The following is a 230,686-nucleotide window of genomic DNA, read 5'->3' on the forward strand; positions in this document are numbered from 1 at the left end:
AGAATCTAATATATCTAATCCATTTATTTGGATTGCTAACCAGATACCTGTAAAAGTTGTCAGTATATTAGAGTTTACGATCCCTATTTTCATTAAAGAAAGTAAATCTTTCTTTAGTGAACTAGAAGGATGATTAGTTTCTTCGTTATTAGAAACATTATTAGCTAATTGTTCCAAGTCAATCCTCCTCTTTTTTTGCAAAACTTCATTTTTCATACCCATTTTTTAATGGTTCATAATGAGTTTTTAATTTAGACATACTTCTATTAAACTAAATTCAATGAAATTTTTGTGATAAATATATGAACAAATTGTGTACGTTTCAAAAAAATTTTAACTTATACAGTCTATCTTTTCAATACTAAATACTATTTAATTATAAAATTAATTATTTCTATATTTTAAAAATGAATACATCCAAAGTTAAGAAAAAACAAATAATATGTCTAAATATGAAGGTTACCTTTGAATTTTATGTCGTAATCTTATATGATATAGAAGTATTATTTACAGAATAATTTTTTTAATAATTAAATTTTAAAATTATTATTATTTTATAAAAGTGGGTGGATGTACTTGCTACGTGTTTTAAAAGGGGTATCGTTAATTACCTCATTCATTCTTTTAATTGTTCTATTAGGTGGTGCACTCGTAACAAAGACTAATTCTGGACTCGGTTGTGGAAGGTCATGGCCTCTTTGTAAAGGTCAAATCATTCCTGATCATCTAACTATTCAAACTGTCATAGAATTATCTCATCGTGCAGCATCAGGCCTTGCTGGGATATTTGTTTTATTATTAGCAGTACTTGCTTGGATTGTCATTCCTCATAAAAGAGAAACAAAGTTTTTAGCAATCATTTCTTGTATTTTTCTAGTTGCTCAAGCCTTAATCGGAGCAGCCGCAGTAGTTTGGGGTCAAGTCCCAGCTGTAAAAGCAATTCATTTTGGTATTTCTCTAATTTGTTTTGCTGCTGTAGTCATGTTAACATTATTAATTTTTGAACGTGATCGCAATTATCAAAAAAATTCTTTTTATGTCGGAAAAAGAATGAAATTTCATACTTACGGTTTATGGATTTATTCATACTTAGTAGTTTATACGGGCGCACTTGTTCGTCATGAAAATGCTAGTTTAGCTTGTCCTAGTTGGCCCCTATGTAGTAAAGCAAACAATGGAATTCCTACACAAGTTCATGAATGGATTCAAATGGGGCATCGATTCGCGGCTTTTCTTTTATTCGTCTGGATAATCATTGCTTTTGTACATGCTTATAAGTACTATCGTAATGAACGTGGTATTTATTTTGGATGGTTTGTATCTTTAATTCTTGTTACACTTCAAGTAATTTGTGGAGCGGTTATCGTTTTTACAAACCTAAATATTTATGTTGCATTAACACATGCTATTTTAATCTCATGTTTGTTTGCTATATTTAGCTTCCAAAGTTTAGTTTGTACAAGAAGTAAAAGCTCAAATTCTGAGTTACTTCAAAATAAAAATATCTCATAAAAAAGGTATTTCTTCCACTTTTATGTAGAAGAAATACCTTTTTTTACATTTAAAAAGAAAGCGAAGAAGAGTTGCCCTTTTACTGAGCTTCTCTAACTTCGCACTACATGTTACTTTTTATCTTTGATCTAGTTCTATTAGTAGATCACCTGTAGAAATACTCTCTCCTGATGTAATCAGAATGTCTCTTATTACACCTGTAAATGGAGATTGGACAGTTGTTTCCATCTTCATCGCTTCTGTAATTGCTAAAGTTTGACCTTTTTCAACTACATCGCCCTTTTTAACAAGTACATTTAAAACAGTACCTGGCATTGTTGCGTTAATATGGTTTGGATTACTAGTGTCCCCTTTTCTTTTTTGAACGACAGTAGATTTAATTGAGTAATCTTTCACCACTATTTCTCGAGGCTGACCATTTAATTCAAAGTATATAACCCTTGTTCCGTCAGGCTGAGCTTGACCAATCGAAACAAGTTTAACAATCAGTGTTTTACCACGTTCAATATCTACTTTAATTTCTTCATCTAGTTTCATTCCATGGAAGAAAGAAGGTGTATCAAGTACAGATAAGTCTCCATAGCTTTCTACATTTTTTTGATAGTCCATAAATACTTTAGGATATAGGCAATAAGATAATATATCAAAATTAGTAACTTGGCGATTTAACGTCTTGAATAAATACTCCTCAACATCTTTAAAATCGATTGGTTTTAATGACTCACCAGCTCTTTCAGTTAATGGCTGTCTGCCTTTTAAGATGATACGTTGTAAACTCTTTGGAAATCCACCATGAGGTTGTCCCAGTTTTCCTTCAAAAAATTCTATTACTGAATCAGGAAAATCGATATTTTCTCCTTTTTCATATACAGAATCTTCGTCTAAATTATTTTGAACCATAAATAATGCCATATCTCCAACAACTTTAGAAGATGGTGTTACTTTAACGACATCTCCAAATAGTTGGTTTACTCTGCCATACATGTCCTTGACTTCTTCAAATCGGTCTCCTAAACCAACACCTTTAGCTTGTTGTTTTAAGTTAGAATACTGACCACCTGGCATTTCATGTTGATAAACCTCTGTATGTGGTGAAACCATACCACTTTCAAAACTACTATAGTACTTTCGAACGCCTTCCCAGTAGGTTGATAATTGCTCTAAGCCGTTTATATTTAAGTTTGTTTCGTTATTTGAACCTTTTAGAGCATAATATAAACTATTTGCACTTGGCTGAGAAGTTAACCCAGACATACTTCCAATTGCAATGTCTACAACATCTACGCCAGCTTCAATTGCTTTTACATAAGTGTATAAACCATTTCCACTCGTATCATGAGTATGTAAGTGGATTGGTAGATCTACAGTATCCTTCAACTCACTAATTAACGTATAAGCAGCGTGAGGCTTTAATAAACCAGCCATATCTTTAATAGCTAAAATATGTGCACCAGCCGATTCTAAATCCTTTGCAAGCTCTTTATAATACGCTAAGTTGTATTTTGTTCTAGTTGGGTCTAATATATCTCCTGTGTAACATATCGATGCTTCAGCAAGCTTTCCACTATCTCTTACAGCATCAATTGCGACTTCCATCCCTTTAATCCAATTTAGACTATCAAATATTCTAAATACATCGATTCCTGCTTGAGCTGATGCTTCAATAAACTTTTTAACAAGATTATCAGGATAATTTTTATAACCAACTGCATTTGAACCACGTAAAAGCATTTGGAATAATACATTTGGAACTTTTTCTCTTAAATTTAATAATCTTTCCCATGGATCTTCATTTAAGAAACGGTACGCTACATCGAAAGTCGCTCCGCCCCACATTTCCATAGAGAATAAGTTAGGTAATAATTTTGACGTTTGTTCTGCTACTGTAATTAGGTCTTTTGAACGAATTCTCGTTGCAAGCAGTGATTGGTGTGCATCCCTAAATGTTGTATCTGTAAATAAAACATTCGGTTGATTTTTTATCCACTTCGAAAATTCATCAGCACCTAATTTATCTAGTAATTGTTTAGTTCCACTTTCAGCATTTTTAATATGATTTACATTTGGAATGATAATATCATCATAAGCTGGTTTTTCTTTAACCGATATACCTGGAAACCCATTCACTGTTACATTGCCAATATAATTTAATAATTTTGTTCCACGGTCTCTTCTTTTTGCAAAAACAAATAATTCCGGAGATGAATCTACAAATGAAGTATTATACTCACCAGACAAGAAATCTGGGTGTGTCGTAACATTTTCTAAGAATGGAATATTTGTTTTAATCCCACGGATACGGAATTCTTTTAAATTTCGATTTAACTTCGCAATTGCTCCTTCAAAAGTTAATGCATGGGTCGTTACTTTTACTAATAATGAATCATAGTAAGGTGTAATAACAGCACCTTGGAAGCTGTTACCAGTGTCTAACCTTACACCAAAACCTCCACCTGAACGATATGCCATAATTTTTCCTGTATCAGGCATAAAGTTATTAAGTGGGTCCTCAGTAGTAACACGTGCTTGAATCGCATAGCCAATTCTTGGAATCTCATCTTGTAATGGAATTCCTACTTTAGCACTATGTAAACTATTCCCTTGTGCAATTAAGATTTGTGTTTGAACAATATCAATTCCTGTAATCATCTCAGTAATTGTATGTTCAACTTGTACGCGAGGGTTTACCTCAATAAAATAAAAATCATTACCAGCAACTAAAAATTCAACTGTACCAGCGTTTACATATTCTACTTCTTTCATCAATTGAACAGCTGCATCACAAATTCTATTTCTTAAATCTTCACTAATCGAAGTACATGGTGCAACTTCAACTAATTTTTGATGTCTTCTTTGAATTGAACAATCGCGTTCAAACAAATGAATAATATTACCTTGGTGATCTCCTAATATTTGAACTTCAATATGCTTTGGATTTTCAATATACTTCTCAACATAAACTTCATCATTACCAAACGCAGCTTTTGCTTCAGACTTAGCACGCTCGTATGCATCTTTTAATCCTGCAATCGTACGGACAATCCTCATTCCACGACCGCCACCACCTAAAGCAGCTTTAATAATAATCGGGAATCCATAAGTTTCACCAAATTCCTTTACATCATCCAATGAGTTTACTGGACCATTGCTCCCTGGAATAATTGGCAAATTAGCTTGAAGAGCTTGTTGCTTTGCTTTAATTTTATCTCCAAAAATATCTAAGTGTCTTGAATATGGTCCGATAAAAATAATGCCCTCTTCTTCACATCTCTGAGCAAATTTAATATTTTCTGATAAGAATCCATACCCTGGATGGATTGCATCTACATTGTTTTTCTTTGCAATTTCAATAATACCTTCAATATCTAGATAAGCATCAATTGGTTTTTTACCTTTTCCAACTATGTATGCTTCGTCAGCTTTATAACGGTGATATGACCCTTCATCTTCTTTAGAATAAATACCAACTGTTCTAATACCTAACTCAGTGCAAGCTCGAAATACTCGAATTGCAATTTCACCTCGGTTAGCAACTAGAACTTTTTTAATCTGTTTCGTGTAAGTCATTTGTAAGCCTCCTGTATTTATGAAAGATAATTATCAATAAATTAAGAATAAACTTTTTTCAAAATGCATTTTTGAAGATTTTATAAAGTTTCTTTATGAATCTTATTTCGTATTGAAATATTCATTAAAATACCAACCATAGAAAGCATAACGATTAAAGAAGTTCCTCCATAACTAACAAAAGGTAACGGAACACCCGTAAGTGGAATTAACGAAGTAACTCCTCCAATATTTACAAATGATTGAATGACGATGATTGCACTAATCCCTGTAGCTAATAAAGAATCAAAAGAATCCTTTGATTGATGAGCTATTAACAATCCACGCCAAACAATTATGAATATACATAAAATAACTACAATTACTCCGATTAAACCAGTTTCTTCACCGATTATAGCTAGAATAAAGTCTGTATGAGGCTCAGGTAAATAACCTAGTTTTTGAATACTTTTTCCTAATCCAACTCCAGTAAGCCCACCATTAGCAAAAGCGATAAGTGAATTTACGATTTGAAATCCGATTCCTTGCGCATAGTCAAAAGGATTTCGGAAAGCTAAAAAACGATTAACTTGTACATCTGTTAATCCGATCCCTAAACTGATACAAATACTAATTAATGGATATAGTAATCCGATTCCACCAACGAATAGGAGTATTAATCTCTTAACAATAAAACCACTACAAAACGAAACTACAGCACAAGTACCGATTATTAATAAGGCTGTACCTGTATCCGGTTGTAATCTCAATAGGATGATATAAATAGCTACTATGGACCATGGAGCAAAAAGCATTTTCCAGTTCTTTGTAATTCGCTTTTGTCGTTTGGAGTACCATCCTGCTAAAAGAACAATTGATCCTAATTTGATTAACTCGGCTGGTTGAATACCAAATACCCAGCTTTTTGCATTATTTCTAACTTCACCAAACAGTAGAACAGCAATAAGTAATCCTATACTTACCGCTACATTTAATATCAAGGCAATTCTTTTTCTAAAGAAAGTTGCAGGTAAAAACATTAAAAAAACAAATGCAAACATCCCTACTTCAAAGGCAACTAATTGCTTATGAAAGAAATAGTCACTTGGCCAATGTTCACTTTGATAACGAATGGATGGTAATGGTGAGCTTGCACTATACACCATAATTAATCCAAATAAACATAACACTAATAATGGAACAAAAATCATATAATCAATATTTTTCAAATATTTTTTTAACATTACTTAATCATCCCTGCTTTGATTAATTATACTTTATGTATTCAACTATTTTGCTAAATTCCCTTTTTAAATAAAAATATTGTAACATAGATTAATAGATTTATTACTTATAACAATTAAAAAAATTCACAAAAAAAAGCTCAAACATTTATTGTTTGAGCTTTTGTTGCTAATAATTATTTATTCTTTTGATCTGTAAACGCTTCATGTAGAGCAGATAGTTGACGCTCAAGTTCAGAAAGAAGTTCTCTACCTTGTTCTGCTTCAATTAAACCTAAACGAGAAGCAAAATCAATCTCCCTTGATAATCCAAACATTTGAGTATCTAAAACCTCTTCATATAGAGGGCATTGTGGCATCGTTAAATGATCAAGTTGCACATTTATTAATTTTAATATTTTTTCAGCATCTTTTTTTAATAATTCAAATGCTTTATCTTTGTAATCTGTTACAGCATCAGACCTCAATTTTCTCCCTCCGCTTCCGTACAAGCTATCTATTTAATATTATAGTTCTTTTTAGGAAAAATCAACTTAAATCAAAATTTTTGCAAATATGGTTTTTAGCAAATTATATTTTTGCAACAGTTTATTTATTAGAATTTTCTTATGTTAGGATATAAATTTATATTGTAATCTAATTTCTACAAAAAAAACCGCTCATTTAATCATGATAAAAAAGCTGAAAACATATAAAAACTTAAATGTAAATTAGCTTATCTATTTTGTTCAATTGTTTGTCTTTTTACTTAAAATAGTCGTACACTATAATTAGACTTAGTACATAGAAGGGGTTTTAGTATATGAGTGATGTTTTTCAATTAACAGGCAATGTGGAGTTTCCGTTAACAATTGATCCAAGTGTATGGATTTTTGATGAAAGAAAGGTTAAGTTAGATCGTTTGTTAGCTGGTGATTTGAAAAAGGTTGATGAGCTTGAACAATATACGAAAAGTGTTTCAAAGCATTGGGATCGTGAAATTGTTGAAGGTGCGAAGGTTGATAATAGCCCTTTATACGCTACTCAAAAAAAAGAATGGCTTAATGAATCGTATGCAATGCCATTTTCTTATTTTATAGACAATAGTAATCCGAAAAATCGTGATTCAGAAGTTACGATCGAAACAGAAGGTGAATTAATAAAATTATCTTTTGAAACTGTATATGAAAGTTATTTAGCATTTTCATACAATGGCAAGAGAATCCTTGATGATGGGCCAGTACATTTATATTTTGCTGATGGCACAAATAAAGAAACACCAATTACTTCAATCAGGAAAATTATTTTATAGTTTAAAACAAAAGCAACATCTTACAGATAGATTTTGGTAAGATGTTGCTTTTGTAAGCATTTAATAATTACAATATATCCGCTGCAAGTTGGGCAATTGATGAACGTTCGCCTTTTATTAATTTTACATGTCCACTTATTTTTTGATCTTTAAATTTTTCAACTACATAAGTTAATCCATTGTTGTATTCATCTAAATATGGATGATCAATTTGTTCTGGATCCCCCATTAATACAATTTTACTCTTATCACCAACGCGGGTTAAAATTGTTTTTACTTCATGCCTAGTTAGATTTTGTGCCTCATCTATAATAATAAATTGCTCTGGAATACTTCTTCCTCTTATATAAGTTAAAGCTTCTACTTCAATAGAGCCCATTCCGGCTAAAATCGCATCAAGTTCACCTGGTTTTTTCGTATTGAATAAGTATTCTAGATTGTCATAAATCGGTTGCATCCATGGACGAAGTTTTTCATCCTTTTCACCTGGTAAATAACCAAGATCCTTTCCAACTGGAACAATCGGTCTAGCAACTAATAACTTTTTATAGCTTTGTAGGTCCTCACTTTGCATTAAACCTGCTGCTAGAGCTAATAAAGTTTTTCCTGTTCCTGCTTTTCCAATCAATGTAACTAACGGTATATCGTCTCGAAGTAGTAATTCTAACGCCATGGACTGTTGTGCATTTCTTGGCCTTATGCCCCAAATATGTTCATTAGAGAAAACAAATTTCTTAATTTTTGTCCCCGTTTTATCTACAACTCCAAGAGCTGAGCTCTTACCACCGAGAGCATCCTTTAATACGATGAATTGATTAGGATAAAATGGATGGTTCGCTATATCTGAAACAGGAAGTTCAGTTTTCTCGTAAAACTTGTTTAATAAATCTGTATTTATGTAATACTCTAGATAACCGGTATAAATATGATCGACTTCTACTACTCGATCACTTAAATAATCTTCAGCTAATAAATTTAATGCATCAGCTTTTACGCGAACTAACGTATCTTTACTAACTAAAATGACTGTTTTTCCGCTTTCTTTTGCTTCTTCTTCAAGTGATAAGTTTTTTGCAACAGCTAAAATGCGATTATCGTTCGTTTTTTCAACAAAGATCTCTTGCAATTGTTGAAATGAGCGATGATTTAATTCAATTCTAAATGAACCACCGTTTTCAAGAGGAATACTTTCATGTAATTTCCCTAGTTCTCGAAAGCTATCAATTAGTTTGGATACATACCTAGCATTACGACCAACTTCATCCATATATCTCTTCTTTGAGTCTACTTCCTCTAATACAACAGCTGGTACAACTACTTCATTATCTTCAAATGAAAAGATTGCTAGTGGGTCTTGCAGTAGTACATTGGTGTCGAGAACATATATTTTACTCAATCCTTAACCTCCTGACTAAAAATAACTCAGATTAGAATAATTAGTTTTAATTCTAAATTGATTGGTCTTACATTTGGTTACTAGTCGAAGAATGGACGAACCGTTAATATATTATATGAAATTCTCTCTACTTTAGAATATTTTTTAATGTTTAAAGCTCAGGTGATCTAAGACCACTTAAAACTGCTACATCTAATTTTTTCGCAGCTCTCTCATCATAAGTTTTTGCATACTCTGGTTCGACTGTTATTTTAGACCCATAAAACAATATATTTTTTACTTCATTAACATCTACTTCTATACACGCTAATTTTAATGGAATCCCAGGCATTTGCTTCATTAAAATTTTTGCATTTCCTGAGATACTATAAACTGTTTCATTTGAGAATAAACTTAATGATACGCCTTCAACCTCTTCGATATTCGATATAATTGCTGATCTTTGATCTACTGCAAAACGAATCGTCTTATCATCTAAAGCAACAAGCCAAGAAATTGCATTCGTAACTGGTGCATTTTTTTCGGAGTTAAATGTACTTAAAAAAACAATCTTTTCTTTATTACAATCTTCTAATAAGCTTGGTGATAATGTTTTCTCAATACTGTTTACCATCACTATTTCATCTCCTTCAAATAAAGAGTATACTAATATAATTCAAAGTTTATTGAAAACTTCCTGCTAAAACTACTGTTTTCTAAAAATATATTCTAAAACCTGTTATAATTATGTTAACTAAAGTTCCATATACATATATAAGGAGAGAAATTTCACATGAGAGTTAAATGCATGATTTGTGATAAAAGCGAATCTATTAGCGATGAATCACCTATTGCAAAAAAATTAAGAAATCGTCCTATCCATACATATACATGCTCTGAATGTTACGATCGAATTAAAATAAAAACAGAACAAAGAATTGCAACAGGAAATTTCCGTTTCTTAAAACCGGTAAAGGACAATGACGAGTGGTAAATTTAAAAAAAGAAGCCAATTAGGCTTCTTTTTGGAAAAACGATTAAGTCTTAACTATTATTTTCACTTATAAATCCACTAAAAGTTTAAACAAAAAAAACCTAGATTAATTTCTAGGTTTTTAATACTTCTCTGGATTAACTTTTACTTGATCTAAAAAGCAATCAATCATTTCAATTGGAAAGCGCGTTGTACGCTCTTTTTCTGCTTGTGTAAATGTAATTAAATAGAAATCTTCCATTTTTTCTATTTTTACATTAGATACTTGATGATCCTCTTTTAAAATCGAATCAAACATCTCATACGTCTCTTTAGCAGCTTCATCCGAAGGTCTACCTTCATATATAACTTTTATCGTTAACCAATTATATAAAGCGTCCTGAACAGATTTCATCTTAATACCAACTCTCTATAAAGTGTTAGGTTAGGTTATGTAGTAGCATTATTCTTTTTTGATTGATGTAAACGAATCTTATATACTCCTAAAACGAAAACACTTGCTAGTAATGCTTCTACGATTGGTATTCTTAAAGCTAAGAAAGTGAGGAAACTACATCCAATCATAAGTAAAACATAAATGATTAAACTTTTAAGGATGCTTAATTTTTTTGCGAAACCTAAATGATATACCACAATACATAATACAACAATTAAACCATATAATATCCACATTGAAAGATGAATATCATGAGTTATATTTATTAACTGTGTTATCACAAATTCAAATCCCTTTGGAGCTTTTTCCAAATCCATATCCCCCTATTAAATAATAAAACGAAGTAATTTTATTCGCTTTTAGATCGACTATAATATTAATTTTTTGTACTTGTTTACAAAAATGAAACCGACTATTTTCTAGTCGGTTTTATTATATCATAATTATTTTAAAATTTAATTAGTCTTGTTCAGCGAATTTTTTCTTTTTCGCTGCACGCTCACGCTCATTTTTATCAAGAAGCTTTTTACGTAAACGAATTGATGTTGGCGTAACTTCACAGTACTCATCATCATTTAAGTATTCTAAAGATTCTTCAAGCGTCATAATACGTGGTTTTTTCATTGTTGTAGTTTGGTCTTTATTAGCTGAACGGATGTTAGTAGCGTGTTTAACTTTAACAACGTTTACTGATAAATCATTATCACGGTTGTGTTCACCAACAATCATACCATCGTATACATCTGTTCCTGGTTCAAGGAAAATTACACCACGGTCTTCTAGACCCATAATTCCGTATGTTGAAGCTTTACCAGTTTCCATTGATACTAATACACCTTGACGACGTCCACCAACTTGACCTTGAATAGCTGGTTGGTAGCTATCGAATGAATGGTTAATAATTCCATAACCACGAGTTAAAGTTAAGAACTCTGTAGTATAACCAATTAAACCACGAGCTGGTACCATAAATGTTAAACGAACTTGGCCGTTACCATTATTTACCATATCTCTCATTTCACCTTTACGAGCACCCATTGATTCCATGATTGAACCAGTATATTCTTCAGGAACGTCAATTTGCACATGCTCAACCGGCTCACATCTTACACCGTCAATCTCACGAATGATAACTTCAGGTTTAGAAACTTGAAGCTCATAACCTTCACGACGCATATTTTCAATTAAAATTGATAAGTGAAGTTCTCCACGTCCACTTACAATCCAAACGTCAGGAGAATCTGTATTTTCTACACGTAAACTTACGTCTGTTTGTAGTTCTTGTAATAATCTTTCTTCGATTTTACGAGAAGTTACAAATTTACCTTCACGACCAGCAAATGGTGAGTTATTTACTAAGAATGTCATTTGAAGAGTTGGCTCATCAATACGTAAAATTGGAAGAGCTTCTTGGTGTTCAGCAGGACATACTGTTTCACCTACGTTGATATCTTCCATACCAGATACTGCTACTAAGTCTCCAGCTTTTGCTTCTTGGATTTCAATACGTTTTAATCCAATGAATCCAAACATTTTTGTAATTCGGAATTGTTTAACAGATCCATCAAGTTTCATTAAAGCAACTGATTGACCAACTTGCATTGTTCCACGGAAAATACGTCCAATACCGATACGTCCAACATAATCATTATAGTCTAATAATGTAACTTGGAATTGTAAAGGCTCTTCACTATTATCGATTGGAGATGGAATGTGCTCAATAATTGTATCGAATAAAGCATTCATATTTGGTTCTTGTTTAGCAGGATCAGATTCTAAGCTAGAAGTTCCGTTGATTGCTGATGCGAATACAACTGGGAATTCTAATTGATCTTCATCTGCACCTAATTCGATAAATAAATCGATTACTTCGTCAACTACTTCATCAGGACGTGCAAAGTCACGGTCGATTTTATTTACTACTACGATTGGTGTTAAATGTTGTTCTAAAGCTTTTTTCAATACGAAACGAGTTTGTGGCATACATCCTTCATAAGCATCTACCACTAAAAGAACACCATCAACCATTTTCATGATACGTTCTACTTCCCCACCAAAATCGGCGTGTCCAGGAGTATCCATGATGTTAATACGTTTACCTTCATATTGGATTGCTGTATTTTTAGCTAAAATTGTAATTCCACGTTCACGTTCTATATCATTAGAGTCCATTGCACGTTCATTAACGTTTTCGTTTGAACGGAATGTACCTGATTGTTTTAATAACTCATCAACTAACGTTGTTTTCCCATGGTCAACGTGCGCAATAATTGCTATATTGCGTAAATCTTCTCTTTTTTTCAAAATATATTCACTCCTAAAATGTCTACACATCTATTTTCATTATTAACTAAAACATTATAGCACATGCACACGGAAATATCTCAAGAAAATGTTTAAACAAAAATATATATTATTAATAAATATTTAGTAAAGTTTTATTTTTTTCAAATTTACATCCGATTCGACAAAGAGTAAAATAAGAATTATGAACAGGAGGATTCACCATGTCTAGCATAAAATTTAGACTTTTCTGCGTTGCAACTTTATCCGTAATCTTCTTAATTCTAGTTGGAATTATGCTAGCGGAACTAAGTACTATTGGCGCTATCATTTCACTAATTATTTCAATATCATTAGTTGGTTATGGTTTTTCATTACGTGCTAAATTAAAAAGAGAAGGCAAGTTATAATCTTCTTCTCTTTTTTTAACACTGTCTACACACTAAAAAAGAAGGCAAGTTATAAACCAAACTTACCTTCTTTTTATTATTTTTGTAGAAATTCGATATAATCAGTGAGTAATTCGTTATGAATAGAGGCGTTACTTACTAGCACTGAGCTTTTTTTAAGAATTGAAAGGCTTTCATTTTTGAGCGTAGTGCATATTCCGCCTAGTTCTTCAACAATTATTTTACCCGCGGCAAAGTCCCAAGGTGATAATCTTGGGGTGATATATGCATCAATCCTTCCCATTGCCACATAGACCATTTCCATTGCTGCTGAACCATATGACCTACTTCCTCTAACTTTTCGAACAAGATTACTTAATTTTTCATGGTTTAAATAACGATTTTTGGTTAACCAAATAGCATTTACAGCTACAATAGCCTCTTCTAGTACTACACTTTTCAAAGGAGTTAATTCAAGATCATTTAAATAAGCTCCTTCACCTTTTTTAGCAAAATATAGTTCATTATGTATTACATCCATTATAAAACCCATTTTACCGATTCCATTTTCATAAATACCTAAAGAAATCATAAAATTACGTTTTTGGTGAACAAAATTCATCGTTCCATCGATTGGATCAAGAATCCACACAACCCCAGTTACTTGATCCAAATCATCGCCTTTACCTTCTTCACCTAGTAAGTAATGATTTGGAAATTTCATTTTTATTTTTTCACAAAAGAATTTTTCAATTTCTTCATCTTTATTTGTTACTAAGTCATTTTCGTTTGATTTAGTATTGATTGTTATGGAGTCGTATAAAGAGCTTTTAATATTTTCAGCTGCCTCTTGAAGCAAATTCCTCGCGAATTGTTCAATTTCTTTCCAGTCTACATTCATAATTAAACACTCCAAACTCTACGTGCTAAAACGATATTATTATGGTCCTGTTTATCAGTTTACCAATTTTAACCTAAAAAAACCTAATGAAATGATTTTTATTTAAGATGAGGAACTATTTTGGAGGGTGGGCATACGATAGACCATTGGGCATTTAGCGGAAGATTTAGCGCACAGAAAAACGAACCTATTTAAAGGTTCGGTAAATAAACTCGCTAAGCTTCTAGACGAATTAATTCTAATCTTAATAATTCTAATTTCTTCTTAGATTCAATCATTGCTTCATTATCATTGACTGTCATAGCATCGAATAGTGTAGCTAGTTCGTAATCTAATTCTAATCTAAGTACAGGAATTCTCTTTTCTGCATCAGTTCTTTTTAACGCATTAATCACTTGTCTCATCATTATCCCTCCATAGAATATAAGTTGGCAAAACAAATTGTAAAAGTTAATTAACAAAATTTTCTGATTTTTATCTTGCTACTAATATATGTTATTTAAGCTTATAATGTAACTGTTTTATGAAGAAACATATTACCCATTTGTTTTGGACAAACATGGTATACTAATTAGATAATGTAATTAGGGGGTTCAAAAATGACTCAAACTTTTTTTAAAGAAAGTGATTTTGAAATATTTACAACTGACTCAACATTAGAAACTAGAATGAGTGCTATACAAAATGAAATTCAACCAAAATTTAAAGAAATTGAAGAAGAAATATTACCTTTTTTAAATGTACAAACTGATCAAAACTTTTTTGGCCATATTGCTAAGCATGCTCGACGAACTGTGAATGCTCCAAAAGATACTTGGATTGCTTTTGCAACAAATAATCGTGGATACAAGATGCTTCCTCATTTCCAATTTGGACTGTGGGGTACTCACCTGTTTGTTTACTTTGGAATTATTTACGAAAGTCCAAATAAGCAATCGATTGCCATAAATTTTGAAAAGAATAAAAATAAACTTTACAAAATGATTCCAAAAGATTTTGTTGTATCTTACGACCATATGAAGCCTGATGTGATACAAAAAAGTAAAATGAGTAAAGATGAATTCAATAAAGGTATTCAAAGATTTCATGATGTAAAAAAAGCAGAATACCTATGTGGAATTACAATTGCAAAAGATGAAGCAATTACACTTACAAAGGAAGAACTAATCCAACGTATTATAGAAACATATAATACTTTAATTCCTTTATACAAGATAAGTATAAACTGAATTAATATAAGTGTTGTTTTATTATACATATGTCAAAAACAAAAGTCTATGCCAATTCTATACACATTTTTCGACAGGACGAAATATGAAATAGTTTTAATTAAACAATACCTATATAAGAAAAGCCCATTGAAGGTAGCCAATCATCCTTTAATGGGCTTCTATTTTTTACTTAAGAATTTTTTTACTATTTAATTTTTAACGATTAACTTATACAATACTACATTTTAATTTTATCACCAGGAGCACCATTTTTAGCTTTTTGCATGACTCTATATGCAGAATAGCCAGATATCTCCTCTAACTCATTACATAATTTTTTTTCTTCTGCAATACTAGGTACAATTGATTTAAATTGTTTGTATGTAGCCATTAACACTTCACGATCTATTCCCTTTTCATATGCTTTTTCTACTGATGTGTAGAACTTTATTACTTCAATTGTCTCATCTGTTGTCCAATCATATGAAATTGGGTATTGGTAATCCATTTACTTCACTCCTACTATTTTCTAATTAATTCCATTTTAACACATTTTTTAAATTCCATTCTTATTTTAAAAATTGATATAATTTCATTCAGATGAATAAAATTTCATAACTTTATAATATTTTTCTATACAGAAAATTCATAGAATGATATAATCTTTTTGTTTTTCAAATGAAGGTAAGACAGTTTATAACTTAATGAGAGTAAACAGTTGAATTGTTTACAAACATATCACTTCCGAAAAACACTATTATTCATTAAATGGGGTGTATGTTAAATGAAACAAATTGAAACGCCGTTATTTTCTTCTTTATTAGAACATGCAAAGAAGAACCCTATTCAATTCCATATTCCAGGACATAAAAAAGGAAATGGAATGGATCCAACATTTAGAGAGTTTATTGGTGATAATGCATTATCGATCGATTTAATCAATATTGCTCCTTTAGATGATCTACATCATCCAAAAGGTAAAATAAAACAAGCACAAGATCTTGCAGCAAAAGCTTTTGGTGCTGACCACACATTCTTTTCAGTTCAAGGCACAAGTGGAGCGATCATGACAATGGTGATGAGTGTTTGTGGACCTGGCGATAAAATTATTGTTCCAAGAAATGTTCACAAATCTGTTTTATCTGCAATCATTTTTTCAGGAGCTACACCAATTTTTGTTCATCCTGAAATTGATAGTGAATTAGGTATTTCACACGGTATTACGACAAATGCAGTGAAAGAGGCCATTTTAAATAATCCTGATGCAAAAGCAGTATTAGTCATTAATCCTACATACTTTGGATTTGTAGCAGACTTAAAAAGCATTGTTGAATTAGCACATTCACATGGCTTAGCCGTATTAGTTGACGAAGCGCATGGTGTACATATTCATTTCCATAACGAATTACCGATCTCTGCGATGCAAGCAGGGGCTGACATGGCTGCTACGAGCGTGCATAAGCTTGGTGGCTCTATGACTCAAAGTTCCATTTTAAATGTAAGAGAAGGCATTGTGAATGTCCACAGAGTACAATCTGTACTAAGTATGCTAACAACTACTTCAACATCTTATTTATTGCTTGCTTCACTAGATGTTGCAAGAAAGCGATTAGCAACTGTTGGTGAAGAATTACTTACGAATACTATAAGACTAGCAAATAATGCACGAAATAAAATAAATTCAATCGATGGTCTATATTGTCCTGGTTATGATTTAGTTGGTAAAGAGGCTACATTCAACTTTGATCCTACTAAAATATTAATCAGCGTAAAAAAACTGGGTATAACGGGCCATGATGTTGAAGTTTGGTTAAGAGAGCGATTTAATATTGAAGTTGAAATGTCAGATTTATATAATGTTCTTTGCATTTTAACACCAGGTGACAGTGAAGAAGATATTCAGCAATTAATTCATGCACTTGAAGTACTAGTAACTGAATTTGACATTTCTGAGCGTAATACAAATTTAAACGTTGAAATTCCAACGATTCCAAATTTAGCAGTCTCTCCTAGGGAGGCATTTTACTCCGAAACAGAATCTGTTCCACTTGAGGATTCTGTCGGTAGAATTATTGCAGAGTTTGTAATGGTTTATCCACCTGGAATTCCAATCTTTTTACCTGGTGAAGAAATTACACTTGAAAATCTAGTTTATATTAAAAAGAATATTGAAGCAGGATTACCTGTTCAAGGACCAGAAGACGAAGATTTATTAACGTTAAAAGTATTAAAATAACTTAAGCTTTCATGAAGAAACTAGGAAATGAATCCTAGTTTTTTTGTATTCTAAATCACATCTAAATTAGATAGGCATATGATAGGTAAGGTAATTATATTGCTTTCGCACGAAAAAATTGTACTTATGTTAGGATGTGGACTCATTGATAGTCGTGAATAATAAAATTGTTCATGCTTCATTAAAAAATAGCGAAGATTCAAATAATAAACTTTATCAAGAAATATTGTCTAGTTTAACAAACAGTAAAAAGTCTCATATTTATAAATCTGACCGTGAACTATCTTTTGATTTGACAATTAGAACTTATATACTTCAAGCTTCTAAAGATTTATTAACAAGTGGCATTCAATTTAGGGTTTTTAGACGAGCATATTGTAATCCTATGTTTTGGATTCGCACACCAATGGGTGGATTTAGACTTAGGCCAGGCATAAGAACTTCCATGGGAATTTATGATATTTTTCGCAACGGACAATTTTACGCAACTGAATGTGCAACTGCAATCATTATGGTATTTTATAAAGCACTGCTAGATCTGTTGGGGTATGAAATTTTTGATCAACTATTCGATAATGGCATCTACTTATACACTTGGAATTACGACCCTAAATTAGCTATTCTAACGGCTGAAGTTGATCGTCCAGCCCCTGGTGACGTTGTTTATATAAAAAATCCTGAAGTTGACCCAATGACGCCAGAATGGCAAGGAGAAAACACTGTTTCTATGGGAAGTAACTACTATTATGGTCATGGTATCGGAATACGTTCATTACCAGAAATTATTTTCCATTTAAATATGCATAGATATCCTTTTGCGATGATTTCTGCCTTTTTAACAAATTTGAATACTAGAATTGACTCGAACGAAATGGCTCAATATTTAAAGGATAATTCAAAATTAATACCTGTTACAACGAGAGAAGCTTCATCCGACGTTATAACTGCAAGAATTGGAGATCAAACTCAAATTGCATAAAAAGAAAAAAGGGTGATTCTTAATTGAATCACCTTTTTTGTGCGTATATTTAAACCGTTATCAATCTTAAAGATAAAAACAAAAAAACCACAAGGAAAAACGATTCCCTTGTGGAATTTCTCATTTATAGCTGTATATAGATACTCTAACTTTATGATTTAATTAATTATAATTAGCAAACTTCATTATCAGTAGGTTCACAATCTTCACAGTTTTTAACGTAAAGAGTTGTTACTTTTTCATCCTCGAAATGACCTACCGTTTTTTCACAACATTTACATACGAACGTTCCCATTTTTGTAACCCCTTTCATAATGTAGTATCAATTAACTAACTTCATTATAATGTGTTATACTTATTTACGCAAGTGGCAAATAAGTATAACTTAAATTTTCTAATACTAGATTATTCAAGGGGTTTGTTTAGGTGAATGCGATTTAATTAGTATAACACATTTATTTTTTATTCATAACTCTCTTCTATACTTGGTGACGGTAGCCAGTCAGCTAAATATTCTGCGAGCTCCATTGCCTCTTCCTCGCTTTTTAGTTTACATAAAAATTTCAACTGATTTGGAAATGAAACATCCTGTCGATCTAATAGAATGCATTGTCTAGACTGCATGCAGATGACGAGGGGCTTTCCAAAGAACATGTTCGTATATACAATACCAATATCGTATCTTGTATCGTTCGTAACGAAGCCTACAAATCGGACTCTTACATTTTCGTGATCATCATATAATTTCTCAAACATTGTTTCACCCACTCCTTCGGTTTAGTATTGTAAGTTAATACATATGAAGAAAAAATTAAATTCATACCGAATACTTGTCTAAAAATTTGAAATAATGTTATGATAAAAATGATTAATAGTGATGTTTTTCATAAAAACATCTTAGGGGGAAAATTTAAAAATGGTTCAACAAGCTACCATTCAATTAGTGGATAAATCAAAATACCAAGAAGCAAATTTAGATTTAATAAATAATTTAATAAATGATTACATACAATCTTCAACTAAAATCGGTCAACAAGTTGATTGGAATTATGAAAGGGTTTCCTTTCCTTATTCTATTTCAAATAAAAAATTAGATGACCAAGATGCACTTTATTTACAAAGCAATGACTCGCGTTATAAACATTTTGTTGTTTCCATTCAAGATGATAAAAATATCGTGATTACTCTGTTACCAAACTCAACTTATGGTGATAAAGGCAAAGCGAATGAGCTATGTAGATATTTAGCTCAAAAAATTGAAGCAAAGCTTGAATTATTTAACAATCGAATCATGTATTTTTACAAACGATAATTTAAAATAAATTTACGATCGCCTGACAAAAGAAAAATATCGAAGCATAAAAGCAAGTAATAATAATACTTGCTTTTCTTGTGTTTCCAACGTATTTAGCAATTAAATAAAGCTGGTAAAAGAATACTAGAAACAGTATGACTTTAGAATATAATTGATCCCTTTTCGATAAAAATAAAACAAATGAAAATCCTATCCAAAAAAGTTGATGAATCATTAATACTATTAATTGTTTTCGCATCAATACTCCCACCAATCAATCATCAAATACTAGAAAGTTTGTTTTTTAAACGTTATGCAAGACATGCCTTAATCATGCAAAAAAACCTCCTAACAAATAGGAGGTTGTAGACAGTCTTTTTTTTCGTTATTTTGCCATTGTATTGCGCTTATTGTATCTATGTTTAACAAACTACATTAAGCTTAAAATAAAGTGTTTCAAATGAATTTGAACAAGTAAAAAACCTCCTATAAATTATAGGAGGTTTTTAAATAATTATTTTAGAACGTGGATTGGATGACCCATCGCTAATTCTGCAGCTTCCATTGAGATTTCACCTAATGTTGGGTGAGCGTGAATTGTTTGTGCAATATCCTCAACGCTCATGCAAGCTTCAATTGCAAGACCAAGCTCAGAAATAATATCTGATGCATTTACACCTGCAACTTGAGCACCAACTAGTACTCCATCTTCTTTTCGAGAAACTAATTGTACGAATCCATCAGTTGAATTTAAAGATAATGCGCGACCATTTCCACCGAATGGGAATTTTGCTACATTAACAACTAATCCTTCTTCATCTGCTTGTTTTTTAGTATAACCAACAGTTGCTAATTCTGGGTCTGTAAATACTACTGCAGGGATTGCTAAGTATTCGATTTGACTTGACATACCACTGATTGCCTCAGCAGCAACTTTACCTTCATAAGAAGCTTTGTGTGCTAATGGAGGACCAGCAATTACATCACCAATTGCGTAAATATTTTTAATTGTTGTACGAGCTTGTTTATCAGTCGTTATAACACCACGTTCGTTAATTTCAACTCCGACATTTTCTAAGCCCATGTCACGTGAGTTCGGGAAACGTCCAACTGTTACTAATACATAATCAGCTTCGATTTCTTTCATTGCGCCATTAGCTTCGAATTTAACTGTTACGCCATCTGCAGTTTCTTCAACGCCTTTACCGAACGCTTTTGTTACGATATCTACATTACCTTTTTTCTGTAATCCACGTTTAACAATTGAACTCATAGATTTTTCAAAACCATTTAAGATTTCGTCACCAGCTTCAAGAATTGTTACGTGTGTACCAAAGTTAGCATAAGCAGTACCTAATTCCATACCAATATAGCCGCCACCAATAACAACTAATTTTTTTGGAATTTCAGGTAAGTTTAATGCACCTGTTGAATCGATTACACGGTTGCTCCATTTGAAACCAGGGATTTCGATTGGAGTTGAACCTGTTGCGATGATCGCATTGTTAAAAGTATAAGTTTGAGCTGATTCTTCAGTAATAACACGAAGAGTGTTAGCATCATTAAAGTAAGCTTCACCTTTAATAACTTCAACTTTGTTTCCTTTTAATAAGCCAGCTACACCGCCAGTTAATTTATTAACTACACTGCTTTTCCAAGCTTGAACTTTTGTAAAGTCAACTTTTACATTTTCAGCTGTAATACCGATGTCTTCAGAATGCTTAGCTGTTTCATAACGGTGACCAGCAGTAATTAATGCTTTTGAAGGGATACAACCTACGTTTAAACATACCCCACCAAGATTACCTTTTTCAATAACAGCAACTTTTTGTCCAAGTTGTGCTGCACGAATTGCTGCAACATAACCACCAGGACCGGCACCGATAACGACCGTATCTAGTTCAATTGCAAAATCTCCTACTACCATTTATCTTACGCCTCCATTAATAATAATTCTGGATCATTTAATAATCGTTTAATATGGTTTAATGCGTTTTGAGCAGTTGCACCATCGATAATACGGTGGTCAAAGCTTAATGATAACGCTAATACTGGAGCAACAACGATTTCTCCATTTAATACGACTGGTTTTTCAGCAATACGACCAATACCTAAGATAGCTACTTCAGGGTGGTTAATTACTGGAGTAAACCATTGTCCACCAGCTGAACCGATATTTGTGATTGTGCATGTAGCACCTTTCATTTCTGCAGGAGCTAATTTACCATCACGAGCTTTAGTAGCTAATTCATTAATTTCAGCAGAAATTGAGAAGATTGCTTTACGATCAGCATCTTTAACAACTGGTACTAATAAACCTTTATCAGTATCTGCAGCAATACCAATGTTATAGTAATGTTTGTGTACGATTTCGCTTGTAGCATCATCGATTGATGTATTTAAAGCTGGGAATTTACGTAATGCAGAAGTTAAAGCTTTAACAACATAAGGTAAGAACGTTAATTTGATACCTTGTGCAGCTGCAACTTCTTTATATTTTTTACGGCTTGCAACTAGTTTCGTTACATCTACTTCATCCATTAATGTTACGTGTGGAGCAGTATGTTTAGAGTTAACCATTGCTTTAGCGATTGCTTTACGAATTCCACTCATTTTTTCACGAGTTTCAGGATATGCTCCTTCAGGAATTGGCATTGCTTTTGAAGCTTCTTGTGTTGGCACTTCTGTTACAACTTCAACAGCAACTTCTGTTTGTGCTGCTGCAGCAGCTGGTGCTACTCCACCTAATAAGAATGCATCTACGTCTTGTTTTGTTACACGGCCATTTTTACCTGAACCTGGTACAATACGTAAATCTACGTTTTTCTCACGAGCGTATTTACGTACAGATGGCATTGCAATTACATGAGCTTTTGGTTCAATCGCAGCAACAGGTGATAGTGGTGCAGTATCTGTTTTTGGTTCACTTTGCTCATAAGATTCTTGTACTTTTGCTTGAACTGCTTCAGCAGCTTCCGGTACTGGAGTAGTAGTTGGAGATTCTTCAGCATGTTGTCCTTTAAAGCTAATGTTTTCATAACCAGGTGCATCTAAACGTACTAATACGTCACCAACAACTGCAACTGTACCTTCTGCAACTAATACTTCTAATACTTTCCCTTTTACAGGTGATGGAATTTCTACTACTGATTTATCGTTTTGAACTTCACAAATGATATCATCTTCATTTACTTCGTCGCCTGCTTTAATAAACCATTTTACAATTTCACCTTCGTGAATACCTTCACCGATATCTGGTAATCTAAATTCAAATAGACTTGCCACTGAGTTTGACACAGATTTCTACCTCCGAACAAAGTTAAATTAATTTTTTAAACTATTTTATCGATAATGTAAGAAAGGTATTGATGAATCCATCAAATACCTTTCACTATTTTTTGTTATAAACTAAATTAGAAGTTTAAAACTTTTTGAATACCTTCAACTACATCTTTATGGTTTGGTAACCAAACTGTTTCCGCTTCAGAGAATGGGTATACAGTATCAGCTGCAGTAATACGAACAACTGGTGCTTCTAATGAAAGGATACAACGATCATTAATTTCAGCAACTACATTTGCAGCAATACCAGCTTGTTTTTGTGCTTCTTGTACAACTACTGCACGTCCAGTTTTCTCAACAGACGCAACAATCGCTTCGATATCTAATGGATGAACAGTACGTAAATCAACAACTTCTACTGATACGCCATCTTTTTCTAATTCTTCAGCAGCTTTTAATGCAGCGTGAACCATTGCACCGTAAGCAAATACTGATACATCTTTACCTTCTCGTTTAACATCCGCTTTACCTAATTCGATTGTGTACTCACCTTCAGGTACATCTTCACGGAATGAACGGTATAATTTCATGTGCTCTAAATAGATAACAGGGTCATTATCACGAATAGATGAAATTAAAAGACCTTTAGCATCTTTAGGAGTTGATGGAATAACTACTTTTAAACCAGGAGTTTGAGCCATTAATCCTTCTAAACTATCCGCGTGCATTTCTGGTGTATGAACCCCACCACCAAATGGTGAACGGAAAGTAATTGGTGAAGTAAAACGACCGCTCGTACGGTAACGCATACGTGCTGCTTGACCAGCGATTGAGTCCATAATTTCGAATAAGAATCCGAAGAATTGGATTTCTGGTACTGGACGGAAGCCTTCAATTCCAAGACCGATTGCTAATCCGCCGATTCCTGATTCAGCAAGTGGTGTATCGAATACACGCGCTTCACCGAATTCTGCTTGTAAACCTTCAGTTGCACGGAATACACCACCGTTTACTCCAACGTCTTCCCCGAATACTACTACAGTTGGATCGTTTTTCATTTCAACGCGTAATGCATCTGTGATAGCTTGAATCATTGTCATTTGCGCCATGACTTACTTCGACTCCTTCTCTTTGTAAATTGCATATTGCTCTTCTATATTACTTGTCATTGTTTCGAACATATTAGCCATTAAATCAGTAACTTTTTGTTTTGGCTCTTGGTCAGCAAGTTTGATAGCATCTTTAATTGCTTCTTTTGCTTCTTCGATAATTGCATTTTCTTCTTCTTCAGTCCAAAGACCTTTTTTCTCTAAAAACTTACGGAAACGAACGATTGGATCTTTTGCTTCCCACTCATTTTCAGTATCTTTCGTACGGTAACGAGTTGGGTCATCACCAGCCATTGTATGTGGTCCATAACGGAATGTTAATGTTTCAATTAATGTTGGACCTTCGCCGTTAACTGCACGTTTACGAGCTTCTGATGTAGCTGCATATACTGCTAATGGATCCATTCCATCAACTTGAATACCAGCAATACCTACTGCAATTGCTTTTTGAGCAATTGTTCTAGCTTTTGATTGCTTAGAAACTGGAGTTGAGATTGCGTATCTGTTATTTTGAACAACGAAAATCGCAGGAGCATTATAAGCACCAGCAAAGTTCATACCTTCATAGAAATCACCTTGAGAAGATCCACCGTCACCTGTATATGTAATGGCAACAGATTTTTGGCCCTTCAATTTCATACCAAGTGCAACACCCGCAGCTTGGATAATTTGAGCACCAATAATAATTTGTGGGAAGATTGCATTTACATCTTCAGGAATTTGGCTTCCTACTAAATGTCCACGAGACCATAAAAATGCTTTATATAATGGTAAACCGTGCCAAATCATTTGAGGTACATCACGGTAACCTGGTAAGATAAAGTCTTCTTTTTCAAGAGCAAATTGACTTGCTAATTGAGAAGCTTCTTGTCCTGCAGTAGGAGCATAGAAACCTAAACGACCTTGTCTGTTTAATGAAATTGAACGTTGATCAAGAACACGAGTCCATACCATACGTTTCATTAATTCTTTTAATTGCTCATCTGATAAATCAGGCATCGCTGATTCATTAACGATTTCGCCCTCTTCATTTAAAATTTGAAGAGTTCCAACTGAATCACCAAATTGAAGCATTTGATCCATTAATTCAGAAACAGTTTGTGTATTCTTCATTTCTGTTGTTTCCTTTCCAGCTACTTTCTTCGTAGTAGTTGCCACTAAAACCCACACCCTTCTTTAATTATGGAGGATTTATTTTCTTTATCCATCATGTGTATTTTCTTAAGAGTAATTACAAGTAACTTAAACTTATAATTAAAATCTGTACTTATACTTTTCGTGTATTACACTAGTACAACATTGAACACTAGTACAGTTTATAACACGTTCATAAACTCGTCAAATATTTTGTTGTATTATTTTATACATGATTTTTCGGAAAATTTGTCATAAAATTTCAACCCTGTACTACCTTTGAAACAGCAATCTGTTATACAATAACAGAAACTCCTTTAAATTATACTCAAATAGCATATAACGAAATTTTTTTATCATAATTTTTAAACTGTACTACAACGATTTTTATTTAGTATTTCTAGTCCAAATATGTTATTTACCATATTTTTCATATATGTCTTTTTGTAAATAATTTAATTTTTGAGTATAAAGATTTAATTGATCATTATATTTAATAACATCTTTATAAATGTGGTTTGTATCCTTTGTCTCACTCTTCACATTTTTTAAATCAACTTTTTTCTGCGATAATAAGTTATAAATTGAACGATCCGTTTCCATCGCATCTTTATATTTTGAATTCAATTTATCGTATAACTCAGTTCTTTCTCTCCATGTTTTTATAAAGTTATTAACTTCATTTCGAAACTGTTCATCCTTCGTTTCAATATTTATTGTTTGAAGTTCTTTAATTTTTATGTCAATATCGTGAATTAATTTTGACTCCTCTTTGACTCGTTCTTTTCGTTCATTTAATAAATTGATTGCTTGTTTAGCTGACTCTTGTCTTTTATTTACTTCGCTTATTTTATATAAATAAATTTTTTCATAATACTCCAATTCTTTTATTTCCAGTTTTTGAATACGTTCTCCAGCTTTTTGAAATTTCTGTTCCATTTTAGCAATATCAGCTAGTTGATTAATGACTAAATTCTTTTGTTTTGCTTGAGAAGTACAACCCGAACAAAGGATAAAGAGTATGACTATTATAAAAAATAAAGAATTGAATTTTTTATACATAATTTCACCTAATTTTTTTTCATTATTATTTCCATGTTGCATCTTTTCTCACTTTTTATACGTCCTAAAAAATAATATGGTCACATACCCACACACTTTATGTAGTTTTTCATAATTTGTAGTATCCGCTATATGCGGAAACAGTTTAAAGGGAGGTTATTATATGTACGGTTACGGATACGGTGGAAAAGGTGGATACCCTGGTTATGGTTACGGAGGATGCGGATGCGGTTACGGCGGTTTCGCATTAATCGTTGTTCTATTCATTTTATTAATTATCGTTGGTGCAGCTTTCGTTTTATAATTCACACTAGTAAGCCTCTATTATTAATGTATAACCACAAACTTTAAGGAGCGATAATTTATCGCTCCTTTTTCCATTCTATTGCCTTGTGACTGACAATTTAAAAAAGATTTGTTAGACTAAATTAATAATACTAGTGAATAGTACATACTTATATTTAGGAAATAGTAGACAGGAGTGAAATTCATTTGATTACAATGAAAGATATAATTCGAGAAGGCGATCCTAGATTAAGGGAAGTTTCGAGTGAAGTAAGCTTACCTCCATCGGCAGAGGATATTAATTTAGCTAATTCTTTATTAGAGTATGTTATAAATAGTCAGAATCCAGAAATATCTGCCCAATACGGTCTACGCTCAGGTATCGGATTAGCTGCACCACAAATTGGAATTCTGAAAAGAGCCATAGGTGTTCATGTTACTGACTTACAGGGTAATTTATTTAGTTATGCATTATTAAATCCTAAAATTATAAGTCATTCTGTTGAGGAAGTTTATTTATCAGGCGGTGAAGGCTGTTTATCTGTTGATCGTGATGTTCCTGGATATGTTCCACGTTATGCAAGAATAACAGTCACTGGTTTTGACACGAGATTAGGAGTAGTAAAAATCCGTTTAAAAGGTTTACCAGCAATTTGCTTCCAGCATGAAATTGACCATCTAAATGGAGTAATGTTTTATGACCGAATTAATAAAACTAATCCTTTTTCTCCACCAGAAGGTGCTTCACCTTTAGAGAGAAAATAAAAAAGAGCGATTGGAAAACCAATCGCTCTTTTTAGTCTACTATTCAGGTTTTTGTACTTTATCTACAAGACTTAAAGAAGTCCAGCCCATTTTAAACCGTTTAAAATTCCATCTTCATCAACATTTGTTGTAATATGGTTAGCTAATTTTTTTAGTGGATCCACAGCATTCCCCATGGCGATCCCCGTACCAACTTTTTCAATCATTTCTAAATCATTTAATCCGTCACCAAATGCGATTACATTTTGCATATCAAATCCAAGATGGTTTACCATTTGAAGTATTCCATTCGCTTTAGATCCTCCAATTGGTAAGACATCTGACGAATACTCATGCCAACGAATATAATTAAAATCATTAAACCCATCAGTTAAAGATGGCTCTTGATGCTCTTCACAGAAAAGTAAAACTTGGTAAATTTCACGATTTTGATAAAAATCATGCTGAACTTCAGGGTGTTGCATTCTAATCGATGTCATTGCTTCTTTTATATGAGGATGTGAATCAATGGACGCTCTCATTGTCTCGTTATTTAAATAAATTAGCGGAATCCCTAATTCTTTTGCTTTTTGAGTAAATTGGTGAAGTTGTTCTGGATGTAGAGCATGTTTGTGAATAGCTTCACCTTCAAATTCAGCATATTGTCCATTTAAACTTACAAAACTATTTATATTTAACTCTTCACGAATTTCTTTAAACATGAATGGCGCACGACCAGTTGCAATCACTACGTGGATCTCTTTATTTTGAAGTTCCGAAATTGCTTTCTTTGTACTTTCCGGAATTACTTTATCATGATTTAAAATCGTTCCATCAATATCAAAAAAAACGATTGGTTTCGTCATATTATTCTCTCCTCACTAAGACGCTGCATTTGCTTTTGAGTTTTTCATTTTTGACTTCTGTTTACTATTTGTAATAAATACTCCTAGAAGTACGATTAACAGCCCTAAAATCATTTTGAAAGATAAGGGCTCGTTTAAAAAGAAAAATCCCCAAATAGAAGCAAATACAGGTACTATATAAGTAACCATTGTTGCAAATTCTGCACTTCCCTCTTTAACCATATAATAAAATAATAAATATGCCAACCCCGAACATACAACCCCTAGTCCAAACACACCACTAAAAATTTCAAAATTAACAAATGGTTTTAGAGTGCCCTTCCCTACAACGACCATATAAAAAAAGCCAAATACACTAGAAATACCTAAGGTTAAAAATGAAACAATCATTACATCAATTTGTTGTAAATACTTTTTAGTTAGATGTGAACCGAGCCCATAACAAAAAGTAACAAATAACATTAATATTGAATAAATTATATTATCGGAGAAAATTGTTGATGGATTAAGATTCATCATAATCATAAGTCCAATGATCCCGATCATAAGTCCAATCCACTGTTTCTTATGAATTTTTTGAGAAAAGAAAAAATAGCCAATAATGAGTGTTGCAATTGGCGTAAAAGCATTTAATACTGCTGCTTCATTACTTTGAAGATGGGTCTCACTAAAAGAAAGAAAAAGCCATGGTATAGCATGATTAAATAATGAGATAACAATAATTAAACTCATTTTCGGTAAATTTTTATAATCAATCTTTACCTTTTTTATTAACATAATAATTAATAATGTCATAGCACCAAAGAAGCAGCGATAAAATACAATTGCTTCTGGCCCTATATCATTTAAAAGGAGCTTAATAAATAAAAAAGATGTACTCCAAATAATACTTAATAAAAACAAAGCTCCATATAACTTCTTCACAATCTTCTCCCCTTAACTTTTAAGATAACCTCTATTTTAACTGTTTTTTGGATTATATTGAATGAAAATGTTTTTTCGATCAATACTACACATAAATATACTATGTCCGTGTTCTCTACATATAAGTTTAATTTCATGTCTAGGAGGTAAAACTAATGTTACGTAAACTTCGAAAAAAATTAAAAAAACGGCTAAAACAATTTTTGAAAAAGAAGAAATATATCTCAATAATTTCAAATTTTTTTTTAAATTGACCGTATTTTAGGTAATCTTCAATAAAAAGAATGAAAATATATAGAAAATCACTTATAATATTGAGAAGATAGTGATTTGACAAGGAGAGATTTAAATGATTTTTAAAGTATACTATCAGGAATTACCATTAGAGGTACCTGTAAGAGAAAAAACTAAAACAGTTTATGTAGAAGCAGATAGTGAAAGAGAAGTTCGTGCGAAATTATTACCTTTCAATTATAATATTGAGCTTGTTCAAGCTTTAACCGGTGCTCATCTTGAATTCGAAAAACAAAGTGAAAGCTTTAAAATTTTGGAGCTAGCGTAATTTATGAAATTTCTTAAAAATGATCAAGCTGCCGTATTCGCACTAGGTGGCTTAGGGGAAATTGGTAAAAATACATACGCAGTACAATATCAAGATGAAATTATATTAATAGATGCCGGAATCAAATTCCCTGAAGATGAGCTACTAGGGATAGACTATGTTATTCCTGATTATTCCTACTTAGTTCGAAATGAGGAAAAAATTAAAGGTTTATTTATCACTCACGGACATGAAGACCACATTGGTGGTATTCCATATTTATTAAGAGAATTAAACATTCCAATTTATGGTGGTAAACTTGCCTTAGCTTTAATCAAAAATAAACTTGAAGAGCACGGTCTATTACGTAAAGCTAAATTAATAGAAATCAAAGAAGATGACATCATCAAATTCAGAAAAACTAGTGTTACTTTTTACCGTACTACACATAGTATTCCTGATTGTTATGGTATCGTCGTTAAAACTCCTCAAGGACAAGTTGTCCATACAGGTGATTTTAAATTTGATTTCACACCTGTTGGAGATTCGGCTAATTTAACTAAAATGGCTGAAATAGGAAAAGAAGGTGTCTTATGCTTACTTTCAGATAGTACGAACAGTGAGGTTTCTCACTTTACGATGTCAGAAAGAAAAGTTGGCGACACGATCAGTGAAATTTTCCGTAAGGTTGATGGTCGTATCATTTTTGCTACTTTCGCTTCTAATATTCATCGTCTTCAACAAGTTGTGGAATCTGCTATGGCAACTGGACGTAAAATTGCAGTTTTTGGTAGAAGTATGGAAGCAAATATCGAGATCGGTCATGACCTAGGTTATATTAAATGTCCTAAGGATACATTTATTGATGCATCTCAAATTAATCGTATTCCGGCTAATCAATTAGTAATTTTATGTACTGGTAGTCAAGGTGAGCCTATGGCTGCATTATCTCGTATAGCAAATGGTACACATCGTCAAATTCAAATTATTCCTGGAGATACTGTAGTATTTTCTTCTTCACCAATTCCAGGTAATACAATGAGTGTAAACCGTACAATCAACTTACTATACCGTGCAGGTGCTGAAGTAATTCACGGTTCATTAAATGATATTCACACTAGTGGTCATGGTGGTCAAGAAGAGCAAAAATTAATGCTTAGACTGATGAAGCCTAAGTTTTTTATGCCAATTCACGGTGAATATAGAATGCAGCGCATGCATGCTAAGCTTGCTATGGACTGTGGAGTACCTGAAGAAAACTGCTTTATCATGGATAATGGTGAGGTTTTAGCTCTTCGTGCAGATGAGGCTATGGTTGCAGGTAAAGTACCTTCTGGTAATGTTTATATTGATGGAAGCGGTATCGGTGATATTGGTAATATCGTCTTAAGAGACCGTCGAATTTTATCTGAAGAAGGTCTTGTAATTGTTGTCGTTAGCATCGATATGAAGGAATTTAAAATCTCGGCAGGACCAGATATCATTTCACGCGGTTTCGTTTATATGAGAGAAAGTGGCGATTTAATAAATGAAGCACAAGCAATGATTTCTACTCATTTAAACAAAATCATGGAACGTAAAACTTCTCAATGGTCTGAGATCAAAAATGAAATTACTGATACTTTATCACCTTTCTTATACGAAAAAACAAAACGTAAACCAATGATTCTCCCAATTATTATGGAAGTTTAATCATTAGTACATGATAAAAGGGCGATTACAAAAGTCAAAATACTTTTGTAATCGCCCTTTTTTATTAATCTTGAAAGTCATTTTTATCATTACTTTTTAAAAACACTTTCATAAAAAAAGGTTTATTAAGAACTAAAAATATAAAATACACAGTAAATAAGATAAAAAATACTACAAACAGAATAATTAGTACGATTGCTAAACTACTCTTAGCAAAACTTGTTTCGATTCTTAAATAAGGATATAAGATAAATGGTAGATGACTTATTCCATACCCAAAAAATGCGAAGAAATATTGTAGCAATACTAATATAAACGCTAAACCATATCTTTTTCTTTTTATAACAAAATAAATTGCTATACAAAAGCAAATAAAAGAGATAAGAAAGAATTCCCATACATTATGCATTCGATCAAAATGAACATTATTATGTAGTTTCATTGATAAAAATACGATGATACTCGAAATAATAGTTGGCAATGACCAGACTAGTACATACTTTCTTAATTTAGTTTCCGACTCCGAATCATTAATTAGTTTTGCAGAATAAATTAAAAACATTGCACTAATAAAGAGGACTGAACAAACAGCCAATAGCATAACAGATAAAGAATAAGAATTCGTAATTAATTTAAATGGATAAAATCGTATATCTGTTCCATTCTCGATAATAAATCCACCTTCAGAAATTGTTAAAACAGTTGACAATGTAACAGGTATTAGTAGACTTGTCGCACCATACAAAATTAAAAAGAACTTACTCCTATTTCCTCCATATTGCTGAAAAGTATAAAACGATCCCCTAATTGCTAAAAAAATCATTGCCACACTACCTGGAACTAATAGGGGAACTCCATAATAATATGCTACCCTTGGGAATATCCCAACTACTCCTATAAAGAAGAAAATGAAAAATAATGTAGCAAGTTCCCAAATAGATGAAAGATGTCGATTTATTAAGCCAATTAATTTTGGTTCATCTTTAGTTGTAATCGCATAAAACGCATAAAATCCTGCACCAAAATCAATTGAAGCAATAATCATGTAGGCATATAAAAACAACCATAAGATAAAGATTGCGATTGTTTGAATCTCCAAACTTTTTTCCTCCTACAGAATAATTCCTTAAAATAAAGATTAGTTTTCTTTAATTATACCTATAAAATACACTTTCTACTAGTTTCAAGATGAAGATTACGAAAATACAAAAAGAGACTTTTAAAGAAAAGTCTCTTCATGCTGTTGAAAAACTACCTTGTCAATTAATTATCAAATTTTCGTAAAAGGAGTAGAGTGATGTTGATTTCCACTACAGGGTGCTCGCTTTCCATGGGGCGAGATTCTTTAGCCTCCTCGGCAAGCCTGCGGGGTCTCAGCCTTCCCGCTAATCCCATAGGAGTCGATCCCCCCTCCGTTCCAATCAACTTATTCAATCAAAAAATGTCTGTAATAAATACAAGTCAAATAGCCTTTACTTAGAGTAATCTAACTGTTGTATTTAATCAGCTTATAGATCAATTAATATCGAAAAATTATTAAACTAAACAATCGAATTTGTTTTTTAACTTCTAAAAAAATCATTACTAGTATTATTAGAAAATAAAATCGCTCAAACACATTTACATTTAAAATCATTAAAAGATCATTCAAAAAATGCTAAATTCATCATTATTAAATGTTCATTTTAAGTCCGTTTTCCCTATTGACGTCTTTATATTTCAACACTCTGAAACTCAAATTTTTTGTATTTTCTCTACATACAAAAAGAGACTTTTAATAAAAAGTCTCTTAAGTGATGATTGAATCTACAAACTATTCTACTTTTGCTGCTTCATCTAATACTCGATTAACACGCTTTTCTAACATTGGCATTCCGCCTTCTCCAGCTTGGAAGTGACGTAATACACCTGTTTTATCAAATACGTAATATGATGGTACATATTTATTTTCAAAAGCATCTGTAATAGTATGTTGGTTATCAACTAATATTGTTTGTGTAATACCGTGTTCGTTTGCTACTTCTTTAATTTTATCAATATCTAAATCATCTTCAGATCTTGGCATATGAACACTTACTACATTTAATCGATCTTTATATTCATCTCTAAAAGCATTAATGTTTGGCATTGCTACTTTACATAAATGGCAACTAACAGACCAAAAATGAATTAATGTTGGTTTGTCACCGATTAGGTTTTCTTTTTGAATTTCTCCATTTAATACTGTTGTTGCTCCATCTAATTCAGGCATTGGTGAGCGAAGTCTCATTTTATAGTCCTCCTACTTGTTTCATAGTTTTTGTCTAGTTATAGGCGTTAGACCTAACACCTTCCACTTTTCGTTATTGTGTTTAAAAAGGCCTAACTATAAGTTAGACCTTTGACATTAATTCTTAATTGACTGTGAATTATAGAGTTGCTTGACCTGGTTTCCAGTTAGCTGGGCAAAGTCCACCAGTTTGTAAAGCTTGAAGTACACGTAAAACTTCATCAACTTCACGACCGATGTTGTTGTGGTGTACTACTTGGTACATTAATTCACCCTCTGGGCTGATGATGAATAATCCACGTAATGCAATACCTTCTTCTTCAATTAATACGCCATAGTCACGAGAAATAGCGTGGTTAGTATCTGCAGCTAATGCATATTTTAATTGTCCTAAGCCATTATCTTTACGATCAGTATTGATCCATGCTAAGTGAGTGTGAATTGTATCTGTAGAAACACCTACAACTTCTGCATCAAGATCTTCAAACTCGTCGTAACGATCAGAGATTGCTACGATTTCAGTTGGACATACAAAAGTGAAGTCCATTGGATAGAAGTATAATACTGTCCATTTATCGTTTTTCATGTTTTCTTCTAAGCTTACTTTACCAAATTCTTTATTTGCTAAAACTGCTTCCATTTCAAAGCGTGGTGCTTGTTTTCCTACTAAACGTTCTGCCATAATTTATTACCTCCAATATTTATGTAACTATTTATCATACAAGTGATATTATAGTAAACTACTTATTTAAAGTCAATATTAATTTATAATTATTATTAACTGAAAATCATTTTCATTGTTTTCGTTTCATAAAGTCCGAAATAAATCGAATCATTAATGGAATCACATTTTCATCTGGATTTAATTTTTGGTTATGGAGTCCGAATTCAGAATTTACGCCAATCCAAAACATTAGGCCTGGAATTTCTTTTGTCATATAACCAAAATCTTCACCCGTCATTGCAACATTGCAACGGGTTGCCTCAATACCGTCATATTGTTTCGCAAAATTAAAGAATTCATTCGTCAACGATTCATCGTTTATTACTCCATAGTAATTACTTCCAAAATCTACTTCTATTTTACACTGAAAACTCTCTTGAAATCCATTCACAAGACTTTCTACTCTATTTTTTAATTTTAACATTGCTTCTTCACTTAATGCTCGCATCGTACCTTCTATTCGAACATGATCTGCAATCACGTTTTGAACTGTACCACCAGTTATTTTTCCAATCGTAATGACAGCACTGTCTAATGGATTAACATTTCTTGATACAACTGATTGTACTTGAGTGATAAAATGACTTGATGCAACGATCATATCATTCGTTAAATGAGGGAAAGCTGCATGTCCGCTTAAACCATGAAAGTCAATAAAAAGCTCTGATGTATGAGCAAATAACATACCAGGTTTCGTTGCAATTGTACCAACAGGATACTCAGGCGCTATATGTAAACCATAAATGACATCCGGTTTAAATGGTATAAATTCTTCACTTTTAAGTAAAGGTTCCGCTCCTCCAGGACCTTCCTCTGCAGGTTGAAAAATAAATACGACATCATCATTTATTGGCTCATTTACAAGGTTAGTAAGAACACCAAGAGCAATACTCATATGTACATCATGACCACATGCATGCATATTACCTTCATGAATCGATGAAAACTCTAATCCTGTGTTTTCTTTCATTGGTAATCCATCAATGTCTGTACGGTAACCAATTGTTCTAGTAGGTTTTAATCCTTTTACTCGAACGAAAATACCTGTTCTCCAAGTTCCCATTACCATTCTTTCTTGATCTAAACTAGATAAATAATCTAGTAAATACGCTTGTGTTTTGAATTCTTGAAATCCAAGTTCGGGGATTAAATGTAAATCCCGTCTAATTTTAATAAATGAATCCATTTTTACTCCTCCAAAAAAAGCGTAGAAATATAATTCTACGCTTCAGACTGTTCACAAAACGCGTGCTTTCTTCGTTTATTCACCTGACTACGGGGTTTTATATTACCGTCTAAATGGTAACTCCACTCCTTATCAGACTTCAAACCTCGAAAGTCAAATGCTTGTAATCAGTTCTGAACTTATATTTTAATTTAATGTCTATAAAGTAAGCGTAGAAAAATAAATTCTACGCTTACTTCTTGTTATTATTGATTTAATTGTCGTAAAGCTTGAATGATTTCAGTTTTTGAAATTGTTTTATCATCGATATCCTTGATTTTTCTAGCAGGAACACCTGCAACCACAGTGTAAGGAGCAACGTCTTCAGTAACAATTGCACCTGCAGCTACTACCGCGCCCTCACCTACTTTAATACCTTCTAAAACTACTGCATTAGCACCAATTAGTACATTATCTTCAAGAATAACTGGGTTTGCTGATGGTGGCTCGATTACGCCAGCTAAAACAGCGCCAGCACCAACGTGACAGTTTTTACCTGTTGTAGCACGTCCACCAAGTACTGCGTTCATATCGATCATTGTACCTTCTCCAATTACAGCACCGATGTTAATTACAGCACCCATCATAATAACTGCATTGTCTCCAATTGTAACTTGATCACGAATAAATGCACCTGGCTCGATACGCGCTTTAATACCTTTAGCATCTAAAAGTGGAATCGCTGAATTACGACGATCTGATTCTACTACATAATCTTCTATGTATTCTTTTTGCTCTTCAAGGATTACTTTAACATCATCCCACTCACCAAATAAAACTCCAGAATTTTGAGAAAAAAATGATTGAACTGATTCAGAAATAGTAAGCTTGTCTAATTGACCTTTTACATAAACCTTTACAGGTGTTTTTTTCGTGCTATTTGCAATAAATGCAATAATTTCATTTGCGTCCATTAATTTCATAATGAATTGCCCCCTTTATTATTATCAATAAGAATACTCTATCAAATCTAGTAAGTAACTAGCAACATTTTGTCGATTAATCTTTATTTTTTTTTCGAATTGATTCTATAAAACCTTCTACTTGTTTTAATTTCATCGCATCTCGATTATAAAGTAAGTATGTATCGCGATATAACCCTGATTGTTCTTTTGTAATTAAAGGTGTTTTTATAATATTTTCATCACTAACATCATGTAATACAGAGGAAGGTAAAATGGCAAAACCTAGTCCATTCAATACAAATTGCTTACATGTTTCAATTTGATCGACTACAATTTCATGTTTTGGTAATGAATTAAAATGCTCATACCACCATGACTGGATCAGCTGATAATAATTTGAATTACTTTTAAACTGAATAAATGGTCTTTGTATCGTTTTATATTCCTCAAGACTATGTTTTTTTGTATCAACTAACAATAATTCATCAGAAAAAAGTAATTCCTTTTCTCCAAACCAATTTTGGTTTCCTCGCACAATAGCTAGATGAACTTCATTTTCATATAAGCGATTTGTGATTTCACTACTCCAACCGGTAAAAAGTGAAACTTGTACTTCTGGATAGCTTGAAACATATTTTTTTAAAACTGGTGGTAGCCAGTATTGCGCAACAACAGATGAAACGGCAATCTTTAAAGTACCTGAAATATCGGATTTTAAAATTTGTAACTGCTCTAACATTGTTTGATACGTTTCTTCCATTTTTTTCGCGTAATTTAATATGATTTCACCTGAGGCAGTAATAATCAATCCTTTTTGAGAACGAATAAACAATTCACTACCAATCTGCTTCTCTAAATTTTGTAGTCTTTGACTTAAAGCTGGTTGAGATACAAACAACCTCTCAGCTGCCTTCCTCATATTCTTCTCTTCAGACAAAGTAATTATTAAACGTATATCATCAATTTGCACATAATCCCCCCTTGCCTTTATAACTAATCGAATCAGACTCTTCAACACTAAAAAAGTAAGTCAATTTGATGATGACTTACTTTTTTAAAAGTTAATGCTTATTATATCTTCTAACATTTTTATTCAATTGTTTTAAAATCGCTCTACGAGTTAATATACCTTCAAACGTATTATTAGCATCAACCACACATACAAAAGGATGATCAACTACAGATTCAAGCCCTTTAGCGAGTGTATCAGTCGTTTTTAATAATGGTATTTCAGTTCCCATTACCTCTTCAACTTTCATATTACTTAACCGTTCAAATTCAATTCTTTCTAATCCAAGTATTCTATCTAATATCATAGATGTACTAATTAAACCTAGCAACTGAAACTTTGGATTTAACACTGGAATTGAAGAATACCCAGATTTTGTAAGTACTAATAATGCATGCTCCAAACTATTACCAATTTGTACATGAGCTACTTTTTCACTTGAAATAATGACTTCTTCTACTTTATGTTCAAAAAATTGTGAACCATCAATACTAATCAAAAACATCGTCCCCCAATAGAAAAGCAAAAGTATTTAAAAATGGTAGAAATTATCTATTCATAAATAAACATCAAATAAATACACATACAACTTTGCTAGTCAACTGTATAGAAAAAATTCTATACATTATTTTATTCGAATAAGGACTATGTCCCCATCCCTATATTATCAGATTTGTAAACCCCTTTCCAATTTAACTTTTCTTAAAAATTTACTTATTTAACTGTAACTATTCAAAAAACAAAAAAACGTTTAGATAAATAATTTATTATCTAAACGTTCATCTATATTTGTCTTCATAGCCCTAAATCCCTTAATTTTTGATATAAATGTACTAATCTTTCGTATTGATCCTCGCCTGCATCCATTAAACCATTTTCTATATCAGTTATCTGTGATGAAATGAGTTCAATTGCATAATTTTGTTTCATTACTGTGTCGACCAATAAAGACAATTCATCTTCTGTGAAATTTTGTTCACTTAGCATCCATCATCCCTCCTAGTCCTCATTTTAATCAATGTTTATTTAGTTTAAACTTCTTATTTTGTAAATTTATTTGCATAACTAAATGCTGTATAAGAATCAGGTTTTATCTTAGGAATGATGCCCATTGCACTTACTTTAGATGTCATTTCTTGTATAAATTCTTTCGTTAGCCCCATCGTACCAATATCTAGATGAATTTCAAAACTAAAATTATTCGAGTTAGCATTTTCATGAAGAGGACTAAAAATTTTTTCTAAATGAAAAGGTGATAATAAAAAAGCTATTTCCTGACTATACATAGTTTCTAGAAATATTTTCTCCTTTAAATTTCGGATTTTCTTGTGATGCCAACACGTATGTAAACATCCCCAAGCTCCATTACCTACTCTATGCAAGTGAAGTGCTGTAATAAACTTAGTTCCATTACTATGAACCTGAGAATCTGTTCCAATGGAAAGTCGATATTGTTTATTAGGATCACTTTTTACAAAGTGATATAGCCGATCAACTACATGATCAAAACTCATATTTCTTTCACTTACATTGTAAAATCGATACTGATCTTTCTTCACGTATATGACCTCCCTTTTCATAACAATACATAATAATGTATTCATTAAGAATTGGGATTAGCACGCCCTTACTATTTTGTCATAAAATATTAAAAAAAAAAGAAAAAACAAGCTAAGCTTGTTTTTTCTTTTTTTATGAAATAATTTCATATATTTCAATTGCTACCATATCGATATTATCGAATGGGAACGTTTGTGGTTTTTCACCTTGTTGAAATACTTCTAATTCAAAAGTTTCATTTTTCTCAGAATACTTTACGCTACACTTTCTTTCACCGTTAACTTCAAAATATCTTTGAGCAACCTCACCGTTCGTAGCTTGTTGTTTTAAACTTTCTAAGCGTTCTAAAATTCCTAATAATAAAGACATATTAGAACTCCTTTCTACCATGTGTCATTCCCTAAATATAGGTTTTACTTTCTTACAATTTCTATCCAAAAAACTTCTGATAGATTTCAGCTATGTAAGTGTCCATTAATAAGAATACTTCTATTTCAAGATAAATTCAAGAAAAATAGTCGTTTCAATTAAAAAACAAATTTCTTTATATACTATATTTTTCTATGTCATAATAGTTTTATACAAATGCTTTGAAAAAAAATAAAAAAGGATGTCGTTTTATGAAGATCGAATTATTCACACAAGATGGATGCCCTCCTTGTGAATTTTTGAAAAATTATTTAAAAGAAATGAATGCTTCTTATATTGAATATAACGTATCACAAGATGAAAGTGCTAAAAAAAGAATGATGTTTGAGTTAGATTCATACTCAACACCTACCTTAATAATTGATGATGAGGTAATTAGAGGCGTTCAAATGGAGCAAATTGAAGCCGCATTACAAAAATTTTAATCCATTATCTTTCAAATTAAAAACACCTAAATGAACAATCATTTAGGTGTTTTTTATCAATCTATACTACATTTGTTTTTAAGATTGTTTCAAGGACTTGTCCTAAAAAAAGTTTCTAATTATCCAACTCCTATAAAATGAAAAACAAAAAACATGACGGACGATGCAAAAAGAACTTTCGAAATAAGTCCTCTCAAATAAAATCCTCCTCGGGCTGAACTTTTACTAATCGTATCATTACTAGATTGAAATTTACTATACGAATCGTTCTTATCTTTTTTACATTAGATGACAGAGAAAAACACAACTTTTAATTAAAATAAGCTTTTATATATGAATTCGTCGATATTTAAGATTAAGATCAACTAAAACTCTATGCTCCAAATGAAAATTTTTTTGGGTAATTTCTCCCTGTATCTAGATCAAATTTAATGTTAAAGTTAGATAATTTGTGTTAACCTTTCATTTTTAAAACTTTTTAAACAGTTAGGGAGTGATATTATGGAGTATCGTGGTTCAACGGTCTACAATCAAGATGATTTTTTTTCAGAATACATTCGACGTAAGAATAGAGAAGATAGTCCTAACAATGCAATCGAAGGACCCATCATCAATGAACTAATTGGGAATGTTGATCGAAAAAACATATTAGATTTAGGTTGTGGTGACGCATCCTTCGGTAATGAACTTCTCCAACAAGGAGCTAAAACCTTTACAGGTATTGAGGGATCAGAGCACATGATTAAAGCAGCATTGACCAATTTAAAGGATACAGTAGGTACCATCCAACATACTTCAATCGAGGATTATCATTTTCCTACAAATTCATTTGAACTTGTCACTTCTAGATTTGCACTACACTATATTTCAAACATTGAGCTAGTATTTCAAAAAATATTTAATTGCTTAAAAGAAAACAGCCATTTTATATTTAGTGTACAACATCCATTAACTACTGCCTCCTTTTTAAGCAAACTCTCAGGAGATCGACGCGAAAATTGGATTGTAGACGATTACTTTCGAACTGGCGAAAGAAAAGAACCATGGATGAATAAAGTTGTAGTCAAATACCATCGAACAATTGAACAATATTTTAATCTTTTAAGAAAAACTGGATTCCGGATCGATCAATTACATGAAGGTACTCCAAAACAAATACATTTTAAAAGCGAAGAAGAGTTTTTAAGAAGACAAAGAATACCAATCGTACTTGTCTTTTCTTGTTTTAAATAAAATGATTAATTGTCGGAGATGCGGGGAGGCTCGATTCTACCACCTCAATAAAAAGCGAGCATTCTGAAGTTAAATCAACATGACATTACTTATTTAATTGACAATTTTTTTGACAACAAAAAAATGACTGCCTTTTTCAAAGCGACAGTCATTTTCTGATTAAACCTTATAGGAGAGTCATTAAAAAAGTAACTCATTATGTTTAAATAAAAAATCATAACTTAAGTCAATATATAAATAGCTTCCATTATTCATCGGATAAGAAAACGTTCGAATCTTTTCACCGGTTTCAATATCTCTGTACATATCTGATAATTGACCCTGATCATTTGATTGCATTTTCAAAACTGTTTCTAAAAAATATGGCCTCCAGCTCCAGTTCCTACCTTTATACTTTTCTTGAAGCTCCCACTGCTCACCATTAATTTTAAACAAGTTAGCTGATTGCTGAAAACCATCCTCATCACAAATATACATCCTAAAACAAAAGGAATTTAATTCACTAGATATATTAATTAAAAATGAATTTAAATCCGCTCCTAATTTAAATTTATTAATTGTCGATTCGACTTTTTGTTGTATTAAATTAGTCATATCTCTTAGCGCAATTAATTTGTTCTTTTCGCCTCGAATATATTTTAAGATATCATTCTTTAGTGGCTCACATTCATGATTTAACTGACTAATTGATGGTTGTGGTATAAACAAGTATGCGCCTTGATAGAATCTTCCACCATTCTTCCATGCATTTCTTAATTGAATTGAATCGATTATTCCGTCATAGTACATCGATGCCCCTACTTTTCTTGCCACATAAATTACGGAATTTAATAAATCTTGAAATGATGATGTATGAAGTTGTTGAACCATTTTAAAATCGATTTTAATGATATCAGGAGACAAAAATCGAAGTTTTTCTAAGTTAATTAACTTCTCATTTACGCTATTAATTGCAAATTTAATACCATAAGTTTGATAATATGTAATTAAATTTTTTAGTTCTTTCTCAAAACCATAAAAAAGTTGATGTTGAAGAATAATGACAATTTTATTTAGATGTATGCCCTTCTCTTCATAAGATTGTAAAATTGATAAAAGATTTTCTGGGTCATCTGAAAGAAGCGCTGAAGGGTGACGATTAATAAAAATACCACCATCGAATTTAGATTGTACAACTTCATCGAGAGCTTGAATTAATATATGATTGTCAACCTCTAATAAGTAGTCATCTGGCACCAAATCATTTGCAAAGAAGAATTCAAGGCTGTGTAAATTTTCAAGTTTCAGTCTACCAACAACCTCTACTCCTACACAATTTTGTGTATCGGCTCCATAGATTGGTTGAAAATATGGTACGACTTTATCTAAGTTACTTATTACGTCTAAAGGATCCATTTTGAACCTCCTTCTAGAATGGGTATTGATGTAAGGACTGTCCTCCATCCATTGTAAAACAAGAACCATTAATATAACCAGCCTCATTTGAAAATAAATATGCACAAAGTCCTGCTATTTCTTCTGGAGTACCTAACCTGCCTAGTGGTACACTTTGTATTGTTCTGTTTTCTAATTCCTCAGAAAGCCATAGTTTAGCCGCTCCACCTGTCCGCTCAATAGGTCCAGGAGCAATCGCATTGACTCTAATTCCATATTTCCTACCCCACTCAACTGCTAATGTTCTTGTCATAGCAAGAACACCGGCTTTAGCTGATGCAGAGTGTATGACTCCAGGACCCGCATCCCAAGCATATGTAGCAATTATATTTGTAATTGCACCTTTAATCTTATGTTGTATCATATACCGTCCTACTTCAGAACTACAATAAAAGGTTCCGTTTAAAACTATATTTATAACCGTGTTCCAACCGTTTACAGACAAATCCTCCGCAGCACAAATAAAATTACCTGCCGCATTATTTACTAAGAAATCGATCGTCCCAAATGTTTGATCAACTTCATTTACCATATTTTTAATTAAATCAGGATCCCGAACATCCATTGCTATTGGTAATACTTGACCATCAAATTGTTCAATTTCTTCCTTTGCATTATTTAATTTTTCTAAATCTCTTCCGGCAATGACCACTTTTGCACCTTCCTTTGCAAAACGCATAGCCATTGCTTTCCCCATACCACTAGAGCCACCAGTAACGATCACAACCTTATCCTTCACTCGTATCACTCCCTTTATTTCTTTAGTTTAACAACATTTTGTTATTTTGAGAATATTTTTAACAATTAAACTATTTAATATAGTATGCAGTATTTATTTCTTTAAAAAGGTCGGGGGACAATTGAAAATAAAACTTATATCATTTTTTTTACTATTAATTTGTACAATCTATTACTCAGTCTATGTTGAGCCAACATCAATTCGAACTAAGCATTTAACTTTTTCAGACAATCGGTTAAATTCGAATACTACTATTAAATTAATCCAAATCTCTGATACTCATTTTAAACATAAAAAAGATATAGAACGATTTAAAAAGGTCGTAAATAATATAAATCAAATGAAGCCAGATTTTATTCTATTTACTGGGGATTTGGTTAGTGATATACGAAAGTTTTCCTACAAGCATGAAGTTATTCAGCTTTTAAAGGAACTTAGTCCAAAAATAGGAAAGCTTGCAATATACGGTAACCATGATCATGGAGGTTATTTTACTGAACAATACGAAGAACTGTTATCCGAAAGCAATTTTATATTATTAAAAAACGAAGAAATAACTTATTACGTTCAAAACCAAAAAGTTTCATTTATCGGTCTCGATGATTATATGTTAGGAAACAAACAATATAATGAAATTTTAGAGAGAATTCAAAAAAATAGTTATACAGTTGTTCTCGCTCATGAACCTGACATTGCTGATTTGACAAAAAACTATCCGATAAATCTTCAGCTCTCTGGACATAGTCACGGCGGTCAAATCTATTTACCTTTATATAAGTCCTTTATAATGCCTCCTTATGCAAAGAAATACAACCGAGGTGTTTATACTCTCTCAAGTAAGTATAATAGTCATTTAGTCGTTTCAAATGGAATTGGAACAACTAAACTACCAATTCGCTTATTTACTCCACCTGAAATCGTATCAATTGAAATTTCAGGTCAAATAACTCCTCACAATTCTCACCCATACTAGGTTGGTTACCTATTTTTATGGGTACTTGCTCAATTATTTTAGGACTCCATACACTAATATTGAAGACTAGAGAGGAGGTTAAATACATGAATTATCAATATCACCCTAATTTAAATCATTATTATAGAGAAGATCAAGCTCCATCCTACTACTTTGATCATAACGAACAACGCTTTGTTCCTTTTTTCCCATTTTTGCCAATAATAGGAGGATTAGCGGGATTAGCAGGCGGATTCGCGTTAGGTGCACTAGCATTTAGACCACCTTATTATCCGCCATATGGACAATACCCACCATATCCAGCATATCCTCCGTACGGTGGTGGATTTGGTGGTGGATTCGGTGGTGGATTCGGTGGTGGGTACCCTGGATACCAACAACCTTACCCACCTGTAAATCCTGGTGCATATTTACCTAGTAATGCAGGATTAAATTCGCCAGGTAACATAGGACCCTATCCATACTAATTAAATTAAAAAGCTAGTCGCATTAATGAATATTATTTCGATTAGCTTTTTATTCTATAACCACTTCTCCAGATTTGATTTGAAAAAATTTAAACTAAAGATATAATATACTCATATCTATTATTTTTCGGAGGTAACCAAAAAGCATGAAATCGAAAGAACCTAGCCTGAATAAACTAAATTTTACAAATGAAGAAATTTTTCAGGCAATATTTGTTGTAAATAAACATGCTAAAACAGCACTTGAACCAAGTGAACTATATTCACTAAAAAGACAAGCTATATTAAAGCTTATTGATAAAGGAATTGCTAAGAAAGTTGGATTACATTTTTCAAATAATCCCAAGTCAAGTAAACAACAATCTGATGTGTTGATTGCTTGTGGAGATTTTTTCTTTCATATACCACCTTTAAAAGAAGACTTTAAACTTCTCCCGCATTTAGGAATATTAGAAAATACTCATCGTAACCCAAAAGTATCCATGTCTTTAAGCTATGCAAAAAAAATACTTCATCATTTCATAGGTATTCAAAACGTTAAATCTGAAAACCATTTCAAAAACGGATCTAACTACCGAAGAAATACCCCAGGGCAATTTTTAAGAGCTTCTTCATTTCTAAATAACTCTACATTTACTTTTCCGAGTGAACCAATTCGTAAAAATAAAGGTAAGCAAGAGAAATAAGTTGTAACAATTCCTACTAAAATAACATTAATATAGATTAAATGGGAAGATTAAAGACCTTTTAAATTAAAGCGTTTTTAATCCTTCCCTTTTTTTATTTGAATGTACGGAAAATCATTATTTTCCTTTCATATTTTAGTAGATTTGTCTCACCTAATACATGGGACAAGCATACTATATGAATAGGGGGTGATTGATCTGTTCGGTAATAATAACTTACAAGATCTTATTCGTTATATTGCTGGGTTCTTATTTGCACTTCAATTGTTACTAAATTCTTTTGGGTTTAAATTCCTAAATAATGAACAAATTGATGCTGTAATAAATATAATTTCATTCCTTTTTATTTTATACTTCGGTACTAAGCATAATTATTTAGGTAAAAAAGGACAAGCTCAAAAGGCTGTACTTCAAGAAGCAGGATTAGAAAAAACAAATAAGCAGACAAATTCGGATTAATAGATTACTTAATGTCTACTTTTTGATAGATTAGATTACAAATTTAAAGATTTGGTTTGAGAGTGATTAAACATTGTGTCACTCTCTATTTTTTAGTCGAATTTATGCTACTTTTTAAGTAATATTTTCTATTTTTCTCTATTTTTCCTCATATATTGATTTTAATTTTAGTAATCATATGGACTTTGTTATACATTGTAGAATTATTTTAAGTAGATTAGGTAGGATAAATTTAACTTTGTATTGAATGTTCTAAAAACACATATTTTTCAGGAGGATATCAAATGTCAGTAATTTTTACAAGTAAAGACATTTCAAAGAAATTAAAAATAGGTAAATCTCGTGTAAGAGAGATTAGCAAGGAACTAGAAAAGAAAGAATATCATTTTACAAAGAACCAAGATACTAGGATTTATAATCAAAACGATTTCGAATTATTTCAATTGATAATTAAAGAGTACCAAAAGAATGAAAATCTTTTACAATCAGTTGAATATGCATTAAATAACCAGTCAGTTCAAAGTCAATCAGAAGTTCATGTAAATGAAACAACTTCTATTGAGAATGAAATTACAGAAAAAAATACAGAAATCATTACAAATAACACCCCGAATATTCCTCTAGAAAATAACATACATAATAATTTTGACATAAAGAATGACATGGAAATAATTGAACTAAAAAAGAATGATATTGTTGAAGAAGCAGATTCTCAAATTGAAACAATTGATTCGGAATTAATCCAGCATTCACTTTTACAAGAAGTAGCACTTTTAGAAGCGTCTGTATCCCAATTAGAACCAATCGAAGTAGTAGAGAACAGTCAAATATCATCACAAGATACAAAGCAAATAGAAGAATCATATTCCCAACTAGAAACAATTGATGAATACGTAATGGAGCAATCTTTTTCACAAGATTCTCAGAAGTTTGAAGACTCATTATCTCAATTAGAAATAATTGAAGAAGTCGTACTAGAGAAACCTTTACAAAAAGAAGAGCCTGTTACTTCATTCGGTGCATTATCAATGCAAACAGAGCAACATTCTGAGGATGAAGAAGTCCAAGACTATCGTTTTGAAGAAATGACTGTTGAACAAGTACTTGAGGAAAATAAAAAACTACCTGATGAAGTAGTACTTTCAGAGTTAAATGATTCAAGCGTAGTAACGGAACCGATCATTTCGAAAGAGACTGTTACTACTTTTGTACCGACAAATTCAAATCAAATTATGTTTGAAGAGTTTATGTCCCAAATTACGAATCTAGCTTATCAAAATGAACAAATCCTTACCCAAAATCAAACATTAATCAAACAGAACTTGGAGAAGGATCAAAAGTTAGAAAAAATATTGTATTCAGTTGAAGAAAAAAGTGAAGAGCTTCAAGGGTTAGCAACAGTAATTGAAGAAAAAGATGAAAAATTAGAGCAAATGTTTGAAGAAATTAAATCAAAAGAATCTGGTCGAGATGCTCAATTAATGAGGATGATTAGAGAATTACAGGAAACAAAGAAGATGGTTGCTGCTTCAAAGGAAAGAGACTGGAAAAATGCAATTAAGTCACTCTTTTTTAAACCAAAGTCAGTAAAATAATTTGTTTATTTAGATAGCACTTTTAATATATTATGAAATTTAAAGATTTTTAGTTTGAAAAGAGAAGGGAATTTTCCCTTCTCTTTATTCGTTCATTATACCTCTTCATTTTGCTCTTGATGATAAGCTGGTAAGACAATATGAACTTCAGTACCTTTGCCTTCTTCACTTAAATACTCAATCGTACCCTTATGCGCTTCGATAATACTAAAAGTAACCATTAAACCTAGGCCTGTTCCTTTTTCTTTTAAAGAATAAAAGGGTTGTCCTAAACGATCCAATTGTGCTTTCGACATGCCTACTCCATTATCTTTCACAACTATTCGTATGTACTCTCGATCTCTTTCTTTCTCAATATTTGCTTCAATTTTAATATAGCCCTTCGTGTCCTTTATAGCTTCTACACCATTTTTTAGAACATTAATGATTGCTTGTTTAAGTTTAGCTCGATCTCCGACAGTATACATATCCTCATTTACATTTACTTGTAAGAAAGCACCTTGCAGTGAGGCGTAACTTGACATTAATGTTGTTACTTCATTCAATTGTTCTGTCATATTAATTATTTTCTTTTCTTCTATTTGAGGTCTAGCTAAGTTTAAATAATCCGAAATGATATTTTCTGCCCGGTCTAGTTCAGCTAATACAAGTTTCATATACTCTCTATTCGTTCCACTTTCTTGATTCTCAATTAACTGTATGAAACCCCTTACAACTGTTAATGGATTTCGAACTTCATGAGCTACACTCGCCGCAAGTTCACTCACCATATTTAATTTCTCTGATTTCTGCATTTGAACACGAATTTCAGCATTTTCAAATAAAAACTCTCTTAAATAAACATGAAACAGCATTGTAATTGTTAAAACAGTAAAAAATATGCATGCCGAAAAAATTGTTTGATCTGATTGGTACTCTTTTATACCATTTACCGTAGCTTCATAATAAAGTAAACAGACCATACTGAACGAAAATAAAATTGGCATTAAAATACTTAAAGCAAATTTCTTTCGTTTAGAAAAACTTACCCAATGTGGTGAAACAATAAATGGTAAGATACACGAAATCACTTCAAAAGGAAAGGATTTCAAAGATGCTAAACCATATAGCAAATACACAAAAACTGCTTTCGTTAAAATAATAATCGTTCCAATCAATCTTCCACCATATAAAATAGATGAATAGATTAATAAAATACTAAAAGTAATAGCCATGCTTTCACTAATGTGAATTGGGTAAAGCAAGCAAATAAAAATATTAAAAAAAGTTAGCAATCCAACTAATATCCTATTTTGTTTCGGGCTTGTATTGTGGTATCTACTAAGCCAGAACATTTCATATAAAAAGACCGGAATGATTATGATTGCAAATTGAATTAATAAATCTTTTAATTGCAGCATTAAAGTGTCCCCCACCCCTTCTTTCAACAAATTATAACATAGTTATTTAAACTTCTAATTATTAATACAAAAAATTCGAAAAAAACATTTCTACATAGTAAGACACATTTTTACAAAGTATTCTAAAATAGAAGAAAAGTCGTCAAGCTTAAGTGCTTAACGACTTAAAACCAACCTTTTCTTTTAAAAAATATGTACATTAGGACTGTAACTAATCCCATTAAAATTAAAATGAATAAGTATCCATATTTCCACGTTAATTCTGGCATATAATGGAAATTCATTCCATATAAACCTACGATAAACGTTAGTGGTAAAAAGAAAGATGATATAATTGTTAATGTTTTCATGATATTATTCATTTTTTCTGAGCTTAATGAAAAATAGCTTTCTCGAATATCGGAAGCTAAATCTCGATTCGTCTCAATCATATCCGAAAGCTTCATTAAATGATCGTGTATGTCTTCGAAATAAATTCGATGTTCAGATATATCTTTAAATCGATTCGAATTAAGGATTCGATATAATAAATCACGAGTTGGTAAAATCGTCCTTCTTAATTTCGATAAATCCGATTTAATATCATATAATCTTTCTACAGCATTATTTACTTGTTTCTTTAATGGATCTATTTCTAGGTCTGATAGTTCATCCTCCAAGCGATAAATTAGTGGAAAATAACTATCAACAAGCTCATCAATAATTCGATGAGTTAAATGAAGTGGACTCTTTGAAGCTCGACGATCTGACATTATATTATCTAAAACTAGTTGTACAGCCGGACTTTTATTGATATGAAAAGTGACAACATAATGATCACTTACAAAAATATCTAGTTCCGTCTCCTCTAAGTCTATTTTATTTAATTCGTGCAAAATTAAAAAATGATATCCTTCATAGTAGTCAAGTTTAGGTCGCTGTACATATTCCAAACAATCTTCAATCGCTAAAGGATGAAATTTAAATACGGTTGATAAAAGTTGAATCTCATCTTCGGTCGGTTCATTAATATCTACCCAATACCATAAGTAATTATTTGATTTTGCATCTGCAATTGTTATATTTCGTTCGATTTCACTATTTTTAGTTATTCCTATTACTTGTAACAAGTTATTACTCACCTTCTTTAGGCAATCAAATTATTTCACTACTAAATACTTTTTTTATTATATGGTAAAATGAAGAAAATTTCATTGAATAGTTCGATTAAAAAGTTTAATTTTAATATAAAAATAATAAGTAGAGGGTTTAAAAATGGACAAATATATAAATGAAAGTGTAAAAGAAATCCAAATTTCCGGTATTAGAAAATTTGCCCAAAAAATTGAAAAATATGACAATGTCGTTGCTTTAACATTGGGTCAACCTGATTTTCCAACTCCAGCACCTATTAAAGAAGCTGCTATTCATGCAATTAATCTAAATCAAACAGTCTATACTCCTAATGCAGGACTGCCTGCACTTAGAAATGCTGCTTCTAATTTTTTAAAGAATAAATATGCTTTATCATATGATCCAACAAATGAAGTAATCGTTACTGTCGGAGCTAGTCAAGCACTCGATGTTACATTCAGAACAATCCTTAACGATGAATGTGAGGTTATTCTTCCTGCGCCAATCTACCCTGGCTATGCACCAATTATTCAAACATGTGGTGCAAAACCAGTTTTTGTAGATACATCTACTAGTGGTTTTAAAATTACACCTGAATTATTAGAAGAACAGATCACTGAAAAAACACGTTGTATTGTTTTACCTTATCCAAATAACCCAACAGGCGTCACATTAACGAAAGAGGAACTTGAGAATTTAGCTAACTACTTATCTCAGAAAGACATATTCATTTTATCAGATGAAATATATAGTGAGCTGACATATGATACGACTCATACTTCTATTGCAAGTTACCCTGGAATGAGAGAAAAGACAATTGTCATAAACGGTCTTAGCAAATCACATTCCATGACTGGTTGGAGAATTGGTTTTATCTATGCGCCTGCTTATTTAGCTCAGGAAATCTTAAAAGTGCATCAGTATAACGTATCATGCGCTACATCAATATCTCAATATGCAGCAATTACAGCATTAACTGATTGCATTGATTCTCCAATTGAAATGGCAAAGGAATATAAAATCAGACGTAATTATATGATTGATCGATTAGAAAAGATGGGTTTACCTTGTATTAAGCCAGAAGGTGCATTTTATTTATTCCCATCAATTAAAGAATTCAATATGCCTTCTATGGAGTTCGCACTAAATCTAGTAGAAAAACATAATTTGGCGGTTATTCCAGGAGAAGCTTTTTCTGAATATGGAGATTCTTATATTCGATTATCTTACGCTTATTCAATGAAAGAACTAGAAATTGCATGTGATCGATTAGAAGAGTTTGTAACTAGTCTTAGAAATTAATAAAAAAAAGCAGGGGTGGATTTCTTAATCCTCCCCTGCCTTTTTATCTAGCTTGTATTACTCTCGTTTTAAATAACAAGTCCTGAATTGTTTTATGGTCTTTTCTAAATAACATTAAATAGACATTAACTATTAATGGTACACCTAAAAATAGAACTGATATTCCTGCTATAAAGATAAAACGTATGAAAAAAAGTATCATTGTCGTTTCTTCATAGTTATCTTTTATCATTTTAATAGCTAAAAATCTTTGACCAAATGTCATCCCTTTATTAAATTGTGGAACAACTACAAATAATATGATCATAATAATTGAAATAACGATTAAATCGACCGTTGAATTTCCTGATGTAGAATTAAAACGACTTAAGATCTTCTCAGGATTCATCGTAATAATAGCGATAATGATCCCATAAGCTACTGAAACGATAAACGTATCGAATAAAAACGCACTTAATCGTTGATAAAACTTTGCAAGTTGAAAATTTTGCACTTGTTAACCTCTATTCATTAAATTATTGAATGTGGTGAGACGGATCGTATAAAGTATAAAGTGCTTGCGTTCCTTTTTCATCTAAACCATTTTTAGACAGTTCATCGTAGCATTTTTTTGCAAGTAAAAGTCCTGGTAGATTTAATTCCATCTTTTCAGCTTCTTCAATTGCAATTCCCATATCTTTTATAAAATGTTTAATATAGAATCCCGGCTCGAAATCTCCTTTTAAGACACGAGGTGCTAAATTAGATAATGACCAACTACCTGCTGCACCTGTAGAAATACTTCCTAATACTTTTTCACCGTCTAATCCTGCTGATGAAGCATATGCAAGAGCCTCACAAACTCCTAACATACCTGAAGCTATTGCAATCTGATTACACATTTTTACATGTTGTCCACTACCAGCATTTCCATGATACGCAATATTTTTTCCTAAAACATCAAATAATGCTGACATTTTATGAAAAGTTTCTTCTGCTCCACCAACCATAATTGCTAATCTAGCTTCTCTTGCCCCTAAATCTCCACCTGACACCGGTGCATCTAATGATGACATACCTACTGATTTCGTTAGCTCATCAATTTTTTTAGCTAAAGTTGGTGTCGAAGTTGTAAAGTCGATAAAAGTAGTTCCTTTTGAAGCTGATTGGATGATCCCATTATCGCCTAAATATACTTCTTCTAAGTCACTTGGATAGCCAACCATCGTACAAATAACTTGACAATTTGGTGCTAATTCTTTAGGGGTATCATACCAAGTTGCACCCAAATCAATTAGTTCATTTGCTTTTTCTTTTGTACGATTATAAATATGTAATTTTGCACCTGCATTGATTAAATGCTTTGCCATGCTTTTACCCATAACACCAATTCCGATAAATCCAACTTGTAAATCTTTTAAATTAATTGCTTCCATTTTACACACTCCTCTTTTACTATCCACAAATAAAACTACCATAAAAATTATTAATAAAAAAGCCTGAGCTATTCTTATAAAAAATAAGCAAACTAAAACTAATTTCAAATTAAATTTAGGTTATTTCAACACTAATTTGTTGACTCTAATAATGGAACTATCTATATTAAAAAAGTACATAAAAATGTATTAATGCACCTAATTTTTGGAGGTATTTTCATATGAAAAATGAACAATTTTTTGAAATGATTAAAGAACGAAACTCTACTCGAGTATTCGATTCTTCTACTGAAATCAGTAGCAGCGAAATAACTGAACTTCTTGAAGCTGCAATGACTGCACCATCTGCTTGGAATTTACAACATTGGAAATTCGTTGTATTCCATGGTGAAGACGCGCAAGGTAAATTATTACCTGTGGCATATAACCAAGGTCAAATTAAAGATGCTTCATGTGTAATTGCTGTATTAGCCGATACACAATCAGCAAAAAATGTTGACTTAGTTTTCGGACCTGCAGTAGAAGCTGGTTTTATGACTCAAGAAGCAAAAGACAAATTAAAAGCAAACGTTGAAAACGCCTATGCAACAGAACAGCGTAATCGTGAACAAGGTATCTTGAATTCTTCTCTTGCTGGTATGCAATTAATAATGGCTGCTTCTGCAAAAGGTTGGAACACTTGTGCAATCGGCGGATTTAACGAACAAGCGTTTAAAGAAACTTTCTTAACTGATAATCGATATATTCCAACGATGTTGATTGCCATTGGTAAAGAAAAAGTACCAGGACATCATACAACACGTTTTTCTGCAAAAGAAATGTCTATTTGGATTTAATTATCAATAAAAAGTAAAAGGGATTCTGACAAAAGTCGGAGTCCCTTTTATGTCAATTCGATTCATTAACAATGTTGTTCAACAGTAATGATTAATCTCTTAAGTAATTCTAGAGAAGAATCAATTGCTAATGAATAATATCTATGTGTGCCTTTTTGCTCAATTTGTACTAATTGATTATCACGTAAAATTTTTAAATGATGTGATATAGCCGGTCTAGATAATGAAGTTTTTTCGGTTATTTCATTAACAGTTAGCGCTTCACCTTCTGATAACATTAAAATGATATCCTGTCTGTAAGGATCGCTTAACGCTTGGAACAAGGGAATACATTCTCTAAATACTTCAATTGCTTCTTTACTCAAATCTTCCACCTACTTTTATTATCCAAAAATAATCTTATTCGTTTAATAATTTAAACATACACTAAATTAAAGATTCGAATTTGTCAACAGTAGGAGTATTTTAATTCGGTTTGTCATCAACCTAAATAGAGATATATTCTTAAAAATAAAACAACAGGTTTCCCTGTTGTTTTAAATTAGATGCTATTAACTAAGTTAACAACTTCTTCAGCTGTAGACATAGATAAAGCTTTTTCAGCTAATTTCTCCATTTCAGCTTTAGAAAGTTTAGCCATTTGACTACGAGCAGGTAAGATTGAAGTAGCACTCATAGAGAATTCATGTAAGCCTAATCCAACAAGTAAAGGAATAGCTAATGCATCTCCAGCCATTTCTCCACACATTCCAGCCCATTTACCTTCTTTGTTTGCAGCATCGATTACCATTTTAACTAATCTTAAAATAGATGGGTTATATGGTTGATATAAATAGGAAACCTGTTCATTCATTCGATCAGCAGCCATTGTATATTGGATTAAATCGTTTGTCCCGATACTAAAGAAGTCAACTTCCTTAGCGAATACATCTGCTAGAACAGCAGAAGCAGGGATTTCTACCATCATACCAATTTCAATATTGTCTGAGACTTGAACATTTTCTTTTACTAACTGTTCTTTTTCTTCTAATAAAACAGCCTTTGCAGCTCTGAACTCATCTAAAGTTGCAATCATCGGGAACATAATTTTTAAATTACCATATACACTTGCACGTAGTAATGCACGTAATTGTGTACGGAATATTTCCTTCTGATCTAAGCATAAACGAATTGCTCTGTAGCCTAAGAATGGGTTCATTTCTTTTGGTAAGTGTAAATAAGATAATTCTTTATCTCCACCGATATCTAGTGTTCTAACAACTACCGGTTTATCACCCATACTTTCAAGAACTGTTTTGTATGATTCAAACTGCTCTTCTTCTGATGGGAAGTTATCGCGTCCCATATATAAGAACTCAGTACGGTAAAGGCCAACACCTTCACCACCATTATTGATAACGCCATCTACATCATTTGGAGTACCAATGTTAGCTACTAACTCAACATGATGTCCATCTTTCGTAACAGTTGGCTCATTTTTCAGTTTAGCCCATTCAACTTTTTGAAGCTCGAATTTTTCTTTTTTAGCTTTGTACTCTTCTATTTCTTCATTAGAAGGATCTACTATTACATGACCATCTAATCCATCAACAATGACCATTACGCCATTTTGGATTTTACTAGTTACTTCTTTTGTCCCTACAACAGCAGGAATTTCAAGAGAACGAGCCATAATAGCTGAGTGAGATGTACGACCACCAATATCAGTTGTAAAACCTAATGCATATTTACGGTTTAATTGCGCTGTATCAGATGGTGTTAAATCTTCTGCAATAATAATCACTTCTTCAGTAATATTTGCAGGGTTAGAAATCGTAACACCTAAAAGATGCGCCATTACACGTTTCGTAACATCGCGGATATCTGCAGCGCGTTCCTTCATATATTCATTATCCATGCTTTCAAACATTTGAACGAACATTGAAGCAACTTCATTCATTGCAAAATCAGCGTTGACACTTTCAGACTTAATTTTATCTTTAACTGGGTTAACTAGCTCTGGGTCATTTAAAACTAAGATGTGCGCAGAAAAGATTGCTGCTTTATCTTCACCAAGTTCAGCATTTGCATGATCACGAATTTTTTCTAATTCAGTGTTAGAAACTTGAATTGCATTGTCAAGTTTAGCAATTTCAGCATCAATATCTGAAATTTGTTTTTTAACAATGTTTAATTCAGGATTTTCTAAGCGAAATGCTTTAGCAATTGCAATTCCACTAGAAGCGGCAATACCTTTAATATGTAAAGACATTATTCGCCTAAACCTTCTTTTTTCATTGTATCATCGATTGCAGCGATAGCTTGCTCTGCATCTTCACCGTTAGCGCTAATTTTGATCTCAGTTCCTTGTTGAATACCTAAAGACATTACACCCATGATTGATTTTAAGTTAACTGTTTTACCATTATACTCAAGATTGATATCAGAATTAAATTTACCTGCTACATTTACTAATAATGTTGCTGGACGAGCGTGAATTCCAGAATCAGCTGTTACTTTAAAAGTTTTTTCCATAATAATTTATCTCCTTTGTGATTAAATCTACATTTTTGGTATAGACATTTGGCCTACTATAAATATTCTATTAAAAGGGGTGCATAGTGTCAACTATACTACCCCTTTTAAAATCAAACATTTTTCGTCTATTTAATTAGATTTATTTAATCTTAATGATGCCTACTTCACCTTTTGATTGCTTACCTGGTTTTTCAATGACAACTTGCTGTCCTTCAGCTAAGTTTGTAAATACAACAGGTGTAATTGTAGAAGGTGCATTTTCACGAATAAAGTGTAAATCAATTTTCACTAATTGTTGACCTTTTGTTACTTTCTCACCTTGAGATACAAGTACTTCAAAGCCTTCACCATTTAGTTTTACAGTATCAATACCAATATGGATTAAAATTTCTTTTCCACCATTTGATAAAATACCAATCGCATGTTTTGTTGGGAATACATTTACGATTTCGCCATCTACTGGAGATACAACTGTACCTTCTGAAGGAATAATCGCAAATCCATCACCCATCATTTTTCCAGAAAACACTTGATCTGGTACTTCTGTAATTGGGATTATTTCCCCTTCAATTGGATTAATAATCGCTTCTTCAATAGTAGTATCTACTGCTGAAGCTGTTTCTTTATGTGCTTCTTGACTAACAACTGGTGTTTTTCCAGTCATAATGTCTTTAATTTGTGATTTTAATGTATCTGATTTAGGTCCAAAAATTGCTTGAATATTATTTCCGACTTCAAGAACACCCGCAGCACCTAATGATTTTAAACGATCTTTATTTACTTCATCTTTTGAATTTACTTGTACTCGTAATCGTGTGATACATGCATCTAATGAAGAAATATTACTTTTCCCACCTAATGCTTGTAAAATTTCATATGGTAATTCATTAGCTGGCGTGTTACTTGTAGTATCTTCAGCGATTGCATCTTCACGTCCTGGAGTTTTTAAATTCCATTTTCTAATTGCAAATCGGAAACCGAAGTAGTAAATCACTGCTAATACTAAACCGACGATGATTACCCACCACCAGCCAGTTCTATTCGGTAGAACACCAAATAATAAGAAGTCAATTAGACCTCCTGAGAAAGTCATACCAATTTTAACGTTTAATAATTGCATGATCATAAATGATAAACCAGCAAAGATTGCATGAATTCCAAATAGTACTGGAGCAACAAATAAGAATGAGAATTCAATTGGCTCTGTAATACCTGTCAAGAATGAAGTTAATGCTGCTGAAGCTAAAATACCACCAGCGATTTTTTTATTTTCTGGTTTTGCTTCATGATACATAGCTAATGCAGCAGCTGGTAAACCAAACATCATGAATGGGAATTTACCTACCATGAATGTACCAGCAGTTAATTTTACTCCGTCTTTTAATTGGGCAAAGAAGATTTTTTGATCCCCGTGTACAACCATACCTGTTTTATCAGTATATGAACCAAACTCAAACCAGAAAGGTGCATAGAAAATATGATGTAAACCAAATGGAATTAATGAACGCTCAATCACACCAAAGACGAATGCTGATAATGTTAAGTTCGCATCAATCATATTATGTGAAAATGCGTTTAAACCGTGTTGAATTGGCGGCCAAATAAAGCACATTAAAATACCAAGTAATACTGAAAACGCTGCTGTAGCAATTGGTACAAATCGCTTACCTGCAAAGAAACCTAAGTATGATGGCAAATCAATTTCATAATATTTATTGTAAGCCCATGCTGCTAAAATACCGACGATAATACCACCAAAAACACCTGTCTGTAATGTAGGTATTCCTAATACATACGCAAATGAAGGGTCATCAAATTTGGCAATATTTAATGTTTTATCTAAAACTACATATTGTCCAACATCTTTGAACACACTCATTGTTTTATTCATAATTAGGAATCCAACGATAGCTGCTAAACCTGCAACACCTTCTCCTCCTGCTAAACCAACAGCGACACCTACTGCAAATAATAATGACAGATTACTAAAAATGATGTCACCTGATTGTTCCATAACTTTTGCTACTAGTTGGAACCAGTGCGCGTCAAGAAACGGTAAGTACTTTAATGTTTGTGGATTTTGAAATGCATTACCGAATGCAAGTAACAATCCAGCCGCTGGTAAAATTGCAACTGGGAGCATAAGCGCTTTACCAACTTTTTGTAAAACTCCAAAGATTTTCTTAAACATTGTCTTCCTCCTTTTATCCAAACAAAAAAGGCATGAGCAGAAAAAATGAGATTATTGAATCCTGGATATAGTTTCCCCTACCCAAGTATAATAATTCACATTTTTTCAACTCATGCCTGATCGAATCAGTAACACGTTTAATGTGTACAATATTCAATTTGTTTTTAATGATTTCGCTTTCATTATATCTATAGATTTTAAAAATATCAAGCCAAATTACCTATTTTTTTTAATATTTATTTACTAGTTAAAAAAGCGCTAGATTGCTCTCTAGGCTTATTGAATTATTATTTTATTTTACTCTGAACAAGTCGTTCTAAGTGTAAGGTTAAGTATATTACTTCGGCTTCACTTGCTTTTTTATTTAATGAAGCTTGGATTGACTTTAAAATTTTCCATGCTAAATCATAGCATACTGGGTATTCTTTTTTTAAGATAATGCCCAAAGCTGGTGACTCTTCAGATGAATTACCATGAAATATACGGTCAATTAAAAATCGCAAATGCCGAACTAATCTTGAATAATGAATACTTTCTTTATCAATTTCAATTTGTAAATATTCTTCTATATAAATTACTAAATCTTTAATGATCTGAGAGAACTTATTTACATCCGATACAACTTCCATCGATAAATTACTAACGATATGGAGAGTTACAAACCCCACTTCTTCGATAGGTAAATTGATATCAATTTCTTTATTTATCAAATCAATAACTTCTTGTGCAATTTTAAAATATTCCGGATACATTGCTTTCGTTTCTTGCAAGAAAGGATTATCAACATTATAGCCTTCTCTAATACGTTTGATCGCAAATATTAAGTGGTCAGTTAACCCAATATGAATTTGCTCATTTAAAGTACATCCTGTTCTTTCAGAAATTAAATAAATCGCCTGCTGCAGGGTACCCATTAATTTTTCATCCATAAAGTTGATTAATGATTTATATTGTTTTTGTTTTTGTTCATCTTTTAAGATAAACATTTTTTCTACTACACCTTCGGAAATTAAATCTCCTCTAGTTTTATTAAAACCGATGCCTTTACCTAGCAAAACTACTTCGGTATGATCGGGATTTTTCGCTATTAAAACATTATTATTAAGAACTTTTTTGATTGTATAACAGACTGACATCTCTGACATTTTTTTTATCACCCCCAAGTTTAAAAAATCGCTTTTATATCATAACATAATTTTTCTGAAAAAGTTAAAACGCAGTTTAAGTTTCATAAATTAATCATATTTTTTTGATAATCTATTATAGTAGGATAGAATATAAAAGTATAAATATAAATTGAGTAGGTGTTAAGAAAAATGATTAAGTTATTTGTTAGTGACCTGGATGGGACGATGTTTCACCAAGGTCAACTATTTGAACATGATGTAGAAGCATTAAAAACCCTTTTAGATCGTGGTGTTTTATTATGTTTTGCATCCGGGCGTTTAGATTATGAAATTGTTAAAATTATGGAAAGCTTAGAAGGCAATTTTCACCGTATTAGTATGAATGGAACTTATATTTATTCAAATGATGGAGAAGCTTTGTTAGATGCAACATTCCACCCAAGTGTAATCGATAAAGTTTACGAAATGATTTCACACGATAAATTTTTAATCTATGTGGCTGATCATTCAACATACTATATCGAAGAGAAAACCGATTTAGTAAGAGAAATTGAAAAGAACTCTAGCATGAATGCAGTTGAATTAAAAACACTAAAAACCGATTTAGGTAAATCGATTACCCCAAAAAAATATGTAGTTTTAGGTGAAGATGAGGACTTACTTGAGCTACAAAAAGAATTACAAAAAGAATTACCTGAATTTGTAACTTCTTTTATTTCTGCTAAAAATTGTTTAGATATCGTTCCAGTTAATGTGAGTAAAGGTTCAGCAATTCAAATATTAATCGATAAATTAGGAATTAAACCTGATGAAATTGCTTGTATCGGTGATGCATACAATGACATCTCAATGTTTGAGCTAACTCCTAATAGCTTTGCAATGGAAAATGCTGACGATGAAGTTAAGAAATATGCTTCGTATATCGTTCCTTCTGTAGCCGAAGCAGTTAATATTGTTTTACAAATTAAGTAAGAAGTAAGGGTGCTACTTGGTGCGCCCTTTTCTTATTGCAAGATAATTTATGGAGTTTTTTGCTTACTCACGAACCTTGCAGTTTCAGTTTTTTTATTTGCACTTCTACTAATTTAATTGCAGTTAGCCATTTTAATTGCACCTGCACCACCGCTGATGGGCCTCTAACAATGAAAAAAAGAATGCTTAAAAAGCACTCTTTTTAACGGTCAATATCAATTGTAAAACGATAGCGATCAGCACGGTAAATACAACTTACATATTCAAGTGGTATTCCCTCATTTATAAACGTTACTTGGTGTAATTCTAATGCAGGAGAATCCTCCGCTACTTCAAGAATTAATGAATCTTTTTCTGTCATTAAAGATGCTTTAATCCATTTTGTGGCTTTTTTAATTGAATAACCTAATGTAACTTCAAAGTATTCATATAAGGAATGATTCAATACTTTTTCATCTATTCGATTTACTAATTTTTTTGGTAGGTATGTTGTTTCAATTGCAATGGGATGATCATTTGCTAAACGACATCTTTCAATTTTAAAAATTTCAGAACCACTTTCAATCGATAAGACTTCTGCTAAATATTCATCAGCTTCAATCGTTGAAAATCCAAGAAGTTTATTCGTAGGGGTTAATCCTATAGATGTAATATCCTCAGAAAAACTCCTTAATGATTTTAGTGATTCCTCAACTTCAATCCCATCTTTTACTGATACAAACGTACCAATTCCACGTTTCCGACTTATTAATGATTCCTTTACAAGATTATTTAATGCTTGTCTTATTGTCATCCTGCTGACATTTAACATCTCACTCAATGTTTGCTCAGAGGGAATTCGCTCACCCGGTTTCCATTCTCCTGAGTTAATTTTATGCTTTAATATCTCTTGTATTTGAAAATAAATCGGTAACGGTGAATTTTTATCTAGTTTTAGCATTATTTATTACAAAGTGAGTATGCTTCTTCATCAACAACAATCGTTACGTTGTTGTGGTTTTGGAGTGCAGTAGCAGGACAGTTAATATCTAATTTTCCATTTAACATTTCCTTAACTGCTTCAGCCTTTTTGATGCCTGAAGCTACTAAAATGATTTCTTTCGCCCTCATAATTGAACCAATTCCCATAGTTACTGCATGTGTTGGGACATCTTCTTCGTTCTCAAAATAAATTTTATTTGCGTTACGTGTTGATTCTGTAAGTTCTACAATATGTGTAGGTGTATCAAATGGTGTCCCAGGTTCATTAAATGCAATATGGCCATTCTCACCAATTCCTAAAAGTTGTAAATCTACAGGATGCTTTTGTAGTAATTCTTCATAATTTTTACAAGCTTCTTCTAAATTTTTAGTATTTCCATTTGGTAAATGATTTTCTTTAAAATTTAAGTGGTTAAAAAGTTGGTCTGCCATATAAGTGTGGTAGCTTGTTTGGTCATCTTCAGCAAGTCCTACGTATTCATCAAGATTTACAGTAATGACATTTGACACATCTGGTTTATGAATACGGAAAAGTTCATAAATACCTAATGGAGATCCACCTGTAGCTAATCCTAATGTGAATTCCGCCTTCCCTTCAAATGCCTTTATCATTTTTTCATATGCTACTTTTGAAATTTCTTCTGCATTTTTTACTACGATTACGTTCATAAAGTCACCTCATTCATATTTTTACCTTGTCTAGTTGTATCAATAACGAAGAAATCCGGAGTCATTTGCACAAAATCAGCGTCTTTACCTTGTTCTAATACGCCTTTATGTTTAAGACCGAATTCTTCAGCTTGGTTTATTGATGTCATTAGTACTGCTTCTTCAGGACTACAGCCAGTAAATGCCATAATGTTTCTAAATGCATCATCCATTTTTAAAATACTACCCGCAAGCGTTCCGTCTTCTAATCTTGCACTTTTATTTTTTACAAATACAGGTTGTCCACCTAATTCATATTTGCCGTCCTTTAACCCTTTTGCTCTCATCGCATCAGTAATTACACTTATTTTTTTTGCCCCTTTTAGGCGATAAGCAAGCTTTACCATATCAGGATGAATATGAATTCCATCAGGTATCATCTCTACCATTACTCGGTCATCAAGTAATACATGTCCAACTGTTCCTGCTTCACGATGATGCATAGGTCTCATTTGGTTGTATAAATGTGTAGCGTGAAATATATTTCTATCTTCAAAATCTGAACGGATCGCATCAGAGTGACCTACTGTGCCAACTACATTAGTACGCTCTAACTCTTTTTCTAACTCTTTTGCACCTTCAACTTCAGGTGCATAAGTAACTAATTTGATTAATCCACCAGAAGCTTCTTGCCATTCTTTGAATAGTTCAACATCAGGATTAATAATGTATTCTAATGGTTGTGCTCCAGCTTTATTTTTATTAACAAACGGTCCTTCTAAATGAATATATTCAAAATGAGCACCAAGTTTTTTAGCCTCGTTTAAAGACTTTAAAGCATTTTTAATATTTTCTTTAGATTGAGTCATTGTAGTTGGGAAGAATGTTGTTACCCCTTCCTTCATCATTTCTTTACTCATCTTTACCATTGAGTTTGGATCAGCATCCATTGCATCGACATCATATGCACCGTGAATATGGACATCAATCATTCCTGGAATAATCACTGTTCCTTTTCCATCAATTATTTCTTCACCTTCATTTTCGTAACCATTCATATGACCAACAGAAGAAATTTTTTCATCGTATCGAATATAACCATTTTCAATTACTTCTGTCCCTGTGTAAATTTTTACATTAATAATTGATTTCATTTACTCTCCTCTTTCCTTTGCTTAAGAAGTCTTCGTCAATACCCCAATATAGAAAGTAGTGTTTACTTAATCATCGTTCACATTCATTTATATAAGTACTTTGATTTCTTCATAACTATTTTATGATATATACTCCTAGTTGTCTATACTACTATGAAGTAATTAACAAAAACGTCACAAATAATGACGGATTTAGTTTCCTTTTATCCTCTATACAAAAAAAGAAGTATTGGTTCTTGTCCTTCAAGGATCTACCAATACTTCTTGTTTTTCGATATATAAATTATGACCATTTGTTGATAATTCGATGTCTCCGAATTGGTCCGTTGTATATTGCTTAATTCCTAGGTGATTTAACCGTTTCATAACTGACCGATGTGGATGACCAAATAAGTTAAATTTATCATATGAAAGGATTGCGACTGTAGGATTTACAGCAAATAAAAACGCTTCTGAAGTTGATGTTGATGATCCATGATGCGGAATTTTTAGTACTTGAGCATTTATATTCTCATTTTTAATTAATCTTTTTTCAGTTTTTCTTTCAATATCTCCAGTTAATAAAATTGAAATGTCACTATATTTAACCTTCAATACAATTGAACTGTTATTATTTGTATACGATTTTTTCCCGCTATTTAAAACAGTAATTTCTACATTAGGGTCAAGCATTAGTTTTTCATTTAACTTTGCAATACTAATTGGGATATTCTTCTGATACGCTTCTTTCTTATATAAGTAATAAGAATGTGAATTATATTTTTTCCCACTATCCAGGATTTTTGTAATCTTAACACTATTCATTACTTTTAATAACCCACCAATATGATCGATATCTGGATGCGTACTGACTAATAGATCAATCGCATTTATATGTAGTCGCTTAAGTTTTTTTATAACGACTCCTCCATGTTCAACATCTCCTCCATCGATCAGCACAGTCTTACCATTTGGTAAAATCATAACCATGCTATCTCCTTGACCTACATCAAAAAAATAAATTAATAATGGGTGAGTAATATAGCCGTAATTTGTAATTCTTGCTTCACTATTTATGTTATTACTAAAAAAAGTAGTAAAAAAAATAAAGATAGAAAATATGAGAGAGTATCGATTTCGATTTTTGTTCATTCTCACTTCCTCCTAACATTATTTTCTCATAGCCATTTCAAAAGTATGTATGATGCCCATAAAAATAAGTTGGAATTTGAGTATACTTCAAATTGGAATTATTATTCAAATTAGTGTTAAAAATTAGCCCACAGCACGATAAAAAACTGTAAGCATTTTTTCGCTTACAGTCTTTTTAAATTACTCAAATACTTCCTCTAGTTTTTTTACAACTAACAAGGAGTCACTAATTTGTATAGTCGTATGACTTGTAATATAAACTCCATGCATACCTAATTTTAAAGCAGGAGAAATTTCATTCATGAAATTATCCCCGATTGACACAATTTCATGTGGCTTAACATTAAACTTATTCATGATATTTTTAAAGTGGTTTTCTGTTTCTAATGGCTTCTTACCATCCGTAATTTCTAGATGAAATAATTCAGTTAAATTAAGTAACTTCAATAATCTAGTAACATCTTCTCGATCAGAGTTTGTTAACAATACTAATTTTTTAGAATGCTTAACTTTCTCTAAAGCCTCTTTTAATCCTTTTATATAAGGAATATTAAACTCATTTGTTGCCATATACTCTTTAGTTTTATCATAACAGTGATATACGTCTCTTGCACCATAATGATAACTTGCTACTAAGGGAATCCACCAACCATCACCTACTGGGATATATGGTAATTCATAATTAATTTTTTCAAGATAATTCTCTGGAAGTTCGTCTTTAGAAAGTAGCTGTCCTTCCCAAGTAAATACTTGGATTGGCTTCAATGTAATTGGATCTAACGAGATGATCAAATCATTTTCTGTGTCATAAATTTTTCCAATTGTTAATGCATGGTCATAATCTTTTATTTTTTTATAATCCTTTAAAAAAGAATCACGCTTTTCTGTACTGATTTCATTAGCTAGTAACTTAGCATAGTAATCATAGTGCTCAGTACCATCATACAAAGTACCATCTAAATCAAAAACTAATACTTTTGAATTCATTAATAAATTATGCATTTCCTACTCCTTAGCTGTCTTTATCTTTTACGTCTAAAATAAAATCAAATGATTTTTGATCGTCATTTAATTTAAATTCATAAAATATTTTATACATACCCGCTTCAGGTAAATCAAGCTCATAGTTTACTTTTGAATGATTATTAGGAAGACTAAATAGCTTAAAATATGTTCCTTCTTCATTCATAATATAAAATTGTTGATCTGTAAATTTGGAACGTTTTTTAAATTGATCAAAATCAAAAGTAATTTTACTCTTAGTTTTTGGCAGAATTGAAGTATAAAGTAGAGAAACTCGATAGTCATCAGTCTTTTTCGTTAAAATAGCTGTCGGAAATACTTCTTCTTTTTTTTCCTTTTGTTTTTGGAAAATCTTTGTATCAAGCGTTTGATTATTTAAAAATATACTAACATAATAAGGAATGTCTTTCTTAAAAGCATATTTAAATGTAAATTGATTATTTCCATTATATACTGGTTCAATGACTTTATAAGATTTTAATTGATCTGTCGTAATAAATATTCTGATTTTTTCCCGTTGTAACACATTCATTGTTCTAGATGATACGGTTACTTCTTGTGAATTTTTTTTAGTTGTAAGATTCCATTTTACCTTTTGAACTTTTAGTTGGCTAACCTGACTACCACTTGATAATATACTATGATTAACTAGGCGATTGCTAATTAATAGAATAATTAATATAGCTATACATAGAGCTGCAATAAAACGAAATTTCATAGATCATTCTCCCTTAAATAGTTAAACTTAGTAATTTTTAGTTATTTCAAGAAAGCTGAAATTCTAATTGTAAACTCTTTCATTATTTTATCACCTGTGCAATAATTAAAATTCGCCATAAATTATCTGTTTTGGTTAATTTTGTCTATGAGTATTTCTATATTTACTATGTACTACGTCTATCTTACTTTTTCCTTTAATTAGCATACAAATAAGAATGTTTTTTATTTAAATGTAGAAACTAACATACTGATAATGGATGGGCTATTTATACACAGTTTTAAGGAGGAACATTAAATGAGTATACATATTGGTGCTGAACAAGGCGCAATTGCTGATAAAATTTTATTACCTGGTGACCCATTAAGAGCTAAATATATCGCAGAAACATTTTTAGAGGATGTTGTTTGTTATAATGATGTACGTGGAATGCTTGGTTTTACTGGTACATATAAAGGCCAAAGAATTTCCGTTCAAGGTACTGGAATGGGAGTACCTTCAATTGGTATTTATGTAAATGAACTGATTAATAGTTATGGTGTAAAAACTTTGATTCGCGTTGGTACATGTGGTGGACTTCAAAAGGATGTAAAAATTCGTGATGTCATTATTGCGATGACGACTTGTACAGATTCAAATATGAATCGTCAAACATTCCCTGGTTTCGATTATTCTCCATGTGCTAGCTTTGATTTATTAAAGAAAGCGTATGATGGTGCAGTGAATAAAGGGTTAAATGTTAAAGTAGGAAATATATTAACTTCAGATCTTTTCTACCGAGATAGTATGGACATGTATGAAAAATTAGCTAATTACGGAGTTCTTGCTGTTGAAATGGAAACTACTGCATTATACACAATCGCAGCAAAACATAATGTAGACGCACTTACTGTTTTAACTGTAAGTGATCATATCTTCACTGGTGAAGAAACATCTGCACAAGAAAGACAAACTACTTTTAATGACATGATTGTCATCGCTTTAGATGCAGCAATCGCTTAATATATAGTTAAAAAACCTGGGATGGTGATCTCAGGTTTTTTAACTTTTATATTATGCATTTTATCAATATCAAAAAAAGCCCTGAATAATGGTCTTATCCCTGTCAAGTAGACAGATAAAAAAAGCTATGCTGCTAACGCGTGTCGGTATTCAACTGGCGCGCGTTTTTTTAATTTTTTTTGAAAACGTTTGTAATTATAGTGGTAAATATAGTCCTCGATCGCTTGTCTAATTTCTTCTTCTGATTTACACTGTTTTATATACAACTTCTCTGTTTTGAGATGCGAAAAGAAGGATTCAATGCAGGCGTTATCTAGGCAGTTTCCTTTGCGAGAGTGGCTGCCTTTTATGCCATAATCCTCTAATCGTTTATTGTATGCCTTAGACGTATACTGAAAGCCTTGATCTGAATGGAGAACGGCTTCAGCTACGTCTTTTTTTCTTGCCCATTGCGTAACTGTATTCAAAACAAGTTCAAGGTCATTGCGTTTTGATAGTTGCCAGCTTACTATTTCATTATTAAACAGATCTTGAATGACAGATAAATAATAAAATTGTTTACCATCCGAAACATAGGTAATATCCGTAACCATTTTTTGATTAGGTCCCGTAGCCCTAAATTTCCTCTGAAGTCGATTAGGGTAGATAACCGAAGGAGTCTTTCCATGTCGTTTTCTTTTCTTTCGAATGATCGATTGGATCTTCATTTCCTTCATCAGGCGATACACTTTTTTATGATTAATCCTGTAGCCGTTTTCTTTTAAACTGTCAGTCATCCGTGGGTATCCAAACTCTGGATTAAGTAAATGCACACCTATCATGTGTTCTCGTATATCTTGATTTTCTTCAACTTTAATCTTCCTATTTATTTTTTTACTTTTCCACTTATAGTAGCTCGCAGGCTTCACATACGCGATTTCTAATAACCAAGTAATTGGATGGGTAACTTTTAGCTCTTCAATCATTTCATACTTTATTTGTTGGGGGATATCATCTACTCCTTTATCAGATTTGGATACTGCTTTTTTAGGTATTCTACCTGCGCTTTTAAGTAGTCTCTTTCTTCTTCTACTGATTTAAATTTCGTTCGTGGTCTACCTTTAAGTGGATTTGTACCCCCGCCTCGCACATCAAATGGTTCGCCACTTCCCCACTTCTTAACCCAAACTTTAAGCTGGGTGCAATGTCGAATTCCTAGTTCGTCAGCTATTACTCGATAACTTTGGCTACCATTAACATACTTCATCACTGCTTTTAATTTAAATTCTTCTGTATAGCTTTGAAACTGTTGACCTTTTTTAGCCATAGAAAAATCCCCTCCAAGTCACATTCATATCTTCATGTTAACATGAAGCTTTTTTCGAATGTCTACCTAAAGGGGATAATATCATAATTCCGGCTCTTTAAAATAATTTTAATTTATTAAATATTAGTGAACTAACGTCGTTTTTATACCACTTTACATCCAATCAAAGGTACAATAGCAATATCGAAAATCAAATTAAGGATGGTAAGGAATGAAGAAACAGCAATCAATTTTATTTTTCACCTGGGTTGTAAGTATTATTGCAACACTAGGTAGTTTATCATTTTCAGTCATTAATCATTGGACACCTTGTTCATTATGCTGGTATCAGCGAATTTTTATGTACCCAATCGTATTTATAATAGGAATCGCTTTTTATAAAAATAAAATAAAAGATGTTATTTATGTTTTACCCTTATCACTAATAGGTATGTGTATTTCAATCTATCATATTTTAATTCAAAAAGTTCCTGCACTTAAGGAAACAGCAACACAGTGTGGTCCGGTCCCTTGTACTGGGGATTATTTAAATTGGTTTGGATTCATTACAATTCCAATGCTGGCATTTGTTGCGTTCCTAATTATTAACATTTGCTGTATAACTCTTTTACGAAAAACAAATTAAAATAATTCAAGCTGCTCGGTAGAAGATGGTCCAAATTCAATACCTAGCAGCTTCATTAATTGTTTAGCATTATCCGCTGCATCTCCACCAGAGTTATTATTAAATAGTATACAAATTTCTTTTGTGTTTTTTGATAACTGTTCAATTCTTTCTACCCATTCGTATAATTCTTCTTCATTATATCGGTATAAATAACGTACTTCACGCCAATTTTCTTGCCCATTGTGATTCCATCCATATATATTTCGGCCATGGAAACGGATTAAAGTTAAATTTGGATTCGTAGGATGTAATACAATTGGTATGCTTCCATTACCTGCTTGTGGCTCATCACAAATTGAATGAATCCATCCTTCATCCTCCATAAACTTCAACGTTTGCTCATAAAACATAGGATAAAACCATGTCTGATTACGAAATTCTAAAATTGCAGGAAGACCTTTAAGTTTACTTTTTAAAGTTCTTAATAATTCAACATTTTCTTTTTTACAATTAAACCATGGTGGAAACTGAAATAATATTCCTTTTAATTTATTCGCTTCAATTAAAGGCTGGATTGATTCCAAAAATGGCGTCAACAGTAAAATTTGTTCCTCTTTAGAATAATTTTGCCTTGAATGGCCAGTGATTCCGCCATACGCTTTAACGATAAATGCAAAGTCAGCCGTTGTTTGATTTACCCATTTTTGATAATTTGATTGTGGCATAATACTATAATAGGAAGAATCAATTTCAACAATTGGAAAATGCATGCAATATTGTCTCAATTTTTTTGAAGAGTGTATCCGATCAGGGTATAAACTATCATGATCGCCCCACCCAGTAACTCCAATTTTTATTTCCATACTTCTCTCCCATTAGTTCTTTCACTACTAATTAATTATTTCTAATTTTCATTAAAATAAACGAATTAGTTTGATATAATGACTACAGTATAATCTTATTTTAGTAGAAATTGGAGTATAGTGTAAATGATTAACGAGACAGTACAAGAATTAAAAAATAAAATAACCGAGCTTGAAGAAAAAGTAAAAACGTATGAAACAATTTTAAATACAATAACTTCCGGATCTATATTTTCAAATGAAACTCGTGAATTATCAAATTCGAATCATTTAACTAGAAATACAAGTTTATGTAATACAAATAATGAAACACTTCCATTACATACTAAATTCTCTAACTTTTTATCTAATAGTCGCAGAACTTTGCAATCGATCTACGATGCTTTACCGCATCACATAGTATTTATCGATAAAGATGGGATCATTACGCTATATAACCAACAAGTTGCGATTGATTTTAGAATTACTAAATACGAATTAATCGGTCGGCATATTAGAAATTTATTAAAAATAGACGATAAAGACATTTGTTTACTACAAACACTTTATTCAGGTGAAGAATTTTATAATAAAGAAATTTTAAATATTAACTATGGGATTATCAATACCCGTATCATCCGTGATATAAATGGAGAAATTTCAAGAGTAATTGGTGTTTTTCATAATTTAAACGATGCAAGGGATTCTGAAAAACTAGCAATGTCAGGTAGAATTGCTGCGGGTATTGCACATGAAGTCCGCAATCCACTTACAACTGTTAGAGGTTATTTACAATTCTTGCAAGAAGAAGCTCCACCTCAATATAAACAATTGTTTAAAGATTTATTGATTCCAGAATTAGATAGAGCAAATGGAATCATTACTGACTTTTTATCTATTACAAAGAATGCGAACTATAAACCAGAGCCTATTAATATTAATGATTTTTTATCGAACCACATAAAACAACTATTATTTAGCGAGACTGTTTTAAATAATGTTACTATTGAATACTATCTATCTGAGGATTTAAAAGGAGCACATATTTTCTTTGATAAAAACCAACTTGTACAAGTAATTTTAAATTTATTTCATAATGCATTGGATGCTAAAAAAGAAGGTCTGCTTACAATTATCATTGCAACTTATATTGATAAGGATTTTATTTATATTGCATTAAAAGATGATGGATCAGGAATTCCACCTTCAGATTTACCATATATATTTGATCCGTTCTTCTCAACTAAAGATGACGGTACTGGACTAGGTTTATCTCTAACTAAAAAACTGATTCAAAATCATAACGGTACCATATCTGCAATAAGCGATACTAATGGAACTACTTTTACAATTACATTACCAATTAAATAGATTTATCCATAAAAAAGACCAAAACATCAAAGTTTTGGTCTAATTTATTAAACAGATAAGATGATTTTTCCAGTTGATTTTCTACTTTCTAATAGATCATGAGCAAGCTTACCATCTTTTAAAGGAAACACAGTAGGTTTTTGTACGATTAATTGTTTAGTTGCAATCCAATTAAATAGCTCATTACTTCTACGTAGTCTCTCTTCTTTTGAAATTAATACATTCCACAAGTCTCCACCAGTTAGTGTTTTTGAAGTATCCATTAACATTCTTGGATCAATATGAACTGGATCCCCTCCAGCCATTCCATAAAATACAACTGTACCGTGAACTTTTGTTGCTTCAAAGCTATCCATTATTGTAGATCCTACTGATTCATATACAACATCTACACCATTTTTTTCTTTTGTGAACTCTTTTATTTGTGAAACCCAATTTTCAGTATATAAAAATACTTCTTTCGCACCGATTGATAAAGCTTTTTCCCTTTTTTCTTGTGATGAAGTTAATCCGATTACCTCTCCACCTTTTAAAAGAATCATTTGAGTCAATAATTGACCAACACCACCTGCTACTGCATGAACAAGTGCAACATCACCTGATTTTATTTTATAACTATCATTAATTAAATAATGAGCAGTTAAACCTTGTAGCATAATAGACGCAGCAATTTCAAAATTAATTTCATCTGGAATTGGTACAATATGTGATTCCTTTGCAGCAACATACTCTGCGTTCGAAAAAGGAACATCTGCAAACGCTACGCGATCTCCTATTTTATAGTCCGTTACTTCAGAACCGACTTCAGAAATAACACCTGAGCCTTCATACCCTAAAATGTACGGAGGATCCCCTGCTAAATGATAATTTCCTTTACGACGATAAATATCTGCAAAATTAACACCTACAGCCTTCATTTCAACTAATACTTCATCATTTGAAATTTTAGGTGTTGCTATTTCTTCGTATTTCAATACGTCTGATTGACCAAATTCTCTAAAAACAAGTGCTTTCATTTACATACTTCCTTACATTTAAAATTCAAACACAAAATCCTCATCTGTTAATTTTTCCACTGTGACTGCTTTTACATACCCATTACCTTTAACAGAGAAGAAATCATGATTTTTTGTATCTGTTTTTAAACCATTTAAAACAATTGGATTAATATCTTCTTCATCAAAATAATAATCAAAACCTAAGTTCATTAACGCTTTGTTTGCATTATATCGAATAAACTTATTAACTTCATCTACTAAACCTATTGAAGAATAAATTTCTTCTGTATATTGTAACTCAATTTCATATAATTGAACTAATAATGACATTGTTTCATTGTAAAGTCGAGTTTTTTGTTCATCAGTAAATTGGTCATAAATTTGTTGCGCTAATATTCCTACAAATACACCATGTATACTTTCATCTCGTAAAATTAGATTAATAATCTCACCACTAGCAGTCATTTTACCTTGACCGGCTAAGTATAATGGGAAGAAAAATCCACTATAAAATAAGTAACTTTCTAAAAATACACTTGCAACCATTGCCATGTATAACTCTTCATCCGAAACATTACGCTTTAATAAATTTAAATAATAAGAGGAAATTAATTCCGATTTTTTAGTTAAAATCGGATGCTCGTCCACCCATTTAAACAAATCTTCAATTTCATCTTCTGTAGCTAGAGTTGTAAAAATATGCGAATAGCTTTTTGCATGTACTTCTTCCATCGCACCCATGAATGCTAGTACACTTTTTGCTTGTAAATTTTTAAGATGAACTAAGATTAAAGGCATACCTTCTCCGCCTTGCTTAGTATCTAATAAGGTTAGACCACCTAAAACCTTTTTAAATGCTGATTGTTCCTCTTTTGATAATGTATTCCAAGTATTTTTATCAGATGAAACGACAATTTCTTCTTCAGTCCAAAACTGCGATAGATTTTGTTTCCAAAATACTAAACTAAAATCATCTTCTTTTTTATTCCAGTTAACAGCTTTCATTCATATTTCCCCCTAATCATAAAGAAAGCTCGATCATATAGAACAATAGCATAAATCATTCTATATTCGAGCTTTTCATTTTAGATCATTAAGTAATTTCATTTAGATTTCAAACTAGATGATTGAACTCTTTATATACTAAAGTCCAATGCTACCTTTTATACTGAGCAACTAATACATTCTTCAACACTTAATTTACGAGTACGTGTGTAATATAAACTCTTTAATCCTTTTTTATTAGCATAAATATAATATCTAGCAAGCTCTCGCGTTGAGATATCACTGTTTACATAAAGGATTGTACTAATTCCTTGATCGACGTGCTGCTGAATTTCGGCAATTAAGTCAATTAATTTAAATTGGTTAATATCATAAGCTGATTTATAATACCAGAAACTATTTTTTGATAAATATGGCATTGGATAATAAGTTGTTGAATTAGCGTAAGTTCTAGATTCTATAACATTTACAATCGGCATAACCGATGAAGTAGCATTTTGAATGTAACTAATCGATTGTGTAGGCGCGATTGCTAAACGATAGCTGTTATATAAACCATACGCTTGTACTTGCTTACTTAATGTAACCCAGTCAAATTCATTTGGGATATAGATTCCATTAAATAATTCCTTTACCTTATCTGTTTTAGGTTCAAATGATTTTAAAGTATACTTTTCAAAATAAGTACCTTTAGCGTATTCACTCTTTTCAAAATCCTTAAACGTTTTACCAGTTTCTTTAGCGATTAGCATACTTTTTTCAATAGAATAAAAGTTTACCATCATAAAGAATGTGTTCACAAAATCTTTAGCCTCAGCACTTTCATATGAAATTCCATTTTTCGCTAAAAATCCATGCAAATTCATTGCACCTAGACCAACCGAATGAAGTTCTTCATTTGCCTTTTTCACTGTAGGTGCATTCTCTATTTCCGTCATATCTGTTACAGCTGTTAATGCCTCAATTCCAACATGTACAGATTCTCTGATCGCTTTATTTTCCATTACGTTTACAATGTTTAATGATCCTAAATTACAATTCACATCACGTTTGATTTGATCTTCTTCACCATAGTTATTGATAACTGATGTTTCTTGTAGTTGAAAAATTTCTGTCTCTTATATTCAATCAGGCCCGCTACAACCCAACCCGTTCTCTTATGAACTGCTACATGTCACCATGCAGGATAGACTATATCATCACCTTCAGCTCAACCTGGTAAGGTGCTCTGCTTTTCCACTCGCTTTTAAGTGTACTCTACTCGCTTCTTCACTGGAGTTTTTCATCCAGCTATGCTTTCGATAGTCGTTAGGCATTTACTTATCTTAATCTTTCAGAAAGTCTCTTATAGGTAGGAAATATATTGCGATCTTGATTTGATTTCTTTAGACATTCCTAATTATTATGTTACATCTTGATAAATGAAATTAATAACACTTAATACCTATAAGACACTTACTATAATACTGTTTAAGATAAGATTTAGCACGGTAGATTACCTATTATAAGGCTTCTCCCGTTTAACAGAGTTTTCGACTAGAATTTCTCCTAGAAGGTGCTAGCTATTAACACAAATTAGACATTTTTATTTCGCCAATATCCTTTAACGCATGCTGCTGATTAGCATTACTTTTATACATCAAATATGGATAACCAGATTCTAATTGAATCGCAGCAATTTTCACTAAAAAATCACGTGCACTTAAATCTAGTTTTTTCTTTTTAACTCGCTCATTATTTATTAATTCTTCATATCTTTCATCTATATCAAAATCATCTAAATGAATTCCATATTCTTTATACACTGTATATGGTGCGAATACGTAGAATGGTTCATTTTTTTCTGCTAGTTCAAAGAATTTATTTGGAACAATTAAACCGATTGATAGTGATTGAATTCTACTCTTCTCATCGGCATTGATTTTTTTTGTATCAAGAAATTCAACTACGTCCCAGTGGAAAATATTTAAATATGATGCACCAGCACCTTTCCGTTGTCCAAGCTGGTTAGCATATGAAAATGAATCTTCTAATAGCTTCATAACAGGAACAACACCACTTGCAGCGTTATCAATTTCTTTAATTTGCTCTCCACGAGCTCTAAGTTTTGATAGATTTAATGCAACACCACCGCCGATTTTTGACAGTTGCATTGCTGTATTAATTTGAAATCCTATTGAATTTAAACTATCGTCCATTTCTAATAAGAAGCATGACACCAATTCGCCTCTTCTACTTCTTCCAGCATTTAAGAAGGTTGGAGTAGCTGGCTGATAGTTTTGTTGAATCATCATTTTTGCTAATTTCAATGCTTTTTCGATATTGCCTCTTCCTAAATATAGTGCAACGATCGCAATTCGATCTTCATATCCTTCTAAGTAATGCTTTCCATCATTTGTTTTTAATGCGTAATCTTTAAAGAATTTTGATGCGGCCATATATGATTGAAAAGTGAAACCTGCATTGAATACTAACTCATATAATTTTTCTATTTCATCAAAGGAGTAATCCATCTCAACATTATAATAGTAGTTTTCTTGAATCATATAGTTTAAGCGTTCTTTTAAAGAAGAAAACTGAATCTTTTTATCTTCAACTTCTTTTAAGAAACAAAGAAGCGCTTCTTTATCTTTTGCGAGATCAAAAAAACCATCTTTTTTAATCGTCAATTCATTATTCAGCTCAATATGTCTCAAGCTTTTCCACTCCCTCAATAAAATATTGTACATCTCGACTTGTCCCTGACAGTTCAAACTTTGATAACACTGGAACTTGATAGTCTGATGCTATTTTATCTGCACTTGCTGCAAAAGAATCTCCCCAGTTTTTATTACCACTTGCACTGACTGCTTTTAAATACTTCGAATTACTCTCCAAAAAAGTACTTACGTTTTCAGGTACGTTACCAAATCCTGTAGTATAGGTTACGAGAATATACGGTACTTCAATTTTTAGTCCATCTTTTATTTGGATTGACGGCATTCTAACTTTATTGACAAATCGCTTAACATTGCCAGTCATTGAACTGTAAACTATCACCATATTATCACCCTCGTTAATATGTAAGAATATTGAAAATACTTATATTATATACCTACATATTGTATTACCTTTTTAGAACAAACACAACATATAGGTACTGAATTTAGAAAATAAACATTTCGACAATATGTCTCGAAACAAAACAATATATGAAATTTAACAAATTATGGAGAAGAGTGCAATAAAGTGTAAAACGATTTTTTTGTCAAATGAGGTCATAACATTTTCACAAAAAAAGTACTCATTAACACCTTGCGAAATAAGAAAAAAAGCTAAAAAAACTTTTTTTTTTCGCAAACTTTTAATGAGTACACGATTAAAATAATATAATTTTGACTTTAAATTTTCATCAAAAATAGTTAACTTCTAGCTTCTTCCAAGTAAGTATAAATTACATGTCCACCGTGCTGAGCAATTCCACGAAAGTGCTTAAAGTCCTCTCGATTAACGATAATTTGTCTAAATGTTAAAAAGTCATCTTTTGTAACGCTAATTTCTGAAATCTCGCCTTTAACTAACTGATCAATCAAATAGATAAACTCATTTTGTTCCATATAATCACCCTTTATTATTTTGATCGTTTTTTGGCTACAAGAAATAAACTTCTATTCAATTCTAACATTAACAAAGAATGTACTTAATGGAAACTAAATCGTTACATCAAGAATTTTTTCTGTAACAGCTAAATTCATATTTTTATTATTTACTAAAATTACTTCACTCTTTCCATCTTTTAAAACTAAAAATGCTTTAGGAATTACTTCTACTCCTGTTCCAATACTCGCAAACTCATATGATGAATGGGCTTCGCCTAGCGCTAAAATCATTTCAAAAAATGGTACTAAAATAATTTTTTCAAAAAATAAAATCGGATCACCTATAAGCGTATTACTACTGACTAAATTTTTAATTTCATTTGAAATTTCTACTTCAAACTCTTCAAACCATTCTTTCAACAAACTAACCTCCTGAAAGTGCTACAACCATTTTTTCCTTTCAAAAGGTTTTTAAACATAATTTCTTATGAAAAAAGACAAAATTGTAAAAAAATTTAAATTTTCTCTTTACCTTTAAACCGTTTTCATGCATTATAGAAGGTGTCAAATCAAAACTTTGTTAGGAGATACGCTCATGAAAATTGCAGAAGCAGGAAATATCATTGAGTTTAAACAGGGGTTGAAAGGTAGAGTACAAAAAGTTAATAAAAATTCTGTCATTGTTGACATATCCATAATGGAAAACTTCAGAGATTTAGAAATGGAACCGCTAACAGTCGTAAACCATAAAAATTATAAAATACTAAGAACTGCCGAATAGTTTAAAAATAGTAGATTCTGCTTATATTCATATTTTAAAAGGTTCGAACTACATAGATTTCGATTCTATTAAAATTTTATTAGAATTCTTTACCAAATCAGTCTAAGGTCCCGTGTATATCACGGGACTTTTTTTTATGATTACAAATGAAAATGTGATAAGTGATATTCACGAAAAAATCTGGTACTAATCACTCTTTAGTAAAGGAGATGGCTATTTTGTTTCTTTGTCCAATTCTTTAAACGATTTTACTTTATCATGTGGCTGTTGGTTCGACTTTCTTTCATTCCAAAATCGTTCCTTTTCTTTTTTTGATTTTGTCATTTTCATACCTCCTAACATTAATCAAATTTCTTGCCGTCTTATCATTTCACAAAAAATGAAAATCTATGTTAATTATTTTTAAAAGGATTGAGCAAGAAAATGACATTAAACTTTAAAATCTTTCTCTTGAAGTTTAAAGGGAGCATCCTATGGTTTAAATGAGCATACTTCATAGAAAACGCCACGAAAAGATTGAAAATTTGGACTATACATATTTATCACTTTATCACTATCTATAGAAAGGAAGGTAGTTTATGAACTTTTTAACTAAGTTTAGTTTAAAAAACTCTGTAGCAATATTTATTATTTCGTTTTTATTAATATTTGGAGGATTATATTCTTATTCGAAATTAAAAGTTGAAGAGCTTCCAAATATCGAATTTCCGGCAATCTCTGTTCAAGTTGTTTACCCTGGTACAGCGCCAGATGATATAAATGAGCAGATTACAACAAAACTTGAAAATTCATTTAAATCAATCGAAGGAATTAAGACGCTATCAAGTTCTTCTTTCGAAAGTGTTTCTGTTATTAATTTAGAATTTCCATTTAATACTGATATGGATAAAGTTGAACAACAAATAAATACAACTTTAAAGGACGCTGGATTACCTGAAAATGTAACAACAAAAGTAGACCGTTTTTCGTTCGGATCATTCCCTATTTATTACATCTCTATGTTTTCAAAGGATGGTTCAAATATTGAATCAACTTTAAATGAAGAAATTGTGCCAGCTTTAAATAAAATTGATGGTGTAAACAGCGTTTCAATAGGTGGAGGAAAATCTACTTCATTAACGATCGAAGTTGATAAACAAAAAATTGCAAATTTAGGGCTTTCTTTAACAAGTATTAAAGATCAAATTAATGCAAAATTCCTATCCTTCCCGGCAGGAAAAATAACTGATGGCGATATTAAAATTCCAATTCGAGTTGAAGAAAAATTAGATACACTTCAAAAACTAAAGGATTTAGAATTACAACCTGCATCTTTTACTTCTACCGCACTAAATCAACGTGCTAAAACTCCGAAGGTTTTATTAGGAGAGATCGCTAAAATTGAATCAGTAGACTCTAAAGATGAATTAATTCGTTATAACGAAAACGATGCTATTTCAATGGCAATAACGAAGAAACAAGATGCAAATACAGTTGAAGTAGCTGACAAAGTAATAAACGTACTAAATAAGTACAAAAATGATATCTCATATAAAGTTGGTTATAGTTCTGCTGAAGGCGTAAAGTCATCTGTGGAATCTTTAATTAAAGAAGGTTTATTAGGCGCATTATTCGCCTCATTAGCAGTATTGATTTTCTTACGTAATTTCAGAGCTACATTTATTGCTATTATATCGATCCCTTTATCATTATTAATTACATCGATTTTCTTGCTCAAATTAGATATAACGTTAAATATTATGACCCTAGGTGGTATGGCAGTTGCAGTAGGACGTGTAGTGGACGATAGTATCGTTGTAATTGAAAATATCTTCCGAAGAATACGTAAATCAAAAGAAGGCATATCAAATAATTTAATTTTATCTTCAACAAAAGAAATATTAAAAGCAGTTACATCTTCTACTATTACTACAATTGTAGTTTTCTTACCTTTAGGTGTTGTAGGTGGATTTACTAGTAAAATATTCCTACCTTTTGCTTTAACAATTGTTTTTTCTTTACTTGCTTCATTATTAGTTTCGATTACAATCGTACCAATTTTAGGTCGCTATGCATTTAAAAAAGTGCCACCTGAAGAAAAAGAAGAAAAAATCCAAGCTTGGTATGGTAAAGTGATTGAGAAATCCTTAAATCGCAAATGGATTATAATTTTACTAGCTATTGTATTACTTGCAGGTTCTTTCTCTTTAGTAGGTAAACTTGGTTTCACATTTATACCAAATGAATCTTCACGATCAATCATTGCTTCATTAGAATTGCCATCATCAACATCATTAGAAAAAACAAATGAAGTTTCATTAAAAATGGAAAAGATGTTCTTAAATATGAAGCAAGTGAAAGAAGTTTCTACCGGTGTTGGTAGCCGGGACTTTATGACTGGCTTAAAAACTGAGAATAAAGCTAGCTATTTTATTAATTTAAAACAAAGTGCAGATGTTGATCAATTTATGAAAGATACAAAAAGTAAAATGGAGAAAGTAGCAGCTTCAGAAGTTCAAGGTGCTAAAGTAGGACTACAAGAAAACTCTTCTGGTGGTCCACCTTTAAATAATAATGTTGACATCAATTTATATTCTAATAACTTAGTTGCACTTCAAGAAAGTGCAAAAAAAGTTGAAGATTATATGAAAAAGAATCCTCACCTAAAATATGTTACGAATAATTTCTCTGAAAAACAAAAACAAGTTATTGTTTCAGTTGATGAGAAAAAAGTTTCAGAAAATGGTCTCTCCGCTGGCATGATCTTAGGTTTAGTTGCAGACCAAACAAACCCAGTCAATATGGGAACATTAAAAATTGATGGTAAAGACCAAAATGTGCAATTAACTTATAATAAAGAACTCCAATCCGTAGAGGATATTAAAAATATTAAATTGCTTGGTAAATTAGGAGCAATTAAATTATCAGATGTAGCCCAAGTAAAGTCAGTTGAAACATATTCTGCTATTCAAAAATTAGATGGAAAAGTATTTGCGAAGGTTTCAGCTCAAATAAAGGGAAAAGACATTGCAAAAGTAACAAATGAAGTAATCAATGATGTAAAAAAAGAGATAGACTTACCATCTGATGTATCTTTAAAAGGTGGCGGCGGTAGTGATGATACTACTCAAACATTTAAAGACTTAGGTGTTGCGATGGGAGTTGCAATCGGATTAGTTTATTTAACGATGTTAATTACTTTTGGAAAAGCTCGAATTCCATTTATTATTTTATCTGCTTTAGTATTTGTTCCAATCGGTTCATTCGTTGCACTATTCCTAGCTGGCGAACCGCTTTCAATAAGTGTAATGATTGGTTTACTAATGCTAATTGGGATCGTTACAACAAATGCAATCGTACTAGTCGATCGAATCGGACAAAATATAGAACAAAAAAGATTACCTCTTCGCCAAGCGATCATCGAGGGAGGTAAAACACGTCTAAGACCTATATTAATGACCGCATTTGCTACAATAGCTGCTTTACTACCTTTAGCATTAACAAAGTCTAGTGGTACACTTATTTCGAAAGGATTAGCTATAACAGTAATTGGTGGTTTAACTTCATCTACTTTATTAACGCTAATATTTATTCCAGTTGTATATGAACTGTTCTTTACTAAAAGAACAAAGAAGCATGCTAATTCTGAGGAAACTGCTAAAGCAGTTAATAATTAAGTTTGAAGAGAAAGGTTAATCCTTTCTCTTTTTGCTTTAATCATTAATAGTACTTCATCGGCATAAGAATCATTTCTTTTCTAACCAATATAAAAAAACTCCGACTTTTAAAAGTCGGAGTAATTCCTTATAAATTTTGATCGTTAACTCCTGCCAGCCATTTTCTAACAGGTTCTAGTGTTTCCTCAATACAGCCATCATTAAATGGAGATTCAAGTTTTGCCTCTTTAACTAAGCCTAAAAATGATTTACTTCCTCCTAATTGGCAAAGTCCAACATAATCGGACCAGGCTGAATCTCGGTCTTCATGCATTTTATTCCAAAACTGTAATGCACAAATTTGAGCTAATGTATAGTCAATATAATAGAATGGTGATTGGTAAATATGCCCTTGTCTTTGCCATAAACCACCCTTTTCTAAATAACTATTTCCATCATTTGCTCGATGAGGTAAATATTTTTCTTCTATGCTCTTCCAAAGTCCGTGTCGTTCCTCAGGTGTTAAATCAGGATTTGCGTAGATTTCATGCTGGAATTCATCTACTGCAACACCATAACTAATAAAAGTAATAGCACTACTTAAATGTGTAAAATAATATTTTTGTGTATCTTCCTTAAAGAATTCTTCTTGCCAAGGCCATGTAAAAAATTCCATACTCATTGAATGAATCTCACACGCCTCAAAAGTTGGCCAGTTATACTCAGGTGTTTCAAATTTACGACTTTCATAAACCTGGAACGCATGACCAGCTTCATGTGTTAATACGTCAATGTCACCAGATGTTCCGTTGAAATTCGAGAAAATAAAAGGAGCTTTATAGTTTGGAATATAAGTACAATATCCTCCACCTTGTTTTCCTTCCTTCGCAACTAAATCTAGTAAATTTTCCTTTAACATAAAATTGAAAAATTCACTTGTTTCTTTCGATAATTCGTCATACATTTTTTTACCATTCTCAATAATCCATTCAGGATTACCTTTAGGTGTTGCATTACCAGTTACAAATTCGAATTTATCGTCATAGTAATAAAGTTGTTCTACACCAATTCGACTAGCTTGTCGTTCTCTTAATTCGGTAGCAATCGGAACAATTGTTTCAAGAACTTGCTCTCTAAACTTCTTAACATCATTTGCATCGTAATCCGTTCTCATCATACGAGCATATCCTAGTTCAATAAAGTTTGAGAATCCAAGTTTGTTTGCAATACGAGTTCGGATTTTTACTAATTTATCGTAAATCTCATCAAATTTATCTTGATTCTCCGAGAAGTATCCAAAATATGTATCGTAAGCTGTCTTTCTAACCTCTCGATCTTTATCCTCGAAGTGTGCTGAAATTTGTGCTAACGTTTTCACTTCACCATAAAACGGTAGTTTAGCAGCAGCTACTAACTTAGCGTATTCAGTCGTTAGTTTATTTTCTTCCTGTAAATCTGGAATTACTTCTTCACTTAGAATTTTCACTTCACATTCAGCTAAAGCAAATAATTGATGGCCATATTTTTCTTCAAGTTGCTCTCTAAACGGAGAACCGATTAATGCTTTATAATATCGTTGCCCATATGATTGAACAATTGGTGTGTTCTCATCAAAAAACGCTTGCTCATCCTCATAAAACTTATCGTTTGTATCAACCGAATGGCGAACTGCACATAAATTTTCCATTGTTGAAAATTCATTTCTTAAATCATTGATTTCATTCATTGCTAATTCTTGTTCGTAGACCGTTGAAGCATCATAAAAATTTTGTAGTGAACGTTTAAATTGTTCCCCAAAGTTCTTAATATTTGGTCTAGAATACTGGTAATCTTGAAAACCCATGTTAATCCCTCCATTTTTTGTGATATTGCTATTATATAAAAAAACTTCCTGTAAAAAAACCTAAATCTAAATAAATTTCTGAAAATTTAAAAATTATTTACTTTGAATCTAATAATAAAATTGCAAATATACTAGTTTTTACTAGCATAAATAGTTGTTTTTAAGCGTTAATTGATTGAAAATAAAAAAAGCTCTTTCAAATGAGAGCTTTTTTAGTTAGACCCATGGTATCCAATTTTCTTCAATAAGTGAATTAAGAAATTTTTTTCTTCATTAGATAGATCACTCATTTGCTCATGTAAAAATTCTTCGTGCACAGGAAAAATTTCTTCCATCAACTTATTTCCACTTTCAGTTATTTCTGCATAAATGACTCGACGATCTGCACTACAAGGATTTCGATAAACTAGACCCTTTTTCTCAAGTTTATCTACTACATAAGTAATACTACCACTTGCAATTAATATTTTTTCTCCAATATGTTGAAGTGGTTGATTTCCTTTATGATACAAGAGCTCTAGCACTGCAAATTCAGTTGGGTTTAAATTAAAACTAGCAATTGATTTGTTTGCAGAATCATTTATCTTTCTATGAGCTCGCGATAATACAATAAATAGCTTTAAAGAAAGCTCAATATCTTTTCTATTTGTCTCTTCCATACTAATACCCCTTCAATTTCTTTTACATAGTCCATTCTATATTATTATTTTACACTTATTAATCAATCTTAAGATTATTTCAATGAAAATGACTTATTTAATTCCGAAAGCAATTTTTTTTGGTATGAAATAATTAACTCGTCCAATTCTTGACTGGCCTTTAAGGTCAAGTGTTCGTTTAACCCTTTAGTTTCCGCAAAAAATACCATTTCTTCCCTTTTTAATGAAATAGATAATAATAAACGGCTGAGTTGATATTCATTCATTAGACTGTTTCCCTTCTACAGGATGTTTTTTAACAAACCTTTTCATTCATAATCGAATTAATTTGTATTATTCATTCTATCTAAATTATTTAAAATAGATACAATATGAAACCTACTAAGCAAAATTACTTAGTAGGTTTATTTATTTTATGAAATAGCGCATTTTTCGATCGTTCTTACTTATAAATTAGACGACTTTTTATTAAATCCTGCTTAAAATGATTAATTTTGACTAAAGTGAAATTCGATAGAAACTTTTATCTAAAGTTTAGTAAATTGTAGCTACGAGTAAATGGTATTGCTCATTTCCTTTATATACAGTATACTCTAAAGAATTTTTTTTTAGCAAACCCTACTAGAAATGATCACTACTAAAAAAAGTATAATTTTATTATAAAATAAAAAAGCTGAAATGTAATGGAATTTATTTACCACTACAATTTCAGCTTTTTTCGCTTTTATTTAGTTGCCTGCTTTTATTTTATGACCTTGAATCATCATTAGTTTTACTTTATAACTTATTAAAAATTCAATGCCTTCTAGCCACTTCTTCGTTTCTAGCGGACTTCTTCCCCAAACAGTGATCCCGTGATTTCTAACAAGAACTGCCCCAAAATCCTTTGTTAAAAATGGAGTATAAGCACGTTTAAAAGTTTCCATGTCTTGTGCATTTTCAATGATTGGAACGATTATTTTTTTTTCAAAATAAGAGCTTGTTAATATATGAATCATTTCATTATTTTCAAGTTCTACCTGCCCCTCATCACCAAATAATTCAGAAATAACATTATTATCTACAGTATGTACATGGAGCACACAACTAGCAGATGTTTTTTCGTAAATATTCGCATGGACCAATGTTTCAAGTGATGGCTTTAATACCGTATCAAATACTGGTTCACCAAGATTATTAACTACTATAAATTCTTCATCACAGCGTGCTCTCTTATCCTTTTCATCCGCTGTTACAAGAAATAATAATGGATCGTCTGAAATTTTCATAGACAAGTTTCCACTAGTACCATAAAACCAATCTCTCTTTGCCAAATCACATTTAATATTCGCAAGCTTTTTCCATTGTTCTAAAAATAAACTCATCATTTACACCTCCACTTATTTAGACTATCTATTTGGACACTATTAAAAATTCAAATTATTCATACTATTTAATAAAATTATGTCATGTGTCGGTCTTCATTGTCAATAGTTCTAAGTAAATGAACAATCATCAATTTTCTACAACTTTTATCCATTTATGATAGTAATTAATGATTTATTACTTTTTTTACATCCTGATTTGACAGCACTCCTATTTTATTACACAAATAAGTGAAAAATAAAACTTTCTTACTCATAATGTTTATCCTTTCTTTCCCTAGGGAAACTTTTTTGTATTTAGTAAATCATATGTCTTTTTTATAAAAAATGTGAAGAAAATCTATTATAAAATCTGGCAAGTTTAAGTTAGACGAAATCACTTTAAGGGGGAAAGTAAATAACCTATTAAATACGTAATTTGATATATGAATTGCTTCTTTTCGTCATTCCTTTTCTATTTTGCTTTTGAAAATTTAGTAATCTGTATATTTTATGATAAAATAAATCGATAATAATTTAGAACGAGGTATATAAATGAACATTGTTTTAGCAACATTAAATGCAAAATATATCCATACTAATTTGGGTATTCGATACATTAAAGCTTATGCTCAGCCTGAATATGATATAGAGCTTGCAGAATATACAATAAAAGACCCAAGTCTTAACATCATCACAGACTTATATAAACGCAAGCCAAAAATACTTGGCTTTAGCTGTTATATTTGGAATATCGAACAAACAATTGAAGTGATCCGTATGTATAAAAAAATTGATCCTTCCGTTATTATTTTTGTTGGCGGTCCAGAAGTAAGCTATGATGTGAATTATTGGTTAGATCGCGTAAAGGAAATTGACATCATTACGATTGGTGAAGGAGAAATTACTGTTAAGAAATTAATAAAAGCTATTGAAAATGGGAATGATTTCACTTCCATATATGGCATTGGTTATCGAGATGAAGGAAAAAATATCATTAAACCACAAACCGAAAAATTAGATTTAACAACTATTCCTTCCCCATATCGCTTTAAAGAAGATTTACCATTTCTAAGTAAAAGAATTCAATATATCGAAACAAGCCGAGGTTGTCCATTTAATTGCCAATTTTGTTTATCTTCTATTGAAGTTGGGGTTCGATATTTTAATCGAGAGGTTATCAAAGATGATATTCGTTACCTTATGGCAAATGGAGCGAAGGTTTTTAAATTCGTAGACAGAACTTTTAATATAAGTCGTAGTTATGCAATGGATATGTTCCAATTTTTAATTGACGAACATGTGGAGGGAACAGTATTCCAATTTGAAATTACTGGTGATATAATGCGACCAGAAGTCATCGAATTTTTAAATCAAAATGCTCCTAAAGGCTTATTCCGTTTTGAAATAGGTGTACAATCTACAAATGATGCTACAAACGAACTAGTTATGAGAAGACAAAACTTTGAAAAGCTTTGCAGAACTGTCACACTTGTACGAGATGGCGAAAAAATAGATCAACATTTAGATTTAATTGCTGGTCTACCTGAAGAGGATTACAATTCATTCCGTCAAACATTCAATGATGTTTTTGCTTTAAGGCCAGAAGAGCTGCAACTAGGGTTTTTAAAAATGCTAAGAGGTACTGGAGTACGATTAAGAGCGCATGAACATGATTATGTTTATATGGATTATGCTCCGTACGAAGTATTAGGTAATAATGTACTTTCATTCGATGATATTGTAAAAATTAAGCAAGTTGAAGACGTACTTGAGAAATATTGGAATGACCATCGAACAAATAGTACGATTGAATATTTAATTAAAAATGAGTTTGAAAGTCCATTTGATTTCTTCCAATTATTTGGTTCATATTGGGAAGAAAGAGGTTGGTCAAGAATCGGCCACCAGCTTGAAGATTTATTTAAGCGTCTAAATGAGTTTTTAACTCATTATCAAATCAAAAACGATACAATCGTTAAAGATATTATGAAAATTGATTATTATTTAAATCATAAATATAAACCGCGTAAACCTTGGTGGGACGAAGTAACAAACCATGATTTTGCAAAGGATATTTATAAACGAATTATCGATAATCCTGAATATTTAGGTTCGGATTTTATTTCACTTAATTTAAATGAAAAAGAAATTTATAAGCATACAATGATTGAATCACTTTCATTTGATATCGAGCACTTTTTACTAACTGGAGAATATAGAACTGGTAACTATGCGATGCTAGTTTATTTCTCACCTAAAACATTATCGCCGTCATTTTTTACAATAGAAGCTTAATTAAAAGAGGACAATATTTTTTAATATTGTCCTCTTCATGCTGTTGAAAAACTACCTTGTCAATTAATGATCAAATTTTCGTAAAAGGAGTACATTCCAATCAACTTATTCATCAAAAAAAATGTCTGCGATAAACCCTAATCAAATAGCCTTTACTTAGAGTAATCTAACTGTTGTATCTTAATCAGATTGTAGATAATTAATATTGAACAGTTATTAAACTAAACGTTCGAATTTGTTTTCAAAAAAAAGCTCATAATATTTTTAGCTTCTAAAAAAATCATTTCTGAGGACAATATTTTTTAATATTGTCATTTTGTATTGAATTTACTAAATAGCAAATAATACTTGGTAAGTAGAGGTGATAATATAATGAAGAGAAAAAATGAGAAAACTGAAATCGATTCACCGGTAATGAATGATACTTTGCCCCATATTTCAAGTTTTCCTTCTTTTAAAGGGACAGAGATTAAAATGGAAGAACCTTTTGTAAATTCAAAGGGTGTAGTAATTGGAGACAGTAAGTATAGCTCTCCTAATTCTCCATTAAATAATTGGTCTGACGATGTTGATCCATCAGTTATGGCAGGCGACGAATGGGTTCATCCGACAAATGATATTGGTTGGGCAAGTGCAGAAAACACTGACCTATTAGAATCAAAAAAGAGAGAACAACCTGCAAAACAATTTATGCATCCACAGCATGAAACGACGGACTGATGAAGTGCAAGATTAAGGGGATAGGAAGAAAGTATCATTTCTCCTATCCCCTATTTTGTCTTTAAAATAGTCCGATATTAATATTGCCCTTTTTTTGAACTAGTAGCATATGTAATTGTGCTCTGTGGTGAGTGAAGTGGACTAAAATCTCTAATAACCATTCAAATTTTGAATATTGAAGACCCCAATATGAAGTCGTTTTTTCGACTAAATCTTTTTCTTTTATATTAAAATAGAATTCCTTTAATTCATGAAAATTTTTTTGTAATAAACTTTTCATTTCAACTATTGACTTGCATTCAACCTTAGTATAATAATTTACCATCAATTCTTGACTAACACCGCTCATAATTTCCATATCAGCACCAATAAGCTCACATAGATGCTGGACTAACTCCCCAATCGATTTCTTGTCCTCAACCGGTCGAAAATTTAAATCTTCCTCATTAATTAAATCAATCATTTCTAAAACACTCTTTACACATAAACTCAATTGATGAATCACATTTTCAATATACATTAGTTGGCCGGGACACGAATGGCCGGAATAGTTCTAGATCTATCCTCATTTCCAACCTTATCCCTTTTCCTCCTTTCCTGCTTAACTTCTACCTTTTTTCTCGTCATATAACCATTCGTTACGGAATAGACTTGTACAAAAAAAGGAGGGATACTGATGAGAACATTGGCTTGGCATGAAACCTTAGAATTACATGAAATTGTTGCTACAACTACTTACTACTTATATAAGCTTAAAACAAATTTAAAAAATATAACAGATTCAGGATTAAAAGAATTATATAAAACTTCTATTATATTGTTTGAAAATAACTTACGGGATTTATTAAAATTTATGAGCAATATTACGATTGGGGAAAGGGATGCAGCAAGCGATAAATTAGCAAGCGAAATGAGCGCAGAAGATTTATTATCAGCAACAAAAGTATTAACAAAAATGTATGCGCATGCGCTTACAGAAACAGCTACTCCTGATTTAAATAATTTATTTATTAAGCATCTAGTATCAGTGAACAATTTGCATACTCAAATTTTTAGCTATTTATCAAAACAAGGTCAATATTCCGTGTTTAATATTAATAAGTTAATCGAAAACGATGCTAAAAAAGCTATGGATGTCATAAATATGCCGTATTAAAAAATGGACGTAATAGAACGTCCATTTTTTAATCTTTGTTGAAGTTTTTATTAGATAAGTCAGTGACCTTTTCAGCTGCTATGTGATGATATCTTTTCGTATTTTCAACTAATTTTATCAAATTAAGATAAGTTTGCTTAGCACCTAATACAAGTAACGGAACCCCAATAAAATCGATATGTAAAAATCTTGACGTAAAACCACCAAGAGTCATAGCTAGTGGTACTGTTGGCGATGTACTTGATAAGATAATTTTATCTTCTTCATTTAATAAGATTTTACCTAAACCTTCGATCGCTGTCGGCACATTTTTAGTATATCTTTTTGCTACTGTATACACCTGGTCTCCATTTTCGTCTTCACCGTGATAAAATAGTTTTCCACCATCTTTTGGTTTTAGTTTATTAAATAAATAGGTATTCTTTACTTCTTCCGTTGTCGGCTGGCGATCAAGTGGTAATTGCTTTAAATGATATGCTGCAGCCAAAGGTGAAGAATGTGTACCTCCAAAACAGTAATATATATAATATTTCATTTATCTCATCCTCAAATTTTTATATTAATACGTATGTAAATGTAATTGTTTAGAATCCCATTCTGCAAAGCATACTTGTTTAAGTGATAAATTTGACTCAGAAAGTTTTTTATGAACCCATTTTTCATCTTTTTTCAACGAGTTAAGAGCTCTTTTAATTATTTTTCCATCACTAATTACAACCACAGGTAAAAATTCTTTTTCCATTTGAATTTTTAAATCCTGTTTAGTAGGCGAGTCGAAATTTGATTTCTTCAATACACTAATCGTACCGTCATTTTCTAAAATAGCATAAGCAACTTCATTGACTGTAAAAGTATCCTTTGCTCTTAGTAATTGCATCAATTGGTCAGTGTCCAAACGATTTCTCTTCAATTCCTTCCATTGAATTGCTCCGTGTTTAATAACAACAGAAGCATCACCTTCTAAGAACTTTCTTGCCCACATTGACTTTTGTGTCAAGATCTCAGTAACAAATATTAAAGCACCCCAAACAAAGATACTAAAAAGAATTTTTGGTAGATTTGCTTCTTTATCATATATTCCATCCCCTAGTATATTTCCTAACACTAGTGACGAAATCAAATCAAATGGCGTTATTTGTGTAATTTGTGTTTTTCCATTAATTTTAACGACAATAAAAAGAGCTATATAACCTAAAAACAACTCAGTAAACATTTCATGATAACTCATGTAATACACTCCTATATTTTTATTACCTATTAAATTTTCTTACTACATTACTCTTTTTATACATAAAATTGGTAATTGATTAACATTCTAATTAAAATTTAATTATCCATATAAATGTATGCATCTGGATGAGACCCGATTGTAACTAGATCTTTTAATATTTTAGCTAATATATAGCTATAAACCGTTCCATTGCCACCATAGGCCATTAAAAATAGGCAGTTAGGATATTCATCGTATTGTCTAATCATTGGTAAGCCGGAATGAGTTCCTCCAAATGTACCTGTCCAATAATATTCCGCTTTAGCTTCTTTATAATGTGGAAACAACTCTATTAAATTTTTTATAAGCTGTTCTTTTTTATGGAATAACATAGATTCACGTTTTTCTGGTATTATTGTAGGTTCGTCAAGGCCTCCGGCAATAATTCTCCCATCGCCCGTAGTCCGGAAATATAAATACGGTCTTGCCGTCTCCCAAATTAAACAATTTTCATACCATGCATTGTTTTTCTCAACAATAGGTTGTGTTGCAATCGCAAATGTTGAAGTTAAAATTGCATTTTTCTCACTTTTTACTTCTACCGATTCATAGCCTCCTGCAAAAATAACTTTTTTCGCTCGAACTGTATGTTTATTTTTAGTAAAAAGTTGCACCCCTCCAACCGTACCGATAATCCGAGTTACCTCTGTATCCGAATACACCTTCAATCCTCGTTTCAGAGCAAATAAAAGCAAGCCGTGTGCGCATTTATATGGATTTACTTCAGCGTCATCCTCTGTGAACAGTGCAACTTCCTTTGTAAAATTAAACTTTTCCTCAATTTGCGATTTTGTATATCGTTCAACATTAAAACCATTTTCTTTTAATGCTTTATATTCCAAATCAATCATTTCTTTACCATCTAAATTACTAGCATAGTATAAACTTTTTCTTTTTATAAAATCTGGATTAATTTCAATTGTTTTTGACATTTCTTCAAGACCTTTAATTGCCTCTACACATAATTGATAATGACGGACAGCTTGTTCTTTTCCATATGAATTAATAAACGAATGTAACGTTTTGTCATTTGAATATTGTAGGAGCCCCGTATTTGCACTAGTACTTCCCTGTACTACTTTTTTTCGTTTATCTAGTAAAATGACTTTAGCCCCTGTTTGGCTTAAGAAATATGCACATAAACTTCCTGATTCACCGCCTCCAACTATTACAAAATCACAATCTAAATCTTCATCGAGTGGCTTTATATTTTCTAGTTCGGGATGTGAATCAGTGTAAGTCGTTGGCCAATACAAGACCCCGCTAATACTTTTCACGTCTTCTATTCTCCTTTCTTCAGATCCTATTTAAGGTAGTTTTTGTCAGTTGAATAAAAAAAATCCCACTTTTTTAAAAGTGAGATTTTTTAACATCATATAAATAATGTTCGATAGGAATGGATTTATAGAAATTTACTGAAATTATGATCTTTCAGCTAACCATTTACCAATTGTAGGATATGTCGTTTTTAATGAAACAGGTCCAAACATGATTGATACATGGCCAGATGGAATCGAAACATACTGCTTATCTACGCTAGAAATATGCTCATTTAATGCTTCAACTTGGCAAGGCATCGCAATATGGTCTTTCGTAGCAGAAATATTTAAAACATTAGCTTTAATGTTAGATACATCTACTTTTCTTCCTCTAATTTCTAAGTCACCGCTTAATAATTTATTTTGTTGGTAAAATTCTCTGATCCATTGGCGATATGCTTCACCTGGGAATGGAATACCATCTGTAACCCATTTTTGCATTAACTGCCATGATTTAATAAATTTTGTATTATCAGAGCGATCTAATAAAGTTACGTAAGGTCCAACAAAATTAGTAACTGGTTTTAACATTTTGTTACCAAAATCGATCATTTCAGGAGGAATATTCCCTAATGTATCAACAGCTTTATCAAGTGCAAAGTATTTTTCATTTAAAAATGCACCATATAAACCTGTATCTGAAAAATCAAATGGACTAGTTACAAAAATTAAGTTTTTAATTGGTGCATTTTCATAAAGTGATGCGTAAATACTTGTTAAAGTACCACCCATACAATATCCTAACATTGATAATTCTTTTGCACCTGAAAAACGAAGAACCTTATTTACCGCTTTTGCAATATAGTCGTGAATAATATCGTCAAATTTTAAATGACGATCTTCATGACCAAAAGTTCCCCAATCTAATAAATAAACATCAAATCCTTCATTAACAAGATACTCAACAAAAGAGTTCCCCTTTGTTAAATCAAGAATATACGGTTTATTAATTAGAGCGTAGATAAGAAGAATTGGAGTCTTTTTTACCTTTTTTGTTGTTGGAATATAATGATATAATTTACTTTTATTTTTCGTCCAAATCACTTCTTTAGGAGATTGACCTACTAAAGGTTCTCCCTCTTTTATAAGAATATCTGCCGTTTTCTTCAATCTTTTGTATGATTCTTTTAATCCGCTCGGAAGCGATTCCGTAGCTTCTTCTAACATTTGTGAATTAAACACACATTTCCCCCCTTTTGATCTTAAAAAAGGTAATCTATAAGTAAGACTTAAACGTAAAGTCCGCCATTTACATTAATCTGTTGACCAGTAATGTACTCTCCACCTTCACATAAGTAAATAACAGCTTTAGCAATCTCTTCTACAGTACCAAATCTTCTTTTTGGTATTCTTGATTTAATTTGCTCTTTTACATTTTCTGGAATTTCGTTCACCATGTCAGTTTCAATAAATCCTGGACATACAGAATTTACTGTAACGTTTGATTTTGCTAATTCAAGTGCTAATGATTTAGTAAATCCAATCATACCAGCTTTTGCAGCAGAATAGTTTGTTTGGCCAAATCCGCCTGCCTGACCAATAACTGATGAAATATTAACGATACGAGCGTTATCAGATTCAAGTAAGTATGGTAAAGCAGAATTACATGTGTTATAAACACTGCTTAAATTTACATCAATAACCTCATGCCAATCTTCTGCACTTAGTTTTTTGAAACTACGGTCTCTAGTAATACCAGCATTATTAACAATAATGTCTAATCGGCCAAAATGCTCAACCGTACGATCAATTAATGCTTTCGCTTGATCTAATTCAGCAACATTAGCTTGCACTGCTAACGCTTCATAACCATTTTCAAAAAGTTCATCTACCACTGCTTTTGCGTGAGCTTCACTATTATTATAATTGATTACAACTTTTGCGCCTTTTTCTGCTAAAGCAAGTGCTATACCTTTTCCAATCCCTTTTGCTCCACCTGTTACGATCGCTACACGATTTACTAAATCCATTATCATTTCTCCTTTTTTAACTAATTATTGGTTTGTTGGTTGTTTAGTTGTTAATTGTTGTAAAAGTTGTTCAATGTTAGTCATTGAAGACTTTAGTTGTTCAATGTTTTCCATCGAAGACTTTAATTCACTAACTTGTTGATGAATTGATTTGGTTTCAGCTTTCAATTTTGTAAGTTCTCGCTTAACTGTCACAATGTCTAACTCTTTTTTCAATGCTGCTACATCTAACTCAGGTTGGGAATCTAAAAATAATTGATCTTCTAATGTATCTACTTTCGATTCTAAATTAATCACTAAGCTAGCTACATTTGCAATATCATCTTTAGAAGCAATATTTGAAGCCTCTAAGAAGGTTTTTGATTGATCATTCAATATCTTTTTACAAAATAGATTAAAATCTATTACAGAACCCATCCACTCGGAAAATTCTTCTTTCTGAACATATTCGTTCATCATTTTTCCAAAGTATTTTTCATTTACATCATACATTTGCTTCCACATTTTTAATGGATCTGAATAATTTTGCTCTGACATGTTAATCCCCCTCACTACTTTTAAGTATAGAAAACAAGCTAACGACAAAACAATCCAATGTTTTCGCGATATTTCTACATCTGTTGTCGAAATTTGTTTTTTAATATTCATTATATTTAAAATACATTGACAATAAATTTAACTAAGTGTAAATTACACCTAAGGGATGATGATTCCATTACTACGATATAGGGGGGAACATAACTTTATGACAACAAATGAAAAGGAAACAAGTAAAAAAAATAAACACGAAACTTCTGAATCGATTACATTGCCTAAAAACTTCTTAGTTCCCTTTCTACTTCTTAGCCTTAAGCAATGGAATATGCATGGCTATAAATTAATGCAAGTATTATTTGATTTAGGTTTTACTACGCTTGATTCAAGTAATGTTTATCGAATTCTAAGACAACTTGAAAAAGAAAGTTATATTAAATCTAGTTGGGAATATGGAATGGAAGGTCCGGCAAAGCGCATTTATTCAATTACAGATGCCGGTGAGGAATATCTAAAAACTTGTCATAATTCATTTACTCAATATAATCAGATGCTCCAAACATTTTTTTCGATTTACACAAATTCATTCTTTCCATTTAGCAACTCTGATCAAAGTTTTAACGATGATTGAAATTGCAGCAATGCATTCAATAATAAATTTTTTTGGAGGAAACACTAATGACTGAAAAAACAATCGAATTACAAACTGAACTTGCAGCTGAGAATTTTCAAAAAATGCTTCAATATTTGTTAGACAATCAATTACAAATTCAACAATGGACAGAGTCTTTATTTCAAGAACAAGCAAAACAATGGAAAACGTTAAACGAGCAAGTTCAAGTACAACAACAAGAATCTTACGAGCAGTTCCAAGAAATGATTAAGTTATTAAATGAAATTAAGCCTACAATTAATCAAGAAACTTATGAAAAAACTTGGAAAAAATTATTTGATCAGTTCGCTCCATTTCAATCTTTATGGACAAATATGAATCAAAACCCATATCAACCGTTTTTTCAAGCTATGAGTACATTTTCAAATCAACAACAACAATTTTTTCAACAATTTTTTAAACAACCATTAAATAGCACACCTTACACTGCTTGGACGAACATGTACCAACAGTTCCAAAAAACACAAGAAGATTGGTTTAAAAACTTACAAGAATTCTCATTCACTAAACTATAATCAATATAGTTAAACAATTTTCTTGATTAGCTAGACATTTCATCAAGGAGAGGATGAAACAAAATGAATGTTTTCGAAAGTGCAAGACATGTACAGGAAGTTCATTTTGACTCCATTTCAGTTGGTGACGAAGCTACTCTTGAAGTTAAAATTACTGCAGAGTTAATTGAACAATTTGCTGCAATTTCAACAGATGTAAATCCAATTCACTTATTAGATGATTTTGCAAAAGAAAGCATCTTTAAAGAAAGAATTGCACATGGCATGTTGATTTGCAGCTTTATTTCCTCAGTACTAGGTACAAAACTACCCGGCAAAAACACCATCTACTTATCTCAAGAAGTATCCTTCAAAGCACCAGTAAAAATTAATGACACAATTAAAGTAATCGTCAGTGTTGTACGTAAAAGAGATGATAAAAAATTATTAACGCTTCAAACGAATGTATATAATCAAGAAAATGTACTAGTCGTTGAAGGCTCAGCGTTGGTTAAAAAGTTAACATAACCCTAATATGACTGTATTTACCAAGCATGAGAAAACCCTAAATGTAAAAAATAGAATTGTAAGCTATTACTTACAGAAAGGGAGATCATCATGACAAGAACGAATAAATTATTAGTTCCAGGTGTAGAACAAGCACTTGATCAATTTAAATATGAAATCGCTAACGAATTTGGTGTAACTTTAGGATCCGATACAACTGCACGTTCAAATGGATCAGTTGGTGGCGAAATCACTAAACGTTTAATTGCTCAAGCAGAAAGTCATTTAAGAGGTCTTTAATTGACGTAATACAAACTATATAAAATGGCTTAATATAGGGGGGAGATTTGATTCTTCCCTTTTTATTTTTAATTTTTTGGAAGAAAATAGCATTTTTTATCTTAACTAGTTGTATAGACAAGTTGAAGCTTTTAGGTTAATATTGAAAGCGTAATCATTATAAAATTTTCGGAGGGAAAATAATATGCTTAGTTTCTTACAACGTATTGGTAAAGCACTAATGCTTCCAATCGCTGTCCTTCCAGCTGCAGGACTTTTACTGCGCTTTGGACAACCCGATCTTCTAAACATTCCGTTTATGGCGGCTGCTGGTAATGCAATTTTCTCTAATCTTCCATTAATCTTTGCAATCGGTGTTGCAATCGGTATTTCAAAGGATGGAAATGGAGCCGCCGGTCTTGCTGGTGCAATCGGTTACTTTGTATTAACTGCAGGAACAACTACGATAAATAAAGATATTAACATGGCTGCCCTAGGTGGTATTATTACAGGGGTTGTAGCTGGTCTCCTTTACAATCGTTTCAGTGGTATTAAATTACCTGAATGGTTAGGATTCTTTAGTGGACGACGATTCGTTCCAATTATAACCTCAGCTACTATGCTTGTATTAGCAGGAATATTTGGTTATGTTTGGCCAGCAATTCAAGATGCAATTAACTCTGTTGGTAACTGGATTATTGATATCGGTCCAATTGGAGCTGCAGTATTCGGTTTCTTAAACCGTATTTTAATCCCACTAGGTTTACATCACGTATTAAATACAATTTTCTGGTTCAACTTAGGTGACTTTACTGATGCTGCTGGTAAATTAGTTCACGGTGACTTAAACAGATTCTTCGCTGGTGACAAATCTGCTGGTGCATTCATGACTGGTTTCTTCCCTATTATGATGTTTGGTCTTCCAGCTGCTGCATTTGCAATGATCGCTGCTGCAAAACCAGAAAGACGTAAAACTGTTGCAGGTATGTTTATTGGTCTTGCTTTAACATCTTTCTTAACAGGTATTACTGAACCAATTGAATTTGCATTCATGTTCATTGCTCCAGTACTATATACATTCCATGCAATCTTAACAGGTTTATCAATGGGTATCGTAAATGCTTTAGGAATTAAAGATGGCTTTACATTCTCAGCTGGTTTTATGGACTACATTCTGAACTACAATATTGCAACTAAACCAATTCTGTTAATCCTAATCGGTTTAATCTTTGGTGTAATTTACTTTATCGTGTTCTACTTCGCAATTAAGAAATTTAACATTAAAACACCAGGTCGTGAAGACGAAGATGTTGAAACTGATGAAGTAACAACTGAAATTGGTGATTCTTTATACCTACAAGCTCTAGGTGGAAAAGAAAACTTAACAAATATTGATAACTGTACAACTCGTTTACGCTTACAAGTAAAAGATGCTTCTAAAGTAAATGAAGCTCTTCTAAAAAAAGCAGGTGCTCGTGGAGTTATTAAGCTAGACGATAAAAACGTACAAGTAGTTGTAGGTACAAACGTAGAGTTTGTTGCTGAAGACTTGAAAAAACAAGTTAAATAATTGAAATGAAAAGCTTGTCCATTTGGGCAAGCTTTTTTTGCTTTTAAGGTTTTGTTTATGTGGAATTAAACTATACTTACTCAATTTGAGTTATCCCATCATAAATAGAGAAAAAAAGTTCAAAATACCTTTATAATATTGAAGCGAACTTCACATTAAATGCATATTTCCTTAATAAAATTAAACAAAGGGTTTTAATTTACATAAAGTAGGTGGCTAGAATGGAAAGAACGTACTTTATTACTGGATTTCCTGGATTTATTTCGAAGAATTTACTCATCAAAATTCTTGATAATGAAATGTCTTTTCAAAAAATTTACTTACTCATTCTTCCTAATACCGAAAAACAATGCCGAGACTTTTTATTTACATTAGATCAAAAGTATCCAGATTACACTCTTTTAAAAATAGAACTTATATGTGGTGATATTACCAAGAAAAACTTTGGGCTCAGCCTAAAAAACCTTAACGGACTTTTTAATGATATAACGGACTTATTTCATTTGGCTGCAATTTACGACCTTGCAGTTCCTAAAAAAATTGCATATGAAGTAAATGTGAAAGGAACAATAAATGTAAATGAATTTGCACTTAAACTGAAATCTTTGAAGCGTTACACCTATTTTAGTACTAGCTATGTCTCAGGAACTCGTGAAGGAAGAATTTATGAACATGAGTTAGAAATGGGACAAACATTTAAAAACTTTTATGAAGAAACGAAATATTATGCTGAAATAGAAGTTGAGAAACTAAAAACACAACTTCCAATCACGATTATAAGACCTGGAATTGTAGTTGGTCATTCAGAAACTGGTGAGACAAGTAAATTTGATGGACCATATTTCATTTTAAACTTCTTCACAAAACTTCGCTATTTACCTATACCTCAAATAGGTAAAGACAATGCTTATTGTCATTTCATTCCCATTGATTATTTAATTAATGCTGTTTATTATTTGAGTCATGCAGAAATCGGAGTTAATAAAACTTATCAAATTACAGATCCCTTTCCTTACCATGTACAAGATGTGTATAAAGAATTTCTTTCCTATTATTTAAACAAGACTACCGTAGGCATAATTCCAATTAAATTTATTAGTCCTCTCCTTTCAATTCCATTCATTAGACGATTACTTAAAGTTGAAAAAGAAGTTTTATCTTATTTTAATTGTAAATCCGAGTATGATTGTATTAATACATTAACTGATTTACAAAATACAAATATTAAATGTCCAGACTTTAAAGATATACTCCCTGTTATTACAAATTATTATAAAGTGCATAAGTCAGTAATTGAAAAGCATGTATTAAGGTAAACCCAGGTTATGTAATTTTAATTCTATATATATGAAGGAAAAGTTTAAAGGACACTAATTAATTAGTGTCCTTTTATTCATAAATAGCTCAATTTTAGTGTTTTGTATCTTTTCTTCTATTATTAATGATTTTTACATTTTAAAAACGCAACTATGTGCAATTAACCTCTTTTTATAGCCAAATCCATTTTCTTTCCTAAAACATAGCTTATATTCTAAGGATATTTGATGAAATTATTGATTTTTACATTCTTTTAATCATTCCCCAAAGGATTTTGCCAATATAAAACCGTATGAAACTGCTCTAGTACATCAATAAATAATGTCAAATCATTCACACTCAATACGTTTATTACAGAATGATTACAATCGTAACTGGATAACAACAAAATTGGATTTTTCTTCCTGTATTATAACGTGAAAATATGACGTTTTCTTAACTTCAAACTTTTTTAATGGAAATTTTAAGCAAAAATTTACGATACTTGTTTAATATTATTCTAGTAAAATAGTTGTCATTACAACGATTTTTTTTGTTTCTGTACTAAAACAGTACTACCAAAAAAATCCTCAAATTTGCCTCCCCATTATTTCCCATAATTATGTCATGCTTTTTCATGCTAAAGTATTACTTGTACAGCGAGACAATAACCAAACAAATGGAGGAATAAGACATGAAAAAAGTAATCTCATTATCAACATTGGCTGCTACTCTACTAGTAGGTGCTCCTGTAACTGCAGTACACGCGGATACAATTAATAAGGATACAAAAGCATATACTCAAAAAGTTGATTTAAATAATGTACTATTTAGCTACTTTAATCTACCAAGCTTAAACACTACTAACGGTAAAGTAGATTTATCTAAATTTGGTATTGATATGACTAAGCTTCAAGATTCAATTAAACAACAATTAGAGGCTCAACTAAAACAAGGTAATAGTTCAAATACAACTACAAAACCAACAGTACCAACGACGCCAGCTACACCGGCTAAACCATCAACACCAACAACAAAACCGACGGTACCAACTACACCATCTAAACCAACAACGCCGACAACACCAACTAAACCATCAACACCGTCAACAGAAACACCATCAAATTCAGCATCATTATCAGCTTATGAATCAAAAGTAGTTGATTTAACAAATGCTGAACGTACAAAAGCTGGTTTAAAACCATTTACTGTTAATGCAACATTATCTAAAACAGCACGTTTAAAATCACAAGATATGACTGACAAAAATTACTTTGATCACACTTCACCGACTTATGGATCACCATTTGATATGATGAAACAATTCGGAATCACTTATAACTATGCAGCAGAAAACATTGCTAAAGGTCAAAAAACACCTGAAGAAGTAGTTACTGCTTGGATGAACAGTGCTGGTCACCGTGCAAATATCTTAAATCCTAACTTAACTCAAATTGGTGTGGGTTATGATTCAAGATCAAATGCTTGGACTCAACAATTTATCGGTAAATAATAACTAACATTATATAAAGCTGTATTAAAAGTAGTCCGTTTTTGCGGACTACTTTTTTATTATGTGAAAAATAATTTTGATGTATTCAAACATTATTTGATTGCTCCTCTTACTAACTTTCCTCGCAACCTTTCCATTAATGTGGAATCAATTTCTTCAATTGCAGAGTTATTTTTTCGAATTCCAGAACCGAAATGTATTTCTTCTACATTCGTAAATGCAATGAAGTCTGATACATTTTCAATGGATAATCCGCTTCCTGCTAAAATTTTTATATTCGATTCATTTGTCAGTTCGATCATATTTTTTATAGTTTCTTTCCCATCAATTGCACTAGCAACACCGCCTGATGTTAATACATGCGTTATCTCAGGGTATTGTTTTAATGTATCAATAGCTGATAACAGATCATTTGATTCATCTATTGCTCTATGAAATGTAAAGTTCATATCTTTAACTCGACCTGTTACTTTTTTTAAAAGATTTTCATCGATTGTATTCTCCTTTGTCAAGGCTCCAAAAACGATACCTGCTGCTCCGAGCTCATTACATACATCAATATCGCTTAAGATTACTTCTTGATCATACTGATCATATATAAAAGAACGACTATGTGGTCGAATCATTACATGTACTGGAATTGAGACACTTTGAACAACCTGTTTAATTGTCGCGTAACTTGGTGTCAATCCTCCCTCTTTTATTCCAGTAACTAATTCGATGCGATTTGCCCCAAACCTTTCTGCATCAATTGCATCTTTTACGTTTGTGGCAATAACTTCTAATAACATTTCATTCATCTCACTTTTCGTTAAGTATTTGTTTTATGTCCGACGGGTATGGGATATCAATCGATAAATGTTCTTTCGTAAAAGGATGTGTAAATTGTACATTACTAGCGTGTAATCCTTGACGTTTCAATAATATTTGTTTCCCACCATACAATAGATCTCCAATTAATGGATGACCTAAAAAACTTAAATGAACTCGGATTTGATGTGTACGGCCAGTATCTAACTGACATTCTACTATCGTTACATTCAACTTTGATAGATATCTTATTTTTTTATAATGTGTGATTGCTTTATCGCCTTTTGGTGAAACCCTTCGTCTAGTAGGATGGTGTCGGTCCCTTCCGATCGCTTCATTTATTGTACCTTTAAGTGATTTAACATTCCCTTCAACTATAGCTGTATATGTACGTTTTATTTTACGTTGACTTAACATCGAATCTAGAATTGCACTACTTAATGCATGTTTAGCAAATACGACTCCACCGGTAGTGTCTTTATCGAGGCGGTGTATATGGCGTACTTTTGTTTTTAATCCATTTTTTTGAAAATGAAATGCTACCGAATTTGCTAATGTATTTAACTGTCCTTTTTCATTCGGATGTGTGTCGACTCCAAAAGGTTTATTAGCAATGAGTAAATGTTCGTCTTCGTAGCAGATCTCAATAGATTGTTCCTGTGGAATTACACCATAATCTTCTTCTATGTATAATTGCATTTCAACTTGGTCACCACTCGAAAGGATTGTATTCCAAGGTTTAATTTCTCCGTTTATCCTACAACCTTTTGCCATCCTTAATTCATGTAGCAACTTCTTTGGAAACTGCCAAACATTTTTTAAATATGACTCTACTGTTAGATTTTTATGCTCAACACCTATTATTACCTTAAACCATGGATTTTGTTGCTTTAACTCCATCTTTTAATCACCACTTTCAATATGACTATTATATCAAAATATAATTAGTCAAAAAAGAAGCACCTGTTTAGGTGCTCCTTAATGAAAAGCTTAAATTCATTAACATCCTTTGAAAGCATTCAGATAAACTTCTTCTAATTCTTTAACTAGAGGTAGCTTCGGATTTGCAGTGGTACATTGATCTTCGAAAGCACGATCAGCTAAATATGAAACTTTTTCTAAAAATTCTTTTTCAGTAACTCCTTGTGCTTCGATACTCATATTTATATTTAGTTCCTTAGCTAACTTAATAACTGATGCAATTAAACTTTCAACGCCTTCTTCAGTAGTTGCAGCTGGAAGTCCTAGGAAACGAGCAATTTCAGCATATCGTTCATCTGCAATGAAATGCTTATATTTAGGGAAAGCTGTAAACTTAGTTGGTTTTTTTGCATTATATCTTATTACATGTGGCATTAAGATTGCATTTGCTCTGCCATGAGGGATATGGAATTCCGCTCCAATTTTATGCGCTAAACTGTGGTTAATTCCTAAGAACGCATTTGCAAATGCCATACCAGCGATAGCTGATGCATTATGCATTTTTTCACGTGCTTCAAAATCGTTTCCATTTTCATATGCTTTAGGCAAATATTTAAATACTAATTTTATAGCTTGTAATGCTAATCCATCTGTATAATCATTAGCTAGAACACTTACATAAGCTTCAATTGCATGTGTTAATACATCCATACCTGTATCTGCTGTAATGCTTTTAGGAACTGTTGATACGAATTGAGCGTCAATAATTGCAACATCAGGCGTTAATTCATAATCAGCTAATGGATATTTAATATTATTAGCTTTATCAGTAATTACAGCAAAAGGTGTAACCTCTGAACCAGTACCAGAAGTAGTTGGTATTGCTACAAACTGAGCTTTACGACCTAATTTAGGATATTTATAAGCTCTTTTTCGAATATCTAAGAATTTTTGTTTAGGCCCGTCTAAAGTAGTTTCTGGGTATTCAAAAAACATCCACATACCCTTGGCTGCATCCATTGCTGATCCACCGCCAAAAGCGATAATTGTATCGGGTTCAAATGATATCATTCTATCTGCACCCTTCATTACAGTAACATCTGAAGGATCCGGTTCTACATCTGAAAAGATTTCTATCTGAATATTTTCTTGTCTTTTCTCTAGATAATATTTAATCACGTCAACATAACCTAATTTAACCATTGCTTCGTCTGTTACAATAAATGCTTTTTTAATATTAGGCATTTTTTCTAAATACTGAGTTGAATATTTTTCAAAATAAATTTTTGGTGGCAGTTTGACCCATTGCATATTCATATTTCTTCTTCCTAATTTTTTAATATTTAATAAGTGTACAGTTGTCACATTAGTCGATACAGAGTTTTTACCGTGTGATCCACAGCCTAATGTAAGTGAAGGAATAAATGCGTTATATAAATCCCCAATTCCACCATGTGCTGAAGGAGCATTCGCAATAATACGACATGCTTTCATTCTTAGTCCGAATTCTTTTTGAATTTCTTCATTATTACTATGAATAACTGCCGAATGGCCTAATCCACCTAGCTCTAACATTTCTTCACAACGTTTAAACCCTTCTTCTTTTCCATCTACTTTTATAATTGCTAAAACTGGACTAAGTTTTTCTCTTGTTAAAGGTTCATTTGCACCAACGCTTTCACATTCAACGATAAGAATTTTTGTATCAACTGGTACATTTACTCCAGCTATTGTTGCAATTTCGTAAGCAGATTTTCCAACAATGTCCCCATTTACAGCACATGTAGCTTCATTTATGACAAGCTTTTCTAATTTCTTTTTATCTTCTTTTGTAGCAAAATAACAATTATTTGCTTTTAACTCTGCTTTCACTTCTTCATAAACTTCTTTATCTACAATAACTGCTTGTTCAGAAGCACAAATCATTCCATTATCAAATGTTTTTGAAAGAATAAGATCATTTACTGCACACTTTATTTCAGCAGATTTCTCGATATAGCATGGTACATTACCAGGGCCAACACCTAAAGCAGGTTTTCCTGTACTATAAGCCGATTTAACCATTCCAGCACCACCTGTTGCTAAAACAAGTGCTACTCCTTCATGATTCATTAAACACTTAGTTGCTTCAATAGATGGGACTTCAATCCATTGTACACAGTTTTCAGGTGCTCCAGCTTTTATTGCCGCATCACGAACGATTCTTGCTGCTTCTCTACTACATTTTTGTGCGGAAGGATGAAAAGCGAAAATAATTGGGTTTCTTGTTTTAATCGCAATGATTGCTTTAAATAATGTTGTTGATGTAGGATTAGTTGTTGGCGTTACACCTGCAATTACCCCAACAGGTTCAGCAATTTCTGTTATTCCTGTTTGTTGATCTTCACTTATGATCCCAACCGTTTTATTATCTTTTATTGAATTCCATATATATTCTGTAGCAAATATATTTTTTATAATTTTATCCTCATAGATTCCACGCCCTGTTTCTTCAACTGCCATTTTTGCTAGTGGCATATGTTGATCTAAACCTGCTAGAACCATTGAATGTACAATTTCATTGATTTGAACTTGATTAAAGTTTTCAAATTCCCTTAATGCTTTTTGTCCTTTTACTACTAATTCATTTACCATTTCAGAAGCGTTACTTATTTCATTGACAATTTTTTCTTGAACAGCCATTTGGCTCTCCTCCTCTGATGTTGGACATTAATTATCCCAGTAGGGTTCAGAACGTCCCGTTTATCAATCATCTATTGTGAAACATTTCACATTATTGTTTACAAATATAATATATATCATTTTTATTGAAAATACTATGTCTATTTTGTGAAATATTTCACATTATTGATTTCCATCTACTTATTAGTTTTTACATTTTGTAGATTTTTGTTAATTCTTTTCTTTTTTCAAATATTTTTGCATATGATAAAATTAAGAATAAGTTCTCATAGAACTTATTCTTCACCTGTTAGATTTTTCTAACAAAACTGGTAAAAAGGACGTGTAACCATGATTGCTCGAAGGAGCATTTGGCAACGTAAAGACTTATCCTACACTTAGCAGTTTTAATTTAGAGAACCAAAAGAACTCTAAAATAAAACTGAAGGTAGGCGAAACTATGGTTGACAGGCGATTATGTTATTTCTTCAATGATATATAGCTATGTAGTTAGAAAGGCAAAAAACTAACTACGAGCTCTATATGTACGTAGTTAGTTTATAAGATGTACTTTTAACTACTAACTACGAAAAGAGGAAATAACAATGAGTAACAATCGTTTGGGTGAGACCTTAATGATTTTAATTGGTTCATTTATTTTAGCCACTACACTGTATCATTTTCATTATCAAAATAATTTAGCTGAAGGTGGATTTATTGGTATTGCTTTATTAGTAAAAAACGCACTAAATATATCACCTTCAATTACAACTTTGCTACTCGATATTCCAATTATATTGATTGCTGGTTTGTATTTAGGTAGAAAATTATTATTCAATACTACCATCGGAGCCATCTCGTTTTCTGTTTTTTATTCTATAATAGAAAAAACATCTTCTAATATTACATTTAACTTTGGAAATCATCTTTGGATACCCGCTATTTTAGGTGGAATTTTCGCTGGACTTGGTTTAGGGTTAATTCTAAGAAGTGGTGGAGCAACTGGTGGAGATGATTTAATAACAATCATAATGAGCAAAAAATCAAAAATATCGATCGGTAAAGTATATTTTATTTTTGACGCTGTAATTCTTCTTTGTTCACTATCCTACCTATCATGGAATGAAGTAGGATATACAATTCTTTCTGTTGCAATTTGTGCGAAAGTAACTGAATTGGTCTATGAAAGTAAATTTCAAAAAAAATCTGTTACAATTAAAACGAATGAAAAAAGATTACATGCCTAATGCATGTAATCTTTTTTTGATTCAGAAAAATCGGTGAGCTCATTTAGAACATTTTCAGCAGCTAAATCGTAAAGACAATCTTTAAAAAGTATTGCCAGTCTTCGATAATCATTATATTTATCTAATAGCTCGTCCACAGATGAGGCTTCAACCATGTTTGATTTCTTTAGATCTTCTTGCTTTTTAGCAAACTTAATTGTAAATGTGCCTAGTTTTTCAAACATTGAACCGTAGAATTCATCAAAGTTCGATACGCTTACTAATTCATCTTCTTCAGCGTCAACTTGAAGACCATCAAATTCTCGTAAGAGTTCGTATATAATGCTACTGTACTCATCATTTAAATAAATACTTTTTTCGATCCTGTACCCGATCACTCGATAGAAATGACCATCGTTCTTTACAAATTGAACAGTATCATTTATTTTAAACTTAAAATACTTAAACATTGAACTTCACCCCTACCAATGTCTTTTATCATACTATTTACATAACACCATAGATACTATACAGCCAAACTTGACAAATTTAAAAATCTTGGCTAAATTCCCTGCATTCTTGAAAATGATTTAGAATATTGGTAACCTATACGTACAATACCCACTTTTTTAACAACTTTAAATCATAATTTAGGAGGTGTGCTCTTCCTTGTTAACCGAAAACGACAAACTTCTTCTAGATGATTTAACAAGTTTAATGATTCGAGTTCGAAAAAATTGGCAAAAAACTGATGAGGAATTAAAAAACTCCTTAACTCCACCAAAATATTTGCTTTTATATTTAATATATAAAAATCAAAAACTTACTGCTTCTGAACTTGGAAGACAAATTGGATTATCTTCAGGTTCTATTACAACAGCTGTGAATAAATTGGTTAATAATCATTTAATATCTCGAAAAAGAGATAGCCGTGATCGAAGAGTTACATGGCTTGAATTAACTGATGAAGGAAAACGTTTAATTGAAGAAAACTTCAATTTCCGTCAAGAATTGTGGCTAAATTTATTCGAAAATCTTTCGCATAGTGAAAGAGATCAATTTCGATTTTTATTAAACAAATTAATCTCAAACTAAAAAGGTTATCTCTTCTGAGATAACCTTTTTAGTTTGGAATATTATTTGCCAGTTTTTAATTCTGTCCAATACTTATCATATAATTCTGTTTGGTCCCCAACGTCCTTAATCCAGTTGGTTGCATCAGTTTGTTCTTTTGTTACATTAATATACGGATTTTGTTTATACCCCGCTGAATGATAAGATCCTGATTTACTATTTGGATCAGCATAACCAATCGCCTCATAATTTTGTGCACTTACTTTTGGATCATATAGATAGTTAATAAACTTTTCAGCTAAATCTTTTTGTTTTGCATCTTTTGGTATTGCTAAAGTATCTGCCCATCTTGATGATCCTTCTTTTGGTACAACCCATTTAATATCTTTAAGCTCTTTTTGAATATAAGCAGCATCTCCGGACCACACTTGACCAATCCATGCATCTTCTGTAATAAACTTTTGTTTCACCGTATCTGTGTCGAATGCTAATAAGTTAGGTGTTAATGTTTTTAAATTGTTATAAGCTTTTAGTAATTCGTCTTCATTTGTTGAGCTATTTGAATAACCATTTTTAATTAATCCCATTCCAAATACTTCTCTATTATCATCAAGTAAAGTTACATGACCTTTGTATTTTGGGTTCCATAAATTATCCCAGCTATCTATATTTTCTTTTACATATTTTGGATTATAGGCAATCCCCGTTAATCCTCCAGTATAAACAACTGAATAGTCACCTTTTGGATCAAACTCTTGATTTGTATATTCTGGTGAAATATTATTTAAATTTGGCATCTTACTTTTATCCAATTTAGCCAACATATTTTGATGAATCATTAGTTTAACCATATAATCTGAAGGCTGAATTACATCATAATTCGAACCACCAGCTTTTAGTTTTGCATACAACTCTTCATTACTTGCAAAAACTTGATAATTAATTTTAACATCATATTTCTTTTCAAATGATTCTAAAACCTTCTCATCAAAATTATCTGCCCAGCTATAAATATTTAATTCTTTTTTTCCAACTGAACAAGCAGATAAAAGTAAACTTACTAAGCCTAAAGAAACCATTATTGCAGCAGTTTTTCTAAATATACTCATAATGCCTACTGACTACCTCCTTAAAATTTGACACAAAAATCCAGTATGCCTTAATAAATTCTAAACCAGAAAATTTGTTTTTAAGTGGAACTAGAAAAAAGGTCACTAGAAGCACTTTTAAACGATATAGGATTTTTTCTCTGATTCTTCTTGATTATTAATACCTTTAGTACGAAAAACTTCAGAAATTACCATTAAGAAGATAATTGTAACAATTAAAATAGTTGAAATTGCATTTATTTCAGGAGTTACACCTTTTTTAACCATTCCATAAATATAAATTGGCAATGTAGTCGAACCTGGTCCTGAAACAAAAAAGCTTATGACAAAATCATCAATACTTAATGTAAAACATAAAAGTGCTGAAGCAATAATTCCAGGCATTAGCGCTGGTAAAGTTACAAATCTAAATGTCTGCCACGGTGTTGCACCTAGATCACTTGCAGCATCCTCTAAATCAGATGACATTCCTGAAAGTCGAGCTGCTAATAGAATAATGACATATGAAATACAAAAAGTGACATGGGCAATAATAATTGTGATACTGCCTAATTCAAAATGAAAATTAGTAAATAGTATTAGTAATGAAAGTCCCATTAAAATATCTGGAACGACAATTGGTAAGTAAACTAGCCCACTAATAAGATTTGAAAATTTATATTTATGCTTATGTAAGGCAAGTGCACAAATAGTACCAAGAATTGTTGAAAGGATTGTCGTTACAATTGCAATAAATAAACTATTCATAAAGGCATCAATAACTTGCGGGTTATGGAATAAATTTAAATACCAATCAAACGTAAATCCAGTCCACTGTGCATTAATCTTTGATTTATTAAATGAGAATAGTATTAATATCAAGATTGGTAAGTATAAACAAATCAAGATAATTGTTGAAAATCCAATAAGTATAGGTTTTTTCATTTATTTTTCACCTCTACTTTTATCAGCACCAATATTTTTTGTAGCTAAATAGTAAAGTCCTATTAAACCGATTGAAGTAATGACTAAGAATATTGAAAGTGCGGAACCAAATGGCCAGTTTCTTGCTGCTAAGAATTGATTTTGAATGACATTTCCGATTAAAGCAACTTTTGATCCACCCATTACATCAGAAACGACAAACATTCCAAATGAAGCAACAAAAACTAAAATACTACCTGCAAAAATCCCCTTCATCGTTAATGGAAGAGTTACATATATAAAGGTTTGAAATGGAGTAGCTCCTAAATCATTAGCAGCGTCCAATTTTCGGTTATCCAATTGCTCAATGGCAACAAAGATCGGTAACACCATAAATGGTAATAATGTATAGACCATTCCCATTATGACAGATGGTGTATTATAAAGTAGTTGTAAAGGTTCTTTTATCATCCCAAGCTGGATTAATAATGTGTTAATAATCCCTTTTGAACGAAGGATAACAATTAATGCATATGATCTTACTAAGAAATTTATCCAAAAGGGGATCGTGATTAATAATAGTAAAATCCTCTGCCATTTTTCATTTACAACTGTAGCCGTATATGCATAAGGATATCCTATCAAAAGAGTTATTATTGTAGTTACCAAAGCAATCCAAAAAGTTGTCCATAAAACTTTTAAATAAAGTGGGTCAAATACTTTTACAATATTTTCTAATGTAAATGTTTTTTCAATTTCTCCGTACATTCCATTTTTCATAAATGCAAAACCAAAAATTAATAATAAAGGTACTAGAAAAAAAACTAATAGCCAGATAATCGTAGGTGCAATTATGTATTTTTCATTTCTCAATACATAATCACCTCATCTTCCGACTTCCAACTAATCTCAACTTTATCATTTCGATTAAAACTTGTTTGATCTGGCATTTGATAGGCAATAATCGTTTGTTCATGTTTATGTAAATCAATAAAGATTTTATTTAGAGTCCCAACAAATTCTACATCTCTTATGATGCCTGAATAAGGATTATTCTTATTTGCAGCATGAGAAACTTTAATATTTTCTGGTCTAACTGCAATTTCTTTCACACCTTTATCAAAGAAATTATTTTCACCAATAAATGTAGCAACAAATTTGCTTGCTGGATTTTGATAAATTTCCTTCGGTGTGCCGATTTGTTCGATTTTCCCATTATTCATAACGACGATTCGATCACTCATGCTCATCGCTTCTTCTTGGTCATGGGTTACATAGATAAAAGTAATTCCTAATTCGCGTTGAAGATTTTTCAGTTCCCTTTGTAAATCTTTACGAAGCTTAAAATCAAGTGCTCCTAGTGGTTCATCTAATAATAAGACTTTTGGATTGTTCACTATTGCACGAGCGATTGCAACCCTTTGCTGTTGTCCACCTGATAACTGACTAGGTTTACGATTTCTAAATTCAGTTAATTGGGTTAATTTCATCGCTTCGTCAGCACGAATCTTTTGCTCTTCTAACGAAATACCTTTCATTTTTAATCCAAATTGAATATTTCTTTCAACATTCATATGAGGAAATAATGCATAGTGTTGGAACACTAAGTTCATATCCCTTTTATATGGAGGTAAACTATTAATTGCTTCTCCATTTAGTTTAATCACACCTGACGATGGTTCTTCAAATCCAGCAATCATTCTTAAAAGTGTCGTTTTCCCACAACCACTTGGGCCTAAGATTGTTAAGAATTCTCCAGAATATATTTCTAATGAAAGTGGAGAAATCACATTATTTTCACTAAAATTTTTCTCGACTTGTTCAATTTCAATTATATTTTTCATTTTCGCTTCCCATCTATATTAATATTTGTATTATTATGTAAAAATGTATAATTTATTTTCAACATATAAAAAGCCCCTTTTGTCAAGGAGCTAAGAAACTAAGTTACAATTAACCTTTATTTTAACAATTTACGAATAAACCGTAAAGCGTTTTTTGTTGTATGATATCTAATTTTCAAGTCAATTTTAGTCGTTTGTAAAAGGACACTTTTTTCATGTGTAAAAGCAGCAAAACTGTACTCCCCATGATAATTTCCTGAACCACTTTCTCCTACCCCACCAAAAGGTAAATTCGGATTGGCCATATGATAAAGTGTATCGTTTACACATCCGCCACCAAATGGAACTCTCTCAATTACTTTATTTGCAATCTGTTTACTTTCTGTAAAGACGTATAGTGCCAATGGCTTAGGGTGTTGATTAATTTCATTGATTACTTCATCTATATTTTCATAGGTAAGAATTGGTAAAATGGGACCGAATATTTCTTCAGACATAATTGGGGACTCCCAAGATAAATCAGAAATTAAAGTTGGTTCGATTTTATGAGATGATTGATCAAATTCCCCACCATGTAGGATTTCACCATTATTCAAAAATTCAACTAAACGATTAAAATGACGATCACTGATGATCTTTGTGTAATCATCATTTAACAAAGGCTGATCACTATAAAACTGAACAATTTCATTCTTTAATGCATCTATAAAATCCTTTTTTACTGATTTGTGGACATAAATATAATCTGGAGCAATACAAGTCTGTCCTGCATTTGTAAATTTCCCCCAAACAATTCTTTTCGCAGCTAGTTGGATATTCGAATCGTTGTGTACAATTGTTGGGCTTTTCCCACCTAATTCAAGTATTAATGGCGTTAAATTTTTACTTGCTGCTTCCATCACAATTTTTCCAACTTGAACACTGCCAGTAAAAAAGATGAAATCAAACTTTTGTTGTAATAATATCGTGCTTTCTTCGATTCCACCATCAACTACCGCAATATAATCTTTATCAAAATTATCATTGATTATTTTATTAATAATGATTGATGTATTTGGCGTTAATTCTGATGGTTTAATAATAGCAGTATTTCCCCCAATTATTGCACCAATTAATGGAGCCATCGTTAATTGAAAAGGATAATTCCAAGGTGAGATAATTAATGTTACTCCATATGGTTCTCTGTAAATATATCCTTTTGTACCAATATGCGTAATTGGCGTTTTAACTTTTTTAGGTTTCATCCATTTTTTAATATGTTTGATTGCTTCTGATATTTCTTTTAAAGTAAATCCAATTTCAGTCATATAGGCTTCAAAATCTGACTTATTTAAATCTTTTTTTAAGGCTATTTTTATTTCTTCCTCGTTCTCTACTATTGATTTATATAATTTTCTTAATTGATCAATTCTAAAATTTGAAGTCTTAGTAGAACCAGTCTGAAAAAATGCTTTTTGCCTAGTTACTAATTGTGTTATTTCAGATGCTTTATATGTACTTTCCAAAATTATCACATCCTTTTTAAGTCCAATAGTTTAAACGTATAATCTAATGCTAATTTAAAATCACACATAAAGTCAATATTTCTGTGAATACTATGATTAATAGTAACTAGTGTAGGAAGCGAAATATTAACTTTGTTAAGGGAATGTAAAGATATTGTAAATTTGTAAATTAATTAAACGTTTTTAATTGATTAATTTCAAAAACCAATTATTATTATTAACGTAGCCTTTACTTTTTTCGACATTTTTACATAGTTTCTGACATTTTAAAATTAACTGACAAATGTGAAGGTGATAATAAATTATATGTTTTAGTTGGAGGAATCATAATGTTTTTTGGACAAAAAAAGGATGTATTCTTTGAAAAGCTTTTAAGTATCGCGGAGAACTTGCACGTATCATCAAAGTATTACGTTGAATTTAAAATAAAAAATGCAAGCGACTTAAAGAAGTTTCAAGAAGAAATGAAAGAATATGAAACAAAAGGTGATAAGTTTATTCACTCTTTAATCGTTGAATTAAACAAAACTTTTATTACTCCAATTGAGCGAGAAGATATTTTACAACTTGCAATGAAAATGGATGATGTATTAGATGGATTTGAACATTGTTCAGCACGATTTGAAATGTATTCAATCACTTCTGCTGATGAGTATATGGTTAAATTCGTTGATATTCTTCAAAAAGCTGTTGAAGAAATTTTACTTGCAGTTAAATTACTTTCAAATAAAAAATTATTAGAAATCCGTGTTCATGCAATTAAAATTAAGGATTACGAGTCTCAATGTGATGAGCTATTACGTACATCAATTAAACAATTATTTATGAATGAAAAAGATCCAATTAAAATTATTCAGTATAAAGAAATCTACGAAAATCTAGAATCTGTAGCTGATAGTGCGCAGGATGTTGCAAACACACTTGAGCAAATTATCATGCGAAATGCGTAAGGAGTCATAAAATGGAGCATTTATTTTTACTTACGATTTTAATCGTGATTTTTGCATTTTTGTTTGATTTTATTAATGGATTCCATGATACTGCAAATGCAATTGCAACGTCAGTTTCAACAAAAGCATTGAAACCACGTACAGCTATTTTATTAGCCGCAATAATGAATTTCATTGGTGCGATTACATTTACAGGTGTTGCAAAAACGATTACAACTGGTATCGTTGATCCGATTACGATTGAGGGATCAAAAGGACTAGTTGTCGTAATTGCAGCTTTATTAGGCGGTATATTTTGGAACTTATTAACTTGGTATTTTGGAATTCCAAGTAGTTCTTCTCATGCAATCATTGGTGCAATAGCTGGTGCAGCTGTCTCTGCAAAAGGATTTGACGTTTTAGAGGCGGACGGTTTTATTAAAATTATCGAAGCTTTATTAATTTCTCCTGTTATTGCAATTACGCTTGGTTTTATCGTTATGACAATTTTAGCAGCTATTTTCCGTCGATCTAACCTTTCTAAAACTAATAAAGGCTTTAGATTAGTCCAAATTTTCACTGCTTCTTTACAGTCATTTACTCACGGTACAAATGACGCACAAAAAGCAATGGGGATTATCATGATTGCTTTAATTGCCGCTAAAATTGAACCTGCAGGTGCAGATGTTCCTTTATGGGTTCGTATCGGTTGTGCTTTGGCAATGGCTATTGGTACATCAGTTGGTGGATGGAAAATTATTAAAACTGTTGGTGGAAAAATCATGAAAATCCGCCCGATTAATGGTGCAGCAGCTGACTTATCATCAGCAGCTATTATTTTCACATTTACTGCTTTACATTTACCAGTAAGTACAACTCACGTAATTTCTTCTTCTATTATGGGGGTAGGTTCTGCTCAACGTGTTAAAGACGTAAACTGGGGTACTGCTCAACGTATGGTAATAACATGGATTATTACCATTCCAATTTCAGCAACAGTAGCTGCAATTTTCTATCAAATTTTAAAACTAATCTTACTTTAATAAAAAAAGGCGAACCGTAAAAAATACGATTCGCCTTTTTAATTTACATATATTCTCTTTTCCTTTTTGGCTTTGTAATAAAATAAATTAGCACTAAAAGTAAAATTACCGTTCCTGCAATTACGAATGTATTCATAGAAAGGATGGTTGGTCGGTCATATGATTTAGCAGCTAATAACTCAGTACTGAAAAGTTCTTCGTTATTCGTCCATACTTCAACTCTACCAAGTTTTTGATTTTTAGAAATACCATTTTCCTTGTATGACTTATCTATTGCATGTAAAGGTTTTATTTTAATATGATAATTTGTATTCGTGCCTAGTGCAGTCAAAAAGGATAAATCGCTTGGTATTTTTGTTTGAATTAAATTTTTTTTAATTTTTAATTCTCTTTGCCAATCACTCTGTTTTATAAGCGTTTTTTTATGGATTCTTGAAAATGCATAAGAATCTAATAACTTAATATCTTGTAGATATTGCGGTTTTGATGAGCGCAATAAAATATTAATAATCATTTGGCCGTCTTTTTTATCTATTTCAATTAAAGTATTCCTAGCAGAATCAGTATATCCAGTTTTCCCTGCATAAAAGTAAGGATTTTTAAACATTTTTCCACGATTAAAAATATATACATTCTTTTGCTTAGATGTACTAATACGAGCATCTTTTGTACCCATTGCTTGAATAATTAATGGGTATTTTAAAGCTTCCTTTGTAATCATAGCTAAGTCATGTGCAGTTGTATAATGATTTACATTGTGAAGACCATTTGGATTCATGAAATTTGTATGATTTGCGCCAATCTTTTTTGCTTTTTCATTCATCATTTTTACAAAGTTGTCCATATTTCCGCCAACTCGTTCACCAATAGCATAGGCTAAATCATTCGCACTTAAAATCATCATTGTTTTTAATGCTGTATTTCGATCTAAAACCTCACCTTCAGAAAAAAGAATTTGGGAATTACTCTTTTCTTCTTTTAGGCTTTTTTTTGTCATTTGAATTTTATCATTCTCTTTTAAATGATCCATCATAACCATTGCGGTCATTATTTTAGTTGTGCTAGCTGGGAAATCAACTTTATTTGCATTCTTACTATAAATTACTTCCCCACTATCAGCCAATATTGAAATTGCCTTATCACTAAATAGGTTTATTTCGTCTGCATGTACAGTTTTTTGAATAAAGAAGCTACTAATTAAGCTTACACTAAGACATAATTTCATAATATTATTAAAAGTAGATTTCATGAACACTAAATCTCCTTTGAACTTTTTTCATTTCGTTATTTCGTACAAATAACATTACTCAAATTTAAATAACACCACTAGATAAAGAGGCGTGGTTTGAAAAAACAATAATGCACCTATTATAACCTTTTCATACGGATGTCTCAACTTACTTAAATTAGTAGTATTTTTAGTTAAAATAAAATATATCGGTTATTTCCCGGAAAATCGACAAATCTAATACTTTAATTTTTCAATATATTTTAATCCCTCCCTTTTGCTTAAAGGTGATAAATTAGTTTTTTTTAAAAATAATTCAACCTCTATAGGATTTATATAGGAATACTCTCTTAAAGCCCAACCTATTGCTTTTTGAATGAAAAATTCTTTGCTTTCTTTGAGTAGACGGCAATAATGAAATAAACGTTCCTGATCCGTTTTCTCCTTAAACTTCATTTGAAATAATAACGCTACTCTATTCAACCACATATTATCCGAAGAGATCCACCTGTTAGCGTGCTCATCAATCAGTTCTGGATAGATTAAAAAATGATAACTAATTAATCGTCCAGCAATCGTATCAACAGTATCCCACCAAGACTTTTCGACTACTAGTTGTTCATATAATTTAATCCGTTCGAGCTCTGCTTTTTTATACTGGCGATCTAAACATGTTAATGCAATATATTGAAATTCTCTTTCTTCTAAGCTCCAAATATCTATTATTGAATCTAAGTTTGGTGGTTCACCATTACTCATTCGAAACTGTCTAAATAGTACATTTCGTTCTGGAGCTTTAATTCCTAAAAATGTAAATCTATTTTTCATATAAGCTTCCATTGCAGGCCGATTTTCATTATTTATATGTTCCTTAAAAAATCTCATTAACTCTGTTGAATAGTTATCCATTCTACACTTCCTACTGATGATTAATTATCATCTTTAAATTTTTACTCAGCATCGCAACTTATTAAATGCAATTTAAATCTTTTCTTCTATTATAAATGAGCATAAAGTTTAATGAAAAGTGTATAAGGTAAAATTATGTAAATTTTCCGAAGATTAGTTTATGATAGATAAGTCAATATGAAAGGAGGATCTTATGCAACCCGCAGTTAATACAAAGGTTATTAATCAGTCAACAATGTATCAAATTTTATTTGCAATCAGTTTAGGCCATTTATTGAATGATTCTATGCAAGCAGTTGTACCAGCCATATTTCCAATTTTAGAAAAGACAATGAATTTAACTTATACAGAAATTGGATTCATAGCCTTTGCGCTAAATATGACTTCCTCTGTAATGCAACCTGTTTTTGGGATTTTTTCCGATCGAAAGCCTTCACCATTTCTCCTACCGATTGGAATGGCATCTAGTCTATTAGGAATGCTTTCCTTAGCATTTGCACCTAATTTATTTATTGTCTTATTATCAGTTCTATTAATTGGTATAGGTTCTGCCATCTTCCACCCAGAAGGCTCAAAAGTAGCCTTTTTAGCGTCTGGATCAAAAAGAGGACTCTCACAAGCTATCTACCAGGTAGGCGGAAATACTGGGAACTCACTGGCGCCAATCTTTACAGCGCTAATTTTCGTACCACTAGGACAAAAAGGTGCTGCATGGTTTACAATCTTAGCTGCTATAGGAATTTGTGTATTAATTTACGTATCTACATGGTATCGAAATAAACTGAAAGAAAATCCCTTTAAACTAAAAAGTAAAGGTCAGCCTTCAAATGAACCTATCAAAATAACATCAGCTGTCAAATTTGCAATTATACTGCTAGTATTTATTACATTTGCACGTTCGTGGTACTCAGCAGGCATAGGTAATTATTATCAGTTTTACTTAATTAAAAGTTATGGTTTATCGATTAAAAGTACACAGTTATATTTATTTATCTTTATGATTGCAGGCGTAATAGGTACTTTCATAGGCGGAACACTAGCTGATCGTTTCGGAAAACGGAATATGATTTTATTCTCATTAGTTGGTACATTTCCATTAGCCTTACTATTACCTCATATCTCTTTGCTAGCAGTTATTCCGATATTATTTTTAATTGGGATCATTAGTTCAAGTTCCTTTAGTGTAATTGTTGTTTACGCTCAAGAACTTGTTCCCGGAAAGGTTGGTTTAGTCAGTGGATTAATAGTTGGTTTAGCATTTGGAATGGGTGCTTTAGGAGCAGTATTATTAGGTGTAATTGCCGATGCAACTAGCTTAAATTTCGTAATGAATTTATGTAGCTTCTTACCACTATTAGGTTTAGTAGCTTTTATGCTGCCAAATGATCGAAAAAAATCAGCTTAAGAAGGAATTTAATTTCCAAAAAGCTCTATTAAACTTTATTTACATTCCAAAAAGGCTGTCTATGTGACGGCCTTTTGTTTGTAGACAATTTACAAAAACTTAAGTTTTCAGAATGATAAACAAGCAATAATTTCATTGGTTGGTACAACATTTACCTTTTATTTCATTTATGTTCAATGACACATAGGTACTCTCGACTTCTTAAGTTGGGCTTTCTCCATTAAATCTGTTGAGCATACCGAGAAAAATCCTCCCTGATTAATCAGGAAGGATTTTTATTTACACCATATTATTTAACATATAGTTTATATTTCCTCATCCAAGGTCGAAGCGATCTGCATTCATAACCTTAACCCACGCAGCTATAAAGTCACGCACAAACTTCTCCTTGTTATCATCTTGAGCATACACTTCTACTATTGCACGTAGCACTGAATTTGAACCAAACACTAGGTCAACACTAGTTGCAGTACGTACTATCTCACCTGACTTGCGATCACGTCCTTCAAATACGTCTCCGTCTACAGGTGTCCAAGCTATTCCCATATCTAGCAAGTTTACAAAGAAGTCATTAGTAAGTGTACCAACTCGGTCAGTAAATACACCGTGTTGAGTGCCATTATAGTTTGTACCCAGTACGCGCATACCGCCTATAAGTGCAGTCATTTCTGGGGCAGTTAAACCTAACAATTGTGCCTTATCTACTAACAGCTCTGCTGAATTTACACTATACTGTTTCTTTTGATAGTTACGGAATCCATCAGCGATTGGCTCTAGTACTGCAAAGCTTTCTATATCTGTTTGCTCTTGTGTTGCATCACCACGTCCTGGAGTAAATGGAACTTTTACATCAAAACCTGCATTTTGTGCAGCTTTTTCTACCGCGGCACTACCACCAAGTACAATCAAGTCCGCCATGCTGACTTTCTTATGCAGATGGTTTTGAACACTCTCTAATACATTCAGTACCTTTGCAAGTTGTTTAGGCTGATTTACTTCCCAATTCTTCTGTGGATGTAGTCGAATTCGAGCTCCATTAGCACCCCCACGCATATCTGAGCCACGGAAAGTACTTGCTGAAGCCCAAGCCGTATTTACTAACTCGCTAATAGTAAGTTCTGTATCTAAGATCATTAATTTGATTTTTTCAACATCTGTATCTGTTATTTCATATTCTGAAGCAGGTATAGGATCTTGCCAAATTAGAACTTCTTCAGGGACTTCTGGACCTAGATATCTTGATCGAGGACCCATATCCCTATGCGTTAGTTTAAACCACGCACGTGCAAATGCATCAGCAAATTCTTCTGGATTTTCATGGAAACGACGGGATATCTTTTCGTATTCTGGATCAAAACGTAATGCCATATCAGCTGTAGTCATCATTGTTGGTACACGAACGGTTGGATCTTCTGCATCTGGAGCAAGATCCTTCTCTTCAGGATTTACAGCTAGCCACTGATACGCACCTGCTGGACTCTTAGTTAGCCACCATTGATATTTAAACAATAAGTCAAAGTAACCATTATCCCATTTTGTTGGATTCGCAGTCCACGCACCTTCAATACCACTAGTAATAGTGTCTCGACCTTTACCAGTGCCATGTGTGCTTAGCCAGCCTAATCCTTGGGAATGAATCGGAGCTGCTTCTGGTTCTGGACCAACATGAGCAGCATCTCCTGCGCCATGAGCTTTACCAAAGGTATGTCCTCCAGCGATTAGTGCAACTGTTTCTTCATCATTCATTCCCATACGAGCAAAGGTTTCACGTATGTCACGACCACTTGCTACAGGATCTGGATTACCATTTGGTCCTTCTGGGTTAACATAGATAAGACCCATCTGAACTGCAGCCAGCGGATTCTCAAGGTCACGATCACCAGTGTATCGCTTATCCCCTAGCCATTCGGTTTCATTACCCCAGTAGACGTCTTCTTCTGGATGCCAAACGTCTTCACGTCCTCCTCCAAAACCAAATGTTTTTCCGCCCATTGATTCAATAGCAACATTACCTGTTAATATAAATAAATCAGCCCAAGAAATTTTGTTACCATACTTTTGCTTTATTGGCCAAAGCAATCGACGGGCTTTATCGAGATTCCCGTTGTCAGGCCAACTATTAAGTGGAGCAAAACGCTGTGTACCAGTTCCTCCTCCACCACGGCCATCCCCTGTACGATATGTACCTGCTGAGTGCCATGCCATACGTATAAAGAATGGACCATAATGTCCATAATCTGCAGGCCACCAATCTTGACTGTTTGTCATGAGATTGTGAAGATCCTGTTTAAGCGCTTGATAGTCTAACTTTTTAAATGCTTCTGCATAATTAAATTCTTCATCCATAGGGTTAGATTTTCTGTCATTCTGATGTAGAATGTTCAAATTTAACTGATTTGGCCACCAGTCTTTATTTACTGTTCCAGCTGATTTCGGAGTAGTGGTGCTACCGTGATTAAACGGGCACTTTGCGATGTTAGAATTGTCATTCATTTCCATACTTTTTTCCTCCTTAAAAGTAAATAAATAACTAATTATGTATCTTGTATTACTTTTCAAACAAGATATGATTAATTATTATGCAATCATTATATTAAACTATTACATATAATAATAGAAATAACTATCGCAAATATGATTTTATTCAGAACAATGTAAATAATTCATGACATTTACTTATAGCTGAATACTTTGTCCATATTTAGTTCAATTAGAGACATCAACAATTGTTAATACAGTCTCATTTCAAACATGATCCTCCATTGTTTTTATGTAATCGTTCATAAGTATAACCTCGAATATTTTCAATTACTTACTTCTACATTTATTACAAATCGACCTGCTACCTAATTGATTTACCCTTTTTTAATTTTCTTATTTAAAAGATCTTCCATTAAGATGTGTACGAAAATCAAAAATCTACTAAAAAAAAAACGAAAAAAAGCTCTTCGGATGTCGAAGAGCTTTTACACGCTGTTGAAAAACAATCATGTCAATTAAATTACCAAATTTTCGTAGAAGGCGTAGAGTGATGTTGAATTCCACTACAGGGTGCTCGCTTTCCATTGGGCGAGATTCTTTAGCCTTCCCGCTTATCCCATAGGAGTCGATTCCCCCTTTCGTTTCAATCAATTTAGTCAATCAAAAAAAGTCTGCAATAAATACTAGTCAAATAGCCTTTACTTTGAGTAACCTAACTGTATTATATTAATCAGCTTGTAGCTCAATTAAATATTCAACATTAATTAAACTAAACAATTGAATTTGTTTTTAAAGGCTCTGCTAAAGTGGAAGAAGAAAAATTCAAATCGTGGTTTATTGACTACTTCAATTTTGTTACAATTATTTTTGAATTATTAACAAATTAAGATAAACAGTAGAATGAGGTAATCTAGTGACAAATTTTATGTACATATTTTGCTTAATGGTATGGGGGTTAAATTTTATTGCGGTAAAAATTCAAGGAACACCCGTCAGTTTGGAATTATCATTATCATATCGTTTAGTTATGACAGCTTTTTTATTTTTAGTTCTTGTGTGCTTCCTTAAACCCAATGGGAGACCAAGTACAAAAGATTTACCGTTTATTATAGTTTTTGGTGTATGTAACTTTGCATTAAGTTATCTGTGCCTTTATTACGCCACAATTTTGAGCTCTGCTGCCATTGTAACTTTAATCTTTTCGTTAAAAGTGATATTGACTCCGATTGCTCTCCGTGTTTTTTTAAAAGAGAAACTATATTTTCGCGTGTTAATTGGGGGAATTCTAGGAGTATTTGGAGTATGTGTCCTAATCTATCCAAACTTAAATGATTTTCAAGGACTTACTGATTTAAAAGGAATCATGATTGCTTTGTTAGGTACGATTCTAACAGCAGTTGGTGATGCAAGTTCTGCAAGAAATGCTAATAGAAAGATTAACCCTATCTATTCAAATGCTATTGGTTTTACAATTGCTGGTGTTTTAATGGGGGTAATTGTACTGTTCCAAGGAAATAAAATTATACTTCCAACAACAGTTACATATTTATCTGCTTTGCTATATTTAACATTGATTGCTTCTTTTATGGCTTGGCTATTTTATTTAAAACTTGTAGAAAAAATTGGAGGGGCAAAAAGTGGGTATATGGTAGCTCTATTCCCAGTAATTGGAGGGGTTGCTTCTGTTTTAATTGGTGAATCAACTCCATCAATTTATTTGGTAATAGGATGCCTTTCTAGCTGTATTGGAGCTGCAATTGCTTTAGGGGTTAGAATTCGAAGTCAGAATAATAATCTTCCTGTAAATACTAATTAAGAAAAAATTTCCTTATTAAGCTAACGGGTGCGTAGTTGCATACTAGTGTTATTGGAAGAATGAAATTGCTCAAACCTATTTATATTTAAAACCATTAAAAGATCATTCAAAAAATGCTAATTTTATCTTTATTAAATGTTCACTTAAAGTCCGTTTTCCCTATTGATGACTTTATATTTCAACAATCTGAAAAAGCTCTTCGAATGTCGAAGAGCTTTTTACTATTACATACCCCAAATTAATGTCCAAAGAGTACCGAAAACAATTGCTACTGCAATAAATACTGCGTAACCTAAATTGATATATAATACTCCTTTATTTTCATTTTCATTCATATGCATGAAAACAATTAACTGAAGACCGCCTTGTAATAATGCAGTTACAATTAAAATAATAAATGATACATTAAACGGTAAATTTAAATAATAGACACTTAAAGCTATGATTGTTAGAACAAGTGATTGGATGAAGCCAACCACTTGATGCTTAGGGAATAATGCGCTCATCCAATCAGTCCTTTCACGTAAACAAAACTAAAGATAAAGATCCATACTACGTCTAAGAAGTGCCAGTATAATGAATAAATAAATGTTTTGTTTGCTGTAGTTTCAGTAATCCCCTCACGAGAAACTTGAATTAAGATTGCAATCCCCCATAACATACCGAATGATACGTGGGCTCCGTGAGTACCTAATAATACAAATAATGCTGATAAAGCACCACTACTTTGGATTGTTGCACCTTCATGAACATAAGTAAAGAACTCTGTAATTTCTACTCCTAGGAAGACTGCTCCTAAAGCTAGTGTTAATACAAGGAAGCTTATAAAAGCTTTTTTGTGATTTAATTTTATTGCGTTTACGACTAAACCAATCGTAAAACTACTTGTTAATAGGGCAAATGTTTCTATCATTACACCTTTCATCTCAAATAATTCTTTTTGAGTAGGTGCTGAACCAGTGTTATTTGCTAAAGTGAAGTAAACTGCGAACAATGTTCCGAATAATGCAATCTCGGCTCCTAAAAATATCCAGAAGCCTAAAATTTTATTAGAACTCTCTTCACCTAGACTATACAGAGGCCTGCTGCTCATAGTGATCACCTCGTAATTTTTTCTCTGTTTCGATAATTTCTTCTTTATGAATATGGAAGCCATGATCGCGTTGGAAAGAACGTGCGATTAAGCAAAGTGCGATAGGAACTGCAAATACAATCATTGGAACCCACCATTCAAATATTAAGAAGAAACCAAATGCCATAAATGCTGCACCTAAAATGAATGGTATACCACTATTACTTGGCATATGAATATCTGTAATCTCACCTTCAAGTAATGATTTACCTTCTTTTTTAGCTTTCCAGAATGGATCTAAAGAATCAACTTTTGGAATAACTGCGAAATTGTAAGGAGCAATTGGACTGCTTGTAGCCCACTCTAATGTTCTTGCATTCCATGGATCACCAGTTGTTTCTCTTGGTGCGTAACGTACACTGTAATAAATATTGTAAACAAGTAAACAGAATCCGATTGCTAACCCTACAGCTCCAATTGTAGCAATCATATTTAATGGTCCGAAACCTGACTCTGCACTATAAGTATAAGTACGACGAGTCATCCCTTTTAATCCTAATAAGAATAATGGGAAGAATGTTACGTTAAAGCTAACGATAATTGTCCAGAACGTAATCTTACCAATTTTTTCATCTAATTTGAAACCAAATACTTTAGGGAACCAATAGTAGAATCCTGCGATTACCGCAAAAACAGTACCTGGAATTAATACATAATGGAAGTGAGCAACCAAGAACATCGTATTATGATATTGGTAGTCAGCACTTGCCATAGCTAGCATTACACCTGTAACCCCACCGATTGTAAAGATTGGAATAAATGCTAGTGAGTACAACATTGGAACGGTAAATTCGATTTTACCTTTTCTTAAAGTAAACAACCAGTTAAATATTTTAACACCGGTTGGTATACTAATTGCCATTGTTGTAATACTAAAGAAGCCATTTACAACAGAGCCTTGACCCATCGTATAGAAATGGTGAACCCAAACAAGGAAACTTAGAGCAGAAATGGCGATCATACTAACAACCATGCTCTTATATCCGTATAAATTCTTTCTTGAGAAAGTAGCTATAATTTCACTGTATATACCGAATGCTGGAAGAATAACGATGTAAACTTCAGGATGTCCCCAAATCCAGAACAAGTTCGCCCAAAGCATATCATTACCATGTGCCATCGTAAAGAATTGAGTACCAAACTCACGATCGAACATCATTAATGCTAAAGCTACAGTTAATACTGGGAATGCAAATACGATAATAACGTTTGTAATTAAAATACTCCATGTAAACATTGGCAATTTCATTAATTTCAAGCCTGGAGCACGCATTTTTAAAATTGTAACGATAAAGTTAATACCAGTCATTAAAGTACCAAGACCAGCGATTTGAAGCGAAATTGCGTAATAGTTATTCCCAACGCCTGGGCTAAATTCCTTACTAGCTAGTGGGAAGTAAGCTGTCCAACCAGCATCAGGTGATCCACCGATAACAAAGCTTAAGTTTAAAAGCATTGCACCTGCAAAGAATAACCAGAAACTAACTGCATTTAAGTAAGGGAAAGCAACGTCACGTGCTCCGATTTGTAAAGGAATAACGATGTTCATTAATCCAATAATGAAAGGCATCGCCATGAACAGAATCATAATTAAGCCGTGAGTTGTAAAAATTTCATTATAATGTTGTGCATCTAATATTTTTAAATCTGGTCCTGCTAACTGTGCTCTCATTAATAACGCATCTACTCCACCACGGAATAGCATTAATAATGCACACAGAATATACATAACACCGATACGTTTATGGTCAACAGTCGTTAACCATTCTTTCCATAAGTAACCCCATTTTTTAAATTTGGTTAAACCAATTACAATAGCAAGTGATACAACAACGATACTCACCATTGCGCCATAGATCATTGGTTCACCTGTTACAAAAAAGTGATCCCATTTATAACCCATTATTTCATCCCCTCCATATTATCCATGTCATGGTGATCAGATGAATCCTTCATAGAACCATGTTGATGTCCTGCATTTTTTCCTTCTGGAGCTGGTCTAAATCCTAAATGAGTCGAAGTATATGTCTTTCTACCTAAATGCTCAATTTTTAGTAATTTATTAAACTCGTTTTCTGTTAAAGCAGGAGCTGTTTCTTTAACGTCCTTAACCCAGCCATTAAAATCCTTATCATTCATTGCTAGTACTTCAAATTCCATTCCAGCAAAGCCTTTACCATTGAAGTTACTGTTTTTACCAATATAAGAGCCTTCATTGGAAGCAACAAAATTTAATTTAGTTACCATGTCACTCATTGCATATTTTTGTCCACCTAATTGAGGTATCCAAAAACTTGTAATCGGACCAAATGAATAAAGTCGGAATTCAACATTTCTATTTGTTGGAATATTTACATAGTTAACCGTTTCAATTCCTTGTTCAGGATATGAGAAATGCCATTTCCAGTTTGAAGAACTTGCATAAATAACAAGTGGTTTATCATTTTCATGACCTTTTGGTACACTTTCAACCGCATTTGTTGTTTTAACAGTTACTACTGATAAAACTGCAACAATAATAATTGGGATGACAGTCCAAATAATTTCAAGTGTTTTACTTCCCTCTTCATGAGGCGGTTCGTAATCTTTCGGAAGTTTACTAGCACGATATTTATATAGAATAACAATATAAAGAATGTAAACTACTAGTAAAACTCCTAACATCATCAACATCGAGAAGATAATCGTATCCGCTTGCGTTTTAGCAACAGGACCCTTAGGATTAAGAACTGCAATCTTGTCACAAGCACCCATTACTAATGCAACCAGCATGATCATCATGCCCATTAGAAATTTTTTCATTTCGCTCTTCCTTCCTATAACGTAAGTAAAAGTTCAAAATAGTTTTTTTGAATTATTTCTTAGATAAGTATTTTTATAAATTGTCACTAAAATGACAAACAATGTCCACAGTTATAGTAAGATACTTTAATTAAAAAAACAAACAATTAATTTCCATTTTGGAAGGAAAAAAAGAGTGTTCACATTTTAGACATATTTGAAAATATGGTGTTTTCTTTAAAACCTATATACATCAATGGTTTAACATGAATGCTCACTTATTCACAACGTTCACATTTTAGACAAATATTAGATTTTGATTAACTTTTTGTTCACATCTCGAAACTTACATATTAGTAAATTAGTATAATAATTTTTATGGAATTTAACAAAATAATCTGTATTTTCGCACAAAAAAATAACGCAGAATAATCTGCGTCAAAAAAACAGGGTTATTAATTTGGTGAAGAGAAAAACTACTGTCCTAGCACGTTCTTCTCCGCTTTAGGTTTTTGGGGGTTCTAGGGTTGCATTCCACATTTTACTTTTTAATGTGTATACAAACGAAGAACTAAGAAAAACTATGGCTTATTTCTTAAACTTCTATTATTAATCTTAGATTACCAAAAATGAAAATGATTATCAATACCAATTATTGGTTTTTTTATGATCTAAAGAAATAGTCTAAATACCAAATGATCATAATATGTTCATTAAGAATTGTGCAAGTAAAGTTGGATTTTCAATATTAGGAATATGTCCTGCTTTCAAATTATGAATTGTCATCCCTCTTTCTTTTGCACGCTCTACAGATCGAAAAATTCCATAGTAAAATGGATTTTGTTCTTTCTCTGTACAATTAATATAGGAGGTTTTTATATTTTTTAACTCCTTATTTTTGAGGATAAGCGGCGTTTTAAAACATTTTTGAGGATGATCAGTTAGACGATAATCATATCGATCTTCCTCTACTACTGGTACTTTCCATCCTTCACCTTTTGTATCAATCAAACCTTGAAGAAAATTTACTATTTCATCTGGAAACAAATTAACAACTGCTTCACCATCATTTAATAACATCGCATCTAAATAGATAACTTCATCAATTAATTCTGGAATACGATCAACTACTCCTGATGCTACTACACCACCATAGCTATGACCAATCAGAACAATATTATGTAAATTTTCATAATTAATCACATTAACAATGTCATTTATTGCAGTGTTTAAATCTACTTCTTTATTCGCTAAATGAAACCTTTCCCCACAACCAGTCATTGTAGGTGTATATACAGTATGCCCCTCTTTTTCTAATAATATTTTTACCTCTTTCCATGCCCAGCCCCCTGAACTCATTCCGTGACAAATAACGATTGTTTTCATCTATTTCACCTTTTCACATTTTATGATCTTTGTTTTTTACACACAAAGCCAAATAAATATATTCAATGTATAAATAGCAAAACCCTACTTAGAAAAAATTAAACTAATTTAATTTTTAAGTTATAATGGGAGAAAAAAAGGTGGGACATTTATGCCTCAATTATTAATTAAAGGGATTTCTACTGTTGATATTTGCAAAATTAGTAAGTCTTTAATCGAAGAACTAGCAGTGGTTTGTGAATGTGGAACTGATAATTTTACAATTGATTGTCTCCATTCAACTTCAATTTTTAATGGTGAAATTGTAGAAAGCTTTCCATTCATTGAAGTAAAGTGGTTTGAACGTGGAGGTGAAACTAGAGATCGTTTTGCTACTACAATCGAAAAACATATTAACACTTTGAATATTCCCGAATTTGAAATTGCTTTTATTACATATCAAGAAGATTGTTATTATATAAATGGGAATAAATTTTCATAATAATATTTTGAAATAATTTAGGTCAGCGAAGCAGCTGACCTTTTTTTTTTGAAAAATCCATAATTCCGGGACATGTGTACCTATAGGATGATGTCATTTCGGGATATTTCAACTATGTGGACAAATATACAAACTAAAAAAAATGGTCATCTGACTAAGTACATGATTTGTAAGATTGAATATTAGTATATTAATCGGACAAGTAGGAAACAAAAAAATGCTACCGATTAGAGAAAGGTGAAGGAAAATGAATTTTGAAATTGCAATGACAGCGTTTGTTTTCATTATGACAATGTCTGTCATATTCTGGAGACCAAAAGGAATTCATGAAGCATGGCCTGCTTCAATTGGAGCTATAATCATTCTAGTAACTGGAATTGTTAGTCGACACGATTTATATGACATTATAACGAAAATCGGTGGAGCTTCAATAACAATTATAGCAACAATTGTTATGGCTGTTATTTTAGAAAGCTTCGGGTTCTTTCATTGGTCAGCAGCTCGACTAGTTACATTGGCCAAAGGTTCTAGTTATCGATTATATTGGTACATTCAATTACTATGTTTTTTAATGACGTTACTTTTTAATAATGATGGTAGCATCCTAATTACAACACCTATACTAATAATTCTTTTAAAAAATCTACGTTTAAAACCACATCAACAAATACCCTACCTATTATCTGGTGCATTAATTGCAACTGCTTCAAGTGCTCCAATTGGCGTAAGTAATATCGTAAATTTAATAGGTTTAAAAATCGTACACATGCCACTTTATATGCAACCATTAATGATGTTTGTACCTACAATGTTAGGTTTATTATTTATGTCGATTATGATGTATCTCGTACTAAAAAGTAAATTTCCAGAAGTGTTACCAGCTTCAACAAATGATATTGAAGAATCTTTTTTTATTAAAAATTTTCATCCCTTAAAAAGTAAAATTTCTGTTGAAACAAAAAGAAAAAGAACAAAGTTTATGCTTAAAATATTAACTTTTGTATTTGTAATGAGATGTTTACTGTTTGTTGCATCGTTTATTTCAATTCCAATTGAAATTGTTGCAGTACTTGGTTCCCTTATTTTGCTTATATGGAGATGGTACCATTTAAGAACAAATCCCGTAGATATCTTAAAAAAGACACCTTGGCAAATTCTTTTATTTGCATTCTCAATGTATGTAATTATTTACGGACTTCACAATGCTGGTCTAACTGATTTTATTGTAAAAGAAATTGAACCAATCGTAAATCAAGGGCTTTTTAATGCCACTTTGGCAATGGGGGGATTAGTAAGTGTAATGTCAAATCTTTTTAACAATCACCCTGCCCTTATGATTGGCACAATCAGCTTAACTGAAATGGGACTAGATCCAGTGACACTAAAAGCAATCTATCTAGCTAATATAGTTGGTAGTGATATAGGCTCGCTTTTGTTACCTATTGGAACATTAGCATCATTAATTTGGATGCACATTTTAAAAGAAAATAAAATTAAAGTAAAATGGAAAGATTATTTAAGCGTCACCATAATTGTGATCCCATTAACAACAATTATTTCATTAATACTACTATATTATTGGATACAATTATTTTTTGCTTAATTTAAATTTCCCTTTAGGAGGAGATCTACGTGAGTGATGTATCTACATTGCTTGGAGAACAAGTCTCGGTAAGATTATCTGGAGATGTCGTATTTGAAGGAATTCTTACTGATTTAGGACAAGATATTTTAGTGCTTTTTAACGGCATAAAATATTATTATATCCCTTGGATGCATATCCATATGGTATATCAAAATAATGATTTAAAAGAAAAAATAGATAACCCTATTGAACCATCCATTACACAGGAAATGGAGTCAATTTCATATCGTAAAATTTTACTAAATGCTAAAGGAATATTTTCAGAAATCTATGTAACTGGTAATATAACTTTTCATGGTTATATTATGAACGTATTAAATGATTATCTTGTATTTTACTCACCTGTATTTCATACAATGTATATTTCTTTATCACATTTAAAATGGATCACACCATATAACCATAGAGTGGTGCCATATAATTTAACAAATGAGACACTAGCAGTACATCCACCTACTACTCCTTTACACAGGTCTTTAGAAATTCAGCTTAGAAAAGAAATTGGAAAACTTGTTATTTTTGATGGTGGAACAGATCCAATGAAGATTGGGCTTTTAAATAAAGTAGATAATAACCAAATAGAACTTTCCGTAGCGAGTGGACAAAATGTTTACCTAAAACTGGGACATATAAAATCTATACACTTACCTTAGCTGGATTCAACCTTTGATACAAAATGTATTTAAAGGTTTTTTTTTTGAAAAAGCAGCGATTCATACTATACTTTGTTTTATTTTAAAAAAATACACTAAAACTATACTGCGTCTTAAGTAATAAAAGCCCCATGCTATGCTTGGGGCTTTTAATCTTTTAATCTTTTAATCTTTATTTACGTAAATAGAACCATTTCTCGATTTAACATTCAGTTGATGTTCGCCACTTCCAACCATGGCCTTATTTGTATGGTTTTCGTCATTAGTTTTGATTTTCCATCCAATATTACCACTTAAACTACCATCATTTGTTTCCGCATTGATTGTAAGATTGTTATCCTTTAGTAGGTCGATTTGAATTTCTCCATCATCTGAAGAAATTTTACTATTACCATTTAATAATGCTTCCTCAATATTAATTGCACCATTTTTTGTTTTTGCGTTTATTTTTCCTTTATAATCACTTAAGTTAATTTCTCCATCATAAGTGGTTACTTCACTTGTTCCATCTATATTTGCTTGCTCAATCGAAATGCTACCATCTCTTGTAGTAGAATTTAAAAAACCAGAAATATTTTTGATGTTAATTTCACCATCATTCGTTGCAATTTCACTTTCTCGATTTAATTTTGCATTCGATAAGCTGATCGAACCATTTCTAGTTTTTGCAACTAAGTTTCCAGTTACATTCTCAATATTGATTTGACCATCATTTGAATTTATTACTGTTTTATTATCTTTATTTGATAAATTTACAGAGCCATTTTTTACGTTTATATTCGTTAAAATACTTTTAGGTAAATCAATATTTAGTTGGGATCTGTCGTCATGATCAAAGTGGAAAATCTGATTGTCATCATTACGAATCTCGATAATCATTTTATCACCAAGTGTTTTTACTGAATAATAATCAGATATTTTTTCACTCACATCTTTTTTATCACGATCCGGAACTCTTATATTACCATTTACGTTTACCTCACTAGAATCAGTTCCATTTACACTGATTTCACTATTATTAGCTTTAATAATAACTTCATTAATTGATGAAGTTATCGTTTTCGAATCATTTATATCAATATTTCTTGATTTGAATGTATAACCTATTTCTTTGATAAACAGGTGACCAATACTAAATAGTAATGAAACACCCATCATCAATATAAGTAAAAAAATACTAAATCCATGAAATCGAAGTGAGTCTTCTTTTCTTACTATATTGAATAGTAATATTTCAATTCCTAATAAAATACAAGCAACTGGCCATGCATTAATAAGAAGCTTCGAATAAGGAATTGAAATAAAATTTTGTAAAAACCAAAGTAAACCAATTGCAATTAATATAATTCCCGCTGTTATAGTGCCAACCTTCCAATTCCTCATACTTCTTTTTTCGACTTTCCAGTTAATAATTTAATACCGAGTCCAACAAAAACAATACTGATTAGTAAATTTTGTACTAAATTATAGTCTATAAAAATATTGTAATGTCTAGAAATATAATCAGAAGCGTTCTCTAATAAAGATAAGCAACCAAAACCGATTAATACCCAACCAACTAAAAACTTATTAAATTTAAATTGATTATTTACGATTGGCTCATCTACTAATGCAATGTCCTCACGATATTTATTATGATATTGAAGTGCATCAAAGTAACTATAAAATACGATGACTGGTATAAAAAATCCAAAGCTTGAAATTAAATTTGTTAAAAATACTGTACCGAAAAATAACAGCATAAACTGCAATCCTCGACTCATTAATCCTAAATAAAAATGGCCAAGACCAGGTAAGATTGATAATAAATAAACTAATTTTTTACGTTTTTTCAAAATTTGTACCTCCATTATTTTTTATTTCCTTTCAAAATTTTTGGAATTGGAATTGATAATTTAATTTCTTCACTTTTTTCGATTAACGAAGACGTCTGATCAATCGTCTGTACAACGTGACGATTCGAATTTGTAATTCGTTCAGTTAATTGAAATTGAAAGAATAAAAATGTTGCTGCAGCAGCCAGTAGTAAATGGATTAAACGAACTTTTTTTGAATTAGTGTTAGATTTCTTTTCGTTCGTTTCTTCCGTAATCTGTATTAATTCAGTTTGTTTCATTATTTCGTTCACTAGCGCATCTGAAAAATGGAATTCAGGTGGATTCAACCATTCAATGTCTAATTCATTTAGAAGTTCAAGTTCCGCCTGGCATGAGATACATTCATTTAAGTGCTGTTCAAGCAAAAGAGATTCTTTATTTGAAAGCTTCTTTTGTTGATACGATAATAGTTGGTCAGAAGTTAAATGTTTCAAATGATCCCTCCTTTATGCTTGTCTTTAATTAATCGTTTGGCTCGATATAAACGTGATTCTACAGTTTTAACGGCTACATTTAATTTCAAAGCTATTTCCCCATAAGTAAGTTCTTCAAAATAATATAATTTCAATACATCACTATATGCCTGTGGCAATTCAATTAAATATGAATGAATAAGTTCTTTATCAATCGTTTTTAGTAAAGCTTCTTCAGGTGATAAAAAATTCTCCTCTGGTAAAGTAGTAAGTAATTCACTAGTTTCATTTTCCTGTTGTTTTACTTGTTTTCTTTTAAAATCAATTGCTTTATTCATTGTAATTCGATAAATCCATGTGGCCAAGCTAGATTCCCCGTTAAAGTTTTCGAGAGAACGATACAATTGGAGAAAGACTTCTTGCGAAATATCTTCAGCATCCTTTTGATTATTTGACACTTTCAATGCTACTGCAAATACCTTTGATTGGTATCTTACTATTAATTCTTTAAATAGTTGATGATTCCCCTTTACTATATTCCTTACTAATTGTTCATCCGACTCCATTGCATCACCTCTTTTCTTCTTCCATAACTTTAGACGAAGACAAGTTTAAAAACCCTGCAAAAAAAATAAAACTTTTTAAAATAAATTTTTAAACAATCTTTCTTACTCAAATAAATGAAGAATAGTTGATTTTCCACTTTGTTAAAAAATAGTTTGTGAGTAATACTCTTATTTAATTAATAAACAATAAAAAAGCTTGTAAAAACAAGCTTTTAGAGTGTTGAAATATAAAGTCGTCAATAGGGAAAACGGACTTTAAATGAACATTTAATATTGATAAAATTAGCATTTTTCGAATGATCTTTTAATGGTTATAAATGTTAATATGTTTGAGCAATTTCATTATTTCAATAACACTAGTAATGATTTTTTTAGAAGTTAAAAATATTATGGGCTATTTTTAGGAAACAAATTTTATAGTTTTGTTTAATAATTGTTCGATATTAATTGATAAACAAGCTGATTAATATACAACAGTTAGATTACTCTAAGTAAAGGCTATTTGACTAGTATTTATTACAGACTTTTTTGATTGAATAAGTTGATTGGAACGAAAGGGGTGATCGACTCCTATGGGATTAGCGGGAAGGCTAAGACCCCGCAGGCTCGCCGAGGAGGCTAAAGAATCTCGCCCCATGGAAAGCGAGCACCATGTAGTGGAAATCAACATCACTCTACTCCTTTTACGAAAATTTGATAATTAATTGACAAGGTAGTTTTTCAACAGCATGAAAAACTTGTAAAAACAAACTTTTAGAGTGTTGAAATATATAATGATCAAGCTGATATTAATTGAATTTTATTGATAATATAATTCATTTTTTATGATCTAATAATGATTTTAAATGTCATATGTTTGAGCGGTATTATAATAGTACTAACTCTAGTAATTGTTCACTCATGAGAATTTAAAAATTATGTTCAATCATAATTATAAACTAATTAACAAACTGTTACGCTATTCTAAATATAGGATATTAAATTCTATTTTTAAGTAATCAGTATTTTTAAGAATCAGTTGATTGGAACAAAAGGGATGCTACTCCTATGGGATATGCGCCGAATCCTGAGACCCCGCAGGCTTCCCGAGGCGGATAAAGAATCTCGTACCATATAAAGCGATCATCCCCTAGTGGAAATCAACCTCACCCTTCTGCTTTACAAAAATTGGTAATTAATTGACAATTTTTTTTCAACAGAGTGAAGCTTGTAATAACAATCTTTCAATGTTAAGTATGTAGCCAACATTTTAGATTCTATTGAACCTCAGAAATACTTTTTAAATCCTTAATATTTGTTCGCATATGGTTCATTATTTCGTTGTATCTCAATTTGCCATTTTTTAGATTAACATTATTAATTTTTTCCAAAGACATAATTTTAAAATTACGATTATCTCGATAGTAATTATAAGTAGGGAAAAAGCTTGGATTTTTCAATTCAATTTTCACATTTTGATTAGTTAGAGTTTTAACTACATCAATTGTACCCATGCCACCAATTAACTCATAGATTTCATCTTGAGCTGATAGGTAATTTCCTAATGAGTAAAAGACGATTGTTTTATTCCCCGTTTTTCCAGTGATCCATGCCGGCGGTTGCAGAACGTGTGGATGATTACCAATAATAATTTGAACTCCCATATCAGCCAATTGTTTTGCAAGATTCTTTTGGGTATTGTTCGGCATTCTTTCATATTCAATCCCCCAATGCATGGCAACTACTACTACATCTGATACTTTCTTTGCCCTTTCAACATCACTACGTATTTTCGCAAGGTCAATCAAATTTACTAAATAATCTTTTCCTTTAGGTACGGGAATCCCATTTGTACCAAATGTGTAAGCAAGAAATGAAAATCGAATATTATTTTTATTTATTACTCTAATTTGGTCATGATCTGCCTGTGATTTAAAAGCACCTGTATATGGCATATGAATAGCATCCCAATGCGAAATTGCACTTCGTATAATTTTTTCACCTCGATCAAGTGAATGATTATTGGCCAGTGTTACAAAATCAACCCCAGCCCCTTTAATTGCATCTCCAACTTCATATGGACTATTAAACGCTGGATACGTAGATAATCCGAATTGCTTTCCACCAATCATCGTTTCTTGATTCGCTACTAAAATGTCTGGCTTTTCCATCGTTTTTCTAACTTCATCAAACATTTTATTAAAGTTATATACTCCATTTGGAAGCCTAGCATCTTCATATACTTCATTATGAATTAATAGGTCCCCTACGGCACCAACAGTCACTTTTGTAACAATCTGGTTTATTTTTTTTATAGGTTCCTTCTTCTCTTTAATCTGTTCTGTATTTTGTTTATTTTCTTTTACTTTATGTCTCTCTTGATTATTTTTTGTACACCCGCAAAGTAAAGCAAAAAAACAGGTTACTAATATGATAATTATTTTTTTCATCTTTTTCTCTCCAGTTAAAGCTAGGTAAATGGAATGTATGGTATTGGTAAAGCCAAACAATACGGAACATATGTATCCATATTTTTATCCTTATCATCTTTTAACTCTTTTGATCCTTAAACATTGGCCTTTCCGACATTTCTTCTTTTTAGTTATTTCCATTTTTTAACAAAAGGGCACTATATTTTACAGTGTTTATTTTAAAATATCAACTAATATCAATCGTTTACAATACTGGATTTTAAAAATTGAGAATTATTGGACTTTACTAATGTTTAACTATTAAAATAATAACATGTTCAACAATTTTTTGAATTTTAAACAGATTTAATAATGCTTAAAACGTTTTAAAAGATAAGGAGAGAACAATGAATAGATTAGAAAAGTTATTACAATTAAAAAAAGAGATTAGTCACGTCATAATTGGTAAAGAGGATGTCGTTGAAATGATTTTCATCGCTCTTATTAATAATGGACATATTTTACTAGAAAGTGTCCCTGGTACTGGAAAGACACAATTAGCTAAAAGCTTTGCCAAAACAATTAACGGTTTGTTTAAAAGAATTCAATTTACACCGGATTTATTACCTAGTGATGTAACAGGAATTCAATTTTTTCATCCAAAAGAACAAGACTTTCAGCTTCGAATTGGTCCTGTTATGACTAACATTTTATTAGCTGATGAGATTAATCGTGCTACACCTAGAACCCAAGCTAGTTTATTAGAGGTAATGGAAGAACGCCAGGTAACTATTGATGGAGAAACTATTCCGCTTCCAAATCCGTTTATCGTTATAGCAACGCAAAATCCAATTGAATCACAACAAGGTACGTTTCCATTACCTGAAGCACAAATGGATCGATTTTTTATGCAGATTCGTTTGGAATACCCTACATTTGAAGAAGAAAAAAGCATTATGAAGTCATATCGTTCAAATACTCCATATTTGAATTTAAAAAATGTACTAACTCTAGAAGAAATTGATGAAATGAAAGAACAGGTAAAAACCGTTACAATTTCGGAAGAAGTAGAGGATTATATTTTAAATATTATTCATTCAACGAGAAATAACGAAGATATTCAACTCGGCATTAGTCCACGTGGTACATTGGCACTAATGAGAGCTTCACAAGGTAAAGCATATATAAACAATAGATCATTTGTCACACCACAAGATGTGAAGGATGTTGCGATTTATCTCCTTTCACACAGATTAGTCTTGACCCTTGAGGCATCCTTAAAGAAAAATGCTATACAAGTTATTGAATCCGTTTTAAATCAAGTTGAAGTTCCTGTAGAAGCTGGAGCTAGTGAATAAATGACTTGGAATAAAGAAATACATGGTAAAAATTCACTTGATATCCTAACTATTTTTGGGATCATATTTCTAATTATTAATTTCTATCAATCTTCCTATTTATTAATGTTTTTAGGAGGATTTTTAATCATCATTAGTTTAATGAGTCGGTACTATTTAAAACATATTGCAGATCACCTGATTATCGAAAACGACAAGGAGCCCATTCGAGTTTCCGTCGGAGAACAATTTAATTTACCGATTAAGATAACCCAGAATCATTGGTTACCAATTATAAACGCAACAATTCGAATAAAATTAGAACCTATAGTAGATAGTATAAATTTTAAAACTGTTAGTAGCAATTCACATTTGGAACTAATGATCCCAATTCAACTAAAAGGGAACGAAACGATTCAGATTACATTACCACTTTCAGCTACTAAACGTGGAGTTACTAGAATTAAACAAGTAGAATTAAAAATTTCAAACTTTTTCAGTTTAGGATATTTATATTTAACATATAAACCATTTTTACATAAAGAAATTATTATTTATCCAACATTAATTCCTGTACCTCAAATTGAACAAATTTTTTCAACTAACTCATATGGTAGTTTTGTAACAAATACAAGTATGTTTGAAGATTTTCTAGCTCCCATTGGAACAAGAGATTATGTATATTCTGACTCATTTCATCGAATTCACTGGAAAGCTAGTGCTAAAACTCAAGTACTTCAAACGAAAGTTTATGAACGAACTGCTGACTATTCAATTACATTTATTTTAAATTTACGAGATACTCATCATGATAATTTTAGATTAAGTATAATTGAAAACATCGAATCAATTGCTAGTAATATTGCCTATATCGTCAAATACGCTGCCATAAAAAATATTAATTATGAAATATTCTTAAACTTGAACATGGAAAGTGGGGTTCCTGTTTATCATTTACCGATTGGTGGAGGTAAATCTCAACTAAGTAAAACTTATGATATCCTTGCCCGAATTAATGGCGCAAGAATGACTCAGCCAATTGATCGATTACTTCATTACGTAGAAAAGCAACAACGAAAATCTCCTGTTGTTATTTTATGTGGCCCGTTCGGTAAGCATGGTGATCGATATATCGCTCAAATGCGAAAACGTGGTCAAAGCATCTATTATCTACAAGATGATTTAGAAAGTCCAACACTTGTTCCATTTGGACAACATTAAGTCGAAAGGATCATGAAATGATTTTACGTTTACTTTCTACATACTTTTTTTCATTAGAATATCTTTTACTCTATTTAATCATTATTTTTATATACGAATCAAAAAATCAACTGCCACCTACTTTGGCAATCATTTGTATTTTTTTGATTGGAAATCTATTTTTACTTTACTCATTACGAAAATCTCAAGTACCACGAGTTATTCTGTTTCTAGCAGCCATTATTTCTGGGGGAATCAGTTATACTCTTGGCTTAAATTCAGTTACATCTATTTTATGTGCTTGTTTTATCTATTTACGACTTGAAGCTTTTCTTAAGGACACTTCGTTATGGATCGAAGAACGAAATAAATTACAAATCATTTTTTATTTAACGAGTTTGATAGTCCTTTTTTTTGGCTGGACTTCACATTACTCTCATATGAACTTGATATTATGGATAATAATTATTTTTACAATTTTATTTAGTTTAGGTAGATATTTTCAGCAAGCAGTCACTACACAAACCATTAGAAACTATCGAGGAATTATAGGAACAATTAGTATAGCAGCCCTTCTTACTAGTACCATATCGTTCATATTACCGGTCTTAAAGTGGGGGATCTTTAAATTACTGAACGTTTTATTTAGTGCAGTTGGTTTTTTAGGAACTCCTTTATTTAACTATGTAGATCGCATCACTATAAAAGAGAAAAAAATCAAGCTAGGCCGAAATTCAAGTGCTGAAGATAAACTTCCACAAAATATACGTAATCACCATTATATATTAGAATCGACTCCTACTTGGGTATGGTTATTATTATTAATGATCGTTTTAATCGTCATTTGGCTAGTCATCAGAAAACTTACTTATATACGTAATGAAAAACATACTGTCAAACAAGAAAATTGCATCGAATATAATGCAATACCAGAACACATGAGGAAAAAAAGACGCTTTTTTAAACACTCTGCCCCAACAGATCAAATCAGAAAACTAATCTTCCAACTCCAAAAATTTGCAACCAAATATAAGATGGGGCGACACCAAAATGAAACATTAAAAGAGTGGTTGGTGCGAATACAAATACCGCATGAAGATGAACTAATTGATGCATATAACTCCATTCGCTATGGTAAAGGTGAGATAAAGGATATTGAAAAATTTGAAGAACAAGTGAATAGAATCAAAGATAAGATTAAAAGCAAGCATAAGGAAGAAGATTAAGAACGAAGAAAAACCCAAAACCTTGTACTTAGGTTTGGGTTTTCATGTTGTTGAAAATGTTGAGATTACGAATAAATCTGTGTAGCTGCAATTAAATATGCTATTTCTGCAATTAAATCTATTCATACATGTAGCCTTGGAACTATATATCGAAATTTCAACGTTTGATCAACAAAGAACACCATTTCGAGTACTTAATAATGAGAAATGATGATCCATACTTACTCATAAGGCTCTTGAATCATACGAAAAAAACACAAACCTTAAACTTAAGTTTGTGTCCTCTCCATACCCTTGTATTTAATTCTTAATATAAACCTTCGTACTGATTGTATATTTTTCAATATTTTGCATGTGTGGGTCGTATCCGATACCTGGTTTGGTTGGTACGGTAATCATTCCATTTTCTACGGTTACTTCTGGTTCGATAATATCTTCTGCCCAGTATAATGCAGATGCCGCTGTGTCTCCAGGTAAAATGAAATTAGGTAATGAAGTGATTGCAATATTATGGGCTCTTCCTATTCCTGATTCAAGCATTCCACCACACCATAATGGAATTCCATTTTCCTGGCATAGATCATGTATTTTTCTTGATTGAGTAAGTCCTCCAACTCGACCAATTTTAATATTAATAATTTTGCAACTTCCTAGTTTTATTGCTTTTCTAGCATCTTCTAGTGAGTGAATACTCTCGTCTAAGCAGATCGGAGTTTTCATTCTTTCTTGTAAGTCTGCGTGATCGATAATATCGTTGTATGCAAGTGGTTGTTCGATCATCATTAAATTATAATCATCTAATGCAATTAATTGGTCCATATCAGATAAAGTGTATGCTGAGTTTGCATCCGCCATTAAAGGAATAGTTGGATAAACTTTTCGTACTTTATCGATCAGTTCAATATCCCAGCCTGGTTTGATTTTTAATTTAAATCTTTTATAGCCTTCTGCAAGTCGATTTTCGATAATTTTAATTGTTGAATCGATTGAATCTTGAATCCCAATACTTACTCCTACTTCAATTTCCTTTTTCGTTCCACCTAACGCAGTTGAAAGTGAGATATTTTCTTGTTTAGCATAAAGATCCCAAATTGCGCCTTCTATGGCAGCTTTGGCCATATAGTTCCCACGAATATGTGAGAAATACTTTTCGGAAATTTCGTCTGGATGATTAATTTTATTATTTAACACGATTGGAATTAAATAATCTTCTAGAATATGCCAATTTGTTTTTAAAGTTTCTTCATTATAAAGCGGATCAAGCATAGCAACAGATTCAGCCCAACCTGATATTCCATCTTCACTTATCGCTTCTAATAGAATAAATTCACGGTCATATTCAGTACCAAAGCTTGTTGTAAATGGATGCAATAAATCTAGCTTCATATGGCGTAATATTACTTTTTTAATTTTCATTTCCGAACTCTCCTTTATATTTCTTTTCTATTTGTTCATTACATAAAAATGAACTGGCATTTCCGAGTCTGAATTCTTATAAAATCCAGTAACTTTCCATCCGCTTTGAAATAATTTTTTAAAGGACTCTCTAGTAAGCATTCGCCACTGGCTTGCAATTTTAATATTCTTTTCTCTAATTGTTCGGAAATCTTTTGGTACCGCAACAAAGGCTAAATCGTTAAGCACATCAATATCGTTTTGAATCGGTATGGGTATTCCTTCATTGCTTTCTTCCCATTTAATAAGTGAATTATTAATTGCTTCATCTAATTCATAAGGTCTTAAATTCTCCTCTTCCTCTTCCCCTTTTGCAATATACCATTCAACTAGAAAACGGTCAGATGGAATTCCGCTATTTAATAAGTCTTCCATTTCTCCATAGCAGTTTTCAATATACGTATTACAAACTCCGCCTAACTTAGAAATATTTAAATATCCATTTGCTGTTTCTAATGGATCATAAGTCCAAGTAATCAGTTTATAGCCCAGTTTAAGAGCTTCTTCTCGCTGGGCAATTTTAAGCAGTTTTCCAATCCCTTTATTACGAAACGCTTGATCAATTCCAAGCATATGGGAACAAAGATAAACAGTTGAACCATCATAACCAGGAAAACTATATTGAAAACCAATTATTTTATCGTCAAAATATGCACCTAATACTAATCCGCCATTTTTTGCAGCTGTAATTGTTTGATGGGTAGGAATTGAATCCTCAAAACCCCAAATTTTAGATTCTAGTTCTCGTACCTGCCCCATTTCTTCAATGGAATGTAGTGCACGGATCTTAATTCCTGTATTAACTTCAGATTGATTCAGTTTGTTTAGCATTTGCCTCACCTCTTAATTGTTCTTGTTCTGATGCTAATAAAACTGTTTGAGTTAAAATTTTCGCTCCATAATGAAGTGCTTCTAAATTAAAACTCATATGAGGATGATGTAACCCCGGAGTTAATCCACATCCTAAACCGAGCATAGTAGCCGCAATTTGAGGATATCTATTGGTATAGAAATGGAAGTCCTCCCCACCATTTGAAATGCATTCAGGCACAACGTTTTCATGCCCGATTATTTCTACGATGGCTCTCTCAGTAATTTTTATAGCCTGCTCGTTTTGTACGGCCGCTGGAACAAACTCTTCCATAGACCACGAAATCTTAGCTTTTGTTTCAATCATCGTTTCCTCAAACACCTCTACTGTGCGGGCGTTTAATTGATTCATAATATCATTTGTTTGCGCTCTAACATCAAGCGAAAACTTTACTGTTTCTGGTATCGTATTTGATGCTTCATTTTCAGTTTGAATTTGAGTCATTTTTATTGAATGGGGGATATCTGTATTTAAATTTATTTGCTTTAATTTATTGACTATTTCAGCAGCTACTTCAATCGCATTAATACCATCTTGTGGTCTAGATGCGTGTGCCTGAATTCCTCGAATTGTACCTTTAATCGTTTCAGCAGACCCATGTATGATCACTGGAGATGCCTTTTGAAAAGGTATTTCTCTTTCTGGTCTTAAGTGTACGCCAAACAATGAAATGACATTGTCTAATGCACCATCTTCCATCATTTGAAGGGCTCCTTCACCCTTTTCCTCGGCTGGCTGGAAGATAAATCGAATCGTATGCTTAGGCTTTATACCACTTGCAGAAATCGCCAACGCTGCATATAAAACCATCGTACTATGAGCATCATGACCACATGAGTGGTTTGCCATTACAACACCATCAACTTCTTGAACTAGTGCATCCATATCAGCTCTTAGGGCAACAACTGTATCATTTTGACCCTTAATTTCTGCAATAAATCCAAAATGATTTCTAAACGTTTTGATCTCAACTTCTGTATCATTTAGACGTTCTCTTAAATACTTTGCTGTTTTTTCTTCATGCCAACTAGGCTCAGCTAACTTATGTAAATCCTGATAAGTTTTTAAAATAGTTTCTTTATTATGATCTAGAAAAGATTGTGGATTCATAAGAATTTCTCCTAACTGTTTTTTCTATTCTATAAACACTTCATAGGTAGAATAAATTTTTTCCAATTTTTGTTGATATATTTGAATTCTTTTTTGGTCTTTTTCATATAATCCCGCAATCACTAAATTTAATAGACTAATAACTGATGCGATTGAGTTAGAACCACTTTCCACATTTTCTTCTGTAGTTAGAACAATATCTGCAATTCGACCAATTGGTGATAACAATCGATCAGTAACTGAAATTAAACTTACTCCATTTTCTTTCGTACATTCTGCAATTGTTAATGTTTCCTTTGCATACCTTGGAAAAGAAAATGCAATAACAACTGATTTTTCTGTTAAATTACAAAACTTTTCATAAAAGTCACCTGCTGGAGAACAATACAATACGTTACCTCTAATTGAGCTTAACGTATTCGAAAACCAGTACGCAGCTATATGGGATACTCGATGACCAACTATTAACACTTGATCAGCACAGGTAATGGCTTCAACAGCTTTTGAAATTTCCTTAATATTGGAAGGTTGTAATAAGTTTCTTAAAATATTTACTTCATTTTCGATAATTTGTGTAAAAGTATTTTGTCCTTCTGCATTTTTTATCTCTTCTTTTTCTTTTATATAATCGGCTTTATTTAAATGAAGAAACTCATTTTGAACACATAACTGCATATCACTGAAGCCTTCAAATTCGAGTGCGTATGAAAGACGAATGACCGTTGTTTCACTTACTTCAGCTTTTTTTCCAATTTGGTAAGCAGTTTTAAAAGCACACTCCTCAAGATTTTCAATCATATAAGTCGCTACTTTTTTTTGCCCTGGTGATAATTGTAAAAATTTTTCCTTAACTAACAATCTAAAATTAGGTCGCTCCATTATTTTAATCCTTCCATCACTGAAGTTTTTCCTTCTTTAATTCTAAAACTTGCAGTCAATACTTCTTTTTCTTATACATTATCATATCCCTAAACTAGGGGCAAGGAAAAATAGAAGTAAGTTTTTCTGCTTTTAACCTAATAAATATTTGTTGTTAGTAGTTAATTGCCCTTACAATTTACCTCAATTTGAATTAACTAAAATAGGACTACTATTCAAGATTTGAATCCGGTCAAAAGCCGAAATCGTGTATACAATTAGTTTTCAAATCGGTTTAAAAGTTATTTGTATACCCTAAAACCAAGGAGGGGAAAATTTGAAAGTCTTAATAATCTGGCGTCTCTTAACAGTTGGTGGAGTAAATGCTGGCTGGAGGAATCGTTCAATTTATTTTAAAAAGTTTGGCATTGATACTGAGTTTTTATACACAACAGATCATGGTGGATTACACATAATGGAAGATGTTGCACCGGTCTATTTAACGAAAAACGAAAACGAAATTATTGATATTATTAAAAAGAATGCATATGACGCAATCATTGTAGTAGATACGGGATCAGCGTATAAGTGGTTACAAAAAGCTAAATATAAAGGACCTGTTATTGTAGAAGCACGTACGCCCGAGCTGATAAAACTACAACCTCATTTAAAAAAATTTAGATCAATTGAACCTGTTTCTATTATTGTTCCATCTAATTATCAAAAAAGATTGGTTTCCATCTTAACAGATAATATCCCCATTAAAGTAATCTACAATGGTGTTGACACATCATTTTTCCATCCATTAGCTCAAGATGAAATTGCATCTGAAAATAATCCAATCCTTCCAAACAATAAAAAAATTGTGTGCTGTATCGGTAGAGTTGATAAACGAAAAAACTGGCCAATGTTAATTGAAATTGCAAAATTGATAAAAAGTGAACGGTCGGATATTGAAATTTGGTTAATTGGAGGAGCTCAAAGCGTTCAGCGAGAGGATTTTGCAGTAACTTGGAAGGAAGAAGGTCTAACCGATATCATTAAATGGTTTCCAGTTATTCCTTATCAACAAATGCCCCATGTATACGCAAAAGTGCTTCAATCTGGTGGTTGTACAATCGCAACTACAAAAGTAGAATCATTTGGGAATACCTTTATTGAGTCTATGGCATGTGGTGTTCCTGTTGTTGCTTCTAATATAATGCCTATTTCAGAAATCGTTCTTCAAGGCGAAACAGGGATGCTTTTTCGAGGACATGATGTTCAAGATGCTGTTAAAAAAATATATTCAATCGTTGATAATAAGAAGTTTCATGAAAAGCTATCGCAAAATGCAATCAACCATGTTGAAAATAATTTTGCTATTCATAAAGTAGCCGATATTTATCGCGAATATCTTCTAAAATTCGGTAATGACAAAAAAAGTGATGTGATTCAAAATGATTGAACCAGTTTCCTATCTTAAAAAACTAGAAGGTAAATCCAATGCTCATTTAATTACATTTAGTGACGGTAGAGATTATGTTGTGAAATATTTTCGGCCTGGATATGAGAAAACATTACCAAACGAATGGGTTGCTTATTGTATTGCTAGATTTTTAGATTTGCCAGTTCCTTTTGCTCAAATCGTTTCTATTCCTGAAGAATTTTCAAAAAAAATACCAGATCTAATCATGGAAGAAGTTCAACATTCAAAGTTTCAGTTTGCTTCTTTATATGTACCTGAAACGTTAAATGGACACCAAGTTGTATCAGTACCTAGTATTTTAAATAACCATCAGCTTGCAGGCATTATATTATTCGATTATTGGCTATGTAATGGAGACCGTACACGAAAAAACATTTTACTTCGTGAAGAAAGTTTAGATCAATTTAAACTATGGATCATTGACCATGCAGAAGCATTTGGATCCTATAGCTGGTTAACTTCAGAGTTAGAAACTTTGCCTCAAAATATTATGAAAAGTTCAACTCATCAATTCATGTCCCACTATATAAATAGTGAAGAAGAATTTAATGAACAACTTCAAATCATCCAAAGATTCCCGGTTCTGCTATTAGAAGAAATAGTAGAAGTAATACCTGATGATTGGTTATTAACAAAGGAAGACAAAAAGGCAATTGTAGGCAGATTAGTAAATCGCAGAAAAAAAATTCTCCCATATCTTAAACATAAATTCGTCAAAACGATCTACCGTCCATTACATGATCAAAATGAATAGTATAACAAAAACGACTTCAAATTAGTTTGAAAGTCGTTTTTTCATTATTATTGAATTATAGACGGTTTACCAACTGGGTAATATTCTATTTTCTCACAATCTCTTACTTTTTCTTCCATCAGACAGTTTCTTCCGTCAAAAATAATTGGATTCTTCATTTTCTTTAGTATGCTAGGTAAGTCAAGCTCTCTAAATTCTCTCCACTCAGTAACGATAAAAATTGCATCTGTATCCGTTACACATTCATTTATTGAATTAGCGAACGTTATATTACTACCTAGTATTTTTTTTGCGTTTTCAATTGCAACAGGGTCATATGCAATGACTTCTGCTCCTAATTCTGTTAAAGAATTTATGATATTAATAGAAGGTGCTTCTCTCATATCGTCTGTATCTGGTTTAAACGATAATCCTAGACATGCAATCTTTTTCCCTTTTAATATACCAAACCGTTCAATAGCTTTCTTTACGAGCAATTCGCGTTGAAAATTATTAATTGAAATCGTTTCCTTTAGAAAACCAAATTCAATCCCATTTAACTCGGCTGTGTGCAATAATGCTTTAACATCTTTTGGGAAACAAGAGCCGCCATAACCTATTCCAGCATATAAAAATGCTTCACCGATTCGTTTATCTTTACCCATTCCTTTTGCCACATCTTCTACATTTGCACCGAGTGCTTCACAAAGATTTGCAATTTCATTTATATAACTTATTTTGCTAGCTAAAAATGCATTGGATGCGTACTTAATCATTTCTGCACTTCGAATACTAGTAATTAAGATTGGTACATTTAATGGTTTATACAGTTCTTCAACAATTCTAGCAGACTCTTGATTATCGCTACCGATAATGATTCGATCTGCTTCCATCGTATCTTTAATTGCGGAGCCTTGTCTTAGGAACTCTGGATTGGAAACAACGTCAATTACAATATCTTTACTGCAATTTTGTTGAATAATTTCCTTTACTACTTCATTCGTTCCAACTGGAACAGTACTTTTAATAGCAATAATTACGTCTTGTTTAATATTTTTCGCGATATCAATTGCTGCACCCTCAAGATAGGATAAATTTGCTGCCCCATCTTCTCTTTGAGGGGTACCTACTGCAATGATAATAACCTTAGCATCTTCTAACCCCTTATCATATGAGGTTGTGAAAGATAATTTTCCTAACTTTATATTATTCGTTATTAACTCTTCAATTCCCGGTTCATATATTGGAGAAATACCTTCACACAAATTTTTTATTTTAAGTTCATTTATATCAATACAAGTTACTGAGTGACCAATCTCTGCTAAACAGACTCCTGTTGTTAAACCGACATAGCCCGTACCTAATATAGAAATTTTCAAGTTAATCCACTTCCTGATTCTTCATATTTAGAGCATGATCAGATATGACCTCATTTAAGAAAGCGATAACCTCATCTTTTATATCTTCTCTATTAATCGCAAAATCAATTGTAGCCATTATAAATCCGATTTTATTTCCGATATCATATCGTTTACCTTCGAAATTATATGCTAAGACAAATTGATTTTTATTTAATTCATTAATCGCATCTGTTAATTGTAATTCACAGCCTTGTCCCACAGAAATTGTTTCTAAAATATCAAAAATCTCTGGAGTAAGGATATAACGTCCCATAATTGCATAATTTGAGGGGGCATCTTTCAATTTTGGTTTTTCTACTAGACACTCAACTTGAAATAGATTTGTATTTGTATCGTAAGTACTTTCTTTTTGTTTAATAACGCCATATTTACTTACTTCTTCATCAGGAACATTCTGAACAGCAATAACCGGGGCATTATATTTCTCGTAAACATTAATAATTTGCTGTAAGCAAGGTGTTGTAGACATAACGATGTCATCCCCTAACAAAACAGCAAATGGTTCATCTCCTATAAAACTCTTAGCACATAATATTGCATCTCCTAATCCTTTTGGTTCCTTTTGTCGAACATAAAATATTTTCACCATATTGGATATTTTCTGCATTTCTTCCAAAACAGTTAGCTTGTTTTTTCGAGATAATGATTCTTCTAATTCATATGATTTATCAAAATGATCTTCGATTGCTCGTTTGCCCCTACCACTAATAATAATGATTTCTTCAATTCCGGAAGCTACAGCTTCTTCAACGATATATTGAATAGTTGGTTTATCAACTATAGGTAACATTTCTTTTGGCAACGCTTTTGTTGCTGGCAAAAAACGAGTCCCGAGACCAGCAGCGGGAATAATAGCCTTGCGGATTTTCATTTGACTTGCCTCCAAACATTTGTTCATTATACTTTATATGTAAATGAAGGAGGTCTTGTCACCATATATACCTATTATGTTTAGAAAGTTTCTGACTTAAAAACTAGTTTTTTTTTGCCTATAGATTTAATTTTTTAAGAACACTAAACCAATCTATTACAAGGAAAAATTTGTAGGAATTCATGCACCAACATAAATATATTTGAGAGACTTTTCGTGTTACTTGAACTAGTTTTGTACTATTTGATCCATGTTTGCATCATTCTCACATTCATTATGAAATTTGAAGATTAATTGCGTTTACATGAGCATTAATTGTGCTAATTTATACATTTTTTAATAGAGGTTTCTCCAGGATAGGCGATAAGCAAGTCGATTTAACCCTTAAATTAATCGACTTTATTGTTCATTCCATTAACAATCACCATTCTATTTTTAGCGTTAATTTAGCCATTTTTGTCTTTCCAAGAGTTGATATTCATTACACGAGTTTTGGCGTTAATTTAGCCAATTTAACTTTAAATAAGCGGTGTTCATAACTAGTTCAGTAGAGTTAACAAAGTGTGTGTTGTATAAGTTACTCTCGTCATAAAACCCATTATCAATAAATAATTTTCAAACTAAAAAGGCTACCTCAAAAGTCTTTAAACTTATGAGACAGCCTCTTACTATTTAGACAGATTCCTCAAAAATATAATTTTTTATCGAGTTCTGTTTCTATGCATTTCAGTGACGCTAGGGAGTTTCTTTAATCTAAAAGGTTCTGAATTAACACTATTAGATAGATTGTTAGCCCTATTTTCTACTCTACTTACTTCATTTGTAAATAGTCTTTGATTTAGGTTTGAAATTGAGTTTGCATTATTTACGTCCAGATCAGTTACTCTTCTAATTCGTTTTAATACTCTTTGATTCGTATTAGCTGAAAATTCTTCCGCTACTTTTGCAACTACTTTTTCTTTAGGAACTGATTTTGCTTTCTCTACTAGAATTTGAAGTAATTCTTCAATCGATTTTATTTCAGACTGAGTTACTGGTTTTGGTACTTCTACTATTGATTCAGTAGCTTGCTCTATTTCAATAGTTGGTTTTATTTCTACAGTTGGTTCGATTACTTCAAGGATTTCTGTCGTTGGTTGTTCAGATACTTCAGTTACATTATTATTAGCTACATTCAACTGTGTATTTTGTACTGCAGTTCTAAATAATGTTTGAGGTTCATATTGTTCTAATTGTTCTGAGGAAATTGATGAAGCATATTCAGTTTGGCTCCATGTAGATAGAATTTCATTTGCTACTCGACTCCATAAATACTTAGTCACTGCAAGTTCTCTACCTTTTATTCCCATATTCTTCATCAGTGTTTTGTTTGATAATATTTCTGTAATTTTGGTAGCGAATTCATCTGGATCAACTGGATTTTCTACGATTAGTCCATTTTCACCTGGAATAATGACTTCAGGATTCCCACCTCGAGCAGTTGTAACAATTGGAAGTCCAGCTGCCATCGCTTCATAGTGAACCCTTGCGAGCGGCTCTTGCCATAATGAAGTACATACAAATAGATCCGCTACTGCAAACCAGTTGTGTATTTCAAATGGTGATACAAATCCTGTTGTAATAATCGGTACATCTTGTTTTTTTGCAATAGCACGAATATATGCAACATAGTCCGTAACATTATTTTGACTAAACCAATTGCTTCCTACGATAACTAAAGCTAAATCTTTGAAGGTTTTTGAAAGTGTTGGCAATGCTCTAATTAAACGGTCTACGCCTTTGTTTTCTGAAAGTCTTCCGGCAAATAAAATAACTGTTTTATTTTCTAAACCATACTCTTTTCTAAGTGTGTTTCTCGTACTAATCATTTTAGGATCATTACCAGGTAAGAAACGGTCAGAATCAACACCTGAGTAGATTGTTCTAATTTTATTTGCACTTTGAGGATAAAGTTCACGAATTACATTTCCTACATAATCACTTACTGTAACGATACTTGAAACTTCTTCTAATACTAAATTCGCTTCATCAACAGCAATTTTCCCAATATTAAACATGTCATTATGCATACTTAACGTAATTTTTGAATTCGGTGCTACTTTTCTAATTGGAAGGACAAGTCGTGGTCTGTTAAAAATGTGGATTAAATCAAATTGATTTCCTTTAATGTATTCAACTACACCTTCACGATATAGTTCTAATACTTTCCCTGGCACACGCACATAATTTACACCATCGATTGTTTCTTCATCTGGTAATGATGGATCATTAACGCCTAGTACTGTTATATCGTGTGCTTTACTTAAATAAGGTAAACTTCCTGCAATATAAGTCTGAATCGCACCACCTAAAACTGGAGGTACTGGTAGGTTTTCCGTACATACCATTAATATTTTCATTATTTTCCACTCCAGTCGTTGCGAACCTCATCCAATGTTGCCCACTTTGACTGCTCTAAGTCAACGATTGATTGAATTAATTGTTTAGTAGATTCGCCTAAAAATAATTCTGGTTCATAAAGTACTTCTTTAATGTTTTTATAAAATTCATTTGGCATTGAAAAATCTATCATTAATACTTCATATAATTCTTTAGAAATTGGATTTGCTTCGTGATATGCGTTAATCATTTCCCTTACCCATGTAGCATCCCACGCGAATAAATCAGACATTGTACCAGATATCAGTTTTCTAAGATCACGAATTGGCAAATCATATGCAACTCCATCTAGATCAATGATCCACATTCCATTTGGACCCATTTGACCATTTGACCATCCGTAATCTTGGTGAACTAAGCCCCAGCTCGCATTTCCTTCATTCACCATATTAAAGTAACCTGAATTATTTAGGTCTTCCATACCCTTTCTTGCTTGTTCTTGGAATGTATCAACTACATTTAATAAATCCTGACTAGCAGGCATTTCTTCATAGGCCAAGGCAATTGTTTTGAACCAATTCATTTTGTTATATACTTTTTCATAGCTTTTTGGCCATTTGTGCAATCTTGATGCAATTTCTGCTTGTATTGGTGGTTCATAGCCTTTACTTAAACGATGAAACTCACCAAGAGCAAAACATAACTGCTTAGCACCTTCTAAATCTTTAGAAACTGGTGCCAACTCTTCAATCCATTCTGCAACGAACCATAGCTTTCCACCAGCTTCTACATACTCCTTGCCATCTCTAGTTCGAACGATGCTTGGAACTCTAGCCTGTTGAACCTCAACTAGATACTTCTGAGCCCCTAAACTAAACATACTTCTAGTAGGTCTTCTGTGTAAAAGCTTAAAACTTTTTGGACCATCGTTTGTTTCAATTTTCCAAATTGCTCCGCCTTTGTCAGCTTTCGTTGTTATTACTTGCATACTATTAACTTGAAGATCATAAAACTTAAGTACTTCAAGCCCAATTTTTTCAATATATTCAGGCACATAGAATTCATCATGAATAAGCTCATCGACAATCCATGGCTCAATTATTATATTATTCAATTTCTCCCTCCTACTTTTTAGAGCTCATAAAAAAATTCACATTTCTTTTTAATGAAATGTAATAAATAGTTGCTTATTTACTTTATCGCCCTAAGTGTATTTAGACCTAATGTAATAATATGATTTTGTCCAAGTATTGTGAGGGTATATGTGTATTCTATTAAAAAAGTATTTTCCCTAATCTAGTTATACACATATTTCTATTTGTATTCGAACTATGTCGTTTTCTCCATCATATGATATTCCAACCCTTGTTAGATAAGGAGGTTTTTAACATTAAAAAAGTTGATACTATGCGCATCTTAATTACTGGATGTGCCGGATTTATTGGATTTCATCTAAGCAGGCGCTTATTAGAACAAGGTTTTCAAATCATTGGAATTGATAATCTAAATGATTACTATGACAGACGTCTAAAATTTGATAGATTGGAGCTTTTAAAGAAATTTGATCATTTTAGTTTCATAAATGGCTCAATACATGAAATGGAACTACTAGAAGAACTCTTCGTACAATATAATTTCGATCTAGTCATTAATCTAGCAGCACAAGCTGGGGTGAGATATAGCTTAGAAAATCCAGGGTCATATATCCAATCAAACCTTGTAGGTTTTGCCAATATATTAGAGTGTTGTAAAAATCATCAAATAAAACACCTCATATACGCCTCTTCTAGTTCTGTTTATGGTAATAATAAAAAAACTCCCTCTTCAATTTATGATCGAGTTGACCAACCAATTAGCTTATATGCAGCTACAAAGAAATCAAATGAATTAATGGCATATTCCTATAGTCATACTTTTAATCTACCTACTACTGGATTACGTTTTTTTACCGTCTATGGGCCATGGGGTAGACCAGATATGGCCCTATATAAATTTGCTAATTCAATCACTAACGGACAACCGATAGATGTTTATAATTATGGAAATATGAAACGAGATTTTACTTATATTGATGATGTAGTTGAATCAATTGTAAGAATCATTAAAAAAGGGCCACCAAATGAATCCTCCTCGTATTATAAACTTTATAATATTGGTAACCATAGCCCAGTGAAATTAAATTACTTTATCGAAGTTTTAGAAAAGCAACTTGGAATAAAAGCGAATGTTAGACTATTGCCGATGGTTACGGGGGAAGTACTTGAAACATATGCCGATATTGATCAACTCGTAAATGATATTCAATATAGTCCAACTACTTCAATTGAAGACGGCATTGCTAAATTCGTTGACTGGTTTAAGAAGTATAAAAAGATAGACTAATAACTTATGTAAATAAGGTAACAAATGAAAACAACCACAAGGATTGTCATTTCCCTTGTGGTTTATTTGTCTAATCTAGGTGATTTCAAGACGAAGATGCTTTTTCAATAATGTATATTTAGTTTGCATTCATCTAGCTATTCAATTCAATAAAAAAGAAATCTCAAAGAATTAGTATCTTTGAGATTTCAAACTATATTATTATTGGATTCCTAATGCACTCTTAACTGTTTCTAAAGTTTGAGATTTATATTTCTTTATAGGTGTTGGTACATATTTAATTGTTGGATTTTGCATTAAATAGTTTTTCTCAACAAAAGCCATATCTTTTGCATCTACCGTGCCATCAAAGTTAATATCTGCAGCACGTTTATTTGTTCCCCAATAAGTTTGGATATAAATTGCATCCATTACGTCGATTACATCGTCTTTATTTACATCCCCTGCAATCGCTGGATTTAATTTATAGTATAAATTTTGATTAACAACTTTTCCATCTTCATGGAAACCAATTGTAAAGTCTTTGTGTACTGTAAAGTGTCCAGGAAAATCTAATTCTAGCTCATATTGGTCATCAGTGAGTGGTAAATTTTGAATTTGAAAAACAGATGAAGCATCGATTTTTCCATTGTACACTGTTCCATTAGAATTTGTTGCTTTTACTGAAACACCCAATTTTGAATAATTAATTGTTTGAGTAGCTGCTCCATTTGGATCTAAGAAAGCTTCTGCTCTATTACTACCTCGGAACATAGAGAAAGTTGGTTCTGTAAAGAAGATTGATGGATTACCACTTGAAACAGCTTTTGTTATATTATTCGTATCTGTAACAGTAACACTTGACATATATCCAGACCATATATCAGGTTGTGGAGTATATTCAGTGCCCATTTTAAAAGCGATATCAGCTAGCTTTAAGTCACCATTTAAAGGAGCTACACCATCTTTTGTCGTAATTGTTACGGTCGCTTCATTTAAATTCCCACTCCATACTTTATCTTCAACTTTAACATTAACTTTATCTGTAAAATTTGGAGTTGGATTAATATTCATTGTTGCAACATCTGAGTAATGATAGAATTTATAAACAGCTTGTTTTACATCATTTGCTTTATTTAAATTCAACGTCGCATGAACGGTTTCACCCGTTTTCGCAATACGTTTTTCAGGCTGCATATAACCGTAAGTTACATCATCACGTACGACGAAAATCTCTCTACCTTCTTTAAATGTCTTATTTGATGCTGCATCCCATGCGTAGAATGAAAGTAACATAGCTCTTGTCGGATTTGTTGGAATCGTAGCAGTAAACGTTCCATCAGGATTTACAGGTACTGCTATTGCTCTTCCGCCTAATTGATCTTGATAATATAATTTTGTACTTCCTTGATTAAAGTTCATACCAAGTTTTTGCATTTCTTCTGTTTCTTTGTCATAAACCGAACCAGTAATCGTTACGCTAGATTGTCCGTTTTTATATTCAAGTACATCAGGACTATTCACTGTCATTTTTGGAGCTGTGTTATCAAAATAGAAATCTCCTTCTGATGTGAATTGCTTTCCTGCATCATTTGTACCAATAATTTTCAGCTTATAATAACCTGGTTTCGCTAAATCTGTGTCATATGCGATTGGTTGATCTTCATCACCGGTGAATTTGTAGTAATAGCCATTAAAGATTTTGGAAATGCCGTAAGAAATATTTTCGTCCATTCCTAAACCGTCCATTGTACCAATAAATCCAATATCTTTTCCTGTTTTTCCATCTTCTAGAACAACATCTAACGTACGCATATGAGATTTGATGCTCATATTTGCATTTGTATAAAGCAACTGACCAGAATAAGCTGAATCAAACACTTGCGTGAAAGCTTGCGGGCTCATCGTTACCGGGCCCATTCCTTCTTCCACTGTTTTAATACCAAACGGAACTTGGAATGTTTCTTCAGGATTATCATGATTCGTATAAGTTACAAACCCTTCGTATATTCCTAATTTTGCTGATTTTGGAACTGAGATTGCTACAGTTGATTTCTTTTTCGAATTAGCACCAACTTTAATTGACTTATCAGTGACAATCATAACGCCATTTGCATCTGCATCTAAAGAGCCTCGGCGATCTTTTTGGAAAGTTACAGTTACATCGTACGTTTTTGCTTGATTACTATTGTTATAGATGTTAAGTGAGCATTGATCACTAATATTTTGACCAGCAGGTGTGAATACGCCAAATGCAACAGCACCTGTTAGATCATTAACTGTTTTTAAATTACCCTTTTTATCAGAGATGCCTTTTGTTTCATCCACAACTTCAATTCTAGTTTTTGAATGAATTGCTTCATATGGATCAACTTGTCCAGCACCAGATTCAAACACGCTATAATCTCCGTTTAAAGGATCAGCTGTGTTCATTAACGTCTCTTTGATTTCAGCTGGCGTTAAATTTGGATTTGCTTGTAACAATAATGCAGCTACTCCAGCTACGTTAGGGGTTGCCATTGATGTACCAGATAAATTGTCATATGCATATTGATAGTTTCCATTTTGATCAGCTCCGTGCATGTAAGATGGAACAGTTGAGAAAACAGCAACACCTGGTGCAGTTACTTCAGGTTTAATATCATAAGTGATTCGAGCTGGTCCACGAGAACTAAATGACGCTATTTTACTACCAGCATCTGTTATTTTCCCCATTTCATCAAATGAGAACGTTGGATTCGCACCAAGTTTTGAGGTAATTGCATTTGCTTGTTCAAATGACATTGTAAAAGTTGGAACTAAACCATAGCTTGCACCTAAGTAAGTTGGAATAAATCCTTCATTTGCAACATTATTCGTAATGATGACTGCAACAGCACCATGATTTTTAGCAAATTTTATTTTATCTACAAGTGAAACTGTTCCACGGTTTACTAATGCAATCTTTCCATTAACATCAATTGATTTATAGTCAGCATCTGCACCAGTATTTGGTACTTTAACAATTTGTAGATTTCTTCCTTTTAAACTGTCCACATTGTCGCCGAAGCCTTTGCCTAATAATTTTAAATCAGTAGCTACGTCTGTAGTTCCATGTAAAGTACCTTTTGACGTTGCAATCTCTGTCTTTGTATCGTTAGCACCAACTGTTATTGCTAACGCAGATGCCCCAGGTGCACCTAAAGTGTACATTCGATCTCCAGCATTTCCCGCTGCTACAACTGCTGTGACACCTGAAATTACAGCATTATTTAATGCAAGACTTTCGATATTCAATGGATCATTGGAGTTACTTCCTAATGATAAGTTGATGACATCCATTCCGTCTGCTACAGACTTATCAATGCCTGCTAAAACATTTGCAGTAGTACCGGAGCCATATTGTCCTAGTACACGATAAACATATAAATCAGCGTCTGGTGCAACACCAGTTACCGCGTAATCCGTATTATTTTTTCCTCGCCCAGCGATAATTCCAGATACATGTGTCCCGTGCTCTGTGTAAAAAGTTGCTCCACTAAGACTTGTTTCTGCAAGACCAGATTTTTTCCAATCGTAATATGTTGTTTCCATTGGGTCTGCATCATTATCGACAAAGTCCCAGCCTTTTACTGAGTTCGGATTGATTGATTTTGGATCTACTCCAGTTTGTGCACGATAGCCTTTATAAGCATCTGTTAAATCTGGATGATTATAGTCAATACCAGTATCGATTACCCCTACTTTGATTCCTTTTCCAGTTAGTCCTTCATCATGAAGTTTATTAATACCTGGGAATACTTCAGTTGCTACCTTGCTTGTATCTTGTGTACCTTCTGTAGCTTTAGGCGGTTCTACTTGAATAACATTATTTGGCCACACAGCTTTAACTGCTTTCGATTTTAATAATGACTTTACTTTATTTGCAGGAAGTTCCATCGAAACTCCATTTAAAGAGCTTGTATATGTACGTTTAATTTTATAAACGTTTTTATTCTCTTTTAAGTCATCTTTATAAATTGTTTGTAAATCATTTTTAAATGTTTCTTGAGCCGCATCTGCTTTTTGCTCCGCATCTGAAAGTGATAAACTATTTCCGTTCGCTGCTTCTTCAATTACTGCAACTTTTGCAGGCTTGTCCTTTAATTCAACAATTACTGATAGATTTTTAGAACTCTCTAAATCTACCGAAGAAGGTAACTGTAATCCTTCTTGACTAGTAGCCTCCAATTTGTTTAAAGCTTGGCGTTGCTCAGGTGTAAGTTTAGACAGTACTTCTTCAATAGAAGATGGCGCTGCAGCCTTTACTAAAGGTGTATGATGTTTAACTGGAAATGAGCTCAAAATAACACCAGTACTTAAAGTTAAAATTGCTGTACTCTTAATCAAACGATTCATCTTGCTTTTCTCTCCCCCAACTTAATAATATTCCCTTTCTAATTGATTATAAGTCGAGTTTATGGAATTTACTTTTTTAAAAATTCTGTCAAATAAAAATATATTCTTTCGAAATTCGCAAAAAAAAAGAAGCCCAATTTATGGGCTCATGGCATACTTATTACTTACCTGACTTTTATCGTCACTTAACATTTGAATATAATCCTCATTTAATTGATCTGTTAAATGATCCCTATAGTGCCAAATTGATAATAAGCAAATTTTAAATTTTTCTATTATTCCTGCATTCTTTACTTTTCTAGCTACCTTTATTAATTCATTTAACCCTTCAATATATTGCTTATTTTCACATTTTAAAAGTGCCTGTGCGTAGCAGAAATCTAAATATAATTGTTGTTTATACAAATTTGAGCTATTTGCCATTTCATTAATTACTTTTTCATGTAGATTGATTAACGCTGAGGCATCTTCTAATCTACCTAATTTCACAAGGGATTCTATAATTCGCGGAATTCCTACATATAGATCATCTCGATCTTTAATCCAATCATAGTATTCATCAACATAATGTAATTCGTCAAAATCAAGTAATGTAACATAACGATTACCTATTGCAGCCTCTGCAAAAAAATCATTTATCTGACCATATTTATTTATGATTTCAAGAACTTCATCTAAAGAATTACTTAACCTATTTAAAGCGAAGCCTTGGTATACTAATGCGTAGCCAAAATGTTTTTCATTTTTTGCCATTTTTTCTAATCGCTTAGCATAATGAAGGACTTTGTCCCATTGTTTTAACATATAGTAAGTAGCCGTAATCCATAATATTGTTAATTCCTGAAAATCATCCGGCATATAGCTCACATATTCAAGTACATGCACAAGCGTAGCTGGTCCTTCATCTGTTAATCTATTTAAATAATACTTTCTAAAATAACTAATAGCGACTTCTTCAGCTGTTTGATCTGGCATGTGATGAATAATGATTTCATATAATGGCAAAGCCTCTTTTTCTTTTCCCTCAGCAAATAACTTTTCAGCAATCTCAAATAAATTTTGTAAATTTTTAGTCCGTATTGTCTTAGATTTTTCCTCTAACATTTCTGAAATGATAAAGTTTAACTCTTTTGTAAATCCATTAATTGCACATTTATAAATAAACGCTACACTTCTTCGTTTATCTAAAAATCGATTCTGATTAAAGCATAATTGTGTATAACTCGAGTAAAAGTGTCCTTCTACCAAACCGAACGCTTCCGTAATTGCATCTAAATAATGCAAAGAAAGTGGCTTTTTATTATTAAATACTCTACTAATATCACTAATATGGATTCCAGAATATTTAGCTAAATCAGCTTTATTCCAATTTTTGTCATTCATTAATGTAAGAAAATCATATAGAAGTATCTGATTCATAAGCTTTCCTCTCCATACTTGGTAAAAATCTTTCAATTCATCGTTTCCGCCAATTTATCTAGATAAAAAAATGGACATTTAGGTAATATTGCACGTGGTCTATTAGGTTAATTATACTATTTTGTCGTTTTTTTAAAATAGGAAATATTCAATTAGTTAATTAAATTTAATTAATTAAATCAATACTGTTTCATTATTTATTCAGAGTGTTGAATGAATTTTAAAATCCTCAATAGGGAAAACGGACTTTAAGTGAACATTAGATAATGATAAGGTTAGCATTTTTGAATAATCTTTTTAATGGTTTTAAATGTTAATATGCTTGGGCAATTTCATTATTTCAATAGAAATGATTTTTTTAGAAGTTAAAAATATTATGAGCTTTTTTAGAAAACAAATTGGATTGTTTAGTTTAATAACTGTTCAATATTAATTATCTACAATCTTATTAAGATACAACAGTTAGATTACTCTAAGGAAAGGCTATTTGATTAGGGTTTATCGCAGACATTTTTAGATGAAACAAATTGATTGGAATGGAGGGATGCTCGACTCCTATGGGATAAGCGGGAAGGCTGAGACCCCGCAGGCTTGCCGAGGAGGCTAAAGAATCTCGCCCCATGGAAAGCGAGCATCCTGTAATGGAAATCAACATCACTCTACTCCTTTTACGAAAATTTGATAATTAATTGACAAGGTAATTTTTCAACAGCATGAATAAATACTGTTTCATTATTTATTGTTTTTATTTCAGTTTGTATATTACTTTTACTGCCCTTCTGCATTCTTTTCCTATAATGGGAAATAATACCTTTGTATTTTATTAATCTTTTATTGGGGATGATTAAATGTTCAAAAAGATTATTTTTTTTATACCTGAATATCCAATTTTCATTCAAGCTTTTGTTACTTTTATCGTTCCTGTAGGCTTATGGAAGTTTTTTAAATGGGTTCATTTTATGGAGAAAGAGTGATTTAAATGAAGCGGTGGAGGTCCAAAATAAATCAGGAAAATGCGGTATCTCTAAATGATGAAGCTCAAAATTGTAATGAGAATCTATCCAGTGATCTCCAAGTTAATTTGGATCGGATGTTTAATGAAATTGGACATAATTCTGATGTGAAATTTAGAGAATTTTTATTAGGTGAAACAGACATTCAACTTGCAATTATTTTTATTGAAGGTTTATCAGATACTGAGCTAATTCAAAGTCATATAATGAGCGAGTTAATGGCTGGACTTTCTGCAATTGCAAATGAACAAAAAACAAATGGACTCTCTCTAAAACAAAATGAAATTAAAAAATATATTAAAGAGCAATCACTCGCAGTTTGTACAATTGAAGATGTTAATACTTATAAAAAATTAAAATCGGGAGTACTGTTTGGTTCAATTGCATTATTAATAGATGGTATATCTGAATGTTTTTTAATTGGTGAAGCATTAACAAAATCAAGAGATATTAAAGAACCAGATTCAGAAGCACTAGTACGTGGACCAAGAATTGGCTTTGTTGAAAACTTATCTGATAATACAGCCCTGCTTAGGCGTTCCGGAAAAACTCCAGATTTATCAATTATAGGATTTGAGATTGGAGAAGTATCAAAAAAAGAATTAGTAATAGCGTACATTTCAAATCTTGCTGATTCTCAACTTGTTGAAGAAGTAAAGAAAAGAATTAAAAGAATTGAAATTGATGCAGTCCCAGATTCAGGTTATATCGAACAATTAATAGAAGATAATTACTTAAGTCCATTTCCACAAATTCAAAGTACAGAACGACCAGATCGAGTTATGAGTGCATTAATGGAAGGTCGAGTTGCCATTTTATTAGATGGGTCACCATTTGCACTGATAGCCCCTGTAACATTTCAAATGTTAGTGCAATCACCTGAGGATTATTATGAGAGATGGGCTGCTGCTACATTGGTACGATCATTACGCTATCTTGCTTGTTTTATTGCTTTATTTGCTCCATCTTTATACATTGCATTTATTTCTTTTCACCAAGGCTTAATCCCGACAAAATTAGTATTTCATATTGCAGCGACTAGAGGCGGGGTACCTTTTCCTCCATTAATTGAAGCACTAATAATGGAAATCTCAATCGAAGTATTAAGGGAGGCCGGACTACGCTTACCTAAACCAATCGGGCAATCTTTAGGAATTGTTGGAGGATTAATTATTGGTCAGGCTGCAGTTGAAGCAGGAATTGTTAGTACAATCATGGTTATTGTCGTTGCAGTAACGGCAATTTCCTCATTTACATTGCCACAATATAATGTCGGAATTGCCCTTCGTATGCTTCGTTTTTTATCGATGCTTTTTGCGAGTGTATTTGGTTTATATGGAGTCATATTATTTTTCCTATTAGTATGTAGTCATTTAGTTAAACTCAAAAGCTTTGGTGTCCCTTATCTTAGTCCCCTTGCTCCAGTTCGATTTAGTGATTGGAAAGATTTCATCGTAAGAGCTCCACTATTTTTGATGAAAAATCGTCCAAAAAGCATTCAAGCTAAAAGAACCAGAAGGATGAAATAGAATTAGAAAGGAGGAGTACTAGAGTATGCTTTCAAAGCCTATTGATCAAATTTCAACGAATCAAACTGTGATGCTAATCGTAAATTTTATTTTTGGTGCAGGTATTTTAATATTACCAAGAAGTGTTACCGACAAAGTAAAAACTCCAGACGGTTGGATTTCCGTAATCATAGCCGGGTTGATCATTACCCTCTTAGTTTTTTTACTCGTTATGCTGTGTAAACAATATCCGAACGAAACATATTTTCAATTTAATCAAAAAATAATTGGTAAATGGTTAGGAATTTCATTAAGTATCATTATCATCATTTATTATATTTGTCTTTCCGCTTTAGAGGTTCGTGTAATGGCAGAAACGACTAGATTGTTCTTACTACAAGGTACTCCTACTTGGGCTATTTTAATTCCCTTTTTGTGGGTGGGTTTATATGTAGTTCTAGGAGGAATTAACCCAATCGCTAGGATTTTGGAGATTATTTTTCCAATTACTGTATTATTCTTTCTATTAGTTATTTTTTTAGGAATAGGAATTATTGAAATTGATAACTTACGTCCTGTACTAGGTAATGGTATTAAGCCTGTTCTTAATGGACTCAAAACAACTTCACTTTCTTTTTCAGGGTTTGAAGTAATTTTATTTATCTTTATGTTTATGAAGGATAAAAAGAAAGTATCAAAAACCATTCTATTCGGAATCGGAATTCCATTTATTTTTTATACAATAACGGTTGTTGCAGTAGTCGGTGCTTTCTCGGTAGACGGTGTTTTATTGCAAACTTGGCCCGTACTTACTTATATTCGCAGCTACGATATACAAGGTCTATTTGTAGAAAGATTTGACTCATTACTTCTAGTTATTTGGATTATGCAAATTTTCGCTACATATATCATTGCATTTTATATTTGTGCCCTGGGAATGACTCAAATTTTTAATAAGAAAAATATGAAACCGTTTCTCTTTGGTACATTACCATTTATTTACATCATTGCAATGATTCCTAAAGATGTAAATCAAACTTTAGCGCTGGGTGATACAATCGGAAATTCTGCTTTTTATATATTTGGGATCGTCCCTCTTCTACTTCTCGTAATTTCTTTTGTGAGGAAAAAATTTAATGGGAAAATGTAAAGTTTTTATCATTTCAATTTTCAATATAAGTCTCTTACTTTTATTATCGGGGTGCTGGAGTAGTAAACCAATCGAGGACTTAAATATTATAGTCGGATCTTCTTTAGATAAAGATGATGATGGAAAAATAAAATCCACCCTACAATATGCCGTCCCTGAGGCAATGACTACAAAAACAGGTGGAGGAGTTCCTACAAAACCTTATATAAATGTAATCGGAGAAGGCATTTCATTAGAACCTTCTGGATGGGAAACAACTTTAAGTAGGGAAGGGTACATTTTTGGAGCGCATCAAAAATGTGTTGTAATTAGTGAAGAACTTGCTAGAGAAATTAACCTGCGTGAGCTTACTGATTTATATTTTCGCGATATTGATATTCGTGGGAGTACGTTAATTTTTATAGCAAAAGGCAAAGCCAACCAAGCATTAGAAACAAAAGAACAAAATATCATCCCTTCATTACGGATCGTTGAAATTGCAAATGAATCACTTACCTCAGAAATTGTCAGTAAAACACCGTTAATAAAAATAGGAGGCTTAATGAACTCTGGTTCCAGTTTCCTACTTCAATTATTAGAAACAACCGAAAAAGGTGTAAAATTTTCAGGTGGGGCAATCTTTAATGGTAAGAAAAATAAAATGATTGGCACACTTAATACTCAGGAAGTAGAAGGGATTAATTGGATTACAGCAGAGGGCAAAGGTGGTGCTGTAAAGGCATTCACTAAAAAATCTGATGGTCCTACATGGTTTCAAATTGAATCCATGAAGAGAAAGGTCACACCTCATATAAAAGGTGACAAAATCTCTTTTGACGTAAAAATTGAGTCTGAAGGTAGAATTTCAGAATATTGGAACCCTAAATTAAGACCTGCATTTGAAGAGAAAAATGTTAATAGAATAAAAAAAGCAACTGAAGAGGAAGTTACAAAAATAGTAAAAAATGTAACAAATAAACTTCAAAATGAATATAAAACAGATGTTGCTGGATTTGGAAACGAAGTAAGAATTCAATACCCAAAAAAATGGAAAAAAATGAAGGGAAATTGGGATGAACGATTTAGTAAAGCTAAAATAAACTATGAAGTTAATATTACGATCAGAGACTATGGTATGATTGGAAAGAAAAAAAACAAATAACAAATAAAGCTCGAATCCATAAATTAAAAGGATTTGAGCTTTATCATTTTAAGATTTTCGTTTTATCGTCGATAAGGTTCTTCATTTGTTTGTATGAAGACGCTAGAAATGACTTTTTCCTTACTTAATTCCAATGTAATTATTTTTTTCATTTCTGAAACTAGAATAGGATCAACACCTATTACTTCCGTATTTTCGTAATGTGCCGAAAATAGGTCATAAAATAAATGAGGAAATAATAAATCAGCTTTTAGAAACTGGTACTGCAAACATGCTAACGGATTAATTTCATGATATGCGATGATTATTTTCTTCATTAACTTTGGATTCCAATTTTTTTCTTTTTTCATTATAATATTTAAAATTCTTCTCATATCATGAATCGGTAATTCGATTTTTAACGAACTCATATTAAAGAAATATAAATTCCCATCTTCTCCAATTATAAGATCATTTACATCAAAATTCTGATAGCATAATGTTTTCGTTTGTGCTATCTCTTCAACTACTTCAACAATATATTTATCAACTATAGCTAAAGCTTTTTCACATTGCATTAAAACTATATTTATATTTTTTAAAAACAGCTTATCGATTTCATTTTGAAGCTTTAACTTAGCTCTTTCTTCTTTCCATTTTGTTAATTTTAAAAATTTATTTTGTAAATCATTTTTCCAATTTGATTGAATGGATGAAACTTGCTCAGTTGTTAATTCTATGCCTACTGAAGCTTTATGAAAAGAAGCGATTCCATTCATCAACAGAATAAGATCATCTTCACTCTCAAAATTTGGTCTCCTCCCATTAACAGCTTCAAATAACATAAAATATTCATCTATCCTCTTTACAAAACCCTCACCTAATTTAGTTGTTAATACCTCTGGTGTAAATACGCCATTATCTCTAAGATAGTCAATTGCATAAATCATGAATTCTATATATCTTTCATCAATTGAAACTTTCTTTAATAATACTTCACCGATATTAGTATCAATGGGCCACTCAGCTTTTTTTTCATCAATGTATTCTAAAGACTTATGTTTTACTTCTAAAGGGTAATTTGCAATTACTTTTTTTACTAATTCACTAAAAAAAGCGTCCAAAAAAATACCTCCCAAATAATACTTATCCATTGTTAATCTATGAATATGTACATGTTTAGAGACGGCTAATCTACTAAATAAATTAGGAAGTAAATTATTTTCTGCTAATAAATTTCTTACTTTTTCAAAAAATAATTGTTTAATTTTCAAAATTTATGATTTATCTTCTTTCTATATAAGCTTAGTTATAAGTTTCTAGCTTTTTCAAATAATAATTGATGATTTTTATACACTTATTAAACCTGTACAAATAAAAAAATCCTAAAGATTTTAACCCAGGATTATCACGCTGGTGAAAAATATTCTTGAGATTTATACCTAATGATCGTTAAGGGGGATTAGCGAGGTTGAACTCCACTAAAGGGAAATCAACCTCACACAACTTCTTTTACAATTAAAAATACGGAAATTAGCACATTGAATCTTTTATTGAGTAAAACAACCTCAAATTTCTCATAATATTCATTAAAAGGAGTTTTATGAATGAAAGAAATATTGATTTTTGTTTTGTTATCATTTTTTTGTTTCTTGTTATTTTACGGGCTTACATTATTACAAGGTTTTGATCTGCATTATTTAATTTTAGCGATTTCTTATAATAAGGTTGGTTTTATGACTCTAGATAAAATTTTAATTATTTATTTCATTCTCTATTTTGGATTAACAATGTTTGTGAATCTAAGAAAGAGATAACTTTTTTTGGATTTTTAAAGTCACAAATAGAATGAATGGCAAAATAATTTGAAACGGAACATGAAGATATTTAGGGACTAAATCAAGTCCTATATGAACATGCTGAGCATAAGATACGGTTGTAAATATACTAAAACATATAATAATAATTCCGATTAAAAATGTTATTAACCAGTTTTCTTTTAAATGGAAAATTTCCATCGTCCCTATAACTGCCCCAAAAAATAAAATTGATATTTTAATAAACCCCAAAATTACAAATACGATTACTGCTAGTGACTCTAATCTAGTAAAAAAGTCTCCAATGTTTATTAATGATACGCTTGAAAGTACTGGATAGGTTGAAGCTTTAAAAATAATTTCACCTAAATTAGCAATATGTATGATTGTCGATATGATTAGAAAGAATCCAGCATAGATCATTGCTAAATAGCTCATTTTATGTGCATTTTTTGGCTGATCATAATGTTGTAACAATAATAAAAATACGATTGACTCTCCAAATGGAAAAGTTACAGTTGTTGGAAAGACTGATTTTAAAACTGGTTTCCATCCGTATTCAAGGAAGGGTTTTAAATGGGAAAAATTTAAAAATCCAGTTAATAATTGTGAAAAAATGAGGATAAAAACCATAATACCACTTAATAAAAAACAAACCCAAACCGTTCTAGCAAAGCTTGTAAAACCTTTCATCACAGTATAAATTAAAAGAAACATCATTAACATCGAAATTGTAAATAAACCTGTATTATCTAATGCAACGGTTAAAATAAGCTCTGCAAAATCCCTCATAACTCTCGATGCAATATAAATACAATAAACAACATATAATACGCCAATGAAGTTGCCTATATATTTTCCCCACGCTGTTTGAAAGCACTTAATTAGTGAATTAGACGGATTATTTTTATAGATTCCCAAATATAAGCTTAATAAGATTAATCCGCAAAAAAGACTAATCAAGATTGCTAACCAAGCATCCCTTCCAGCATCTTGTGCAGGATCAACCGCTACAGCACTACCTATTAAATAAATTGCTAATAAACTAAATAATTGCTCTGAATTAAATTTCATATTTTGCATTACATCACCTTATTTCTTCTTCATAATAACAGGATCTCCTAGTAAGCCACTTCGTTTAATAATGACAGTTGTTTTCACATTTACTTTTGCTTTTGCGAAATCATCTGCCCAATGGCTTTTAAGTTGTTTCCATTTTTTAGGATCATTAGTATGTATCATATCTCCGAATCCGAAGACATCACTTTTATAGTTTTGAGCAGATTTAATACTATGCTCAATCTGTTGTTTAACTACTAAACCAGCTTGTTTTTCAATTTTTATTAACTCTTGAACACTTTCAATATTTACCGAACAACCCGTTTCATCAAGTAATGTAAGGAGAGTATTATCAATATGAATAATTGGAATATCCCCTTTAACTTTCACATTCGTTTTTATACGTTGAGCATGTAGACGTAGTGAACTATATTTATTATTTCCACAAGGCACTGCAAAATTTGTTTGTTTAATTTTATCCAATACCATTAAGATGCCTCTTACATCTCGTCCGGAGATCCATCCTGCTAGTTTACTATCTCGAAATAAAGCTAAGTCATCGATTTTAGTTTGGGCTGGCTGCATCGTTTGTAAATTATTTAACGTATTTTTTTCTTTATTTCCGTTAACAATTTCAACTCCACTAATCGCAATCTCTTTCCCTGAATAGGTAAGATCTTCTCCTAATTCATATACATTTGGATTGACGCTTTCACCTAATGAAAAATTAACATTTTGTATTTTTGAAACCATTTCTGCTGATGAAACTTTATTAATAGGTGTCATTGTATTTAATATTTGTTCAGCTGATGAATTTTTAGCTACAAGAACAGACATAAAAGCAGAGACCCTCGGTTCCCGAATAATCGCGTCTACTATTTCTTCTATACCATGCTTGGCTGCAGTCTCTCCTATTACAGTTAAACCGACATGGGTAAAGTCCTTATTCTTCGTTATTTTTTTACCTGCTTCTCGAATTGCTTCTGATAATGTTTTCCCAGTACTTGTATAAAGAATGACTGGTGAAGAATTGCCACCACCATTTTGACCGGTAGCTAAATCAGTTGGATTAATAACTTGTAAAGTAACCTTAAAATTGGATTTATCAGTCCAATCGACACCTAATCCTGTAATAAATGAAATTTTATTTAGCTCCATATAATTGTTACACCCTGAAAGTAGCAAACAAATAGACATGATTAACTTTAATTTAAGATTACGATTCATTATCTTCACCGTTTTTAGTTTTTTGTTGTTTTCTTGTTCGTGTTGAATCTGGTACAAAGTCTTTACTTGAAGTCTTTAATTTTTTCCAAGGTAAACGGATAAAATTATCTTCATTATCTCTGATTGATAATGGAGATATTGGCATTAAGTATGGCACTCCAAATGAATCGATCGTATTTAAATGAACTAGCCAAAATAAAAACATTAATGCAATTCCATACAATCCTGCAACTCCTGCACTTAAAATAAATAAATATCTGAGTAGTCGTGCAGATGAAGCAACACTGTAATAAGGAAGAGTAAAACTTGAAATACCAGTAATTGAAACAAAGATAATCATTGCAGTAGATATAATTCCCGCTTGTACAACAGCTTGGCCTATTACAAGTGCTCCAACTATTGCTACAGTTGATGCAAGGACTCTTGGACTACGAATACTCGCTTCCCTAATAATTTCAAATGCAAATTCCATTAGTAATAACTCAACGATCGCAGGAAATGGTACACTTTCTCTTTGAGCTGCAAGACTAACTAATAGTGGTGTTGGGATCATTGAACGATGGTGTGTAATTAATGCAAGATACAAAGCTGAAACTAATAATGATGTAAAAAATGCTGTAAATCTTAATAATCGTAAAAAGGTTCCAACTATATATCGTTGATTATAATCATCAGGAGATTGGAAAAACATAGGTAAAGTAGCTGGAAGTACTAACCCTATTGGACTACCATCTACGATAATTCCAATTTTACCTTCTAATAAATTTGCGGCAATTACATCAGGTCTTTCACTGTCCAAGACAGTTGGAAATGGACTGAAGGGTTTTGATTCAATTAGATATTCAATATTTATTGATTCCAAAACTCCATTCACTTGGGAATTCTTTAGTCTTTCTTTTAAATTATGCAAAAGATCTTGATCAACCTTGTCATCAAGATAAGAAATGACTACACTCGTATTCGTAACATCGCCAACTTTAATTATTTCCATTTTAAATTGAGCACTTCGAAGTCGATAACGAAGAAGTGACATATTCGTTGCGATTGATTCAGTGAAACTATCTTTTGGACCTCGAATAATCGTTTGCCCAGTTGATTCTGAGACGGAACGGAATTGCCCACTTTTTGTATCAATTAGCAATACCTTAAGCTGATTATCAATAAAAATTGCTGTGTCACCATTTAACACTGCCATCATTATGTTATTCCATTCATTTTCAGTTTTTACTTGTGGAACATCAAACGTATTCTCTTTCATTTCATTGAAAAAATTAATATCGTTTAAACTATCTAAATTCGAGTTTTTCCATTTATGTAGAATTGGATCAACGATAAATTGACTAATCGCGTCACCATTTGAAATGCCTTGCAAATGTACTAGAGCCATTTTTCTTTTTTTCGATTCCCCAGCCTCAAACTCTCTAACAATTAAATCTGCACAATATTGCAGTTCACTTTTTATATTTTGTAAATTTTTTTGTAATTCGGATGATAAAACAACTGGAGTTTTAACTTCAATTGATTCTTTACTTCTCTTTGGATAACCCAATCGCATATCAATCACCTAAGTCATTTATTTAATACTATTTAAAATTTGTTAAATGCAGAAAAATTATGCTATTTATTACCAATTTTTTGAACAAGCGTATAATTAACGTGAAAAATAACCTTAATTAGTTAATATTTACACAATTTTCTTAATAAATTAGCAGAATTTTATTCTTTAGTGGGAAAAACGTTGATCTTATAAGAGAAAAATAACCCAATTGACTGGTTGTTAAATATTACCAATAATTAGAATATAAGGATAATTCCTTAAACTTAATTTAAAGGGGTGTTTTTTATTGAAAAGCAATTTTATAGTGCCACTCAAAGTTGTTTCTACTAGTTTTATAGCAGCTAGTTTGCTATTTTCTAGTCACACTTTTGCTTCAGTTGGTTCAATTTCACAAGGTGACATTTATAACGTAGAAGATTATTTAAAAAATTTATCAAAAGAGGATCGTAACCGAGTACATAACAGTGTTGATTCGTCAGATAAAGAAAAATATTTATCACCTAACCTTAATACAACAAGTAATAATCCTGTAAACATCATTGTTCAATTCGCACAAGATCCTGCTAAAACGGAAGTTAAGAATAACGAAGAAAACGGAATTGAAGTCTCTTTAGACGATGCAAAAAATAAAGTGGAAAAATCTCATCAAACTTTTAAAAATAAAATTAGACAAGAAAAAAAGGACTTGTCAGCTATTCAAATTCGTAAAGAGTACCGTCAAGCATTCAATGGTGTTGCGATGACTGTACCGGCAAATGAAGTACATACTATTCTTGCGATGGATGAAGTAAAAGCAGTGATTGAAGATAAAGTAATCAAGATTGATTCATCTCCTTCAGAGGTTCAAAAAACTGAGTCAGGTAGTCTTTCCCCTGCAGTAGATAGTACTGAAAATATCGGTGCAACAAAACTCCATGAAGAAGGTATTACTGGTAAAGGCGTAAAAGTTGCTGTAATTGATACTGGAATTGATTATAATCATCCAGATTTAAAAGATATTTATAAAGGCGGATACGATTTTGTGAATAACGATTCCGATCCAATGGAAACAACTTACGACGATTGGAAAAAATCAGCACAACCTGAAATCAGTCCATTTGGTGGCTCAACTTACTACACTTTCCATGGAACTCATGTATCAGGAACGATTGCAGGACAAGGTAAGAATAAAACAGATTATGCAGTTACTGGTGTTGCACCTGGAGTTGAATTATATGCGTATAAAGTGCTTGGCCCATACGGTTCAGGCTACACTAGTAATATTATCGCTGGCATTGACAAAGCAGTAGCAGACGGAATGGATGTTATTAATCTATCACTTGGATCTGATCATAATGACCCCCTTGATCCAAATTCGATTGCAATCAATAATGCTACATTGGCTGGTACGACAGCAGTAATTTCAGCTGGAAATTCAGGAAGTGACCTATATTCACTTGGTTCACCTGGAACTTCTCCGCTTGCTATTACAGTTGGAGCGAGTGATTTTTCAATGACAATCCCTACAGCTATTGGTACGGTTAGTTCGAATGATACTCTTCTATCGTTAACAAATTTAAAACTACTTGCAAAGAGCTATGATGATGACATAAATACTTTTAAAAACCAATCTCTTCCAATCGTATTTGTTGGCCTAGGAAATAGTGAAAGTGATTATAGTGGCAAAGATGTTAATGGAAAAATTGCTCTAATCGAACGTGGAGTCCTTAGCTTAAATGAAAAAGTAATACTTGCAAAGAAACACGGTGCAAAAGCAGTAATAATGTATAATAATAACCCGACAGAAGGTCAAATTCCTCATTATCTTGGAAACGGCTTTGACTTTATCCCTTCATTTTCACTTACAAATGAAGATGGACTAAAAGTTGTAAATCGAGTAAAACAAGGAAATGCTACATTTACTTTAAACTCAATTGGAGAAATGAAAACTGGTGGGGATACATTAGCTGATTTTAGTTCACGTGGTCCTTCTAACAGATTTTATGATATTAAACCAGAAGTGACTGCACCAGGAGTTGCTGTATTCTCAAGCGTACCAGCTTATGTAAACGGAGCAGAGCATTTAACTGATTATAAGAATGCATATATGAGTGCATCAGGTACATCAATGGCTTCTCCACACGTTGCTGGAGCTGCTGCCCTTCTTCTACAAGAACATCCAGAATACAAACCTGAAGATGTTAAAGCAGCTTTAATGAATACCGCGGATAAGCTGAAAAAAGATTACAGTGTATTTGAAGTCGGTGCTGGAAGAATTGATGTATATGAAGCAGCGCATTCTGACGTGCGTATTAAAGTACTAGATCATGCAATTACCACAAAAGATGGAAAAGATATACCAATACCAGATGTTACAGGTGCATTAAGCTTTGGGCCTCAAGTAACTGCAGGTAAAGCAAAAACAGATTCACGAGTGGTTTCTATAACAAACAATAGTAACAATAAGAAAACATTTAAGCTAGAAATTAAATTTAATAAAAATGTAAAAGGTTCTAAAGATGCTTCAACTAACAATATTTCACTAGATGTTCCTTCTACCGTTACAGTTAATGCAAACAAAACGGTAAAAATTAATCCTATGATTCATATCCCTGCATCTGCTGAATTCGGTAACTACGAGGGATATGTTTATATTACAAACAATAGTAATCCTGATGAAGTTTATCAATTACCATTTGGCTTCAAGCATTTAGCTGAAGGTATTAATAAAATTAACGCATTTGAAGATGCATTTACAACACGACGTGATTTAAATAATAGTTTCCCATACGGAACAGGTATTGAATTTGCATTAAATAGTTCAATGGAAACAGTAGATTTTGTATTAAAAGATGCAAAAACTGGACAAGCGCTGGGCCTTTTTGATGCATTTGAAGGACTTTTCACTGAGGACATACCTTTTGTAGTTGAATCCCCGTTTAATGGATTATATTTTCCTTTTACTGAACATAAGGATCATCCAATAGCTTATTCAAAAAAGCTTGCTCCTCCAGGAAAATATGAACTAGAACTAATCGCTACTAACAGAGAAGGTAAAACATTTAAAAAGTCTGATACATTTTTCATTGAAAATACGAACCCTGTTGTTAAAATGCAACAACCAGGTGGAGTATACGAAGTTACTGAAGATGGTATGACTGTAAAAGGAAATATTTATGATGAGCAAGTAGCCATTATGAATCAGAACGGTTTTTACTGGGATCAGTCATCTAATATGATCAACCTTATTAATAAAACGAAATATTCTACTACCCCATTATCAATTGAAAAAAATGGTGACTTTCAATTTAAGACTAGTCTATTAGATGGTAAAGATGTAACAAAGTATACACTTAACGAACGTGACTATGCACAAAACGGTATGCAAGATCATCCAGATTTCTCATACACCCTTGTTAAAAAAGGACTTCCTTATACGAAACTTGTAGCGAACAAAAATGATGTAAAATATGGTGAAAATGTAACCCTATCACTAAGTGCACATAATATTAAAGATTTAACTGGTGGGGAATTTACATTAGCATTCCCTTCATCAACATATGACATTGCAAATATAACTTTAAATAAAGATTTTACTGATTATGCTAAGTCACATGGTTTAAATGCTGATCTTAAACTAATTGAGCAAACTGCAAGTAAAATAACTCTTAATACTCAATTAACAGGTGAATCAATACAACCGATTCAAACTGCTATGCCATTAATCGATATTAGTTTTAAAGTGAAGGAAAAACCAAGCACCTATATAAAATGGATTCAGAATATTGATATAACAAAATCTACAGCATTTTCTTTAAATCAAGCACCTACGACAATTCAAGGTTTTGGCCAAGGTATAAATATTGTTCCAACATACTCTCAACTTGAAGGGGGTATTCTTGCAGATGGATTTTTAGATAATAATGGTATCTGGCTAGACTACAAGAAAGATTTTTCAAAAGCTGGAATGAGTTTAAAATTGATTTCAAAAAATGGAAGGACTTATACAGGAGAATTTAACAGTAGTTCACGTTACTTTATTAAAAATATTCCAGTTTCAAATGAAGATTACGATTTAACAATTAAAATACCAGGACATTTCGATCGTCATGTATCAGTTAATGATTTATATGATCAAATGAATGGTGATATTGTTGGTCGTTTATCTTACATTTTATATGCACCAGTTATGGGTGGAGATGTAAATAACGATGATGTAATCGATGTATTAGATGCGGATTATATTAAAACATATTGGGGCACTAACAAGCGTGCAGCTGATATCAATTTCGATGGGATTGTTGACGCAAAGGATATGAGTTTTATTCAAAAGAATTATTTAACGCCAAACCCTGATGTCAAAGACGTTCCAAAAGGTAAAAAGAAAATTAAAGGTGAAACTTTAGAAGATATTTTGAAGGATTTAAACATTCAATAAAGGATAGAAAAAACGTCGGATTTTTATATCCGACGTTTTTACATGCTGTTGAAAAACTACCTTGTCAATTAATTATCAAATTTTCGTGAAAGGAGTAGAGTGATGTTGATTTCCATTACAGGATGCTCGCTTTCCATGGGGCGAGATTCTTTAGCCTCCTCGGCAAGCCTGTGGGGTCTCAGCCTTCCCGCTTATCCCATAGGAGTCGAGCATCCCTCCATTCCAATCAACTTATTCATCTAAAAATGTCTGCGATAAACCCTAATCAAATAGCCTTTCCTTAGAGTAATCTAACTTTAATCAGATTGTAGATCAATTAATATTGAACATTTATTAAACTAAACAATCGAATTTGTTTTCTAAAAAAAGCTTATAATATTTTTAACGTCTAAAAAAATCAATTCTATTGTTATTGAAATAATAAAATTGCTCAAACATATTAACATTTAAAATCATTAAAAAATCATTCAAAGAATGCTAATTTTATCATTATAAATGTTCATTTAAAGTCCGTTTTCCCTATTGACGTCTTTATATTTCAACACTCTGAAAAAACGTCGGGCTTTTATATCCGACGTTTTTATATTTCATAATTTATTTTTAAAACGAACTTAAAAAATTCTTCATTTCATTAATTAACTCTTCAGGTGACTCATACATGCTCATATGTCCTGCATTGTTTAAAGTAACAGTTTTAATATTTTCTTTTTCGACTGAAAAAGTCTTTTCAGGTGGTATAATCTGATCGTCTTTACCTGCAAGTAAAAGTACAGGTAAACTTGTATCGTTAAGGACATGATTTCGGTCGGGTCTATTTTTCATGCTTACTAGTGCATTGACTGTGCCAACTACTGAAGTTTTATACCCTATTTGCTTTGCTTGATTTATCTCTGAACTATTAGTTTGGATATTTTTTGGAGAGAAAAGTTTAGGAATTAATCCGTCCACTACGTTTTTCACTCCTTCATTTTTCACTTTTTCACTAGTTGATACTCTACCTTTTTTTGCTTCTTCACTATCTGGATATGCAGTAGAGTGGATTAATGAAAATCCATTTATGTAATTAGAATATCTTTCAGCGAATGCAAGTGTAATATAGCCTCCTAATGAGTGGCCAAACAACGTTATTTGCTTTATGTTTAGTTGATCTAAGAAATCTTTCAACACATCTGCGTAATCTTCAATTGAATGCTCTTCTTTTATAGCTGTAGAGTCTCCATGTCCTGGTAAATCAACTGCTATCACACGATAATCCTCTGCCAACTTTGGAATTACTTTTTCCCAATATGCATGACTTCCCATAAAGCCATGAATTAAAACGATTGGCTTCCCTTTGCCTTGATCTTTATACGCAATTGATAAATTTTCAAGTTCTACTTTACTATTAATGATCATTCAACTCCATTCGAATATCTAATATCTCTTACTAACATAAATGAATCCTATGAACAAAATTCTGCACTTTAATTATTTTCTCCTCTCTTTTCTGTAAATAATCTTTAAATTAAAAAGGAGTGTCGCAAAAACGAGAGACACCCCTTTATACCAGATTTATACTAAAATTTATCTACTTTCTGCTTAAAAACTGCTTCGTTACGTTGAATTTTCTGACCCTTATTTTTATTTATAAAAAAGTAAGCCACAGATAATACAATTAACCAAGGTATACCGAATTGAAGCATAATCTTAAAGCCAGTAAACCAAGAAGTAATCGTTAAACCCAACAATAAAATTGCTCCTAAAATTGTGAAGTATGGGAAACCGATCATTTTTACCGGTAATTTTCGACCGCCTGCTTTTTCCCACTTCCTTCTAAAAAATAGATGCGAAACAAAGATTGTCATCCAAGTAAACATAGCACCAAACATTGAAATACCCATCATAAATGCATATGAGGAATCTGGTAATACTGCATTTACGATTCCAGCAACTACAATACCAATAGTTGAAACTGCAAGAGCATTTACCGGAACACCTTTTTTACTTACTTTTCCTAAAATATTTGGCGCATGATTAGTTTTTGAAAGTGAATATACCATACGGGTTGAAGCATATAATTGGCTATTCATCGCTGACAAAGCTGCCGTTAAAATAATAAAGTTCATAAGTCCTGATGCAAAAGGGATATTTACTATTTCCATCACCTTTACGAACGGACTTTCATCAACCCCTGCTGATTTCCATGGAACGATGATGAGCATGATTGCAATTGTTAATACATAAAAAATTGATAAACGAAAAACTGTTGCTTTAAGAGCTTTCGGAACAGCAATATCAGGTTCTTTCGCTTCACCGGCTGTAACCGCTATCATTTCGGTTCCTAGAAAACTAAATAATGATATAAAGACGGCTACCCACATGCCCCACCAGCCAAATGGCATAAATCCTCCATCATTTGTTAAGTTCTCTACACTTATATTTCCATGGTTAGATGAACCAAACAAGACATACGATCCAAGTAGGATAAATCCAACAATCGCGCTTACTTTAATCATTGAAAACCAATACTCAAATGTTGCAAATGTATTAACACTTGTTGCATTTATATAGATTAATACTGCAGCAAAAAAGGTGATCCAAACGATTCCAGGTACAGTTGGAAACCAAAATTTCATATAGACTGCAATTGCACTTACCTCTACTCCAACAGCAAGTACTTGTGCCACCCAATATGAGTAGCGAACAAGATATCCCGCCATAGGATGTATATATTTTTCAGCAATTGTTCCAAATGAACCGCTAGTAGGATGTGCAACAGTCATTTCAGCTAAGCACCCCATGAGCAGTAAAACGATAAATGCACCTACTGCATAACTAAGTAATACGCTTGGACCGGCAGTTTTTATTGCTAGTCCGCTTCCAAGGAATAACCCCGTCCCAATCGCACATCCCATTGCAATCATCGTTAGTTGATTAGTTTTCAACTCCCTTTTTAAACCTTTTTCTTGCTCGTTTTCAATTTTATAATTAGTTGTGGATTTCTTCATGATTTCATCCCCTTGTCCCCTTAAATAGCCAAATAAAACTTACGCTACCACCTCACGTTCATTTTTAAATTTTTCATATTGTTTTTCAGTCATTATTTTCTTAAGTGTTTGAACAACTTCCCAAACTTCCTCGTAAGAAGTGTAAAGTGCCACTGGAGCCAGACGAATAATATTTGGTGCCCTAAAGTCAGGAATAATACCATTTTCTTTCAATGACTTACAAATACGTGCTGCTTCTTCATGCTCTAGACTTACATGTCCTCCTCGTCGTGCATCCTCTCTAGGAGATCCAATGAAGAATCCCATGTCTGCTAATTCTTTTTCAATACAATCCATTAAAAATTGATTTATTCGAAGTGATTTTTCTCGAATCGCATCAATTCCAGCTTCTGTAAAAATCTCCAAGGATCCGATTAATGGTGCACAACTTAATACATGTGGAGTCCCGATTTGAAAAGCTCCAACAGTTTCCGCAGGAGTTAGCGTGTGTTCCATATCAAATTGCTTATCTTTTCTAGAACCAAACCAACCTGCAAGTCCTGGCAATGTACCAAAATGTTTACGATTAACAAATAATCCACCTACACCACCTGGTCCACCATTTAAGTGCTTATAATTACACCAATAAGCAAAATCAACATCCCACTCACTAAAAGAATGTGGAATTGATCCAACTGAATGGCAACCATCAAAACCGATTAAAATTCCTCGTTTATGAGCTTCTTCAGTTAAGCGCTTCATATCTAAAATTTGACCACTGCGGTATAAAACTGTTGGTAAAATTATCAAGGCAATTTCTTCCGTCATTGCATTAATAATGTCTTCCTCTTCTAAATAGCGTCCATCCTTACTTTTTACGCAAATTAGATCTAGTTCAGGATCTAATCCATGAATACGTAGTTGACTTTGAAGGGCATATATATCTGATGGGAATGTAAGCTCATCAGCTAATATCTTTTTTCTATTCCCATCCGGTTGGAAAAAAGTAGCTACTAATTGATGTAAATTGACCGTCGTGGAACCGGTTACAATTACTTCCTCAGATGAAGCACCAACTAAAGGAGCTAATTTTTCTCCTAATTTTTCAGCCATGAAAAACCAAGGATGATTTCCATTTGTCCAACCATCTATTCCATAGTTCTTCCAATCTTCCAATGATTCTAGTAATGTACGTTCAGCTCTTTTTGAAAGTAGACCTAATGAATTACCATCCATATAGATTGATTCAGGATTTAAGTAAAACTCATCTCTATACTGTCTCAGTGAATCAAGACTGTCCATTTTTTGGGCGTATTCTAATGTTATTTCTGTAACTTTCGTATTCATAATGTTCCTCCTCTATCAATCTACTATTTAAATATATTGTGAAAAAATCATATCAAAATAACTGACATCATGTCAATGACATAATGTCAAATATTCTGATAATAAAAAATTTTACTTATAAATAGCTGGTTTTATGTTAATCTTACTTAAGATTTCTTTCATTTTTATAAATTTACCTTTATGCTAGAAGTAACATATGTTGGAGGATCATAGTATGAGTAATGACAAAGTAGAAACTAAGCGTCAATTACGTTCATTAATGACAAGACAAAAACTTCTAGAAGCTGCTAAAGAAGTATTTCTTGAAGAAGGATTTCAAAAGGCGACTATAACACAAATGATAAAAAAAGCTGATATTGGCTACGGAACAGCTTATGTACACTTTAAAGGTAAAGAAGAGATTTTAATTGTGTTAATGGAAAATGTAATGGAAAGATTTTATGAAATTGCCGAAACTCACTTTTTTCCTGAAACGAAAGAATCCGCTGAATCGATTATTTATAAACAAGCTACTTCTTTTCTAAAAATGGCAGAAGATGAGCGCAATATGATGCAAATTTTTGAACAAGCTATCGGAGTATCTGAAATCATCTCAGACAAATGGAAAACGATTCGTGAAAAGTTTATTGATCGCATCTCGATTGATGTTAAATATGCACAAGAAACAGGTTTAGCAAGAAAAGAACTAAATCACGAACTAGTCGCGCGTGCTTGGTTTTTTACAAATGAGATGTACTTATGGGAAATCGTTCGAAAAGAACAGCATTATACCATTGAAGAAATTGCAAAAACAATCACTTCACTTTATACAACTGGTCTTTATTAAGAACCAAAATTAAGAGCTCAAATTTAAAGTTTGAGCTCTTTTTAATTTCTATTTTGAATTTGTGCTACAATACATTTCTCGTAAGATAAACTTCTGAACTTTCCCAGATGCGTTTCGAGGAAGTTGATCGATAAATTCAACAACTCTAGGAATCTTATACCCTGCCATTCTTTCACGGCAAAAAGCTTGAATCTCTTCAAGAGATGTACGATGATTTGGTTTTAATACCATAATCGCCGTTACGGCCTCCCCCCATTTAGCATCAGGCGTACCGATCACTGCTGCTTCTAAAATAGCAGTATGCTCATATAGAACGTTTTCAATTTCAACTGAATAAATATTTTCTCCACCAGAAATTAGCATATCCTTACTACGGTCAACTAACGTTATATATCCCTCTTCATCTACTACTGCTAAATCTCCTGTATAGAGCCAACCGTCTTTAATCGTTTCTGCTGTTTCTTTCGGTTTTTTATAATATTCCTTCATGATTGTTTCACCTTTTAAGATCAATTCACCAACTTCACCAGGTAAAACTTCTTCATTTTGCTTATTAACTACTTTAATAATTGTATAGAGTAAAGGTGTTTTTCCTGTTTTTCCTAAATAGTGCTCATGATCTTCTGGAGAAAGATAAAACCCTGTAGGTCCCCCTTCTGTTAAACCGCATAAACTGAAAAACTGATTTGTATTAAATAATTTCATGCTTTTCATTAAGATTTCAGTGGGCATAGGCGCTGCGCCGTATGCACATCTTTTTATTGAAGAAAGATCATATTGGTCAACACTTGGAACTTGCTGTAAATAGTTATACATTGTAGGAACACCAAAAAATAAAGTAATTTTATATTTTTCGATATCCTTTAAAACATTTAACGGATTAAAATCTCGCTGAATTATATTTGTCATACCTAAATATAAACCTGGTAATAGAAAGATTACGAGCTGAGCACAATGGAATAATGGAGCAACATGTAAAAGCCGATCCTGACAGCTTTGTCCCATTACCGCACTCAATCCATTTATGAGCTTTTCAATTCGTTTATAATCGAAAAGCGCACCTTTTGGTTGTCCAGTCGTACCTGAAGTATATAGCAAATGAAAATCATCGTCTCCTGAAATCTCTACTTGGGGATCTTCGTCAATTGAAGTCAACACATCATAGAAGCTTAAACAATTCGGTGATGAAGCTAAAGGAGCAGTAATGATATTTCTTACTTTCGATGAGGACTTTGAAGCATCTAAAACGACTTTTTCTAGTTCTGAATCACAAACAACAAAAACACTATCCGACTGTTTTAAAATATATTCAACCTCTCGAGAAACAAGCCGGAAGTTAATTGGAACAACAACAGCTCCTACTTTTACAGCAGCACAATAACTAATCACAAATAAGTCAGAGTTTGCCATCATAAGAGCTAGTTTTTCACCTTTCTTTAAACCTAGTTTCTGTAATCCCCATGCAAAACGATTAACCATCTTATTAAATTCCTTGTATGTGTATGTACGGTCTTGATAGACTAATGCTAATTTATCTGGGTGCCTTTGTGCGTTTAACGATAATACATTTCCAAAACTCATTTGCTTACCCCCATATTAAATAATTTAGATTTAATCAGTTGACCTAATAACTCCTTTTTCAATGAATTGATTAATTGTTTGATCACCATATCCTAAATTTAATAAAACCTCTTTTGTATTCGTACCAGGTTTCACCCCAACATGTTGATAAAAAACACTGACGATTTAAAAGGTGAACCAATTTGCAATTGATTTGTACCGTCATTTTTTTGGACGTTTACTAAAAGCCCCCTTTCTTTTACTGAGGCCACTGAAAAAGTAAATTTTGATCAAATTTTACTTTTTACGAAAAATCAATTCCCATAAAAACCACGATTTTTATAGATAAAGTGGGGATGACACATTACGCTCGATTTCGATACGGACCTGTTTGACCATAACCTGTAATTGAACAGTAAATTAGTTTCGAATTTATTTTCTTTAATTGCTCATAACTTAAGCCCAGCTTTTCCAGCACACTTGGTCGAAATTGTTCAATGACAATATCGTACTCCTTTACTAGCTTGTAGTTTATTTCAGTGCCTTCTTGGCTTTTTAAATCAAGGGTAATAGAGCTTTTAGAGCGATTAATCGTTTGATGTGCGGCGGATTGGTCCCCATCTTATGGAGGTGAAGTTTATAATAAGTCGGGATGATATGGAGATTCGATTCGTAATACTTCTGCACCTAAATCCACTAGAATCATAGTTGCATAGGGACCCGGTAAAAGACGTGTAAAATCCAGAATTTTCAATTTATTTAACAGATAGTAAACTTACGATTCAATATAATTTCTCCCTCCATCTCACTAGTTTCTCCTTGTACATTAATTATTCTAGATTACTTGGTATCTCTCCTTTTTCAAAAAAGAATGATATAGAATATTGATTAAAATCAACCATTTTTAACCTAATTATTTAATTGAAAAAAAGGTTCACTTATAGATTGTGGAATATTATTAACTTCAACAAAATAATAGACTTTGAACAAACCAAAAGCAATAAGGTTTATTGAATATATGATCATTACATTTATAATCGTATCTATTATATTTCTAATAATTGCAAATTTATTTTATTACTAAAGTTTGGTGCGTCTCCTTTGCTCTAATAACCTCCCATTTTAATTAGACAAAACTTTTGACATGCCGATGCAAATGAAGGTTTTAAAAGATGACATTGCATTAGACGAATTTTTGCAAGTAGTATTGGTGAAAATTACACTATTTGAATATTTATTTAAGACTTATAATAAATATACACTATTAACTATTCTTAATAATTTATATAACTTCTACTTTGTAAATTTCGTTCAATGAAGGAGAAAAAATATGTACAATACAAAATCAAAGTTTAACAATCGATTAAACGATCTAACATTAAGAAACACTTATCCGAACGATATAATAACGATCGAACCTCAAAAAAAACGTTTGAGTTCGAAGTGTATGGCGATTACAGATATAACAATTAAATGCAAAAAATGAACCAATCAGAAATGGTCGGTTCACTTTTTACAAGTTTTCATTATTGTTCAAATGAATTCACTGCTTTTAAAAACCACTTAAAGTAGTTTTTTAATCACGCATTGCTCCTGCCTCACGCGAAGTCATCGCTCCCTGTCCATGGCTAACATCACTTTGTATTTGTTGTTTTACTTTTTGTGGATTCGTTCCCGATTTCATATTAGTTCCCATATTCCCTTTTCCTTGCTGATTCTGTGGCATAATATCCCTCCTAAGATTATTGTTAAACAATCATATTATTTACAAAAACCCTTGGTATATCCCACGGAATAGACTAATTTCATATAAAGAATGAGCAATTGTTACAAGGCTGTCAAAATAACCAATCCCTTTTTTTGAATAAAAAATAATCATCTTTCTACATTAATAGTTTGACTATTCAGATTTAACAAACTATAATCATATTAAACTAACTACCGGTAGTTAATAACCGGAATAAAAAATTAGGAGATGATTTTTGTGAAATATCCACTTTCCCCTGATGTAAAACCTGAGTTTTGTACAACTGGAACGTTTATGAGATTACCATCTGCAAGAGAAAATGCGAAATTAGCAATCGTTGGCATGCCTTTTGATACTGCTGCCTCATTTCGTGTTGGTGCACGATTTGCTCCTCAAGCAATCCGCCAAGCTTCTATGACTTTATTTCCTTATCATCCAATTCATAAGGTATATCCATTTGACGACAGCAATGCCATCGATATTGGAGATGTATCAGTTATTCCTCATAATATTCATCGAAGCTATAAACTAATGGAAGACGCAATGTTTGAATTAATGGATCGTAATATGATCCCAATTGGTTTAGGGGGTGACCACTCCATTACTTTAGCAAACCTACGAGCTGCAGCTAAAAAATATGGCCCGGTTGCGATGATTCACTTTGATTCGCATACTGACACTTGGGATACATATTACGATGAAAAATATTGGCATGGTTCACCTTTTATCCGAGCTCACGAAGAAGGACTTCTAATTCCAAACAAAGTCTTCCAATTAGGGATTCGAGGCACATTGAATCATCCAGGAGACATAGATGCTAGCCATGAGCTTGGGTACAATGTTATGACTACTCCGGAAATGTATGAACGTGGTTTTGAAGGTATTTTAACCGAAATGAAACAGGTAATTGGTGATACACCATGTTTCCTAACTTTTGATATTGATTTTGTCGATCCTTCTTGTGCTCCAGGAACTGGAACTCTTGAAGTAGGTGGATACAATAGTATGGAAACTTTAAAAATGATCCGCTCATTAACTGGATTCAATTTTATTGGCTTTGACATCGTTGAAGTACTTCCATCATATGACCCAACTCAAATCACATCGCTTTTAGCTGCAACTCTTGTACATGAATTTGCAAGTTTAGCTACATTGCAAATTAATAAAGAAAACTCAAAATAATTTTTCACTTAAAAAGTTCTGTTATCTAAACAGAGCTTTTTTACATTAAATCTCAACAATATTTAGACTTCACAAAGATTCCAGTTTATAATCTAGCTAACAAGAGTTAGTTTCGGAGGATGAAGATGACTAAGGATAAGATTATTGCAGCAGCACTTGCCCTGTTTTCCAAAAATGGCTATGAAGGCACAAGTTTAACTGAAATCGCAAAAGCAGTTGGAATTCAGAAACCGTCAATATATAACCATTTTAAAAGTAAGGAGGAAATCTTTCTTACTATTTATGAAAATATTTTATGGCTTCATGTGAAAAAAGTAGACGAACTAATGGGAGAAATAAGCGAACGATCTGCAAAGGAACAACTTTACCAAATTCTAAACGTAACATTTGAATATTATATTGAGTTCGAGGAACAATCTACTTTCGTGAACCGCGCTGTCTTTTTTTCTCCTGAACCATTAAAGGAGCAATTACATACACAGTTCATGGAATCTGAAGAAGCCATGTCGACTATTTTAAGATCAGTGATCGATAAAGGGATTAAAAATGGTGAAATTCGAGCAGGAAATGTAGAAGATTTTGTTATGTCATATTATTGTCTAATTGATGGCATCTTCATTGAACTGTCCTATTATGGAGCTGAAAAGATGAAGCCAAGGATTTCAAATATATGGAGGAACTTTTGGTACGGTTTTAAAAATGAATAAAAAAAGGCGTTCGATTACTCGAATGCCTTTTTGCAGTATTTTACTGATTTGAAGTCAATTCAGATTTGAATTGCTGTACGATCTCATCTGATGCAGGTGCTGCCGGTTTGTAAAATCCTTTTTGAAGTGCATAATTGTACAATGTACGCTGACGTGCTTCATCTTGATTGCGTAATTGGATTAAAGTTTGTCTTAATTCGTTATTATTTGACTCATTAATGAATCCAGCGTAAGCTGCTAAACTAGCGTTAAGCCCTGCTAAGTAATCATTGACCATATCTTTATCTTGAAGCATAATATTAATCCCCTTATCCTAAAAAATTTAAAAGCTGTTGCTTTGATTGCATTGCTGATTGTGCGTCTCTTTGTAATAAAGCTCTTAATTCAGGATCAGAGCAAGCCCCCGCATAAGCCTCTAATTTATTTGCGATTGTACTATGCCCTCCGATAATATGACGTAGGTTTTCTAATTCAAGTTCTGTTAATGAATTACTCATACTTACGATCTCCTTTCGAACATAAATTGACATTCTAACATTATTAATTTTCCAAAATCCTGTAAAATAATACGTAAAAAAGCTCAATCTATCGAATAATAGATTGAGCTTTTTAATTTAACTATAAACTATAACTCACTGCTGAAATCAGCTTCTTCTAATTTAACCTTCTTCGTTTTCATCACTACTTTATAGCCAAGGTATCCAAGAATAAATAATGGTAGTCCAATATAAGAAACTGCAATACCATACCAGTCAATTTTTTCTCCAGTAAATGCTCCATAATTCGTTCCAAGCATTGCAACTAAACATAAAACCGTTGCTAAAATCGGACCTAATGGGAACCACTTTGCTAAATAAGGTAGATCCTTTAATTTTCTTCCTTGCGCGATATACGCTTTACGGAAGCGGTAATGTGTAACTGAAATGCCTAACCAAGAAATATAACCAGCTAGTCCTGCTGCATTTAGTAACCAAGAGTATACTGTACCATCACCAAATAATGAAGTTAAAAAGCAAAGGGCACCAATTAGAGTCGTCGCAATTAATGCACTTACTGGAACTCCACCTTTATTAACTCTTTTTAAGAACTTTGGTGCTTTTCCTTCTTCAGCTAATACCCATAATACACGAGAACCAACGTATAAGCTTGAATTACCCGCTGATAAAACTGAAGTTAATATAACTGTATTCATTGCAGCAGCTGCAAAAGCAAGTCCTGCATGTTTAAATACTAAAGTAAATGGACTGATCGCAATACTATCAACGTCTCCACCCAATAAGTTTGGATCTGTATAGCTGATTAAACAGCCGATAACGAAAATCGCTAATACGTAGAATAATAAAATACGCCAAAAAATTTGCTTGATTGCTTTTGGAATATTCTTTTCAGGATTTTCACTTTCCCCTGCAGTTACTCCGACCATTTCGGTTCCTTGGAAAGCAAAACCTACAATCATAAATACACTAAAAATCGATAAGAAACCACCTTTAAATGGTGCTTCTCCTTTTGTGAAATTATCAAATCCACCTGTATGACCACTCATAATACCGAAAATCATTAATAATCCAACTACAATAAAAATAATGATTGTAGCTACTTTAATAATTGAAAACCAAAACTCAGATTCTCCATATCCCTTTACGGATAGTACATTTAACCCAAAAATTAAAACAAGGAATATAGAACTCCATACGATCCCTGGAGTATGTGGGAACCAATATTTCATAATTAAAGCCGAAGCCGATAATTCTAATGCAAGGATGATTGCATTGTTATACCAATAATTCCAACCAACAGCGAAACCAAGGGCTGGATCGACAAATCTTGAAGTATATGTGCTAAATGAACCCGAAATCGGAATTAAAGTTGCCATTTCAGCTAAGCTAGTCATTAGGAAATAAACCATGATACCAGCAATTAAATAAGCAACAAGAGCTCCACCTGGTCCTGCATCATGTATAGTTGCTCCACTCGCCAAAAATAGACCAGTACCAATTGTACCACCCATAGCGATCATTGTTAAATGTCTCGTTTTTAGTTTTCTTTCTAATTGCTCTTTTTTAGGCGCGTTACTTTGAATAGTGAAATCATTTTTACGGTTTGTATTTTGCATGAATACACCTCTTTACTATAAATTGAAATTCCCCCAAATACGTAAAAGGCAGTTTAAATCTTTTAATAGCTCACATTCCAATCGATCCATTGGCATTGTCATTCGGTCAACAATTTACAAACCACAGACTAAGCTACCTATTTAATACTAAGCCTGGAAACTGAGCGATGTAAAGATGAAAATCCTCCCTTCTGAATAAAACAAAGGAACAAATCGAATACCTTCAATGCTGATAGCGTTTTCATTTTTTTTGCTTTCATCATCGAATTGTACTTAATTAAAATTATCATAATATGGCGAAAAATAGAAGGAGTTTTTTCATTGTTTAGATAATTTAGAGTTATTTAAGAATAGTTAAATTTTCAAAAATCGTATATTTATTTGAAACAATAAATATATATTAAATCCAAGTTCAGCATACTTCAACTATTAATTTTTAGATTGGAAAAAATTATATAATGAAAGCGCTTTGTTAACGTTTAAAATTGTTTTTCCTTATTTATTAATCTCTAGACTTGTAAGCAGTTCCCAATAAAAGAATCTGTAGATAGGAAAATCATCACTCTTTTTTAGGTGAAATGTCCTGATTTTTTATCTTTCATTTCATCGACTCTATACAAAAAAATGAATAAAACCAGTTCAAAAATTTTCTGAATTTTTAGAACGAAAAATTCAAAAAAACATTCTTCATATCTCCAAAAGAATGTTTTTGTCACCTAATTCTAATTTCTTATGGGGTAACGATATTAACCCAAAGATTAAAGTGATCAAATAAAGTTAACATCTCTTTAAACTTCTCTTTATTCCCAGTAATGCTTAACTTTCCATTTGTAATTGCCTTTTCTACATCGAGTTTCCCATACATAATTAAATAAAAAGTTACTTTATCTACAATTAATGTTGCATCAGGACTTGGAGCAGTTAAACCATCACTATAATTTAAAACGGCGTCTTTTATATCAAATGTGTAATTTGTTTTCAGATCAGTAAAATTCACGTTAAATGTAAAACGCTTATTCTCTGCTTTTGGACCATTAAGCGTGATCGAAAGATAATCAAAAAAATCTTTTACACTCATATTTAAGATCGATTGTTGGTCTACAGTACTGAATGTTTGTGAATCATCTGTCTTCCTAATACCTTTTCTCAATTCCTGTGCACCCGTCAAATAAACATTTCTCCAGGCTGCCGATTCGGCCCTGTATCCTAACTGCTCGTAAGATTTAGCTAGTAAGATCTTAGCCTCTTTGTTATTTGGATTTGCCATGGCTACGTTTTTCAAAACTTGAGCAACAAAGCGATATTCACCTTTCTCAAAATCCAGTTTTGCAAGCTTAAGAACCTTCTTTTCTCCACCCATGTATTGAACATATTTCGTTCCAGTCTCTACTTGTGGGAGTGGATCTAAATCAGAGGGATTACCATTAAAATAACCTAAATAATAGTTGTAAACTGCTTTAGCATTTTGCTTCAAATCACCATAATATCCTCGATTCGCCCAATATTTATCAAGACTACTAGGTAATTTTATTTGTTCAGCTATTTCATCTGCAGTGTAACCTTGGTTGGCTAGCCGAATTGTTTGATCATGAATATACTTATATAAATCTCGTTGCTTAGTAAGGTGTTCTATTACACGAGATTTCCCCCATAACGGCCAGCTATGTGCTGTAATTAATGTATCGATTTCTTCTTTACCAAATAACTTAATTGTATCATCCAAAGCTTTCACCCACTCAGAAGCATCTCGTGTTTTTGCTCCTCTTAAGGTATAAAAATTATGCATAGTATGACCGGTATTTTCAGCCACTACTAACGTTTTGTAATCATTTATGTAATAATGCATTTCTGATGGTGCTTCAGTATTTAAGGTTAATAAAAACTTGAACTTAACTCCATCTATTTCCATCATTTGTACTTTATCTTTTATTTCAACTGTCGGTGGCAGAAAGCTGATTGTACCTGTACTAATTCTAGGACCAATCCCATTTGTTACATATCCTTTTTTATTTACAGGTAAAAGATTTCCGAACATATACCCAGCTCTTCGTGACATGATATTACCTAAAAGGATATTCTCACTTACTACTTCCTTCGAAAAGTTTAATGGAGCAATAATTGGTACCTTTTCTGGATTACTAGCGTATTGTATAACTCCTTTTACCCCTCCAAAATGATCAGCATGACTATGACTGATCGCTACTGCACTAACTAACTTTTTAGGTCGATTCGCATAATATAATTCCATTGCTGCTTTAGCAGTTTCAATTGTTGATAATGCATCTAATATGATTAAACCAGTTTTACCTTCTACAATTGTCATTATAGATACATCTTGCCCACGAATTTGATATACCCCATCGACTACTTTATAAAGTGCAGGAGTATTTAGTAATTGAGCTTGTCTCCATAAGGATGGATTGACTGTTAAGGGTGAAGTCCCTTCATTCATTATTGAATATTGATTGCGATCCCAAATAACAGCACCTTTTGAATTTTTTATTTGATCTTCCATTAATGGTGCTATGAACCCCTTATTAGCATCATTAAAATCTTGCTTATCATTGAAATTTAATTCACGATAAATTTTTTCATTTTTTTTAACTGTATCCAAAGTAGGAGGCATCGCCTGAGAAGAAACGTTTTGAGAAAAAGTGGTAGTAAACAAATACGATAGTATTAGGAAAAATGATAATCCTTTAGTTTCAAACATGATTCGACTCCTTCTAGTCATCAACAGATAGAATTGGAACAAAAAGCAACATAAGATCTTCATACGTTACTCTTTGATCCAAATTATTTTTTATGAGGATATGTCTGTTTTCTATTAATAATCTTCCTTAAATTTCTTCTAAACAGAGCATCTTTCATTTCTTTCGGGTTAAATGGAATAAACGGCGGTACCAAATATGGAACCCTCATTGGCCTAATTGATACCATATAAGCGATCAAAATAATGATTCCGATGCTAATCCCTTTTAAACCAAAGCAGAACCCTAAAAATAAAAAACTAATCTTAACGGATTAACGTTACAGAAAGAATCAGTTTTGCAGTGAACTGAAGTTTGTCTAATTACACTAGCCCCTATGAGTGAAACAATAAAAGCTTAGTTTCTGACTTTGCGAAAAAAATCTTGGCAAATTTATGCGGTTCCAGTCTTGATGAAAACGGACCACTGTTTCAAATAAAAATTACCTTAAACATATTTTTATTTAGTTGGTCTTATAGATTCTAAATTATGTAAATATTTGTGCAGTCTAGGAAATTCAAATTAAAAGTGTAGTACTTTTTGATGGAGGTATCCGAATACTTTGTGTACTTTATTCATAAAGTTAAATAGAAATCATTATCTAAAATTGAAAAGCAGTTCATTAAATTTATTAAATTGGAAATGAATTTGTAGGTTAAATAGAAAAAAAGATGATATCGTCAACACGATATCATCTTTTTAATTTATTCAGTTAGTTCTTCTTCCTTATTTTCATGATCTGTTACGCCTAATACATCTAATAAAAAGATGAAAACTGGTATCCCGATAATAAGACCCCATACGCCAAAAAATCGTTCAGAAAAGACTAGAATAAGAAATGTATAAAAAACTGGTAAGTTCGTTTTAGCTGAAATAAGCTTCGGATTTAAGAAATAGCTTTCTAGTGAGTGTAACACAAGGATCATGATGATCACATACATAATATGAGCCATTCCACCGATTGTATAGGCAATCGTACAAAGCGGAATTAATGAAATAAACATTCCTGCTACAGGGATTAATCCAAGTAAGAAAATCAAAAAGCCTAAACCGATTAACTGAGGAAATCCCATAAATCTTAAAGCTATTACCGATAGAATACAATTCACAAATGCAATGATAAACTGCGCTTCAATCACTTTTCCAAAAGAACGCGAAAATCTTTCACCAAAATAGGCCATTTCATTATAAAAAACTGATATTTTACTATTTTTAAATTTTTGAGTAAAAGCTATAATTCGAGGTTTTTCAAGTAGAAAAAAGAAGCTCAGAACTAGAGCAATTAATACTTCAATCCCCCATTGACTAATATTAGATGCATACTTATATAAAAAATCTAATCCTTGCTCTGTATAACCTGATATTTCAACCTTTTTAATTGCTGTAACGATATAGTTTATGATTTTCTCATCTGGTGGATTCATATAAAACGTTTTTATTTGGACGATTAGTTGAACAACTTGAGTTGTAATAATCGGTAAATAATTATAGATTCCAAAAACTAACGCCGCCACAATGACAACATACAAAGAATAGACAACAACTAAACGATTAACTGGCAGTATCTTATTTAATCTATTCGTAATAAATTTATGTATCCGATTCATTAAATAAGTAAAAATGAAAATTAGTAAGACTAAATTTATTATTTTCCGAATTAATATCAACACTAGAACGATACATAAAATAATCGCTAATCGTTTAAAAGTGCTACTTTGATAAAACTTTTTTACATCCATTCTACAACCTCCTTACTTTTTATCCTATTTGCCTATGTAGTATGGAATTATCTTAAACTCTATACAAGCATAACCACATCCCAAAAGGAAGTGGTTCATAAACGTTGTGTCTCTTTTCATTTTTATTTAGTAAGATCTTCATTTATGATTTTTTCATTTAATAAATTCTTAATATTAAATAGCACCAATTAATATTTTATCAATTCTAATACTAAAAATAAAGATGCTGCTACCAATAAAGTGTAGCAGCATCTTGTTATTGAACTTTTTATGTCAAAATTTCTTTTCCCCTCTTTGCCCTTTCCTGCTTTCTTCATTCACAATTGGGCACATAGTGAATACTATAGGCATGAGGGTGTGATTCAATGAATGACTATAAAATTAAAGAAGATCTTCGTATTATCGCTACTCTTCAAAGAGATTTAAATGTCGCTACTGCTGCACTATTATTAACTGGTCAAATTACGTTAATAGGTGTTTTTGTAACGTCTGGTGAATTTAGTCTTTCTCTAAGTGGCCCCTTATTAGGTAGAGAACGTATAGAAAGTAAATATGGAGATCAATTAACAAATACTCTCATTGATGTAATCGATATAATTATTGCGATTTTATTATTAATTGATGAAGTTCGAGTTGTAAGTTCTGTTATAGGACCTGGTAGATTCACATTCAATGTCAGTGGTCCCATTTTCGGTGCACCAGTTAGCGAACCGACACTTCCTTTTCTAAAAAAAACGTATTACTTTTGTAAAAAAATTGTTTCGAAACATTTTGATATTGATCCGCGAATCTTTAGTAAATAAAGGAATGGTGATTATGTCTTTAACAGATATCCCTACGGTAAGACCAACTGATACACAAGTTTTTCTTATGGCAATTTCTGTCATTTCGTTTATTTTCTTCTTTACTCAACGAAAAGCAAGTGATTCAACACAGGTGAGTTAAGAATCACAATTCGTCTTTTTCAAACTCGGGTTTATCTCTATTTTCGATAACTGATAAAACAGCTTCATTAATCTCTTCATAGCATGTGCATCTACAAATATTCGAAGATAGCCATTCCTTCATCGTTTCATAGGTTGGATGTGGATGTTTTAATAAAAGAGAATGACAATTCATAATAAATCCAGGAGTACAATAACCACATTGAAACGCAAAATTTTCAACAAATGCTTTTTGGATTGGTGAATCTTTTAACCCTTCAATTGTTGTTATTTTTTGACCAACTGCCTCGATGGCAAGCATTATACACGATTTATATACTGTATCATTTACTACAACTGAACAAGCCCCACAATCTCCATTTAGGCAGCCTGGCTTTGCTCCAGTTAGACCTAGTTTAGTTCGTAACACATAAAGGAGAGTATCAACTGGACGGATCTCCACTTGTCGAATTTCATCATTAATGCTTAAAGAAACACTTAATTTTTTGCTTGGAGACTGGTCCATTACCTTCCCTCCATTTCTAAAATGATCTCTTCTATTGTGTTTTTTAGTACAAATAGTCGGTACTCTTTTGTGCCTTCAATATCGTCAAGTACTTCACCAGGAATGAATTGAATGGCTTTTTGTATTCTTTCTTCTACACTCGAGTTCGTATTATTTAGCTCGGCTTCCATTTGCTTTGAACGAAACGGAAAAGGACATAGCCCACTAAAAGCAAAACGCAATTGATTATCCGATTTAATAGATGCGATCGTCAGTAATGGATAACCCGTATCCCATTGCTGACGTTTTTTTATGCTCATATATGGTAGATTGATATATTTCTTTTCCGTTAACAGCTGGATTAGAAGTTGTCCGTCTTGGAGCTGAAGGTTTTGATTGAAGATTTGTTCGATTGGATAAGCCTCTATACCATTGTACCCGGCAACAACCACTTGGCTATCACATAGTAGAAACGGTAATACTGCTTCACGGTAAAAAATTTGACCACATAAATTTCCACCTAAAGTTATTTTATTCCTTGCAGTTCGATCAGCTATTTCCATAGAAGCTTTAGAGAGTAATGGAAAGAGGTTTTTTTCTTCAATATGAGTAAGTAAAAGTGCGGCACCTGCTATTAAATAGTCCTCATTAAACTCAAATAATTGACACTCTTTTAGATCTTTAATATCGATTAGAGCATCTGTTTCGACGAGGTTTAAACGACCAAGTGTTATGATTTCTGTACCACCTGCATAGTAAATGGGTCTTTTGTTTTTAGCTTTTAAAAAATAAAAAGTCTCCAATGCTTCTTTAATCGTCATTGGTTTATAGTAATCTATATTAGAAGTTAACAAACTATACCCCACCTTTTATTTTCCATAATAGTTCTGGGATAATTGGTAAGTTGTAAATTTCAGCTGAAATTGCAGTTGAAAGACTATTTCCAAGAGCAGCTGGCATCCCCAGTAACCCATGTTCACCTACCCCTCTTGCACCAAATACAGCATCGATTTGTGGTGTTTCAACAAACGCAACTTCATATTTAGGGTTCTCTCCAAATCGAATTGGTCGATAAGTTCGTAATTGTGGATTTAGTACCTTCCCATGCGCATCGAAATAAAAGGTCTCTCTTCCTGCAAAAGATAGTCCCATACTCATTGCACCTTTAACTTGACCAGTTGCAGTCTTAATGTTAAGTACTTTGCCAATGTCAACAGCTGTAACTGCTTTAAGAATCCTATACTCATATGTTTTCGTATCGATTTCTACTTCTACACCATGTGCACAAACCGTCCACTCTGGTCCTGGCTTTCCGGCCCCAGTTTCTGGATCCATACGGGTTAAACCCGTTAATATATAGTGACCCCTACCTATTATTTGTCCACCAATCGAATTTCCATTTGGAAATGTGTATCCGTAAGCAATCTCTTTAATTGGAATATTTTTAGTTGGTTCACTACTTAAGTAAACTTTTCCATAACCAACTTCTAAATCCTCAACAGGAGCACGCAAAATAAATGAGGCTAAATCTTTTAATTGTTTAATTAAATCTTCAGCAGCTGCTAACAATGCTCTTCCTGCCATGAATGTCCCTCTACTTGCAACAGTTTTCCAATGCTCTGGTGTGTTTAATGTATTAATCTTCATTTGAACATGAATATCGTCTACATCCATTTTTAGAATCTCTGCTAACATTTGAGCAAGTATTGTTTTAGTACCTTGACCAATCTCTACAACTCCAGAAATTAAATTAATACTCCCGTCTTCATTATAGATTAATATGACACCTGAACTTGCATTTGGTGTAATGGTAGAAGTTTTCCACGAGCAACTAATTCCTTTTACTCTCAATTTATGATTACCTATGTCAATAACCTGACCTTCTTGCCAATTGATTAATTCTTTCATTTTTTCAATACATTTAGGTAGATTTCCAACTGTACTTGAATTTAATACAACTTGGGTAGGCGTTTGATCACCAGGTTTAATTGCGTTTCTTTCTCGGAGTTCGATCGGATCCATATTTAATTTTCTTGCAAGAATATCCATCGCTCGCTCGAATGCGAAATGTACTTCTGAATGACTAAAACCTCTAAAAGGTGCGGGGTATGGATGATTCGTATACATGCATAAAGAATCACACCAAATATTTTCGATATTGTAAGGTCCTGTACAATCAACTGCCCCTGCCCTAGTTAAATCAATTGATTTATCAGCATATGCTCCGCCATCCCAAAAATATAGAATTTCTGCAACTTTGAGCATTCCATCTTTTGTACATCCTAGTTTTACATTTGCTTCTAGACCAATATGTCCAGGAGATGAAAGCATATCATTTTCACGAGTATTATATATTTTAACTAATCTACCATTTACAGCTCTTGAAGCAATATAGGCTAATATCTCTAACTGAACTGCTCCTTTCCCACCATACCCCCCACCAACAAAAGGAGTGTTTACAATGACTTTTCCAGGCTTAATTCCAAAATAATCTCCAATTAAATTCTTAACCATAAATGGTGCTTGGGATGAGGTGGTGATCTCAACCGTGCCATCATGATGGATTTGAGCATATGAACATCTTGTCTCCATCGCAGCATGGTCTGATGGTCTGAATGCAAAACTTTCATCAATCATAACTTCACTTTCTCTCCAGCCTTTATTAAAATCTCCTTTTCGGATTTTTATCCTAGTAGCAATATTTGTACCAGGTTCTGGATAAACTCCTTCAGTAATTTCATACTCTCCTAGTTTTGGGTGTAGGAGTGGCGCATCTTGTTTAAGTGCTTCAGATGGAGAATTTACAACTGGAAGTAATTCATATTGTACTCTTACTAAATTAGCAGCTTTATTCGCTTCGTACTGGGTATCCGCTACAACGATTGCTACTACTTCACCAAAAAAACGAACGCGATCAAAAGCTATTGGATAACGGTCAAGTATTCCTTCTCCTACTAAAGGTAGATTCTCGCCAAAAATTATTTTTCTGACACCTTGTACTTTTAGAGCATCGGTAGCATCGATACTTTTAATCATTGCATGAGCGTATGGACTTGTCACTAATTGCCCGTGTAGCATCTCATTTGTCTCAAAGTCACCTGTATATTTAGCACGGCCTGTTACTTTTTCGAAGGACTCTTTTCGGGGGATCCCTTTTCCAATTATATGCATAAAGTTTCTCAACCCCTTTCCTATAAAAAAAACTTAATTAATACCTTTTCAATATTGCTAAGATGATTCTATATTTTTTGCAAATTACAAACTCCTTTATATTTCTATCTATAAAATTTCTTTAATATAAGATTCTCTAAAAAATTTATGTTTCGAATACTAAAAAAATGCCCAGATAGACGAATCGGGCATCTTTATATAATGAAAACTTTTCCATAACAGATTATATAAGTATTTTAGGATTGTTTTTCAGTACATATCTAATTCAGTCTTGGGAATATTATTTTTATACTTTACGGAGTTTTTAAGGAGTTGGTTTGAATGGAAGTAAATGAAAAAACCTCCATGTTAGATGAAGTCAAAAGTTCATTTCAATCAAGTTCAGATTTTAAATATAAAAAATACTCAACTGGGGAAGTAACTCTTCATTTATTCTATTTAGACACAATGATCGATTCAGAAGTTATTCAAACCCATATACTAGAACGTGTTCTTTCAAAAGATGATTCAGATCGAATTAAAACAACTATCTTGAATACAGAAGATGCAAATACACTTGATGAATGTATTCAGTTTATTCTTTCTGGTAACGTCATTGTTTTTAATGATAATAATAAAAGTAAAGCAAAGTCATATTCTGTACCAAGTAATAATAGCGATCGGTCAATATCAGAATCACTTACTGAAACTGTTTCATTAGGTGCGCATGATAGCTTTGTTGAGAGTCTAAACATCAATTCAACTTTAATTCGAAAAAGATTACGTACGAAAGAATTAATCATCAAAAAAATGGCAGTTGGTAAAAAATATCCTGTGTCGATTTCCATTTTTTATTTGAACGATATAACACCTCAAACTATGATTGAAACAATTGAACAAAAATTAAAAGAGCTAGAGTCAAGTGGAAAAGTTGAACCTGAACGAATGATTGAATCCGTACATATTCAAAATATTATCGAAGAGTACCCCTCTTCTCCCTTTCCACAAGTAATGTTCACTGAAAGACCCGACCGTACAGTTCGTCATTTATTAATAGGTAAACCTGCAATTATGATTGATAATGATCCTAATGCCTTATTATTTCCTTGTGATATTTATGGTTATTTTCGTAGTGTAGACGATTTTAATTTCCGATGGCTTTTTGGGATATTTTTTTATTGCTTAAGAATGGTCGCATTTTGGATTGCTGTATTATTACCTTCAATTTATATTGCTATTACAACATATCATTCGAATATTTTACCGATTTCTATTTTTTATACTTTAAAACTATCAATTGAAAATGTCCCACTTCCACCAATAATTGAAGCCTTTTCGATGATTATTATTTTAGAGCTTTTGAAGGAAGCACCTTTAAGACTACCGAATCCGATTGGGTCTACAATCGGTACAGTTGGAGCGATTGTCTTAGGGACCTCTATTGTACAAACGAATTTAATTTCAAATTCTATGGTTGTTGTCATTGCGTTCACAGCCGTTGCATCATTCTCACTTCCATCAAGGGAAATGTCGATTGCTTCAAGAATTATGGGAATACCTCTCTTAGTCCTTTCATCATTTTTTGGATTTATTGGTATTTCCTTAGGCATCTTTATGATTTTAGCTCACCTATCAAAAATTAGAGCATTTAGTTACCGTTATGTAGAAAATCCAGGTTTCTCAGAATTTGTTTTGTTAAAAAATAGGAAGGGAAAACAACATGATCAATAATAAACACCTATTCTATTTAATTATATTTACACAATTCGGTGTTGCCATTACAAGCTTGCCTAATGTTATTTATAAAAAAACTGGCCATGATGGTTGGATTTCGACTCTTATTGCTGGTTTAATCGTTCAAATTTTAATATTCCTTTATTATAGTTTATATAAAAATTTTCCAAACAAAAGTTTTACTGACTATACAAAACTAATCACGAATCCATTTATTGGAACTTGTATTAATATTTGTTATTACATCTATTTTTTGTATGTAGTTCTACTAATATCTTTGAGATTTTCTGATATTATCACGATATGGATTTTTCCAAAAAGCCCTTCTTGGCTTATACTCATTTTATTTTTATTCACCGCATATTTTGTCGCAAAAGAGGACATCCAAACAATTGCCAGAACATATGTACTCTGTACTTTTATCTTTCTGATTTTTATCTTATTTCTTCTATCTTCTTATAAAAATGTTCATATAGGTAGAATATTACCAATTGGTCAAAATCCAATTAAAAGTATCAGCTCTGGTGCATATTCTTCATTTATTCAAATGTTAGGTTTCGAAATTTTTTTATTTTTATCACCAAGCTTTCAAAATACAAAAAAGAAATTATTTACTTTATCACTCGCAAATTTTTTTACGACAATTATGTATACTTTTGTTATTTTTACATCGTTTATCCGATTAAGTAACAAAGAAAATAGTTATATCATAGATCCAATCCTTTATATATTTAAAACCTATCAATCAAAGATGATTGACAGTCTAGATACACTATTTTTAAGCATTTGGACAATTGTCATTTGTGCTACAGTAGTTAACTATATTTATATCATTAGTGAAGATGTACATAAACGCTTATCTTTAATTGTAAAAAGTAGGAAAAGTATAGTACTTTTCCTACTTTTCATCATATTTGCTTTTTACCCTTTTATTTCATTATTTGTTATAAAAAGAGAGACACTCACTAACTTTGCAAGTTATTTGGATCCAATCTTTATTATCATCATTCCATTCCTATTGTTCCTTATTCATAAAGTTAGGGGGCTAATAAATTGATTCGTAAATCATTAATCGTTTTTTGTTTATTTCCATTACTTTTATTAACCACAGGTTGTTGGGACACAAGAGCAATTTCTGATAAATCTTTAATCAATGGAATTAGTTTTGATTTAGATCAAGATAAGAAAATTGAAATTAGTGCATTAATCTTAGATATAATCGGTAAAGGTGCTGGCGTTTTCGACTTTCAAAACGAATCTGTTAATTCTATAAAAGATTCTGTATCACAAGCTGGAATGAATATTCAGTCTTTTTTACCTGGAGATCTAACGACTTCCAAAACTAGAATAATACTCTTAGGTGAAGACTTCTCAAAAACAGAGTTTATTCATCTTTTAAGTACATTTAGACGAAGACCTTTTTCAAACCTAAACGTTCCAGTCGCCATAACAAATAAACAACCTGCAAAAAAAGTTTTAGAATTAAAAACAGTTGGTTCGAAACCGTTATCATTTATATTAAGAGACACAATTGATCATTCTGTAACCAATTCAATTATACAAAAAATGGAGCTTTATAATATATTCACGTATTCTTCTGAAAAGGTTGACTTCACTTTACCAATTATAGATATAACACCAAAAGATCGAGTAGAAGTGGTTGGAGCAGGTTTACTTCATCATGGAAGCTATACAGGTCATTTAATCCCTTCAGAACAATCCCCACTTCTTTTAATGATGATGGGGAAATACGGAAATACCGGCAATTTTATTACGAAGCTTCCTAAAAAATATAAAGAACCATATAATACGATTTCCTATGAAATTATTCGACCTAGTAGAAAATTAAACGTTTCTACTACAAAAAATAAGATTGATGTAAATGTAACTTTGAAAGTTAAGGTTAGAATAACTGAGATGACGACAATTAAAATGTTAGATGAAGATAAATTTTTGGCATTTATCCGAGATGATTTGAATAAAAGAGTCAAAAACGTGATTGACGAAATTCAGCTTGCCAATAGTGATGTACTGGGGATTGGACAATACTTAAGTGAACATAAGCCAGGAGTTTGGAAAAAACTAAATTGGGAAAAAGAATATCCCACTATTAAAATCCATTCAAAGGTGAATGTAGTTATATTAAGTACCGGTGCAATTGGAAGCGAGTCACAGATTGAGGAATAAAAAAGATAGTGGAGTCAGTCTATTCCCCTGACTTCACTATCTTTTTTTATACTATTATTAAACTGTAATTTTATTTTCTCAATAAATTCTCTTGCCAATGGTGATAAATTTTTCGATGCTAAATAAATCAGCCAAAAGTCAACGTCAAAAGTTGACTCATCCTTTAAGGGAATTATTTTAATGTCTCCGCTTTTAACCATTGGACGATTTCGAATTGAAAATTCATGTATATACAAAATTGCTTGGCTCTCTTTTACTAACTCAAAAAGTAAGCTACTTCTATTCGTTTGAAGGACAACATTTTTAGAATTCATTTTTGAAACTTTTTGTAGTGCTTTATAGTCCGAGTTTTTATACATTACTATTTTGGCGTCTATTAATTCACTAGGAGATACAGAATCATAAGAATAAAACGGTGATTTTTTACCGACTGCAATGCACATATGTCCTGAATGTAGGTGTTCATATTCAATGAATCTTTCTTTTTTCAACTCTTCGTTTGTAGCAGGAATAAGTGCAAAATCGTAATCTTGTTTAGTAAAATTTTGAATAATATTAGCTGGATTTTCTTCAACTACTTCAAATGAAACTTCATTTTGTTCCTCATTAAACTCTACCATTGTTTCTTGAAGAAGATAAGTAAAGGTAGGTGCTGTTAAAATTTTCAAATGAGAATTACTTCTACTTTTAATATCATGAATTTCTTTATTAAGGTCCTTAATGGTACTTAATAAAGCAAGTGCCTTTGCTATGACTATTTGTCCTTCAAAAGTTGGTATTACACCTTGTTTTGATCGGTTAAAAATTTTTATTCCAAGCTCATTTTCTAACTGAGTAATTGATTGACTCATGCCAGAAGGTGATATAAATAATTTTTCTGCAGCTTTTGTAATTGATCTTTCTTTAGCTGCGTATACAATATGTTCCATCTGATCGAAATTCATGTTACACCACTCTCTTTGTAGAACAGATATCTTAATTAATTTTATCTTATTTTCGAAATAAATGCATCATTCTTAGTATTAGCTTTATGTAAACTAACATACTTATTGATACAGAATAAAAATTTAAAAGAGAAGCCAAATGAGTGGCTTCTCCTATTTGATATTAGTTTAAACCCAATTGAGTTAAAACATCATCAAGCGTGACACCTTTATATGATGTCTTTGCCTTAGGTGGATTTGGAATTGAACTATTTTGTAAACCAAAGTTTTTAACTACATAATCCATATCTTTTTTGTTTACAACACCATCAAAGTTCAAATCACAACCTACTTTATTTGTACCCCAATATGTTTGTATATTTAATGCGTCTAAAATATCAATGACATTATCTTTATTTGTATCGCCAGCTGCAGCTTTAATGAGATTAAAGCTTATTCTATTTCCAATTGTTTCTCCACGAACATCACTTGATAAAAGAAGTGGCTTATACATTGTAAAATGTCCTGGTACATCTACTTTAATCGTATAATCATTTTTATTTTTGCACCTACTGTTCTTCGTTTAAAACAAAGCAAGATTTCTCTGATCTGTAAAAGGAACAAGCGCTCCCTCAAATTGTGATTCCCCATCAAGTCCTGAATAAGTTGGCTTAATACTTTAATTCCTTTATGACTTAATGGTGAAGAAACTCCCTTTGCTCTCATTAAATCTTTGTTCGATTCCACTACAAACCACCTATGTAATAATATTATTGAAAAAAAAGAGCATAACGTAAATTGGGGGAATTTGAAAGTTCTTCTTTCATACTAAAGACTTAACTTTCTTTTCTTTTATTGAAACATATGTCGTAATTACAAATTTATTGTAGAAATATCAGTTTTTTCAATAGATATTCACATCCACTTTACATAATTTGTAGTTTTTTGTAATTAAAAACCACTTGAAGTTGGGGGAAAATTATCGATTACAATAATAAGTTGATTCATTAAAGTTACTATTTATTTTAAAAATTTTCGAAATACTACATTTGTACTATCAATTATCTTAAAGACTAGAAAGTAAGAATGCAGAAACATTTTATCTTTAAATGAATCTGTACCTCTATAAGCGATACCGATTTCATTTTTTGATTCTGCAAGAAACCAGATGACTCAGCCAGTTTGTTCCATTAAGGAATAAGCACTGGCTGAACAAAGTAGGTCTGTATTCTAAAATCAGTATTTTGTATATATCTACTTGCAAAAGGTTTAAAATGAGATTACCTGCTTGATCCATAATTTTACTTTAATAGGATCTTTAAGTGCTGATGCAAAACTCCACACTTGTTGATTTTAATTTGTGATTTTTGAGATGAGGATTCCGAATTATGATCTTCCATTCTAATTGATCATCTCCCCTAGCTAACCTAATTTATTTTTTGTAAAAAAATATAGGAACCATACAGCATGATTTTGCTCATCTTTTGCTGCTCTATTAAAAGCATTTTTTATGAATTGATTTGATGTTTCATCTGAAATACTTAAGTAAAAGTCAACTGTTTCTTGCTCATCCTTTAGTGCAAACTCCAAACCTTCAATATAAGTATCGGGACAATTTTCAGATACTTTAGCCTGTGGATGTCTACCTGTTAAGCTAGTATAAATTGAGACAAATTGGTTGTAATGTTTAATTTCATCCTCCTTTATTTCCAAAATTATTTTGCGTTCATTTTTATTCTTTGTCATATCCGCTAATTTTGTATAGCAACTAATTGCTGAATATTCACCATTTATCGCTTTTTCAATGTCATTAATTAATTTTTGATTTCTAAACAAATCACCATAATCTTGATAATAATACATAATAACATCACCCTTTTAATTTAGATTAATTGGTAAAGTTATATTTTTATAAATTTATACCTCGTATATTGTATGACTCATTCCTAGATATTAAGAATAGTTTTTAAATGATGACGAATCCTAGTAAGTAAATTTCAAACTATTCATGTAAACTCATAGAAATAAAAAAAAAGAGCCTTTAAAAGACTCTATTTTTCTCTATCTTAAATTATTTTGTTGATTCAATTTGAATTGCAGCTTGAAAGGTGTGTGACGTTATTTGTTTTGCTAAGTCCTCTCCAAGTATTTCTACATAGCGCTTATACAGGTTTTTCCAACATATTTTAATATCTTCTTGGATCGCTATTCCTTTATCAGTTAGATTAACTAATGTTAATTTCCCTTCACTTTTTCGCTCTACAAGTTTTTTGACTTCTAATTTTTCTACAAATCTTGTTGTAGTCGAAGGAGCAATGTGCAAAATATTACTTAAATCTGTTTGAGTAATACTTGGTTGTTCATAAACAGCCATTAATAAAAATGCGTAAGTTGGAGAAATGCCAAGTGGAGCAAATTCCTCTTCTGCCATCTTATTCATTAATCTGGCCAAATGATTAGCAGTAAAGTATAAACAATTACTAAAATATTGTTCCATTTGCTCAGCTCCTGAATTCTCTTGTTTGTATATACAACTTACAAAATAAAACAACGCTTTGTCAATAAGTTCTTAAAACAAATGTTAACAGCAGTTTATATTTAACGATTTCCACGTAAATTCGGATTTGTAATATATGAAGCTAACTCTTCAGCACTTTCTTGAAGTTTCTCATCTGTTAAATTCATAACTCCCTGTAGTAAAAATGAAGGTAAAAAGTGCATTCCACATAAGTTTGCAGTAGCTTGTAATGGTCGAGTTAATTCACTCATCGAGTAATGATTATATCCACCTGCTTGATATGCAAGTGCAGGTCCACCTGTCGAGATCGCAAGTATTAATTCTTTTCCTCGCAGTTTAGTACCTTCAGATCCGTAAGCAAATCCATAGCTTAACACAGAATCTTGCCATTGTTTTAATAAAGCAGGCGTACTATACCAGTATAGCGGGAACTGAAATACAATTCGATCATGATCTAATAATAATTTTTGCTCTTTTTCTACATCAATTTCAAAATTTGGATAGCTTGCATATATGTTATGAATTGTAACATCCTCTTGTTGAAGACGATTCATCCATGCCTTATTAACTTTTGATTGTTCGATATTTGGATGTGCAACGATAACTAAAGTTTTCATATAAATTCTCCTTTGTATTTCATTTGTTTGTACATACAAATGATAAGTGAATATAATAAATTTAGCAAGTATTTTATCGGGTACTTTAATAATTACAATTAAAAAAGCATGAAATTTTAATAATTTCATGCTTTTTTACTATTTCCTTAAATGATATGGAACTGTTGTAACAACAACATCTTTTTGACTAATCAACCAAAGTCGAAGTAAAAGTGCTGTTTGATTATGAAGAAGATTATGCCACCATCTCTTTGGAATAAATTGTGGAATTACAATTTGAACATGACTATCTTGCTCATTTGCTTCAATTAACTTTATGAATCTTGAAAGTGGTGCAAGTACTGAACGATACGGGCTTTTTAGAACGACTAAGCGACATGGATTACCCCATTCCTCCCATTTTTCTTCCATTTTTTCAATTGATTCATCATCGAATCCAACATAAACAGCTATCGGTTCTGTCGCAATACCTTTTGCAAATGATAATGTATTATGAACAACACGATGAGTTCCTGAAACTAATACAACTGTTATGACTTTATTTGCTTCTGGTTTGAATGAACTTAAATCAATACGCAATTCACTTGCAACATTTTGATAATGTTTATAAATTGCTAAGGAAAAGAAAATAATTGTTGGAATTACGACTAAAACAACCCAAGCTCCATCTAAAAATTTAGTAACTGCAAATATAACAGTAACTACAGACGTTACGATTAAACCGATAATATTTACTGCTAATTTGACTTGCCATTTCGGTCCTTTTACTCGTTTCCATCTTCTCGTTAAACCTAATTGAGCAATTGTAAAAGATAAAAAAACACCAATTGCATATAGTGGAATCAGCGCATTTGTATGAGCTTGGAATGCAATTATTAATATACTAGCTGCTGCAGCAAGCGCAATAATTCCATTTGAGTAACCTAAACGATCCCCTCGATTTGTAAATCCTCTTGGTAAAAATCCATCGGCCGCAACGATCGCTGCTAACTGAGAAAATCCTGTAAAAGTTGAATTTGCTGCCAAAATTAAAATGATAAATGTAAACCAAATTATTACTTGATAAAGAATTCCGTGACCGAAATACACCTTTATTAATTGAGATAACATCGTATCGTTTGGATTAGGTGAAATTCCGTTCACATATAAATGATATGCAAAGCCTAAAAGTGTAATTGAAGTTATTACTCCTAGTGCTATATATGTTTTAATTGCATTTTTTTGACGAGGTTCTCTAAAAACTGGTACTGCATTTGAAATGGTCTCAATACCTGTTAAAGCTGAACAAGCTGAACTAAATGCTTTTAAGACAAGTAATATACTTAATCCTTGTGGAACTGTACCAAATGTAGGTGTATGATGCTGTACAAATCCATTTTGAAATTCGTCAAAGAATCCTGTGAAAATCAAAAGTAACATACAAATCATAAAGCCAAATGTTGGCCACGCAAATATTTTAGCTGATTCAGCAACCCCACGAAGATTTACAACTAATAATAGAAATACACAAAAAATAGCTAAAACTGTTTCATAAGGTGCAACAGCTGGGTATGCAGATGACACAGCTTCAAGAGCAGCAGAAACTGATACAGCTACAGTTAAAATATAATCAACTAATAGCGAACTCGAAGCCACTAGTGAAACCCAACGAGGTTTGAAATTGTCTTTTGCAATCGCATAAGCCCCACCACCACTAGGATAAGCTAATATCCCCATAATATAAGAAAGAATTAGAATCCCCAGTAATAGAACGGTTGCTATTGTAATCGGTATGATATACCAGTGTGCTTTTGCTCCGAGACCTATTAGCTCTGTCATTCCTGCCTCTGGTCCATAAGATACAGATGAATACAAATCGGCTGCAAGAATCGGCAAGGCAATAAACCAAATCAACTTATTATGTTGAGCATGTATTTCTGCAGTTCTCATTGGTCTGCCAATAAATACTCGTTTTACACTGTTAAAATTTGCAACTGAGTAATAAATTCCAAAAATCGCTAAAATAAATAGTCCTAGTTCTATATAATCGGACGGATGATGCATGTGTTTCTCCCCTTTTCTTAAAAAAACGTACAAAAAAACACTAAGCTTTACTTAGTGTTTAAAAAACAAGACTAAATAAACCCCCTTCTTTAAATGCTTACGAGGTTAGCTGTCGGATTCGGGATTAAAGAATACCCCTACCTTTACAAAAAAGGATTCACCCCAATAAAGAAATGGTTCCCCCGCTCTTTTTAAGATTAAGCAACTATGGTTATGAATTAGAAAAATATAGAATTTAAATGTAAATATATAACTTCAAGATAAATTTGTAAAGAGACTTTTTTAAAAATTTACAATAGAATTTTTGAGACTAAAAAATAAAAGCAACTCTAATCCCGCTATTATTAGCGTACTTGATTCCATACGATTTGTTGTGACTTACCCGTAGCTAAAGAGTTTGTTAATACATTTTGCACTTCTGTTTGATTAAACGTAAAAATTTTGTTATTAGCTTCTGACATATTTGTTTCGTAACCCGTCAATAAAATAGAAAATCCACATCCAACTACTAAAGATAAAATTACTTTTTTCATTTTGTTTTCTCCTCTCTATTCTTTTCAAATAAAAAAACCATGACCATTGGCCGTGGTTTGACGTTCGTTTTTTAACGTAAGACCAAATTCGGAAATTTCGCGACCAATTATCGCACTTGATTCCAAACGATCTCTTGTGCTTTATCAACTGCAAAAGTATTTGTTAACACGTTTTGTACCTCAGTTTGATTAAACATAGAGATCTTTTTATTAACTTCTGACTTATTCGTTTCGTACCCTGTCATTAAAATAGAAAATCCACATCCAACTACTAAAGATAAAATTACTTTTTTCATTTTGTTTTCTCCTTTCGTGATTTTTTCATATAAAAAAACCATGACCAAATGGCCCTGGTTTGACGTTCGTTTTTAAACGTAAGACCAACTTTATCATGTTAAAATCCACTCGTCAATTGGTGTTTTTTGGAATTTATTATGTAAACGATTACTTGAAATTAATGATTTTAGGTGCTCTTTTTTTGGTAATCGTTTACATATTTTTTTAGATTTTAAAGAGTTACATTGTAAAATACTCTACTTATAAAAAAAACTTTCATCTATCGGTGGAGTAACAAGCGTAGTTACTAGCACAACCACTAATAGTACCGTAAAGAATGATTAATTTAACAATTTATTCTCTATCCTATAGAAGCAATAATTAATTTTAAAATGCAATAAAAATAGGGTAATTAACTTTTTGATATAAAAAAAGTAATTACCCTATTTTTTTCCTCTTAAATTCATTCAATATTTGAAAAACGATGCAAATCCCTATTTTCTCCAATCATTACCAATATATCTCCTTCATGTATTACCTCATCAGGTGAGGGTGATATATTAACAACTCCTTCACTTTTAATAGCAATTACAGTTAAATTATATTCTACTCGAATATTTAATTCCTTCAACGTTTTCCCTACCATCTGAGAAGGAAGCTTTATTTCTTCTATACTGTAATTATTTGCAAGCTCAATAAAGTTTAAAACATTTGGTGACATAAGCTGATGTGCTACCCGTTCACCCATGTTCTTCTCAGGATAGATAACCCAATGTGCACCTACCTTTTTTAAAACTTCTCCGTGACGCTTATCTAATGCCTTCACGACAATCTTGTTAATGTTTAGTTCATTTAACACTAATGTTGTTAAAATACTAGCTTGCATATCATTACCAATTGCTACAATAACTGAATCAAAATTACTGATTCCAATTGCTTTTAAAGACTCTTCATTAGTTGAATCTGCAATCACTGCATGTGTTGCAATATCTGCAATTTCATTAATACGTTCTTCATTAATATCGATCACTAGAACTTCATTTCCATGTTGCAATAAAGTATTCACAATACCTGAACCAAATCTTCCAAGCCCAATTACTGCATATTGTTTTTTCATATTCGAATAGCTCCTATAACTTGAATTATGTTTTTTTAACCTATCATAATTTTTCCTTTTGGACGTTTAAACGGATCTGAATGTCTTCTTAACGTGATAGCAAAAGCAACTGTCAGTGGTCCCACTCTTCCTGCAAACATTGTCAAAATAATTAGTATTCTTCCAAATGGAGTTAAATCAGGTGTTAACCCCATTGATAATCCAACTGTACCGAAAGCAGAAGTTGCTTCAAACAAGATCATTAAGAAGTCCTTTCCATGTTCCGTAATAGTTAAAATCATTGTTACAAACATCACGATTAGTAAACCACTTACCGTTACAGTTAGCGCTTTATAAATTGTATCGTACATTATACTTCTATTAAAAAATACAACATCTTCTTTCCCTTTAATTTGTGACCGAACCGCGCCTAATAAAGTAGCAAATGTAGTCGTTTTAATTCCACCTCCTGTAGAACCAGGAGATGCTCCAATGAACATAAGGATAATAATAATGAACAGTGTAGATTGTGTTAAATCAGGAATATTGAGTGTATTGGAACCTGCTGTTCTAGGTGTTACAGATTGATACAATGAACCAAGTAATTTACCTGACCAAGACAATGGCTGTATAGTTTTAGGATTGTGGAATTCCAATAAGAAAATAAAGATAGTTCCTATTATCAATAAAAAGAGACTTGTCCGAAGAACAACTTTTGTATGTAAAGAGAGAAATCGAGTTTCTTTGTATTCGTATAGCTCGTTCATAACAATAAAACCAATTCCTCCAAGAGTAATGAGTAAAGAAATTACGATCGTAACAATTGGGTCTGCTACATAACTAGTTAGGCTATTAAATCCCCCCATTAAATCAAACCCAGCATTATTAAAATTTGATATAGAATGAAATATTCCAAAATAAATTGCTTTTTTTATTGGGAAATCAACTGCAAAACGTACCGCAAGTAAGATCCCACCAATTAATTCAATTACAATCGTAAAAATAAAGATTCTCTTTACCAATCGAACAATTCCCGCTATCGATAAATTGTTTAAAGACTCCTGTAATAATAATCGTTCTTTCAATGAAATTTTCTTACCTAATAGAATGGCAAAAAAAGTTGCGAATGTCATAAAACCTAAGCCACCTACTTGTATTAGTGACAATATAACCAATTGCCCAAAGACAGTAAATGTTGTACCTGTATCCACAACTACAAGTCCTGTTACACAGGTGGCTGATGTCGAAGTGAATAACGCATCTAACCATTTCAGACCTTCTCCATTTTTCGTTGCAATTGGAAGAGTTAGAAGAATAGCACCTAATAGAATGATAAATGCAAACCCAGTCACTAAAACTTTAGAAGGATCTAAGGAAAACTCTGGCCTTTTTTTCATTGTGTACAACCTCACTTTTTTCCTTATTTTGTTTATTCTCATTAAATAGTTCATTTTTAGCGTTCCCATTGATGAAAAAAAATAATTACGACTTGTCTTCTAGCAATGGAGTTTCTAATAAATATTTCAAGTGCATCAAGGTCAATCTAAGAACATAAATAATGAAGAATGTTGAGAGGGGCTTTAAACGATGGAATCAGATGTAATGAAAATAGTCGACCATGAGTTATATATCATCACTTTAGTTTTGATTTTCGGCTTATTAGCAATGAAATTAGCTGAAAAAATAAAAATTCCTGATGTAGCTCTATTTATAATAACAGGTATAATATTAGGCCAATCCGTGTTTAATATAATCTCAGTACCAAATGAATCCGCTGCTTATCAATTCATAATCGTTTTAGGATCGGTACTCATCCTTTTTGATGGAGGTAGAGCCATTCAATTCTCTGTTCTAAAAAAAGTATGGATTACGATATCACTTTTATCGATAATCGGGGTTCTCATCACTGCTACGGTAGTAGGGTTTACCGCTTTTTACATATTAAAAATACCTATTTTATATTCATTTTTACTGGCCTCCGTTATAGCTTCAACAGACCCAGCAACTTTGATTCCTGTATTCAAACAAATTACCATTCGAGAAAAGGTAAAAGAAACAGTAGAAAGTGAGTCTGCATTTAATGATGCAACAGGTTCCATTTTAGCATTTACAATTCTGGGTGTTATTTTAGGACAAACTCAATTATCTATTACATCTAGCATATGGAGTTTTATCAAGGAGGCTGGAGGTGGTATTTTAGTAGGAGTTGTTATTGGTTTCTTAGGTGTTTTTTTTACATCCGAACACAGATGGGGATTGCTAAAAAGATACAGTAAAATTGTAAGTTTTGTTGCTGCGACAAGCTCATATATTGCAGCTGGATCTATCCATTCAAGTGGATTTATGGCTACTTTTACTGCTGGTCTTATTATAGGTAATCCTCAATTGTTTCGACTTCATATTTCGGAAAAAACAAGAACAACCGATGCACATTTTTCAGATACGTCTACTTTAATTATGAGAACACTTATTTTTATGTTACTAGGTACACAAGTGAATTTTCATATTATAAGTAAATTCTGGATACAAGGCATATTGATTGTCTTAGTATTTATGTTTATTGCAAGACCACTTACAGTCCTTGCATGTACATTGCCTGATCGAAAAGCTAAATGGAAATGGAATGAGATTCTGTTTATGTTTTGGGTTAGAGAAACAGGTGTAATTCCAGCAGCACTTTCCGGGATGATTGTTGCAGCAGGAGTTGATTATGCAGACGAAATTACAACTGTCACCTTTATTGCAATACTAATGACGATACTAATTCAGGCTAGTACAACTGGCTATGTAGCTAAAAAGCTAGGCATTTTAGTAGATCAGGTTAATTAAAATACATTTAAAAATACGATTTAAAATGAAGGTTAATACCTAATTTGACTTTGATTAGAAATAATCTTCCTCAATTTATTAAACATGGTACTTTATCATAAAAAAATGCCCCGATTACTATTTATGGCTAGCAATCCGGGGCATTTTAAACTTTTAGGTTTTGCTCTAACTTTCTGTCTTAATTTTTACTTTCATTTCATATTCATATTTCCCAATTTTTCTGTTGAATTTTCATTAAATTCTCTTCTGTTTCTTTTATTTGTCAGCTTTGCTACTTGTCCAATTGTATAATTCATGAACACTCATCCTTAATAAGGCATAATTCCTTTTTCATTTAGAATTTTACCATTGTAATTTATCTTACTTAATTCATAATCAGTAATAATTTTTGCACCTTCAACTATTGTTTTGCCTATTGGTGTATTTCCATTTAGGTCAGTCGTAGTAAATTCAGGTGTAACACCAAAAATCTCTGGACCATCACTACAAAATTTTTTACCTAATGAAAGTGTTAATGAATTGTTAGCAGTTTTTGAGGAATTATAACCAAGTATATTGATTGACGCTGCTTCTCCACGATCAATTAATGTTTGCGATGCCAAATCTGTCGTAACATTAATAAAAAAAGCATGAAATTTTTCCATTTCACGCTCATTTAGAAAATGATACTTTAAAGAAATTACTTTTTTTACTTCCTTTGAAGGTTACAAGATTTTGCACTTTGATCTGCAACAACTAAAACATCTAAAAAACGTAATTCCCTTAACAGTTTTTGAACAATTGATCCAGTTTTTATTTCTTGCCATCTAGTACGAGCAGACTGTCCTATAATGACATGAGTTGTCTTTTTTTCACAAATATTTTTTACTAATTCAATAAAAACATGTCGCCGATCAGTTGTCTCATACAATTCAAACGAACCACCTAAACGTTCAGTTAAGTCTTTTATTATTTTTAATGAAAGCTTTTCTTTTTCAGATAATTTATCATGGTCTTTAACAAAGGCCACAAACAATTTAGCTTTTAAACGATAAGCTATTCGAAAGCCTCGTCGAATAAGCCTTTCACTATTGGATTTTAAATTTACACAAACAAAAATTACTTCTTCTTGTCGCCATGGTCCTCTGAGCGTTAAATCTCTTTCCCAAGCTTCTAGACGTTCATCTACATCGTCTGCTACTTCCCTAAGCGCTAATTCTCTTAAAGCAATTAAATTTCCAGTTTTAAAAAAATTATTTAGCGATTGTTCTATTTTTATTGGAGCGTAAATTCTTCCTTCTCTTATTCTTTGCCTTAGTGCTTTTGGAGAAATATCAATTAATTCAATCTCATTGGCTTCTCTTAATATTTGGTCAGGAACTGTTTCTCTAACTCTAACTCCAGTTATTTGTTCAACACTATCGTTTAAACTTTCAACATGTTGAATATTCATTGTTGAAATGACTGATATTCCCGCTTCTAAAATTTCTTCAACATCTTTATATCTCTTATTAAACTTACTTCCTGGAGCATTCGTATGTGCTAATTCATCGATTAAAACTACTTCTGGGTTTCTTTGTATAATTGCCTCTGTATCCATTTCCTCAAGTGTCGTTTCTTTATACGGAATGATACTTCTTGGAATAATTTCTAAATCTCCTACTTTTTCTAACGTTTCTTTTCTACCGTGAGTTTCAAGTAGCCCAATTACAATATCGATACCTTTTTTCTTAAGTTCATTTCCTTCTCTTAACATCGTGTAAGTTTTTCCCACGCCAGGAGCAGCTCCAATATAAACTTTTAATGAACCTCTTTTAATTTTATGAATTTCATGTGCAAGCTCTTGCGGGCTCAATCGACGATATGGATTTACTACTTCTTTATTAACTTGCTTTGTAGGAATTACTCTTTCTCCATCTTTTTCCGCTCGATCAGCAACAATAAAAACATCTATATTGCTAGTTTTCCTTAAAATTTTATTTACAATTGAACCTTTTACGATTTCTTCCAAACGCGTTCTCTTTGATTGCCCTATTACAATACTTGTTATATTGCTATTAATAGCATATTTGATTATTTCACTTGCAATTGAATGACTAGTTAATGATAATTCTTCAAAATTACCTCCAACTTTTTCAACAAGTTTTATGATCGAGCGTTTAAACGTTAATTCATCATTTGTAAATTTTTTATTAGGTGGTTGAAAGCATACAACATGCAAATCTCCACCCAATCTTTTTGAAATTTGTTGTCCCCTTCTTACTAAAATAGAACCATTCAAATGATATTGAACAGTAACTAATATTTTTTCAGACGCTCCAGATGGTCCGACTATACCGTGTTTTTCACGGTATTCATCAAGCTCGTCATTAACCTCGCTAGCTATAAAACGAAGAGCAAGTTCACGAAGAACTGCTAAATTACTTTTATGAAATAATTGGTGACGCTTTTTATTTTCTCCTTTATTGTCATAATCTTCATTTGATCTCTGTAAAATAACTTCAGGTGTAACATCTAATAACCTGACTTCATCTGCCAAAGCTAAGGTTTCTTCTGGAACAAATAAATTGCTCCTAACTTTGCCACCAGTCAACTTTTCAGCTTCATCATATACTTCTTTTATTTCATATATATTCATAGTCGTAATAACGCTTATATTTTTGGATAGTAAGTAATTAATATCTTCTAACCGTGTTGGAAATATTGCTTCGAGTCGATTTTGATGGGCTAGTGAATCAACAAGTACGACTTCAGGATTTCTTGATATAATTGCAGCTAAGTCAAGATCTTGTTTAACAGTCCCCCCTTCTTCCCATTTAATGGTAGGTATTTTTTCTAAACAACCAACTTGGTCAATCGTTTTTTGACGGTTTGTCTCACTAATTAAACCAATCACAACATCTATTCCACGCTCCTTCAATCCGTTCCCTTCCTGGAGCATATGATATGTTTTGCCAGATCCACTTACCGTTCCAATGATAATTTTCAATCGACCTTTTTTGATTTTCTGAATAGATTCTAGTAATTCCTCGGGTGTTTTCCTCCGAAACTGTTTATCGCTCAAGATTTTGCCTCCTTTCTTTTACATAATGAAAAAAGGGAAGAAAACTCTCCCCTATTTTAATTTCTGTAAATCTATGTTCAGTTCCAATATATTCACGCGTGGCTCTCCAAATATTCCTAGTTGGCGACCTTTTATATGACTATTAATTAAAGATACTAATTTATCCTCTGGAATTCCTGTTGCCTTAGCAACCCTAGGAACTTGAGCTTTCACTGCTTCGGGGGATAAATCCGGGTCAAATCCAGAGCCAGATGTTGTTACTAAATCTGTTGGTATCTTTTTACCTAGATTACTATTTTCATTTTTTAATTCTTTTATTTTATCTTTTGTTTCTTTAACATATTCTTTTGACGCTACTGCTGCATTTGTTGCTGCCGAAGTAGTAGGATTATAGTTAGCAGCAGAAGCTCTAGAATGGAACCATTCTGGTCCTTTAAATTCTTGAGCTAATAGTTTAGAGCCCATAACTTTTCCATTTGTTTCTATTAAACTACCATCCGCTTTTTTCGGGAAAATAACTTGTGCGACACCTGTTGTAGCTAATGGATAGCCCAATCCGCATATTATTATCAATACAATAGATGTTCTGATCGCAATCATAACTGATTTCACATTAAATCCTCCTATTCTTACTTTTTAAACAAATTGCAATGTAGATACAATCATATCGATAACTTTAATTCCAAAAAACGGCACAATAACTCCACCTATTCCATAGATTAACAAGTTTTTAGATAATAGTTTGTTTGCATCCATCGGTTTATATTTCGCACCCTTCATCGCAACAGGTATGAGGATTGGAATAATGATCGCATTAAAAATTAATGCTGACAGGATTGCTGACTTCGGCGAGTTCAATCCCATAATATTTAGATAATCCAATTGTGGAATTGCCATTATAAATAGAGCTGGAATAATCGCGAAATATTTCGCAATATCATTTGCAATCGAAAATGTTGTTAATGAACCACGAGTGATTAATAGCTGCTTACCAATCGCGATTACAGATAATAATTTAGTAGGATCAGAGTCTAAGTCAATCATATTTGCAGCTTCTTTTGCAGCCATTGTTCCTGAATTCATCGCTAAACCAACATCAGCTTGAGCTAGAGCAGGAGCATCATTTGTTCCATCGCCGGTCATCGCAACTAACTTACCTTCATTTTGTTCTTTTTTAATAGCAGCAATTTTATCTTCAGGTTTAGCTTCTGCAATAAACTCGTCAACACCTGCTTCTCTAGCAATTGTTGCAGCAGTTAAAGGATTATCACCAGTACACATTACAGTTTTGATCCCCATCGCTCTTAATTCATCAAATCGCTCTTTTAAGCCTGGTTTAACTGTATCTTTTAAATAAATAACACCGTAAATTTTATCATTTATTGCAACAGCAAGTGGTGTACCTCCTGCTTTTGCGACGACATTTGCTTTTTCGTCTAGCTCATTCGGAATACTTCCACCTTTTGCAGTTACATATTTTTTTACTGCATCTACAGCACCTTTTCTAATTTCAGTTCCATTTTTTAAATTTAAACCTGACATTCTAGTTTCAGCAGTAAATTCAATAATTTCTGCATCCTTATAATCATTCTCATCCCAAGTAATACCAAGTTTATGTGCTAACTCAACAACCGAACGTCCTTCTGGTGTTTCATCTTTTACAGAAGATTTTAGTGAAGCTAAAGTTATCTCTCTTTCTGTTATACTTCCAACCGGAATGAATTCACTCGCCATTCGGTTACCGAATGTAATTGTTCCGGTCTTATCTAAAATCATCGTATCAATATCTCCAGCAGCTTCAACTGCTTTACCAGACATAGCTAAAACATTAAATTGTGTTACACGGTTCATCCCTGCAATTCCGATTGCAGAAAGTAATCCACCAATCGTAGTCGGTATTAAACAAACAAGTAAAGCGATTAATGTTGCTACGTCAATTGAGACATTTAAATAATTCGCAATTGGAACAAGCGTCATTATGACGATTAAAAACACTAAAGTTAATACTGCTAATAAAGTCGTTAATGCAACTTCATTCGGAGTCTTTTGACGAGCCGCACCTTCAACTAATGAAATCATACGATCTATAAACGATTCACCAGGATCCGTTAAAATTTTAACAATGATATAATCTGAAACTACTCTAGTACCGCCAGTTACAGATGAAAAATCTCCACCAGCTTCTTTAATAACTGGCGCTGATTCACCTGTAATAGCTGATTCATCGATGGATGCTAACCCTTCAATAATCTCACCATCTGAAGGAATAATTTCACTTGTATCAACTCGAACGATATCTCCTTTTCTTAAAGAAGTAGATGGTACTTCTATATATGATCCATCTTTTTGTCTTAACTTCGCATTTGTTTCTGATTTCGTTTTTCTTAATGTATCTGCTTGCGCCTTCCCACGTCCCTCTGCAAGAGCTTCAGCAAAGTTTGCGAAAAGTACTGTAAATAATAAAATTAAAAATACCGCAATATTATATGGTCTTCCTACTGTGCTAATTCCAAAAATATCTGGCCTAATAGAAAGAATTAATGTAATAAAAGTACCAACTTCTACGATAAACATGACTGGATTTTTTACCATAACAAGTGGATTCAACTTTTTAAAAGAATCGATTATTGCCTGAGTTTTTATTTCTTTAGAAATAGGCTTATTTTCTATAGCCATATGATCAATCTCCTCTTTCTTTATTATTGCTACTATTTAAACATTCCTAAGTGTTCAGCGATTGGTCCGAGTGCAAGTACTGGGAAAAACGTTAATGCACAGACGATTACAATAATCGCAATTAAAATAACTGTAAATAATGGTGTATCCGTTCGGAATGTTCCAGACGTTACTGCAACAATTTTTTTAGTAGAAAATGAGCCTGCAATTGCTAACATAGCAATAATTGAAATATATCGACCAAATAACATAACTAATCCAATTACGATATTATAAAAATCGGTGTTCGCTGTTAAACCACCGAATGCAGATCCATTATTAGCAGCTCCAGAAGTAATGGCGTACAGCACTTCAGATAAACCATGGAACCCTGGATTTAATATAGAAGAAACTGGTCCTTTTAATGCTAATGCTAAAGCAGTTGGAACTAAGATAATTAAAGGGTGAGTTAAAATCGCAATAGATGCTAGTTTAATTTCTTTTGCTTCAATTTTCTTTCCTAAAAATTCTGGTGTTCTACCTACCATTAGCCCACATATAAAGACAGATAAGATGACATATAATAATCCGTTTAATAAACCAACGCCCTTTCCACCAAAAACATTATTTAACATCATTTCAGCAAGTGGTACCATTCCACCAATAGGCGTTAATGAGTCGTGCATGTTGTTTACTGAACCAGTTGTTGCAGCAGTAGTAACCGCTGTAAATAGAGCAGATTCTGATATTCCAAATCGAACCTCTTTTCCTTCCATATTTCCATGTATACCAAGTGCTTGTAATGCAGGAGTTCCGTTATACTCTGCAACAAAAACTGCTGTAAGAAGACCTAAAAATAATATGCCCATTGCAGCAAATACTGTCCAACCTTGTCTTTTATTTTTAACCATTACACCAAATGCATAAACTAATGATGTTGGTAAAAGCATCATACAAACGATGTGAACTAAATTTGATAAAGGTGTAGGATTTTCAAATGGATGAGCCGCATTTGTACCAAAAAATCCTCCACCGTTTGTACCAATATGTTTAATTGATTCGAGTGCAGCTACTGGTCCCCTAGTAATGATTTGTTTAACTCCTTCAATTGTTGTCGCATCTACGGCACCTTTTAATGTTTGTGGTACACCTTGGAATACTAAAAATAAAGCAACGATAAATGATAATGGTAAAAATACTCGAGTGATTGAGCGAACTAAATCAACATAATAGTTTCCTAGATGATCCTGACGGCCTACTAACCCTCTAATAAATGCTATAGCTACTGCAAAACCTGTAGCAGCAGAAGTAAACATTGGGTACGTAATAGCCATCATTTGTGAAAAATATGAAAGTGAATTTTCACCACTATAAGATTGCCAGTTTGTATTTGTAATAAAAGAAGTTGCCGTATTGAATGCCAAGGCAGATGGCATATTACCTATATGATCAGGATTTAAAGGCAAATATTTTTGAAATCTAAAAATTGCATATAACATTATTAGCATGACAAAATTACTTAACAACATCGCTAATACATATTTTTTCCAACCCATTTTCTCTTCTTCTCGTACACCAATTAACCGATATACTAATCTTTCAAAAGGTCCAAAAAAGCGATCTAATCCTGTTTTCTCACTGTCATATACTTTAACAAGGTAGCTACCTACTGGCTTTATTAATAAAACAATAATTAGCAATGTAACAACTACCTGTAAAATTCCCATGGACATTTAATAATTCCTCCCACATGTTAAACTAATTTCTAAAATTTCTCTGGTTTAATTAAGACAAAAACTAAATAAAGAATAAGTACAATTCCAATAATCGCTGGAATAATCATTTGTTATTTCCCCCTTACGCTTTTTCACAAAAAATTGTAAACCCCCAAAAAATTGCAAAAACGATTACTAGTAAACCCACCATTGTTAAATCATTTATCATTGCAATTCTCCTTTCTTTGAACTCTAAATTTTTTTATGTTTTCTAAGCCGTTTCTGAACAATAAAAAAGACCAATGGATACTAATCTCCCAATCAATTAACTAATATTTAGTTTGAAAAACATAATTTCTAAATGAAATATGTCTACACCAAACTTGTTTTAGTTAATTGAAATACGGAAGAAAAGCATTCATTGGTCTACCTAACACCCAGCTAGCACTACGCTCTCTTTGTGTTCTGTCTCCCTAATCTTTTCTATACCTATCCATAATTTTCCATCTCATTACAAAATAAAAAGACCTACACAATTATTTGCTCAGGTAAAATTACTGCAGAAAATGCAATAAAAAAACCCGCTCAAATTAGGCGGTCTACTGACCTCCCTCGCTTTAGCCTACGAAGTTAGCTGTCGGGTAGGATGGCGAAAGAGTATCTCATCCCTTCTACATTCATGTAAAATTAACCCCAAAAAATTGGTTCCTCCGCTTACGAATGATTCGTAATTAAGCCGATATTTATTTTGTTGACTCGATTATACGGCGTTGTTTTTTACATGTAAAGAGTTTTTTTTCAACAAAAAAATTTTAGTAAATTTTTACCCCTTTACAATTTTATTTATCTCTGTATGATAAACATATCAACAAAATAAATTTGCTGTAATCGCTAAATCGTGAATTCGAGCGGGGGAACCATTCGTGCATTGCACATGGGGTGAATCCAATTATGGTAGGGCTACTTTTCAAGCCCGAATCCGTCAGCTAACCTCGCCAGCGTTTGAAGAGAGCAAAACTAAATCGCGTTATTAATATTTCAATATACTTTTTATTGGTATAAATAGCTACGAGAAAATTGCTCTTCTTGTAGCTATTTTTTTGTTTTAAATAACAGTATGGGAGAGATATTAATGATGACATCGAAAAAAAAGCTAGAAATCGAATTAAGTGAGGCATTTATTAAATTCCAAAGAGAGCTGATTGGAAGAGGTCCTCAAGAAGCCAAAACTTATATAGTTGAAGATATGATTATCCTCCGATTTAAAGGCGTATTGACAACAGAAGAGAAACATTTAGTTTCACATACTACAGGAAAAAGTCTTGTAAAAAAAATGCGCCAAGTACTTAGAGAAATGTATAGTAAAGAATATGAAGAAATTATTGAAAAACATACTGGTTGTAAGGTTTTATCTAGTCATAGTGATACTAGTACAAATACTGGTGAACGAATTGAAGTTTTTGTAATGGATCAAAATATTAATAAGTTACTAGAAGCAAAGAACAACTAAATATTAAAATTATAAAGGAGTATGAAAAATGAATATCGCGTTTTTCTTTACCCCAAAAAATGAACTTGTTTTTATGAATATCAATTCTACAATGCGTCAAGCACTTGAGAAAATGGAACACCATCGTTATTCGGCTATACCTTTAGTCGATGATAATGGCAAATATGTTGGTACACTTACTGAAGGTGATTTATTATGGAAATTAAAAAATACTCCAAGCTTATCTTTTACTAATACAGAAGAAATCAGCTTAAATGAACTATCTCTGCACAACATATATGAGCCTGTTTCTATAAATGCACAAATTGAAGATTTATTTACAAGAGCAATTTATCAAAATTTCATTCCTGTTATTGATGATCATGAAGTTTTTATCGGGATGGTTAAGAGGAAAGAAATTATTGAGTATTGTAGAAGGCAATTATTAGGTGATAAAAATAGAGCAACTACATAGAATTTGTAGTTGCTCTTTTAATTTTTATTGCGCTCTTCCTTTATGGATTGTCCCTAGAAATAACTAACTTTATTCCTAATCTAGTAATTTGTCTAATCGTAATAGGATAATATGGGGCATTCAGTAATATTAATTAATAAAGATGTAAAATTTAGACTCCAATAAATGAATTTTGAAAGTTGGTGAAAAATAGTGAATGATAAAACTGTAAAAGCAACTCATTCTACTTCCCTATCTAAGGAAGAGCTTCTTGAATTAGATCGAAAATATGTATGGCATCATATGTCGCCCCACAATCCAAATCCAATGGTTCTTGTATCAGGTAAAAATAGTACAGTGACTGACATTGATGGTAAAAATTATTTAGACGGTATGTCAGGATTATGGTGTGTGAATGTAGGTTACGGTCGTGATGAAATAGCCAACGCCGCTGCTGAACAAATTCAAGCAATTCCTTATGTCCCAATGTCACAGGGCAATGTACCTTCCATCTTATTAGCTGAAAAGTTAAATGAATGGCTTGGTGGAGATTATCGTATTTTTTATTCTAACTCTGGATCTGATGCAAACGAAGTAGCTTTTAAGATTGCTAGGCAATACCATCAACAAAATGGTGAACCTTTACGATATAAATTTATATCAAGATACCGTGCATATCATGGTAATTCGATGGGTGCGTTAAGTGCTACTGGTCAAGCTAACCGTAAAGTTAAATATGAACCTCTTTCTTCAGGTTTTCAGCATGTAGCTCCACCTTATTGCTATCGATGCCCTTTCGGTAAAACGTATGGAGATTGCGGTATCCAATGTGCACAAGCAATTGAAGATGTAATTAATTTCGAAGGCGCTGAAACGATTGCAGGGATTATAATGGAACCAGTTATTACAGGTGGAGGAGTTATTGTCCCGCCTGCTGAATACTTAACAAAAGTTCGAAACATTTGTGATAAGTTGGGTATCTTGTTAATAGTTGATGAAGTTATATGTGGCTTTGGTCGTTCTGGAAAGCACTTCGGTCACCAAAACTTTGCAATAAAACCTGATATTGTCACAATGGCAAAAGGTATGACTAGTGCTTATTCACCTCTTTCAGCAACCGCTGTACGAAGTGATCTATATGAAGTATTTAAACAACCTGGTTCAGACAATCATTTCCGTCATGTGAACACATTTGGAGGAAACCCAGCGTCATGCGCAGTTGCACTTAAAAACTTAGAAATTATTGAAAGAGAAAATTTAATAGAGCGTGCTGCCTATTTAGGTGAAGAGCTCCATAAAAAATTAGATAGTTTACTAACTTATAAAAATGTTGGAGACATCCGAAGTTTTGGTTTTATAGCAGGAATTGAGCTTGTTGAAGATAAAAAAAGTAAAAAACCTGCTAGCCCAGAGTTGGTGTTAAAAATAATAACTGAATGTAAGGCACAAGGATTAATAATCGGTCGAAATGGAGATACGGTTCCAGGCTTTAATAATATCCTTACACTTTCTCCTCCATTTACAACAACTGATGCAGAGCTTGATTTTATCGTAAATACTTTAAACAAAGCATTCTCAAAACTATAATCGTACGGGGTGATATTCTTGTCTACACAAACTAATATAAAGGTTTTAAAAAATTTTATAAATGGTGAATGGATTGAAGCTTCACCAAAAGCCAAGACAATTCCAGTTCCAAATCCCGCTACTGAGGAAATATTAGCATTTGTACCTCTCTCAACTAAATCAGATTTAGATACAGCTGTAAAAGCAGCTAAAAAAGCTTTTATTACATGGAGTAAAACCCCTGTTCCTAAAAGAGCAAGAATACTATTTTCATATCAACAATTGCTAATTAAACATTGGGATGAACTTGCTAATTTAATAACGATTGAGAATGGTAAAAGTTATAATGAGGCATATGGAGAAGTTCAACGTGGAATTGAATGCGTAGAATTTGCTGCCGGTGCGCCAACACTAATGATGGGAAAACAATTACCTGATATTGCGACAAATATTGAATCGGCGATGTATCGATACCCTGTTGGAGTTGTTGGAGGAATAACGCCTTTTAATTTCCCAATGATGGTACCTTGTTGGATGTTCCCATTAGCAATTGCATGTGGAAACACGTTTATCTTAAAGCCTTCAGAACGTACTCCACTTCTTGCAAATCGTTTAGCAGAACTCTTCACGGAAGCAGGTCTTCCAAAGGGTGTATTCAATATTGTTCATGGAGCACATGAAATTGTAAACGAGTTACTTCAAAACAAAGATGTTCCTGCCATTTCATTTGTAGGCTCACAGCCTGTGGCGGAATATGTTTATAAAACTGCATCTGCTAATGGTAAGCGCGTTCAAGCCTTAGCTGGTGCTAAAAACCATAGTATCGTTTTACAGGATGCAAACTTAGATGAATCGGTAAAGCAAATCATTACTGCAGCTTACGGTTCAGCTGGAGAACGATGTATGGCATGCTCAGTAGTCGTAGCAGTAGGCGATATTGCCGATCCTTTAATCGAAAAATTAATAATAGAAGCGGGTAGCATTACGATTGGGAATGGATTAGATGATGATGTATTCCTAGGTCCTGTCATCCGCAGGGAACATCGCGAACGAACGGAAAAATATATTGAATGTGGAATTCAAGAAGGTGCAACCTTATTGCGTGATGGACGAAATGACTTAGTTAGAAAAGAAAAAGGTTACTTTATTGGACCAACAATCTTTGATAATGTGAACCCATCAATGAAAATTTGGAAGGAAGAAATTTTTGCACCTGTGCTTTCGATCGTTAGAGTAGAATCATTAGAAGAAGCAATCGAGCTAACAAACAAATCAGACTTCGGAAATGGCGCGTGCATTTTTACTGACAGTGCAGCAAGTATTCGATATTTCAGGGAAAACATTGAAGTAGGAATGCTCGGCGTAAATATCGGTGTACCAGCTCCAATGGCATTCTTTCCATTCTCTGGATGGAAAAACTCTTTTTATGGTGACCTACATGCAAATGGTGCAGATGGGGTCGAGTTCTATACAAGGAAAAAAATGATTACGAGTAGATTTGAGTAAATAAAATTGGGCTTTTCCATTAGTTTAGGTATCTGACTAAAGGGAAAGCCTTTTTAAATAGAAAAAATCGCATAATCCGTTCGTAGTTACGGATGCGATGCGATTTAAAATTAATGATAGGATTTGATTTAATTGCGATTTCACCTTTTTTATTTGTGATCGGTCAATTTAATTGTAATTCGCTGATTTTATTTGCGCTTCACTATTTTAATTACGGTTCGACCAATTTAAATGCGATTCACTGACTTTCACTAATGGATCCCAAATTGCTTAATAATCAATGCACCAAAATATTTCCGAGTATCAGCATTCATTATATGAAGAGTAATTAACTTCTCATCTTCTTCTTTATTTTCAAAGTCAACATAATCACCGTCTAGCGTTTCTCTAACATTTTTAATCTTATAACCTTTCTTTATAAGGGAATCGATCTGATTTCTTTCGATTAAAAATTCCTTATAAGTTGACATTGCTTTACTCCTTTCCTTCGCTACTAAACTCGTCTATTAAACTAGTCTCACCATACTTCTTCCTCTTTAAGTACTGCCCACTACCTGCATTACCTACAAATTGCTTCTCTCTTATGACAAACTCCCCACGAACTAAGACGCTCACTGGCTCTCCGGTCACTTCCATCCCTTCAAATGCGTTATAGTCCACTGCCATATGATGAGTTTCGGAAGAGATTGTTCGTTTACTATTTGGATCAAAAATAACTAAATCTGCATCTGAACCAACTGCAATTGTTCCTTTTTGAGGATATAATCCAAATAACTTTGCACTTCTAGTAGAAGAAATGTCAACAAATTGGTTTAATGATATTCTTCCTTTTTTAACACCTTCAGAGAACAAAATGCTTACTCGATCTTCAATCATCGGTCCTCCATTTGGAATTTTTGAAAAATCATCACGACCTAGATCCTTTTGTCCCTTAAAGTCAAAAGAACATTGATCGGATCCTAATGTTTGCAGATTTCCATTTCTTAAAGCACTCCATAGCACGTCTTGGTGCCATTTTTCTCGAAGTGGAGGTGACCAAACATATTTTGCCCCCTCAAAGTCAGGCTTTTCTAGCATAGATTGATCCAACACTAAGTATTGTGGGCACGTTTCACCCCATACTTCGATTCCATTATTTCGGGCTTCCGTTATTTTTTCAACAGCCTCTGCACACGTAACATGAACGACATATAATTGTGAATTTGCAAGTCCAGTTAATGTAGCCGCTCTTCCTGTCGCTTCACCCTCTACTTCTGGAGGGCGTGTTAATGCATGGTAAATAGGTTCTACTTTTCCTTCAGCTAAAGCTTGATTGATTAAATAATCTACAACATCTCCGTTTTCTGCATGCACCATTACCAGTGACCCATATTCTTTTGCTGCTAATAGCGTACGATACAATGTTGCATCATCAGCTTGAAATACATTTTTATAAGCCATAAATACTTTAAATGAAGTAATTCCCTCTTTTTCTATTACTTTAGGTAACTCTTTTAATACATCATCATTTATTTCACCAATCATAAGATGAAAACTATAATCGATCACTGCTTTATTTTTCGATTTTTCATGCCATGTTTCGATTGCTTTTTGTAGTGGCTCTCCTTTATTCGTCAAACAAAAATCAATAATTGTTGTTGTCCCACCAAAAGCTGCTGCGATCGTTCCAGTTTCAAAATCATCTTTTGTGACAGTTCCGCCAAATGGCATATCTAAATGTGTATGGGGATCTACTCCACCTGGAAAAATATAATATCCTGAGGCATCAATCATTTCAACATCTGAACAATCTAAATTTAGCCCAATTGCAGAAATTTTATTTTCTTCTATTAAAATATCAGCCTTGTAAGTATCCGTAGCAGTAACAATCGTTCCATTTCGAATGATTTTCTTCATTTTCTTTTCCTTCCCCCCTTTAAAATTGAATATTGATTAGATCTTGTTAATACTTTTAAAGCTTGTTGACGTTCGTTCCAAGTCATCGATGGTTGTTTACTTGGAACCTCTACCATGTTAATGGCACCATCCACTGGACAGACTATTTTGCATAAATTGCATCCTACGCAGTCTTCCTCCCGAACCTTTAAATACGACTTTCCACTTTCATCTACTGACATATCAATGCATTGGTGAGATGTATCTTCACAAGCAATATGGCATTTATTACAGTTAATGCATTCCTCGGTATCAATCCTAGCAACTACTTGATAATTTAAATCTAAATTTCCCCAATCTGAATATTTATGAACCGCTTTACCTACTAGCTCTGTTACTGAGGAAAGACCTTTTTCATCTAAATAATTATTTAAACCATCAATCATGTCTTCAACAATTCGGAAACCATGGTGCATTGCTGCAGTACATATTTGAACTCCAGTCGCTCCCATTAATAAAAACTCTACTGCATTTTGCCAATTAGAAATGCCACCAATCCCGGAAATTGGAACTGATATCCTTGGATTACGTGCACATTCTGCCACCATATTTAATGCAATTGGTTTTACTGCAGGTCCACAATATCCACCATGTGCTCCTTTTCCAGCAACATGCGGAACAGTATGCCAAGAATCTAAATCTACTCCCATTAAACTATTAATCGTATTAATCATACTGACTGCGTTCGCTCCACCTCGAACTGCAGCTTCTGCCGTAACTGTAATATCAGTAATGTTCGGCGTTAGTTTTACAATGACAGGTGTTTTTGCAACTTCTTTTACCCAATATGTTTGTTGTTCTACCAACTCGGGAACTTGACCGGATGCAGACCCCATCCCTCGTTCTGCCATTCCATGTGGGCAGCCAAAGTTCAGTTCTAAACCATCAACACCAACATCCTCTACCCTTTTTACGATTTCGTGCCATTTATATTGTTGCGGTTCAACCATAAGCGATGCGATGATCGCTCGGTCTGGAAATCTTTTTTTCGTTTCATAGATCTCTTTTAAATTTACTTCAAGAGGTCGATCAGATATCAGTTCGATATTATTAAATCCTGCAACTCTTTGTCCGTTAAAGTTAATAGCAGCAAATCGGGAGGATGTATTTATAATCGGTTCTCCTAATGTTTTCCAAACGGCTCCTCCCCAGCCAGCTTCAAACGCACGTTGGACTTGATAACCCGAATTTGTTGGAGGAGCAGAAGCAAGCCAAAATGGGTTAGGTGACTGTATGCCCGCAAGATTGATTCGTAGATCTGCCATGAAAGAAAACCTCCTTTAAGTGTTTAATTGTTTATGAATCGCATAAGCTACTTCTTTTCCTTGTTGTGCTGCCGTCACTACCATTGCTTCACCTTGCCCTTTTCCAAAAATGACATCACCACAAGCAAATACTTTAGGATTAGACGTCTGAAAAGATTCTTGGTTAATTTTTACAACTCCATCTCTGTGTTCTAACCCAAATTGTTCGATTAAGTCTGTATAGCGAGTTTGCCCGATCGCTTTTATGACACCATCTACCGGTATCGTGAAATTCGAATTTGGAATAAGCACAGGACGGCGGCGACCGTCTTTTCCAACTTCCCCTAACTCCAAACGAACACACTCCAGTGCGATTACTTTATCGTTCTCACCGATGATTCGAATAGGTAATGTTAGCCATCGGAATTCAACTCCATCTTGCTTAGCAAAATCATATTCAAATTGATAAGCGCTCATTTCTGATTGCGTTCTACGATATAAAATTTTGACATTTCCTGCCCCTAAACGAACAGAACATGTCGCAGCATCAATTGCCGTATTACCCGCACCTATTACAACAATGTTTTTACCTATAAAACGATTTGATAATTCCCCTGATTTTGTCTCTTTTACAAAATCAATCGCGTCATATACTCCGTCCAAATCCTCTCCTTCAATATCTAGCATCGGAACTTTCCCCATACCTATAGCCAGAACGACCATGTCATAGTTTGCTAATAATTCATCTGAAGAAATATCCGATCCGATTCTAGTGTTCGTATGAATTTTCACATCTAACTTTTCTATTTGTTGAACTTCCCACGTTGATATACTCTTTGGTAGCCGGAACGAAACGATACCATATCGATTTAATCCTCCTGCATGTTTTTCCGCTTCAAAAATCGTTACATCATAGCCAAGTAATGCAAGTTCACGAGCAGCTGCTAAACCAGAAGGACCACTACCAACGATTGCAATTGTTTTTCCGTTCTTTTTTCCAGCCTTAAATAATACTTGATTATTTTTGATCGCCCAATCAGTTGCATAACGTTGTAAATTCCCAATCATAATCGGTTTAGTAGAATGATTTAGAACACATGCACCTTCACACAGTTCTTCTGTAGGACAAACTCGAGCACAGCTTGCTCCAACAGGATTAGATGTCATAATTGTTTTAGCTGATCCCTTTAAATTGCCTGAACCAATTTTCTTTATAAACGTAGGAATGTCGATCCCAGTTGGACATGCTTTAATACATGGGGCATCATAGCAATAAAGACATCGATGTGCTTCTTCAAATGCTTCTCGTTCCGATAACCCAGGATGTACTTCTTCAAAGTTCTTCGACAAATTCTCTAACGAAACTCTATTCACTAACAACACCCTCCTATTAGGCTACAAAGTTATTTTTTAAGAAAGCGGATTAAATCACCGTTTCAATGATTTTCGATTGATTCATGAGTAAAGCCGTTTTCAAGTAAGAACAATTACTTATTTTCTTTCTTAAAAAGGTAAAGCTTTTTCTAAAATTGAGGTATTTCAATATATGATTAAATAAATTAATTTAGACATGTTTATGTAATGGGTTGTCAGTGTTTAACTAATGAATATTAAAGCTTTCGATTTAGAAATTAAAGAAAGCTATTCTTTTTGATTTGAATTCATTTTTAGGTTGTTGTATTTGAAAAAATAAAAGCTCAAACCCTTTTATATGGTTTGAGCTTTTTTACATTTTTCTTAAACTTTATTCTTTACAAACACATTAAATCGTTTTCTATAAAAATAGATTAGCAAGACGATAATTAACAGTCCCAAAATGACTTTACCAAATAATGTGAACTCTAACACTTGATTAACAGAATACGATTCAAATAATATGACGGGTAGCTTACCAATCAAACTAGCTAACATGAAGTTTGACCATGTGATTTTTCCAAAGGCAGCAAACAATGTAATTAAACTAGATGGAATAAAAGGAATAAAACGTAGAACTAACACACCGTAAAAAGCTTCTTTTCCTTCTAAGCTTAAAAGCCTATTTAATCCTTTGAATTTAGTTGAATGACTAATAAATCTTTTTTGTAAACCCTTTCTATATAAAATGAAAGAAACTAATGTTCCAGCTAATTCACCTATGAAAGAGATTAAAAATCCTTCAGTAAAACCAAATAGTTTAATATTGATTGCTGTCAAAAACCAAGCTGGTATAATACCAACAATACTAATTAGAACATTAATTAAAATACTAAGTATGGCAGCATAGTCTTTGTATGTATTTAAAAAATGTTCAATTGCAGAAAGTGTCATAATTTTCCCCCATTTTTTTTAACCACTTAATTGTACAACATTTAGTATGATAAAAAAGCTAAGGTTACAAAAATACATAAATCTTCCAAAATTAAAACCTATTTACTATTTTAGACATTGAAGTTTTAAACATACTAACCAATTTAAATTTAATTTTTTTAAACAAAAAAGATGACTTCGAATGCAAAACGAAATCATCTTTTTGAAAAATTTTTATTCTTCTTGTCCTTGGAAGTATATTCTAAAACGGAAATTAAGGCTGCCGCTAAATACGTAAGGGCAGCGGTTCCCAATACTTTATTTACACCTTTTCTGTCAGTATCATTGATTGCTAACATTAACTTCTTTGCTCGTTAGCTATTATTATATTCAACTGGTAAAGTGATCTGTTAAAAACGCTACTGCTATATACGAACCTAATAAAACGTACGGTATAACGGTTCATTGTTCAAATTCGAATTTTAACAATAAAGCAGTAAACTATCTTCATATTTAAGTCCAGAATATTAACAGGGATTATGGGAAAAAATAGGATAAAATTACCTAACAAAGAAAAGAGGAACATTTAATGATAGCTGACCGAAATTTAGATAAAAATGAGATTTCACTTCGGGAATTGCTATTTAATAGTTCTGACTTTAAATCAAGCAATTTTGGCACTAGTGAACGAAGTTATCGCCTATTTTATTTAGATTCAATGATTGATGAGTCAGTAGTTCAAGAACATATTATTCGTCCTTTACTTCATAACACAACAGATAGTATACGTGAAGTTGTCTCAATTCTCGATTACAGTGAAACGGAAATTCTTTCTGTAGCAGCACAAGCTCTTGTTGATGGGAAGACGGTTGTTCAAATCAAAGGTGAATCAAATCTCTATTTACTTAGAGCAGAGCTTATTAAAGAACGCTCTGTGAACGTTCCAATAAATGAGCGAGTTTTACGTGGCTCTCACAAAGCCTTGAATGAAAATCTAAATACGAATCTAAATATTATCCGAAATCTAGTTGCCACTCCAGATCTTGTGATTAAGTATTATCAAGTTGGCCGTAAATCGAACACGAAATTAGCTATACTTTATTTGCAGTCCCTAGCAAACGAGGTAGTTTTAAAGGAATTTGAACATAGAATTTCTAAAATTAATACTGATTACATTGAAGCACCTGGCTTTTTTCAGGAACTTATTCAAGATAATAAATTCTCTCTATTTCCAAAAATGCTCGTATCTGAAAGACCAGATCGAATACTATCTTATTTAATGGAAGGGAAAATCACTTTTTTAATCGATGGTACACCAGAGGGAGTAATCGTTCCTGTCTCGTTCTGGGCATTCTTTCAAACTCCTGATGACTACCAGGTAGGCTGGCTATTCGGTAGCGTTTTAAGATTTTTACGAATTTTCTGTTTTATTATTGCTATTAGTTTACCTGGTGCTTATGTGGCACTCGTTACCTTTGATCCGCGAGTTCTTCCACTAGATCTTGCACTGACTCTTCAAAGCTCTATGCAGTTCGTTTCAATGCCACCTATTCTAGAGGCTATAACAATGCTATTCATACTTGAAATTCTAAAGGAAGCAACTGTCCGTTTACCAAATCCTGTAGGTCAGACAATCGGGGTTGTAGGTGGTATTTTAATCGGCACAGTTGTTGTTCAGTCTAATCTAATTTCAAACATGATGGTAGTGATAGTAGCGCTTACGGGGATTGCTTCCTTTATCATCCCTTCATATGAAATGAGTAATACAGCTCGTTTATTAGCTTATCCCTTTATCTTAATGGCTGCTTTATTCGGGCTAATCGGTTTGGAAGTTTCATTTCTATTGATTCTGACACATTTAGCAAGAATGAATACAATGGGTATTCCCTACTTTTATACGTCGTTTAATGGCGATACGATTAAAGATACTCTTTTCAGGGCACCGATTAAGAGCATGAAAAAACGACAAGTTGAAAGCTTGGCTAAGGACGAGAGTAGTAAAAGTAAGCCAAAGGGGGAGACAAATTGATACAATTAAAAAAGGTTTCCATTAATCAACTTGTTTGCCTTGTTATACTAAACCAAGTAGGTGTCAGTGTTTTATCAATTCCATATAAAATGTCTCAATTATCAGGCTATGACTCTTGGATGTCCATTATCATTGGAGGTGTAATTGCTCAAATTGGAATCTTGATTATCTATCAACTTGGAAAAAGTTATCCCGACAGACCTTTTCAACAATACATATCGACTATTATTGGAAAGCCACTAGGATCGATCATAAACTTTCTATTTGCAGCATACTGTGCAGAATCCTGTTTAATGGTCATCATTTCATATTCTGATGTCATTAATCGATGGTTGTTATTTGAAACACCTTGGTTTGTACTAATTGGATTATTGGTCATGATTTCCGGGTACATCGCTTCATCAACTCTTCGATCAATCTCGACCCTTACACAGTCAATAATGGTTATGTTTCTGATTTGTTTCGTGATCGTCTTTATTAGTGGCTTCGGAAAAGGAGACTTGCGTCATTTTTTGCCAATTGGTACTCATGGGATTGCTCCTATACTAAAAGGTGCTTTGCCATCATTTTGGGCGTATGCTGGATACGAACTTCTCCTGTATGTATTTCCATTTGTAAAATGTAATAAAAAGAAAGATATTTTTATTGCGACTTCAGTTGCGAATGGAATAACGACTTTTTTTTATGTTTTTATAGCGTTTGTTGTGACGTACAACTTTAGTGAAAATCAATTAAATTTCATTCCAGAGCCAATGGTCTTTATTCTACGTAAGTTCAGATGGCCAGTCGTT

211 protein-coding genes, 6 pseudogenes and 3 riboswitches (2 of these 220 only partly in view) are annotated in these 230,686 nt (G+C 32.3%); of the genes and pseudogenes, 72 read left to right on the forward strand and 145 right to left on the reverse strand.

What is annotated here, in order from left to right; translation table 11 throughout:
- Positions 1–216, reverse strand: the 5' end (the start) of a protein-coding gene (gene cyoE, locus MY490_RS15365; RefSeq protein WP_432707084.1) for a heme o synthase. The gene continues 744 nt to the left of window position 1, outside the view; 216 of the gene's 960 nt are visible here — the first part of the coding sequence; it begins with the start codon at positions 214–216; its stop codon lies beyond the left edge, outside the window.
- 360 nt (positions 217–576) lie between these two features.
- Here cyoE and MY490_RS15370 point away from each other — a divergent pair, with 360 nt between their 5' ends.
- Positions 577–1,512: a COX15/CtaA family protein gene (locus tag MY490_RS15370; protein ID WP_248266490.1), complete on the forward strand. Its 936-nt coding sequence runs from the start codon at positions 577–579 to the stop codon at positions 1,510–1,512.
- 117 nt (positions 1,513–1,629) lie between these two features.
- Here MY490_RS15370 and pyc read toward each other — a convergent pair whose 3' ends face one another.
- From pyc to MY490_RS15385, 3 genes are all read right to left on the reverse strand, one after another.
- Entirely contained in the window at positions 1,630–5,079 is a 3,450-nt protein-coding gene (pyc, locus tag MY490_RS15375) for a pyruvate carboxylase (RefSeq protein WP_248266491.1), read from the reverse strand.
- Positions 5,080–5,159: 80 nt separating this feature from the next.
- Positions 5,160–6,302: an FtsW/RodA/SpoVE family cell cycle protein gene (locus MY490_RS15380; RefSeq protein WP_248266492.1), complete on the reverse strand. Its 1,143-nt coding sequence runs from the start codon at positions 6,300–6,302 to the stop codon at positions 5,160–5,162.
- Positions 6,303–6,478: 176 nt separating this feature from the next.
- A complete protein-coding gene (locus tag MY490_RS15385; RefSeq protein WP_069035558.1) occupies positions 6,479–6,769 on the reverse strand; it encodes an Fpa/YlaN family protein in 291 nt (96 codons plus the stop codon).
- A 335-nt stretch (positions 6,770–7,104) separates the two neighbouring features.
- Between MY490_RS15385 and MY490_RS15390 the strand changes: the two genes are divergently transcribed.
- Positions 7,105–7,593 (forward strand): peptidyl-prolyl cis-trans isomerase, encoded by a 489-nt coding sequence (locus MY490_RS15390; RefSeq protein WP_248266493.1) that lies wholly within the window; start codon positions 7,105–7,107, stop codon positions 7,591–7,593.
- 67 nt (positions 7,594–7,660) lie between these two features.
- Here MY490_RS15390 and MY490_RS15395 read toward each other — a convergent pair whose 3' ends face one another.
- Positions 7,661–8,989 carry a PhoH family protein gene (locus tag MY490_RS15395; RefSeq protein ID WP_056468520.1) on the reverse strand — a complete coding sequence of 443 codons (1,329 nt, stop codon included), beginning with the start codon at positions 8,987–8,989 and terminating at the stop codon, positions 7,661–7,663.
- Positions 8,990–9,140: 151 nt separating this feature from the next.
- The gene (locus MY490_RS15400) at positions 9,141–9,602 is read right to left on the reverse strand and encodes a pyridoxamine 5'-phosphate oxidase family protein (RefSeq protein ID WP_248266494.1); all 462 of its coding nucleotides are present in this window, start codon (positions 9,600–9,602) and stop codon (positions 9,141–9,143) included.
- Between the two features lie 159 nt (positions 9,603–9,761).
- Here MY490_RS15400 and MY490_RS15405 point away from each other — a divergent pair, with 159 nt between their 5' ends.
- The gene (locus tag MY490_RS15405; protein WP_056468526.1) at positions 9,762–9,962 is read left to right on the forward strand and encodes a YlaI family protein; all 201 of its coding nucleotides are present in this window, start codon (positions 9,762–9,764) and stop codon (positions 9,960–9,962) included.
- Positions 9,963–10,083: 121 nt separating this feature from the next.
- Here MY490_RS15405 and MY490_RS15410 read toward each other — a convergent pair whose 3' ends face one another.
- From MY490_RS15410 to typA, 3 genes are all read right to left on the reverse strand, one after another.
- Positions 10,084–10,356, reverse strand: coding sequence for a hypothetical protein (locus MY490_RS15410; RefSeq protein ID WP_088013082.1), 273 nt, complete (start codon positions 10,354–10,356; stop codon positions 10,084–10,086).
- Between the two features lie 35 nt (positions 10,357–10,391).
- The gene (locus tag MY490_RS15415) at positions 10,392–10,709 is read right to left on the reverse strand and encodes a YlaH-like family protein (RefSeq protein ID WP_235821791.1); all 318 of its coding nucleotides are present in this window, start codon (positions 10,707–10,709) and stop codon (positions 10,392–10,394) included.
- 148 nt (positions 10,710–10,857) lie between these two features.
- The gene (typA, locus tag MY490_RS15420; protein ID WP_248269390.1) at positions 10,858–12,705 is read right to left on the reverse strand and encodes a translational GTPase TypA; all 1,848 of its coding nucleotides are present in this window, start codon (positions 12,703–12,705) and stop codon (positions 10,858–10,860) included.
- Between the two features lie 200 nt (positions 12,706–12,905).
- On the opposite strand from typA, the gene MY490_RS15425 reads away from it, so the two are divergent.
- Positions 12,906–13,091 carry a DUF5325 family protein gene (locus tag MY490_RS15425; protein ID WP_088013083.1) on the forward strand — a complete coding sequence of 62 codons (186 nt, stop codon included), beginning with the start codon at positions 12,906–12,908 and terminating at the stop codon, positions 13,089–13,091.
- Positions 13,092–13,167: 76 nt separating this feature from the next.
- On the opposite strand, the gene MY490_RS15430 is transcribed toward MY490_RS15425, so the two are convergent.
- Together MY490_RS15430 and MY490_RS15435 are read right to left on the reverse strand one after the other, a co-directional pair.
- Positions 13,168–13,971 carry an inositol monophosphatase family protein gene (locus MY490_RS15430; protein ID WP_248266495.1) on the reverse strand — a complete coding sequence of 268 codons (804 nt, stop codon included), beginning with the start codon at positions 13,969–13,971 and terminating at the stop codon, positions 13,168–13,170.
- Between the two features lie 215 nt (positions 13,972–14,186).
- Complete coding sequence (locus MY490_RS15435; RefSeq protein WP_056468536.1) at positions 14,187–14,375, reverse strand: hypothetical protein; 189 nt, start codon at positions 14,373–14,375, stop codon at positions 14,187–14,189.
- 195 nt (positions 14,376–14,570) lie between these two features.
- Here MY490_RS15435 and MY490_RS15440 point away from each other — a divergent pair, with 195 nt between their 5' ends.
- Positions 14,571–15,200, forward strand: a complete 630-nt coding sequence (locus MY490_RS15440) for a YktB family protein (protein ID WP_248266496.1) — start codon at positions 14,571–14,573, stop codon at positions 15,198–15,200.
- A 220-nt stretch (positions 15,201–15,420) separates the two neighbouring features.
- Here MY490_RS15440 and MY490_RS15445 read toward each other — a convergent pair whose 3' ends face one another.
- On the reverse strand, positions 15,421–15,690 hold the full coding sequence (locus MY490_RS15445) for a UPF0223 family protein (RefSeq protein ID WP_069035550.1): 270 nt from the start codon (positions 15,688–15,690) through the stop codon (positions 15,421–15,423).
- Between the two features lie 276 nt (positions 15,691–15,966).
- Between MY490_RS15445 and MY490_RS15450 the strand changes: the two genes are divergently transcribed.
- Both MY490_RS15450 and MY490_RS15455 read left to right on the forward strand, forming a co-directional pair.
- Entirely contained in the window at positions 15,967–17,418 is a 1,452-nt protein-coding gene (locus tag MY490_RS15450; RefSeq protein WP_248266497.1) for an aminotransferase class I/II-fold pyridoxal phosphate-dependent enzyme, read from the forward strand.
- 154 nt (positions 17,419–17,572) lie between these two features.
- Complete coding sequence (locus MY490_RS15455) at positions 17,573–18,397, forward strand: protein-glutamine gamma-glutamyltransferase (RefSeq protein WP_248269391.1); 825 nt, start codon at positions 17,573–17,575, stop codon at positions 18,395–18,397.
- A 172-nt stretch (positions 18,398–18,569) separates the two neighbouring features.
- Here MY490_RS15455 and MY490_RS15460 read toward each other — a convergent pair whose 3' ends face one another.
- Together MY490_RS15460 and MY490_RS15465 are read right to left on the reverse strand one after the other, a co-directional pair.
- Positions 18,570–18,692, reverse strand: coding sequence for a GapA-binding peptide SR1P (locus MY490_RS15460; protein WP_098234026.1), 123 nt, complete (start codon positions 18,690–18,692; stop codon positions 18,570–18,572).
- 167 nt (positions 18,693–18,859) lie between these two features.
- Positions 18,860–19,153 (reverse strand): DUF3055 domain-containing protein, encoded by a 294-nt coding sequence (locus MY490_RS15465; protein ID WP_069035547.1) that lies wholly within the window; start codon positions 19,151–19,153, stop codon positions 18,860–18,862.
- 160 nt (positions 19,154–19,313) lie between these two features.
- On the opposite strand from MY490_RS15465, the gene MY490_RS15470 reads away from it, so the two are divergent.
- Positions 19,314–19,709 carry a DUF1885 family protein gene (locus tag MY490_RS15470; protein ID WP_069035546.1) on the forward strand — a complete coding sequence of 132 codons (396 nt, stop codon included), beginning with the start codon at positions 19,314–19,316 and terminating at the stop codon, positions 19,707–19,709.
- 1 nt (position 19,710) lies between these two features.
- Here the strand turns inward: MY490_RS15470 and MY490_RS15475 are convergent, their stop codons facing one another.
- The 6 genes from MY490_RS15475 to MY490_RS15500 all read right to left on the reverse strand — a co-directional run bounded on the left by MY490_RS15475 (position 19,711) and on the right by MY490_RS15500 (position 26,320).
- Positions 19,711–19,950, reverse strand: a complete 240-nt coding sequence (locus MY490_RS15475) for a hypothetical protein (RefSeq protein WP_069035545.1) — start codon at positions 19,948–19,950, stop codon at positions 19,711–19,713.
- A gap of 255 nt (positions 19,951–20,205) precedes the next feature.
- Positions 20,206–21,618, reverse strand: coding sequence for a dihydrolipoyl dehydrogenase (gene lpdA / locus MY490_RS15480; RefSeq protein ID WP_248266498.1), 1,413 nt, complete (start codon positions 21,616–21,618; stop codon positions 20,206–20,208).
- Between the two features lie 5 nt (positions 21,619–21,623).
- Positions 21,624–22,988, reverse strand: coding sequence for a dihydrolipoamide acetyltransferase family protein (locus MY490_RS15485; RefSeq protein ID WP_282439799.1), 1,365 nt, complete (start codon positions 22,986–22,988; stop codon positions 21,624–21,626).
- Positions 22,989–23,104: 116 nt separating this feature from the next.
- Positions 23,105–24,082, reverse strand: a complete 978-nt coding sequence (locus MY490_RS15490) for an alpha-ketoacid dehydrogenase subunit beta (protein WP_129689262.1) — start codon at positions 24,080–24,082, stop codon at positions 23,105–23,107.
- Positions 24,083–24,085: 3 nt separating this feature from the next.
- On the reverse strand, positions 24,086–25,165 hold the full coding sequence (gene pdhA / locus MY490_RS15495; protein WP_248269393.1) for a pyruvate dehydrogenase (acetyl-transferring) E1 component subunit alpha: 1,080 nt from the start codon (positions 25,163–25,165) through the stop codon (positions 24,086–24,088).
- Positions 25,166–25,630: 465 nt separating this feature from the next.
- Positions 25,631–26,320, reverse strand: coding sequence for a YkyA family protein (locus tag MY490_RS15500; RefSeq protein ID WP_248266499.1), 690 nt, complete (start codon positions 26,318–26,320; stop codon positions 25,631–25,633).
- A gap of 121 nt (positions 26,321–26,441) precedes the next feature.
- Here MY490_RS15500 and MY490_RS15505 point away from each other — a divergent pair, with 121 nt between their 5' ends.
- Both MY490_RS15505 and def read left to right on the forward strand, forming a co-directional pair.
- Entirely contained in the window at positions 26,442–26,582 is a 141-nt protein-coding gene (locus tag MY490_RS15505) for a YjcZ family sporulation protein (RefSeq protein ID WP_248266500.1), read from the forward strand.
- Positions 26,583–26,770: 188 nt separating this feature from the next.
- Complete coding sequence (def, locus tag MY490_RS15510) at positions 26,771–27,328, forward strand: peptide deformylase (protein ID WP_248266501.1); 558 nt, start codon at positions 26,771–26,773, stop codon at positions 27,326–27,328.
- A 71-nt stretch (positions 27,329–27,399) separates the two neighbouring features.
- Here def and MY490_RS15515 read toward each other — a convergent pair whose 3' ends face one another.
- Complete coding sequence (locus tag MY490_RS15515) at positions 27,400–28,173, reverse strand: Cof-type HAD-IIB family hydrolase (protein WP_248266502.1); 774 nt, start codon at positions 28,171–28,173, stop codon at positions 27,400–27,402.
- Between the two features lie 15 nt (positions 28,174–28,188).
- Positions 28,189–29,097 (reverse strand): DMT family transporter, encoded by a 909-nt coding sequence (locus MY490_RS15520; protein ID WP_248266503.1) that lies wholly within the window; start codon positions 29,095–29,097, stop codon positions 28,189–28,191.
- Positions 29,098–29,446: 349 nt separating this feature from the next.
- Between MY490_RS15520 and MY490_RS15525 the strand changes: the two genes are divergently transcribed.
- Complete coding sequence (locus MY490_RS15525; RefSeq protein WP_056468578.1) at positions 29,447–29,659, forward strand: DNA-dependent RNA polymerase subunit epsilon; 213 nt, start codon at positions 29,447–29,449, stop codon at positions 29,657–29,659.
- A 3-nt stretch (positions 29,660–29,662) separates the two neighbouring features.
- Complete coding sequence (rnjA, locus tag MY490_RS15530) at positions 29,663–31,330, forward strand: ribonuclease J1 (protein WP_248266504.1); 1,668 nt, start codon at positions 29,663–29,665, stop codon at positions 31,328–31,330.
- 64 nt (positions 31,331–31,394) lie between these two features.
- Here the strand turns inward: rnjA and MY490_RS15535 are convergent, their stop codons facing one another.
- The 10 genes from MY490_RS15535 to MY490_RS15580 form a co-directional block, all read right to left on the reverse strand.
- Complete coding sequence (locus MY490_RS15535) at positions 31,395–32,429, reverse strand: cytochrome d ubiquinol oxidase subunit II (RefSeq protein ID WP_248266505.1); 1,035 nt, start codon at positions 32,427–32,429, stop codon at positions 31,395–31,397.
- A gap of 714 nt (positions 32,430–33,143) precedes the next feature.
- Positions 33,144–33,599: a TlpA family protein disulfide reductase gene (locus MY490_RS15540; RefSeq protein WP_069035534.1), complete on the reverse strand. Its 456-nt coding sequence runs from the start codon at positions 33,597–33,599 to the stop codon at positions 33,144–33,146.
- A 139-nt stretch (positions 33,600–33,738) separates the two neighbouring features.
- A complete protein-coding gene (locus tag MY490_RS15545) occupies positions 33,739–34,281 on the reverse strand; it encodes a peroxiredoxin (protein WP_248266506.1) in 543 nt (180 codons plus the stop codon).
- Positions 34,282–34,393: 112 nt separating this feature from the next.
- Positions 34,394–35,509, reverse strand: coding sequence for an N-acetyldiaminopimelate deacetylase (locus tag MY490_RS15550; protein WP_248266507.1), 1,116 nt, complete (start codon positions 35,507–35,509; stop codon positions 34,394–34,396).
- A gap of 245 nt (positions 35,510–35,754) precedes the next feature.
- Complete coding sequence (gene dapD / locus MY490_RS15555) at positions 35,755–36,471, reverse strand: 2,3,4,5-tetrahydropyridine-2,6-dicarboxylate N-acetyltransferase (RefSeq protein WP_248266508.1); 717 nt, start codon at positions 36,469–36,471, stop codon at positions 35,755–35,757.
- A 76-nt stretch (positions 36,472–36,547) separates the two neighbouring features.
- Positions 36,548–37,423 (reverse strand): transcriptional regulator CcpC, encoded by an 876-nt coding sequence (locus tag MY490_RS15560; RefSeq protein ID WP_056468602.1) that lies wholly within the window; start codon positions 37,421–37,423, stop codon positions 36,548–36,550.
- A 91-nt stretch (positions 37,424–37,514) separates the two neighbouring features.
- Positions 37,515–37,961: a cyclic-di-AMP-binding protein CbpB gene (cbpB, locus tag MY490_RS15565; protein WP_248266509.1), complete on the reverse strand. Its 447-nt coding sequence runs from the start codon at positions 37,959–37,961 to the stop codon at positions 37,515–37,517.
- Positions 37,962–38,257: 296 nt separating this feature from the next.
- Positions 38,258–38,449, reverse strand: a complete 192-nt coding sequence (gene abbA, locus MY490_RS15570) for an antirepressor AbbA (protein ID WP_088013915.1) — start codon at positions 38,447–38,449, stop codon at positions 38,258–38,260.
- Positions 38,450–38,502: 53 nt separating this feature from the next.
- A complete protein-coding gene (locus tag MY490_RS15575; protein ID WP_387324921.1) occupies positions 38,503–38,976 on the reverse strand; it encodes a ribonuclease H-like YkuK family protein in 474 nt (157 codons plus the stop codon).
- Between the two features lie 178 nt (positions 38,977–39,154).
- The gene (locus MY490_RS15580; RefSeq protein WP_056474223.1) at positions 39,155–39,391 is read right to left on the reverse strand and encodes a YkuJ family protein; all 237 of its coding nucleotides are present in this window, start codon (positions 39,389–39,391) and stop codon (positions 39,155–39,157) included.
- 251 nt (positions 39,392–39,642) lie between these two features.
- On the opposite strand from MY490_RS15580, the gene MY490_RS15585 reads away from it, so the two are divergent.
- Positions 39,643–39,876 (forward strand): glutaredoxin domain-containing protein, encoded by a 234-nt coding sequence (locus tag MY490_RS15585; RefSeq protein ID WP_248266511.1) that lies wholly within the window; start codon positions 39,643–39,645, stop codon positions 39,874–39,876.
- 501 nt (positions 39,877–40,377) lie between these two features.
- A complete protein-coding gene (locus MY490_RS15590; protein ID WP_248266512.1) occupies positions 40,378–41,109 on the forward strand; it encodes a class I SAM-dependent methyltransferase in 732 nt (243 codons plus the stop codon).
- A gap of 180 nt (positions 41,110–41,289) precedes the next feature.
- On the opposite strand, the gene MY490_RS15595 is transcribed toward MY490_RS15590, so the two are convergent.
- Together MY490_RS15595 and fadH are read right to left on the reverse strand one after the other, a co-directional pair.
- Positions 41,290–42,504 (reverse strand): EAL-associated domain-containing protein, encoded by a 1,215-nt coding sequence (locus MY490_RS15595; RefSeq protein ID WP_248266513.1) that lies wholly within the window; start codon positions 42,502–42,504, stop codon positions 41,290–41,292.
- Positions 42,505–42,517: 13 nt separating this feature from the next.
- Positions 42,518–43,282, reverse strand: coding sequence for a 2,4-dienoyl-CoA reductase (fadH, locus tag MY490_RS15600; protein ID WP_248266514.1), 765 nt, complete (start codon positions 43,280–43,282; stop codon positions 42,518–42,520).
- Positions 43,283–43,403: 121 nt separating this feature from the next.
- On the opposite strand from fadH, the gene MY490_RS15605 reads away from it, so the two are divergent.
- From MY490_RS15605 to MY490_RS15625, 5 genes are all read left to right on the forward strand, one after another.
- Complete coding sequence (locus MY490_RS15605) at positions 43,404–44,255, forward strand: metallophosphoesterase (protein ID WP_248266515.1); 852 nt, start codon at positions 43,404–43,406, stop codon at positions 44,253–44,255.
- Positions 44,256–44,341: 86 nt separating this feature from the next.
- Entirely contained in the window at positions 44,342–44,722 is a 381-nt protein-coding gene (locus MY490_RS22360) for a hypothetical protein (RefSeq protein WP_432707014.1), read from the forward strand.
- Between the two features lie 146 nt (positions 44,723–44,868).
- Complete coding sequence (locus MY490_RS15615) at positions 44,869–45,408, forward strand: YkyB family protein (RefSeq protein WP_248266516.1); 540 nt, start codon at positions 44,869–44,871, stop codon at positions 45,406–45,408.
- A 198-nt stretch (positions 45,409–45,606) separates the two neighbouring features.
- Entirely contained in the window at positions 45,607–45,867 is a 261-nt protein-coding gene (locus MY490_RS15620; protein WP_248269394.1) for a phage holin, read from the forward strand.
- A 284-nt stretch (positions 45,868–46,151) separates the two neighbouring features.
- A complete protein-coding gene (locus tag MY490_RS15625) occupies positions 46,152–47,462 on the forward strand; it encodes a DUF3967 domain-containing protein (RefSeq protein WP_248266517.1) in 1,311 nt (436 codons plus the stop codon).
- Positions 47,463–47,557: 95 nt separating this feature from the next.
- Here MY490_RS15625 and MY490_RS15630 read toward each other — a convergent pair whose 3' ends face one another.
- Positions 47,558–48,862, reverse strand: a complete 1,305-nt coding sequence (locus MY490_RS15630) for a sensor histidine kinase (protein WP_248266518.1) — start codon at positions 48,860–48,862, stop codon at positions 47,558–47,560.
- Between the two features lie 164 nt (positions 48,863–49,026).
- Positions 49,027–49,983, reverse strand: coding sequence for a magnesium/cobalt transporter CorA (gene corA, locus MY490_RS15635; RefSeq protein ID WP_248266519.1), 957 nt, complete (start codon positions 49,981–49,983; stop codon positions 49,027–49,029).
- 133 nt (positions 49,984–50,116) lie between these two features.
- On the opposite strand from corA, the gene MY490_RS15640 reads away from it, so the two are divergent.
- A complete protein-coding gene (locus tag MY490_RS15640) occupies positions 50,117–51,277 on the forward strand; it encodes an aminotransferase A (RefSeq protein ID WP_248266520.1) in 1,161 nt (386 codons plus the stop codon).
- Positions 51,278–51,320: 43 nt separating this feature from the next.
- Here MY490_RS15640 and MY490_RS15645 read toward each other — a convergent pair whose 3' ends face one another.
- Positions 51,321–51,770, reverse strand: a complete 450-nt coding sequence (locus MY490_RS15645) for an RDD family protein (RefSeq protein ID WP_025568640.1) — start codon at positions 51,768–51,770, stop codon at positions 51,321–51,323.
- A gap of 22 nt (positions 51,771–51,792) precedes the next feature.
- Positions 51,793–52,683 (reverse strand): NAD(P)-dependent oxidoreductase, encoded by an 891-nt coding sequence (locus MY490_RS15650; protein ID WP_248269395.1) that lies wholly within the window; start codon positions 52,681–52,683, stop codon positions 51,793–51,795.
- A gap of 230 nt (positions 52,684–52,913) precedes the next feature.
- On the opposite strand from MY490_RS15650, the gene MY490_RS15655 reads away from it, so the two are divergent.
- Positions 52,914–53,528, forward strand: a complete 615-nt coding sequence (locus tag MY490_RS15655; protein ID WP_248266521.1) for a nitroreductase family protein — start codon at positions 52,914–52,916, stop codon at positions 53,526–53,528.
- A 65-nt stretch (positions 53,529–53,593) separates the two neighbouring features.
- Here the strand turns inward: MY490_RS15655 and MY490_RS15660 are convergent, their stop codons facing one another.
- From MY490_RS15660 to glcT, 5 genes are all read right to left on the reverse strand, one after another.
- A complete protein-coding gene (locus MY490_RS15660) occupies positions 53,594–53,893 on the reverse strand; it encodes an ArsR/SmtB family transcription factor (RefSeq protein ID WP_248266522.1) in 300 nt (99 codons plus the stop codon).
- Positions 53,894–54,069: 176 nt separating this feature from the next.
- A complete protein-coding gene (gene ptsP / locus MY490_RS15665) occupies positions 54,070–55,779 on the reverse strand; it encodes a phosphoenolpyruvate--protein phosphotransferase (RefSeq protein ID WP_248266523.1) in 1,710 nt (569 codons plus the stop codon).
- Complete coding sequence (locus MY490_RS15670; RefSeq protein WP_025568635.1) at positions 55,779–56,042, reverse strand: phosphocarrier protein HPr; 264 nt, start codon at positions 56,040–56,042, stop codon at positions 55,779–55,781. Before MY490_RS15670 ends, ptsP begins: the two co-directional genes overlap by 1 nt.
- A gap of 142 nt (positions 56,043–56,184) precedes the next feature.
- Positions 56,185–58,236 (reverse strand): glucose-specific PTS transporter subunit IIBC, encoded by a 2,052-nt coding sequence (gene ptsG, locus MY490_RS15675; RefSeq protein WP_248266524.1) that lies wholly within the window; start codon positions 58,234–58,236, stop codon positions 56,185–56,187.
- Between the two features lie 287 nt (positions 58,237–58,523).
- Positions 58,524–59,372, reverse strand: coding sequence for a glucose PTS transporter transcription antiterminator GlcT (gene glcT, locus MY490_RS15680; RefSeq protein ID WP_248269396.1), 849 nt, complete (start codon positions 59,370–59,372; stop codon positions 58,524–58,526).
- Positions 59,373–59,552: 180 nt separating this feature from the next.
- On the opposite strand from glcT, the gene MY490_RS15685 reads away from it, so the two are divergent.
- Positions 59,553–60,335, forward strand: coding sequence for a Cof-type HAD-IIB family hydrolase (locus MY490_RS15685; RefSeq protein ID WP_248266525.1), 783 nt, complete (start codon positions 59,553–59,555; stop codon positions 60,333–60,335).
- Between the two features lie 202 nt (positions 60,336–60,537).
- Here MY490_RS15685 and MY490_RS15690 read toward each other — a convergent pair whose 3' ends face one another.
- The 6 genes from MY490_RS15690 to MY490_RS15715 all read right to left on the reverse strand — a co-directional run bounded on the left by MY490_RS15690 (position 60,538) and on the right by MY490_RS15715 (position 65,990).
- The gene (locus tag MY490_RS15690; RefSeq protein WP_248266526.1) at positions 60,538–61,275 is read right to left on the reverse strand and encodes a GntR family transcriptional regulator; all 738 of its coding nucleotides are present in this window, start codon (positions 61,273–61,275) and stop codon (positions 60,538–60,540) included.
- Positions 61,275–61,985, reverse strand: a complete 711-nt coding sequence (gene nagB, locus MY490_RS15695) for a glucosamine-6-phosphate deaminase (RefSeq protein ID WP_348983768.1) — start codon at positions 61,983–61,985, stop codon at positions 61,275–61,277. The genes MY490_RS15690 and nagB overlap by 1 nt, the downstream gene beginning before the upstream one ends.
- Positions 61,982–63,118 carry an N-acetylglucosamine-6-phosphate deacetylase gene (nagA, locus tag MY490_RS15700; protein ID WP_248266527.1) on the reverse strand — a complete coding sequence of 379 codons (1,137 nt, stop codon included), beginning with the start codon at positions 63,116–63,118 and terminating at the stop codon, positions 61,982–61,984. The genes nagB and nagA overlap by 4 nt, the downstream gene beginning before the upstream one ends.
- Before the next feature lie 243 nt (positions 63,119–63,361).
- Entirely contained in the window at positions 63,362–64,249 is an 888-nt protein-coding gene (locus tag MY490_RS15705; protein WP_248266528.1) for a ComEC/Rec2 family competence protein, read from the reverse strand.
- Positions 64,250–64,429: 180 nt separating this feature from the next.
- Positions 64,430–65,251, reverse strand: a complete 822-nt coding sequence (locus tag MY490_RS15710) for an HAD family hydrolase (RefSeq protein WP_248266529.1) — start codon at positions 65,249–65,251, stop codon at positions 64,430–64,432.
- Between the two features lie 10 nt (positions 65,252–65,261).
- Positions 65,262–65,990, reverse strand: a complete 729-nt coding sequence (locus MY490_RS15715; RefSeq protein ID WP_248266530.1) for a hypothetical protein — start codon at positions 65,988–65,990, stop codon at positions 65,262–65,264.
- 297 nt (positions 65,991–66,287) lie between these two features.
- On the opposite strand from MY490_RS15715, the gene deoD reads away from it, so the two are divergent.
- Complete coding sequence (gene deoD, locus MY490_RS15720) at positions 66,288–66,992, forward strand: purine-nucleoside phosphorylase (protein WP_088013894.1); 705 nt, start codon at positions 66,288–66,290, stop codon at positions 66,990–66,992.
- A gap of 125 nt (positions 66,993–67,117) precedes the next feature.
- Here the strand turns inward: deoD and MY490_RS15725 are convergent, their stop codons facing one another.
- Together MY490_RS15725 and MY490_RS22365 are read right to left on the reverse strand one after the other, a co-directional pair.
- The gene (locus MY490_RS15725; protein WP_432707085.1) at positions 67,118–68,068 is read right to left on the reverse strand and encodes an IS3 family transposase; all 951 of its coding nucleotides are present in this window, start codon (positions 68,066–68,068) and stop codon (positions 67,118–67,120) included.
- Entirely contained in the window at positions 67,987–68,298 is a 312-nt protein-coding gene (locus MY490_RS22365; RefSeq protein ID WP_432707015.1) for a transposase, read from the reverse strand. Before MY490_RS22365 ends, MY490_RS15725 begins: the two co-directional genes overlap by 82 nt.
- 211 nt (positions 68,299–68,509) lie before the next feature.
- Between MY490_RS22365 and MY490_RS15730 the strand changes: the two genes are divergently transcribed.
- Positions 68,510–68,923, forward strand: a complete 414-nt coding sequence (locus MY490_RS15730) for a disulfide oxidoreductase (protein WP_248266531.1) — start codon at positions 68,510–68,512, stop codon at positions 68,921–68,923.
- Here the strand turns inward: MY490_RS15730 and MY490_RS15735 are convergent.
- Entirely contained in the window at positions 68,920–69,768 is an 849-nt protein-coding gene (locus MY490_RS15735) for a DUF72 domain-containing protein (protein ID WP_248266532.1), read from the reverse strand. The genes MY490_RS15730 and MY490_RS15735 overlap by 4 nt on opposite strands.
- Positions 69,769–69,894: 126 nt before the next feature.
- Here MY490_RS15735 and MY490_RS15740 point away from each other — a divergent pair, with 126 nt between their 5' ends.
- Positions 69,895–71,118, forward strand: a complete 1,224-nt coding sequence (locus tag MY490_RS15740; RefSeq protein WP_248266533.1) for a two-component system sensor histidine kinase NtrB — start codon at positions 69,895–69,897, stop codon at positions 71,116–71,118.
- Positions 71,119–71,165: 47 nt separating this feature from the next.
- Here MY490_RS15740 and MY490_RS15745 read toward each other — a convergent pair whose 3' ends face one another.
- The 7 genes and pseudogenes from MY490_RS15745 to MY490_RS15775 form a co-directional block, all read right to left on the reverse strand.
- On the reverse strand, positions 71,166–72,134 hold the full coding sequence (locus MY490_RS15745; protein ID WP_248266534.1) for a quinone oxidoreductase family protein: 969 nt from the start codon (positions 72,132–72,134) through the stop codon (positions 71,166–71,168).
- An 18-nt stretch (positions 72,135–72,152) separates the two neighbouring features.
- Positions 72,153–73,121, reverse strand: coding sequence for a class 1b ribonucleoside-diphosphate reductase subunit beta (nrdF, locus tag MY490_RS15750; RefSeq protein WP_248266535.1), 969 nt, complete (start codon positions 73,119–73,121; stop codon positions 72,153–72,155).
- Between the two features lie 158 nt (positions 73,122–73,279).
- A pseudogene (locus MY490_RS15755) lies at positions 73,280–74,236 on the reverse strand (ribonucleotide-diphosphate reductase subunit alpha); the annotation flags it as partial.
- Between the two features lie 453 nt (positions 74,237–74,689).
- Positions 74,690–75,817: pseudogene (locus MY490_RS15760) on the reverse strand (ribonucleotide reductase N-terminal alpha domain-containing protein); the annotation flags it as partial.
- Positions 75,804–76,163, reverse strand: a complete 360-nt coding sequence (gene nrdI / locus MY490_RS15765) for a class Ib ribonucleoside-diphosphate reductase assembly flavoprotein NrdI (RefSeq protein WP_025671746.1) — start codon at positions 76,161–76,163, stop codon at positions 75,804–75,806. The gene nrdI and the pseudogene MY490_RS15760, both read right to left, overlap by 14 nt.
- A gap of 359 nt (positions 76,164–76,522) precedes the next feature.
- A complete protein-coding gene (locus tag MY490_RS15770) occupies positions 76,523–76,717 on the reverse strand; it encodes a hypothetical protein (RefSeq protein ID WP_248266536.1) in 195 nt (64 codons plus the stop codon).
- 93 nt (positions 76,718–76,810) lie between these two features.
- A complete protein-coding gene (locus MY490_RS15775) occupies positions 76,811–77,119 on the reverse strand; it encodes a spore germination protein GerW family protein (RefSeq protein WP_129689326.1) in 309 nt (102 codons plus the stop codon).
- 175 nt (positions 77,120–77,294) lie between these two features.
- Between MY490_RS15775 and MY490_RS15780 the strand changes: the two genes are divergently transcribed.
- Positions 77,295–77,480 carry a YkvS family protein gene (locus MY490_RS15780; RefSeq protein ID WP_097975771.1) on the forward strand — a complete coding sequence of 62 codons (186 nt, stop codon included), beginning with the start codon at positions 77,295–77,297 and terminating at the stop codon, positions 77,478–77,480.
- Positions 77,481–77,693: 213 nt separating this feature from the next.
- Here the strand turns inward: MY490_RS15780 and MY490_RS15785 are convergent, their stop codons facing one another.
- The gene (locus MY490_RS15785; protein WP_220270703.1) at positions 77,694–77,804 is read right to left on the reverse strand and encodes a DUF6254 family protein; all 111 of its coding nucleotides are present in this window, start codon (positions 77,802–77,804) and stop codon (positions 77,694–77,696) included.
- A gap of 254 nt (positions 77,805–78,058) precedes the next feature.
- Here MY490_RS15785 and MY490_RS15790 point away from each other — a divergent pair, with 254 nt between their 5' ends.
- On the forward strand, positions 78,059–81,136 hold the full coding sequence (locus MY490_RS15790) for an efflux RND transporter permease subunit (RefSeq protein ID WP_248266537.1): 3,078 nt from the start codon (positions 78,059–78,061) through the stop codon (positions 81,134–81,136).
- A gap of 127 nt (positions 81,137–81,263) precedes the next feature.
- On the opposite strand, the gene MY490_RS15795 is transcribed toward MY490_RS15790, so the two are convergent.
- The 4 genes from MY490_RS15795 to mtnB form a co-directional block, all read right to left on the reverse strand.
- Positions 81,264–82,958, reverse strand: coding sequence for a M3 family oligoendopeptidase (locus MY490_RS15795; protein ID WP_248266538.1), 1,695 nt, complete (start codon positions 82,956–82,958; stop codon positions 81,264–81,266).
- Positions 82,959–83,170: 212 nt separating this feature from the next.
- Positions 83,171–83,617, reverse strand: coding sequence for a MarR family winged helix-turn-helix transcriptional regulator (locus tag MY490_RS15800; RefSeq protein WP_056474121.1), 447 nt, complete (start codon positions 83,615–83,617; stop codon positions 83,171–83,173).
- A 74-nt stretch (positions 83,618–83,691) separates the two neighbouring features.
- The gene (locus tag MY490_RS15805) at positions 83,692–83,883 is read right to left on the reverse strand and encodes an aspartyl-phosphate phosphatase Spo0E family protein (RefSeq protein WP_025671755.1); all 192 of its coding nucleotides are present in this window, start codon (positions 83,881–83,883) and stop codon (positions 83,692–83,694) included.
- A 462-nt stretch (positions 83,884–84,345) separates the two neighbouring features.
- A complete protein-coding gene (gene mtnB, locus MY490_RS15810; RefSeq protein WP_248266539.1) occupies positions 84,346–84,981 on the reverse strand; it encodes a methylthioribulose 1-phosphate dehydratase in 636 nt (211 codons plus the stop codon).
- Positions 84,982–85,515: 534 nt separating this feature from the next.
- Between mtnB and MY490_RS15815 the strand changes: the two genes are divergently transcribed.
- Together MY490_RS15815 and MY490_RS15820 are read left to right on the forward strand one after the other, a co-directional pair.
- Entirely contained in the window at positions 85,516–87,258 is a 1,743-nt protein-coding gene (locus MY490_RS15815) for a B12-binding domain-containing radical SAM protein (RefSeq protein WP_248266540.1), read from the forward strand.
- A gap of 372 nt (positions 87,259–87,630) precedes the next feature.
- Positions 87,631–87,978: a DUF3905 domain-containing protein gene (locus MY490_RS15820; protein ID WP_248266541.1), complete on the forward strand. Its 348-nt coding sequence runs from the start codon at positions 87,631–87,633 to the stop codon at positions 87,976–87,978.
- A 61-nt stretch (positions 87,979–88,039) separates the two neighbouring features.
- Here the strand turns inward: MY490_RS15820 and MY490_RS15825 are convergent, their stop codons facing one another.
- Positions 88,040–88,441 carry a DinB family protein gene (locus tag MY490_RS15825; protein ID WP_248266542.1) on the reverse strand — a complete coding sequence of 134 codons (402 nt, stop codon included), beginning with the start codon at positions 88,439–88,441 and terminating at the stop codon, positions 88,040–88,042.
- A 213-nt stretch (positions 88,442–88,654) separates the two neighbouring features.
- Here MY490_RS15825 and MY490_RS15830 point away from each other — a divergent pair, with 213 nt between their 5' ends.
- Positions 88,655–89,134, forward strand: a complete 480-nt coding sequence (locus tag MY490_RS15830; protein WP_248266543.1) for a spore coat protein — start codon at positions 88,655–88,657, stop codon at positions 89,132–89,134.
- Between the two features lie 28 nt (positions 89,135–89,162).
- On the opposite strand, the gene MY490_RS15835 is transcribed toward MY490_RS15830, so the two are convergent.
- The 6 genes from MY490_RS15835 to MY490_RS15860 form a co-directional block, all read right to left on the reverse strand.
- Positions 89,163–89,669 (reverse strand): DUF3189 family protein, encoded by a 507-nt coding sequence (locus MY490_RS15835; RefSeq protein WP_098861945.1) that lies wholly within the window; start codon positions 89,667–89,669, stop codon positions 89,163–89,165.
- Positions 89,670–89,693: 24 nt separating this feature from the next.
- Positions 89,694–90,362 carry a DUF421 domain-containing protein gene (locus MY490_RS15840; protein ID WP_248266544.1) on the reverse strand — a complete coding sequence of 223 codons (669 nt, stop codon included), beginning with the start codon at positions 90,360–90,362 and terminating at the stop codon, positions 89,694–89,696.
- A 98-nt stretch (positions 90,363–90,460) separates the two neighbouring features.
- Complete coding sequence (locus tag MY490_RS15845; protein ID WP_248266545.1) at positions 90,461–91,681, reverse strand: NAD(P)/FAD-dependent oxidoreductase; 1,221 nt, start codon at positions 91,679–91,681, stop codon at positions 90,461–90,463.
- Between the two features lie 144 nt (positions 91,682–91,825).
- Positions 91,826–92,890 carry a class III poly(R)-hydroxyalkanoic acid synthase subunit PhaC gene (gene phaC, locus MY490_RS15850; RefSeq protein ID WP_098429934.1) on the reverse strand — a complete coding sequence of 355 codons (1,065 nt, stop codon included), beginning with the start codon at positions 92,888–92,890 and terminating at the stop codon, positions 91,826–91,828.
- A 62-nt stretch (positions 92,891–92,952) separates the two neighbouring features.
- Positions 92,953–93,696 carry a 3-oxoacyl-ACP reductase gene (locus MY490_RS15855; protein WP_248269397.1) on the reverse strand — a complete coding sequence of 248 codons (744 nt, stop codon included), beginning with the start codon at positions 93,694–93,696 and terminating at the stop codon, positions 92,953–92,955.
- Between the two features lie 21 nt (positions 93,697–93,717).
- On the reverse strand, positions 93,718–94,230 hold the full coding sequence (locus MY490_RS15860; RefSeq protein ID WP_248266546.1) for a polyhydroxyalkanoic acid synthase subunit PhaR: 513 nt from the start codon (positions 94,228–94,230) through the stop codon (positions 93,718–93,720).
- 208 nt (positions 94,231–94,438) lie between these two features.
- On the opposite strand from MY490_RS15860, the gene phaQ reads away from it, so the two are divergent.
- The 7 genes from phaQ to MY490_RS15895 all read left to right on the forward strand — a co-directional run bounded on the left by phaQ (position 94,439) and on the right by MY490_RS15895 (position 100,559).
- A complete protein-coding gene (phaQ, locus tag MY490_RS15865) occupies positions 94,439–94,858 on the forward strand; it encodes a poly-beta-hydroxybutyrate-responsive repressor (RefSeq protein WP_248266547.1) in 420 nt (139 codons plus the stop codon).
- 47 nt (positions 94,859–94,905) lie between these two features.
- On the forward strand, positions 94,906–95,415 hold the full coding sequence (locus tag MY490_RS15870) for a hypothetical protein (protein ID WP_248266548.1): 510 nt from the start codon (positions 94,906–94,908) through the stop codon (positions 95,413–95,415).
- Positions 95,416–95,478: 63 nt separating this feature from the next.
- On the forward strand, positions 95,479–95,922 hold the full coding sequence (locus MY490_RS15875; RefSeq protein ID WP_248266549.1) for a MaoC family dehydratase: 444 nt from the start codon (positions 95,479–95,481) through the stop codon (positions 95,920–95,922).
- Between the two features lie 90 nt (positions 95,923–96,012).
- The gene (locus MY490_RS15880) at positions 96,013–96,201 is read left to right on the forward strand and encodes an alpha/beta-type small acid-soluble spore protein (protein WP_069035487.1); all 189 of its coding nucleotides are present in this window, start codon (positions 96,013–96,015) and stop codon (positions 96,199–96,201) included.
- Positions 96,202–96,385: 184 nt separating this feature from the next.
- Positions 96,386–97,750, forward strand: a complete 1,365-nt coding sequence (gene nagE, locus MY490_RS15885; RefSeq protein WP_248266550.1) for an N-acetylglucosamine-specific PTS transporter subunit IIBC — start codon at positions 96,386–96,388, stop codon at positions 97,748–97,750.
- Between the two features lie 221 nt (positions 97,751–97,971).
- A complete protein-coding gene (locus MY490_RS15890; protein WP_248266551.1) occupies positions 97,972–99,066 on the forward strand; it encodes an SDR family oxidoreductase in 1,095 nt (364 codons plus the stop codon).
- A gap of 674 nt (positions 99,067–99,740) precedes the next feature.
- Positions 99,741–100,559 (forward strand): CAP domain-containing protein, encoded by an 819-nt coding sequence (locus MY490_RS15895; RefSeq protein WP_248266552.1) that lies wholly within the window; start codon positions 99,741–99,743, stop codon positions 100,557–100,559.
- Between the two features lie 92 nt (positions 100,560–100,651).
- Here MY490_RS15895 and MY490_RS15900 read toward each other — a convergent pair whose 3' ends face one another.
- The 3 genes from MY490_RS15900 to adhE all read right to left on the reverse strand — a co-directional run bounded on the left by MY490_RS15900 (position 100,652) and on the right by adhE (position 104,972).
- Positions 100,652–101,350 (reverse strand): copper homeostasis protein CutC, encoded by a 699-nt coding sequence (locus MY490_RS15900; protein WP_248266553.1) that lies wholly within the window; start codon positions 101,348–101,350, stop codon positions 100,652–100,654.
- Between the two features lie 10 nt (positions 101,351–101,360).
- On the reverse strand, positions 101,361–102,269 hold the full coding sequence (locus MY490_RS15905; RefSeq protein WP_248266554.1) for an RluA family pseudouridine synthase: 909 nt from the start codon (positions 102,267–102,269) through the stop codon (positions 101,361–101,363).
- Between the two features lie 99 nt (positions 102,270–102,368).
- Positions 102,369–104,972: a bifunctional acetaldehyde-CoA/alcohol dehydrogenase gene (gene adhE / locus MY490_RS15910; RefSeq protein ID WP_248266555.1), complete on the reverse strand. Its 2,604-nt coding sequence runs from the start codon at positions 104,970–104,972 to the stop codon at positions 102,369–102,371.
- A 614-nt stretch (positions 104,973–105,586) separates the two neighbouring features.
- Here adhE and MY490_RS15915 point away from each other — a divergent pair.
- The gene (locus tag MY490_RS15915; protein ID WP_432707086.1) at positions 105,587–106,198 is read left to right on the forward strand and encodes a YitT family protein; all 612 of its coding nucleotides are present in this window, start codon (positions 105,587–105,589) and stop codon (positions 106,196–106,198) included.
- Positions 106,199–106,448: 250 nt separating this feature from the next.
- On the opposite strand, the pseudogene MY490_RS22370 reads toward MY490_RS15915, so the two are convergent.
- Positions 106,449–106,647: pseudogene (locus MY490_RS22370) on the reverse strand (histidinol dehydrogenase); the annotation flags it as partial.
- A 199-nt stretch (positions 106,648–106,846) separates the two neighbouring features.
- On the opposite strand from MY490_RS22370, the gene MY490_RS15925 reads away from it, so the two are divergent.
- The gene (locus MY490_RS15925) at positions 106,847–107,272 is read left to right on the forward strand and encodes a MarR family winged helix-turn-helix transcriptional regulator (protein ID WP_248266558.1); all 426 of its coding nucleotides are present in this window, start codon (positions 106,847–106,849) and stop codon (positions 107,270–107,272) included.
- Between the two features lie 41 nt (positions 107,273–107,313).
- Here the strand turns inward: MY490_RS15925 and MY490_RS15930 are convergent, their stop codons facing one another.
- The 5 genes from MY490_RS15930 to MY490_RS15950 form a co-directional block, all read right to left on the reverse strand.
- A complete protein-coding gene (locus tag MY490_RS15930; RefSeq protein ID WP_248266559.1) occupies positions 107,314–108,360 on the reverse strand; it encodes a polyamine ABC transporter substrate-binding protein in 1,047 nt (348 codons plus the stop codon).
- A gap of 117 nt (positions 108,361–108,477) precedes the next feature.
- On the reverse strand, positions 108,478–109,284 hold the full coding sequence (locus tag MY490_RS15935) for an ABC transporter permease (protein WP_248266560.1): 807 nt from the start codon (positions 109,282–109,284) through the stop codon (positions 108,478–108,480).
- On the reverse strand, positions 109,285–110,136 hold the full coding sequence (locus tag MY490_RS15940; protein WP_348983769.1) for an ABC transporter permease: 852 nt from the start codon (positions 110,134–110,136) through the stop codon (positions 109,285–109,287).
- Entirely contained in the window at positions 110,133–111,107 is a 975-nt protein-coding gene (locus tag MY490_RS15945) for an ABC transporter ATP-binding protein (RefSeq protein ID WP_248266561.1), read from the reverse strand. Before MY490_RS15945 ends, MY490_RS15940 begins: the two co-directional genes overlap by 4 nt.
- A 116-nt stretch (positions 111,108–111,223) precedes the next feature.
- Positions 111,224–112,612, reverse strand: coding sequence for an aldehyde dehydrogenase (locus tag MY490_RS15950; RefSeq protein WP_248266562.1), 1,389 nt, complete (start codon positions 112,610–112,612; stop codon positions 111,224–111,226).
- Positions 112,613–112,941: 329 nt separating this feature from the next.
- Here MY490_RS15950 and MY490_RS15955 point away from each other — a divergent pair, with 329 nt between their 5' ends.
- On the forward strand, positions 112,942–113,562 hold the full coding sequence (locus MY490_RS15955; protein WP_248266563.1) for a DUF47 domain-containing protein: 621 nt from the start codon (positions 112,942–112,944) through the stop codon (positions 113,560–113,562).
- An 11-nt stretch (positions 113,563–113,573) separates the two neighbouring features.
- Positions 113,574–114,584 carry an inorganic phosphate transporter gene (locus tag MY490_RS15960; RefSeq protein WP_248266564.1) on the forward strand — a complete coding sequence of 337 codons (1,011 nt, stop codon included), beginning with the start codon at positions 113,574–113,576 and terminating at the stop codon, positions 114,582–114,584.
- Between the two features lie 43 nt (positions 114,585–114,627).
- On the opposite strand, the gene MY490_RS15965 is transcribed toward MY490_RS15960, so the two are convergent.
- Both MY490_RS15965 and MY490_RS15970 read right to left on the reverse strand, forming a co-directional pair.
- Entirely contained in the window at positions 114,628–115,833 is a 1,206-nt protein-coding gene (locus MY490_RS15965) for a D-alanyl-D-alanine carboxypeptidase family protein (protein ID WP_248266565.1), read from the reverse strand.
- Between the two features lie 216 nt (positions 115,834–116,049).
- On the reverse strand, positions 116,050–116,721 hold the full coding sequence (locus tag MY490_RS15970; RefSeq protein ID WP_248266566.1) for a DNA alkylation repair protein: 672 nt from the start codon (positions 116,719–116,721) through the stop codon (positions 116,050–116,052).
- Between the two features lie 193 nt (positions 116,722–116,914).
- Between MY490_RS15970 and MY490_RS15975 the strand changes: the two genes are divergently transcribed.
- Entirely contained in the window at positions 116,915–118,126 is a 1,212-nt protein-coding gene (locus MY490_RS15975; RefSeq protein ID WP_248266567.1) for an MFS transporter, read from the forward strand.
- Between the two features lie 315 nt (positions 118,127–118,441).
- Here the strand turns inward: MY490_RS15975 and katG are convergent, their stop codons facing one another.
- Positions 118,442–120,625, reverse strand: a complete 2,184-nt coding sequence (gene katG / locus MY490_RS15980) for a catalase/peroxidase HPI (RefSeq protein ID WP_248266568.1) — start codon at positions 120,623–120,625, stop codon at positions 118,442–118,444.
- A gap of 895 nt (positions 120,626–121,520) precedes the next feature.
- Here katG and MY490_RS15985 point away from each other — a divergent pair.
- Positions 121,521–122,423 (forward strand): DMT family transporter, encoded by a 903-nt coding sequence (locus MY490_RS15985; RefSeq protein ID WP_248266569.1) that lies wholly within the window; start codon positions 121,521–121,523, stop codon positions 122,421–122,423.
- Positions 122,424–122,647: 224 nt separating this feature from the next.
- Here the strand turns inward: MY490_RS15985 and qoxD are convergent, their stop codons facing one another.
- The 5 genes from qoxD to MY490_RS16010 form a co-directional block, all read right to left on the reverse strand.
- On the reverse strand, positions 122,648–122,929 hold the full coding sequence (gene qoxD, locus MY490_RS15990; protein ID WP_069035468.1) for a cytochrome aa3 quinol oxidase subunit IV: 282 nt from the start codon (positions 122,927–122,929) through the stop codon (positions 122,648–122,650).
- On the reverse strand, positions 122,926–123,516 hold the full coding sequence (locus MY490_RS15995; protein WP_025672298.1) for a cytochrome c oxidase subunit 3: 591 nt from the start codon (positions 123,514–123,516) through the stop codon (positions 122,926–122,928). The genes qoxD and MY490_RS15995 overlap by 4 nt, the downstream gene beginning before the upstream one ends.
- The gene (qoxB, locus tag MY490_RS16000) at positions 123,494–125,458 is read right to left on the reverse strand and encodes a cytochrome aa3 quinol oxidase subunit I (RefSeq protein WP_069035467.1); all 1,965 of its coding nucleotides are present in this window, start codon (positions 125,456–125,458) and stop codon (positions 123,494–123,496) included. The genes MY490_RS15995 and qoxB overlap by 23 nt, the downstream gene beginning before the upstream one ends.
- Positions 125,458–126,357 (reverse strand): cytochrome aa3 quinol oxidase subunit II, encoded by a 900-nt coding sequence (qoxA, locus tag MY490_RS16005; protein ID WP_248266570.1) that lies wholly within the window; start codon positions 126,355–126,357, stop codon positions 125,458–125,460. The genes qoxB and qoxA overlap by 1 nt, the downstream gene beginning before the upstream one ends.
- A gap of 678 nt (positions 126,358–127,035) precedes the next feature.
- Positions 127,036–127,722, reverse strand: coding sequence for an alpha/beta fold hydrolase (locus tag MY490_RS16010; protein WP_248266571.1), 687 nt, complete (start codon positions 127,720–127,722; stop codon positions 127,036–127,038).
- Positions 127,723–127,873: 151 nt separating this feature from the next.
- Here MY490_RS16010 and MY490_RS16015 point away from each other — a divergent pair, with 151 nt between their 5' ends.
- The 3 genes from MY490_RS16015 (at position 127,874) to MY490_RS16025 (ending at position 130,501) form a co-directional block, all read left to right on the forward strand.
- Positions 127,874–128,203: a DUF1904 family protein gene (locus tag MY490_RS16015; protein WP_248266572.1), complete on the forward strand. Its 330-nt coding sequence runs from the start codon at positions 127,874–127,876 to the stop codon at positions 128,201–128,203.
- 247 nt (positions 128,204–128,450) lie between these two features.
- Positions 128,451–129,806, forward strand: a complete 1,356-nt coding sequence (locus tag MY490_RS16020) for an arsenic transporter (RefSeq protein ID WP_248266573.1) — start codon at positions 128,451–128,453, stop codon at positions 129,804–129,806.
- 29 nt (positions 129,807–129,835) lie between these two features.
- Positions 129,836–130,501 carry a DUF2642 domain-containing protein gene (locus MY490_RS16025; protein ID WP_248266574.1) on the forward strand — a complete coding sequence of 222 codons (666 nt, stop codon included), beginning with the start codon at positions 129,836–129,838 and terminating at the stop codon, positions 130,499–130,501.
- A 165-nt stretch (positions 130,502–130,666) separates the two neighbouring features.
- Here MY490_RS16025 and MY490_RS16030 read toward each other — a convergent pair whose 3' ends face one another.
- From MY490_RS16030 to MY490_RS16050, 5 genes are all read right to left on the reverse strand, one after another.
- A complete protein-coding gene (locus tag MY490_RS16030) occupies positions 130,667–131,884 on the reverse strand; it encodes a DUF4097 family beta strand repeat-containing protein (protein WP_248266575.1) in 1,218 nt (405 codons plus the stop codon).
- Positions 131,881–132,336: a hypothetical protein gene (locus MY490_RS16035; RefSeq protein WP_248266576.1), complete on the reverse strand. Its 456-nt coding sequence runs from the start codon at positions 132,334–132,336 to the stop codon at positions 131,881–131,883. Before MY490_RS16035 ends, MY490_RS16030 begins: the two co-directional genes overlap by 4 nt.
- Positions 132,337–132,350: 14 nt before the next feature.
- On the reverse strand, positions 132,351–132,812 hold the full coding sequence (locus MY490_RS16040) for a hypothetical protein (RefSeq protein WP_248266577.1): 462 nt from the start codon (positions 132,810–132,812) through the stop codon (positions 132,351–132,353).
- A complete protein-coding gene (locus MY490_RS16045) occupies positions 132,809–133,357 on the reverse strand; it encodes an RNA polymerase sigma factor (protein ID WP_248266578.1) in 549 nt (182 codons plus the stop codon). The genes MY490_RS16040 and MY490_RS16045 overlap by 4 nt, the downstream gene beginning before the upstream one ends.
- A gap of 1,256 nt (positions 133,358–134,613) precedes the next feature.
- Positions 134,614–135,786, reverse strand: coding sequence for a CapA family protein (locus MY490_RS16050; RefSeq protein WP_248266579.1), 1,173 nt, complete (start codon positions 135,784–135,786; stop codon positions 134,614–134,616).
- A gap of 368 nt (positions 135,787–136,154) precedes the next feature.
- Here MY490_RS16050 and MY490_RS16055 point away from each other — a divergent pair, with 368 nt between their 5' ends.
- Genes MY490_RS16055 through MY490_RS16065 form a run of 3 tightly spaced genes read left to right on the forward strand, consistent with a single transcriptional unit; the run spans position 136,155 to position 139,510 of the window.
- The gene (locus MY490_RS16055) at positions 136,155–137,105 is read left to right on the forward strand and encodes an AAA family ATPase (protein ID WP_248266580.1); all 951 of its coding nucleotides are present in this window, start codon (positions 136,155–136,157) and stop codon (positions 137,103–137,105) included.
- Positions 137,106–138,305, forward strand: coding sequence for a DUF58 domain-containing protein (locus MY490_RS16060; RefSeq protein ID WP_248266581.1), 1,200 nt, complete (start codon positions 137,106–137,108; stop codon positions 138,303–138,305).
- Positions 138,306–138,322: 17 nt separating this feature from the next.
- Positions 138,323–139,510 carry a hypothetical protein gene (locus tag MY490_RS16065; protein ID WP_248266582.1) on the forward strand — a complete coding sequence of 396 codons (1,188 nt, stop codon included), beginning with the start codon at positions 138,323–138,325 and terminating at the stop codon, positions 139,508–139,510.
- Between the two features lie 300 nt (positions 139,511–139,810).
- On the opposite strand, the gene menC is transcribed toward MY490_RS16065, so the two are convergent.
- The 4 genes from menC to MY490_RS16085 are packed head-to-tail and all read right to left on the reverse strand — an operon-like array spanning position 139,811 to position 143,825.
- Positions 139,811–140,926: an o-succinylbenzoate synthase gene (gene menC / locus MY490_RS16070; protein ID WP_248266583.1), complete on the reverse strand. Its 1,116-nt coding sequence runs from the start codon at positions 140,924–140,926 to the stop codon at positions 139,811–139,813.
- Positions 140,927–140,953: 27 nt separating this feature from the next.
- A complete protein-coding gene (locus MY490_RS16075; protein WP_248266584.1) occupies positions 140,954–141,796 on the reverse strand; it encodes a GNAT family N-acetyltransferase in 843 nt (280 codons plus the stop codon).
- Positions 141,771–142,946: an amidohydrolase gene (locus tag MY490_RS16080; RefSeq protein ID WP_248266585.1), complete on the reverse strand. Its 1,176-nt coding sequence runs from the start codon at positions 142,944–142,946 to the stop codon at positions 141,771–141,773. Before MY490_RS16080 ends, MY490_RS16075 begins: the two co-directional genes overlap by 26 nt.
- Positions 142,947–142,970: 24 nt before the next feature.
- Positions 142,971–143,825, reverse strand: a complete 855-nt coding sequence (locus tag MY490_RS16085) for a MurR/RpiR family transcriptional regulator (RefSeq protein WP_248266586.1) — start codon at positions 143,823–143,825, stop codon at positions 142,971–142,973.
- Between the two features lie 316 nt (positions 143,826–144,141).
- Here MY490_RS16085 and MY490_RS16090 point away from each other — a divergent pair, with 316 nt between their 5' ends.
- Together MY490_RS16090 and MY490_RS16095 are read left to right on the forward strand one after the other, a co-directional pair.
- Positions 144,142–145,251: a glycosyltransferase family 4 protein gene (locus tag MY490_RS16090; protein WP_248266587.1), complete on the forward strand. Its 1,110-nt coding sequence runs from the start codon at positions 144,142–144,144 to the stop codon at positions 145,249–145,251.
- Entirely contained in the window at positions 145,244–146,026 is a 783-nt protein-coding gene (locus MY490_RS16095; RefSeq protein WP_248266588.1) for a HipA family kinase, read from the forward strand. The genes MY490_RS16090 and MY490_RS16095 overlap by 8 nt, the downstream gene beginning before the upstream one ends.
- Before the next feature lie 47 nt (positions 146,027–146,073).
- Here MY490_RS16095 and MY490_RS16100 read toward each other — a convergent pair whose 3' ends face one another.
- The 4 genes from MY490_RS16100 to MY490_RS16115 form a co-directional block, all read right to left on the reverse strand.
- The gene (locus MY490_RS16100) at positions 146,074–147,384 is read right to left on the reverse strand and encodes a UDP-glucose dehydrogenase family protein (RefSeq protein ID WP_248266589.1); all 1,311 of its coding nucleotides are present in this window, start codon (positions 147,382–147,384) and stop codon (positions 146,074–146,076) included.
- A gap of 1 nt (position 147,385) precedes the next feature.
- Complete coding sequence (gene galU / locus MY490_RS16105) at positions 147,386–148,297, reverse strand: UTP--glucose-1-phosphate uridylyltransferase GalU (RefSeq protein ID WP_098861987.1); 912 nt, start codon at positions 148,295–148,297, stop codon at positions 147,386–147,388.
- Between the two features lie 701 nt (positions 148,298–148,998).
- Positions 148,999–150,696 (reverse strand): glycosyltransferase family 4 protein, encoded by a 1,698-nt coding sequence (locus MY490_RS16110; protein ID WP_248266590.1) that lies wholly within the window; start codon positions 150,694–150,696, stop codon positions 148,999–149,001.
- Positions 150,696–151,790, reverse strand: coding sequence for a CotS family spore coat protein (locus MY490_RS16115; RefSeq protein ID WP_248266591.1), 1,095 nt, complete (start codon positions 151,788–151,790; stop codon positions 150,696–150,698). Before MY490_RS16115 ends, MY490_RS16110 begins: the two co-directional genes overlap by 1 nt.
- 293 nt (positions 151,791–152,083) lie before the next feature.
- Between MY490_RS16115 and MY490_RS16120 the strand changes: the two genes are divergently transcribed.
- Positions 152,084–153,058, forward strand: coding sequence for an NAD-dependent epimerase (locus tag MY490_RS16120; RefSeq protein WP_248266592.1), 975 nt, complete (start codon positions 152,084–152,086; stop codon positions 153,056–153,058).
- Positions 153,059–153,259: 201 nt separating this feature from the next.
- On the opposite strand, the gene MY490_RS16125 is transcribed toward MY490_RS16120, so the two are convergent.
- Positions 153,260–157,414, reverse strand: coding sequence for a S8 family serine peptidase (locus MY490_RS16125; RefSeq protein ID WP_248266593.1), 4,155 nt, complete (start codon positions 157,412–157,414; stop codon positions 153,260–153,262).
- A 138-nt stretch (positions 157,415–157,552) separates the two neighbouring features.
- Positions 157,553–158,833: a helix-turn-helix domain-containing protein gene (locus MY490_RS16130; RefSeq protein WP_248266594.1), complete on the reverse strand. Its 1,281-nt coding sequence runs from the start codon at positions 158,831–158,833 to the stop codon at positions 157,553–157,555.
- Positions 158,834–159,681: 848 nt separating this feature from the next.
- On the opposite strand from MY490_RS16130, the gene MY490_RS22170 reads away from it, so the two are divergent.
- The 4 genes from MY490_RS22170 to MY490_RS16145 are packed head-to-tail and all read left to right on the forward strand — an operon-like array spanning position 159,682 to position 163,645.
- Positions 159,682–159,807 carry a hypothetical protein gene (locus MY490_RS22170; protein ID WP_282439800.1) on the forward strand — a complete coding sequence of 42 codons (126 nt, stop codon included), beginning with the start codon at positions 159,682–159,684 and terminating at the stop codon, positions 159,805–159,807.
- 5 nt (positions 159,808–159,812) lie between these two features.
- Positions 159,813–161,375 (forward strand): spore germination protein, encoded by a 1,563-nt coding sequence (locus MY490_RS16135; RefSeq protein WP_248266595.1) that lies wholly within the window; start codon positions 159,813–159,815, stop codon positions 161,373–161,375.
- Between the two features lie 25 nt (positions 161,376–161,400).
- Entirely contained in the window at positions 161,401–162,504 is a 1,104-nt protein-coding gene (locus MY490_RS16140; RefSeq protein ID WP_248266596.1) for a GerAB/ArcD/ProY family transporter, read from the forward strand.
- A complete protein-coding gene (locus MY490_RS16145) occupies positions 162,491–163,645 on the forward strand; it encodes a Ger(x)C family spore germination protein (RefSeq protein ID WP_248266597.1) in 1,155 nt (384 codons plus the stop codon). Before MY490_RS16140 ends, MY490_RS16145 begins: the two co-directional genes overlap by 14 nt.
- Before the next feature lie 62 nt (positions 163,646–163,707).
- On the opposite strand, the gene MY490_RS16150 is transcribed toward MY490_RS16145, so the two are convergent.
- The 4 genes from MY490_RS16150 to MY490_RS16165 form a co-directional block, all read right to left on the reverse strand.
- Positions 163,708–164,748: a CotS family spore coat protein gene (locus MY490_RS16150; protein ID WP_248266598.1), complete on the reverse strand. Its 1,041-nt coding sequence runs from the start codon at positions 164,746–164,748 to the stop codon at positions 163,708–163,710.
- 678 nt (positions 164,749–165,426) lie between these two features.
- Entirely contained in the window at positions 165,427–166,524 is a 1,098-nt protein-coding gene (locus MY490_RS16155) for a GerAB/ArcD/ProY family transporter (RefSeq protein ID WP_248266599.1), read from the reverse strand.
- 9 nt (positions 166,525–166,533) lie between these two features.
- Positions 166,534–167,658 (reverse strand): Ger(x)C family spore germination protein, encoded by a 1,125-nt coding sequence (locus tag MY490_RS16160; RefSeq protein WP_248266600.1) that lies wholly within the window; start codon positions 167,656–167,658, stop codon positions 166,534–166,536.
- Between the two features lie 58 nt (positions 167,659–167,716).
- Positions 167,717–169,282, reverse strand: a complete 1,566-nt coding sequence (locus MY490_RS16165) for a spore germination protein (RefSeq protein ID WP_248266601.1) — start codon at positions 169,280–169,282, stop codon at positions 167,717–167,719.
- Positions 169,283–169,571: 289 nt separating this feature from the next.
- Between MY490_RS16165 and MY490_RS16170 the strand changes: the two genes are divergently transcribed.
- The gene (locus tag MY490_RS16170) at positions 169,572–173,702 is read left to right on the forward strand and encodes a S8 family serine peptidase (RefSeq protein WP_248266602.1); all 4,131 of its coding nucleotides are present in this window, start codon (positions 169,572–169,574) and stop codon (positions 173,700–173,702) included.
- A gap of 600 nt (positions 173,703–174,302) precedes the next feature.
- On the opposite strand, the gene MY490_RS16175 is transcribed toward MY490_RS16170, so the two are convergent.
- The 3 genes from MY490_RS16175 to kynU form a co-directional block, all read right to left on the reverse strand.
- Complete coding sequence (locus MY490_RS16175) at positions 174,303–175,097, reverse strand: alpha/beta fold hydrolase (RefSeq protein WP_248266603.1); 795 nt, start codon at positions 175,095–175,097, stop codon at positions 174,303–174,305.
- 161 nt (positions 175,098–175,258) lie between these two features.
- Positions 175,259–176,689 (reverse strand): amino acid permease, encoded by a 1,431-nt coding sequence (locus tag MY490_RS16180; protein WP_248266604.1) that lies wholly within the window; start codon positions 176,687–176,689, stop codon positions 175,259–175,261.
- 39 nt (positions 176,690–176,728) lie between these two features.
- A complete protein-coding gene (gene kynU, locus MY490_RS16185; protein WP_248266605.1) occupies positions 176,729–178,015 on the reverse strand; it encodes a kynureninase in 1,287 nt (428 codons plus the stop codon).
- Between the two features lie 214 nt (positions 178,016–178,229).
- Between kynU and MY490_RS16190 the strand changes: the two genes are divergently transcribed.
- The gene (locus MY490_RS16190; protein ID WP_248266606.1) at positions 178,230–178,841 is read left to right on the forward strand and encodes a TetR/AcrR family transcriptional regulator; all 612 of its coding nucleotides are present in this window, start codon (positions 178,230–178,232) and stop codon (positions 178,839–178,841) included.
- A 48-nt stretch (positions 178,842–178,889) separates the two neighbouring features.
- On the opposite strand, the gene MY490_RS16195 is transcribed toward MY490_RS16190, so the two are convergent.
- The 3 genes and pseudogenes from MY490_RS16195 to MY490_RS16205 form a co-directional block, all read right to left on the reverse strand.
- On the reverse strand, positions 178,890–180,422 hold the full coding sequence (locus MY490_RS16195; RefSeq protein ID WP_248266607.1) for a class I adenylate-forming enzyme family protein: 1,533 nt from the start codon (positions 180,420–180,422) through the stop codon (positions 178,890–178,892).
- Between the two features lie 343 nt (positions 180,423–180,765).
- Positions 180,766–181,107: pseudogene (locus MY490_RS16200) on the reverse strand (CoA transferase).
- An 870-nt stretch (positions 181,108–181,977) separates the two neighbouring features.
- Complete coding sequence (locus MY490_RS16205; protein WP_176522518.1) at positions 181,978–182,127, reverse strand: hypothetical protein; 150 nt, start codon at positions 182,125–182,127, stop codon at positions 181,978–181,980.
- Positions 182,128–182,385: 258 nt separating this feature from the next.
- On the opposite strand from MY490_RS16205, the gene speB reads away from it, so the two are divergent.
- Positions 182,386–183,330 carry an agmatinase gene (gene speB, locus MY490_RS16210; protein ID WP_248266608.1) on the forward strand — a complete coding sequence of 315 codons (945 nt, stop codon included), beginning with the start codon at positions 182,386–182,388 and terminating at the stop codon, positions 183,328–183,330.
- A 125-nt stretch (positions 183,331–183,455) separates the two neighbouring features.
- Positions 183,456–184,037 carry a TetR/AcrR family transcriptional regulator gene (locus MY490_RS16215; RefSeq protein ID WP_248266609.1) on the forward strand — a complete coding sequence of 194 codons (582 nt, stop codon included), beginning with the start codon at positions 183,456–183,458 and terminating at the stop codon, positions 184,035–184,037.
- 40 nt (positions 184,038–184,077) lie between these two features.
- Here MY490_RS16215 and MY490_RS16220 read toward each other — a convergent pair whose 3' ends face one another.
- From MY490_RS16220 to MY490_RS16240, 6 genes are all read right to left on the reverse strand, one after another.
- A complete protein-coding gene (locus MY490_RS16220) occupies positions 184,078–184,332 on the reverse strand; it encodes a spore coat protein (protein WP_248266610.1) in 255 nt (84 codons plus the stop codon).
- Between the two features lie 13 nt (positions 184,333–184,345).
- Complete coding sequence (locus MY490_RS16225; RefSeq protein WP_248266611.1) at positions 184,346–184,534, reverse strand: hypothetical protein; 189 nt, start codon at positions 184,532–184,534, stop codon at positions 184,346–184,348.
- Between the two features lie 128 nt (positions 184,535–184,662).
- The gene (locus MY490_RS16230) at positions 184,663–186,150 is read right to left on the reverse strand and encodes an amino acid permease (RefSeq protein ID WP_282439801.1); all 1,488 of its coding nucleotides are present in this window, start codon (positions 186,148–186,150) and stop codon (positions 184,663–184,665) included.
- A 730-nt stretch (positions 186,151–186,880) separates the two neighbouring features.
- Positions 186,881–188,863, reverse strand: a complete 1,983-nt coding sequence (locus tag MY490_RS16235; RefSeq protein ID WP_248266612.1) for an alkyl/aryl-sulfatase — start codon at positions 188,861–188,863, stop codon at positions 186,881–186,883.
- A gap of 83 nt (positions 188,864–188,946) precedes the next feature.
- On the reverse strand, positions 188,947–189,165 hold the full coding sequence (locus tag MY490_RS22375; RefSeq protein WP_432707087.1) for a spore germination protein: 219 nt from the start codon (positions 189,163–189,165) through the stop codon (positions 188,947–188,949).
- A 439-nt stretch (positions 189,166–189,604) separates the two neighbouring features.
- A complete protein-coding gene (locus MY490_RS16240; protein WP_248266613.1) occupies positions 189,605–190,639 on the reverse strand; it encodes an AI-2E family transporter in 1,035 nt (344 codons plus the stop codon).
- 365 nt (positions 190,640–191,004) lie between these two features.
- On the opposite strand from MY490_RS16240, the gene MY490_RS16245 reads away from it, so the two are divergent.
- On the forward strand, positions 191,005–191,442 hold the full coding sequence (locus MY490_RS16245; RefSeq protein WP_248266614.1) for a hypothetical protein: 438 nt from the start codon (positions 191,005–191,007) through the stop codon (positions 191,440–191,442).
- A gap of 13 nt (positions 191,443–191,455) precedes the next feature.
- On the forward strand, positions 191,456–191,584 hold the full coding sequence (locus MY490_RS22175) for a hypothetical protein (RefSeq protein WP_282439802.1): 129 nt from the start codon (positions 191,456–191,458) through the stop codon (positions 191,582–191,584).
- A 3-nt stretch (positions 191,585–191,587) separates the two neighbouring features.
- On the opposite strand, the gene MY490_RS16250 is transcribed toward MY490_RS22175, so the two are convergent.
- The 3 genes from MY490_RS16250 to MY490_RS16260 are packed head-to-tail and all read right to left on the reverse strand — an operon-like array spanning position 191,588 to position 195,238.
- Positions 191,588–192,088 carry a (2Fe-2S)-binding protein gene (locus MY490_RS16250; RefSeq protein ID WP_248266615.1) on the reverse strand — a complete coding sequence of 167 codons (501 nt, stop codon included), beginning with the start codon at positions 192,086–192,088 and terminating at the stop codon, positions 191,588–191,590.
- The gene (locus tag MY490_RS16255; protein WP_248266616.1) at positions 192,088–192,921 is read right to left on the reverse strand and encodes an FAD binding domain-containing protein; all 834 of its coding nucleotides are present in this window, start codon (positions 192,919–192,921) and stop codon (positions 192,088–192,090) included. Before MY490_RS16255 ends, MY490_RS16250 begins: the two co-directional genes overlap by 1 nt.
- Before the next feature lies 1 nt (position 192,922).
- Positions 192,923–195,238, reverse strand: a complete 2,316-nt coding sequence (locus MY490_RS16260; RefSeq protein ID WP_248266617.1) for a xanthine dehydrogenase family protein molybdopterin-binding subunit — start codon at positions 195,236–195,238, stop codon at positions 192,923–192,925.
- Between the two features lie 321 nt (positions 195,239–195,559).
- On the opposite strand from MY490_RS16260, the gene MY490_RS16265 reads away from it, so the two are divergent.
- Genes MY490_RS16265 through MY490_RS16275 form a run of 3 tightly spaced genes read left to right on the forward strand, consistent with a single transcriptional unit; the run spans position 195,560 to position 199,138 of the window.
- Positions 195,560–196,948, forward strand: a complete 1,389-nt coding sequence (locus tag MY490_RS16265; RefSeq protein ID WP_248266618.1) for a spore germination protein — start codon at positions 195,560–195,562, stop codon at positions 196,946–196,948.
- Positions 196,938–198,008 carry a GerAB/ArcD/ProY family transporter gene (locus MY490_RS16270; protein ID WP_248266619.1) on the forward strand — a complete coding sequence of 357 codons (1,071 nt, stop codon included), beginning with the start codon at positions 196,938–196,940 and terminating at the stop codon, positions 198,006–198,008. Before MY490_RS16265 ends, MY490_RS16270 begins: the two co-directional genes overlap by 11 nt.
- Complete coding sequence (locus MY490_RS16275) at positions 198,005–199,138, forward strand: Ger(x)C family spore germination protein (protein ID WP_248266620.1); 1,134 nt, start codon at positions 198,005–198,007, stop codon at positions 199,136–199,138. The genes MY490_RS16270 and MY490_RS16275 overlap by 4 nt, the downstream gene beginning before the upstream one ends.
- A 14-nt stretch (positions 199,139–199,152) precedes the next feature.
- Here MY490_RS16275 and MY490_RS16280 read toward each other — a convergent pair whose 3' ends face one another.
- The 11 genes from MY490_RS16280 to MY490_RS16330 form a co-directional block, all read right to left on the reverse strand.
- Positions 199,153–200,082: a LysR family transcriptional regulator gene (locus MY490_RS16280; RefSeq protein WP_248266621.1), complete on the reverse strand. Its 930-nt coding sequence runs from the start codon at positions 200,080–200,082 to the stop codon at positions 199,153–199,155.
- Positions 200,083–200,245: 163 nt separating this feature from the next.
- Positions 200,246–200,575: a dockerin type I domain-containing protein gene (locus MY490_RS16285; protein WP_248266622.1), complete on the reverse strand. Its 330-nt coding sequence runs from the start codon at positions 200,573–200,575 to the stop codon at positions 200,246–200,248.
- 20 nt (positions 200,576–200,595) lie between these two features.
- Complete coding sequence (locus MY490_RS16290) at positions 200,596–200,808, reverse strand: hypothetical protein (protein ID WP_248266623.1); 213 nt, start codon at positions 200,806–200,808, stop codon at positions 200,596–200,598.
- Positions 200,809–201,483: 675 nt separating this feature from the next.
- Positions 201,484–201,924, reverse strand: a complete 441-nt coding sequence (locus MY490_RS16295) for a ferritin-like domain-containing protein (protein WP_248266624.1) — start codon at positions 201,922–201,924, stop codon at positions 201,484–201,486.
- 208 nt (positions 201,925–202,132) lie between these two features.
- Entirely contained in the window at positions 202,133–202,558 is a 426-nt protein-coding gene (locus MY490_RS16300) for a MarR family winged helix-turn-helix transcriptional regulator (RefSeq protein ID WP_248266625.1), read from the reverse strand.
- A 101-nt stretch (positions 202,559–202,659) separates the two neighbouring features.
- A complete protein-coding gene (locus MY490_RS16305) occupies positions 202,660–203,196 on the reverse strand; it encodes an NAD(P)H-dependent oxidoreductase (RefSeq protein ID WP_248266626.1) in 537 nt (178 codons plus the stop codon).
- Between the two features lie 138 nt (positions 203,197–203,334).
- Positions 203,335–205,239, reverse strand: coding sequence for an APC family permease (locus MY490_RS16310; RefSeq protein WP_248266627.1), 1,905 nt, complete (start codon positions 205,237–205,239; stop codon positions 203,335–203,337).
- A 79-nt stretch (positions 205,240–205,318) separates the two neighbouring features.
- Positions 205,319–205,453: riboswitch (cyclic di-AMP (ydaO/yuaA leader) on the reverse strand.
- Positions 205,454–205,583: 130 nt separating this feature from the next.
- Positions 205,584–205,772, reverse strand: a complete 189-nt coding sequence (locus tag MY490_RS16315; protein ID WP_248266628.1) for a hypothetical protein — start codon at positions 205,770–205,772, stop codon at positions 205,584–205,586.
- 107 nt (positions 205,773–205,879) lie between these two features.
- Complete coding sequence (locus MY490_RS16320; RefSeq protein ID WP_248266629.1) at positions 205,880–206,068, reverse strand: hypothetical protein; 189 nt, start codon at positions 206,066–206,068, stop codon at positions 205,880–205,882.
- 443 nt (positions 206,069–206,511) lie between these two features.
- The gene (locus tag MY490_RS16325) at positions 206,512–207,165 is read right to left on the reverse strand and encodes a potassium channel family protein (RefSeq protein ID WP_129689475.1); all 654 of its coding nucleotides are present in this window, start codon (positions 207,163–207,165) and stop codon (positions 206,512–206,514) included.
- Positions 207,166–207,200: 35 nt separating this feature from the next.
- Positions 207,201–208,541 carry a TrkH family potassium uptake protein gene (locus MY490_RS16330; RefSeq protein ID WP_248266630.1) on the reverse strand — a complete coding sequence of 447 codons (1,341 nt, stop codon included), beginning with the start codon at positions 208,539–208,541 and terminating at the stop codon, positions 207,201–207,203.
- Between the two features lie 190 nt (positions 208,542–208,731).
- On the opposite strand from MY490_RS16330, the gene MY490_RS16335 reads away from it, so the two are divergent.
- Entirely contained in the window at positions 208,732–209,973 is a 1,242-nt protein-coding gene (locus tag MY490_RS16335; RefSeq protein ID WP_248266631.1) for a cation:proton antiporter, read from the forward strand.
- 308 nt (positions 209,974–210,281) lie between these two features.
- Here MY490_RS16335 and MY490_RS16340 read toward each other — a convergent pair.
- The 6 genes and pseudogenes from MY490_RS16340 to kdpF form a co-directional block, all read right to left on the reverse strand.
- A pseudogene (locus MY490_RS16340) lies at positions 210,282–210,593 on the reverse strand (SDR family NAD(P)-dependent oxidoreductase); the annotation flags it as partial.
- A gap of 68 nt (positions 210,594–210,661) precedes the next feature.
- Complete coding sequence (locus tag MY490_RS22180) at positions 210,662–213,016, reverse strand: universal stress protein (RefSeq protein WP_282439803.1); 2,355 nt, start codon at positions 213,014–213,016, stop codon at positions 210,662–210,664.
- Between the two features lie 51 nt (positions 213,017–213,067).
- Positions 213,068–213,628, reverse strand: coding sequence for a potassium-transporting ATPase subunit KdpC (kdpC, locus tag MY490_RS16355; protein WP_248266632.1), 561 nt, complete (start codon positions 213,626–213,628; stop codon positions 213,068–213,070).
- Positions 213,629–213,652: 24 nt separating this feature from the next.
- Complete coding sequence (gene kdpB / locus MY490_RS16360) at positions 213,653–215,692, reverse strand: potassium-transporting ATPase subunit KdpB (RefSeq protein WP_248266633.1); 2,040 nt, start codon at positions 215,690–215,692, stop codon at positions 213,653–213,655.
- A 32-nt stretch (positions 215,693–215,724) separates the two neighbouring features.
- Positions 215,725–217,398, reverse strand: a complete 1,674-nt coding sequence (gene kdpA, locus MY490_RS16365) for a potassium-transporting ATPase subunit KdpA (protein WP_248269401.1) — start codon at positions 217,396–217,398, stop codon at positions 215,725–215,727.
- Positions 217,399–217,436: 38 nt separating this feature from the next.
- The gene (kdpF, locus tag MY490_RS22380; protein ID WP_432707088.1) at positions 217,437–217,514 is read right to left on the reverse strand and encodes a K(+)-transporting ATPase subunit F; all 78 of its coding nucleotides are present in this window, start codon (positions 217,512–217,514) and stop codon (positions 217,437–217,439) included.
- A gap of 476 nt (positions 217,515–217,990) precedes the next feature.
- Positions 217,991–218,134, reverse strand: a riboswitch (cyclic di-AMP (ydaO/yuaA leader).
- A 131-nt stretch (positions 218,135–218,265) separates the two neighbouring features.
- Positions 218,266–218,403: riboswitch (cyclic di-AMP (ydaO/yuaA leader) on the forward strand.
- 115 nt (positions 218,404–218,518) lie between these two features.
- Here kdpF and MY490_RS16370 point away from each other — a divergent pair.
- From MY490_RS16370 to MY490_RS16385, 4 genes are all read left to right on the forward strand, one after another.
- Positions 218,519–218,896, forward strand: coding sequence for a Na-translocating system protein MpsC family protein (locus MY490_RS16370; RefSeq protein WP_248266634.1), 378 nt, complete (start codon positions 218,519–218,521; stop codon positions 218,894–218,896).
- A 28-nt stretch (positions 218,897–218,924) separates the two neighbouring features.
- Positions 218,925–219,350: a CBS domain-containing protein gene (locus MY490_RS16375; protein ID WP_248266635.1), complete on the forward strand. Its 426-nt coding sequence runs from the start codon at positions 218,925–218,927 to the stop codon at positions 219,348–219,350.
- Positions 219,351–219,632: 282 nt separating this feature from the next.
- Entirely contained in the window at positions 219,633–220,916 is a 1,284-nt protein-coding gene (locus tag MY490_RS16380; RefSeq protein WP_248269402.1) for an aspartate aminotransferase family protein, read from the forward strand.
- 18 nt (positions 220,917–220,934) lie between these two features.
- The gene (locus MY490_RS16385) at positions 220,935–222,401 is read left to right on the forward strand and encodes a CoA-acylating methylmalonate-semialdehyde dehydrogenase (protein WP_282439804.1); all 1,467 of its coding nucleotides are present in this window, start codon (positions 220,935–220,937) and stop codon (positions 222,399–222,401) included.
- Positions 222,402–222,652: 251 nt separating this feature from the next.
- Here MY490_RS16385 and MY490_RS16390 read toward each other — a convergent pair whose 3' ends face one another.
- The 6 genes and pseudogenes from MY490_RS16390 to MY490_RS16415 form a co-directional block, all read right to left on the reverse strand.
- On the reverse strand, positions 222,653–222,871 hold the full coding sequence (locus MY490_RS16390; RefSeq protein ID WP_248266636.1) for a hypothetical protein: 219 nt from the start codon (positions 222,869–222,871) through the stop codon (positions 222,653–222,655).
- A gap of 4 nt (positions 222,872–222,875) precedes the next feature.
- On the reverse strand, positions 222,876–224,297 hold the full coding sequence (gene hydA, locus MY490_RS16395; RefSeq protein WP_248266637.1) for a dihydropyrimidinase: 1,422 nt from the start codon (positions 224,295–224,297) through the stop codon (positions 222,876–222,878).
- Complete coding sequence (gene preA / locus MY490_RS16400; protein WP_248266638.1) at positions 224,294–225,601, reverse strand: NAD-dependent dihydropyrimidine dehydrogenase subunit PreA; 1,308 nt, start codon at positions 225,599–225,601, stop codon at positions 224,294–224,296. The genes hydA and preA overlap by 4 nt, the downstream gene beginning before the upstream one ends.
- A 15-nt stretch (positions 225,602–225,616) precedes the next feature.
- Positions 225,617–226,954 carry an NAD(P)-dependent oxidoreductase gene (locus tag MY490_RS16405; protein ID WP_432707016.1) on the reverse strand — a complete coding sequence of 446 codons (1,338 nt, stop codon included), beginning with the start codon at positions 226,952–226,954 and terminating at the stop codon, positions 225,617–225,619.
- A 363-nt stretch (positions 226,955–227,317) separates the two neighbouring features.
- Positions 227,318–227,887 (reverse strand): TVP38/TMEM64 family protein, encoded by a 570-nt coding sequence (locus tag MY490_RS16410; RefSeq protein WP_248266640.1) that lies wholly within the window; start codon positions 227,885–227,887, stop codon positions 227,318–227,320.
- A gap of 194 nt (positions 227,888–228,081) precedes the next feature.
- Positions 228,082–228,273: pseudogene (locus tag MY490_RS16415) on the reverse strand (zinc metallopeptidase); the annotation flags it as partial.
- Positions 228,274–228,455: 182 nt separating this feature from the next.
- On the opposite strand from MY490_RS16415, the gene MY490_RS16420 reads away from it, so the two are divergent.
- Together MY490_RS16420 and MY490_RS16425 are read left to right on the forward strand one after the other, a co-directional pair.
- On the forward strand, positions 228,456–229,895 hold the full coding sequence (locus MY490_RS16420; protein ID WP_248266641.1) for a spore germination protein: 1,440 nt from the start codon (positions 228,456–228,458) through the stop codon (positions 229,893–229,895).
- Positions 229,892–230,686 carry the 5' portion of a GerAB/ArcD/ProY family transporter gene (locus MY490_RS16425; RefSeq protein ID WP_248266642.1) on the forward strand. 303 nt of this gene lie beyond the right edge of the window, so the window shows 795 of its 1,098 coding nt (coding positions 1–795); the start codon lies at positions 229,892–229,894; its stop codon lies beyond the right edge, outside the window. Before MY490_RS16420 ends, MY490_RS16425 begins: the two co-directional genes overlap by 4 nt.

This window comes from Gottfriedia acidiceleris, assembly GCF_023115465.1.
Lineage (GTDB): Bacteria > Bacillota > Bacilli > Bacillales > Bacillaceae_G > Gottfriedia > Gottfriedia acidiceleris_B.

Excerpts from the sequence above, each read along its gene's own strand:
- MY490_RS15800 (WP_056474121.1), bottom strand. The coding sequence starts at position 83,617 with ATGGAAGAGACAAATAGAAAAGATATTGAGCTTTCTTTAAAGCTATTT.
- MY490_RS16075 (WP_248266584.1), bottom strand. The coding sequence starts at position 141,796 with ATGCTAAACAAACTGAATCAATCTGAAGTTAATACAGGAATTAAGATC.
- MY490_RS15615 (WP_248266516.1), top strand. The coding sequence starts at position 44,869 with ATGAAATCGAAAGAACCTAGCCTGAATAAACTAAATTTTACAAATGAA.
- phaQ (WP_248266547.1), top strand. The coding sequence starts at position 94,439 with ATGACAACAAATGAAAAGGAAACAAGTAAAAAAAATAAACACGAAACT.
- MY490_RS15955 (WP_248266563.1), top strand. The coding sequence starts at position 112,942 with ATGTTTTTTGGACAAAAAAAGGATGTATTCTTTGAAAAGCTTTTAAGT.
- MY490_RS15545 (WP_248266506.1), bottom strand. The coding sequence starts at position 34,281 with ATGGCAGAACGTTTAGTAGGAAAACAAGCACCACGCTTTGAAATGGAA.
- nagA (WP_248266527.1), bottom strand. The coding sequence starts at position 63,118 with ATGAAATCAATTATTAATGTAAAAATTTACACAGGGACAGAAGTAATT.
- MY490_RS16030 (WP_248266575.1), bottom strand. The coding sequence starts at position 131,884 with ATGAGGAATTGGAAGGTTGGCACTATAACAGCGGGAATTATATTAATT.
- MY490_RS15815 (WP_248266540.1), top strand. The coding sequence starts at position 85,516 with ATGAACATTGTTTTAGCAACATTAAATGCAAAATATATCCATACTAAT.
- MY490_RS15860 (WP_248266546.1), bottom strand. The coding sequence starts at position 94,230 with ATGTCAGAGCAAAATTATTCAGATCCATTAAAAATGTGGAAGCAAATG.
- MY490_RS15475 (WP_069035545.1), bottom strand. The coding sequence starts at position 19,950 with ATGCGAAAACAATTAATAGTATTAATGATTCATCAACTTTTTTGGATA.
- MY490_RS15820 (WP_248266541.1), top strand. The coding sequence starts at position 87,631 with ATGAAGAGAAAAAATGAGAAAACTGAAATCGATTCACCGGTAATGAAT.
- MY490_RS15405 (WP_056468526.1), top strand. The coding sequence starts at position 9,762 with ATGAGAGTTAAATGCATGATTTGTGATAAAAGCGAATCTATTAGCGAT.
- MY490_RS16315 (WP_248266628.1), bottom strand. The coding sequence starts at position 205,772 with ATGAAAAAAGTAATTTTATCTTTAGTAGTTGGATGTGGATTTTCTATT.
- mtnB (WP_248266539.1), bottom strand. The coding sequence starts at position 84,981 with ATGAGTTTATTTTTAGAACAATGGAAAAAGCTTGCGAATATTAAATGT.
- kynU (WP_248266605.1), bottom strand. The coding sequence starts at position 178,015 with ATGAATACGAAAGTTACAGAAATAACATTAGAATACGCCCAAAAAATG.
- MY490_RS15890 (WP_248266551.1), top strand. The coding sequence starts at position 97,972 with ATGGAAAGAACGTACTTTATTACTGGATTTCCTGGATTTATTTCGAAG.
- MY490_RS15690 (WP_248266526.1), bottom strand. The coding sequence starts at position 61,275 with ATGCTAAAACTAGATAAAAATTCACCGTTACCGATTTATTTTCAAATA.
- MY490_RS15745 (WP_248266534.1), bottom strand. The coding sequence starts at position 72,134 with ATGAAAGCACTTGTTTTTAGAGAATTTGGTCAATCAGACGTATTGAAA.
- MY490_RS16300 (WP_248266625.1), bottom strand. The coding sequence starts at position 202,558 with ATGGAACAATATTTTAGTAATTGTTTATACTTTACTGCTAATCATTTG.
- MY490_RS16305 (WP_248266626.1), bottom strand. The coding sequence starts at position 203,196 with ATGAAAACTTTAGTTATCGTTGCACATCCAAATATCGAACAATCAAAA.
- MY490_RS16125 (WP_248266593.1), bottom strand. The coding sequence starts at position 157,414 with ATGAATCGTTTGATTAAGAGTACAGCAATTTTAACTTTAAGTACTGGT.
- MY490_RS16045 (WP_248266578.1), bottom strand. The coding sequence starts at position 133,357 with ATGGAGTCGGATGAACAATTAGTAAGGAATATAGTAAAGGGGAATCAT.
- MY490_RS16205 (WP_176522518.1), bottom strand. The coding sequence starts at position 182,127 with ATGCCACAGAATCAGCAAGGAAAAGGGAATATGGGAACTAATATGAAA.
- MY490_RS16055 (WP_248266580.1), top strand. The coding sequence starts at position 136,155 with ATGAATAGATTAGAAAAGTTATTACAATTAAAAAAAGAGATTAGTCAC.
- MY490_RS16260 (WP_248266617.1), bottom strand. The coding sequence starts at position 195,238 with ATGCATATAATTGGAAAAGGGATCCCCCGAAAAGAGTCCTTCGAAAAA.
- MY490_RS16050 (WP_248266579.1), bottom strand. The coding sequence starts at position 135,786 with ATGAAAAAAATAATTATCATATTAGTAACCTGTTTTTTTGCTTTACTT.
- MY490_RS16215 (WP_248266609.1), top strand. The coding sequence starts at position 183,456 with ATGACTAAGGATAAGATTATTGCAGCAGCACTTGCCCTGTTTTCCAAA.
- MY490_RS15825 (WP_248266542.1), bottom strand. The coding sequence starts at position 88,441 with ATGATTGATTTAATTAATGAGGAAGATTTAAATTTTCGACCGGTTGAG.
- MY490_RS16140 (WP_248266596.1), top strand. The coding sequence starts at position 161,401 with ATGCTTTCAAAGCCTATTGATCAAATTTCAACGAATCAAACTGTGATG.
- MY490_RS15400 (WP_248266494.1), bottom strand. The coding sequence starts at position 9,602 with ATGGTAAACAGTATTGAGAAAACATTATCACCAAGCTTATTAGAAGAT.
- dapD (WP_248266508.1), bottom strand. The coding sequence starts at position 36,471 with ATGAAATTAATGGACGCAAATGAAATTATTGCATTTATTGCAAATAGC.
- MY490_RS15585 (WP_248266511.1), top strand. The coding sequence starts at position 39,643 with ATGAAGATCGAATTATTCACACAAGATGGATGCCCTCCTTGTGAATTT.
- MY490_RS15625 (WP_248266517.1), top strand. The coding sequence starts at position 46,152 with ATGTCAGTAATTTTTACAAGTAAAGACATTTCAAAGAAATTAAAAATA.
- MY490_RS16085 (WP_248266586.1), bottom strand. The coding sequence starts at position 143,825 with ATGGAGCGACCTAATTTTAGATTGTTAGTTAAGGAAAAATTTTTACAA.
- MY490_RS15710 (WP_248266529.1), bottom strand. The coding sequence starts at position 65,251 with ATGCATAATTTATTAATGAATTCAAAAGTATTAGTTTTTGATTTAGAT.
- MY490_RS15515 (WP_248266502.1), bottom strand. The coding sequence starts at position 28,173 with ATGACGAAACCAATCGTTTTTTTTGATATTGATGGAACGATTTTAAAT.
- nrdF (WP_248266535.1), bottom strand. The coding sequence starts at position 73,121 with ATGAAAGCTGTTAACTGGAATAAAAAAGAAGATGATTTTAGTTTAGTA.
- MY490_RS15430 (WP_248266495.1), bottom strand. The coding sequence starts at position 13,971 with ATGAATGTAGACTGGAAAGAAATTGAACAATTCGCGAGGAATTTGCTT.
- rnjA (WP_248266504.1), top strand. The coding sequence starts at position 29,663 with ATGAAATTTCTTAAAAATGATCAAGCTGCCGTATTCGCACTAGGTGGC.
- MY490_RS15470 (WP_069035546.1), top strand. The coding sequence starts at position 19,314 with ATGGTTCAACAAGCTACCATTCAATTAGTGGATAAATCAAAATACCAA.
- MY490_RS15875 (WP_248266549.1), top strand. The coding sequence starts at position 95,479 with ATGAATGTTTTCGAAAGTGCAAGACATGTACAGGAAGTTCATTTTGAC.
- MY490_RS16010 (WP_248266571.1), bottom strand. The coding sequence starts at position 127,722 with ATGAAAACAATCGTTATTTGTCACGGAATGAGTTCAGGGGGCTGGGCA.
- MY490_RS15715 (WP_248266530.1), bottom strand. The coding sequence starts at position 65,990 with ATGAAATTTCGTTTTATTGCAGCTCTATGTATAGCTATATTAATTATT.
- MY490_RS15930 (WP_248266559.1), bottom strand. The coding sequence starts at position 108,360 with ATGAGTATATTTAGAAAAACTGCTGCAATAATGGTTTCTTTAGGCTTA.
- MY490_RS16375 (WP_248266635.1), top strand. The coding sequence starts at position 218,925 with ATGAATATCGCGTTTTTCTTTACCCCAAAAAATGAACTTGTTTTTATG.
- MY490_RS16065 (WP_248266582.1), top strand. The coding sequence starts at position 138,323 with ATGATTTTACGTTTACTTTCTACATACTTTTTTTCATTAGAATATCTT.
- MY490_RS15705 (WP_248266528.1), bottom strand. The coding sequence starts at position 64,249 with ATGAACAAAAATCGAAATCGATACTCTCTCATATTTTCTATCTTTATT.
- nrdI (WP_025671746.1), bottom strand. The coding sequence starts at position 76,163 with ATGGTGATAGTTTACAGTTCAATGACTGGCAATGTTAAGCGATTTGTC.
- MY490_RS16265 (WP_248266618.1), top strand. The coding sequence starts at position 195,560 with ATGGAAGTAAATGAAAAAACCTCCATGTTAGATGAAGTCAAAAGTTCA.
- ptsP (WP_248266523.1), bottom strand. The coding sequence starts at position 55,779 with ATGTCTTTACATATTAAAGGTATTGCCGCTTCTAGTGGAATTGCAATT.
- MY490_RS15390 (WP_248266493.1), top strand. The coding sequence starts at position 7,105 with ATGAGTGATGTTTTTCAATTAACAGGCAATGTGGAGTTTCCGTTAACA.
- lpdA (WP_248266498.1), bottom strand. The coding sequence starts at position 21,618 with ATGGTAGTAGGAGATTTTGCAATTGAACTAGATACGGTCGTTATCGGT.
- MY490_RS22360 (WP_432707014.1), top strand. The coding sequence starts at position 44,342 with ATGAATTATCAATATCACCCTAATTTAAATCATTATTATAGAGAAGAT.
- MY490_RS15970 (WP_248266566.1), bottom strand. The coding sequence starts at position 116,721 with ATGGATAACTATTCAACAGAGTTAATGAGATTTTTTAAGGAACATATA.
- MY490_RS15730 (WP_248266531.1), top strand. The coding sequence starts at position 68,510 with ATGAAGAAACAGCAATCAATTTTATTTTTCACCTGGGTTGTAAGTATT.
- MY490_RS15880 (WP_069035487.1), top strand. The coding sequence starts at position 96,013 with ATGACAAGAACGAATAAATTATTAGTTCCAGGTGTAGAACAAGCACTT.
- MY490_RS16110 (WP_248266590.1), bottom strand. The coding sequence starts at position 150,696 with ATGAAAATATTAATGGTATGTACGGAAAACCTACCAGTACCTCCAGTT.
- MY490_RS16130 (WP_248266594.1), bottom strand. The coding sequence starts at position 158,833 with ATGAATCAGATACTTCTATATGATTTTCTTACATTAATGAATGACAAA.
- MY490_RS16240 (WP_248266613.1), bottom strand. The coding sequence starts at position 190,639 with ATGGATGTAAAAAAGTTTTATCAAAGTAGCACTTTTAAACGATTAGCG.
- MY490_RS16280 (WP_248266621.1), bottom strand. The coding sequence starts at position 200,082 with ATGAATTTCGATCAGATGGAACATATTGTATACGCAGCTAAAGAAAGA.
- MY490_RS16165 (WP_248266601.1), bottom strand. The coding sequence starts at position 169,282 with ATGCGATTGGGTTATCCAAAGAGAAGTAAAGAATCAATTGAAGTTAAA.
- MY490_RS15440 (WP_248266496.1), top strand. The coding sequence starts at position 14,571 with ATGACTCAAACTTTTTTTAAAGAAAGTGATTTTGAAATATTTACAACT.
- MY490_RS16295 (WP_248266624.1), bottom strand. The coding sequence starts at position 201,924 with ATGTATTATTATCAAGATTATGGTGATTTGTTTAGAAATCAAAAATTA.
- glcT (WP_248269396.1), bottom strand. The coding sequence starts at position 59,372 with ATGTCAGTCTGTTATACAATCAAAAAAGTTCTTAATAATAATGTTTTA.
- MY490_RS16155 (WP_248266599.1), bottom strand. The coding sequence starts at position 166,524 with ATGCAAAATATGAAATTTAATTCAGAGCAATTATTTAGTTTATTAGCA.
- pyc (WP_248266491.1), bottom strand. The coding sequence starts at position 5,079 with ATGACTTACACGAAACAGATTAAAAAAGTTCTAGTTGCTAACCGAGGT.
- MY490_RS16270 (WP_248266619.1), top strand. The coding sequence starts at position 196,938 with ATGATCAATAATAAACACCTATTCTATTTAATTATATTTACACAATTC.
- MY490_RS15630 (WP_248266518.1), bottom strand. The coding sequence starts at position 48,862 with ATGCTGCAATTAAAAGATTTATTAATTCAATTTGCAATCATAATCATT.
- MY490_RS15500 (WP_248266499.1), bottom strand. The coding sequence starts at position 26,320 with ATGCAACATGGAAATAATAATGAAAAAAAATTAGGTGAAATTATGTAT.
- MY490_RS15735 (WP_248266532.1), bottom strand. The coding sequence starts at position 69,768 with ATGGAAATAAAAATTGGAGTTACTGGGTGGGGCGATCATGATAGTTTA.
- MY490_RS22170 (WP_282439800.1), top strand. The coding sequence starts at position 159,682 with ATGTTCAAAAAGATTATTTTTTTTATACCTGAATATCCAATTTTCATT.
- MY490_RS15905 (WP_248266554.1), bottom strand. The coding sequence starts at position 102,269 with ATGGAGTTAAAGCAACAAAATCCATGGTTTAAGGTAATAATAGGTGTT.
- MY490_RS15505 (WP_248266500.1), top strand. The coding sequence starts at position 26,442 with ATGTACGGTTACGGATACGGTGGAAAAGGTGGATACCCTGGTTATGGT.
- MY490_RS15840 (WP_248266544.1), bottom strand. The coding sequence starts at position 90,362 with ATGAGTTATCATGAAATGTTTACTGAGTTGTTTTTAGGTTATATAGCT.
- MY490_RS15870 (WP_248266548.1), top strand. The coding sequence starts at position 94,906 with ATGACTGAAAAAACAATCGAATTACAAACTGAACTTGCAGCTGAGAAT.
- MY490_RS15450 (WP_248266497.1), top strand. The coding sequence starts at position 15,967 with ATGAAACAAATTGAAACGCCGTTATTTTCTTCTTTATTAGAACATGCA.
- MY490_RS16220 (WP_248266610.1), bottom strand. The coding sequence starts at position 184,332 with ATGCTTCAAGATAAAGATATGGTCAATGATTACTTAGCAGGGCTTAAC.
- qoxD (WP_069035468.1), bottom strand. The coding sequence starts at position 122,929 with ATGAGCGCATTATTCCCTAAGCATCAAGTGGTTGGCTTCATCCAATCA.
- MY490_RS15915 (WP_432707086.1), top strand. The coding sequence starts at position 105,587 with ATGATTTTAATTGGTTCATTTATTTTAGCCACTACACTGTATCATTTT.
- MY490_RS16370 (WP_248266634.1), top strand. The coding sequence starts at position 218,519 with ATGATGACATCGAAAAAAAAGCTAGAAATCGAATTAAGTGAGGCATTT.
- MY490_RS16120 (WP_248266592.1), top strand. The coding sequence starts at position 152,084 with ATGCGCATCTTAATTACTGGATGTGCCGGATTTATTGGATTTCATCTA.
- MY490_RS16195 (WP_248266607.1), bottom strand. The coding sequence starts at position 180,422 with ATGAGTTTTGGAAATGTATTATCGTTAAACGCACAAAGGCACCCAGAT.
- MY490_RS16230 (WP_282439801.1), bottom strand. The coding sequence starts at position 186,150 with ATGCAAAATACAAACCGTAAAAATGATTTCACTATTCAAAGTAACGCG.
- MY490_RS15490 (WP_129689262.1), bottom strand. The coding sequence starts at position 24,082 with ATGGCGCAAATGACAATGATTCAAGCTATCACAGATGCATTACGCGTT.
- MY490_RS16235 (WP_248266612.1), bottom strand. The coding sequence starts at position 188,863 with ATGTTTGAAACTAAAGGATTATCATTTTTCCTAATACTATCGTATTTG.
- nagB (WP_348983768.1), bottom strand. The coding sequence starts at position 61,985 with ATGAACGTAATCGTAGTAAAAAATGCAGAAGAAATTTCAAAAGTAGCA.
- hydA (WP_248266637.1), bottom strand. The coding sequence starts at position 224,297 with ATGAAGAAAATCATTCGAAATGGAACGATTGTTACTGCTACGGATACT.
- kdpB (WP_248266633.1), bottom strand. The coding sequence starts at position 215,692 with ATGGCTATAGAAAATAAGCCTATTTCTAAAGAAATAAAAACTCAGGCA.
- katG (WP_248266568.1), bottom strand. The coding sequence starts at position 120,625 with ATGGAAATGAATGACAATTCTAACATCGCAAAGTGCCCGTTTAATCAC.
- preA (WP_248266638.1), bottom strand. The coding sequence starts at position 225,601 with ATGGCAGATCTACGAATCAATCTTGCGGGCATACAGTCACCTAACCCA.
- MY490_RS15670 (WP_025568635.1), bottom strand. The coding sequence starts at position 56,042 with ATGGAAAAAACTTTTAAAGTAACAGCTGATTCTGGAATTCACGCTCGT.
- kdpA (WP_248269401.1), bottom strand. The coding sequence starts at position 217,398 with ATGGGAATTTTACAGGTAGTTGTTACATTGCTAATTATTGTTTTATTA.
- MY490_RS15550 (WP_248266507.1), bottom strand. The coding sequence starts at position 35,509 with ATGGATTCATTTATTAAAATTAGACGGGATTTACATTTAATCCCCGAA.
- MY490_RS15460 (WP_098234026.1), bottom strand. The coding sequence starts at position 18,692 with ATGGGAACGTTCGTATGTAAATGTTGTGAAAAAACGGTAGGTCATTTC.
- menC (WP_248266583.1), bottom strand. The coding sequence starts at position 140,926 with ATGAAAATTAAAAAAGTAATATTACGCCATATGAAGCTAGATTTATTG.
- MY490_RS15540 (WP_069035534.1), bottom strand. The coding sequence starts at position 33,599 with ATGAGACTTCGCTCACCAATGCCTGAATTAGATGGAGCAACAACAGTA.
- MY490_RS16335 (WP_248266631.1), top strand. The coding sequence starts at position 208,732 with ATGGAATCAGATGTAATGAAAATAGTCGACCATGAGTTATATATCATC.
- MY490_RS15590 (WP_248266512.1), top strand. The coding sequence starts at position 40,378 with ATGGAGTATCGTGGTTCAACGGTCTACAATCAAGATGATTTTTTTTCA.
- nagE (WP_248266550.1), top strand. The coding sequence starts at position 96,386 with ATGCTTAGTTTCTTACAACGTATTGGTAAAGCACTAATGCTTCCAATC.
- MY490_RS15900 (WP_248266553.1), bottom strand. The coding sequence starts at position 101,350 with ATGTTATTAGAAGTTATTGCCACAAACGTAAAAGATGCAATTGATGCA.
- ptsG (WP_248266524.1), bottom strand. The coding sequence starts at position 58,236 with ATGTTTAAGAAAATCTTTGGAGTTTTACAAAAAGTTGGTAAAGCGCTT.
- MY490_RS15770 (WP_248266536.1), bottom strand. The coding sequence starts at position 76,717 with ATGGAACAAAATGAGTTTATCTATTTGATTGATCAGTTAGTTAAAGGC.
- MY490_RS15805 (WP_025671755.1), bottom strand. The coding sequence starts at position 83,883 with ATGAATGAATATCAACTCAGCCGTTTATTATTATCTATTTCATTAAAA.
- MY490_RS16020 (WP_248266573.1), top strand. The coding sequence starts at position 128,451 with ATGAATTTTGAAATTGCAATGACAGCGTTTGTTTTCATTATGACAATG.
- galU (WP_098861987.1), bottom strand. The coding sequence starts at position 148,297 with ATGAAAATCCGCAAGGCTATTATTCCCGCTGCTGGTCTCGGGACTCGT.
- MY490_RS15425 (WP_088013083.1), top strand. The coding sequence starts at position 12,906 with ATGTCTAGCATAAAATTTAGACTTTTCTGCGTTGCAACTTTATCCGTA.
- MY490_RS15790 (WP_248266537.1), top strand. The coding sequence starts at position 78,059 with ATGAACTTTTTAACTAAGTTTAGTTTAAAAAACTCTGTAGCAATATTT.
- MY490_RS15685 (WP_248266525.1), top strand. The coding sequence starts at position 59,553 with ATGATTAAGTTATTTGTTAGTGACCTGGATGGGACGATGTTTCACCAA.
- qoxA (WP_248266570.1), bottom strand. The coding sequence starts at position 126,357 with ATGAAAAAATTTCTAATGGGCATGATGATCATGCTGGTTGCATTAGTA.
- MY490_RS15945 (WP_248266561.1), bottom strand. The coding sequence starts at position 111,107 with ATGAAAAATATAATTGAAATTGAACAAGTCGAGAAAAATTTTAGTGAA.
- MY490_RS16325 (WP_129689475.1), bottom strand. The coding sequence starts at position 207,165 with ATGAAAAAACAATATGCAGTAATTGGGCTTGGAAGATTTGGTTCAGGT.
- MY490_RS16225 (WP_248266611.1), bottom strand. The coding sequence starts at position 184,534 with ATGAGTAATTCATTAACAGAACTTGAATTAGAAAACCTACGTCATATT.
- qoxB (WP_069035467.1), bottom strand. The coding sequence starts at position 125,458 with ATGGGTTATAAATGGGATCACTTTTTTGTAACAGGTGAACCAATGATC.
- MY490_RS16095 (WP_248266588.1), top strand. The coding sequence starts at position 145,244 with ATGATTGAACCAGTTTCCTATCTTAAAAAACTAGAAGGTAAATCCAAT.
- MY490_RS15525 (WP_056468578.1), top strand. The coding sequence starts at position 29,447 with ATGATTTTTAAAGTATACTATCAGGAATTACCATTAGAGGTACCTGTA.
- MY490_RS15435 (WP_056468536.1), bottom strand. The coding sequence starts at position 14,375 with ATGAGACAAGTGATTAATGCGTTAAAAAGAACTGATGCAGAAAAGAGA.
- MY490_RS16420 (WP_248266641.1), top strand. The coding sequence starts at position 228,456 with ATGATAGCTGACCGAAATTTAGATAAAAATGAGATTTCACTTCGGGAA.
- MY490_RS16310 (WP_248266627.1), bottom strand. The coding sequence starts at position 205,239 with ATGCATCATCCGTCCGATTATATAGAACTAGGACTATTTATTTTAGCG.
- MY490_RS15465 (WP_069035547.1), bottom strand. The coding sequence starts at position 19,153 with ATGTTTGAGAAATTATATGATGATCACGAAAATGTAAGAGTCCGATTT.
- MY490_RS15965 (WP_248266565.1), bottom strand. The coding sequence starts at position 115,833 with ATGAAATCTACTTTTAATAATATTATGAAATTATGTCTTAGTGTAAGC.
- phaC (WP_098429934.1), bottom strand. The coding sequence starts at position 92,890 with ATGTTAGAAGAAGCTACGGAATCGCTTCCGAGCGGATTAAAAGAATCA.
- MY490_RS15780 (WP_097975771.1), top strand. The coding sequence starts at position 77,295 with ATGAAAATTGCAGAAGCAGGAAATATCATTGAGTTTAAACAGGGGTTG.
- MY490_RS16015 (WP_248266572.1), top strand. The coding sequence starts at position 127,874 with ATGCCTCAATTATTAATTAAAGGGATTTCTACTGTTGATATTTGCAAA.
- MY490_RS16160 (WP_248266600.1), bottom strand. The coding sequence starts at position 167,658 with ATGGAGCTAAATAAAATTTCATTTATTACAGGATTAGGTGTCGATTGG.
- adhE (WP_248266555.1), bottom strand. The coding sequence starts at position 104,972 with ATGGCTGTTCAAGAAAAAATTGTCAATGAAATAAGTAACGCTTCTGAA.
- MY490_RS22175 (WP_282439802.1), top strand. The coding sequence starts at position 191,456 with ATGTCTTTAACAGATATCCCTACGGTAAGACCAACTGATACACAAGTT.
- MY490_RS16245 (WP_248266614.1), top strand. The coding sequence starts at position 191,005 with ATGAATGACTATAAAATTAAAGAAGATCTTCGTATTATCGCTACTCTT.
- MY490_RS16080 (WP_248266585.1), bottom strand. The coding sequence starts at position 142,946 with ATGAATCCACAATCTTTTCTAGATCATAATAAAGAAACTATTTTAAAA.
- MY490_RS16330 (WP_248266630.1), bottom strand. The coding sequence starts at position 208,541 with ATGAAAAAAAGGCCAGAGTTTTCCTTAGATCCTTCTAAAGTTTTAGTG.
- MY490_RS16180 (WP_248266604.1), bottom strand. The coding sequence starts at position 176,689 with ATGAAGAAATCCACAACTAATTATAAAATTGAAAACGAGCAAGAAAAA.
- MY490_RS15380 (WP_248266492.1), bottom strand. The coding sequence starts at position 6,302 with ATGTTAAAAAAATATTTGAAAAATATTGATTATATGATTTTTGTTCCA.
- MY490_RS16285 (WP_248266622.1), bottom strand. The coding sequence starts at position 200,575 with ATGTATAAGCCACTTCTTTTATCAAGTGATGTTCGTGGAGAAACAATT.
- MY490_RS15835 (WP_098861945.1), bottom strand. The coding sequence starts at position 89,669 with ATGAAATATTATATATATTACTGTTTTGGAGGTACACATTCTTCACCT.
- kdpF (WP_432707088.1), bottom strand. The coding sequence starts at position 217,514 with ATGATTATTCCAGCGATTATTGGAATTGTACTTATTCTTTATTTAGTT.
- MY490_RS15410 (WP_088013082.1), bottom strand. The coding sequence starts at position 10,356 with ATGAAATCTGTTCAGGACGCTTTATATAATTGGTTAACGATAAAAGTT.
- MY490_RS16320 (WP_248266629.1), bottom strand. The coding sequence starts at position 206,068 with ATGAAAAAAGTAATTTTATCTTTAGTAGTTGGATGTGGATTTTCTATT.
- MY490_RS16145 (WP_248266597.1), top strand. The coding sequence starts at position 162,491 with ATGGGAAAATGTAAAGTTTTTATCATTTCAATTTTCAATATAAGTCTC.
- MY490_RS15785 (WP_220270703.1), bottom strand. The coding sequence starts at position 77,804 with ATGACAAAATCAAAAAAAGAAAAGGAACGATTTTGGAATGAAAGAAAG.
- MY490_RS15995 (WP_025672298.1), bottom strand. The coding sequence starts at position 123,516 with ATGAGCAGCAGGCCTCTGTATAGTCTAGGTGAAGAGAGTTCTAATAAA.
- MY490_RS15960 (WP_248266564.1), top strand. The coding sequence starts at position 113,574 with ATGGAGCATTTATTTTTACTTACGATTTTAATCGTGATTTTTGCATTT.
- MY490_RS15655 (WP_248266521.1), top strand. The coding sequence starts at position 52,914 with ATGAAAAATGAACAATTTTTTGAAATGATTAAAGAACGAAACTCTACT.
- MY490_RS16380 (WP_248269402.1), top strand. The coding sequence starts at position 219,633 with ATGTCGCCCCACAATCCAAATCCAATGGTTCTTGTATCAGGTAAAAAT.
- MY490_RS16410 (WP_248266640.1), bottom strand. The coding sequence starts at position 227,887 with ATGACACTTTCTGCAATTGAACATTTTTTAAATACATACAAAGACTAT.
- MY490_RS16060 (WP_248266581.1), top strand. The coding sequence starts at position 137,106 with ATGACTTGGAATAAAGAAATACATGGTAAAAATTCACTTGATATCCTA.
- MY490_RS15895 (WP_248266552.1), top strand. The coding sequence starts at position 99,741 with ATGAAAAAAGTAATCTCATTATCAACATTGGCTGCTACTCTACTAGTA.
- MY490_RS15445 (WP_069035550.1), bottom strand. The coding sequence starts at position 15,690 with ATGGATTACCAATACCCAATTTCATATGATTGGACAACAGATGAGACA.
- pdhA (WP_248269393.1), bottom strand. The coding sequence starts at position 25,165 with ATGGATCAAATGCTTCAATTTGGTGATTCAGTTGGAACTCTTCAAATT.
- MY490_RS15795 (WP_248266538.1), bottom strand. The coding sequence starts at position 82,958 with ATGGGTTTTCAAGATTACCAGTATTCTAGACCAAATATTAAGAACTTT.
- MY490_RS15640 (WP_248266520.1), top strand. The coding sequence starts at position 50,117 with ATGGACAAATATATAAATGAAAGTGTAAAAGAAATCCAAATTTCCGGT.
- MY490_RS16135 (WP_248266595.1), top strand. The coding sequence starts at position 159,813 with ATGAAGCGGTGGAGGTCCAAAATAAATCAGGAAAATGCGGTATCTCTA.
- MY490_RS15830 (WP_248266543.1), top strand. The coding sequence starts at position 88,655 with ATGAGAACATTGGCTTGGCATGAAACCTTAGAATTACATGAAATTGTT.
- MY490_RS16250 (WP_248266615.1), bottom strand. The coding sequence starts at position 192,088 with ATGGACCAGTCTCCAAGCAAAAAATTAAGTGTTTCTTTAAGCATTAAT.
- MY490_RS16175 (WP_248266603.1), bottom strand. The coding sequence starts at position 175,097 with ATGATCATTAATAGTAAAGTAGAACTTGAAAATTTATCAATTGCGTAT.
- MY490_RS15595 (WP_248266513.1), bottom strand. The coding sequence starts at position 42,504 with ATGGATCCTTTAGACGTAATAAGTAACTTAGATAAAGTCGTACCATAT.
- MY490_RS15740 (WP_248266533.1), top strand. The coding sequence starts at position 69,895 with ATGATTAACGAGACAGTACAAGAATTAAAAAATAAAATAACCGAGCTT.
- MY490_RS15580 (WP_056474223.1), bottom strand. The coding sequence starts at position 39,391 with ATGTCTTTATTATTAGGAATTTTAGAACGCTTAGAAAGTTTAAAACAA.
- MY490_RS16390 (WP_248266636.1), bottom strand. The coding sequence starts at position 222,871 with ATGTCAACTTATAAGGAATTTTTAATCGAAAGAAATCAGATCGATTCC.
- MY490_RS15935 (WP_248266560.1), bottom strand. The coding sequence starts at position 109,284 with ATGAAAAAACCTATACTTATTGGATTTTCAACAATTATCTTGATTTGT.
- deoD (WP_088013894.1), top strand. The coding sequence starts at position 66,288 with ATGAGTATACATATTGGTGCTGAACAAGGCGCAATTGCTGATAAAATT.
- MY490_RS15575 (WP_387324921.1), bottom strand. The coding sequence starts at position 38,976 with ATGAGTTTTGATCATGTAGTTGATCGGCTATATCACTTTGTAAAAAGT.
- abbA (WP_088013915.1), bottom strand. The coding sequence starts at position 38,449 with ATGCTAAGTGAACAAAATTTCACAGAAGATGAATTGTCTTTATTGGTC.
- MY490_RS15975 (WP_248266567.1), top strand. The coding sequence starts at position 116,915 with ATGCAACCCGCAGTTAATACAAAGGTTATTAATCAGTCAACAATGTAT.
- MY490_RS16190 (WP_248266606.1), top strand. The coding sequence starts at position 178,230 with ATGAGTAATGACAAAGTAGAAACTAAGCGTCAATTACGTTCATTAATG.
- MY490_RS22365 (WP_432707015.1), bottom strand. The coding sequence starts at position 68,298 with ATGGCTAAAAAAGGTCAACAGTTTCAAAGCTATACAGAAGAATTTAAA.